Consider the following 226,734-nt stretch of genomic DNA (forward strand, 5'->3'; position numbering starts at 1 on the left):
ACAGGGGCTTGCGGCTGAACACCGGGATGACCTCGGTGATGATCCCGAAGAACGGCAGCGCCAGAATGTAGACCTCGGGGTGGCCGAAGAACCAGAACAGGTGCTGCCACAGGATGGCGCCGCCGTGCTCGGCGCCGTAGACATGGGCGCCGACGATGCGGTCGGCGGCCAGTCCCGCCAGCGCCGCGGTGAGCACCGGGAACGCCACGAGGACCAGGATGCCGGTGAACAGGGTGTTCCACGTGAAGATGGGCAGGCGGAACATCGTCATCCCCGGGGCGCGCATGCACGCGATGGTCGCCATGAAGTTGACCGAGCCCAGGATCGTGCCCAGCCCCGACACCAACAGCCCCATGATCCACAGGTCACCGCCGACGCCCGGTGAGCGCACCTCGTCCGACAGGGGCGTGTAGGCGAACCAGCCGAAGGCCGCCGCGCCGCCGGGCGTGAGGAAACCGAACACGGTGATGAGCCCGCCGAACAGGAACAGCCAGTAGCTGAACATGTTGAGCCGGGGGAAGGCCACGTCGGGCGCCCCGATCTGCAACGGCATGATCACGTTGGCGAACCCGGTGAACAGCGGCGTCGCGAACAGGAACATCATGATCGTGCCGTGCATCGTGAACAGCTCGTTGTAGACCTGGTTGGTGACCACCTGCAGGCCCGGGTAGAGCAGTTCGGCGCGGATCAGCAGCGCCATGATGCCACCGGCGACGAAGAAGCCGAACGCGGTGGCGATGTACATGTAGCCGATGATCTTGTGATCGGTCGAGGTGATCCACGAGACGATCAGGGCGCCTTTCCCGCGGGTGACCGGAGCCGCGGGAGAGGTCTCCGGTATGGGGTTGTCGGTACGGGTCACGAACTCTCCTCGGTGAGGTCGGCAGGGTGGTGCGCCGCCGCGCCCGTCTCGTCGGGGACGCGTTCCGCCGGGACGGTCGCGTGGGCCTGCTCGAAGCGGGAGGCCGGCTCGCCCGGAGCCCGCGGGCCCGGTCCCGGCGGCGTCGGCTCCCGCCCGGCATGGGCGGTGAAGAGGATGAGGACCAGCGCGGCGAAGGCGACCATCGCGCAGATCAACGCGACGGCCCCCTTGGGAACGGGCTCGTAGGCGGGCGTGCCGACGGCCTCGCCGACGAAGCGGCGGACGAACTCGGGGTCCTCCGCCGAGATCCGTCTCTCGATCTCGCGGAGGCGCTGGTGGTCGGATCGCGACAGGGCCATGGCCCGGCCTTTCGCTGTTCATCGATGTGGTGACAAGGGCACGCCGCTACCCATGGTCTCCTTTCGGTAACCCGAAGTGACGGCTTTTCCCGCGGCGTGTCCCCGGCGAAGGCGTTTCGACGCGGGGGCCGGTGGTAGTCGTCCGGCATGGCCCGGGTCATCCGGCCCGCGGCAACGGCGACCCAGGGGAGAGATCATGGCCGGCAAGGTCCGTGAAGTGATGGCACGCAACGTTCACACCGTTCCGCCTCAGATGTCGATCCATGACGCCGCCGCGCTCATGCGCGACGAGAACATCGGTGACGTCGTCGTGGCCGAGGACGATCGCCTGCTCGGCGTGGTCACCGACCGCGACATCGTCGTGCGCGCGGTCGCCGAGGGCAGGGACGTCGACAACGAGCACGTGGACAGCGTGTGCAGTTCCGAACTGACCGTGATCAGCCCGGACGACGACCTGCAGGAGGCGGCCCGCCTCATGCGCGAGCGCGGGGTGCGCCGCATCCCCGTTGTCGAGAACGACCGCGTCACCGGGATGGTGTCGATCGGCGACCTCGCGATCGAGGTGGACCCCGGCTCCGCGCTGGCCGACATCAGCGCCAAGCGCCCCAACACCTGACCGGTTGGACGAGCGTCCGCGCGCCAGAAGCGGACGAGGGGGATCGGATCATGGCACAGGCAGAGTTCATCACCGTCCAAAAGGCGCTGTCCGGCATCGACTATCCGGCGGCCAAGAAGGACCTCCAGGAGCACGCGAAGCGACACAAGGCCGACCAGCACGTCCTGGACGTCCTCGGCAGGATCCCCGATCAGCGCTACGGGGGTCCCGACGAGGTCAGCAAGGCGGTCGCCGAGGCGGCGCGCGGCAAGGGCTGAGGCGCGATACGGGCGAAGGCGGCGGGCGTGGAACCCTCCGTTCCACGCCCGCCGCCGTGCCCGGGCGCGCCCGGTTTGAAACCGGGGGCCGGGGATAGCTGGCCCCCATGCGAGGACCCCGCTTTCCCGATGGCACGCCCCGCGCGCCCCGCCCGGCTCCCGCCGCGGAGCCGACCTCCCGTTCCGAGGAACCGACGATCCTGGTCCTGCGCGCGCTCGGCCTGGGGGATTTCCTCACCTCCGTACCCGCCATGCGCGCGCTGGCCAAGGCGCATCCGGGGCACCGGCTGCACCTGGCCGCCCCGGCGGGGCACACCCGCCTGCTGGAACTGGCGGGGATACGGGCCGGAATCGTCCCGACCCCGCGCCTGATGACCCCGCCGTGGCCACGCGCGTTCCCCCCGACCCTCGCGGTGAACCTGCACGGCCGCGGCCCGCAGAGCACCGCCGCGCTGCGCGCGCTGCGGCCACACGGACTGTGGACCCACGCCCACCCCGACCTGCCGGGGCAGGACGGGGTGCAGTGGCGGCCCGGCCTCCACGATGTCGACGTGTGGTGCCGACTGCTGCGCTCCTATGGGGTCGACGCCGACCCCGATGACCTGCGGCTACCGCCCCCTCCGGTGGGAAGCCGCCGTCCGGGGGTGATCGTCGTCCACCCCGGAGCGGCCTTTCCGGCCCGCAGGTGGCCGGAGTTGCGCTTCGCCGAGGTGGTGCGCAGGCTCACCGCGGCCGGACACGACGTCGTCATCACCGGTTCGGCCGAGGAGCGGCCGATCGCGCTGCGGATCGCCCGCGTGGCCGGCCTGGACCCGTCCTCCGTGTACGCCGGTCGCACCGAGTTGTTCGACCTCGCCGCCCTGATCGCCGAGGCGTCCCTGCTGATCTGCGGCGACACCGGCGTCGCCCACCTGGCGACGGGGTATGCCACCCCCTCGGTCCTGCTGTTCGGACCGGTATCGCCGGCCCTGTGGGGTCCGCGCGTCGACGGGTTGATCCACGTCTGCCTATGGGCTGGACGCAGCGGCGACCCGTGGGGGGCCCGACCGGACCCGGGTCTGCTGCGCATCACCACGGGCGATGTGCTCACCGCGGCGGAGGAACTGCTGGACCGGCTCGCCTCTCCCGCCGTCCCGCGGGTCCCGCGCCGACGTGACGCCGTACACGACGAAAACGCGCGGGTCCTCCGGGGAGGTCGCTGAGAGAGCGGGGCGGACCCCACGCGAGGAGGTCCGCCCCCGGCGGCGCGTGACCGCTCAGCCCTTGTCCCGGGCCTGGCGGGTGGCCCTGTCGTTGGCCTTGCGAAGGGCGCCCACCAGCTCCTGCTTGCTCATCTTGGAGCGGCCCTCGACGTCGAGCTGCCGAGCCCGCTCATACAGGTGCTTCTTGCTCGCGTTGGCGTCGACGCCTCCCGCGGTCTCGCGGTCGCTCCCCCGCCCCTTGGGTGCGCGGGGATTGGCCGCCTGGGCGTCCGAGGGCCCCTTGCGCCCCTTGGGCTCCCAGTGGTCGCCGACCTTCTCGAACTCGTGCTTGAGCGCCGCGTAGGCGACGCGATGGGCACGTTCGCCCTCGCCGTAGCTGTCCACGGCGGAGTCGTGGGCCTTGGACCAGGTCTCCTGTGCCTTCTGCGGCGAGCGCCGCAGCGTCGCGGGAAGCTCCTCACGGGCCGGCATCCAGGTCACCTTCCTCTCCGCTCGGTCGGGCCGGACCCGAAGGCCCGGCAGGGGTTCACGGCAACGTCGCGAGCAGCCTGCGGCACGCCTCCGCACCGGCCTGACACGCCTCGGCGCACAGGCGGCAGTGCTCCTGGGAGTCGGCGTGGCGCGCGCACTCGAGCGCGCAGACCTTGCACGACAACAGGCACGCCTCCAGCACCGATCGATCCACCTCCGGATCGGCCTCGGTGCGGCGGGTCAGCACACGTTCGGCCATGGCGCAGACATCGGCGCAATCCAGCGCGCGCCGGATGGCGGTGACCACGTCACGGACGTCGATCTCGCCCAGGCAGGCGTCCGCGCAGGCGGTACAGGCGCGCGCGCACTCCGCCAACCGTTCCACGCACTCGGCCAGCGCGTCGATGTCGCCGGCGGCGTCACGGGGGTGGGCGCGCAGGAACCGTTGGGTCCGAGAGGCCATGGCTCCCCCTTCGACTCGCGGCGCGGAACCTCGTACCACTCGGGCTACCGCGAAACCATCGCGGTAAACGCCGCCCGTCGCGGCCCCGGTCCGGGCGTGGGAACGCCCGGACCGGGTAGTCGACCATGCGGCCCGGCCAAACGGCGGGGCCGTGGTGACCGACGAGCGAGGAGGACATTGCGCATGCCACGGGTGGTTGTGGTGACCGGAGCCGGAGGCGGTATCGGACGGGCGGTCGCCCGCGCCTTCGCCTCGCGTGGTGACCACGTCGCGTTGCTGTCCAGGGGCGAGAAGGGGTTGGAGGGGGCCGCGGCCGACGTGCGCGCGGCCGGCGGGGCGGCGTTGCCGCTCCAGGTCGACGTGTCCGACCACGAGGCCGTGGACCGGGCCGCCGCCCGGGTGGAGGAGGATCTCGGCCCCATCGACGTGTGGGTCAACAACGCCTTCACGTCGGTGTTCGCGCCGATCGCGCAGATCCGGCCGGAGGAGTTCCGGCGGGTCACCGAGGTGACCTACCTCGGCTACGTCTACGGGACCAAGGCCGCGCTGGACCGGATGCTGCCACGCGACCGAGGCACGATCGTGCAGGTGGGGTCCTCCCTCGCCAAGCGCGGCATCCCCCTCCAAGGGGCCTACTGCGCCGCCAAGCACGCCATCCAGGGCTTCCACGAGTCGCTGCGGTGCGAACTGCTGCACGACCGTTCCGGCGTGCAGACGACCATGGTGCACATGCCCGCGGTGAACACGCCCCAGTTCGACTGGGTGCTGTCCCGGCTGCCCGAGCGCGCCCAGCCGGTGCCGCCGATCTACCAACCGGAGGTCGCCGCGCGCGCCGTCGTCCACGCCGCCGACCACCCGGGCCGCCGCGAGTACTGGGTGGGCTACTCGACCGTCGGCACGATCCTGGGCAACAGGCTGGCTCCGGGGCTGCTGGACCGTTACCTGGCCCGAACCGGCTACTCCTCGCAGCAGACCGGCGAGCCCCGCGATCCGGACCAGCCGGCGAACCTGTGGGAACCGGTGGACGGGCCGGGGGGCGGAGATCACGGCGCACACGGCTCGTTCGACGATCGCGCGCGATCCCGCAGCCCCCAGGCCTGGGCGTCGCGGCATCGCGGCGCGCTGGGCGCGGCGGCAGCGGGCGTGGCAGCGGTCGCCGGGGCCGGCCTGGCCCGGCTGCTACGCCGCTAGGAGCCCCGCTCCGTCCGGGCCTCGCCCGGCGCGGAGCGCTTCCCCTCGTCGCTTCGCATCCGGCGCAGCGCGGTGGCCAGGGTCGCCCCGAAGACGACGTGGGCGGCCGCCATCGTCCCCACCCGGTGGGGGGCGTCGCGATGCGCGGGTGGCTGGATGCCCATGGCCGGCACCCAGCCCTCGTAACTGGCCCCCCACACCGCCATGGCGTAGCCGACGCCGGTGAGGACCGTGGGCCGGCGACGGCCGGTCAGCAGCCCGAAGAGGCCGCCGGTCGCCGCCCCGAATCCCAGGTGCGCGGCCACGGCCAGGCCGCCCTCCCCGGGGCGGGGGCGGTGCGTGCCACCCCCGGGCAGGAACCTGCGCACGATGAGCGTGGGAGGTTGCCGCCCCATGAGGCCGAAACGGCGGGCACCGTACATGACCGAGCTCATCGCGCCCGTGGCGACGGCCCCGGCCACCGCGCCCTCAAGAACCGACCTGACGGGTCGCATGCGTCCTCCTTCTCTCCCGGGCGCGGGCCTCCCGCGCCCCGGACGACCGCTACCACCGGCATCACGGACCAAACCCGGGCGCCCCGGACTCGCGTGGCCGACGGTTTGGAGGTGCTGGATTCCAGGTAGGGGTCCGCGGACTCGAACGTCGAACGAGGAGGTCGGTGTGAACCAGGAGCATCTGGATCCGGCGTCGGAGCGGCTGTGGCAGGAGTTCCACCGAATCGTCAACATGACCGGAGAGGAACTGCGCGCCTGGTTGCTGACCGACGCCTCCGGTGAGCAGGCCTTCGTCCCCGACCCCGACCTGGACATGTTCCAACTGGGCCGCGGGGTGGTCCACGTGCTGTCCAAGCGCAAGGTGGACCTGACCGCCGAGGATCTGGCGACGATGCGCGAGGTCGTCAACGAAGCCCGCGACCTGCTGGAGCGGCCCCGACCACAGGACGAGGGGTGGCGCCACGCCCTGATGCGCCTCGGCCACGACCCCCTACGGCCAGGGGCGTCGGAGACCGAGGAGGAGATAGGCGGGGAGGGGCGGGAGGACATCTGAGCCACCCCACCGGACACACGCCGTGGCCCGGCCCTGGAGCCGGGCCACGGCGGCCTCAGTCCTCCCCCGGAACCTCCAGGCTGTAGAGACCATAGGTACGCCGCAGTACCGGCAACGCCACGTTGCGGACGCGAACCCCGCCCGGGGTCATGCCGCACTCGACACCGGCATGGGCGTGGCCGTGGATCCCCAGAGCGGCACCCGCGTCGTCCAGCGCCTCCGCCAACAGGTAGCTGCCGAGCATGAGGTAGATCTCGGGCGGTTCCCCCGCCAGGGTGTCCTTGACCGGCGAGTAGTGGGTGAGACCGACCCTGACGTCGGCGTCCAGCCCGGTCAGCGCCGTGGCGTACCTGGCCGCCAGGTCACGGCCGTGACGCACGAACTCCTTGAGTTCCGGCTCCCCGAACTCGGGGGCCGCCTTACCGGCGAACCCCCCGCCGAACCCCTTGGTCCCGGCGACCCCCAGACGCCCGCCGGGGCAGTCCAGGGTCACCCCCTCACCCTCAAGGACGGTGATGCCCTCCGCGCGCATCAGCTCGGTGATCTTGTCCGCCTCGTCGGAGTGGTAGTCGTGGTTGCCGAGGACGGCGATCACCGGAACGCCGACGTCGCGGAACTCCTCCGCCACGACGCGTCCCTCCGAGGCCGTGCCGTGTTTGGTCAGGTCCCCGGCGAGCAGCAGCACGTCGGCGTCGTCGGCCAGCGTGCCCAGCTGTGCCCGGTACTGACCGCTCATCTCCTCGTCGAGATGGACATCCCCCACCGCGGCGATTCTGATCATGACAGTCGTTCCTCCTCCGGCCTGCCCCCGACGTGGGCGATCGACAGCTCGTCATGGACGCGGCGGTCGGGTACCAGTTCCCTGGCGACCTGGAGGATCCTCTCCCGACGCTCGGCGCACGCCACCTCCCCGCTGAGGTAGACGTCATCGCCGTGGACACGTACCCGGACCCCCATCTCCGCGGTCCGCGGATCCGCGGCCAACGCCTCACGCAGATGGGTGGCCAGGTACTGGGGCTCTTGAGCAGACACGCTCGTCTCCTTCCTCGTGTTCGATCACGCCGAGACGCAGCAGCAGCGTCAAGAACGCATAGGCGTAGGGCGAGTGGGCGCTCTCACGGAACACCCGCCCCCAGTCGGCCTGCTCGCGCAGGGAACGCGCCATGGCCAGCGGCCCGGCGAAGTCGCACTCGTGCTCGGTGAAGGACCGCAGCAGCATGACCAGCAGGTCGGTGGCGTCCAACACCGGGACGAGCACCGAACCGACCTTCAGCGGGGTCGCGCGGTCCAGCATCTCCGTGGTGATCGGCTCGTCGGCGGGCCGATGGATCAGGTCGACGAGGTTGTCCCCGTCGTACGCCTTGGCCAGCCAGTCCTCCACCGCCTCGGCGGGGCGCAGACCGGCCTTCGTCAACACGTCCAGGGCCCGTTCCACGTCCTGCGGCAACACCACGAAGTCGACGTCGTGGGTGGACCCCGCGGCGCCACGCGCATAGGCGGCGAAGCTGCCGCTGAGGGCGAAGGGAACCTCCTCCGCCTTCAACGCGGTCGCCACCCGCTTCAGCGTGGTCAGCAGACTCGTCATATCGGAGCCGTCTCTCATCCCATCCCCTCGTGCCTCGCCGGCCCCTGACCGGGGAGGGGCCGCACGGTCTCTCTCCGCAGGTGTCCATCCGCTACCTCCCCGCCCTCCGTCCAAACCCGCGGACGCACCGCCCCGCCTCCGCGGTGATCCCCCAGCGCCGGCGGTGGGCGTGGACCCGACGTTTAGCACCCGGGCCCGGCGGTAGGTGGGCCCGGCACGGGGAGCGGGATCGGACGCGAGCGACCGGGGGGACGGATGCGGCGCACATCGTCGGCCGTCGTGGCCCTTTCGCTGCTCCTCGTAGCGGGATGCGCCGGCCCCGTCCGCACCGACGCCGGCTACCGGGAGAAGGCGAACCAGAGCGCGCTCCACCTGCTCTCGGCGGCGCGCACCGGGGTGGCCCTCGCCGACATCGCGCGGAAGGGGGACGCCTTCACCCCCTACCTGGAGACCTCGGTGGGGGACGTCGAGGACGACGCCCTGGCCGTCCGCTCCTCCTTCGCCACCCTGCAACCGCCGACCCCCGTGTCAGACCCCCTGCGCGCACGGGTGGACGCCCTGGCTGAACACACCACCCACGGGCTCGCCCACCTGCGGATCGGGGTGCGCCGGGGCGACATGGACGCGGTCGCGCGGGCCCGCGCGGCGCTGCTCCTGACCGGGGACCGGCTCGACCGCGTGGTGGAGGGCACCCGGTGAACAGGCTGACCTCGTTCACCCTGGGGTTCCTCACCGCCATCGGCGGATTCCTCGACATCGGTGACATCGTCGCCAACTCCCTGGTCGGAGCCCGCTTCGGGATGTCACTGGCCTGGGTGATCCCGGTCGGCGTGATCGGGGTGTGCCTGTTCAGCGAGATGGCCGGGCGCGTCACCGCGGTCAGCGGCCGCCCCGTGTTCGACCTGGTACGCGAACGCCTGGGCGCGCGGGCCGGACTCGCCAACCTCCTCGCCTCCTCCGCCATCACCCTGCTGGTGTTCGCGGCCGAGATCGGCGGTGTCGCGCTGGCCCTGGAACTGGCGAGCAGCGTGCACTACCTGCTGTGGGTCCCGGTCGTCGGGTTCCTGGTGTGGGCGGTGATCTGGCGGCTGCCCTTCGAACGGATGGAACGGACCTACGGTCTCCTGGGCCTGGCGATGGTCGTGTTCGCCGTCGCGCTGTGGCGGCTCGGCCCCGACTGGGGCGCCCTCTGGCACGACGCGCTGAGCCCGGCTCCTCCCTCCGGCGAGGACTGGCCCACCTGGTGGTACTACGCGATCGCCGTGTTCGGCGCCGCGATGAGCCCCTACGCGGTGGTGTTCTTCTCCTCCGGCGGGGTGGAGGAACGCTGGAGCGCGCGCGACCTGACCCTCCAGCGCCTCAACGTCTTCTTCGGCTTTCCGCTGGGCGGGTTGCTGGCGCTGTCGCTGATGGCGGGGGCCGCCGTGCTGCTGCATCCGGCCGGCATCCAGGTGGACCACCTGAGCCAGGCCACGCTGCCCGTGGTCGTGTCACTCGGAAAGGTCGGGCTGGTCATCGCGATCGTGGGCTTCTTCGCCTGCACGTTCGGCGCGGCGCTGGAGGCCGGCCTGGCCACCGGGTACGGCGTGGCCCAGTACTTCGGCTGGTCATGGGGGAAGTCGGTCCGGCCGGTCCAGGCGGCGCGCTTCCACACGCTGCTCCTGGCGACCGTCCTGGCGGGCACCGCGATCGTCCTCACCACCCTGGATCCCGTCAAGGTCACCGAGTACGCCATCGTGCTGTCGGCGGCGGCCCTGCCGTTGACCTATCTGCCGATCTTCATCGTGGCCAACGACCGCGGCTACCTCGGCGACCGGGTGAACTCGCGGTTCACCAACATCGTGGCGACGGTCTACCTGTTCCTGGTGCTGCTGGTGGCGGCCGCGACCCTGCCGTTGATGCTCTGGACGAAGGCGGGGCAATGAACACGGGGCGCGGCGGAGACGACACGGGCCACGGTGCCGGCCCCGGTCTTCCCCGGGTCATGCGCCTGGGCTTCGCCGTCCTGGACCGCCAGATCCTGGACGTCGACGGCGTTGCCGTGGGCAAGGTCGACGACGTCGAACTGTCCTGGGAGGAGGGACGACGTCCGGTGCTGAGCGCGCTGCTCACCGACACCGGAGCACTCGGCCCACGCCTGTCGGGCCGGTTGGGGCGGACCTGGCGGACGCTGCTGGGGCGGCTACGCCCCAGCGGGGACCTGCCCGTCCGGATCCCGCCCGACCAGGTCCACACGTTCACCCCGGCCACCCGGCTCACCCGCCCCGCGCCGCCGCAGACGCGCGTGGTGGAGGACTGGCTGCGCACACACCTCATCGAACGCATCCCCGGAGGCGGTCATGCCGACAGTGACGGCCAGTAGCCTGCTGGGCCGCGAGGTCGTGGACCGCTCGGGAGAACGGGTAGGGGCCGTCCACGACATCGTTGTCAGGCGGCGCGACGACGGCGGCTACGAGATGGCCGGATTCGTCGTCGGGCGCAGCGCGCTGGCGGGACGGTTCGGCTACGGCGCGACGCTGGCCCCGCCCACCCCGCTCCACGGCCTGCTCGCCTGGCTCCGGCGGCACGAACGCTATCTGCCCTGGGAGGACGTCGCCGACATCGGGGAGGAGGTGATCCGCGCCTCGGTCGCATCAGCCGACCTCACCCCCGCCTGGCGGGCCGAGCCCCGCTGACGGCCAGGGCGGCACGCCGCCCTTTGGACACGCCCACCGAAAGAGGGAGCCGAAGACCCATGAATCAGATCAGCAAGACCGCCAAAGCCGAGGAACGCGCCTACTCCGGCGACGCCGACCGGCCCACCGGTTCCTACCTCGTCACCCTGCTCGCCTACGGCGCGAGTGTGGGCGCGATCGCCGCCGTGACACGGCTGGCCGGGAAACGACCGCCCGAGGGCCTGTCGCCCTGGGACCTGTTCCTCGTCTCGATCTCCACTCACAAGCTGTCCCGGCTGATCGCCAAGGACCCCGTCACCAGCCCGCTGCGCGCACCCTTCACCCGCTTCCAGGGCGCCTCCGGTCCCGCGGAACTCCACGAGGAGGTCCGCGGCAGCGGCCCCCGTCACGCGATCGGCGAACTCGTCACCTGCCCGTTCTGCATGGCGCAGTGGGTCGCCACGGCCCACGTCGCCGGACTGGTCCTCAACCCCCGGTTCACCCGGCTCGCCGCGGCGACGATGACCGCGGTCGGGGTCGCCGACTGGCTCCAGCTCGGCTACGCCTGGTTGCAGCAGCGCGCGCAGGGCGATGGGGACGAGGAGGGGTGAGCCGGCTCCCCGACCGCATCAGGTCGGGTTCGGAATCCGGCCCGGAGGAACCGGACGGTAGAGCCGTTTCCCAGGGGGAAGGACGGGAGTAGCGCTCAGGCGCCCCGTCCTCGACCCGTGAAGGAGCGGCCCCATGCCCGTCGTCCGGTCCGCGCGCACCCTTTGGGAGGGAAGCCTCGCCGAAGGCCACGGCAGCGTGTCCTTCCTGTCCTCAGGACTGCCGGACGGGCACGTGAGCTGGCAGGCCCGTGCGACGCGGTCCAACGGGGCGACCAGTCCGGAGGAGCTCCTCGCCGCCGCCCATTCGGCGTGTTTCTCCATGGCACTGAGCAACGCTCTGACGCGGGCCGGCACACCCCCGCGCGCCATCGACGCCGGCGCCGAGGTCGCCTTCCAGCCGGGTGTCGGCATCACCGGCATCCGGCTGGTCGTGCGCGCGTCGGTCCCGGGAATCTCGGCGGAGGAGTTCGCCGCGGCGGCCGAGCTCGCGCGGACACACTGTCCGGTGAGCCAGGCCCTGGCCCAGACGACGATCACGCTGGAGGCCGTCCTGGAATGAGCGTCGGCCGCCCCGAACCGTCCCCGCCGTCCTTCCGTGGAGGAGCATGGGGGACATGACCGATTCCCTGTTCCCACCGGGCCCGGTCACCGTCGCGCCCGGGGCGATCCACCTGCCCGGCCGGCTGGACCTGGACCGACAACGCGACCTCGTCGAGCGCTGCCGGACCTGGGCGCGCCTCCCCGGGGGGATGCGTCGGCACCGGATGCCGCGCGGCGGGAGGATGAGCGTCCGCATGCTCTCGCTCGGCTGGTACTGGGAGCCCTACCGCTACACGCGCACCCTGCCCGAGGGGACGCCCGTACCTCCGTTCCCGGCCGTTCTGGGCGACCTGGCCCGCGAAGCCGTCACCGCGGCCTTCGGGGCTCCCCCGCCCGCCGGGGCGCCGCCCTACGACGTGGCACTGGTCAACTTCTACGACCCCACCGCCCGCATGGGGATGCATCGCGACGCCGAAGAGCGCGCGGACCTCCCCGTGGTGTCGATCAGCCTGGGCGACACGTGCGTCTTCCGCTTCGGCAACACCGAGACGCGCACCCGCCCCTACCGCGACGTCGAGTTGCGCAGCGGGGACGTCTTCGTGTTCGGCGGGCCGGCCCGGCGCGCCTACCACGGGGTTCCCCGGATCCTGCCGGGCAGCGCCGACCCCGCCTGCGGACTCGCCTCGGGCCGCCTCAACATCACGATCCGCGCCTCCGGCCTGGCGTGACCCGGGCCCCGGCCCCGGCGGCGTCCCCGCGTCTCACTACGCTGTGGTCGGACACATCGCCGAATGAGGAAACGGGGCGCACCGCATGCGGCTGTCGGATCTGGGACCGCTGATCAGGCTACGTCGGCCCGAACCCGATGCCCGGCGGCGCAACGCGCGCTCCTGCCACAACGTGACGGACTTCCGCGCCCTCGCGCGACGCCGGCTGCCCCGGGCCGTGTTCGACTACATCGACGGCGGCGCCGACCGTGAAAGCGGCATGGCCGCCAACAGCGCGGCGTTCGAACGGCACGAACTGCTCCCGCGCGTGCTGCGCGACGTGTCCCGCGTCTCCACCTCGACGACCCTGCTGGGCGTCCCCGCGCGGATGCCGCTGGGGCTGGCGCCCACCGGATTCACCCGGATGTTCCACCACGAGGGCGAGCACGCCGTGGCGCGCGCGGCCGCCGCCGCGGACGTGCCCTACGCCCTTTCCACGATGGGCACCGTCTGCGTGGAGGACCTCGCCGCCCACGAGGACGCCGACCTGTGGTTCCAGCTCTACATCTGGCGGGACCGCGGGCTGACCACCGACCTGGTGGACCGCGCCGCCGAAGCCGGCTACCGGGTCCTCGTGATCACCGTGGACACCCCCGTGACCGGCATGCGGGAACGGGACCTGCGCAGCGGTTTCACGATTCCGCCGACCATGGGACCGGCCACCCTGGTGGACCTTGCCCGCCGGCCCGGCTGGTGGTTGCCCTTCCTCGCCTCCGAGCCCATCACCTTCGCCAACGTTCCCCCGCACCTCCTGCGCGGCACGGAATCGGCGATGGCCTTCGCCGCCCGCCAATTCGACCCCTCGGTCACCTGGGAGGACATCGCGCCGATCGCCGCCCGCTGGCCCGGACCGGTGCTCCTCAAGGGGGTGTTGCGCAGCGACGACGCGCTGCGCGCCCGTGACATGGGGCTGGCCGGGGTGGTGCTGTCCAACCACGGCGGGCGCCAACTCGACCGGACGGTCACCCCGTTGGACGCGCTGCCCGGGGTCCGCGCCGCGGTGGGGCCGGCGTTCACCGTCCTGGTGGACTCGGGGGTGCGCCACGGCTCCGATGTCGCCCTGGCCATCGCCCTGGGCGCCGACGCCGCGCTCATCGGCCGCCCCTACCTGTACGCCCTGGCCGCGGCCGGAGACCTCGGCGTGGCACGGCTGATCGCGCTGCTGGAGGGACAGCTGCGCCGCACCATGCAGCTTCTCGGGGTCACGTCGGTCGAGGAGCTGCGGCGGCACGGCGGTGAACTGGTGTCCTCACGGCCGGCGGACTGAACGCGCGGTCACTTCTCCACCGCCTCCAGCCCGTGGCGGGTCTGACGCACGAGGAGATCGACCACGTCGGACAGCCGGCCGCGTCGCGCGTGGGCGGCGCGCTGACGGTGCGCCCCGGAGCCGACCTCCAGGACCCGCCCCAGCAGGTGGTCCACCAGGTCGGTCTCCCCCGCCGCCCGTAGTCCCGGCATGGCCGCCTCGACCAGGCGGTCGACTTGGCGGCGGGCCGGCACCGGTTCGACCGTGAAGGGGTCGAGCGCCGCTCCCTCCAGGCCGTCGCGCGCCGATCTCCACATGGCCAGCCGCAGCACCCTGTCGGGGATCCGGGGCGCGGGACGCCCCTCGGCCACGTGCCGCAGCGCCACCGAGGTCAGGCCGCGCACCAAAACGGCGAAGAGCACGGCCTCCTCCACCGTCGCGGCGACGTCGGCCACCCGGATCTCCAACGTCGGCAGGTGCTCGGAGGGGCGGACGTCCCAGTAGACCATCCGCCGGTCCAGGATCGCCCCGGACCGCAGCATCTCGGTGACCATCCGCTCGTGGTCGGCGACCGAATCGAACCACGGCGGCGGGCCGGCCGACGGCAGGCGCCCCCACAGGATCGAGCGCCAGCTGGCGTATCCGGTGTCGCGACCGCGCTGGAAGGGGGAGTTGGCGGTGAGCGCGAGCAGGATCGGCAGCCAGGGCCGCAGGTGGTTGACCACGCTGACCGCGGTCAACCGGTCGGCGACCGCCACGTGAACGTGACAGCCGCACACCACGTGGGCCTCGCGCAGCGCCCCGAAGCGCGAGGCGATCGCCCGGTAGCGCGCCCCATCGGTGAGGGGCGCGGACGCCACCTCTCCGAGGACCACCGTCCCCGTCGCCGTGACCGCCAGCCCGCGCGCCGCCGCGGAGTCGGTCAACGACCGTCGGGATTCGACGAGCGCCGTGTGGAGCTGGCCCGCGGTGTGGCACACCGGGCCGGCCGATTCGACCTGGAACCTGGTGATCTCGGCGCACAGGTCGGCGGAGACCTCACGTGCTCCGGACAGCACCGTGGCCGCCCGCGGGCTGACCTGGCGGCTCTGCGCGTCGACGACGAAGAACTCCTCCTCCACCCCGAAGGTGGGCGGCCCCGGCCACGCCTCCTCACGCGGCGCCGGCGCGGCCAGCGGGGCCGCGGTGGCCTCGGGAGGGATGACGGGCAAGGGGGAGGCGTCCGGTGTCGGGGATCGGTAGTCGTGACTTGTGCGGCCGAGCTCATCCATGCGAAGGCTCCCACAGGTCGGCGGGTATCGAGAGAGTAGATACCCCATAACGGTGCGTACCTGTTGCCTCTCGACAGTCCCGGCCAGGAACGGCCGTCCCATCACAAAACGGATCGGTGTCCTACCTGCGGATCAGATCACGGATATTGACCACGAGCAGGACCACGACCACCGCCGCGAGCGGGACCACGATCGTGATCCGCCAGTTCAGGGTGAAGGCCACGACGATCCCCGCGATCACCCCGACCACGACGAGGAAGACGGCCAGACCCGTGAGGAACGTCGTCAGCTTGCGCCGCGCGAACGCGTCGAACGCCGCGAACACCAGTACCACGCCCACCGCGATCGGCCACGCGAAGGGACCACGCAGCAACAGCAGCATGAGCCCCAGGGCGATGATGAGCAGCGGCGTGCTCAAAGCGGCCCACACGTGCAGGAACCGCGTCGGACGCTGCTCTCCCGAACTGTAGGGCAGGTGCGGCGAGCGCAGGTGCGCCTGGGGGCCGCGCACCAGGGACTCGCCCCGTTCCAGGGCGGCGCGGTGGACGTCGCGCTCGTCGATGGCCAGCGCCTGTTCCCGGCGCAGCTCGGCCAGTTCCCGTTCGGCCTGGGCGATCCGCTCGCCGTACTCGCGCGCCCTGGCCTGGGCGTGCGCGCGCCGCTTGAGCACGATCTCGGCCGAGGCGAGCCGCCGCAGCTCGTCACGGCGGCGCACGATCTCGGCGTCGGCCTGCTCGATGCGGGAATCCAGATCACTGAGATGCGCCAGCAGCGCCCCACGGGCGGCCGACTCGTCCGGGGCGACCTTGTGCAGACCCACCCAGTTGAGCGGGTCGGCCCAGGACTTGCGCACGGTCCCGTCACGCTCGTAGCGAGGCCCGCTCGGCGCCCGCTCACCGTCGAACCAGTCGCGGGTGTCACGCCCCCACAGGCCACGGAAACCCCGTAGCCACGGTGTGCTGTCGTCGACGAGGACCGGGTTCCAGGCCCGTTCCCCGCCGGGCCCCACCCGCACCCCGTCACCGCGCGCGTAGTCGACGAAGGGGACACCGATGCCGTGGCGCGCGAGCGCTCTGCTGCTGGGGAACAACCGCTGCGTCAGACGCCGCCACGCCCGCACCACTCCGCGCAGCACCGCGGGGTCCACCTGGATGAGGTAGTCGCCGGGCAGCATCTGGTGGGAGTGCGACCCCGCCCCCACGTAGATGATCGGGTGGTCACCGTCGCGGTGCAGCTCGGGATCGTCCCACCTGCGCCGCAGGTCGTCGCCGGTGTACTCGTGGGAGGAGGCCCCCACCCAGACCGGCCGGGTCCCGCCGTCGGGGGTCTCGACCAGGTAGACCGTGACCTTCTCCCAGTCGGCCTCGTGGTCGTTGACGCCGCCGTAGGTGGAGCGCCAGTCGTTCATCGCGTAGAAGAACCAGTACTGGAGGGCGATGTAGCCGCCCTCGCGCACCACTCTGCCGTAGTAGGTGGACCCGCCGTCGTCGAGCCGGTCGCGGTAGCGCGTCGCCGCGGCGGCCGCGACGCCCCCCGGCACCGCCCCGCGGATGAGCAGCGAGAGCTTCATCAACACGTCGACGACGCGACCGAGCACCCCCACCGCGGCGAGGCGACCGCTACGGGGGATCACCGGCCGGGCGGTCCGCCGGAACCGCCGTGCCTCGGCCCGCAACGACGACTCCTGCACGAAACGCAGGTGCTGGTCGTGGCCGGGCCACTCCTGCTCCGCCTGAGCCAGCCGTTCGGCGGTCAGCTCCCCGGCGGGAACCACTTCCTGTTCCCCACCATCGGGCAGGTCCAGCCACAGGCTGCAACAGCGGAGGTACTTCTCGATGTCGGTTGGAAAGAACAGCTCCCCTTTGGTGTACATCAACACCGGCTCATAGGCCCGGAGCAGTTCCAGATCACTTTTGGCGCCCATAATTGCGCCTGACACTAATGGATCGCGGGGACAGCGCCGGACGGACCACGGACGTTCACGGGCGTGACACCGCCAGGACCGCGAAGGCGTAGATTGCCGGACATGGAGGATGATCAGATCAGCGCGCTGGCCCGGTCCGCGCGAGGCGACGTGCCGTTGGCGGCCCTGCGCGCCACGACGGAGCTGCGCCGGGAGGTCGAACGGCTGGAGGCCGTGCACGTCCGCCGGGCCCGTCTCCAGGGCGCCACCTGGGCGGAGATCGCCGAGGCGCTGGGAGTCACCAAGCAGGCGGTGCACAAGAAGTACGGCGGGCGCCGCAAGGAGGCCTGACCCCCGGCCGTTCCGCCCCGGCGTCCGCCGAGCGCGCTTCCACCGCTCAATGTCACCATGATCACATCGGCGCCCTTCGGCCCTCCCTCTCGGCGGAAGGAGCCCTCCCACCGCCGATACGCTGCTGTTCCATGTCCTCCGCCGCGGCCTCGCCCCTCCTGCCCGTCGGCCCCCGGCTCGGCGCCGTCATCGCGGCGCTGGCGCTGGCCGCGATCGCCGTCTCCGCGCTCGGCCGGCTCGGGCACGCCCGGGCGGTGCTGACCGCGAGTGTGCGAGCGCTCGTGCAACTCGGTGTGGTCGCCCTGGTGATCGTGGCCGTGGTCGATTCGCCCCCGCTGACGCTCGCGTTCGTCGCCATGATGGTCGTGGTGGCCACGGCCACAGCGGGCCGGCGCATCACCACGGGTTGGTCGGCCCTCTGGGCGGTGCTGCCGATCGGGGCGGCCTTCCCGGTGATCGGCCTCCTCCTCGCCACCGGGCTGGTCCCCTTGGACGGCATGGTGCTGATCCCGGTGTCGGGCATCCTCATCGGCGGCGCGTTGACGGCCACGGCCCTGGCCGGCCGGCGCGCAGTGGAGGAGCTGCAGCAACGCCGCGGCGAGGTCGAGGCCGCCCTGTCCCTGGGACTCTCGCCTCGGGACGCGGCGTTGGAGATCTGCCGCCCCGCGGCGGCCGGCGCGCTACTGCCCGCGCTGGACCAGACCCGCACGGTGGGGCTGGTCACCTTGCCCGGCGCGTTCGTGGGGATGCTGCTGGGCGGGGCCAGTCCCCTGGCCGCCGGAGCGGTTCAGCTCTTCGTGCTCATCGGCCTGCTGGCGGTGGAGTCACTGGCGATCGTCGTGTGCGTCGAGCTGGTGGCGCGCGGGGGGCTGTCAGCTCGCCGGTGACCGGGGACGGGTTCCCGTGCCGCGGCCCCCGTCCCCACGGCGGAAGGCAAGGCCGTCAGTGGCTGTGCGTCGCGGCGACGCGGGCCGGCCCGTCCGCCTCCTCGCCGGCCCGGTCCGGGCCGGCCGTCCTGAGTACGGGCGCCTTTCCCTCCTGGCGCGCCGCGCCGACGCCGGCCACGACGACCAGCACCATCCCGACCATCTGCACCGCGACCGGCATCTGGGCGATGACGACGAGGCCCATGACCAGGCTGACCGCGGGCTCCAGGCTGATGAAGGTGCTGTAGGCGGTCCGATTCATCCGTTGGAGGGCGATCATCTCCAGCAGGAACGGCACGAGCGGGAACAGCAGGGCGATGCCGAGGGTGGTCACCAGCAGGTGCGGGCTGGGATTGGCCGCGACGGCGGGAAGGCCGAGCGGGGCGGTCAGCACGGCCGAGACCGTCAGGGCCAGCGCCAGGCCGTGCACCGCGCCGAAGCTGCCCCCGACACGCTGGGTCAGCACGATGTAGAGCGCGACGCAGGCCGCGCCGGCCAGTCCGAAGGCGACCCCGGTCAGGTCGACCTGGGTGTCCCAGGGGCGGGTCATGCAGACCACGCCGGCCACGGCGGCGAGGATCCAGACCAGTTCGCGGCGCCGTCGCATGGCCAGGACCGCGACGACCAACGGTCCGAGGAACTCCAGTGACGTCGCCGTCCCCAGGTCGATGCGGGCGGTCGCCTCGGAGTAGAAGGTCATCATCCCGGCACTGACTGTGCCCAACATCACCACGGCCAGCAGCTCTCGCCGTGACGCTGCGCGCACGGCGGTGACCAGAGAGCGACCGCTCAGGGCGAGCAGGATGAGCGCGGCCCAGGTCAGGCGGAGCCAGGTGATGCCGGTGGAACCGGCCAGATCGAACAGCCTGACCGCGAAGGCACTGCCGGTGTGCAGCAAGAACATGCCGCCCAGCACCAGAAGCGGCGCGGGTACCCGGTTCAGGGCATGCCGAAACAGAGGAGAGAAAGAAGTGGTCACCCGACCATTGGACCGATCACGTTTGTTGCTGTCCACGGACCAATGGCGTATGAACCGTGTAGTTTTGGTGGATGGACCTGACGCGCCTACGACTACTCGTCGAACTGGACCGTCTGGGCACGATGGCGGCGGTCTCCGAGGTCACCGGCATGGGCACCTCCGCGGTCTCCAAACACTTCGCGGTGCTGGAGAAGGAGGTGGGCGTCAGGCTGCTGGTGCCCGACGGCCGCCGGGTACGACTGACCCCGGCCGGGCACCGCCTGGTCGAACACGCGGTGGGCATCCTCGCCAGGGTGGAGGCGGCGCGCGCGGAGATGGCCGGCGAGGGAGAGCCCACGGGACCCGTCAACCTCGTCACGTTCATCAGCGTCGCCACGCCCATCGTGCTGCCCGCGCTCCAGCGGCTACGCGAGGACCACCCGGGCATCGACGTACGCCTCATCGAGCACGAGCCCGACGAGGCGCTGGCACTGCTCCAAAGCGGCGACGCCGACCTCGCCCTGGTCTACGAGTACAGCCTGGTCCCACGGCGCTTCCCCGACACCCTCCGGCTGCACCGGATCGGTTCGGAGCCGCTCTTACTGGCCCAGCCGTCGGGGATCCCCGGCGGAAACCGGCCCATGACCCGCGAACGGCTCCGCGACCTGGCCGAGGCGTCGTGGATCTCCAACTCCCGTGGCAGCGACGAGGACGAACTCGTCCAGCGCATGTGCGCCGCGGCCGGGTTCTCGCCACGCATCCGACACCGCATCGACAACCTCGACGTGGTCACCTCCCTCGTCGCAGCCGGGCGGGGGGTGGGGGTGCTGCCCAAACTCGCCGCCGCGCCACGTCGGCGAGGCGTCGTGCACACCCCGCTGGGCGAGATCGGCGGGGTACGGCGCGCCTATCTGGTCGGCCGGACCGGAGGCTGGGCCTGGCGACCGATCCGGACCGTCGGGCACTACCTGCGCAGCGTGGCGCGCGAGGTCCTCGACGACGACAGCGGCGAGAGCCCCGACGTCTTGGACGCCTAGCCACTCCCCTTAGAACGCGGAGGAGGAGGCCACCATCAGCGGAGACGCCGAGGGCACCGGCACCTTGCTCGCCGCCTGCCGCATCGCGGTGAGCAGCGGCTCGGGATTGCCCCCGGCCCTGCTGACGCAGAAGATGTGACGGCGCGGCCCGTTGCGCACCGAGCGGACCACCACATGGGGCATGGACAGTCCGGTCCAGGCCAGACGGGGCATCAGGGCGACCCCCAGCCCCGCGCTGACGAGCGCGAACACCGCGCTGAACTCGTCGACCGTGTGGACCACGCGCGGCTGGAAGCCCACCTGGTTGCACGCCGCGGCGACACAGTCGTACCAGGCGGTTCCCGGCGCCGACATGATCCAATCGGCGTCGACGAGGTCACGGGCCAGGTCCAGTTCGGGGGAGACCGCCAACGGGTGGTCATAGGGCAGCACCGCGTCGAACGGTTCCACCATGATCGGGTCCATCCGGAAATCAGGGGTCCCACTGGCCGGCAGGTGCACCGAGGACATCGTGACCGCGAGATCGAGGGCTCCGGTGAGCAGCATCTCGGTGCTCTCCTCGGGCTCGGCCTGCACGATCTCGAACCGCCAGCCGGGGTGGGTGCGCCGCAGCCCGGCCACGGCCGGCGCGATCAGATCGGAGATCCCGGTGGCGAAGGAGCCCACACGGACGACGCCGAGCGTGCCGTCGGCGTACTGGGCGAGGTCGGCCTCCGCGCGTTCCATCTCGGCGAAGATGACCCGAGCGTGGTCGAGGAGGACCCGGGCCGCCCCCGTGAGCAGGAACCGCCGCCCTTTACGCTCGACGAGCGCCACCCCCGTGTCCTTGGCCAGTGCCGCCAGTTGCTGGGAGACCGCGGACGGGGTCACGTTGAGCGCTTCGGCCGTGGCCGCCACGGTGTGGTGCTTGTCAAGCGCCTGCAACAACTGCAGCCGCCGCACATCGATCATGGAACACAATCTAGGCGAGTCGGCACACTCGTTAGCACGGCTAAAGGCAACGAAACGGTGATGCTGATGGTGATCCGTTGCACGTTGCGGAAGCCGCAAGCACCGAACAGTGGCGAACCGGGAACCTCGTCACACCCACGACACACCCCGCGGCGCGCGGCCAAAGGACGAGGGACGGTTCTCCTTAAGGTGGTCTCATGCCGAGCACACTGCTGTTCCACAGGGGCGCCAAGACAGTGGAGGCTCCCTCGGTCGCCGACCTGACCGCGCCTGTGGCGGACGGCTCGGTGCTGTGGATCGGGTTGGGGCCCGGCGAGACGGAAGGGCTCGTTCCCCTCGCCCGGCGCCTGGGCCTGCCCGACGAGGCGGTCCACGACCTCCTCTCCCCGGGGCGTCGCATGCGCCTTTGGCGGCACGGCCCCGACACCGCGCTCACCGGTCACCTGCTCGTCCCCCGCGAGGACGGGACCTCCTTCGCCCGGCTGTCCCTGCTCCTGTTCGGCGATGTCCTGCTCACCCTGTGGGACGACGACCACGCGGACCCGCGTCCGTTCCTCACCGACGCGGCGGATTCCCCCCTGCTGTCGCGCTACGGCGCGGCCGCGCTGCTGCACACGCTGCTGGAGAACACCGCCGCCGGCTACCACGAGATGGCGCTGGACATCGACGAGCGGATCGACGACGTCGAGGAACTGCTGTTCGAGCGGGACCGGCCGCGCAGCACCCTGGTCCAGCAGCGCAGCTACGAACTGCGCAAACGGCTGACCCTGCTGCGCAGGGCGATGCTGCCGATCCAGCGGGCGCTGGTGGGGCTGTCCTCCTCGTCCGCGCCCGCCGCCGTGCGCGACATGGAACGGCACTACCGTGAGGTGACGCTCCAGCTCGACGCCACCAGCGATCTCATGGAGGCGTTGCGGGAGATGCTGGCCTCGCTGCTCAGCGCCGATCTGAACCTGCAGCAAAAGCAGCTCAACGTGACCATGAAGAAGCTGACGGGGTGGGCCGCCGTCATCGCGGTGCCCACCGCCGTCACGAGCTGGTACGGGATGAACGTGGCGCTGCCGGGCCAGTTCGCCCTGTGGGGGGCCTACCTCGCCAACGCCGTGCTCGTCGTCTCCGCGCTCCTCGTCTACGTCTCCTTCCGGCGCCGCGACTGGCTGTGACCGGTCAGGCGGGGCCGACCCGTTCCAGCTCCGCCACGATGCGGGCGGTCACCGGCGTCTCCACGCCGACCTGTCGAGCGGCACGCAGCAACGCCCCGCCCAGCGCGTCGAGCTCCATCGGCCGTCCGGCCTCCCGGTCACGCAACATCGACGGCTTGGTCGCGGCCGGAACCGCGTCCATCATCCCCAGGACGCCGTCGGTGTCCAACCGGATCCCGTGGCGCTCGGCGACGGCGGCGACCTCGCGGGCCACAGCGGCCAGGTCGCTACGGCGCGCCCCCCGCACCTCGCCGATCGGCTGTCCGGCATGGGTGCAGACCAGCGCGGTGGGCAGCAGGAAGTGGAACTTCGACCACAGTGTCACGCCCTCGTCGTCGCCGATCCCGACGTCGAGGCCCAGGTCCGCCAGCAGGGCGGCCAGCCCCTCCACCCGCGCGGCGGGCACACCGGAACGGGCCAGTTCCATCGCCGCGAACGGGCTGGTCTGGCTGATCTCCCCAGGAGCGACCCGGGTCGACTCCACCCGGATGCTCGCGGCGACGACATGGGCCGCGCTCCAACGGGTGCGCAGCGACGTGACGTGTTCGATCCCATTGAGCAGGGGGACGACCAGGGCGTCGTGCACCAAGGTGGCCGGGACCCGATCCAATGCCGCGTCCAACGCCGTGGCCTTGGGGGCCACGACCAGGACGTCAGGGCGTTCCTCCAGGACGGGGACCGCTCGGATCGGGGTGGTGAAGTCGCCGAAGAGCCGGGAGCGCACCCGCAGGCCGGCCGAGGCGAGCCGGGAGGCGGTCTGTTCCTGGGCGACGACCGTGACCCGATGGCCGGCGTGAGCGAGAAGACCGGCGAGCAGACCGCCGACACCTCCCGGGCCCAGAACAGCAAAATGTTGAGAATTTTCGATAACCGTCACGAGATCGCTTCCTTTCCTCTGCATCCAGCCACGCCACCCCTACTCCCCGCATAGGCTCGCACTACAGCTCAGCCCACCTCAACGAAGATCAGAGGCGGGCAGAGTCGTGCTGACGCGGGTGAAACGGGTGAGAAAAAGATGGAAACTTCGCTGGCGACCAAGCCTCGTGGGGGCGTCTCGGGAACGCTGCGCTTCCGCTATCTGGGACCCGACGAGATCGAGGTACTGTCCGGCCTGTGGCGGGCGCTGCACGCCCACCACACGGAGATCGCCCCGCACCTGGAAGACCTCATCACCTCCGTCGACGCGGACGAGTCCTGGCGGCGACGCCGGAGCCGCTACCTCGACTGGCTCGCCGATCCCGACACCCTAGCGGTGCTGGCCGAGCGCGACGGCGAGGAGGTCGGCTACGCGATGGTGACGCTGCGCGAGGACCGGAAGGGCTCCTGGGAACGCGGTGAGCGGGTCGCGGTCGTGCAGACGCTGTCCGTGCTCCCCGAGGCGCGGGGGACCGGCGTGGGGTCGGGGTTGCTGGAGGAGATCCGGCGGCAGCTCGGCGCGATGGGCGTGCACGACATGGAGCTGGCCGCGATCACGACGAACTCCGACGCGATCCGCTTCTACGAGCGTGAGGGCTTCCGGCCGTTCGTGACCACACTGGTCTCCAGGATCGGCGCCGGTCCACACGACTGAGGCGCGAGACCGCCGCACGGCGTAGGCCCGGCCGGGAGGATGCTCCCGGCCGGGCCCTTTTCATGCGCCGGCGGCCTCTACCCGGCACGGACGCGGCGTTTCACCCCGGAAAACCCGCCGCGGGGAGAAGCCCCGTCCCCACTTCCATATGCCCCGCCCTCTCTATAACATGACAGTACATAGCTTTCTTTGCACTATTGCGAATGAGGACCATGTTCGCCAGCTCGTCCACGCCAGACGCCCCGCGCACCATCCCCACCCGGCGGCCCGACCGTGCCCGTCACGACCGCGCGACCGTGCACGCCATCCTGGACTCCGACTTCGTCTGCCACCTGGGCTTCGTCGCCGACGGCCGGCCGGTCGTCCTTCCCACGCTCTACGCCCGCGTGGGGGAACGCCTCTACCTGCACGGGTCCACGGGAAGCCGCCCCCTGCGGGCCGCGGGACGCGGACTGGAGGTGTGCGTCACCGTCACCACCGTCCAAGGGATCGTGCTGGCGCGCTCGGCGATGCACCACTCCCTGAACTACCGCTCCGTGGTCGCCCACGGGACCGCCCACCGGGTCACCGACCCGGAGGAGCTCCAGATCGCCTTCGACGCGCTGCTCGACCAGACCGTCCCCGGCCGCTCCGCCGGCTGCCGGCCGCCCAACGCCAAGGAGCGTGCCGCGACCGCCGTACTACGGCTCGACCTCGACACGGTGTCCGCCAAGATCCGCGAGGGCGGCGTGAACGACGACCCCGCCGACGCCGACCTGCCGCACTGGGCCGGCGTCGTCCCCGTGTGGCGCGCCATCGGCTCCGCGGTCCCCGACCCCGCCCTCCCCCACGGCACTCCCCTGCCCGACCACCTACGGCGTTTCGTCGAGGACGGCGGGCAACGCCCCCGGTGACGGAGACCGCCCCGGTCCCCCGTGGGGAGCGCTACCCTCATCGGCGTGGCTGGCTCCGATGCGAACACCTGCAACTTTCCCGGCTGTGACCGTCCGGTCCCACGCGGATCGGCTCCCGGCCGTCCGCCGGAGTACTGCGACCTGCCCGAGCACACACGTTGGCGTGCCTGGCGGGAGCGCCAGCGGCTCCAGCAGGAGGCCCAGGCCGCCCAAGAGGAGCAGGCGAGCCGACACGACGACGAAGAGAGGGCTGACCACGCCCCCTCCACGAGCCGTGACACCCCCCAGGGCCCGGTGACCACCGCCCGTCCCTCCGGTGACTCCACCCCGGTGACCACCGCGCGGCTGCGCGCCGACGAACTGCTGGTCCGCTTCGCCGTGCAGTCCGAACAGCTCGCCGCCACCCTGACCGCCGCGGCCCGGACCTTCGCGGAGATGAGCGATCCGGCCAACGCCGAAGCCCAGGTGGAGGCGGCCCGGGTGGACGCGGCCCGCCGCATCGCCGAGGCGGACGCGGCCCGCCTGGAGGCCGAGAACCTGCGCCGCGCGGCCGAGCAGGCCCGCCGCGCCGCCGAGGAGTCGGCCTCCTCCGCGATCTCCGCCGCGGGGTCGGCCGAGCGCATGGCGGATGAGGCCCTCTCGACCCGCGACACCGCGGTGGCGGAACGCGACACGGCGCTGGCCGCCGCGGAGCGGGCACGTCGGGAACGCGACGACGCGCTCGCCGAACGCGATACCACCGCGCGTGAGGCCGCCCGGCGGATCCAGGCCGCCGAGGAGGAGGCGACCCGACGGCTGGCCGAGGAGCGGAAACGCGCCACCGACGAGCTCGCGCAGATCAAAGCCGAGGCCGCGGCCGAACAGGGGCGTCTGGAGGAACGCCTGGCAGAGGAGACGCGCGCCCGCGACGAGGCGTCCCGCCGGGCCGACCGGGCCGAGTTCGCGGCCGAGCGCGCCGAAGCCGCGGCGGCCGGACTACGAGCCGAGCGCGATCGGCTCTCCGCCGACCTGGAACGGGTCCGCCGCGCCGCGCAGGAGGAGGGCGACCGTCTCCGCGGCGAGGCCGAGGAACGCTCCAGGTCGGCCGCCGCGACCCTCGCCGAGGTCAAGGAGGCCGCCGCCCAGCGGCTGGCCGCGGTCGAGGACGCCCGCGCCCAGGCCATCCGCCGCGCCGAACGGGCCGAGGCCCAGTTGGACGACGCGCTGGCCGAGCTCAAGCGGCTGCGCGCGGCGGCCGCCGCGGCGCCGCCTCCGGCGGCTCCCGAGTAGGCCGGTCCCCTCCCTCGCCTCCGGACGCCTCCCGCCGTCCTCCCGATGATCGTCTCCTCCTAACATTGGGGCTGTGCGCGATCAGGGGGCGAGCAGCAGCGGTGACGGACCCGATCCGGCCGAGGCCGAATGGCGGCCACCGGCGCGGATCCGGCCGAAGGTGGGCGAACGCCCACGGCAACGGGTCGACGTCAAGGCGCTGTTCGGACTCGCCTCGGGGGGCTGGGCCTGGACCACCGCGGCCAAGGCCACCATCGCGATGGGGTCGTCGTTCGCGCTGTCCGCCTATCTGTTCGGCCCGCAGGTCGGCGCCCTGGCGGCGCTGGGGTCCATGACGGTGCTGTACGAGAAGAAGACCCCCTACGTGCATCGCGCGATCGCCCTGGCGCTTGTCGGTCTGGGCTTCGTGACCAGCGTGGCGCTGGGCTCGCTCGCCTCGGTGAGCCCGTGGAGCGCCGCGGTGGTGATCGGGCTCGTGGCGGGCACCGCCACGTGGATCTGCCAGGCGTTGCGCGTCGACAAGCCCGGCGCCCTCTTCTTCGCCCTGGTCTGCGCCATCTCCACCATCGCGCCGGGCGGGTTCGCCACGGTGCCGCTGCACACGGGCGTGGCCGCGATCGGCGCCGCCATCGGCTGGGTCGTGTCGATGGCGGGAGCCCCCTTCCGCGGCCGGCATCCGGAGCACCGGGCCGTCGCCGACGCCTTCCGGCAGCTCGCCGCCCTGCTGCGGGCCATCGGCACACCGCGCCTGGACCACGTCCAACACGACGCCTCCCTGGCCGTGTCCACCGCCTGGCGGCTGGTGCTGCTCGCCCAGACGCGCGGCTACCGCGACACCCCGACGGCCGCCCGGCTGCGGGCTCTGCTGCGCTGGGTCTCCGACATCCACCTGGCCGCCACCGACGTGTCGATGGCGCGCACCGAGCCGCTGCCCGACAAGGTCGCCGAGTTCGCGGACCGTCTGGCCCAGGCCGTGGGCAGACCGGAACTGTGCCCCGCTCCGGAGGAGCTGGACGAGGTGCGGCGGGGACTGCGGCCCCGCTCGCTGGAGTCACGGCTGTACGGGAGCCTGGCCCGGGCCGCCCAGACCGCGCGCAAGAGCGAGCACGAGATCGAGGGACGCGGGACAGAACTGTACGACACCCGCTATCCACCGATGCTGGACTCGCTGCGTTTCGGGCTGAGCCGGGAGTCTCTGATCCGGCCCACCGCGCTGCGCATGGGCATCACGGTGACCGCCGCGGGCCTGGTCGGCATCCTGCTGGGCTTCGACCGCTTCTACTGGATCTCCATCACCACCACGGCCGTGTTGCAGGGCGGCAACGTGGTCCTGACCGTCAACCGCTCCACGCAACGGGCGCTGGGCACGGTGATCGGCGTGTTCATCGGTGTGGGGCTGCTCTACCTCCACCCGCCCCTTCCCGCCGTGATCGTGCTGGCGGCGGTGTTCCAGGGGCTGACCCAGCTCGTGGTGGGCCGCAACTTCTTCTACGCCAGCATCCTCATGACCCCCATGGCGCTGCTGCTCGCCCACACCGCCGCCCCCTACCCGCTGGACGAACTCGCCCAGTCGCGGGTCATGGACACGATCGTGGGCTCGGTGGCGGGCATGCTCGGCGCGCTGTTGCTGTGGCGCAAGGCGGCGGCCTCGCGGCTGCCCCAGACGATCGTGGACGTGCTCGACGACGCGCGCACGGTCGTCACCGAGGTGCTCGACCCCGATGTCGAGATCAGCCCGGAACGCCGCTACCGGCTCCGCCGCGACCTGCGCGCCGACCTGTTGAGCCTGCGCGGCGTCTACGACAGCGCCGTCGGCGACGTGCCGCGGGCCAAGACGACCCAGCCGCTGTGGCCGGTCGTGGTGGCCACGCAGCGCACCGGCTACCTGGCGCTGGCCGCGCTGGCGCTGGACAACCCGCCACCCGCGTCGCAGATCACCATCCAACGCCTCGACCTGGCCTTCCGGGAGCTGAGCGCGGCGATGCGGGAGCGCCGGGCGCCCCGGCTGGGGGCGCTGCCCCGGCTGGTGGACTATCCGCGGATCAACATGGAGCTGCGCGCCCTGTCGTCGTCGATGCGCACGGCGGTGGCCGAAGAGGACCGCGCGGAGTCGCTGCTGCGGGAGCGCCGGGCGCGGCGCGAGTCGCACCGCGCCCGGGAGGAGGCCGACGCCGACCTGTGAGGCGGCGCGGCCGGGGTTCAGTCCCCGACGATCGCGAAGGCGCGGACGGGGAAGGTCCCCATCCCACGGACCTTCACCGGGACGGCGAAGAACCGGAAGCCCGCGGAGGGCAGCCGGTCGAGCACGCACAGGTGCTCCACGACGGGGATCCCCGCGGCGAGCAGCGTCGAGTGGGCCGGTCGCGCCCCCTTGCTCTCGGATGAGGTGTCGTCGATGTTGACCGAGTCGATGCCCACCAGCGCGGCTCCGGCCTCGACCAGTGCCTTGGCCCCCTGTTCGGTGAGGTGGGGGTGCTCGGGCGCGCCATAGCGCTCGGTGCGCCAGTGGCGGTCCCAGCCCGTGCGGATCAGCACGGCCCGCCCCTCCACGGCCACACCCTCGAACGTCTCGGGGCCGATGGCGCGGTCGGCGGCGTCGACCACGACCCCGTCGAGATCGGCGACCTTCTCCAGGTCGAGGTCGGCCAGGTCCGAACCGTCACGGTAGCGGTGGGCCGGGGTGTCGAGATAGGTCCCGGTGTTGGCGACCATGGAGATACGCCCGATCCGGAACTCCGTCCCCGGGGCGTAGTCGTGCCGGGAGTCGTCAAAGGACAGGTGGTCCTCGATGACCGGTCCGGGCAGGCCCGGATAGGTGATCATGTCGGCAACGATCTGGTGGCTCACGTCGATCAGCTGCGTCACTGTTTTCCGCCTCGTCTCCAGCTCTCGCGTTCCGACGGCCCCGTGGCGGGACCCGCCGCGTGCGGGCGACCTCGGTGGAGCCGTCCTCTCCCCGGAAAGGTCTAGACCAACTCTAGCGCGCCGCTCCCTTCCGGGCGCGCTGTTGCGGCATCGGTATCGTCGGGCGCGTCCTGGTGTTATGCGGCGCCGCTAGAGTCGGCGGTGTCGGCCGGCAGGTGCCGGCGGGTTCTATCGAGGAGAGGTTCCACGGTGTCGTTGTACGGGGTCGCCAAGTCGGTCATCGCACCCGTGACGCGGGCGCTGTGGCGGCCGCGGGTGGAGGGCCTGCACCACGTTCCCGCGCACGGTCCCGTCATCATCGCCGCCAACCACCTGTCCAACATCGATCCGTTGTTCCTCGGCGTGGTCGTACCGCGCCCGCTCATCTTCATCGCCAAGCAGGAGCTGTTCGCCGAGGGCAACATCGCGCAGCGGACCTTCACCCGGGCCTTGCGGGCGATCGGACAGGTGTCGGTCGACCGCCGTCCGGGTCAGAGTTCCCAGGAGGCGATGGACACCAGCCTGGCGGTACTCGCCGAAGGCCGGGCGTTCGGCATCTTCCCCGAGGGGACCCGCTCACCGGACGGACGGCTCTACCGCGGCCAGACCGGATTGGCCTGGCTCGCGCTGAAGTCGGGGGCCCCGGTGGTGCCGGCGGCCCTGGACGGCACCTCGCGCATCCTCCCGGCCGGGCGCAAGGTCCCCTCTTTCCACCACATCGGCGTGCGGTTCGGCCCGGCGGTCGACCTGTCCCCCTGGGCCGGAGGCGCCGAACGGGCACGCGCCCGGCGCGAGGCCACCGACGCGATCATGGCGGCCATCCAGCGCCTGTCCGGCCAGGAGCAGGTTCCCCGGTTCGCCTCCTCGGTAAAGGCCGAACTGGGCCGGGGACACGATCGCGCGGCCTGAGGCGCGCTCGTTCCGCCGGAAGCACGTGGCGTCCTTGTGCCCACTGTTTCGGTGTTCCTGCCCACGCAGGGTGACGACCCGGTCTAAAATCTTCCCAAGACCGGTCCCCTCACAATCCGGTCCTCCCTGACGGGGCCGCCTCCAGCGGTCCGACGTCAGTAGTGGACTGCTCGCGTGTGGAGGTCAGGAGCGGTGAAACGGCTGAGCCGGGTGTGTTTTCCGGTCTTTCCCGAGGACGGCGTCCTCCGTCTGCATGGACCGGGTCCGCGCCCACGCGCCGGCGTCGCTCCCCGCCTGCCGGGAGCCCTGCTCGTCCACGGCTCCGACCACCTGGAACTCAGCACGCTCCAGGGCAGGGTCGAGGTCACCGTCACGCTGGAGGAGTGGGACGGCGCTCCCGTACCCGGGGATCCGGGGGCGGACGAGGGGCACTGGGAGGAGGCCGCCGCCACGACGGTGTTCCTGCGCGGATACGTCGGGGTGGGCTGCGACGTCTCGGGGCGGGCGCTGGGCGCCTGGCTCTCGGGGGGCAGCAGGCGCTATCACGCCGACATCCGGGCCCGGCGCCGGCACGCCGTGGCCGAACGCTATGATCGGCTGCTCCGTCTCTACCGGGACCCGCAGTGCGCCGAGTTCCGGCTCGCGGAGGACGGGCTGCGCGGCCAGGAGGAGTTCCTGGTCCGGCTGTGGCCCGCCGTTGAGGCGCCTTCCTCCGTCGAACACGGGGTGAGGTACCCCACAGCGGTTTCGGGCTGAGAATCCACTCTTTCGCGTGTTGCCATCGAATGACGGCCGTTCCCCCGGCGCTGACGTGCGCGAATCCTCGGCACCGGGGAAGCCGCGCCCCGGAGGCCCGTTGAAAGACGGGGTTGTCTATTTTTGGGGTTGGTTTAGTAGGCATAACCCCCGTCCTGTAGATTAGGTTAGCCTAGCCTGACCCATGTGCGTCCGGGTCACCTGGTGCGCGGCACGTCGCGCTCCGACCGTGCCGCCCGAGTAGACGCGAAGGATGGAGATTCAATGACGCGTCCACTGCGAGTGGGAATCGTGGGGTCGGGCCCCGCGGGTATCTACGCTGCGGATCTGCTGACCAAGGACGACACCCTGACCGGCAGCGGAACGCCCCTCAGCATCGACATCCTGGACAAGCTGCCCTCCCCCTACGGGCTGGTGCGCTACGGCGTCGCCCCCGACCACCCCCGGATCAAGCAGATCCAGGCCGCCCTGCACAAGGTCCTCGACAAGCCCGAGATCCGTTTCCTCGGCAACGTGAACTACGGCGTCGACCTCAAGCTGGAGGACCTGCGTCGTCACTACGACGCGGTCATCTTCGCCACCGGCTCCGACCGCGACCGCCCCTTGGACATCCCCGGCATCGACCTTCCGGGCAGCCACGGCGCCGCCGACTTCGTCTTCTGGTACGACAGCCACCCCGACGTGGCCGACACCTGGAAGGTCGAGGGCAGCAGCGTCGCCGTCATCGGCGCCGGAAACGTCGCCGTCGACGTCGCGCGGATCCTCGCCAAGCACGCCGACGACCTGCTCGAGACCGACATCACCGACAACGTGCACCAGGGGCTGCTGGCCAAGCAGGTCACCGACGTGCACGTGTTCGCCCGCCGCGGCATCGCCCAGGCGAAGTTCACCCCGATGGAGCTGCGCGAGCTCGACCGCCAGCCCGGCGTCGAGGTGATCGTCTACCCCGAGGACTTCGAGCTGGACGAGGGCAGCCTCGCCGCCATCGAGGAGTCCAACCAGATCAAGACCAACGTCAAGGTCCTCCAGAACTGGGCGATACGCGACCCCAAGGGCGAACCGCGCCGACTGCACCTGCACTTCCTGCACCGCCCCGTCGAAGTCCTCGGCAGTGACCGTGTCACCGGGCTGCGCACCGAGCGCATGGAGCTGACCGGTGACGGCAACGTCCGCGGCACGGGCGAGTTCGTCGACCACGAGGTCCAGGCCGTCTACCGGGCCATCGGCTACCTCGGCTCCCCCGTCGCCGACCTCCCCTTCGACGAGGAACGGGGGATCATCCCCAACGACGGTGGGCGCGTACTCGACCTGGACAACGCCCCCATCCCCGGGGTCTACGCGACCGGGTGGATCAAGCGCGGCCCCGTCGGCCTGATCGGCCACACCAAGGGTGACGCGTTGGAGACCGTCACCAACCTGGTGGCCGACCGCGCCTCCTTCCCCGCCGCCTCCGAGCCCGAGCCCGAGGCGTTCCTGCGCCTGCTGGAAGAGCGCGGAGTCCCCTACACCACCTGGGAGGGCTGGCAGCGCCTGGAGGCCCACGAGGAGTCCCTGGGCGAGCCGCAGGGCCGCAAGCGCGTCAAGGTCCTCTCCCGGGAGGAGATGACCCGCATCTGCCGCGGCGAGGAGGGCTGACCCGCCCCGGCCGGCGAGGGCTTCCGCCGATTTGCGGGACCCTCGCCGCGTCGCCCCTGCTCATCCGGCTGTGAGCCACCTAACCGCCGATTTTGTCGGTCTGGACGGAACATCGCACCGCACCCATGGGTTAGAGTCACTGGTGGTCGGTGTGGTAGAAAGTGTCCCCCGGGCCTCACCTATAGCCTTCGCGGAATACCGCGTCCGGCGCCCGCCCCGGCGGGCGGCCGGATGGTCCACAGGAGCCGCGTTGTGCCCCGCGCCGAGAGGCGACCGCCGCACCGGCCACATGACTTCCACGCCCCGCGCCTCATCATGGGAGACGCGGGGCGTTGTCTTTGTCGGACGAGGGAAGGACGCTCAGGCGTGGACGAACGATGGACTCCGCAGCCGGGAGAGGGCCCACCCGCACCACCACCCCCTCCAGAGGCTGCTCCCCCGGCTCCCCAGCCCCCGCACACCCCCACCGAGAAGCCCCGCCGTTCCCGTAAGGGTCTGGTGATCGGACTGGTCTGCGGACTGGTCGTGCTGGCTCTCGTGGGCGGCGGTGTCTCCTGGTACGTGCTCACTCTCCCCAAACCCGAGGAGACCGCGACCCCCTACGTCGAGGCGTGGAACTCCGGCGACTACGCCGCCATGGCGGCCCTGGCCACCGGCGCGGACGTCGAGGAGTCCTACACCAGGGTCAGCGAGAACCTCGGTATAGAGCAGATCTCCGTGGAGGCGGGAACGCTGACCGAGGGGGACGACACCGCCACGCTCCCCTTCACCGCCCACCTCACCCTGCGCAACGCGGGCGAGTGGAGCTACGAGGGCGAGATCCCCCTGGTGTACGTCGACGGCGACTGGAAGGTCGACTTCTCCCCCGCGGTCATCCACCCCGACCTCGGTGACGACCAGACCCTGGTCCGCACCAACGAGTGGGGGGAGCGCGGCCACATCCTCGCCGCCGACGGCACCCGCCTGGACACCGACCAGGCGTCGGGATCGATCAAGATGCTCACCGGTGAGGTGGGCACCGCCACGGCCGAGGACCTGGAGGAGCTCGGCCCCGCCTACGCCGAGGGCGACCCCACGGGCAAGGGCGGCATCCAGCAGTCCTACGAGGAGCGCCTGGCGGGCAAGGCGACCACGACCATCAAGGTCGCCGAGATCGGACAGGACGACAGCGACGGGGGCGAAGAGACCGTCCTGGCCTCCCTCGGCGGCGAGGACGGGCAGGACGTGACCACCAGCATCGATCCCGCCGTCCAGAGCGCCGCCGCCCAGGCCATCATCGACCAGGACAAGCCCACCGCGCTGGTCGCCGTACGTCCCTCCACCGGGGAGATCCTGGCCGCGGCCAACGTTCCCGGCGGCTACAACCGCGCCATCGAGGGACAGTACCCCCCGGGTTCGGCCTTCAAGATCATCTCCTATGAGGCGCTGCTCGACTCCGGGCTGAGCACCACGGACACGATGGAGTGCCCCAAGACGGCCGAGGTGGGCGGCTGGCCGTTCAAGAACGCCGGGGACGCCGAGTACGGGACGCAGAGCGTGACCGAGGCGTTCGCCACCTCCTGCAACACCGCGCTGGTCCAGGAGGTCGCCGAGCGCCTGGACGCCCAGTCCCTCACCGCCGCGGCCGAGGAGTTCGGGATGAACTCTGAGATGTCCATCGGCATCCCCAGCTTGACGCCCTCCTTCCCGACGCCCGACAGCACCACCCTGCTGGCGGCCTCCAGCATCGGCCAGGGGCAGATCCTGACCTCTCCCCTGCACATGGCCACGGTCCCGGCCGCGGTCGCCGACGGTTCCTGGCGTTCGCCGGTCCTCGTCACCGACCCCGCGATCCCCGACCGGCCCGAGCCGCACCCGATCGGCAACGCCGAGGCGCTGCGCACGATGATGCGCGCGGTCATCACCGAGGGCACCGCCGAGGACGCCGGGTTCACCGGCGAGGTGTACGGCAAGACCGGGTCCGCGGAGTTCGGCACCGCCGAAGAGGGTGAGGAGCTGGAGACCCACGCCTGGTTCGTCGGTTACGAGGGCGACCTCGCCTTCGCCGTCGTCGTCGAGGGCGGCGGCGGTGGCGGTTCGGTGGCCGCGCCGATCGGCGCGGACTTCCTCGGCGCGCTGTGATCCCATCCGTCTCCGCGCCGTCACCACGACGGCGCGGAGACGGGTTCGGGGGCTCCGTTATCATCGCGGCACGATGGCCGACGAGCGGACCATCGCGTTCCGAGAGGTCATCAGCCCCATGAGTAACACCGAGCCGGCCCCCTCCCTGCTGCGCTGCCACGGCGCGGCGCACCCGGCGGACGGCGCCCCGTCCCCCGCCCCGGTCGAGGTCTTGACCGCGCGCGATGTTCCTCTCGGCGGCCTGCGGGCGATGACCGTACGGCGTACCCTTCCGCAGCGCGCCCGCTCCTCGATCGGCGCCTGGTGCTTCGCCGACCACTACGGCCCCGACGACGTCGCCCGCACCGGGGGCATGGACGTCGCCCCCCACCCCCACACCGGCCTACAGACGGCGAGCTGGCTGTTCAGCGGTGAGATCGAGCACCGTGACAGTCTGGGGATCCACGCGCTGGTCCGTCCAGGGGAACTGAACCTGATGACCGGCGGGCACGGTATCTGCCACTCGGAGGTGTCGACCTCGCGCACCACCGTCCTGCACGGCGTGCAGTTGTGGATCGTGCTTCCCGAGGAGCGACGCGACGCCCCGCGCGCCTTCCGGCACTACGCGCCGGCCCCCTTCGACCTCGACGACGCCTCCATCCGGGTCTTCCTGGGCTCCCTGGCGGGGGGCTCCTCGCCCGTGGAGACCTTCACCCCGTTGCTGGGCGCCGAGATCGTCGTGGCCCCGCGGGGGCGGGTCCGCCTGGAACTCGACCGCGACTTCGAACACGGCCTTCTCGTCGACAGCGGGATGGTGACCATGGCGGGCACGGCGGTGCCCCCGAGCGCCCTGGGCTACCTGGAGCCGGGCGTGCCGACGGTGGAACTGGTCAACGACTCGGACCGCGCCGCGCGTATGCTCCTGCTCGGCGGGCCGCCGTTCGAGGAGGAGTTCGTCATGTGGTGGAACTTCATCGGCCGCAGTCACGAGGAGGTCGCCCAGGCCCGCGAGGAGTGGATGCGCGAGAGTCCGCGTTTCGGCTCGGTCGAGGGTTACCCCGGGTCCCGGCTGGACGCGCCCGTACTGCCCTCGGCACGGCTGAGGCCCCGAGGGCGGGCCATCGGGAGGAGCTGAGGAACGGGGAAGGGCCGCTCCCGCGCGGGCGAAAGCCCGCCGTCTCTCAGGGGAGGGCGGGGTGGCGGGGGGCGATCGACGGGACGGGGGTCAGGAGACCCCTGTCCGCGGCGCCACGACCTCGGTGGTCCCCGGAGAGGAGGGGACGCTGTCCGCGGGCGCCCCGGGCGTGAGCGTGAACAGCACCACGAGCAGTCCCACCACCGTGACCGCGATGATCCCGCAGACCAGCCAGGGCCTCCAGCCCCCACCCGCCAAGGCGGTGGAGAAGGAGGGATCGCCCTCGCCGAATGAGGAGAGCCGGCCCGCCAGTTCGGGGTCGTCCTCGCTGAGACGGTGCTCGATCTCGGCGAGGATCCGCCGTTCGTTCTCTCGCAGAGCCATTGCACCCTCCTCGACCTGTGGCAGCTCCCCCGCACCGGTACGTGCTTCAGGTCTGCCCTCCTACACAGATTTCTATCCGTGTCCCGGCGAGGAATTCCCCCGGTCGGGCATTCTGCCGCCTAACCGGGAGGTGTGGATTGCGTTACCCTCCGTTCACCGGCGCGCCGAGTCCCGGAAGGCTCTCGCTCCGGTAGACGTCCAGGGCGGTGACGTAGTAGCGGGCCTGCCCCTCGAGTGGCGCGGTGTCGGTGTACTCCTGGGCCTGTGCGCCCTCCTGCACACCGATGACGTCGACCAGGTGGGTGGCGTCGGCCAGCGCGCATAGATCGGTGCCCTCCCCCGGCACCCGGTAGACCGCGAAGGCGCGGGCGTCCTCGGGCGCGGTCCAAGAGAGCCGCACCTCCCCGCCCGATCGGCGCGCGGCCAGGTCGGTGACCGGCGCCGGGGCCGTGTGGGAGTCCCCTCCGGCCACCGGGGGCAGGGCCGGGTGGGCGTAGTGCGTGGCGGCCACATGTTCGATCGCGCCGCGTGCCCGGCCGCTGAGATCCTTCATGGAGAAGTAGACGTCCCCGCCGACCTCGGGGTGACCGGTGTTGAAGTCGAGCTGGCGGGAGAGCGCCTCCTCCCCCTTCCACCCCTGGTCGCCGACCTTGTAGGCGGCCTGGCCGATGTAGAGGTCGACCTCGGTCCCGGCGACCTCGCCGGCCCACCAGGGAACGAGCCGCTCGTAGTCGGCGATCTCGAACCCGCGGTACCAGTAGAGCTGGGGGATCACGTAGTCGACCGTGCCCGCCTGGATCCAGGCGCGGGTGTCGGCGTGCTGGGCGTCGTAGGACTGGAGGCCGTCGGTGTCGGAACCCGTGGGGTCGGTGGCCCGGTTGCGCCAGATGCCGAAGGGGCTCACCCCGAACCGGACCCAGGGTTTGGTCTGCTGGATCCGGCCGTGGATGTCGGCGATCAGCGTGTTGACGTTGTCGCGCCGCCAGTCGCCGCGGTCGTCGAACCCCCCGCCGTACTTGCGCCAGCTCTCGTCGTCGTCGAACCGCTGACCGTCCACCGGATAGGGGTAGAAGTAGTCGTCGAAGTGGACGCCGTCGACGTCGTAGCGCTCCACGACGTCGAGGACGACGTCGCTCACCCACTGCTGGACCTCGGGGTTGCCCGGGTCGAACCAGCCCTGGTCGGCGTACTCGATGAGCCAGTCGGGGTTCTCGCGTGCCGGGTGGTCGGCGACCAGCCCCTTGAGGTCGGGGTCCTTCCAGCCCACCCGGTAGGGGTTGAACCAGGCGTGGAGTTCCAGGCCCCGCGCGTGCGCCTCGGCCGTGGCGAACTCCAACGGGTCGTAACCGGGGTCACCGCCCTGGCGTCCGGTCAGGTAACGCGCCCAGGGCTCCTTCTCGGAGGCGTAGAGCGCGTCCGCGGTCGGGCGGACATGGAAGAAGACCGCGTTGAGACCGAGGTCGCGGGCGCGGTCGAGCTGGGCGCGCAGCTCGTCCTGCTGCTCCTTCGCGCTCAGTCCGGTCGTGGAGGGCCAGTCGATGTTGCGCACGGTGGCGATCCAGGCTCCGCGCAGCTGCCGCTTGGGAGCGGCCGGATCGACCTCGCACCCGTCGGGGATCCGCCCGGAGAGCGTCCCGCCGCTCGGTGACATCTCCACGCCGCCCGGCCGGGGGACCTGTGCGGGCGAGGCTCCCGGCGGGACGCTCGCGCACGAGGCGAGGAGCGGAACCGTCGCGAAGACGAGCGCGGATCGTCCCAACCATCCCATCGAACGTCGACCCCCGTAATGTTGCCGTGACTGCGACCGGTGGCCAGCCTAAGGGGCGTGGGAGGCTCACGGTGTGATGACGTGGGATCCGCGCGGCACGTGTCCTTCGTCTCCTGGGCGCTCCGGTCCTCCCCCGGCGCCCCGCGAACTGTCCGAGGTGTGCGCTCTAGACTGGATTGTCGTGAGTGTCGCACCTGAAACGCCGCAGAAGCTGATCGTCCGAACCGTTCCGCTACGCGACGGTCGTGACCTTCTGACCCACCTCCCACCCCACGGCCCGTTCGCCTGGATCCACGGTGGCGACGGAATCGTCGCATGGGGCAGCGCGGCCCGGCTCAGACTCCCGGCCGAGGAGGGCGGCCAGGGAACCGAGCGCTTCACCGCGGCCTCGCGCTGGCTCGACGACCTCATGGCGACGGTCGTCGTCGACGACTCGGTCGAACTGCCCGGTACCGGGCCGGTCGTGTTCGGGTCCTTCACCTTCGACCCGGGCTCGGCCGGTTCCACCCTGGTGCTGCCCCGCGTCATCGTGGGCCGACGCGACGGGCGCTCCTGGCTCACCACCGTCTGCGACCGACCCGACACCCACCCCGAGGAACTCCTCACCCGTGTGACGCCGCCACGTCGGGTCGGACCGCTGCGCTGGTCGTCGGGGGCGCTGAGCGCGGACGAGTGGGGGCGTGCGGTCACCGCCGCCGTGCGGCGCATCCGCGCCGGCGATCTGGACAAGGTCGTGCTCGCCCGCGACCTCTACGTCGACGCCGAGGCCGGCATCGACGTGCGCTCGCTGCTCGGCCGGCTGAGCAGGGACCACCCCGACTGCTACACCTTCTCCGTCGCCGGCATGGTGGGCGCGACCCCCGAGCTGCTGATCCGGCGCCAGGGCGACGCCGTCTCCTCGCTCGTGCTGGCCGGCACCCGTCCGCGCGGCGGGGACGCCCAGGAGGACACGGCGCTCGCCGACGAGCTGCTCTCCTCCCCCAAGGACCTGGAGGAGCACCGTTACGCGATCGACTCGCTGCGGACGACGCTTGCGCCGTTGTGCTCGTCGATCGACGTCCCCGAGCGGCCCGAACTGCTGCGGCTGGCCAACGTGCAGCACCTCGCCTCACCGGCGCGCGCCACGCTGTCACCCGGAACCTCGACGCTCGACGTGGTCGCCGCGCTGCACCCCACCGCGGCGGTGGGCGGAACCCCCACCGCGACCGCGATGCCGCTCATCCGGGAACTCGAGGGAATGGACCGCGGCCGCTACGCGGCCCCCGTGGGCTGGATCGACGCCCAGGGCAACGGCGAATGGGGCATCGCGTTGCGCTGCGCCGAGATCGAGGGATCACGGGCGCGGCTGTTCGCCGGCGGTGGCATCGTCGCCGGTTCCGATCCCACGGCCGAGGTCGCCGAGACCGAGGCGAAGTTCCGCGTCATGCGCGAGGCCCTCACCGACGACTGAGCCCCGGCCCGTCCGCGCAGCGCCCCGCCGTTCGAGCGAACGGCGGGGCGCTGCGTTGTTTCCGCCTGGTCCGCCCCTTGTGATCGTCGGACCCGATTATGTACACAACTACGTTCTTACGTATTATCGTCCTATGGACGATCCGCTCGAACCGCTCCGAAGCCGCCTGGCGGACCTCGAAGAGCGCGTGACCCGCCTCGAAGGCGCCGCCCCCACCGGCGACACGTCCTCCCCCACCGCCGCGGACCCCCGCTTCGCCCCGCTGGAGGAGCTCAAACGCAACGCCGACCCGCAACGGGGCGCGGTGCTGTTCACCGGCGTGGTTCCGCTCCCGACCGGCGAGGTCTACGAGTGGCAGCAGGGCGCCGAAGCGGCGGAGCTCACCGAGGCCGACTGGAGCGAGGTGGCGCCCGCCCTCGACGCCCTCGGCCACCCGGTCCGACTGCGACTGCTCCAGCTCGTCCTCACCGGCACGTACGCCTCCGCCGACCTCAAGGAGGACCCGACCCTCGGCACGACCGGTCAGCTCTACCACCACCTGCGCCAGCTCGTCGCGGCCGGCTGGCTGCACTCCACCGGGCGGGGCAGGTACCGGGTCCCGCCCCAACGGGTCATCCCGCTCCTGGTCGTCCTCGCCGCAGGCCGCTCCTAGCCCTCCGGAGAACACATGCCCACCACCCCCTCGTCCCCGCACCGGCGGCCGCCCCTCCTCCACCGCTTCTCCTCCCGAGCGATCACCGTCGCCCTCGTCGTCGCCGTGGCCGCCTCCGCTCTCCTGTGGACCGTTCCGCCCCTCACCTCCCCCGCCGACCCGACGGCGCACTCCGGAGACGACGCGCTGGCCGCCGAGGTCCGCGGCCTGCTCCCCGACGGACCGGTGGCGGGCCTGTCGGTGGCGGTCGTCGAGGACGGGCTGATCCGCTCCGCCGCGTTCGGCTCGACCGGCACCGGCTCCCCCGTGCGCCCCGACACCCCGTTCGAGAACGGCTCCACCCAAAAGCCGCTGACCGCGGCCCTGTTCGCGGTGATGCTGGAGAGCGGTGAGGGCGGGACCGATACGACGATCGGCGAGATCTGGCCCGATGTGGGCTTCGCCCACCCCTCTGTCGCCGCGATCACCCTGGAGGAGCTGGCGACCCACCACTCGGGGCTGCCCCGGCTCGCCCCGCAGGGACTGCCGGCCACGGTGCGCTCCGGAGCCGAGGTATTCCTGCTCGGGGATCCCTATGTCGACGCGCCCGACCCGCTGCAGGCCGTCGCCTCGCTGTCCGACCTGCCCGGGGAGCCCGGGGAGTACGCCTACTCCAACCTCGGCTACGCGCTGCTGGGCGCGGCCCTCGCCGAGCGACTGGGCACCGACTACCCCACCGCGCTGCGGGAGCGCGTACTACGTCCGCTGGGCATGACCTCGACGACGCTGAACGTTCCCGGGGATCCCGATCCCCCCTCGGGTGCGGCGCTGCCGCACACCCGCTCCGGGATGCGCACCTCCACCTGGAACAACGCCGACTACCTGCCGGCCGGCATCGGAACATGGAGCACCGCCGGCGACCTCGCGCTGTTCCTGCGGGCGATGATGGGGCACGAGACCCCCCTGGGCCCGGCCCTGCGACGCGCGGCCGAACCGCTGCGGAACTCCTCCGGGCCGGCCGAACGCTCCGCGCGGACCGGACTGGCCTGGCAGCTGTGGGACGTCTCCGGCCGCGACGTGGTGTGGCACAACGGACAGACCGGCGGGCAGCGCTCCTTCGTCGCCCACGATGGCGAGCGGGGCGTGGTCGTCATGGCCAACAGCGTCGGTGTCCCCGTGGAACACCTGGGGATGCGGATGCTCGGTCTGGACCTCGCCGAGTTCGCCGAGACTCCCCCCGGCGGACACCTCGGGACCGCGGCGCTCACCCTGTCACTCGTCCTGGGCGCCCCGCTGCTCACGCTCGTCTCCGTGGTGCGCGAACGCCGCCCGGCCCCTCGGGGGCTGGACCGGGCGGGGGTGGTCGACGCGCTGCTGACCGGCGGAGTGGTCTGGTTGGCCGGACTGGCCCTGGGGGACTGGCTGGCGCTCCCCGTCCTCGTCTGGGCGCTGGGCGGGGGCGTGCTCGCCGGCGCCGTGGTGCTGGCCTCCCGCAGGTGGGCGTCGCTGCCGGCGCTGCGCGGCCGGCGACGCTGGCCGCGCGCCCTGTCCGTCGCGATCTCCGTGCTGGTGCTGAGCCTGCCGTACTACGTGGCGTTGTCGGCCCTGGCCCGGCTGCTGTGATCCATGGGGGGCACGGTGGGACCGGCCTCGAAGTCGGCGAAGTCGAACCCGGGGGAGACCACGCAGGTCACCAGCGCCTCGCGAGGCTCCACGGGGCGGGCGCACTGCCAGGTGCCGGCCGGCACGGCCGCCTGGAGGCCGTGTCCCTCCTCGGCACCGGATCCGAGCAGGATCTCGGCGGAGGCCTCGGGGCTTTCGCCGCTGCCGCCCAGGACGAGTGACAGAGGGCCGCCGCGGTTGAACACCCACAGCTCATCGGAGCGGAGCCGGTGCCAGCGCGAGGTCTCGCCCGGACCGAGCAGGAACAGGATCGCGGTGGCGGTGTCGCGTCCCGCCCGCCCGTCGGTGGGGTGCGCCGGGACCCCGGTCTGCCACGTCCGCCGGTACCAGCCCCCTTCGGGGGAGGGCACCAGGTCGAACCTCTCCGCGGTCCCGGTCCGCGCTTCGAAGGCGAGGTAACCGCCCCAAGGGTCGCGGCGGACGTACCGGACCCCCACGACGGCCCGTTCGGGGATCGGTCCGTGGATGCGGGGAAGGGTGGCGCCCGGCGCCGATCCGGGCGGCGCCGGGTCGGGGACCTCCCAGCGGACCCGCGCGCCGACCAGGGCGGTGTCCACCGCCAGGACCACCTGGGGTTCGGACACGTCACGGTGGAAGGCGTTGGCGACGGCGAGCATCGCGGTGTCGTCCGGCGCGGCGTGGGCGAACCCCTCGGTGCGCAACGTCCCCGGCACCAGCGCCCCGTCCCGGTCGCGCCACTCCCGCAGCGTCGTCATGTGCAGTACTCGCCCCATGCCGCCAGTATCCCCCGGCCGTCACGGAGCGGGCTCGGAGAAGCCCATGACCAGCCGGACCGCCCAGCCCAGGAGCACCGTCACCCGCAGTACCGCGCGTGCCCCCGGTCGCCCGCGACGCCGATCCCGCCGCGCGTGCCTGCCGCGCGCGGCGCCGACGCGTCCCCTTCGGCTCCACCCGTTCCGCCCGGTCTCACCGATCACGTCACCCTCCTCATGCACGACCGTATGCACGTGCATTTGCACGTGAAGAAAGAGTAGGACGGCGGAGGCCGCCTCGTCAGCGAAACCGGTGGAACCCACCCGGGGACCGCCCCACGGGAGCATGGCGGCGGTGCCCCTCCCCGCGCCGGACGTCACTCGACGACGGCGGTGACCTCCTCCTGGAGACGGCGCCGCAACGCGGCGGAGTCCGCGCGGTCGGTGCACACCTCGATGATGCGCACCCCCTCGCCCAGCAGGGCCTTGGGCAGGTCGGTCGCCCACTCCAGACGGGTGTAGGCGAGGTCGGCCACCATGGCGACATGTTCCATGGACACCCCGTGCGGGGTGCCGAAGACGCGCTCGAAGTCGGGGTGGCCCGCCTGCTCCAACCCGGAGAAGATGCCGCCGCCGTCGTTGTTGACCACCACGATCGCCAGGTCCGGACGCGGCTCCTGCGGACCGATGACCAGCCCGTTCTGGTCGTGGAGCAGCGCCAGGTCCCCCAGCAGCGCGTAACCGCCCCCGCCCCCGTCACGCTGGTGGGCCAGCGCCGCCCCGAGCGCGGTCGAGACGGTCCCGTCGATCCCGCTCACCCCGCGGTTTCCCACGATGCGCGCCGCGCAGCGAGGGCTCATCGTCGCGTCCAGGTCGCGGATCGGCATGCTCGAACCGGCGAACAACAGCGAGCCGTTGGGCAGGTGCGCGGCCAGGTCCCGGGCCAGCCGCGGTTCGCTCAGCGTCTCCTCGGCGTCCAGCAGCGCGTCCACCGCCGAGCGCGCCGCCTCCTCCGCGCGCCGCCAGGAACGCGCCCAGGAGGTGTCGGGGTCCGCGCCGGGAGGAGGCGCGACCGCCTCGACGACGTCGGTGGCGGTGCGCACCGGATCGGCGAACCCGTTGGGGCCGGCCACCACCACGTGTCGCGGCGCTCGCCTGAGATACCCCAGGACCTGTCGCGACAGTCCCGGCCGTCCCACGCTGACCACGAGCTCCGGCTCGTGCCCGGCAACGAACCCCGGCGCCGCGAGCAGTTGCCGGTAGGTCGAGACCGCCCCGGTCCGCCGGGCGTTGGAGGTCGGCTCGGCGAACAGCGGCCACCCCGTGGCCGCCGCCAGGGCGAGGAAGGGGATCGGGTCGTAGTCGCCGTCACCGCACACGATGACGCCCCGCTCCACCTGGGGCAGTTCCACCGGGACGGCCTCACACGGGACCGACGACGCCGACGCGATCCAGGGGCGTCCGTCGGGCCTGCCCTCCAACGGCTCCGGCCACCGCGTCCCGCCCTCCTCGGCGTCGGGCACCAACGGGTCACGGAAGGCGAGGTTCAGGTGCACCGGTCCCGGCCGGCGCCCGGCCGCCGACTCCCAGGCCCGGCAGGCCAGTGACCGCCAGTAGGCCCTCATCCCCGGCACCGGGTCGGCGACCCCCACCTCGGTGAAGGAGCGGACCGCCGTGCCGTACAACGCCACCTGATCGACGGTCTGGTTGGCCCCGGTCCCCCGCAGTTCCGGCGGCCGGTCCGCGGTCAGCACCAGCAGCGGGACACCGCTCTGGTCGGCCTCCAGCACGGCCGGGTGGAAGTTGGCCGCGGCAGTGCCCGAGGTGCACACGAGCGCCACCGCGCGCCTTGACACGCGGGCCAGCCCCAGGGCGAGGAAGGCCGCGGAACGCTCGTCGATGCGCACGTGGACCCGGATGTCCGGATGGGCGACGAGGGCCAGCGCCAGTGGGGTGGAGCGCGATCCCGGCGCGACGACGGCCTCCGCCAGCCCGCACCGGGCCAGTTCGTCGACGAGGACACGCGCCAGGGCGGTGGAGGGATTCACGGCAACTTCTTTCACTAGTCCGCTCGCGATCGCGATCGCGGGTCCGGCAAACACGGGCGGGGACGGTCCCCACGACGGTCCCGCCCGCCGACTTCGGCCACTCGGGGTAGGGCTCCGCCTTCCCAGTCTCCCGGTTCGTAACCGCGCTCGGAGCGTGCGAGGGGAACGGGAGGAGGTGAACTCCCTTGACCGGACAACGCTTCCAGGTCCCCGCCTCGTCCCCGCGGGGGCTGCGCGATCGCTCACGTCGTGACGCCGGGCCGGCCGACGCGGGAGTTCAGAGCGCCCGGGCCCGCCACTCGCGTCGGGCCGCCGCCATCCGTTCCAGCCAGGCCCGCGCCGGGACCTCGACCGCGGCGAGCCGGGCCTCGTCCACCTCGGGACGGCGCACCGGCAGGTGGCCGTCCACGGGCAGCAGCGGATCGGCGCACACGTCCGTGGCGAGCAGGTGCATCGTGGCCAGCCCACAGGCGTAGGGCAGCTCCGGCAACGCCGCGGCCAAGGCCACCCCCGCCGCCAGGCCCACCGACGTCTCCACCGCGCTGGAGACCACCACGGGCAGACCGCACTCCTCGGCGACGCGCAACGCCGGGCGCACCCCGCCCAGCGGCTGCACCTTGAGCACCACGATGTCGGCGGCCCCGGCCGCCCGCACCTTCAACGGGTCCTCGGCCCGGCGGATCGACTCGTCGGCCGCGATCGGCACGTCCACCCGCCGACGCACCAGCGCCAGCTCCTCCAGCGTCGCGCACGGCTGTTCGACGTATTCCAGGTCGAAACGGTCCAGCTCGCGGATCATCCGGACGGCGTGGTCGACCCGCCAGGCCCCGTTGACGTCGACGCGGACCTTGCCCCGTGGCCCGAGCGCGTCGCGGACCGCCTCGACGCGGGCGATGTCGTCGGCGTCCCCCTGGCCCTTCTCGGCGATCTTCACCTTGGCGGTGGAGCAGCCCGCCTCGGCGACGATGCGGGCGGCCTGCTCGGGACCGACCGCCGGCACCGTGACGTTGACCGGGACCCGGTCACGCACCGGTTCGGGCCAGCCGACCTCGGCCGCCTCATGGCAGGCCGCCCACCAACGGGCGCATTCGCGCGGCCCGTACTCGGCGAACGGGGAGAACTCCCCCCATCCGGCCGCTCCGCGCACCAGAACACCCTCGCGGGCGGTCACCCCGCGAAACCGCGTCCGCATCGCGATCGAGAAGACCCGGCCGGTCACCACGCCGTCCGCCGTCTCCCGTTCCACGCCGCTCCTTCCGCCACGTCGCTTCCGCCGTTCCGCGCTCCTAGGGGCGGCGCGGGAACTTCTCGAACTCGGGACGCCGCTTCTCCTTGAACGCGTCGCGGCCCTCCTGGGCCTCCTCGCTCATGTAGTAGAGCATCGTCGCGTCGCCGGCGAACTGCTGCATGCCCGCGGCGCCGTCGCTGACCGCGTTGATCGCGCCCTTGAGCATGCGCAGCGCCAGCGGGGACTTCTCCAGCAGCTCACGGGCCCAGGCGACGGTCTCCTCCTCCAACCGCTCCAGCGGGACCACCGCGTTGACCATGCCCATCTCCAGGGCCTCCTGCGCGCTGTACTGGCGGCACAGGTACCAGATCTCACGGGCCTTCTTCAGACCGACCGTCTGGGCCAGCAGCCACGAACCGTACCCGCCGTCGAAGGACCCCACCTTCGGCCCGGTCTGGCCGAACTTGGCGTTGTCGGCGGCGATCGTCAGGTCGCAGCAGACCTGGAGCACGTTGCCCCCGCCGATCGACCAGCCGGCGACCATGCAGATCACCGGCTTGGGCAGGCGCCGGATCTGGACCTGCAGGTCGAGCACGTTGAGACGGCCGATGCCCTGCCGGGCCACCGCGTCATCGCCCATGTACCCGTCGTCACCGCGGATCTTCTGGTCACCGCCGGAGCAGAACGCCTGGTCCCCGGCCCCGGTGAAGATGATGACACCGACCCGGGAGTCGTCGCGCGCGATGTTGAACGCGTCCTGGAGCTCGAACAGGGTCTGCGGGCGGAAGGCGTTGTGGCGCTCGGGGCGGTTGATCGTGATCTTGGCGATTCCCTCGGCGGTCTCGTAGATGATGTCGGTGTAGTCCCCCGACCGCTTCCAGTCGATCACGCTGCTCACGACTCCGCACTCTCCTCACGCGACGATGCGTCACGAGGCGGCACGGGGGCCCGGCGGCGCTACGCACCCCGTCGGCCTGCCCGAACGCCTCACTTTCCAGAGGACAACCTTAGTCTCCTCACGTCCCGGCCCCGCACCCGCCCTGAGGGGCGATGGGGCGTCGTCGCGGCGGAGGTGACGCGGCGATAACGTCGTGGACGTGCCGAAACGACCCTTGCAGGCGGTGGTCGGCCTGGACGGCCGCCACCTCACCGAACTCCTCGCCCGCGCCCTGGCCGGCGACGGTCCCGCCGTGCTGCCCATCGCCGCCGACACGCCCGCGCCCCGGGTACGCGCCCTGGTCGAGGCCATGCGCCCCTCGTCGGTACGCACCCCCGAGGGGGTCACCCCCGTGGACGGGGGCGTGGGCATCGGCGACGACGTCGCCCTGGTCATCGCGACCTCCGGCTCCACCGGGACTCCCAAGGGCGTGGAGCTGAGCGCTCCCGCGCTGACCCACTCCTCGCGGTCCTCCCTCGCCCGTATCGGCGCGGGCCCCGGTGACGTCTGGCTGTGCACGCTGCCCACCGCGCACATCTCCGGCCTCCAGGTGATCCTGCGGGCGCTGGCCTGCGGGAGCGAGCCGATCCACCTCCGTTTCGACGTCGACGCCGTACTGGCCGCCGCAGCCGAACACCGTCCGCACGTCTCCCTGGTCCCCACCCAGCTGCGTCGGCTGCTGGCCGCGGGGGCCGACCTGTCGGCGTTCGGCACGATCCTGCTCGGCGGCGCCGCGGCCGACACCGCCCTGCTGGAGGCCGCCCGCGCCGCCGGAGGGCGGGTGGTCACGACCTACGGCATGAGCGAGACCTGCGGCGGATGCGTCTACGACGGCGTTCCCCTGGAGGGGGTGGACGTCCGCGTCGCCGAGGACGGACGGATCCTGCTGGGCGGGCCGATGCTGTTCAGCGGCTACCGGCTGCGTCCGGACCTGTCGGCCGCCCACCTGCGCCCCGGCCCCGACGGGCGGCCGCGCTTCACGACGGGGGACCTGGGCGTCCTCGACGACGAGGGGCGGCTCCGGGTGCGCGGCCGCGCGGACGACGTCATCAACACCGGCGGCCACAAGGTCGTCCCCTCCGAGGTCGCCGAGATCGTGTGCGGTCTCGACTCGGTCTCCGAGGCCGTCGTCGTGGGCCGCGACGATCCCGAATGGGGGCAACGGGTGACCGTCGTCGTGGTTCCCGCCGATCCCAGTGCCCCGCCGACCCTCGACGAGGTGCGTTCCCGGGTCCGCTCGTTCCTGCCGGCCTACGCCGCGCCCCGCGAACTCGACGTGCGCGCGGAGTTGCCCCTGCTGGCGTCGGGGAAACCCGATCTGCGGACGCTGCGCGCCCCGGCTCGGGGTGCATGACCCGGACCTGACGGGGCAGGGGAGGGAGGACGTGGCCGTTCACGGCCGCGGGGAACTCCACTCCCTCCCCGTGCGTCCTGTTGTTCAGTCGCGTTCCCCGAAAGCGCGGCCGCCCGGCCGCCTCGGGTCTCCTCTCGTCCGTGTACCGCCCGTTGTCCGTCCCGCGACCCCGCCGCCCTTACCCGCTCCTCACCCCTGATCCAAACCGCTCACGACGTGATGTACACCACTACATCCGATATCCAATCGAGATCGGGAACATTTGACTCTCTGACACGTTGGACATATTGGCGCGCCAAGACGGCGGACTTCCCAAGCCGCCGCGTGCCTGACGTCTTGGAAGGGAGGGAGGTGCCCTCATGTCGCGCACTGCCCTGGCCACTTCTCCCACGGTGGCGGACACCGCAGCCGACAACGCCGCGTCGGCCGCTCTCAACGAGCTGATCACGCGGGGGCGCTCCCAGGGGCATCTGTCCCTTGCGGAGCTCCGTGACGCGTTCTCCTCGGCCGGCATCAGCCCGGCCGACGGCCGCTCCATCCTGCGCGAACTCACCGACTCCGGCGTGCGCCTCGCCAACGGGGACGACCGTTCCACCGACGCGGTGGACCCCGACGCCGACGACGAGGCGCTCGAGGAGGCCCTCGACACCAACGGGCCCGCACCGGCCGTCTCCAGGACCCGTAGGTCCAAGACCGCCTCCGCCGATTCGGAGGCCCCCGAGGCCGACCTGGACGACCAGTCCCCCGCCATGGGCGACTCCGTCCACACCTACCTCAAGGCCATCGGCCGGCGCCAGCTGCTCACCGCCGAGCAGGAGGTCGACCTCGCCAAGCGGATCGAGGCGGGCCTGTACGCCGAGTACCGGCTCGGCCTGCTCGACGGCGCCCCCGAGCCCACCGACCTCGACGACACCGAGCGCGAGGATCTGGAGTGGATCGCCGAGGATGGCCGTAGGGCCAAGGCGCACATGTTGGAGGCCAATCTCCGCCTGGTCGTCTCGGTCGCCAAGAAGTACAGCGACCGTGGCATGTCGCTGCTCGACGTCGTGCAGGAGGGCAACCTCGGCCTGATCCGCGCGGTCGAGAAGTTCGACTACGCCAAGGGCTACAAGTTCTCCACCTACGCCATGTGGTGGATCCGCCAGGCCATCCAGCGTGGCTTCGCCGACTCCGCGCGCACCATCCGGCTGCCCGTCCACGTGCTGGAGCTGCTCAGCAAGGTCAGCCGGCTCGAGCGCGACATGCACCAGACCCTCGGGCGTGAGCCCACCCCCGAGGAGCTGGCACACGAGCTGGACAAGACACCCGCCCAGATCGAGGAGTTGCTGCGGGTCACCCGTCAGCCCATCAGCCTCGACTCCACGATCGGCGAGGACGGCGAGACCCGCATCGGCGACCTCATCGAGGACATCGACGCCTCCGAGGCCTCCGAGGTCGTCGACCGCCAGTTGATGGCCGACCAGCTCCGGCGGGCGCTGGACGACCTGGAGCCGCGCGAGGCGACGATCATGTCCCTGCGCTTCGGCCTGATGGACGGACGTCCGCGCACCCTGGACGAGATCGGCAAGCACCTCGGTCTCACCCGTGAGCGCATCCGCCAGTTGGAGAAGCAGTCGCTGTCCAAGCTGCGCCACCCCAGCCGCGCCCAGCAGCTGCTGGACTTCGCCAGCTGATCCGCGCGGGGCACCCCCGCACCGGCGCGCCGCACCAGGCCCCGTACCCGCCACCCACCGGTGGCCGGTGCGGGGCCGTTCGTCTTTCGCGGGCCCCGAGGCGCAGGCGGCGGGGCCGGCGCGCTGTGGCGCGGCGACGCCTCTCCGAACGGCCCCACAGCGGCGGGACGTCCCTCAGTCGCGTCCGCGCAGGGCGGCCGAGACGATGCGCAGCGCCTCGTCGGCGTCCAGCCCCAGCCGGGAGATGACGTCGGCGTAGGCGCGGGCGGCGGCCAGCGCCTCGGTGCGCTGCCGGTCTCCGCCGGCCGCGACGAAGGTCCCCGACCTGCCGCGTGTCTCGACGATGCCGGCCTGTTCCAGCTCGCGGTAGGCGCGTGCCGCGGTGTTGACCGCGACCGACAGTTCCTCGGCGAGCGCGCGTACGGTCGGCAGCTTGAACCCGACGGGCAGTTCGCCGTTGGCCGCGGCCTGCGCGATGGCGCTTCTGATCTGTTCGTAGGGAGGGACCTTCGACGCGGCGTCGATGTGGACGAACTCCGACGTCATCGCTCCCCGTACTCCTCACCTGACATCACGCCATCCACCCTGGGCGTGGTGGGCCTACTGTCGGAATACTGCCATCAACAGGCGGGTGCGCGCATCCGTGCCGCCTCCCGGGCGGGGCCGCTCAGGAGACGGGGCTGCGGGGCAGGCGCTCGATCCCGTGCAGGCGGTGGCGTTCGCGCAAGGTCAGCAGACGCTCGGCGAGCGCGGTGGCCTCCTTGACGGCCGGCCTGGCCATGGCGCGGCGTCGGTAGATCCGGTCGTCAAGGGCGCGCGGCCCCATAAGGGTGCGGCGCCGCGCGTAGGCGGCGCGCATGGCCTCGGTCAACGCCCCGTCCAGGGCCCTGCCGAGCCGGTGCAGCTCGCCGACGTCGGCACCGCGCCGCTGCGCGTCGTGTAGCGCGCGTTCGGCTTCGGCGGCGGCGTCCAGCAGTTCGGGCAGTCGCCCGGCGAGGGCGCGGTCCTCGTCGTGACGCTCACGCGCCTGCGGGCCGACCTTGCGCCCACCCAGTCTCATGTCCCCTCCCGGGAGGTCCGTGTGGTTACGGCGGTCGCGGCTGCGCCGCCGGCACTACTCTATGGGTGAGCCGGATCACTGTGGAGGGGCGGGTCGTCCCCGCGCCATCGCCTTTACAAAGTAAGTTTAAGATGGGCTGGTGAGCCGCAACAACGCCGGACTCAGCGCCGGGCGCATCATCACCGAAGCACTCAAGATCATCGACGGCCGGGGACTGAGCGGCCTGACCATGCGACGCCTCGGCGACGCGCTCCAGGTCGAGGCCATGGCCATCTACCACCACTTCCCCCTCGGCAAGGACCAGCTCTACGCCGCGATCGTCGAGCACATCACCGACACCACCCGGCCCGTCGACGGGGACGCCCCCGCCGCGGGCGCGGCCGAGGAGGAGGCCGCGCCACGGGACGAGGAGCCCGGCGACGACCGTCCCTGGCAGGAGCGGTTGCGCTCCTGGGCCGAGGAGTACCGCGCCCGGCTGCTGCGCCACTCGGGGGCGCTACCGCTCATCGTCCACCGCAAGCCCGACAGCGCCTCGGCACTGCGCTCCCTGGAGGCCCACTACGCGGCCTTCGAGGAGGCGGGGCTGGACCGGGACGCGATCGCCCGCGCCGCGGCGGCGCTGGACGCCTACGTGACCGGAGCCGTCATCCACCAGGTGCGCGCCGAGGGCCGTCCCGGCCCCGCTCCCGCCTCGCTGGACGCCCGCCACCCGCACCTGGCCGAACTGGGCGACCCCGCCCCCGACTACGACGCCTGGTTCCTCGACGGCCTGGAGGCGCTCCTGGCCGGGTTGCGCCTCAGGTTCGGCTGACCCCGCTCACACCACGCCCAGCTCCTGGGCGAGGATCGCCGCCTGGACCCGGCTGCGCAGGTCCAGCTTGGCCAGGAGACGGCTGACATGGGTCTTGGTGGTGGTCTCGGTGATGCCCAGGCGCCGGGCGATCTGCTGGTTGGACAGCCCCTCCCCCACACAGGCCAGCACCTCGAGCTCCCGCGGGGTCAACGCGGCCAGCTCCGCCGGGGGCTGGGCCGCCTGTGGGGCCGGAGGGGCGACCGGGCTCCCGGCGAACTCCCGGATGAGGCGGCGGGTCACCGCGGGAGCGATCATCCCCTCGCCGCGCGCGACCAGGCGCACGGCCTCGACGAGTTCGTCGGCCTCGATGTTCTTCAACAGGAAGCCCGCCGCGCCGGCGCGCAGCGCCCCGAAGACGTACTCGTCGAGGTCGAACGTCGTCAGGATCAGCACGTCGACACCACTGCCGGCGAGGTCACGGGTGGCGGAGATGCCGTCCTTGCGCGGCATCCGCACGTCCATGAGCACCAGGTCGGGGCGCAGGCGCAACGCCGCGGCCACGGCCTCCTCGCCGTCGGCCGCCTCGGCGACCACCTCGATGCCGGGGGCCGAGTCCAAGATCATGACCAGGCCCGATCTGACCGCCCACTGGTCTTCGGCCACGATCACCCGGACCGTCGGCCCCATCTGCGTCCCCTCCGTCATGGCAGCAGCCTACGAGGCCGTGACAGCGAGCCGGGGAGGGTAGGGGGATAGGACGCAGCGGAACGACGGCCTGAGGGGAGCGGGGATGCCGACACGAGGTGAGCCGTCGGTCGCCGCATCCGGCGAGTGGCGGGACGAGGAGGGGGTGCGCCTCCCCGCGGGCGAGGCGCACGCCTGGTGGCCGGGTACCAACCAGACACTGTGCGGGCTGGCGCTGAGCAGGTCGCGGCTGCGCCGTTTCCACCACGTGCCCTGGCCCGACGTCTTCCCCGAGTCGGGCGGGGCCGCCGACGAGGTCCGCCGGGTGTGTCCCAGGTGCCGCGCCGCGGCCGGGGGGCGGCGCCCGGGCCGCCGCTGGAGCCGCGTCTCCCCACGCCCCTGACCCCGCGCTCCGCCGCCGTCCTGGCCGCCTCCCAACGTCCTGATGTCCACGACGTGGCCGGGCCGCAGGCGGGCGGCCCGCCGGTCCTGCCGGCGAAACGCCGACAGCGTCCCCCGGCCCGTCCGGCCCCGGCGGCGAGGGGCGGCAAGCCGCCCGGGCCGGGCTAGCCCTGCCACGGCTCCACCGGCAGGACCGCGCGCACCCGCCAACGCCGCCCGTCGACCGGTCCGGCGCTGAAGGTCCCGCCGAGCAGGGTCGCCCTCTCACGCATCCCCGTCAGGCCGGTCCCGGCCCCCAGGTCGCCGCGTTCGACGACCGTCCCTTCGGCCGGCAGGCCGTTCTCCACGGTGAGCACGAGCCGGCCCCCTTCTTCCGCCACCGCCGCCACGCTCGGCCGCTCCACCGTGACCTCGACCTGTTTGGGGTCGGCGTAGCGCAGCGCGTTGGTCAGCGACTCCTGCACGATCCGGTAGGCCGCCGCGTCCACCTGGACCGGCAACGGGACGGACGGGCCGGTCTCGGTCAGGGTGACCTCCAGGCCGGCGCGGCGGACGGTGTCGACCAGACGTTCCACCTCGGCCAGCCGGGGGGTGACCCGCTCCAGGTCGGGATTGTCGTCGGAGCGCAGGACGCCGATCATCCGGCGCATCTCCGCGAGCCCCTGCACGCTGCTGTCGCGCACCACCCCGAGGACCCGACGCACCACCTCGGGGTCGAACTCGCGCATCGACAGCGCGGCGGTCGACTGCACCGCGACCGCGCTGAGGTGGTTGGCGATGACGTCGTGCAGTTCCCTGGCCATGCGCCCGCGTTCCTCCGCGATCGCGTTGATCCGGTCGAGCTCGGCCATGCGCTCGATCTGGCGGGCCCGCTGGCGTTCCAGGTCGGCGCGCAGCCGGTGCTCCCGGATGCTCAGCCCGCTGATGGCGGGGGTGGTGAACATGAGGACGTACAGCCCGAGCAGCTGCAACAGGGTGAGCAGCCCTCCCACCAGGAACCCGCGCAGCAGCAGGTACCCGGCCACCACGACCACCAGGGCGTTGCCCACGAGGACGATGGCGAAGGCGACCAGCGCGAGACGCCGGCGCCCCCACGCCCCGACCGCGTAGAGCAGGTCGCCGTAGATGATGGGCGTCGAGGAGGAGGGGCCGAGGAACACGATCTCGACCACCAGGACGACCGTGCCCAGCAGCAGCCCCCGTCCCGGAGCCGCCCGGCGTACCAGCAGCGCGACGCAGACGAGGAGCAGCGTCACGAGCAGCCAGCGCGGATCGACCCCACCGCGGTGGACGTAGGCGCCCACCCCCCACAGCAGCAGGCCGAGCCCTAGATGGGCGCCGGCCCACAACGTACTGCCAAGGTAGAGGCGGCCGCCCAGGATCCGCCGGTCCAGGGTCTCACGCCACGGAAGTCGCCACACGGTTCCCATCTCAGCATGGCGGCGACGCACCCGCCTACTTCGAAGGTCGTAGCCGCTCTCCTCAGCGCGGGCGATGCTCCACGAGGGGCCCGCGGGCCATGCTGAAGGCCGACACACCGAACGTGGACAAGGGAACCGTGATGATCGTCGCGTTCATCCTGGCCTGTGAGGCCGCCTTCTGGGTGCTGCTCCTGGGAGGGCTGGCCGCCCGCTACCTGCTGCGCGCGCGGCGGCTCAGTTCGGCGCTGCTGCTGAGCCTGCCCCTGCTGGACGTGGTGCTGCTCGCCGCGATCGCGTTGCACCTCCACCATGGCGGTACGGCCGAGTTCGGGCACGGCCTCGGCGCGCTCTATCTGGGCTTCACCGTGGCCTACGGACACTCGATGGTCCGCTGGGCCGACGCCAGGTTCGCCCACCGCTTCGCCGGCGCCCCGCTCCCGCCCCGGCCGCCGCAGCGCGGGTGGGCGCGGATCCGCTACGAGCTGGTCGGCTGGTGGCGCGGGATCCTGGCCTGCGCGATCGGCGCCGGCGTGCTGTACGGGTTGACGGTCTTCGCCGGCGACCCCGCGCAGACGGAGGCGCTGAACCGCTTCTACCACCCCCTGGCCGTCTTCACCGTGATCAACACCGTGGTGACGGTGTGGGGCTGCCTGGAGGCCGGTACCGGCCGCGGCGAACCCTCCCGGGAGCAGACCCCCGACGTCGCCGGCCGTTCCTGAGGCGAGCGCGCCCCGGCTCAGTCCACCACGACGACGTCGATGCGGGCGGGCCCGTGCGGCCCCGCGACCGCGGCCTGGTCGATGGCGGTGGTGCGGGTGGTCCCGGTGAGCCACACCGTGGAGCGCAGCGGATCGAGCCGCTCCAGTGCCTCGGCCACGGTGGGCACGATCCTGCGGGACTCCACCACGCACAGGTGGTGGGCCGGCAGCAGGGCGAGAGCCTTGCGCCCCTGCCGCGGACCTCCGTCCAGCACCAGGGTCCCGGTCTCGGCGACCGCGACCGCGCAGCCGGTCACCGCCGCCCCCGCGGCCTCGATCGCGCGCACCGACAGGCTTCCGGGGGGATCGTCCCGGGTGATCCACACCCCGTCGAGTTCGCTGAGCCACAGCGCCGACAGGTCGCGCGGCACCGCGATGCGCCGGACGCCGTTGGCCCACAACGACGAGGCGACGACCCGTGGCAGGTCGTCGGGGTCCGCCACGTGCTGTACCCCGACGCCGCGGGCGGCCAGGCGCTCGATGAACCCCGCGACCGCGTCACCGGACGCGGTGCCGGCACCGCCCCCGCCGGCGGCCCGCTCACGGCCGAACGTCTCGACGTGTCCGGCCCCCGCGACCACGCCGGCCTGACGGACGCGCGCCAGGATCTCGGCCCGTGCCTGTCCGTCGCCCATCGTCTCACCTCCCGTCTGCGGCCCGCCGTCTACGCCACCAGGCCCGGAAGGGCTCGGTGGGCGGCGCCGGCAGGTCCCTGGCCTCGGTCCAGCGGCCGAGCAGCCCCGGTAGCCGGCGGATGCGCCCGGCGCGGGCGAGCAGCCGCGCCCAGCGGATCGCGGTCGCCTGGGCCGCGGCGTAGCGGCGCTCGTCGCCGAGCACCCACTCGGCGCTGCGCATCGCCACCGACTCGGGTGTCGGCACCGGGTTGGCCCGCCGTTCGTCGACGACACGTGCCCGCAGCTCCAGCAGCACCTCGGGAACGTCGACCCCGACCGGGCAGACATCCGCGCACGCGCCGCACAGCGTGGAGGCGAAGGGCAGCGACGCGGTGCGCGCCGTTGCCGTCCCCTCCAGGAGGGGCGTGAGCGCGGCGCCGATCGGACCGGGACGCACCGAGCCGTAGGGGCGCGCGCCGACGCGCTCGAACACCGGGCATACGTCCAGGCAGGCGGTGCAGTGGACACAGCGCAGCGCGTCGCGTCCGGCGGGAGCGGCCAGGGCGCGCGAACGTCCGGCGTCGACGAGCACGACGTGCACGTCGCGTGGTCCGTCCCCGTCGCGGTCCGGCCCGCCCCATTCGGTGACAACGGGGACGAGCGGATCGCCGGTGGCCGAACGCGACCAGGTGCGCAGCAGCACGCCCAGGTCGGAGCGGGAGGCGACGATCTTGTCGATGCCGGCGACCACGATGAGCGTGTCCGCCGACGTGGCCGCCATGCGGGCGTTGCCCTCGGTCTCCATCAGCACCACGCTCCCGGTCTCGGCGACCAGGAAGTTGGCCCCCGTGATCGCGACCGCGGTCTCCAGCAGCCGGTCGCGCAGATGGTCGCGCGCGGCCTCGACGAGGACGACCGGGTCGTCGGGGAGGTCGGAGGGCGCGCCGGGCAGGTGGCGCAGCAACGTCTCCCTGGCACGGGCGCGGTCGTGCCGGCCCGACGCCCGCGACTCGGCCGTGGGCGGGTCGTCGGCGAGCGCGGCGATCAGGTCGGCCAACGCGGACTCGTGCGGCCTGACACCCGCGCCGGCCAGGGCGCGGGCGACACCGGTCTCGCGCAGGGTGGCCGAGGAGGTGAGCACGGCGTCGCGGGCTCCGGTGGCCACGACCAGGTCCGTGACGATGCCGCGGACCTCCGCGGGGTCCCGTGCCCAGTGGACGCGGGTACCACGGGTCTCGGCCGCCTTCTCGAAGGACAGGAGGTGGTGTTCGAGGTCGGCCAGTGCCCGTTCGCGGGCTTCGCCCGCCTCGGCCCGCATGGCCTCCCAGGCGGGCTCCTCGGCGCGTCCCCGCGCCCTGCGGGCGCGCAGCCGCGCGCCCGCCTCGGCCCGCAACCGACGCGACCGGGTGTCCTCAAGCGTCTCGCGGGCGACGTCGGCGAAACGGGGCGGGCCCGGTGGACGCCGTTCGGCGCCGCGGCGCAGCAATTGGGCCCAGGGCAGGCGCTGATGGGTGGGACGCGGCATCGCTCAGCGCCCACCCGCCGGCGCGGGCCCCGCCTCGGTCGCGGCGAGGACCTCGGCGATGTGCAGGGCCCGTACGGCGCCGCGCAACCGTGACAGGGCACCGCTGATCTGGGTGAGGCAGGCGTCGTCGGAGGCGCACACGACCTCGGCCCCGCTCTGGCCGATGTCGCGGAGGCGGTCGGCGACGATGGCCACCGAGGTGTCGGCGTTCTTCCAGGCGAAGGCCCCGCCGAAACCACAGCACTCCCCCGCTCGGGGAAGTTCGACCAGTTCGAGGCCGCGCACCGCGCGCAGCAGGCGCAGGGGACGCTCGTCCCCCCGTGGGGAGCGCGGGGCCTGGCAGGTGGGCTGGTAGGTGACGCGATAGGGGAAGTAGGCGCCGACGTCGACGGTGTCGGCGACGTCGACGAGGAACTCGGTGAGCTCCAGCACCCGCGGGGCCCTCGCCACGGCCGGATCGCGCGTCGCAAAGCGCGGATAGGCGCGCCGGACCATCGCGGCGCACGACGCCGAGGGGGTGACGACGAGGTCGCACCCGGAGAAGACGTCGGCGAAGCGGGCCGCCAGCGTCATGGCCTCACGACGGTAACCGGAGGTGTGGTGGACCTGGCCGCAGCAGGTCTGTCCCTGCGGGAAGAGCACCTGGTGGCCGAGCCGCTCCAGGAGGTGAAGGGTGGCGCGCGCGGTGGCGGGGAAGAGCGAGTCGGTGACGCAGGCGACGAACAGCCCGATGCGCAACGGTTTCCCCGTCCTTCCTCGTGCCGGGCCCCGGCGGCGCGACCCGCCCGGTCCTCGGTCAGACCGCTTGCGCCATAGTAGACATGCCACTTCCGGCACCGCAGCCTTTCCCCGGCACTTTCGAACCGGCCGTCGGGGCGAGGGCGTGGTGCCGTCACCACGAGGAGGACAGGCGGCGTGTCCGGAGATCTCATCGTCCCCGGTGTCGGGGATCCCTGGCCGGCCGACCCCGAGGCGGCGCGCGCCGTCCAGGAGCGTCTGGCCGGGCGGGTCCGGCCGGAGGCGCTGGAGGCCGACGCGGTGTCGGTGGTCGCGGGCCTGGACGTGACCTACGCGGTGGACGAGGAACGCCTGGTGGCCGCCGCCGTGGTCATGACGGCGGACACCTTGGAGGTGGTCGAGACCTCGGTCGTCACCGCCCGGCCGCGCTTTCCCTACGTGCCCGGCCTGTTCGCGTTCCGGGAGCTCCCGCCCCTGTTGGAGGCCGTGGACCGGCTGCGGGTGCGGCCCGATGTCTACGTCTGCGACGGGTACGGGCTGGCCCATCCACGCCGCTTCGGTCTGGCCTGCCACTTGGGGGTGCTGCTGGACCGGCCCGCCCTGGGGGTGGCCAAGTCGGCGTTCGTCGGTCGGACCGAGGCCCCGGCGGCACAGCGGGGGGCGTGGAGCGAACTGCGCGAGGGAGAGGAGGTCCTTGGTCGCGCCCTGCGCACCCGTGAGGGCGTCAAACCGGTCTACGTCTCCGTGGGACACCGCGTGGACCTGGAGGGCGCGACCCGCCTGGTGCTGCGGCTGACCCCGCGCTACCGGCTGCCCGAACCGATCCGCCGGGCCGACCAGCTCTCCCGTGGCGTCCTGGCCGGGCGGACCGCGTCGTCGGGCTGAGAGCGGGCCCGGCACGGGCCTTCGCCCTTCGATGCCGTCGCGCGGTCGGCGGTTCCCGGTCGGGCCGGTTCCGGCCGGTTCCGAAATCGCCCGATCCAGCCGTCCCCGCGAGAACGGTCGATCCCTCAGAATGGGCAGTGCGATGTGACGTCCACCACTAGAGTTCGCGTAGGCGTCACACGCCGAAGTGGCAACGAACGACCGAACCGGAGGCACGACGATGTGCCGTCATCACCCCGAATGCCCGTCCTCCCAGGACCGTGACCGCGAGGCCGCGCGCGTCATCGCCAGCCACCCCGAGCAGGGCTGGAGTCTGCTGTGCAACGGCGTGGTCGTCTTCGAGGACACCGGAGAGCTGCTGCCCGACGGCCGCGTCATCGCCCCGCGCCGTCCCACCGACGTCCGCGCGGCGGCTTAACAACAGGGCCCCCGAGGGGGCGGCGCCGACCCGCCCCCTCGTCTCACCCGCCCAGGGCCGAGGTCAGCCAGGCCACCACCGCGTCGGCGACCGCGGCCGGGTCCTTGGCGAGGTCATGGCGTTCCCCGGGACGCACCACGAGCCGTGTCGCGTCGGCGGGGTCGGGCACCCCGAACGGATCACGGTCCCCGTTGACCACCAGGGTCGCCACCCCGGTGGCACGCAGTTCGTCCGCCCTGGACTTCTCGGGGCGGCCCGGTGGGTGCAGCGGGAAGGCCAGGGCGACCACCGCGTCGGCCCCCAGCGGCCTCGCGGTGCGGCACGCCACGCGGGCGCCGTTGCTGCGTCCCGCGAGCACCAGCGGGACGCCGGGGAACCTGGCGCGCACCGCGGTGACCACCGCGCTCCACGCCTCGTCCTGGGGACGGGTGGCCGACCCCGGCATGGCGCGCCCGGCCACCCGGTAGGGCTGGGTGACCCGTGCCACCGCGCCGCCCGAGGCGACGACGGCGTCGCGGACCGCGAGGATGTCGGGCGCGTCCACCCCGCCGCCCGCGCCGTGGGTGATGACCAACAGGAGGGTGGGCGGGCCCTCGGGCTCGTCGAGGTCCACCCGGGCCGGGCCTCGGGGCGTGTCGATCTGCATACGGCCAGGCTAGTGCCGCGACGCCTCGCGCGGACCGGGGTCGTTCACCCCGTCCGGTCCCCTTGTGACGCGCGCTCGCGCAGGTCGTCGCGGAGCGCCGGACCCCACACGTAGTCGTCGGGTACGGCGACGGCCTCCTCCATCGCCCGACGCAGCTCCGCCGGACGCGCGGCCCCGGTGGCGAGCGGCGGGGCGAGCAGGTCACGCATCCGGGTGATCGCCACGAACAGCTCTCCCGTCAGCATCGGGGTGCTGTTCTGGACGGCCGCGGTCTCGACGTAGGGGTCCCACCAGGCGCCGGCCTGCGCGCCGGGGTCCGCTTCCGTCTCCGCCGTGAAGCCGTCCCCCGGCTCGGAGACGGGGTGGAGGAACCCCCTCCGCAGCCGTGCGCGCACCTCTTGGGCGACCGCGGGGTCGGGGTGGTCCAACCCCTGCTCCCAGGTCTCGGCGGAGCCGGTGGTGTCTCCGCGCACCGCGAGCAGGCGGGCCAGTAGTTCGAACGCCACGCCGGCCGTTCCCGGATCGGGACGCGGGGTCACCGCGGAACCATCGGCGGCCGCCGCGGCGACCGCGCCGAACTGGGCGATCGCGCGTTCCACGTGCACCGCGCCGAGCAGGACGCGCAAACCGGTGTGCTCGCCTTCCTCCAGGCCGCGCAGCACCACCTGCTCGGCCTGTTCGACCTCGCCGCGGGACAGCAGCCGTCCGGCGTAGTCCAAGGCCGCCTCGACCACCGCCGGGGCCGCGCCGCCGCGCAGGGCGAGCCCCCAGTGCTCGCGCGCGGTCGCCTCGTCACCGCGCGCCTCGGCCAGCCGGGCCAGCCCGTGGTGGGCGACCGGGGCGTAGCGTCCCGCGTCGTACTCCAACGCCTGCCGCCACGCCTCGCCCGCCTCCCGGTGGGCGCCCTCCTCCTCGTAGGACAGCGCGAGATGGCAGGCGGCCCGCGGGGCGAACTCGGGATCGCCGGTGGCCATGGCGGTCCGGCAGAGGTCGCGGGCGCGTTCCACCTCGCCCAGGTCGCGGTGGATCACGGCCAAGCCGAACGCGGCCCGCGCGCGGTGGGGCCCGTCCCCTTGGGCCACGACCTGTTCGTAGAGGCGGGCGGCCGGTGAAAGCCGTCCCTGGCGGGCGAGGTCGCGGGCCTGTTCGCACAGGAGCGCGGGGTCGTGATCGTCGGTCATGGCGCTGGAGGCGGGCACACCGGGGGTCGCGGTCATCTGCGGCCACTTTCACGCGGGGGTGGTTGCACTCGGAGACTAGCGGGTGCCACGGCCCGGTCCCCCTGGGGCAGCGCGGCGCGTCCCGGATCCGGGACGGGACCGGCGGCGCGTCCCGGGGACCGTTGCGCGGCCCCCGCGTTTCCCGCCCTGCCCACCGTCGCCTCGGCCCCGGGACGGCGCCCTCGTCGAGCCCACCCGGCCGTCTTCCGGAGATCCGCCCGGAAGGCGGCCGAGTGGGGAGCGGATCAGTCCTCGAACGCCTCGGGGGCCGGGCAGGAGCAGACCAGGTTGCGGTCGCCGTAGGCCTGGTCGATGCGGCCGACCGGGGACCAGTACTTGTTCAGCCGCAGGGCCGGCACGGGGTAGGCGGCCTCGCTACGCGGGTAGGCGTGCGTCCACTCGTCGGCGCTGACCGCCTCGGCCGTGTGCGGCGCGTTCTTGAGCGGGTTGTCGGTGGCGTCGTAGCCGCCCTCGGCGACCCGTTCGATCTCGCCGCGGATGGCGATCATCGCGTCGATGAAACGGTCCAGCTCCTCCAGGTTCTCGCTCTCGGTCGGCTCGACCATGAGCGTCCCGGCCACCGGGAAGGACATCGTCGGCGCGTGGAACCCGTAGTCGATGAGCCGTTTGGCGATGTCCTCGTTGCTGATACCGGTCCGCTTGCTCAGGGCCCGCACGTCGATGATGCACTCGTGGGCGACCAGCCCGCCGGCGCCGGTGTAGAGCACCGGGTAGTGGGCCGCCAACCGCTTGGCGATGTAGTTCGCGCCGAGCACCGCGGCCTCCGTGGCCGCGCGCAGGCCCCGCTCCCCCATCATCCGGATGTAGGCCCACGAGATCGGGAGGATCCCCGCCGAACCGAACGGCGCGGCCGAGACCGGGCCGACCCCCGTGTAGGGGCCGGCCTCCGGCTGCGCCGGGTGGTTGGGCAGGAACGCGGCCAGGTGGGCCCGTACGGCGACCGGGCCGACCCCGGGGCCGCCGCCCCCGTGCGGGATGCAGAAGGTCTTGTGCAGGTTGAGGTGGCTGACGTCGGCGCCGAACTCGCCGGGCTTGGCCCAGCCGAGCAGGGCGTTGAAGTTGGCCCCGTCCACGTACACCTGCCCACCGGCCTCGTGCACCAGGCGGCAGACCTCGGTGATGGTGTCCTCGTAGACACCGTGGGTGGACGGGTAGGTCACCATGATCGCGGCCAGCCGGTCGCGGTCGGCGTCGATCTTGGCCCGCAGGTCCTCCAGGTCGACGTTGCCGTCCTCGTCGCAGGCCACCACCCGTACCCGCATACCGGCCATGACCGCGCTGGCGGCGTTGGTGCCGTGCGCCGAGGCGGGGATGAGGCACAGGTCGCGCCCCTCCTCCCCGCGGTCGCGATGGTAGGCGCGGATGGCCAGCAATCCGGCGAGCTCTCCTTGGGAGCCCGCGTTGGGCTGCAGGGACACGGCGTCGTAGCCGGTGACCTCGGCGAGCCATCTCTCGAGGTCGCGGATGAGCTCAAGGGTCCCGGCGGCCTGGTCCAGCGGCGCGAACGGGTGGAGTCCGGCGAACTCCGGCCAGGTGATGGGCTCCATCTCCGCGGTCGCGTTGAGCTTCATGGTGCACGAGCCCAGCGGGATCATCGTGCGGTCCAGCGCGAGGTCCTTGTCGGAGAGACGGCGCATGTAGCGCAGCAGCGAGGTCTCGCTGCGGTGGGTGGTGAACACGGGGTGGGTGAGGTAGTCGACGTCGCGCCGCAGGGCCGCCGGCAGCGCGTCCGCGGCGGCCGGGGGTTGCGCCACCTCGGCGACCGGCTCGGCGGCCGTGCTCGCGAAGGCCTCCAGCACCAGGTCGACGTGCTCGGAGGTGGTCACCTCGTCGCAGGAGAGCCCGACCGTGTCGTCGTCGGCGCGCAGCAGGTTGATTCCCCGCTCGCGGGCGGCGTCGACGACCGCCCCGGCCCGACCGGGGACCCGGACCCGCAGCGTGTCGAAGAACTCCGCGTGAAGCACCTCGGCGCCCTGCGCGCGCAGCCCAGCGGCGAGCCGGGTCGCGTGGCCGTGCACCCGTTCGGCGATCGCGCGCAGTCCCTGGGGGCCGTGGTGGACGGCGTACATGCCCGCCATCACGGCGAGCAGCACCTGGGCGGTGCAGATGTTGCTGGTCGCCTTCTCCCGGCGGATGTGCTGTTCGCGGGTCTGTAGGGCCAGGCGGTAGGCGGGCCGGCCCGATGCGTCGACCGAGACCCCCACCAGGCGTCCGGGAAGCTGGCGCTGGAGGCCCTCCCGCACCGACATGTAACCGGCGTGCGGCCCGCCGAAGCCCATGGGGACGCCGAAACGCTGGGTGGAGCCGACCACGATGTCGGCGCCGAACTCTCCCGGGGAGCGCAGCACGGTGAGCGCGAGGATGTCGGCGGCGACCACGGCGAGGGCGCCGCGCTCGTGGGCGGCCTCGATGAGGGCGCGCGGATCGCGTACGGCCCCGCTCGCCGCGGGGTACTGCACGAGCACGCCGAAGGCGTCGCCCGCGGGAAGCCCCTTGTCAAGGTCGGCCACGACGACGTCGATCCCCAGCGGCTCGGCCCGCGTGCGCAGCACGGCGAGGGTCTGCGGGAAGATGTCGGAGTCGACGACGAAGGTGGAGCTCTTGGCCTTGGTGGCCCGGCGGGCCAGGGTCATGGCCTCGGCCGCGGCGGTGGCCTCGTCGAGCAGGGAGGCGCCCGAGACCGGCAGTCCGGTCAGGTCGGCGACCATGGTCTGGAAGTTGAGCAGGGCCTCCAGACGTCCCTGGGAGATCTCCGGCTGGTAGGGGGTGTAGGCGGTGTACCAGGCCGGATTCTCCATGATGTTGCGCAGGATCACCGGCGGGGTCACGGTGTCGTAGTACCCCTGGCCGATCATCGAGGTGAGCACCTGGTTGCGTCGGGCCAGCGCGCGCAGTTCGGCGAGCGCGGTCCCCTCGCTCGCCGCCTCGGGCAGCGACAGAGGGGCGGGTCGGCCGGGGGCGCTGAGGATGTCCTGGGGAAGGGCCGCGGCCATCAGCTCGGCCGTGGAGGAGAACCCCACGGTCTTCAGCATGGTGTCGCGTTCCGACGGGCCGGGGCCGATGTGCCGGTCGGCGAAGTCCAGTGCCGGCTCGCCGGCCGGGAGATGGGCGGGCGTGGGCTGGACGGACATGGAGACCTCCTGGTCGCTGGGCCGGCGGGCGGCGTGCTCCTGGTCTCCCCCTCTGTCACCCACGTTGGCCGCGCCGCGGGCTGTGTCGCCCGCTGTGCTCCAGAGTGCCTCTCCACACGGTCCTTTTGCCTGAGAGGTTACTGGGGAGTGTTGCCCCGTCGGCGCCCCGTGGAGGGGTCTCTCCCGTGTGGTATCAACGGCGGTCGTTCAAGCGGATTATCCCTTATCGGGCTCTTCGCCATAAAACAGGGCTGGAAACGGCCCTGTTCCACCTTGTCGGAGCGAAATCCACCCGATACGAACAACGGCGCGGGATCCCTTAAGCGGGATCCCGCGCCGGGGAGCCTAGCAGGGCGCCCAGTGGCCGATCCGGACCACCTCGGCCGTAGCAGAGACATCGGGAGAACGGGAAGCCAGACGGCGAACCGGGCGACGCCCGGAGGGCTCAACCGGTGCGGCGCCGTCTCCGGCGCGCCAGCTCGTCGGCGGGATGGGGGTCGGCCTGCAGGGGTTCGGCGAGCCGCTCGCCCGGCACCTCGCTCAACGACCCCTCCAGCTCGCGCCAGACACGCCCCAACGCGATGCCGAACACGCCCTGCCCGCCCTGGAGGAGGTCGACGACCTCATCGGGCGAGGTGCACTCATAAACGCTGACCCCGTCGCTCATCAGGGTGATCTGAGCGAGATCGGCCGTGGGGCGACGGCGCAGGTGATGGACCGCGGTCCGGATCTGTTGCAGGGAGATCCCCGTGTCCAGCAGACGCTTGACCACCTTCAGGATCAAGACGTCGCGGAAACTGTACAGGCGCTGGCCGCCCGCTCCGGGCGCGGGCTCGATGCTGGGCTCGACGAGCCGGGTCCTCGCCCAGTAGTCGAGCTGACGGAACGTGATCCCCGCGGCGGTACACGCCGCGGGGCCACGGTATCCGACGTCCATCGGCAGCGCCACCACGTCCTCTTCACACAGCAGGCCCTGCTCTCCAGCTCGCCGTAACGCTGATCGCCTGTGGTCGGAGGCTTGCTGCTTACCGCTCGTAACCGCCACGCCGAACCTCCGGCTCCTCGACCTGCGGCGGTTCGACAGGGGGAGATAAGGGTTACGCCGCAGGTTGTTTCGACAAGACGGTAAGCCGGGGGGATGCAGAGCGTCAACGAAGCCGGTCGGCGCGTCGCGGCTCCCTTTGTTCCACCCGACGGCCCGGCCCGAGGGCGGCCGTCGACGGCGGGACCGGGACCGTCTCAGGTCGTTCGGCCGAAGTCCTCGGGTGTGATGTTGTCGAGGAACTCCCTGAACTTCTCGACCTCGTCCTCCTGTTCGTCGGGGATGGGCACCCCCGCCTCGTCGATCACGTCATCTCGCGCGTAGATGGGCGCACCCGTGCGCAGAGCCAGCGCGATGGAGTCCGAGGGGCGCGCGCTCACCTCGACCCCGTTGGAGAACACCAGCTCGGCGTAGAAGATGCCATCGCGCAGCGCGGTGATGTTCACCGTGGTGAGCGTGGCGTCCAGGGCGTCGAGTACGTCACGGAAGAGATCATGCGTGAGCGGCCGGGCCGGCATGACCCCCTGCTGCGCCAAGGCGATCGCGGTCGCCTCGACCGCGCCGATCCAGATGGGGAGGTAACGCTCCCCGTCCGACTCCTTCAGCAGGACAATCGGTTGGTTCGAGGGCATCTCGACCCGGACGCCGACAACCTCCATGTGCTTCACTGCGGCTCCGTCCCACGACTTGTCGTGCCGGAGGGGCACTCGCCAAGCTGTGCTCTGCTCCGTCTTTCACGGTACACCGCCAAGGCCCGAGCGCGTCGAGGCGGGAAACGTGCGGTGATCTGCGGGAACCGCATCGCTCCCGTACCTCAAAACCGGATATTCCGGATATGTTCCACGTCGCGCCATCGGTGGTGGTCTTCGTTAGAAAGCTCTCCGGCTCGGCGGTGGCGCAAACATCCGTACGGCCGGCCGTGTCCACGGCCGGCCCTCGGTCAGCCGCGCCGCTGGCCGGTCAGCAGAACCAGGCGGAACTTCCCGATCTGGACCTCGTCACCGGCGTTGAGCTCGGCCTCGTCGATCCGTTCACGGTTGACGTAGGTACCGTTGAGGCTCCCGACGTCGCGCACCCCGAAAGAGGAGCCGCGCCGGAAGAACTCCACGTGGCGACGCGAGACGGTCACGTCATCCAGGAAGATGTCACTGTTGGGGTGACGTCCCGCCGTGGTGAGGTCGCTGTCCAGCAGGAAGCGGCTGCCGGCGTTGGGGCCACGCTTGACCACCAGCAGCGCGGTGCCGGGGGGCAACGCCTCGACGGCGGCGGAATCGGCGACGGGCTCGTCACGCGCGTCGGCCTCGGCGTCCATGGCCTGGATCTTGGAGATCGAGATCGTGGACGTGGTCTCGCCGACGGAGTCGCGGTATTCCCGGGGCTGCGGCGCGTCCTGTCCTGGCCTGCGGAGGGGGACACCACAGTTGGAGCAGAAACGGGCATCATCCGCAACGGCGTGACCGCACTGCGTGCAGTAAACGCTCGACATAGGTCGGCTCGGCCTCCTACCGCACGGGGCGGTGCTTGATTCGGCTGGTCATCTTCTTGCTGCCAGGGTGCCCGGTGTGAACCGGCCCTGCTGCCGGAAGCGGGGACGGCACGGCGTCGCCCCGCCGCTCGCTTCCTCCTACGGTCTCATTCCCCCATGGTCGGCTCGCTTCCCGTCCTCCGCCCCGACCGTTCGCACATCCCGGTGGATACGGGCGGCGCGGTTCCGCCGGGAACACTCGACTCTAAACCATATCTGCGTCACGCCCACGCCTCGGCCAGAGCCGCTCTGCACTCCTCGCGCTCGCGGCGCCTTGAAGCCCTCGGGGACGTGGCGGTGCCACCGTGCGCTCTGTGCCCCGGCCACAGCCCCACGGGCCGGCGATCCGGCCGTGTGGGAGGCGCCAAGGCCCCCCACACGCCCGTGCCGTCGGCGACGACTCAGCCTTCGGCCCGCTCGACCACGGCCGCCCACTCCTCCAGCAGCCGCTGGGCGGCGTCGTTGTCGGGCCCCTCGGCCCACAGGTGGGTGACGGCTTCGGCGGTGTCGGGCAGGACCAGGGCCCAGCTCCCGTCCGCCTCGATCACCCGGACGCCGTCGGTGGTGTCGATCTCGCGCTCTCCGGCGGCCTCGACGACCTCGCGCATGACGCTGCCCTTGACCGCCCACGGGGTGGGGACCGAGCGCCGCATCAGGTGGGCCCGCGGAATCCGCTCGTCGATCTGGCTGAGGGACAGCTTGGTCCGCGCCACCAGACCCAGCAGGCGGACGAAGGCCGCGATCCCGTCGCTGGTACGGGAGAACTCCGGAAGGACGAACCCGCCACGGCCGTCAGCGGCGAAGATGATGTCGTCGGCCATCGCCGCCTTGGTGAGCTCATCGGTCGCGGTCGGCGTCCACTGGACCTCGACACCATGGAACCGGGCGACCTGCTCGGCGACCCGGGTGGTGGTCACCGGCAGCGCGACCCGGCCGCCACGGCGCTCCGCGGCCACCAGGTCCAAGACCACCAGCAGCGCCCGCTCGTTGTCGACCAGTTCCCCGTTGCCGTCCACGATCGACAGCCGCTCGGCGACGGGATCGAAGCGCACCCCGAAATCCGCCCCAGAGGAGCCGACGAGCTCCCCCAGCCGTTGCAGGTCGCGCATCTGCTTGGCCAGCGTGTCGGTCGGCGACGCCTCGTCGAGCCGGTTGTTGACGGTGAGCACCTCCACGCCGATCCGGCCCAGCAGCGAGGGCAGGACGAGCGATCCGGTGCCTCCGGCGCAGTCGACGACGACCTTCAGCCCCGCCTCGGCGACACCGGAGGTGTCGATGCGACGCAGCAGTTCGTGCGCGTAGTTCTCGATGTCGCGCGACGGGAAGGACAGCTCGGCGATCTCCCCGGGGAAGGCCCGGCGGTACTCCTGCCGGGTGAACACCCGCTCCAGTTTGCGCTGGGCGGCCGGCGACAGGTCGGCTCCCCGTTCATCGAGGAAGATGATGTCGACCGACTGGGGGTCGCCGGGCGTGGTGCGCAGCGAAATACCGCCCCCCAGACCGGTCTGACTGGTGTGGAAGCGCGCCACCGGGAGCGGTACCGCCTCCAGGTCCTGCACGTTGATGGCGCCCGCGGTCAGCGCGCTGATGACCGCGCGCTTGAGCGTACGCGCCGCGCGGGAGACGTCGCGCGAGGTGGTGACCACCGTCCCCTTCTTCAGGGTGGTGGCATAGGCGCTGGCCAACCGGACCGCGAGCTCCGGTGTGATCTCGACGTTGATCAGACCGGACACGCCCCGGGGACCGAACAGCGACCGCTGGCCGCGCGACTCCCAGATGACGTTGGTGTTGACGACCGCTCCGGCCTCGATCGTCTTGAACGGGTAGACCTTGATGTCGTTGGCGAGGTAGGCCTCGGACTCGATGACGCATTCCTCACCGACGACCGTGCCCTCCTCGATCCGGGCACTGGCCATGACGTCGGTGTTCTTGCCGATGACACAGCCGCGCAGGTTGGTGCTGGCCCCGACGTAGACGTTGTCGTGGATGACCGCCCGGTGCAGGAATGCCTCGGAGCGGACGACGACGTTACTGCCGAGGACGGTGAACTCGCGCAGTTCCGCGCCCGCTTCGACCTTGGCGTAGTCGCCGATGTAGAGCGGCCCCTTCAGGACCGCGTCGGGATCGACCTCGGCTCCCTCGGCCACCCAGATCCCCGGGGACATCTCGAAGCCGTCGATCTCGACGTCGACCTTGCCGGAGAGCACGTCGGCCTGCGCGCGAACGTAGCTCTCGTGGGTTCCCACGTCCTCCCAGTAGCCGTCGGCGATGTAACCGTAGAGCGGCGCGCCGTCCTTGAGGAGCTTGGGGAAGACGTCACCGGACCAGTCGACGACCTCGCCGGCCGCCACGTGGTCGAGGACCTCGGGCTCCATGATGTAGATACCGGTGTTGACGGTGTCGGAGAACACCTGCCCCCACGTGGGCTTCTCCAGGAAGCGCTGGACCCTCCCCTGTTCGTCGACGATGATGATGCCGAACTCCAGCGGGTTGGCCACCCTCTTGAGCCCGATCGTCACCATGGCGCCGTTCTCGCGGTGGAAGCGGACCATGTCGCTGAGGTCGATGTCGGTGAGCGCGTCACCGGAGATCACGATGAACGGCTCTCCGCGCAGGTGCTCTTCGGCGTTCTTGACGCTTCCCGCGGTACCGAGTGGAACCTCTTCGGCGACGTAGTGGAGGTTCATGCCGAGTTCTTCGCCGTCGCCGAAGTAGTTGCGGATCAGCGTGGCGAGGAACTGGACGGTCACGACCGTGTCGTCGAATCCGTGCCGCTTGAGCAGCCGCAGCACGTGTTCCATGATCGGCCGGTTCACGACCGGCAGTAGGGGCTTGGGCTGGTTGGCGGTCATCGGGCGAAGGCGCGTGCCCTCGCCCCCGGCCATCACGACGGCCTTCATCGCCGCCACCCCCGAAGCCCGCTCATGTTTCGGCGAAACGCCCTTGGGCGCGTTCTCATGGTGGGGACGTCGCTCCCTTCCTGTCGCTGGACGGTGGTCCGGACTCACCGGCGCGCCGGCGGGAGAGCCGTCCTGAGGGACGGCCGTCCTCGGTGGTATCGGGATCCTGCCGTGTGGCCGCCTGGCGCGTCGCGGGCCCTTCACCCGCCTGGACCGCGCGGTCGGCCCGTCGGCTCTGCCCGATCAGGCGCAGACCTTGGACCGCGTAGAGCAGTCCGGCCCACCAATAGATAGCCGTTCCCCAGATCGCGAACGCCCAACCCACAATTTGTGCGACTTCGCCGACAATTCCGTCATATCCAGCCACGAACAGCAACGGAAACGAATACAGCAGGCACAGGGTCGCCGCCTTGCCCGCGAAGTTGACCGGGAGCGTTCCGTACCCGTAGTAGCGCAGGACGGGAAGCGCGACCACGATGAGGACGTCGCGCACGACGAGGATCGCCATGAGCCACCACGGAACGATGTCGCGCATGACCAGACCGAGCAGCGCCGCGAAGATGTAGAGACGGTCGGCCATGGGATCCAGGACCGCGCCGAGACGGCTGGTCTGGTTCCAGGCGCGCGCGATCTTCCCGTCGAGCCAATCGGAGATCCCCGCGAACGCGAGCACACCGAGCGCCCACCAGTCGGCCTGGGGCACGAGCACCAGCCACAGGAAGAGGGGAACCCCCAGCAGCCGAACGATGCTGAGCAAGTTCGGGATCGTCCAGACGCGGTCTCCCACGGGGCCCGTCGCGTTCGTTTGGATCGCCACCCCACCTCCCTGTACCCGTTGTCGAGCCTACCCATTGCAGCCCAAGAGCGCGCCGTGGCAGACGCGCACCTTCTCAGCGGCAAATCAGTACATAACAGACAAAAGCCCAAGATACGCGAACAGCCACCCGTTCCCCTGCCCGCAACATCCCAGGAGATGCACCTCTCACCGGCCGCGTCCCCAGGCACCTGGCCACTCCAGGCCGCATCGGGGTACCCACCCGATCCAACGATCCGGCGGTGGAGAAGTTTCCGCGTGCGCGCCCCGTATCCGGGCCTAGCGGGTCAGGCCGGTCCGGCCGCCTCCGCGGTCAACGCCTGGAAGAGACGAGGGTCCTTCCCCTCGTGCGGATGCCACAGCACGCCGATTCCGAAGGGGTGGCCCACGACCTCCACCGCCTCGACCGTGCCATCCGCGGCCCAGGCGACCGGCGACAGCCCCGGAGCGATCCGGTTGAAACCCTGGGTGTGCGACTCCAGCACGGTCGCGCGATCGCCCAGGACCCGTCCCAGTCTGCTGGTGACACTGACCGATATGTCGGTGGAGGCCGGACGGCCGGTCGTGGGAGCGTGCTCATGGTGCCCCAGCGTCTCCGGCAGGTACTGCAGCAGGCTTCCCCCCGCGGCCACATTGAGGACCTGGGCTCCCCGGGCCACCGCCAGGAAGGGACGCCGCGCCCGGATCAGGGCGCGGGCCAAAGCGAGCTCGAACCGATCCCGCCGGGAGTCGGGATCCTGGGTGCGGGGGTGCGGGGGTTCGCCGTACTCGGCCGGATCGACGTGCGCGCCCTCCGTGAGAATGAAACCGTCGAATCGCTCCACCAGGTCGCCCACCCCGCTCGGCGGGGTGGGCGGGATCGCCACCGGCAGCCCTCCCGCCCTGCCCACCGCCCGCAGCCAGGGGGCGGCGACGACCGCTGCCTCACGGACCCAGTCCCCCCAGCGCGCGGCTTCCAGGTGACCGGTGATTCCGATGAGCGGGCGGGGCATGGTGCGTCCTCCTCAGGAGACGGTGCCGGCCACCGCGGGGTCGGCTGCGCTCATAATGGCGCACCAAGCCTTACGAGCGGGTTGTCGTAATTGAACCGATAAATACGTTAACAACGGAAGGTCAAAACACCCGTTCCGCCATCGTTCCCACCTCCGGGCACACGGCCCTCCGCGCCCCCTCTCCCCGGACATCCACAACCGCGACAACCGTCCTTCAGGTAAACGAAGCAGCAATTATTCGGAATCGGTTGTCGTCCCTCGGGACAAGGGAATGTTCGCCCCAGGACAACCCGACCGGACGCCGGTGGCGAACCCGCATCGGAGCCGCCACCACCGCGCGGACGCGGTGCCGGCGCCACCTGCGCGATCCGGAGGGGACGCATCGGCTCCACGCGGACGAGCCCGCGCCTGGCGGCGGAGACGTTCGAACTCCTCACGAAGGAGCGATGTCGCCGCCCGCGACGGATCTCCAGCGCGAGCGACTGTTCGTCGCGCCGATCCGGATCGTGCGCGACCTTGAGGACCCGCGTGCGCTCAGCGCTCCCTCTGCCGGCTCGGCCACGGCCACCGCCGGTTCGCGGGCACAGACGCGCTGATCGCGACGCCGGGCCGTTTCGCCGCCCCTGCCCGGGGCACCGAGTCGCGACAGGTCTGGGCATCACCTGGTGGCGCACCGAGGTGGTCGTCCTGGAGCGTCCCCGCCAGGGGCCCGCCCGGATCGCCCGCACCCGTATCCGCCGGGCCACCGCCTGCCCTCCAGGTGACACGCCGGCCCCGGGACCGATGCCCCTATCCGATCGCCGGCGCTCCGCGCAGCGGCGACCTGCCACGGCCGCTGGCGCGCACGGCCCCGGAGGCCGAATGAGCGGCGCCCCGGCCTCCCCCACCCGTCCGGGGGATCGGCTCCCTCGGCCCGCCCACGGGCTCGATGACGCTGGACGCCGAGTCGGGCCACGCCCTGATCCGTGTCCCCGACGGCGCAGTCCCGGCCCCGATCGGGGCGGCTGTGACCGATGGCGAGGTTCTCGGGACCGGCCCCGTCCCCTGCACGGGGCCGAAGAGCGCACCGAACCGAGCCAGCCCGCCGGCCTGTCCGCGATGACCGTGGCACACCCGTGCGCGTCGTGGCGGTCGCGGAGAGGGATGAGACTCCGCCGCCTCGTCAAACCCGTCGGCGTCCGAGCAGGTCCCCACCGGCGGGGCCCTGCACGGCCCTCTGCCCGACGTCATCGGCCGTTTCGGCCACCCTGAAAGAAAAGACACGACTCATGCCGGTCGAGCCGACGCGGTCCCGACCCGCCGCGGTGGGGACGACCGGAGGCCATACGGCTTGCCGCCGCGGGTGATCGGGCGGCCAGGGCGTCGACGAGGTTCCCGTGGTCCACAGAAGTCCTGAGGGGAGATCTCAGGCGGTAACGCCACGTCGGGCGTCTCCTGGAGGCCGTCCGGTGGGCGGCCGAGGTGACGCCATCCGGCCACCCCTATTCGCTAATACCCCTAAAAGGAACAATAAGGGAAAAAACCACTTCTGCCACTTTCAAACTGATCGATCATCAAATCGGTATGTAAGTGGTCTCTGTTTCTGATGGTGAGCCGTGATTAAATCAGCCGCTTGACGGCCGCCACCTCAACGGATACCGGACGGCCACAATCGGCAAGAAGCGGCTGCGGCGCAGCATGCCCGCGGACGCCAGGACGGAAGGGAGCGCCCGTGTCCGAGAGCACGGTCGGCATCAGACCACCCACCACCCCCAAATGGACGCCGCTCCGCATCCTCGTGTGGGTCGCGGTGGCGGTCGTGGGGGCAGGCGCGTGGAGCGTCATCGCGCTGGCGCGTGGCGAGGAGATCTCCGCGGCCTGGCTCATCTTCGCCGCCCTGGCCTCCTACGCCATCGGCTACCGCTTCTACTCCCGCTTCGTCTCCTACAAGGTGCTGCGGGTGGACGACACCCGGGCCACCCCCGCGGAGCGGATCAACAACGGCGCCGACTTCCACCCCACCGACCGCCGGGTGCTCTACGGTCACCACTTCGCGGCCATCGCCGGCGCCGGTCCCCTCGTCGGCCCGGTGCTCGCCGCGCAGATGGGATACCTGCCGGGCACGATCTGGATCATCATCGGCGCCATCTTCGCCGGGGCCGTCCAGGACATGGTCGTGCTGTTCTTCTCCATGCGCCGCAACGGCAAGAGCCTGGGACAGATGGCCCGCGAGGAGATCGGTCCGGTGGGCGGCGTCGCGGCGCTCATCGCCGTGCTCGCGATCATGGTCATCTTGCTGGCGGTGCTGGCGATGGTCGTGGTCAACGCGCTCGCCGACTCGCCGTGGGGCGCGTTCTCCCTGATCATGACGATCCCCATCGCGCTGTTCATGGGTTTCTACCTGCGCTATCTACGCCCAGGACGGGTCATGGAGACCTCCGCGATCGGCGTCGTCCTGCTGCTCGCGGCGATCGCCGGCGGCGGCTGGGTCGCCGAGCACGCCGTGCTGTCCGAGGTCTTCCACTTCACCCACAACGAGCTGACCTTCGGGCTGATCATCTACGGCTTCGTGGCCTCGGTACTGCCCGTCTGGATGCTGCTCGCCCCGCGTGACTACCTGTCGACGTTCATGAAGGTCGGCGTCGTCGTCCTCCTCGCCGTCTCCATCCTCGTCGCGATGCCGTCCCTGCGCCTGCCGGCGTTCACCGATTTCGCGTTCAACGGCCAGGGGCCCGTCTTCTCCGGTTCGCTGTTCCCGTTCGTGTTCATCACGATCGCCTGTGGCGCGCTCTCGGGCTTCCACGCCCTGGTCGCCTCCGGAACCACTCCCAAGCTCATCGAGAAGGAGTCCCAGGTCCGGATGGTCGGCTACGGCAGCATGCTGACCGAGTCGTTCGTCGCGATCATGGCGCTCATCGCGGCGTGCATCATCGACCCCGGCGTCTACTTCGCCATGAACATGCCGGCCGGCGCGCTCGGTGACACCGTGCAGAGCGCCTCGGCCGCGGTCACCCAACTGGGGTTCACGGTGACCCCCGAGACCCTTCAGACGGTCGCCCAGCAGATCGAGGAGGAGAGCGTGATCGCCCGCACCGGCGGCGCGCCCACCTTCGCCCTGGGCGCCGCGCAGATCTTCTCCACCGTGTTCGGCGGCCAGGCGATGATGGCCTTCTGGTACCACTTCGCCGTCATGTTCGAAGCCCTGTTCATCCTCACCACCGTCGACGCCGGTACCCGCGTGGGGCGCTTCATGCTCCAAGACACCATCGGCAACGTCTACAAGCCGATGCGTGACGTGAGCTGGAAGCCGGGACTGTGGCTGACCAGCGCGCTGATCGTGGGCGGCTGGGGATACTTCCTGTGGGCCGGTGTCAACGACCCCCTGGGCGGCATCAACCAGTTGTTCCCGCTCTTCGGCATCGCCAACCAGCTGTTGGGGGCGGTCGCGCTCGCGGTCTGCACGACCCTGTTGATCAAGTCGGGACGGACCAAATACGTCTGGATCACCCTGATCCCGCTGGCCTGGGACGTGGCCGTCACCCTGACCGCGAGCTGGCAGAAGGTCTTCTCCGACGATCCCGCGATCGGCTTCTTCGCCCAACGCGCCCAGTACGTCGCCGCGCTGGAGGACGGCCAGACGAGCCTGGGAGCGGCCGGAAGCGTGGAGGAGATGCGCCAGGTCATCACCAACACCACCGTCGACGGTGTGCTGGCCGCGCTGTTCGCGCTGCTGGTGGTGGTGATCCTGGTGGACGCCTGCCGAGTGTGGGTCAAGGCGCTGCGGGCCAACGGGCAGCTGCCCACCACCGAGGAACCCTACGTCCGCTCCCGGTTGTGGGCGCCCTCGGGCCTCATCCCGACCAAGGAGGAGCGCGAGCACGCCCGGCAGCTCCAGGCCACGGGCGTGGGCGCCGACGGATCCGGAACCGTTGGGAAGGACTAGGCGTGCCCACCGGTTCCGGCCGGGCCGTTCCCGAGGGGAGCGGCCCGGCCCGCCTGCGCGCGGCAGTGCTGCGGGGCCTGCGTGAAGCCTGGCAGATCGCCCGGGGGATCGCCGGGGAGCGGGCCTACGAGATCTACCTGGAGCACCACCGGCGCGTCCATCCGGGCGTCCCTCCCATGGGCGAACGCGAGTTCTGGCGCCGTCACATCGACAAAGGCGACACCGACCCGGGGACACGCTGCTGTTGACCCCGGCCCCAAGCGGCCGCCCGGCACGCCTCCCGGGGCGGGGACGCCGCGACGGGCAGGACACGTTTTCACGGCTCTCCGGGATTGGACCGGGCCTCTCCGGGGCAGTGTGTCGTCTTCGGCACAGATCCCGATCTGTTAAGGAGGCCGGTGATGCAGCAGCACGAGTTCCTGGCCCGGGTACGCGAGCTGGGGGAGTACTCCGACGCCGGGGAGGCCGAACGGGTCACCAGGGCGGTGCTGGGCGTGCTGGCGACCCGGCTGCGTCCCGACGAGGTCGAGGACGTGGCCGCGCAGGTGCCCGAGACCCTGGACGAGGCGCTACGGGAGGCCGACGGGCGGGGTGAGTCCTTCGGCGTGGAGGAGTTCTGCCACCGGGTCGCCCAGGCGACCGGGGCCCGGCCCCGTACCGCCGAATGGGACGCCAGCGCCGTGCTGACCACGCTCGCCGAGGCCGTCACCGGCGGCCAGCTCAACCAGATCCTCAGTCAGCTGCCGTCGGGGTACGCGCCGTTGTTCGGCAAACCCGAACTCGCCGACTGAGGGGCGCGCCCCATCCGGCGTCCATGGGAGCGCGGTGACGGGCTCCCATGGACGCCCCGTTTCCCATAGCGGAAACGGCTGTTCAAGACTTCGCGGACCCGGCACGGGCCGGGCGCCGCTGGCGAATCAGACCTTGCGCCACTTGGGGATCCAGGCGCCGTCGGTGACCTCGTAGTCTCCGAACAGCGCGGGGGCCTCCTTCTTCAGCACCTCGCCGATCTTGCCGAACAGCAGCCGGATCTCCTCCTCGGCGCCGGGAGCGGTGCGGGCCTCCAGCGTGTGACGCAGGGTCCGGACGTTGGCCGTCCAGACCAGGCCGGTGGCCACCCCCTCCGGGGCGAAGCGGCGCATGAAGGAGGTGCGGTGCTTCTTCACCGCGAAGGGGACGCCCTCCTCGTCCAGCCCGAAGTGGTCGGCCATCCACAGCTGGAACTCCTCCATCTTCTCCAGCATCTCGGTGGCCCGCTTCATCAGCTCGGGATCCTCCTGGGCCCACTCGGGGAACCAGAAGGGCAGATCGGTGAGGCGGACGAAGCGCAGCGACTCCTGGGAGACGGCGACGCCGGGACGGTGCCGGATGAGCTCGTGGGTGAGCACCCGGCTGACGTTGTGCAGGACGAAGCTGAAGCTGACGTGCTCCAGGACGGAACCGTGCAGGCTGGACAGGATATTGGTGAGGTAGGCGTCCTGGTCGGTGCGCACCCGGGTCACGTTGGGGTTGAGCCCCGGCTCCCAGGAGCGGTAGCACAGCCGGCCGGCGAACTCGGCGAGGTTCTGGGGATCATTGAGCTCGTTGTCGAGCTCTCCCCTGTCCAACCGCTCCAGCCAGCTCTGCCCGCCGACGTCGGCGAGGTAGCGGGCGACCTCGCCGTAGTCCAGCTGCGGGCGCGCGATCAGATGTACCTCGGGCTCGACGCTCTTCACCGTGTGTTCTTCTCCCCCACGCCCCGGGCCCGGCCGGGCGCCGAGGGCTCATCGGTCCGTCATCGCGGCTGGTGGGCGCGTCCTCGACGAGGAACGGGCCCTCCGCCGCGTTCGAACCTAGCATCGCCCGGAACGTGAGGGAGATCGCAGTGGGCTGGCGGCTGAGGGTGGACGCACTCGGGCTACAAGCCGAGGAACGTACCACTGGGGCTGACGATGAGGCCGATGACGATCAAGACGACGCCCCACAGGATCTGGCGGCGCAACAGGGCGAAGACGCCGGCGATGATGAGGATGATTCCCAGGATCAGCAGCAGAATACTCATGACCTTCGCCTGCCCCCGGAGGTCGGGGGAAAACGCTGCGGTGCGCCATGAGCAACAACAATGCAGGTCAAAACGGGAGAAAAAAATCCAACGAATGAGGATGCGACCCCGTTCCCGGAAAGCCGTATTCCCTGTACAGACCTGCCCTCCTACCCGCTCCTCCACGTCTCACCCACATGGACGCCGGCCGTGGTCCTCACTCCGCCAGGTAGGGCAGCGTGAACTCCGCCGTGGCCGCCTCGCCGCTCTGGGGTCCCCCCTGCCAGAACGGATCGTCGTCAGGGAAGCGTGAGGCGAAGCGGGCCGCGTCGTCGACCGGCCGGTAGCCCAGCTCCCTCTCCCCCGCCGTGAGATCCCAGAACCTGCGCGCGTTGGCCGAGACCGCGTAGACCGCGCTGTAACCGACACCCGAGGCCGTGAGCGCGGCGCGGACGAACCCGACGCAATCACGCGGGCTCAGCCACGTCGCCAGGTGACGTGTCTCGGTCGGCTCGGCCTCGAACGAGCCGAGCCGCAAAACCACGACCTCCAGGCCGAACTTGTCCGCATACATCTGCCCCAGCGCCTCGACGGCCGCCTTGCTGACGGCGTAGAGGCCGTCGGGCCGGAGCGGCTCGTCGGGGAAGACGTGGTGGTGGATGGGGTAGGCGCCGGTCACCCGGTTGCTGCCGGCCAGGACGACCCGGCGCACCCCGCTGCGGCGCGCCGCCTCCAAGACGGTGAAGGTACCGGTGATGTTGGCGTCGACCAGTTCCCGGAAGGGGGCCTCGTCGGAGCAGCCCGCCAGGTGGACCACCGCGTCAGCCCCTTCGAAGGCCTTCCGCGCCACGTCGGGATCGGTGACGTCCCCCTCGATGACGGTCTCGCCCTCGCCCGCGGTCAGCCGGCGGCGGTCCACCAGCACCAGATCACCGACCTCGCCACGCAGTCCCTCCCGGACGGTGGGGCCCACCCTGCCGGCCACTCCGGTGATGACGACTCTGCCTAGATTCGCGTCCATGCCCGGAGCCTATGAGCCACCGGTCCGTTGTTCACGGATTCCGGCGGGTGCCCCGGCCCGTCGTGCCCGCGGGCCGTGGTCCGCGGGCACGACGGGCACGTGTCAGGGACGGCGGGCCATCCGCAGCACGTTCTCCACGATCCGCTCCCCGACCTTCGCGGTGAGGATCGACTCGGGGTGGAACTGCACGGCCCAGCGACGGGACTCAGGAGCCTCGATCGCCATGACCACGGGCTCGGCACCGTCATCGACCACCGCGGTCACCTCGAACGTCTTGACCCGGTCGGGGGTGGTGTAGGTGGAGTGGTAGCGGCCCGCGGTGAAGGTCATGTCGGGATCGGCCACCCCCTCCAGCAACCGTCCGCCGGTCACCCGGATCCGACTGGGCTTGCCGTGGACGGGCTCGGCGAGGGTGAGCAGCTCCCCGCCGGCGTGCTCGACCATCCCCTGGAGCCCGAGACACACGCCGAAGGTGGGCAGGTCGCGCGCGTACAGCTCGTCGAGCAGGGCGCTCATCGCGAAGTCGGCCGGCAGGCCCGGCCCGGGCGAAAGGACGACCAGGTCGGGGGCCAACCGGTCCAGCAGGAGCGGGTCGAAGCCGTGGCGCAGGGTGGTCACCTGCGCCCCGTGGCGTCGAACGTAGTCGGCGAGGGTGTTGACGAAGGAGTCCTCGTGGTCGACGAGCAGCACCCTCATCCCCTCTCCCGCCTTCGGCGGCGCGGACGCCTCGGTCGCGGGAGAGGCGTCCTCGCCCTCCTCCGCCAGCGTCTCCAGCAGCGCGCGGGCCTTGAGGAAGGTCTCGCGCTCCTCGGCTTCGGGGTCGGAGTCGTACAGCAGGGTCGCGCCGACCCGGACGGCCGCGACACCGTCGCGGATGTGGGCGGTGCGCAGCGTGAGCCCGGTGTTCATGGAGCCGTCGAAGTTGACGACCCCGACCGCGCCGCCGTACCAGCGACGCGGCGTGGACTCGTGGGCCTCGATGAAGCGCATGGCCCAGGTCTTGGGAGCACCGGTGACGGTGACCGCCCACATGTGGGTGACGAAGGCGTCGAGCGCGTCGAACTCCGGACGGAGCGTGCCCTCGATGTGGTCGACCGTGTGGATGAGCCGGCTGTACAGCTCGATCTGGCGGCGGCCGATGACCCGGACGCTGCCGGGTTCGCACACCCGGGACTTGTCGTTGCGGTCGACGTCGGTGCACATCGTCAGCTCCGACTCCTCCTTGGCGGAGCCGAGCAGTTCGAGGATGTTGGCGGCGTCGCCCAGCGCGTCGTCGCCGCGGCGGATGGTGCCGGAGATCGGGCAGGTCTCGACGCGCTGTCCCCGGCCGGGCCGGCCGCTGACCCGGACGAACATCTCCGGGGAGGCCCCGACCAGGTACTCCCCCTCGCCGAGGTTGAAGAAGAACTCGTAGGGGGCGGGGTTGCGCTCGCGCAGGCGCTCGTAGAACCGTGCCGGCGAGGAGCAGGAGCCGTAGGTGCGGTGGCTCGGTACGACCTCGAACAGGTCCCCCCGGACGAAGCGCTTCTTGGCCTCGGCGACGACACGCGCGTAGGAGCCGGGCTCGGGCTGTGGTGGGGTCTGGGCCGTGACGACTTCGGGGGTGGGCTCGGTGGCGCGCGGCAGCGTGTCGGTCGACGCCTCGTCCCGCCCCGGTCCGGCGGGAACGGTGAAGTCGTAGGAGAAGCGCAGGCAGGTCTCGCGCTTGCGGTCACGGACGATGATCTCGTCGGGGAGTTGCAGGACGAGGTCGCGGTCGGCGGCATCGCGGTGCAGGAGCTGTTCGATGGGTTCGAACTGGAAGGCCAGGTCGTATCCGAAGGCGCCGTACAGTCCGAGGTGGGGATCGTCCTCCGCGGCGAAGAGCGCGACGATCTCACGCAGCGCGGAGAAGACGCCGGGGCGGCGGCTGCGCTGCTCCTCGGGCAGGAACACCTCCACGTCCGGCTCGGGGATGACGATCCCGAACGTGTCGGGGGACTGCTCGACGGTCTCGCCGTGGGCGCGCAACGCCTCGGCCACGACGGGCAGGAGGACCCGGCCGCGCTCGTTGAGCGCGGTGACGGTGACGGCGCGTCCCCGCGCCGCCAGTTCGAGGCAGGGGTCGACGTAGCCGAGGTGCCAGCGGCTGTAGCGGCCGGGATACTCCATTCCCGAGGACAGCACGCCGCCACGGCGATGCTCGACCGAGCGGACGAGTTCGCTGAGTGCCTCGGGTGCACAGGGACGGACGGTACGGCGCACGGCGATGCCGCCGGCGGTGTGGTAGGAGGTGCTGCTGTCGTCCACGGGACCGGTCCTTTTCGCGCTGGGTGTCATGCGCCACACCCGCGCCGGGAGCCGAGGGAAGACAGAACGGCCGCCTGCGCGAGCGGCCGCTGATCGAACGGAACACGAACAGATACGCCGCCTAGGAGCGGCGCCACCACCGTTGGAGAGCCTGATCGGTTCGCACGAAGGGAATTCTAGCGCGAGGAGAACACCCCGACAGCGTTTTCCCTCATTTGAGGACCAGGAGGCGGGCAAGACCGCGCTACCCGGTGGGACCCTGCTAGAGTATGTCCTTCTAGCGGAAAATATACACAGCTCTAATAGACAAGGATACTAGATAAATGGATCCCTGTCAATCCACCTCCTCGCGGGAAGAGGCCCGCAGGGCTGCGCTCCGCCAGGAGCAGGCCCACCTCACCCGGCTCTACACCCGGTTGGACGCTGTCAGGGAACGTGCCGAGACCGCACTGCGGGAAGCCCATGGGCGCGGCGGCGGAGGCACCCGACAGGCCCTCATCGAACGGGAGGTCACCGCGGAGGAGCAGGCCCGCCTGGTGGCCCGTTTCTCCTCGGTCGAACGAGGACTGTGCTTCGGCCGCATCGACCACCGTGACGGCGAGAGCTTCCACATCGGCCGGATCGGGCTGCGCGACGAGGAGCACGAACCGTTGCTGATCGACTGGCGCGCTCCGGCCGCCCGCCTCTTCTACACCGCCACCCCCCAGACCCCCGGAAGTCTGGTGCGCCGGCGCCATCTGCACACCCGGGATCGCACGGTCGTCGGCGTGGAGGACGAGGTGTTCGACCTCGACGGATTGACCGAGGAGGACCGGCGGACCCTCGTCGGCGAGGCCGCCCTCCTGGCCGCGCTCCGGCGTGGACGCACCGGCCGGATGAGCGACATCGTCGCCACCATCCAGGCCGAACAGGACCAGGTGATCCGCTCCGGTCTGGCCGGCGTCCTGGTCGTCCAGGGCGGGCCCGGAACCGGTAAGACCGTCGCCGCGCTGCACCGCGCCGCCTACCTGCTCTACACCCACCGCGACACGCTGGCCCGCCGGGGCGTCCTCATCATCGGCCCCAACCCGACGTTCCTGCGCTACATCGGCCAGGTCCTGCCCTCACTGGGCGAGACCGACGCGGTGCCGGCCACGGTCGGCGAGCTCTTCCCCGGCGTACGGGCCACCGAGACCGAGGAACCTTCCGCCGCGCTGCTCAAGGGCGACCCGCGCATGGCGCGCCTGGTGGCCGAGGCGGTGCGGGACCGGCAGCGGACCCCCCGTGACGGCGACGGGCTGCGCGTGGAGGTCGACGACATGGAACTGCGCGTCGGCCAGGATGTCTGCCGGCGGGCCCGCGACCGCGCCCGTGGCCTGCGCAAGCCGCACAACATCGCGCGCAAGCTCTACGTCAACGACGTGCTCAAGGACCTCGCGCTCGACCAGGCCCGCCGTCTGGGTCGCCCCCCGCTCGACGACGAGGACGTGCGCTACGCCCGGGCCTCCCTGTGGGCCGAGCCCACGGTCCGCGCGGCGATCGACCGGCTGTGGCCCTACCTCACACCGCAACGGCTGCTGACGGAGTTGTTCGCCGACCCCGCGGCGCTACAGCGGGTGGCGCGCCGAGCCGGACTGGGGCCCGATGAGGCGCGGACGCTGCTGCGGCCGGCCACAACCCGGTGGACCGTCTCCGACGTTCCCCTCCTCGACGAAGCCGCCGAGCTGCTCGGTGAGGACGACAGCGCGGCGCGGGCGCTGGAACGGGTCGCGGCCGAGGAGCGCCGCGCCGAGGAGCGCTACGCCCAGGGCGTCTTGGAACTGACCGGCCTGTCCGAACAGGGCTTCCTCGACGCGCGCGCCCTCGCCGAACGCCATCGCGACCCCGGAGCGCGGCTCACCACCGCCGAGCGGGCCTGGGCCGACCGGCGCTGGGCCTATGGCCACGTCATCGTGGACGAGGCCCAGGAGCTGTCGGCGATGGCCTGGCGGATGGTGATGCGTCGCGTGCCCACCCGCTCCCTGACGATCGTGGGCGACGTCGCCCAGACCAGTGACCCGGCCGGGGCGCGCTCCTGGGCCGAGATGCTCGACCCCTACGTCGGCGGGCGCTGGCGCGAGACCCGGCTGCTGGTCAACTACCGTACGCCCGCCGAGATCATGGAGGTGGCCGCCGACGTCCTGGCGGAGGTGGCGCCCGGACAGCAACCGCCGGAGTCCGTGCGCGACGGCGGGACGCCACCGCGCGCGGTGCGGATGGCGACGGCGGAGTTGCCCGAGGGGCTGCCGCGTCTGGTGGAGGCCGAGCGGGCCGCGATCGGCGAGGGGCGCGTGGCCGTCATCACCGCGCGTTCCCGGGTGGCCGAGGTGCGCGCGGCCCTGCCCGACCTGCCGTCGGGGGCGACCCCCGAGGCGCTGGACTCCCCCGCGACCACGCTGACGACCACCGAGGCCAAGGGGCTGGAGTTCGACGCGGTGATCGTGGTGGACCCCGACGGGATCGTCGCCGACTCCCCCAAGGGGGGACACGATCTGTACGTGGCGGTGACCCGGGCCACCCGCCGGCTCACCGTCGTCCACCACGGCGAGCTCCCGTCCATGCTGGGCCGGCTGCGCCGCGTCAGGGGATGAGCCGGCGGGCTCGGGCCGCTCGTGAGGGCGGCCCGGGCACGCCGGCACCCGGATCAGCCCCTCTCCTGCCACCGCGCCGCGAACATCCGGTGGAAGGAGGCGCGGTCGTTGGTCTGGGGGAAGGGTTCGTCGGGAACCTCCACCCCGAGGAACCCGCACAGTCTCTCCCACCCCTGCCCCACCTCGAACACCAACAGCCGCTCCGGCGGGACGGCCGCGCGGACGGCGGCGTTGTGCTCCTCATAGACCCGGATCGCCGCCTCCGGGTCGTCCACGCGGTTCCCGAACGTGCGTTGGTGGACGATCTCCTCCGCGAGTTCGAGCAGGGGACGGTAACGGGGGACGACCTCCTTCGCGGGCGGCGTGTCGAAGATGGTCTGCGCGGCGCTCTCGTACCAACGGCGCGGGTCGCGCACGCTCAGCACGACCTTGGCGTTGGGGTGGCGATCGAGAAGTTCACGCCAGAAGTAGCAGCCGGGCCAATCCACGATGGAGCGGTAGCCGGCGAGCAGGCGGCCCCAGTCGGCCCGCCCCCGGGCCGCGGCCAGCCAGGCCTCGGCCCGTTCGGGCCGTTCGACGATCTCGGCCATGTGGTAGCAGGGGCCGAACCCGAGCCGCTCCAACGCGTACTTCAGGGACAGGGTCCCGGTTCGTCCGAAACCGGCACCGATCACGTCCATGCGGCCCCACCCCTCCCAGTCGCCACGCGACGTCACCAGATCATCGCACAACGCGACGACAGTCGACCGGTGCGGGCGCCGGACCGCGCCCGCACCGCCGGCCGTCCCACCTCTTCCGGGGACGGCGGTTCAGCCGGCCGCGTCCAGGCGGGCCCGGTCCTCCTCGTCGAGCACCAGCCGGGTCGCCTGAAGGGTCTCCTCCAGCTGCTCCACGGAACTCGCGCCCACCAGGGGGATCATCGCGGGGGCGCGTCCCAGCAGCCAGGCGAGCACCACCTGGTTGGGGGTCGCCCCGACCTTGGCCGCGACCTCGCGCAGCGCCTCCAGACGGCGCGGGGTCCCCGGATGGTCATAGGGCGCGGACAGCGGTCGGTCGGAACGGGTGTAGCCGCCCGACAGCAGGGTGCTGTAGACGACCAGCCCGGTGGCGCGTCCCGCCGTGTTCTCCTCCTGGACGAAGTCGAGGAGCTCGGGGCTCGCGTGCACGTGGCCGCTCTCGGGCAGCGCGATGTCGAAGCGGGGCTGGAGGTAGCTGTAGCGGTACTGCAGCACCTCGTACCGGGGCCGGTCGCCCACCGCCGCCAGGGAACGGGCCCGCTCCAGCCGCCAGGTCGCGTGGTTGCTGGCGCCGACGAGGCCGATGGCGCCGGCCCGGCGAAGTGCGCCGAGCGCGTCGAGGGTCTCCTCCATCGGGACGGAACGATCCTCGATGTGGGTGTAGAGCAGGTCGAGGCGGTCCATCCCCAGACGTTCCCGACTGTCCTCCACCGCCGCGTGGATCGCGGAGGCGGACAGCCCTTCGGCGTCCTCCAGCCCTCGGCCGGGCGTGCGCGGCTGCGCTCCCAGCTTGGTGGCGATGACGACCTCGTCGCCGACCCCGCGGGAGGCCCGCCAGCGGCCGAGGACCCGCTCGCTCTCGCCCCCCGCGAAGCCCGGCACCCAGAAGGCGTAGTTGTTCGAGGTGTCGATGAACCTGCCGCCCGCTTCGACGAAGCGGTCCAGAATGGCGAAGGAGGTCTCCTCCCCCACCAGGGTGCCGAACGGGAGCGCTCCCAGACAGATCTCGCCGACCCCGCGCGCGGCCGGCCCCGTTCCCAGCGTGTGACGGCGCATCAGAGAACCCGTCCTTCCGTGGCAGCGGACGCGGCGAGAACGGAACGGTAGTAGTCGATCTTGTGCCGGATCGCGGCCTGGCGGCGCTGGAGCTCGGCGATACGCTCGGCCAGCCGCCCCTCGTGGGTCTCCAGGACGTCCAGGCGGCGGGGAATGGTCGCGTCGCCCTCGCGGACCAGTTCGGCGAACTCCCTCAGGCGGGCGATCGGCATGTCGGTGTCGCGCAGGCAGCGCACGAGCTCCAAAAGCTCCACGTCATGAGCCCGGTAACGCCGCTGCCCACCAGGGGCGCGCTCCACCAGGCCGAGCAATCCCTCGCGTTCGTAGTAGCGCAAGGTGTCGAGGCTCAACCCGAACCGGGCCGAGACCTCCTTGGGCGTGTAGTACTCGCTCATGGGAGGAGCCTGCTACCTGGAGTGCGCTCCAGGTCAAGTCCTCTCAGCCGGAGATCGCTCCGACGACCGCCGTGGTCAGGTCATCGACCACGGTCCCGGCGGGCATGTCGGGGTGCTCCAGCCACCACTCCCCCGCCGCCTGCACCATCCCGACCACGGCGTGGGCCACGATCTGGGCACGCACCGGATCGGGGATGTACCCCTCGGCCACGAGCATCCCGGCGATCTCCTCGCCGAGCCTGCGCACCATCATGCCGAGGTCACCGCGGGTGGGCGGGTCCTCGGCGGTGGCGCGGTGCATCAGGAAGCGGTACAGGTTGAGGTTCGCCCCGATCATGCCGAGGTAGGCGGCCACCGTCGAACGGGTACGCGCCCGCAGGCAGGTCGGCTCGCGCAGCTCGGAACGGACCCGCTCCATCAGCGGATCGACGTGGCGCCGGGCCAGGGCCCGGTACAACCCGCTCTTGTCGCCGAAATGGCGATAGAGGACGGGTTTGCCGATGCCCGCCTCGGCCGCGATCGCCGCCATCGAAGCGCCGGGGCCATCACGCTGGATGACCCGGTCGGCGGCGTCCAGGATCGCTCGGCGGCGTTCGGGGCTGCGCCCACGCGAGACGCGGCCCGCGGCGGGCGGGGTGCTGGTGCTCGGTGCGGGGTCGAAGGCCACACCGTCACACGGTAGCGCGCAGCACCGGGATCCGCTTGAACAGGGCGGTGACGGCCAGGCTGACGGTAAGGACGGCGAGGATGTGGAAGGAGGCCATGGCCAGCATGGCGATGGGGTGGTCGGGAACACCGGTGAGGCCGCGCAGCTCGTAGAGGACCACGACGTGCACCAGGAAGACCCCGAAGCTGAGATCCGACAACGTCTTGAGACGGCGCCGGGCCGGCTCGGTGTCGCGGTGGGACGCCGTGAACGAGGAGCAGTTCCGCCCGAAGGCCCGCAGGAGCAGGAACGCCGTGACCGACATGACCATGACGCTGGGCGAGAGGTAGGTGTAGAGGTAGTCGGCCTCGGCGGTCCAGCCGCCCGTGGCGTGGCCGATGAGCCCCGCGCCCAGCCCGGTGACGAGGATCGAGCCCGCGAACGCGCCCAGCACCCCCCACGTCTGGCGACGGGTGAGATCGGTTTCGCGCAGCAGGTAGCCCATGACGTAGTAGCCCACATAGGGCAGAAAGCGCGTGACCGCGTTGGGTCCGCCGGCGCCGTCGAAGACCGTGACGGCCTGGTCGACCATGCCCAGCGCCGACATCATGATCGCGAACCACCACAGCATCCGCGTGGTGGCGTAGCGGGTGATGATGCGCAGGAACGGCGTGAGGACGTAGAGACCGGCCAGCACGAACAGGAAGTACAGGTGGAGGGCCGGGTCGCCCGACAGGACCGTGCCGATGGCCTCGGACAGCGTGATGCCGCCCCAGCGGGTGTGCTCCAGGACCAGATAGATCCCCGTCCACACCACCAGCGGAATGCCGATGCGCGAGAACCTGCGGCGGTAGAACGAACGGAGCCCCTCCTCGCGCGGTTTCAGCAGCAGGGCCCCGCTGATCATGATGAAGACGGGGACGCACCAGCGGACCAGGGAGTCGGCCGCGTTGGCGGCCCACCAGGTGGCGGTGCCGTAGTCGGTGTAGCGGGTGGTGACGATCGGCGCGAAAGCGTGGACGACGATGACGGCCAGCATCGCCAGGACACGAGTGATGTCGAGCCAGGCGGTGGCTGCCGGAGTCGCCACCCGGGCCGGAGCCTCGGGGCCGCGCCCCGTCCTGTGCGCCGCCTGGGCGGCAGTAGAAGGCACGGGGGAGGTGGCGGTCATGGCGCTGTCCTCATCCAGTCGGCGACGGCTGAACTACTCCAAGTGATATCACGCTGTTATCAGATTCTCAAAGTATTCACAGGAAGCCCTGAATGTCCTGACATGCGGCTTTTGATGCACAAGGTCGGGAACGGCGGCTGCCGCCCCTCACTACCCCGCGCCTCCCGGGTCACACCACGGTCTCCTCCCGCAGCCGGATCCAGATCGCGTTGGCGCGCGCCACCTCCCGCCCCTCCTCGTCGTGGATCGCGCTGGCGGTGAGCACTTTGCGCCCCTCCTCGCCCAGCAGCCGGCCCGTGACCACATATGGCCGCCCGATGATGGGACGTCGCCGCACCCACGCGGTCATGCGCCCCAGGACCATGGGACGGCCGGTGATGTCGCTGGACCACCCTCCCGGGCAGTCCAACGCGGCCCAGACCATCTCCATCGGAACCGGCCCCGCGCCCCCGGGCGCGAGTGAGGCGTCCGGTGTCCAGTCGCAGGCGACGACCCGCTCGTCCGGGGCGTCGCTCACCGGACCTGCGTGCACCCGCAACCCATCCCCTGGCGCGCGCTCCGTTCCACAGGCGAAGCAGGTCGGAAAGGGGTGGGCGAGGGCGCCCCGGAACCTTCCCCGCGCCTCGCGGGCCACGACCGGCACAACGCCACCGGCCGGTTCGAGCGGTGTGGTGACCCGCACCGCCTCGGCCACCGTCTCGGCGCCGCGCACCAGCGACCGGACGCCCCCTTCCCCGACCACCACCCGCATGGGGGTGTCCAACGGCGGCGGGAGGCGCAACGTCACCTCGACGGTCTCCTCCATCTCCGGCTCGGCCAGCAGCCCGGCCACGTAACCGCCGTTGGCCGAAGCCGGCGGACCGTTGAAGCGGCCGGCCACGGTGAGTTCCCGCTCTCTGGCGGGAATGCCCGAATCACTCATGCGGACAGGCTAGGACGCGCCCCCCGGCCGCCAGAAGCCGGGAGGAAGGGCACGGCCGCTTCGGAATCCCGCCCCACAACACCACCACCCTATGCAATGATGCCACTACCCTGAGCGCCTGGCGTCGCGCCGGTTGGCGGAACGGGGCCGGGCATGGGCGGGCCGGGGGCACGACGGCCGCCCGGATCCCACCGCGACGAGACCCGGCGGTTCCCGCCGGAGCAAGGAGGAATCGGCGTGGAGAAGACGGGTAGACCCGACCCCCTGCCCCCGGTGACGGACTGGTCGGGCGAACAGGTGGCCGGCGGATACGAAAGACTCACCCCCTCGGTGGAGTGGGTACTGGGATACCCCTTCGTCTTCCGGGCCCTGGGACTGGAACGGCTCCGGGGAGGACGCCTGCTGGACCTCGGCTGCGGCCCCGGCGTCGTCGCCGACCACGTGGCGCGCCGTTTCGGTGTCCACGTGGTGGCGGCCGACGTCTCACCCGCCATGCTGTCTCTCGCCCGGAGGAGGACCGGCCCCCTGGTGGAGCACCACCTCGTGACCGACGACCAGATCCCCGGCCTGGCCGACGCGTCGGTGGACCGCGCCATGTGCAACTTCGTCCTGGTGTGCGTTCCCGAGAAGGCCCGGATCCTGCGGCTCTTCCGAGAGGTCCACCGCCTGCTCCGTCCCGAGGGCCGCTTCGCCGTCCTCAACCCCAATCCCGCGTGCATCGGGACCCCGTTCTCGACCTTCATGATCGGCAGGAAGGGCGAGCGCTACTCCCCCGGGGACCCCCTGCCCGTCCGGCTCCGCCAGACCGACGGTTCCTGGCTGGACATCGTCGACACCTTCTGGCCCCTGGAGGTCTATGAGGAGCTGCTGGCCGAGGCCGGCTTCGGCGAGATCCAACGCGAGCTGCCCACCCCGGACGACGCCCACGGCGTGGCCGACCCGGACCTGATCGCCGGTCACACCTGGACGGCCGAACACCGGATACCGCCCTGCGCGCTCCTCACGGCCTCGCTCTGACTCCGGCGGGACCGGCCCGGCCGCACCGACACCGGGGCGGCTCCCCGGCCTTCGCTGGAGGAGACGCCATCGCTTCGCCGCGCGCGGCGGGACGGGCCGGAATTGAGGGACGATCCCATCGCCTCCGGCACCCCACCGGACCTTCCCGCCTCGCCGCCGACGGGTACGGGGCCGGTTCTGGATCGTCGCTCCACGCCGACACCGCCCGGGACGACCGGCGCCGCCCCGGACACGGGCGGGTCCCGCGCCTGAGGGCGCGGGACCCGCTCCTCGCTCTTCCGCCCCGCTCACCACCGTTCGCCGAGTCTTCGGTGGGACCTCCCCGCCGGTCGGGGCCGTGCTCTCCCCCGAGGCGAAACAGCTCTGGAATCGCGTTCCCGTCGTGGTCCGCTCAGTCGATCACCCGGGTGCCGTCGAGCAGGACCCCGATCGGTCGGATCCGCTCGGGCGCTCCGGGTCGGGTACGGCCGGTGAGCGTGCACGTCACCTCGGCCCCCGGATCCAGGCGGGCGGGTGTCGCACTGCTGGGTGCGAGCCTGACGCGCACCCCCTTGTCGTCGGCCTCCGTGTCCAGGAGCACGCCGTCGGCTTCGGCGAGCTCCACCCGGTCGACCTCGGGTGGCAGGTGGAACGACAGCTCCCAGGCGTCTGCGGTGGCGGTTCCGCGCGGGGCGGTCAGGGTCAGGCGCGCGGTGAACCCCTCGCCGTCGTGCCCGGTGCTCTCCCACTCCAGCGACGTCTCCGCACCGGTGCCCCTCGACGCGGAGGCGGCGCGCCGCGGGACCTCCCACAGCCACCACGCCTCGCCGTCGTCATCGGACGCGGACACCTCCAGGCGCCGCCCGGTGACGGACAGGACACCGCCGTCGCAGGCGCGCAGCCGCCATGTGGCCGGGCCGTGCTGCTCCAGCTCCCACAGCGTCTCGGCGGAGGAGCTGTCACCGGACTGGAAGACCCGGCCCTCGGCGTCGCGGCTCAGGCACGCGCCGGTGCAGGCGTTGACGATCCGGAACCGCTCCCCTTCGGCGAACACGCCGGGACCGATGTCACCCACACTGACCAGACGCCACTGCTGGCTGGAGGTGAGGTCGGGATCGGCCAGTATCGCCGGAACGCCGTCGCGGGCGCTGTAGGAGGCCAGGTCCAGCCTGCGGCGGTCGTGGTCGCCGACGATCGTGTACGTCGAGTTCCTCTTGATGTCCTTGAGCTTGTGGGCGATCATCCCGACGTACAGGCACGCCGCGGCCTTCCCCGCGGGGTTGGCGCCGGTGACGGTCAGCGAGGTCACCCGGTAGCCCGGGATCACCTCATGAACCGCCTCCCGGGTGTAACGGTTGTCCGTGCCGTGCATCACGAAGTCGTGGTCGCTCTGTTTCTTGGACAGGCCGAGCTGGAAAACGCCGTACTCCTTCCAGTTCGGAGGCAGCCCCCTCGGCCGGAAGGGGTCCCAACGGACCTTCCAGGCGTGGATGTCCTCGCCGCTGTTGAGAACGATGGTGCGACGGGTGCCACCGCCGGTTCCGTTCTTCGGGCCCCAGGTCTCCCCGTTCTTGCACTGGAGGGCGTCGACCCGGTCGTGGCTCCAGATCGCCACCTCGCTGAGGAAGTGCGGGCTCCTCTTCTTGGGAGGCAGCTTGTTGATATCGGCGGGGGTTCCGTAGGGCCCGATGAAGACCTGGCGCCAAAAAGCGGCGTTCGCCCCGTTGGGGTACTTCTTGAGGTTCATGTACGGCCACAGTTCCAGGGCGACCTGGACACAGTTGGTCTCGGTCTCGCGGTCGTACTCGACGACCTGCCACTGCTTGTCGTGGTCGGCATGGCCCTTGTCGTCGACCGCCTCCTTGGCCCGTTTGGCGTACTCCGAGTAGTAGATCTGGTGGACGTAGGAGGGGAACCTGTCCTTGTTGTAGGCATTGCTGTAGGTCAGTATCTCCGCGAGTCTCTCCTTACGCTCGTTGACCACGGTCTCGTCCCAGCCCAGGAACCTCCCGTGGATGGCCATGTCACGCAGCAGGGAGATGTACAGGTCGGCCACCTGGACGAACATCGGGAGCAGCAGCGCCTCCGCCTCGTCCTCCTGGAACCGGGGGTAGGCGGAGATGACGGCGCTGTGCGCGTGCCCCCAGCGGGTCCGGACCTCGGCCTTCTCCTTGTCGGAGGAGAAGAACGTGATCTTCTTGGCCGCGTTCTCGTAGTCGTTGAACGTGTTGAAGACCCCGCGGAGATCGGCTTTGCACCTGTTCCAGATCCCCTGGTTGAGTTTCTCCTTGAGGAGGGCCTCGACACGTCCCTTGATGTCCTCCCAGACGTCGGTCTTCGGCTGTCTCTGGGGGAAGAGCTCGTCGAGAAGGAGACCCGCGATCAGCCCTATCTCGTTGCCGGCGAAGGGGACCTTCTTGACCCCGTACAGGATGATCGCCTTGGTGACGCTCTCCGGATCGAGGATGCCTCCCCCCGGAGCGCCCGGCGTGTACTGCTGCGGCACCACGGCCCGCACGGCCCGCTCCCTCGTGACGGCGGCGCCGGCCCGGTCCTGCCCGTACTGGTTCATACTCTCCCCCAGAGGATCGGCGTGCGTGACGGCCGCCGGATCCGGCCGCCACGGCCCACGACGAAGCGGCGCCGGTAGGAGACGCACTCCCACGTGGGCCACCGAGCCCGCTACCCGACGGCTCCGCCGGCCCATGCGCGGACAACGCATCCTTGGAGGGAACGGGAGGCCCACGGCGGATCGCTTCGGCCAGGGCAAACGCCCTTGAAGCAGGCATGGGGCGGGCGTGGCGCGGGGCAAGGGGAACGGTGCCACCACGAGTCCACGCCCACGGCGGCCGACCGGTGAAGGAGAGACGGGCCTAGCGCGCGTCACCCCTCACGGCACAGGCCCGAGAGGGTCCAAGCGTCGCGCGGTTCGTCGGGCTTCGGTGGCGCTCCCCTCACGCGAATCCGCCGTCGCTCCCCGCCCGGCTCTCGTCACCTCCGGCACCAGGTGTCCTACCGCCGTGGCACCGCCGCCCCGCGCACCACGTTCCCGGCCCCTCGGATGATCCGTGGTTCCGTCGCTGCCGCCGCAGCGGCGACACCCGTACAGGACCACGGGGGCGAGCCTGTGGGAACCGGCCGTCCCCACCTGCTCGCCCCCGTTCGGGTCCCGGAACACGTCTACCGGGACAACGCCGCCGACACGGGCGTCAACGCACCGGCAGGCCGGTCACCGCGCGGCCGATGATGAGCCGCTGGATCTCCGAGGCCCCCTCGAAGATGGTGAAGATGGTCGCGTCGCGGTGCCAGCGCTCCACCGGGTACTCACGGGTGTAGCCGTTGCCGCCGAGGAGCCGGACGGCCTGCTGGGTGACCCAGGTGGCGGTCTCACTGGCGAAGAGCTTGCTCATCGACCCTTCGGCCTGGGCGAACTCCTTGTCGTTGCGGGCCATCCAGGCGGCACGCCACACCAGCAGGCGGGCGGCGTCGATGCGGGTGGCCATGTCGGCGAGGGTGAACGCGACCGCCTGGTTCTCACCGATCGGCCGGCCGAACTGGTGCCGTTGCCCGGCGTAGTCGCGGGCGTACTCGAAGGCGGCCCGGGCGCACCCCACCGCCATCGCGCCGACGCTGGGCCGTGACTTCTCGAAGGTCCGCATGGCCGCCTGGCCCCCCGAGCGCCGCCCCTCACGGGCCCGGGCGAGACGCTCGTCAAGGCGCTCCTTGCCGCCGAGGAGGCAGCGGCCGGGGACGCGGACGCCGTCGAGGACGACCTCGGCGGTGTGAGAGGCGCGGATGCCGTGCTTGCTGAACTTCTGCCCCTGGGACAGCCCCGGCGTGCCGGGCGGGATCACGAAGCTGGCCTGACCGCGCGAGCCGAGCTCGGGGTCGACGCTGGCCACCACGACGTGGACGTCGGCGATGCCGCCGTTGGTGGCCCAGGTCTTGGTGCCGTTGAGGACCCACTCGTCGGTCGCCTCGTCGTAGACGGCGCGGGTGCGGATCGCCGCGACGTCGCTGCCGGCGTCGGGCTCGGAGGAGCAGAAGGCGCCGAGCTTGACGTCGTCGGGGGTGCCGAACATCTGCGGCACCCACTCGAACAGCTGCTCCTGGGTGCCGTTGCTGGCGACCGAGACCGCGGCGAGCAGTGTGCCGGTGAGGGCCAGCCCGATGCCGGGGTCGCCCCAGTAGAGCTCCTCGATGATCACCGGAACCCCCACGCCGCTGGGCTCCAGCCACTGTTGGGCCCACATGTCCAGGGAGTACAGGCCGATCTTGGCGGCCTCCTGGAGGATCGGCCAGGGGGTCTCCTCGCGTTCGTCCCACTCGGCGGCCGCCGGGCGGATGACGTCGCGGGCGAAGGCGTGGGTCCAGTCCCGGATCTCACGCAGGTCCTCGCCCAGGTCGAGGCTGAATCCGGGGCCGGTCTCGGCACTGTCCGTCATGGGGGCACGTCCTTCGATGATTGACGCCCTTGGGAGGGCGTGGGGTGGCGGTCATCGAAACAGGGCGGCCGGAGCGGCCACCTATGTGTTACCAACGGTAACACAGCACCCCCGCCCCACCGGGGCGACGGACCGCCCGCCGCCCCGGACAGAGGCCGCGTTCACTCGACGGCGTGCCGCTCCAGGAAGGTGTACACGTCGGTCTCGTCGACCCCGGGGAAGGTGCCGGGAGGAAGCGCGGCGAGCACGTGGGAGTGGGCGCGCGCCGACGGCCAGACGTTGCCCTCCCATCGGGCGGCCAGATCCGCCGGCGGACGCACGCAGCACTCGCCGGTGGGGCACTCCGACTTCGTGCGGTGCGTGGTCTCGCGCCCCCGGAACCAGCGCGACTCCTTGTAGGGCACCCCCAGGGTGATGGCGAAGTTGCGCTCGCGGCTGGGATCGACGTGGGCGACGCACCAGTGGGTCCCGTTGGGCTTGTCGGTGTACTGGTGGTAGATCGAGTAGCGGTCCGGGGAGGCGAAGACCTGACGCCCCGACCAGTAGCGGCACATCCGCTGCCCCTCGATCGCCCCGGTGTCGTCGGTGGGGAAGATCAGCCCGTCGTTCTCGTAGGCCTTGTAGATGATGCCGGTCTCGTCGTTGCGGATGAAGTGGCAGACCAGGTCGAGGTGGCGGGTCGCCAGGTTGGTGAAGCGGTGGGCGGCCATCTCGTAGGAGACCGAGTAGACGTCGCGCAGATCCTCGACCGACAGGTCCCGCGCGGCCTTGGCCTCCTGGAGGTAGGGCACGGCCGTGGACTCCGGGATGAGGACCGCGGCGGCGAAGTAGTTGGCCTCGACCCGCTGGCGCAGGAAGTCCGCGAAGTCGCGGGGCTGGGCGTGGCCCAGGACGAAGTGGCCGAGGGTCTGCAGCAGGATCGTGCGCGGGCTGTGCATGCCCAGGGACTCGCGCTTGAGGTAGAGCCGGCGGTTACGGGTGTCGGTGACCGAACGGACCGAGCGCGGCAGGTCCTGGACGTAGCGCAGGGTGAACCCGTGGTGGGTGACGATCGCCAGGATCTGTCCCTGCGACAGGGCGCCGCCGCGGTATCCGATCGCGTCCAGGGTCTCCTGCGCGGCCTTCTCGATCGCCTCGAAGTAGTTCCCCCGCTCGCGCATCTGCCGGCGCAGGTCGGCGTTGGCGCGGCGTGCCTCCTCAGGGGTGGCGGTGGGTTTGGCGCTACGCCGCTTGAGCTCCTCGTAGAGCCCGACGATGTGTTCGAGGACGTCGTTGGGGACCCGCTTGCCGATCTTGAGGTGCGGCAGGGCCAGGGACCGGTAGACGGGGTCGCGCTGCGCCTCCTCCACGGCGATCTCCAGCTGGGCGCGCCGGCTGGGCGGCTGCCGGGAGAGCAGGTCCTCCACCGAGACGCCGAGGGACTTGGCCAACGCGGTGAGCAGGGAGAGCTTGGGTTCGCGCTTGCCGTTCTCCAACAGGGAGAGCTGGGAGGGGGCCCGCCCGACGCGTTCGCCCAGGTCGGCCAGGGTCATTCCGCGGGTACGGCGCAGGTGACGCAGCCGCTGCCCGAAGGTCACGAGGTCGAGATCCCCGGGCAAAGTCGTTATTTCTTCGGTCCCAAAGTACGCCATGGCTTCATCTTAGAGAAAGAAACGCACATCTTCGCCGGAATTCTTCTCGAAAAACTCTGGATCTTTGCGAACAATCATAGTTACCGGCGGGGAACAAACCACCGAGCCCACCCGACCTCGGGCCGGTGGGGGCTCTCCAGCCGGAGCATCTTCCAGGGGACGAACGAAGGCGGGATCACACATGAGCATCACCGGCCGTCAGCAGGAGGCCAGCGCGGCACTTCAGCGCGCGTGGGAGACCGACCCCCGTTGGGCGGGCATCGAGCGCACCTATTCCGCCGAGGACGTGATCCGGCTGCGCGGCTCGGTCACCGAGGAGCACACGCTGGCCCGCCTCGGAGCGGAACGGCTGTGGCAGCTGCTGCACAGCGAGGACTACGTCAACTCCCTCGGCGCCCTCACCGGGAACCAGGCCGTCCAGCAGGTCCGCGCCGGCCTCAAGGCGATCTACCTGTCCGGCTGGCAGGTCGCCGCCGACGCCAACCAGGCCGGCCAGACCTACCCCGACCAGAGCCTGTACCCGGCCAACTCCGTTCCCCAGGTCGTGCGCCGCATCAACAACGCGCTGCTGCGAGCCGACCAGATCACCTGGTCGGAGGGGGACGAGGACGCGCCGCACTGGCTGGCGCCGATCGTCGCCGACGCCGAGGCCGGCTTCGGCGGCGTCCTCAACGCCTACGAGTTGATGAAGGCCATGATCGCGGCCGGCGCCGCGGGCGTGCACTGGGAGGACCAGCTCGCCTCCGAGAAGAAGTGCGGCCACCTGGGGGGCAAGGTCCTCATCCCCACCGGCCAGCACATCAAGACCCTCAACGCCGCCCGGCTGGCCGCCGACGTCGCCGGAGTCCCCACGCTCGTCATCGCGCGCACCGACGCCCAGGCCGCGACCCTGATCACCAGTGACATCGACGAGCGCGACCAGCCCTTCGTCACCGGCGAGCGCACCGGTGAGGGCTTCTACCGGGTCCGCAACGGCCTGGACGCCTGCGTGGCCCGCGGCCTGGCCTATGCGCCCTACTCCGACCTGCTGTGGATGGAGACCTCGACTCCGGACCTGGAGGTCGCCCGCCAGTTCGCCGAGCGGATCAAGGCCGAGTACCCCGACCAGATGCTCGCCTACAACTGCTCGCCCTCGTTCAACTGGAAGCGCCACCTCGACGACGCCACCATCGCGAAGTTCCAGCGCGAACTGGGCCACATGGGATACAAGTTCCAGTTCATCACGCTGGCCGGATTCCACTCCCTGAACTACTCGATGTTCGAGCTCGCCAAGGGTTACGCGCAGACGGGCATGAGCGCCTACGTCCGGCTCCAGGAGGCGGAGTTCGCCGCCGAGACCGACGGCTACACCGCGACCCGTCACCAGCGCGAGGTCGGCACCGGTTACTTCGACCAGATCAGCACCGCGATCACGCCGGACGCCTCCACCACCGCGCTCACCGGATCCACCGAAGAGGACCAGTTCTCAGCGGCTCACTGACCCTGGTTCCTCATCCCCGGGCGACGGCCCGCCCCGCTTTCGTGGCTGGGGCGCGGCGGGACGTCGCCCCTGCGCCGCCGGCTCCGCGGTCACCGTGTCACCCGTGGGGCCGGCGGCCTCTTTGGTGTGTCGGGGACTTTCGGGGTAGGGAGGGGGTGCCCGGCCGCCCACGGGTGCCGGAGCACCACCTTGACACCGACCACGGGAGTAGCACCGTGTCGCTCCATGACGGTTCCCCCCTTCTCCGCCGCCTCGCCGGGGCCGGCCTGATCGCACTGCTCACCTTCGGACCGCTGACCGCCTGCAACGACACCGACGACGACAACGACGAGATCGTCCAGGAGGACGGTCAAGACGACGGCCAGGGCCAGGACGGCGACCAGGACGGCGACCAGGGCCAGGACGACGGTCAGGACAACGACCAGGACGACGGCCAAGGCGACGATTGACCCGGGGCCGGCGCGCGCCGTCGCCCCGGCGCGCGCCGGCCTCGGCCGTTCGGCGGCCCGGGGATGGAACAATCGCCTGCATGGCCGAACAGAAATCCGGGCCGGTGGACGCGGCCGGCATCCCTGCTCCCGACGAGGCCAGGGGCTCTGCGGCCCCGTCCGTCCCGTTGCCCGGCACCGCTCCGCTCAGCCCGCGCCTGCTGGCCGGGGAGATCGCGTGCGTGCTCGCGTTGTCGCTCGGCGCGGCGGCGGTCTCCGCCACGATCTCCTTCGTCGGCTCGCTCACCGCGCCCGCGGCGCTGTCCCAGCAGACGGCCAGCCTGGTGGGATCCCAGGCCGCGGCCGACCGGCCGTGGCTCGATCTGTCCCGGCAGCTCTACTCGCTGGCGTTCTCGATGGCCCCGGTGGCGCTGGTCGTCTACCTGTTGCACCGCACCCGCGAATCGGCCCGGACGATCGGCTTCGACCTGCGCCGGCCCGGTTTCGACCTGGCGGCCGGCGCCGGCCTGGCCGCGCTGATCGGGCTGGGCGGGCTCGCCGTCTACCTGGTGTCATGGCGGCTCGGCCTGACGGTCACGGTCGAGCCGAGCGCGCTCAACGGGCACTGGTGGCAGACGCCCGTCCTCGTTCTCCAGGCCGTGAAGAACGGCGTGCTGGAGGAGGTGATCGTGGTCGGCTACCTGATGTTGCGGCTGGGCCAGCTGGGCTGGTCGCCCCTGCGCGCCGCGCTGGCCGGATCGGTGCTCCGCGCCTTCTACCACCTCTACCAGGGACTGGGGATGTTCCTGGGCAACCTGGTGATGGGACTGGTGTTCTGTTGGGTGTTCCGCCGCTGGGGCCGGGTGATGCCGTTGGTGGTGGCCCACTCGCTCATCGACATCGTCGCGTTCATCGGTTCGGTGTATCTCATCGGCAACGTGTCGTGGCTGCCGGGCGGCTGACCCGGCCCCGAACGGCTCAGGGGGCCTTCGGGGCGGGCAGCACGTCCTCCAGATGACCGGGCCGGCCCAGGAACAGGCCCACGCCCAGGTTGACCGCCGCGACGACGATCAGCATGGCCATCGGCGCGTGCCAGGCCCCCGTCAGTTCGTGCAACAGCCCGAAGAGGAAGGGGCCGACCCCGGCCATGAGGTAGCCGATGCTCTGGCTGGAGGCCGACATCGCGGCCGTGCCGGGAGCGGTCCGGGTGCGCACGGCGAAGAAGGTGAGGGCCAGCGGGAAGGTGCTCATGCCGATGCCGATGAGCGTCGTCCAGGCCCACACCCCCGAGACCGGGGCCACCAGCAGCCCGGTGAAGCCGGCCAGGTAGCTCAGGAAGAACAGGACCACGAACCAGCGGTGGTCGCGGGTCCGCGCCATCAGGCCGGGCAGCACCAGCGAGACCGGAACGGACAGCGCCGTCAGATAGGACAGGGCCAGCCCCGCCCCCGCAGCGCTCATCCCGTGGTCGCGCAGCATCAAGGCGAACCAGCCGAACATGATGTAGGCGACCATGGACTGGGTTCCGAAGAAGACGACGCTCTGCCAGCCCATCGCGGTACGCAGCACCCGTGTCAGCCCGAGCGTCTCACCCCGCTCGGCGGAGGTGGGGCCGTGCCGCAGCAGCAGCGCCCAGGGGAGCGCGGCGACCAGTCCGAACAACGCGTAGGAACCGACCGCCACATGCCAGTTGCCCCCGGTGGCCTCGGTCATGGGAACGGTACCGGCCGCGGCCATCGTGCTGCCCAGGGCCAGCGCGGTGGTGTAGAGGGTGGTCATCGCGCCGACCCGGTGGGGGAAGTGCTGTTTGACCAGCGTCGGGATCAGCACGTTGCCGGCCGCCCCACCCGACAGCGCCAGCACGCTGAAGGCCAGGAAGAGCCACTGGTCGTCGGCGAGCGCCCGCACGCCCAACCCGACGGCCAGGGCCAGCAGCGCCCCGAGAAGCACCTGGTGCTCCCCCAGCCGGCGGATCAGCGCGGGGGTCAGCGCGCCGAACAGGGCGAAGCACAGCACCGGCAGGGTCGTGAGCACGCCGGCCACCGTCGGTGTCATGGCGAGATCCGCGCTGATCTCGTCGAGCACCGGTCCGACGCTGGTGATCGCGGTGCGCAGGTTGATCGCCGCCAGGCCCACGCCCGCGACCAGCAGCCACGTGACATGTCGCGGCCTACGGCCGGCCGTCGCCCCGGTTCTTTCCGATCCGCCCGCGATCGGCGCTGACACGCTCGTCACTTCCGCCCACAATCATAGGATGACAGGATGTAGTGTATTAGGGTAACGCATTGGGCATGCGGGGTCATGTCGTCGGCTGGTTGGTCTAAGCTCCGGCTTTAACCAACTCCGCATCGCACGGCCCACGGGAGTGGCCCCCACCCGTAGGAGGTAGGCGTATGCCTCTCGCCTCAACCCGTCGAACCGGCCTCGTCGACCAGGTCATCAGCCAACTGCGTACCCAGATCGACTCCGGCGAGTGGACCGTCGGCGATCGCATCCCCACCGAGACCGAGCTGTCCGAACAGCTTGAGGTGGGGCGCAACACCGTCCGCGAAGCCGTGCGCGCCCTCGCGCACGCCGGCCTCCTGGAGATCCGCCAGGGCGCCGGCACCTTCGTCCGCGCCTCAAGCGAGTTGGGCGGAGCGCTGCGACGCCGACTGGAACGCTCCCGGCTCCTGGAGAACCTCGAGGTGCGTCGCGCCCTGGAGCTGGAGGCCGCGCGGCTGGCCGCCCTGCGCCACACCGAGGACGACATCGCCGAGATCGAGGCCGCCCTGGCCCAACGCGACACCGCCTGGGCCCAACGCGACATGGCGGCCTTCGTCGAGGCGGACTTCAGCTTCCACCGCGCAGTTGTCAAGGCCACCCACAATTCCCTGCTCATCGAGCTCTACGACGACATCGCCCAGGTCGTCTACGACAGCATCGCCCACACCGCCTACGGCGAACCCGACCAGGAGGAAGGGATGAACCACGCGAACCTGAGCAGGGCCATCCGGGACGGGGACCCCGACCGGGCGCTACGCGAGGCGGCCTGTTACATCGACGACCTGCTCACCCAGGCCAAGGAGTGACCCCGACTCCTCCCGCCTCACCCCTTCACCGGCAGCAGCAGGCTCGTCCCGGTACGCCACATGACGTCCAGCAGCTCCTCGCGTGAAGGCTCTCCCTCTCCGCTGAGCGCCTCCGCCATGAGCTCGCGGAAGGCTCCCAGGATCGCCGCCGCCGCGTACCTGGGATCGACCGAGGCGTCGAGCTCGCCGCTGCGCTGTCCCCGTTCGATGCCGCGCGCCGCGATACCGACCTGGCGGGCCAACCGCTCGGCGTCGGTCTGCGCCGCCGCGGGCTCGCGCAACCTGCGCCCCACGATGACACGGCCCAGCGGGTCGTCGCAGAGGAAGTCGATCTCCCTGCGGATCCGCTCGTACTCCGATGCCAGCCAGCCGCCCGCCCCTATCCGCGTCGTGAACACCGCCGCGTCGTAGGCGTCGTAGAACTCGTCGACGACCGCGCTGATGAGGCCGTCCTTACTGCCGAAGTAGCGGTAGAGCAGTCCGGCCGAGACCTGGGAACGTCCGGCGACATCGGCCACCTCCAGCGTTCCGTCCCCCGAGAGGATCTCCTGCCGGGCCGCGGTGAGCAGCCGGCGCCGGGTCGCCATCCCCCGTGAGGACAGCCTCGGGCGCCGGCCCGCGGCCTGGCCCCGCTCACGTGGTGAGGGGGCCGGGTGCTTCGCGGTCTGACTCATGCGTCCTCCACCGAAACAGGTCGCACGGCGCGGACCGCGCCCCTGCGGCGGGTCCCCCTTATCGCTGCCGGGCGCCCTTCCGCGCAAAGTCTGCCGCCATGAAGCCACCCGCGTCTGGCGGTAACCGGAAATTCCCGCCTTCCCCCTTCCATTCCCCCTTCGGGCGCGCGGCACGTTTTCGGCGTTCCAGCCACGGCAGACCGGTGACCGTGGTAGCTTCTCCTCTCCGGCGTCCCGGACCTGCACCGCGCAGGGCCGTGCCTCTTTCACTGTCACATCCGGTAAAGGAGCCACGGCACGGTGCGACTCCATCTCGCGGTGTTCGCCTGCGGGCTGCGCCGCTATTCGACCTATCGCGCGGCGACGTTCGCCGGCCTGGTCACCAACAGCGTGTTCGGTCTGATCAACGCCACGATCCTGCTGGCGGTGTTCGCCGCGCGTCCAGAGGTCAACGGCTATGACGCCACCGACGCGGTGACCCAGGTCTTCCTCGCCCAGGCGCTCCTGGCGCCCGTCGCGGCGTTCGGCCCTCCCCTGGGGCTCGGCGAGCGCGTCCGCAGCGGCGAGGTCGCCGTCGACCTGTTGCGTCCCGCCCACCTCGCTCCGTGGTGGCTGGCACACGACCTCGGACGCTCGGCGTTCTCCCTGCTCTTTCGCAGTCTGCCCACCTTCGCCGTCGGCGCCCTGGTCTTCACGCTGCGCCTGCCACAGGGGCCGGCCCACTGGGGGATGGCGGCCGTCTCGGTGGCGCTGGCCATGCTGGTCGGCTTCGCCCTGCGCTACCTGTACGCCCTGGCCGGATTCTGGCTGCTGGACACCCGCGGCGTGAACACCGCCGCCGCGCTGCTCGGCAGCTTCTGCTCCGGTCTCCTCCTCCCGCTGGCGTTCTTTCCCGACCTCCTGGGATCGTCGCTGCGCCTGCTGCCGTGGGCGTCGATGGTCCAGGTCCCCGCCGACGTCTTCCTCGGCAAGGAGGGGGTGCTCGGCGGCCCGCTAGGCGGGCTGGCCCTCCAGGCGGCCTGGGCGGCGGCGCTGTTGTGGCTGTGCGCGGCGTTGACCGCCCGCGCCACCCGCAGGGTGGTGGTCCAGGGTGGCTGAGATCCACACGGCGCCGTCCCGTTCCCTGCGGGGCTTTTCCGCCCTGCTCGTCTACCCGCGCCTGGTCTGGGTCTGGACCCGCGCCATGGCGCAGTACCCGGCATCGCTGCTGACCCTGTCCCTGGCGCAGGCGCTCATCTCGCTCAGTGAACTCGCGGCGCTGTTCTTCGTGTTCTCCCATGCCGGCCAGTTGGCCGGTTTCGGCCTCCACGAGACGCTGCTGATCTACGGCCTGTCGGGCGTCGCCTTCAGCCTGGCGGACCTGTTCATGGGAGCGGTGGAGCGCCTCGGGGAGCACATCCGCCTCGGTTCGTTCGACACGATGCTGGTGCGGCCGGTCTCACCGTTGGCGCAGTTGGCGGCGGACGGTTTCTCGCCCCGCCGGCTCGGCAAGCTGGTACCGAACCTGGCCGCGCTGGTGTGGGCCCTGGGGGAAGCCGACATCGACTGGACCGCCGAGCGCGTGCTGTTGGTCCCGGTGCTCCTGTGCTCCGGTTTCGTCATCTGCGCCTCGGTGTGGACGATCGGGGCGTGCATCCAGTTCGTCGTCGCCGACGCCCGCGAACTCGCCAACTCGGTGACCTACGGCGGGCAGGCCATGACGCAGTACCCGCTCGCCATCTACGGCGCCGACATCGTGCGCACGGCCACCTACATCGTGCCCCTCGCGTTCGTCAGTTGGCAGCCCGCCCTCTACCTGCTGGACCGGCCCGATCCGCTCGGGCTGCCCGAAGGGCTGCGCCACGCCTCCCCCTGCGTCGCCGTGGCGCTGGCCCTGGTCGCCGCGCTCCTGTGGCGAAGCGGACTGCGCCACTACCGCTCCACCGGAAGCTGACCACCGCGAAGGAGAACACCGCCATGTCCCCGATCATCGAGGCGCAGGACCTCGGCCGGGAGTTCACCGTCTCCTCCGGCCGGCCGCTGCGCCGCGTCCGGCGCACCGTCACAGCGGTGCGCGACGTGACCTTCTCGGTCGCCTCCGGAGAGATCGTCGGCTACCTCGGTCCCAACGGTGCCGGGAAGTCCACGACGATGAAGATGCTGACCGGCATCCTGCGTCCGAGCCGGGGCCGCCTTCGGGTGACCGGGTTGGAGCCGTCGCGACAACGCACCCGGCTCGCCGGCCGGATCGGCGTGGTCTTCGGTCAGCGCACGACCCTGTGGTGGGACCTGCCCCTGCGCGACAGTCTCGCGCTGACCCGGCACCTGTACCGGGTGCCGGCCGCCGACCACGCGCGACGGCTGGCCGAGCTGACCGAGCTGCTGGAGCTGGGCCCCTTCCTCGCCACCCCGGTACGCCAGCTCAGTCTCGGGCAGCGTATGCGCGGGGACCTGACCGCGGCACTGCTGCACGCCCCGCGGCTCCTGGTGCTGGACGAGCCGACGATCGGGCTGGACGTCGTCAGCAAGTCCACGATCCGGGAGTTCCTGCTACGCCTCAACTCCGAGCAGGGGACCACGATCCTGCTCACCACGCACGACCTCGGGGACGTGGAGCGGCTGTGCCGCCGCGTGATGGTGATCGACCACGGCCGGCTGGCCTTCGACGGGGACCTGTCCGCCCTGCGCGCCACCGCCCCCTCCCCGCGCACCCTCATCGTGGACCTGACCGCGCCGGCACCCCCGATCGAGGTGGCCGGGGCCACCGCCACCCGGGTCGAGGGACCACGCCAGTGGCTGGAGCTGAGCGCGAACCCGGCCGAGGTGATCGCGGCGGTGAGCGCCACGCACCGGATCGCCGACCTGATGTTGCGTGAACCGGAGATCGAGGACGTGGTCGCGCGTCTGTACCGGCGCGAGAGGACCGCGTCCCTGGGCAAGGACGGCTGAGGACGGCCTCGTCCCCGCCGCCGGGACCGGCCCCCGCGCGCGATACCCCGGCGTAGCGGCCGGGAAGACCGCACGGCGCCCCGCCCTCTTCGGTGGAGCGCGGGACCGGCAACGGCCGCGCGCGGCCCATGGCGCCCGCGCGGGAACGGCGGCGCGCCGCTGTCCGCGCGTCTACCCCCGGTCGGGAACGTGGGCCGCGCGGACGCACAGCACGTCGGGAAGGTGGGCCGTGACCGGCCGCCAGGGCGTGTCGTCGCCGACGCGGGCGTAGACGTCACCGCTACGGGTGCCGAAGTAGAACCCCGGTGTCTCCGCGCCGTCGGTACAGGCGGCGTCGCGCAGCACGATGCCGTAGTAGGACTCGGTGGGCAGTCCGTCGGCGGCCGGTCGCCACAGGTCGCCACCGTCGTCGGTGCGGTAGGGACGCAGGCGGTGGTCCGGCGGCAGGTGGCACGCCTCGCTGATCACCGGGAAGTTCAGCACCGTCCCGGGACGGTGCGGGTGGGCGACCATGGCGAAGCCGAAGTCGGAGGGCAGCCCCGCGGTGATGGAGGTCCAGCCCGAGGCGGGGTCGGCGCTGCGGTAGACCCCGTGGTGGTTTTGGGCGTAGAACACGCCGTCGGCGGCGACCGTCACCTTGTGCACGCACTGCCCGTGCTCGGGGTACTCCTGGGGGAGGAAGCCCGCGCGGATGCCACGGCTCGCGGGCGTCCAGGTGACACCGTCGTCACGGGACTGGTAGACCCCGCCGGTGGACATGGCGACGGTGATGAGCCCCCGCTCCGCGCGCCCGGCGTCCACCCGTCCGGGCAGCACGGTGTGGACCGCGGCCCCACCGGCGCCGGGCAGCCATCCGGGCCGGTGGGGATGGTCCCACAACGCCCGTACCAGTTCGAAGGACTCGCCCCCGTCGTGGGAGCGGAACAGGGCGGTGGGCTCCACCCCCGCGTAGACGGTGCCCGGCTCGTCGCCGAAGGCGAACTGCCACACCCGGGTGAGGGAGCCGCCGGAGTCGGAGGGAAAGGAGATGGGCGCGCGTCCCGGCTCCCGCCAGGTGACCCCGAGGTCGTCGCTGAACCACACGCTCGGCCCGAAGTGCGGGCTGTCGGCCCCGACCAGGATCCGGTGGTCGTGCGGGTCGACACCGATCGCGTAGACGGCCTCGCTGCCGCCTTGGGCTGCGGCGCCGACCGATCGCGGGCCGCTCACCTCCCAGACACGGCGGTCGTGGCTCGTCGCGGTGAACAACCCCTTGCGGGTCCCGATGAGCAGAAGGAACGGCATGACGGCTCCCAGAATCGGCTTCCACGACACTGTGGCACGTCCCTGTGACATTTTCGGGGACCCGGGAACGGGCGTGGGCCGTCCCCGGGTCCCCGCCCGTCCCGGCCGGGGACTACCTTCCCCCGTCGGCCCGGGCCGCGCCTTCCAGCGCGGGCGGGCGATCGGCCATCGTCGGCCCCAGCCGCGCCACGGTGTCCAGCGCCGCGCGCGCCGCCGCCGCGTCGTGCACCCGGAAGACCCGCGCGCCCTGCCAGGCCGAGACCGCGAGCACCGCGAGCGTGCCGGACAGGCGGTCGGAGACCGGCGCGTCGAGGGTCTCGCCGATGAAGTCCTTGTTGGAGACCGCCACCAGCACCGGCCAGCCGGTCGCGACCAGTTCGCCCAGTCTTCGGGTCAGTTCGAGGGAGTGGTAGGTGTTCTTGCCGAAGTCGTGGGTGGGGTCGATGAGGATCCGGTCCGGGTGGACGCCGAGCGTCACCGCGCGTTCGGCCAGGCCGGTGACCGTGGCGACGACGTCGGCGACCACGTCGGCGTAGGCGACGCGGTGCGGGTCGGTACGCGGCGCGAGGCCCCCGCTGTGACTGCACACCAGGCCGGTGCCGAATTCGGCGGCCACCCGGGCGAGATCGGGGTCGGCGCCGGCCCAGGTGTCGTTGATCAGGTCGGCGCCGGCCCGCGCGCACTGCTCGCCGACCTCGGCCCGCCATGTGTCCACCGAGATGACGACGTCGGGGTGGCGGCGACGCAGCTCGGTCACGAAGGGGACGGTGCGCCGGATCTCCTCCTCCGGTGGCACCGGATCGCCGTACCCCGCCTTGACCCCGCCCACGTCGATGATGTCGGCGCCCTGTTCCACCGCCGCGTCCACGGCCTTCAGCGCCGCGTCGAAGGCGAACGTCGCCCCTCGGTCGTAGAAGGAGTCCGGCGTCCGGTTGACCACCGCCATCACCGCGTGGGCCCCCGGCGGAAAGGTCCTGCGTCCCAGTCGCAGCGTCCCCGTGGGCTTCGGTGCCGCCGTCGCGGCGGATCCGTCCTCACCCATCGGTCCTCCCCTCCCCGTCTCCCCGGTGGCGTTCCTTGACCACCGCCAGATGCTCCCACGTCTCGGTCTGGGTCACCTCGGGGATGGAGCGGATCGCCTCCAGGGTCTCGACCAACGCGGGACGGTCCCCCGCGGTGGCGGTGCCGACGAGGTCGTAACGTCCAAATCCGGTGGCCGCGAAGGAGACCCCTGGCAGGGTGGCCAGCCGTGCGGCGAGCGCGTCGACGTCCCCACGGCAGCACAGGCCGAATCCGAAGTGCTCGTCGGCGCCCAGGGCCGAGGGTTCGATCAGCGCGGTCACGTGCACCACGCCGGCCTCGATGAGGCGGACCACCCGCGAGCGCGCCGCCGCCTGCGACAGTCCGACCAGACGGGCGAGCTCCGCGTAGGAGGCCCGGCCGTCGTGTTGCAGGTGGCGGATGAGCCGCCAGTCCAGGGGGTCGATCGTCACATCGCGCAGCTCGCGCACGCTGGAGTAGGCGTCCTTGACGATCAGGCCGCCGCGGAAGACCTCGGCCGTGGTGACCCCCGGCAGCGCGCGCACCGCGGCGAGCTCGGCGGCCAGCTCGGCGTCATCGCCGACCCGCACGTGGGCGACGGCGGGGAAGCGCCCCGCGGTCAGGGCCGCGAACGTCACGGCCTCCCTGCGGGCCAGCCCCTCCATCACCGGCCGAACCGGACCGGAAACACGCAATGAAATGTGTCCAAAAATTTCCCTCCCCATGACCCCGGCGTGGAGGACCCCCACGATCCGGATCGCTCCGGCACCGATCAGATGGCGGATCCGAGCGCGCACCGCTGTGCGCGAAAGCCCCACCCCATCCGCCAGTGCCTGGTAGGTCGCTCTTCCGTCCCCCTGCAGCGCCCTGACGAGCGCGGCATCGACCGCATCGAGCACGATGAATGCCTTTCATTCCCATGACGGCGCCCGTCTCCCCCTGGACGCCGCCCCCTCCTGCGGCCAGATCATGGCAGTTGCGGCGGCGGTTAACTACTGATCACGAAAGAAACAAGCCTGACTTTGGTTCGCGAAGGCCCGAGAACAAGACATCATCTCACTCAAAGGGACATATCAGACAGAGGGCGAGTCGGTCGTACGATGCCCCAGGTGTTCGAACAACCCCGGCAAAGCGCCACACTGGTATACGGATCAACGGCGCGCCCACGCCAGGGAACGGCGACGGGCCGCTAAGCGTTGATATCGCACCGGCTGTGCCGGGCTCCGCCTCGGGATGGGCAGCAGAAGGGAACCCCATGGCCGAACAACGGGACGAGGAGATCCAGGATCGTCCCCGAGGGATGGGACGGGCCTTGTTGTGGACCGCGGGTTCCACCCTGGTTCCGGGCATCGCCCACCTCCGTAACGGACATCGCGTAGCGGGTGCGGTGATCCTCAGCGGCTACCTTCTGCTCGTCGGCGCGGCCGTCGTGGGCGTCCTGCTCCTCAGCGGCGATCTCGCCCGCAGCGCCCGCATCGCGGTCCAGGGTCGGTGGCTGTTCACCGCCGCGGCGATCGCGTTCGCCATCGCGGTGCTGTGGATGACCGTCATCGTCCACTCCTACGTCATCACCCGTCCCTCCCGGCGTGGAGTCGGCGGGCGGATGCTCGCGGGAATCGTGGTGGTCGCCCTGTGCGCCGTGGTCGCCCTCCCCGCCGCCGCGATCATGCGGACCTCCTACACCGCCTACGACACGCTGAGCTCGGTGTTCGGCGCCGAGCACCCGGACGAACCGCACGACGAGAACGACCCGTGGGCCGGTCGCGACCGGATCAACGTCCTGCTCCTGGGAGGCGACTCGGGCGACAACCGCTACGGCATGCGCACCGACTCGATGATGGTCGCCAGCATCGACGTCGAACACGGCGACATGGTGCTGATCGGCCTGCCCCGCAACCTGGAGAACGTCCCCTTCCCCGAGGGCAGCGCGCTCGCCGAGCTCTACCCCGCTCCCGACGGCTTCGACAACCTGCTCAACGAGGTCTACCAGACCGTCGCCGACGATCCCGCCGCGCTCGCCGTCAACCCCTCCGCCCCGGACCCCGCGGCCGACACCCTCAAGCGCACCATCGGTTACGCCATCGGCCTGGACATGGACTACTACGCGCTGGTGGACATGCGCGGCTTCCAGGACCTCATCGACGCCATCGGCGGCGTCGACGTCTACATCGACGAGCCCATCCCCTACGGACTGGAGGGCGACGTACTGGAACCCGGCCACCAGCACCTCGACGGCTACGAGGCGCTGTGGTACGGCCGCAGCCGGGTCAACAGCGACGACTACACCCGCATGGGCCGCCAGGGGTGCCTGGTCAAATACGTCGCCGAGCAGGCCGACCCCACGACGATCCTGGCGAGTTTCCAGGAACTGGCCGGGGCGACCAAGCGGACGTTGCGTACCGACATCCCGCAGTCGAAGGTGCCCCACTTCCTCGACCTCGCCGAGACCGTCACCGAGGGGGCCATGGAGACGCTGCAGCTCTCCCCGCCGCAGGTCGACACGGCCTACCCCGACTGGGAGGAGATCCGCGGCCTGGTCGACGGCGCGGTACGCGAGCAGGAGGAGGCCCAGACCTCCGGCGACGCCGAGGAGGACCGCGCCAACGCGGTCGAGCCGTCCCCCTCCCCGGGGGTTCAGCCCTCCCCGTCCGCGCAGGGCACCGAATGGCAGCGTTACACCGGTCAGGCCGACCCCTCCCCCACCACTCCGGGTCGTCAGGTCGGCGACGAGGCCACCTCCTTGGACAGCATCTGCCCCTGATCCCTCTCTTCCGTCTTGCGGAAGGCGATGTCCACCGCCCGCTGACCGCCTCCTATGATCGGCTCCGGGACGATCCCGTCAGGGTCGGCAACGGCGCCGGGCACCTCAGGGACGATCATCCGGCGTCTTCCGCCGACGCGCCGTGAACGCGCGTCGCGCGAGGAACGCCCAGCGACGCGGAGGCATACCTATGTCAACATTCCAGGGAGACGAGCGCATCGAGGCGTTGCACGCCCAGATCCTGGAACGCAACCCCGGTGAACGGGAGTTCCACCAGGCCGTGGGCGAGGTGCTGGAGACCCTCGCCCCCGTCCTCAGGCAGCGCCCCGAGTTCGTCGAGGCCCGGCTCATCGAACGGATCTGCGAACCGGAGCGCCAGATCATCTTCCGTGTCCCCTGGACCGACGACGCCGGCGACATCCACGTCAACCGCGGCTTCCGGGTGGAGTTCAACAGTGCCCTCGGCCCCTACAAGGGCGGCCTGCGCTTCCACCCGACGGTGAACCTCGGCATCGTGAAGTTCCTCGGTTTCGAGCAGATCTTCAAGAACGCGCTCACCGGTCTGTCCATCGGGGGCGGCAAGGGCGGCAGCGACTTCGACCCCAAGGGGCGTTCCGACGCCGAGGTCATGCGCTTCTGCCAGTCGTTCATGACCGAGCTGTACCGTCACCTGGGCGAGCACACCGACGTCCCCGCGGGGGACATCGGCGTGGGCGGCCGCGAGATCGGTTACCTGTTCGGCCAGTACCGGCGCATCACCAACCGCTACGAGGCGGGCGTCCTCACCGGCAAGGGGACGGCCTGGGGCGGCTCGCAGGTACGCACCGAGGCGACCGGTTACGGGGTCGTGCTGTTCACCGCCGAGATGCTGCGGGCGCGCGGACGCTCCCTGGAGGGGCTGCGTGTCGCGGTCTCCGGTTCGGGAAACGTCGCGCTGTACGCGATCGAAAAGGCCCAGCAGCTGGGCGCGACCGTGGTCACCTGCTCCGACTCCGGTGGTTACGTCGTCGACGAGAAGGGCATCGATCTCGATCTGCTCAAGCAGATCAAGGAGATCGAGCGGGGGCGCGTCGCAGACTACGCCGAACGGCGTGGCGGCGACGCCCGGTACGTCACGACCGGAGGCGTCTGGGACGTCCCCTGTGACGTGGCCCTGCCCTGCGCCACCCAGAACGAGCTGACCGGGGAGGACGCCGCGACCCTGGTGCGCAACGGCGTGATCGCGGTCGCCGAGGGCGCGAACATGCCCACCACCCCGGAAGGGGTGCGTGTCCTCCAGGAGGCCGGGGTCGCCTTCGGCCCGGGCAAGGCCGCCAACGCCGGCGGCGTGGCGACCAGCGCCCTGGAGATGCAGCAGAACGCGGCGCGCGAGTCCTGGTCCTTCTCCCGGACCGAGACCCGTCTGGCCGAGGTCATGCGCGACATCCACGACGCATGCGTGCAGACCGCCGAACGCTACGGGCGGCCCGGTGACTACGTCGTCGGCGCCAACATCGCCGGCTTCGAACGGGTGGCCGAGGCCATGCTGGCCCAGGGCGTCATCTGAGGTCGTGACCTGGCGGGTCGGAGCCGATCCGGCCCGCCTCAGGCGTCGAAGCGCCCGTAGCGACTGCGGTGGTAGAGCAGCGGGCGTCCCTCCTCGCGTACCGCCGCGTCGATCACCCTCCCCACCACGAGCCAGTGGTCGCCCACGGCGAGCAGGTCGTGCCGGCGGCACAGGACGTGCCCGACGGTCCCGTCGAGCAGTGGGGCGCCCCCGGGAGCCGGATACCACGTGGTCGGCGCGGCGAACCTGTCGATCCCTCTGGTGGCGAAACGCGCGGCGAGGTCGCGCTGTCCCTCGTCCAGGATGTTGATCGCAAACGTCGCGGAGTCGCGGATGCCCGGCCACGACCCCGAACGCGCGTCGATGTAGAAGGAGACCAGGGGCGGGTCCAGGCTGACACTGGTGAACGAGGTCGCGGTGACGCCGACCGGCACGTCGCCGGGATGGGCGGTCACGACCACCACCCCCGCCGCGTGCGACCCCAGGGTCTGCCGGAACGTCTGGGGGCTCACCGCCGGGAGGTCGCGCGGTCGCGTGCCGTCGGGACGCGACACGGTGTCCCTGCCGCCGTTGTTCCCCGCCCTCGTCGAAGCCTTCACGTGTTCCGCCTCTCGCCTCGTGTCGTCCAATGGGCCACCACGCACAGCCAGGCCGGAAAAGGACCTATTCCCCACGCCGATTGTGACGAATGCCCTTGGGAGTCGATGCTGACGGGCTCTGACCGATTCGCGCCACCCCCGTTGAACGCCGGACGAAGGCGTGTGACGATCCGGATGGCCCGTCCTCGCCCGCCGATCGGAGAGGCCATGACCACCGGCCAGGTGCTGCTCCTCGTGGGTATGGGGATCTTCCATGGGATCAATCCGGGCATGGGCTGGCTGGTCGCGGTCTCTCGGGGGTTACAGGAATGTAGCCGGGCCGCGCTGCTGTGGTCGTTGCCGGCCATCGTCGGCGGACACGCCGCGTCGGTCGCGGTGGTCGCCGTGGCGGTGACGGTGACCGGCTCCCTCGTCGCGTCGCACTGGTTCGCCGTGGCCGGAGGGGCGGTCGTCACCGTCGCGGGGCTGGGCGTGCTCCTCTCCCGGTCCCACTTTCACTGGCGTGACGTGCGTCCGTCGTCGTGGCAGCTCGCCGGGTGGTCCTTCCTGATGTCGTCGTTGCACGGCGCCGGGCTGATGCTCCTGCCGGTGCTGGCCGGCGACATCGCCGAGGGGGCCACGGGGGGCGGGGGGCACGGACACGGGCACGGGCATGGCCGTCCCCAACCTGTCCCGGTCGCCTCCGAAGAGGCGGTGGCGGTGCCCGAGGGCGGATGGGAGCTGGCCGACGCGACCCTGCTCGGACTTGCGGCGACCGGCGTGCACACGGTGGCGATGCTCGTGGCGACCGGTGTCGTCGCCCTTGTCGTCTACGACTTCTTCGGGGTGAACGCGCTGCGCCTGTCGTGGGTGACCATGGACCGGATCTGGGCGTTCTCCCTCATAGGGGGTGGCCTGTTCGTGCTGTGGGGCGCGCTGTGATCACGGCCGTGGGGCGCGACCGCTCCCGCGCCCACCCTAAAGTCACGGTATGCGGTGGATACGGGGATTGGTGGCCACGCTGTGCGTGGTCGGGGTCGTGGCGCTGGTGGCGGTGTTGGGCGGACGGTGGGTGAGCGACCGCCTGGCCCCCACCGCCCTTCCGTGGGGGCCGGCGTGCTCGGTGGAGACCTCCACGGGAACCGTTGGGCTGACGGTCGAGGAGGCGCGTCGGGCGACGACGGCGGTCGCCTTGGAGGCGCGCGGCGCCGAGGCCCCGGCCACCGACAGAATCGATCCGCTGGTGCTGGAACGGCTGCGTTCGGGCCCGCCCGATGACGCCGGTCCCAGCCTGACCTGCCGCGCCCAGGCCGATGCGGACCTGCCCGTGGAGGAGATGACGGACACGGGCCTGACCCCCCGCGCCGAACGGGTCCGCACGGCCATGGCCGAGGTGTTCGGCGAGCAGAGCCTCGGCGGGTTCCAGCCGGGCGGGGTCGACAGTGGCCACGGCGCGGACTCCGCCCACTACGACGGACGGGCCATCGACATCTTCTACCGCCCGGTCGACGAGGAGAACCGGCGGGCCGGCTGGTTGCTCGCGCACTGGCTGGTGGCCCACGCCGAGGAGCTCGACCTCGCCGTGATCATCTTCGACGACCGGATCTGGAGCACCCGGTTCTCCGTGGCGGGCTGGCGCGACTACGACTCCCCCGACCCCACCAACGAGATCCTGCGGCACCTCGACCACGTGCACGTCGACGTCCAGCGGGGCGCTCCGGCCTCGGGGTGAGCCGGACGCCCGGGCTCACGGGCCGGCCGTCTCGGGCGCGGCCAGCGCCGCCGGGAGACCGGCCCGGCGCGGTCGCGCGGCCAGGAGCGCCAGGGTGAGCGCGCCCAGGGCCACGGCCCCGCCGACCGGTCCCAGACCGGAGGTCCCGAGCTCTTCCACCGTCTCCCCGCCGAGCGTCCCGCCCAGTCCCATCCCCAGCCAGATCGCCGAGACGTTGAGCGCCGACGCGGCGCCGACGGCCACGGGTGTCACCTGGAGGAGCCGCGCCTGCGCCGCGGGCGCGACCCCCCAGGCCCCCAGCCCCCACAGCACGACGCAGAGCAGGACCGGGAGGGGCGCGCCGTCGGTGAGGGGGAGGGCGAGGAGCCCCAGGGCCAGCGCCGTCAGGGAGGCCCCCATCGCCACCGCCGGGCCGAACCGGTCGCTGGCCCAGCCGGCGATCGAGGTACCGGCCGCGCCGGCCAGGCCGTAGCAGACCAGGAACAGGCCCACCGCCTGCCCGGTCGCCCCTCCGAAACCGCTCAGCAACGGTACGACGAAGGTGTAGGCGGTGGAGTCGGCGAGGGCGGCGAGAGCGGACACCCCCAGCACCTTGGTCAGCGCGCCCTCTCCCAGCGGCGCCAGTCCGGAGCGCAGCGAGGTTCGCGGCGGCCGCGGTGTCTGAGGCAGCGCGCCGATCCCCGCCGCCGCGGCCAGGACCAGCACGGCGACGACCGCGAACACGGCCTGGGCGCCGAGGTGCTGGGAGAGGAGGACTCCGGCCGGGACCCCGAGGACGGGGGCGAGGGCCGAGCCCGTGACGACCAGGGCGACGAGAGCGCCTCGCCGCTCGGGTCGGGCCAGGTCGGCCGCCAGGACGAGGGCCGTGGGGGTGAACACGCTCGCGCCGATCGCCACCACGACGCGGGCCCCGGCCAGCCAGAGCAGCCCCGGCGCCAGCGCGGTCAGGAGGTTTCCGACGGCGCACACGCCCAGCGCGGCCCACAGCACTCGGCGCCGGTCCAGGGGACCCAGCAGGCCGGCCCACAGGGGCGCCCCGATGGCGTAGGCCAGGGCGTAGACGGTGACGAGCAGGCCGGCCGAGGGAACCGTGGTGCCGGTCGCCTCGGCGATATCGGGAAGCAGGCCCGAGACGAGGTAGGCGCCGGTGTTGACGGCGAAGTTGCCCAATGCGAGGGGAACGATCCTCACGGACACGGTGGCTCCTGCTGACGCTGCGAAAGGCGGTGGAACGGGAAGTGGTGGTCTCGGGACGCGGACGGCGTGCGGGCGACACGAGACCTCAATACGTCCCATCATCGGATCACCCGATCAAGGGACTTCCCCGTGCGGGCGCGTCCCGCCACGGTTCGACCCGCCGAGGAGGCGGTCGCACGAATGGCGGAGGACAGGCACCGAACGGCGCTTTGACGCAATGACCTGTTCCATCCCCGAGGGGATGAAATGGGGGTGTTTCCTCACCCGGCCGCCGCGCCGATGGCGAGGCGTGAGAACCGCGTGATGGGACAACGTTAACAGCCGGCAGACGCCCGGACAGGGCGTTATCTCATGGCCGATACCACACCCACGGCGGTAAACGCAGAAAGCCTCCCAGGCGACATATCTGATCCCCTATTTCCCGTCCCACCTGCGCTCTTCCCCTCCCCGTCCCGGCGGCAGCGGGGCCGAAACGGCGAAGTCGGGGGACGTCGACCTGGTCCGGCGGCCGTCCAGGCACTACGTTGCGACACGTGCGTGATATCGACCCTGACTTCCTCGACCTGCCGTTGCGCGGGCTCGCCGACGCGGCCCTGCAACGCGCCCGTGACCTCGGCGTAGACCACGCCGACTTCCGACTCGAACGCATCCGCGGTCAAAACCTCGCCCTGACCGACGGAGAGGTGGAGACGGCCGCGGACTCCGAGACCCTGGGATTCGCGGTGCGGGTCATCCACAAGGGCACCTGGGGCTTCGCCGCGGGAACCACCCTGACCCCGGACGCCGCCGCGGCGGTGGCCTCCCGCGCGGTGGAGGTGGCGCAGGTGGCCTCCTCGATCAACACCGAGCCGATCGAGCTGGCCGCCGAGCCGGCCCATCGCGACGTCACCTGGGTGTCGTCCTACCAGAGCGACCCCTTCGAGGTCCCCGTCCACGACAAGATCGCCCTGCTGGCCGAGTGGAGCCACCGCCTGCTGGCCGATTCAAGAGTCGACCACGTGGACGCCTCGCTCAGGCAGGTCAAGGAACAGAAGTTCTACGCCGACACCGCCGGCACCGTGACCACCCAGCAGCGCGTCCGGCTCGCCCCCCAGATCGAGGCCCTGGCCACCTCCGAGGGGCGCTTCGACGGTATGCGCACGCTGCTGCCGCCGGCGGGGCGGGGGTATGAGTACGTCCCGCTCCTGGAGGCGGAACTCGCCGACCTGCCGGACCTGCTCGCCGCCAAGCTCGCCGCCCCCAGCGTCACCCCCGGCCACTACGACCTGGTCATCGACCCCTCCAACCTGTGGCTGACCATCCACGAGTCGATCGGGCACGCCACCGAGCTCGACCGCGCCCTGGGCTATGAGGCCGCCTACGCGGGGACCTCCTTCGCCACGGTGGACGGCCTGGGAACGCTGCGCTACGGTTCGCCGATCATGAACGTGACCGGCGACCGCACGGTGGAACACGGGCTGGCCAGCATCGGCTACGACGACGAGGGCGTGCAGACCTCCTCCTTCGACCTGATCCGCGACGGCGTCCTCGTCGGCTACCAGCGCGACCGCCGCATCTCCCGGCTCCAGGGCCTTGAGCGCTCCAACGGCTGCGCCTTCGCCGACTCGCCCGCGACCATGCCGATCCAGCGCATGGCCAACGTGTCGCTGGCCCCCGCGCCGGACGGCCCCTCCACCGAGGAGCTGATCTCGGGGGTGGAGCGCGGCATCTACATCGTCGGCGACCGGAGCTGGTCCATCGACATGCAGCGCTACAACTTCCAGTTCACCGGTCAGCGTTTCTACCTCATCGAGGGCGGGAGGATCGCCGGGCAGGTGCGCGACGTCGCCTACCAGGCCACCACGACGGAGTTCTGGAACTCGATGCGGGCCCTGGGCGGTCCGCAGACCTACGTGCTGGGCGGCGCGTTCAACTGCGGCAAGGGCCAGCCGGGACAGGTGGCACCGGTCAGCCACGGCTGTCCGAGCGCGCTGTTCGAGGGTGTACGGGTGCTCAACACCGTGCAGGAGGCCGGGGCGTGAGCGACGTGAGTGAAAGGTATGGCGTGAACCAGTCCGCTTCCCCGCAGGAGATCGTCGAACGGGCGCTCGGGCTGTCCCGATCAGACGACTGCATGGTGATCGTGAGCGAGGACAGCACGGCCAACCTACGTTGGGCGGGCAACTCCCTCACCACCAACGGCCTCACCCGGGGACGCACCGTCACGGTGGTCTCGTTGACCGGTGGACGGGCCGGCGTGTCGGCGGGTGTGGTGCGGCGCAGCGGGCTGCGCGATGACCTGCTGGAGGACCTGGTGCGCGCGGCCGAGGCGGCGAGCCGTGACGCGCCGCCCGCCGAGGAGGCGCGTCCCCTGATCACACCGGAACAGGCTCCGGCCACCGATTGGGACTCCCCTCCGGCCGAGACCGGGATCGCGGTCTTCGAACGCTTCGCCCCCCGGCTCGGGGCGGCCTTCGAGAGGGCCAGGGGCCGGGGGAACCTCCTGTACGGCTATGCCGAGCACACCATGAGCTCGACCTACCTGGGCACCTCCAGCGGTGTGCGGTTGCGGCACGACCAGCCGAGCGGCACCGTCGATATCAACGCGAAGTCCGGCGAGTCGGCCTCGGGCGCGGCGCACTCCGCCTGGGTGGGCCGGGCCACCCGGGACTTCGCCGACATCGACGTCGAGGCGCTGGCGGCCGAGCTGGACCGACGGCTGGCCTGGGGACGGCGTCGGGTGGACCTGCCCGCCGGGCGTTATGAGACGGTGCTGCCTCCCGAGGCCGTCGCCGACCTGATGATCAACCTGTACTTCGACATCGGGGCGCGTGACGCCTTCGAGGGGCGTACCGCCTTCTCCGCGCCCGGGGGCGGCACCCGGGTGGGCGAACGCCTGGCCGGGCTTCCGCTGACGTTGCGCAGCGACCCGGCCCAGCCGGGGCTGGAGTGCGCGCCGTTCGTGCTCTCCGGCGCCCCGGGACGGTGGCTCAGCGCGTTCGACAACGGCCTGCCCCGGGGGCCGGTGGAGTGGGTGCGCAAGGGGGAGCTGGCCGCGCTGGGGCAGACCCGCCACTCCGCCGAGCTGACGGGGTTGCCGCTCACCCCGCCGGTGGACAACCTCGTCCTGGAGCTGCCCGGTGCCACCGCGACGCTGGACGACCTGGTCGCGGGCACCACCCGCGGCCTGCTCTTGACCTGTCTGTGGTACATCCGCACGGTGGACCCCCAGACGATGCTGCTGACGGGGCTGACCCGTGACGGTGTCTACCTGGTCGAGGACGGCGAGGTCGTGGGCGCGGTGAACAACTTCCGCTTCAACGAGTCGCCGGTCGGCCTGCTCGGCCGGATCTCGGAGGCGGGAGCGAGCGTCGCGGCCCTGTCCCGGGAGGTCGGTGATTTCTTCCCCCGCAGCATGATGCCTCCGGTGCGCGTGCCGGACTTCAACATGTCGACGGTGAGCCAGGCCTCGTGACGGCGTGACCCCGCCCCGTGTCGGCGTACGCGGGGCGGGGTCGATCCCGGACCAATTTCCCTCTTTTCCTACTGGCTAACTTGGTTTAAGCTGTCTCCATGCCCCGGGAAGCCCCCGGAGCCGGGGCCGGCGCCGTCTGTGCGGGTGCGTCGCCGGTGAGGGTCGCGCCGCGCGACAGCGCGGGTCCCGCGGCGCGACCGACCCCTTTCACCCCTCCAGGCGGAAGCCGATCTTCAATCCCACCTGGAAGTGCGCGATCTCGCCGTTCTCGATGTGGCCGCGCAGCTCGGTGACCTCGAACCAGTCCAGGCCGCGCAGCGTCGAGGAGGCCCGGGCGATTCCGTTGCGGATCGCCTTCTCGACGCCCTCTGGCGAGGTTCCCACGATTTCGGTGACGCGATAGGTGTGCTCGGACATGGTTCATCCCCCAGAATCGATGTGGCGAAGCCGCTTCCCCACCCTTCGCCGGCCAATCCCGATCCGCCGGCCGGGACAACGGGGGGACTTGACGATTCCGTGAACTCAAAGCAACCCGCCCGTGACCGATCTCCCGGGTGTGACCAGTGGTACTCCGGTGCCCTTGGTGGTGTTTTAGGGCCAAAGGGCAAGGAAAGTACGGGACTCTCCCGAGATCACGTCGTAACAGACTCTTGACGTACAGGGGGGATGGGCGGTGTACATTGGGAATCAGCGCTTCGGTCCCCCGTCGAAGCGCACGGTCGGTGTTTCGAGCCCCCGTCGAAACACCGCATGCGACGTCGGGTGGTTTGCCCCCGTAGCCACCCGGCGTCGCTTTTTGTCGCCCGGGATTCCCCCTTGACCTTTTCCCGGTCGAGATCACGCTTTTCGAGCCCGGGGGTAAAGAATGCGCAACGAGGACGACGAACAGGCGCGGCCCACAGGCCCGCACGAGGCGCGCTGCTCCCGCCGGGGATGCGCCCTCCCCGCCCGGTGGGCGCTGCGGTGGAACAACCCCCGCCTGCACACCCCCGAGCGCCGCAAGACCTGGCTCGCCTGCGACGAGCACCGGGCCTACCTCACCTCGTTCCTGGACGTCCGCGGCTTCCTCCGCGAGACGGTCCCCTTCGAGGACCTGGAGGACTGAGAGGGCGGCTCAGCCGGTGGCCTCATCCGGCCGAGGCGGCCTCACCGTGGCGCGGGCCCGGGCGAGCGCCTCGGGGGTGTCGCAGTCGAAAACCGCGATCCCGCTGTCCGCCAGGTCGGCCGGGGAGACCCGCACCGGTTCCAACGGGGCGAGGAGACCGCGCAGCGACCGCCCCGCGTAGTCGGCCAGGGCCCGACGAAGCGCATGGGTCGACCAGATCCCCGCCAGCCACTGCGGATGCCCCTCGGCGTCCACCGCGACCGCCCCGTTCGCCCCCTCGGCCGCCGCGAGCAGGCGCTCGAGATCGGCGGCGGTGAAGAAAGGCATGTCGGCGGCGAGCACGGCGCACCACGGGGCATCCACCTGGGCGATCCCGGCCCGCAGCGCCGGGACCGGGCCGCCCCCGGGCGGGTCCTCCCGGACGTAGCGGGCGGCCGGACGGGAGCGTTCGGGCCCCACGATCACCAGCCGCCGCGCACCGCGCGCCGCCGCCGCGACGCGCTCCACCAGTGTGGTCCCGCCGACGTCGAGCCCCGGCTTGTCCACACCCCCCAGCCGGCGCGCGGCGCCGCCGGCCAGGATGACCGCGTCGAAGGATCGCGTCCGTGCCATCAGGCCCCCTGGATCCGCACCGGGCGCGTCCCGTCGACGTCACCCCTTCCCAGGATGCCCCACGGGTTCAACGGTCCGGCCCTGACGGACTGCGACGCCGGCCGGCGCCATGTCGCGGGCCAGCAGGTCGGCCTCCGTCTCCGCGCGGACGATCAGGCGCGCGGTCCCCGCGCGGACCGCCACGACCGGCGGGCGCGCGACGAGGTTGTAGTTGGACGCCATCGCGTGGTTGTAGGCGCCGGTCCCCGCGAAGGCCAGCAGGTCACCCGGGCGCACGTCGGCGGGCAGCGCGACGTCGGCCGCCAGCAGATCGCCCGCCTCGCAGTGGCGTCCCGCGATCGTCATGGTGCGCAGCGGGGCCTCGCTGCGCCGCCCCACCAGCGCCACCTCGTGGTGGGCGCCGTACAGCGCGGGACGGGGGTTGTCGCTCATCCCGCCGTCCACCGCGACATAGGCCCCTCCGCCCGGGCGCGCTTTGATCGCCACCACCCGGTACAGGGTGACCCCCGCGGCGGCGGCGATCGCCCGGCCCGGCTCCACGAACAGGCGGGGAACCGGCAGATCGCAGGCCGCGCAGGCGGCGCGCAGCGTGGCGGTGAGGCGCGGCCCCAGCCGGGTGACGTCCAACGCCGCGCCACCGGGACGGGTGGCGACGCCATGCCCTCCGCCGAGGTTCAGCTCGTCGAGGACCCGCCCGTGCCGGTCCCGGATCTCGGCGAGGAGGGCGACGAGGCGGCGCAGCGCGATGAGATAGGGCCGGACCTCGCCGAGCTGTGACCCGATGTGGCAGTGCAGCCCGGTCAGCACGAGTTCGGGATGGTCCAGGACCCGCCGGACCGCCTCCAGCGCGGCGCCCGAGGAGATCGACAGGCCGAACTTCTGGTCCTCGCCCCCGGTGGCCACGGCGGGATGGGTCCGGGTCGTCACACCGGGGGTCACCCGCAGCATGACCCGCTGTGGGCGAGCGCGTGAGGCGCCGGCCGCGATCCGGTTGATCTCGCCGATGGAGTCCACCACGATGCGGCCCACGCCGAGGTCCAGCGCCGCGGCGAGGTCACGCGGGGTCTTGGCGTTCCCGTGCACCAGGACCCGCTCGGGCGGGAACCCGGCGGTGCGGGCGACCGCGAGCTCCCCCGAGGAGGCGAGGTCCAGCCAGAGCCCCTCCTCCTCGATCCACCTGACCATCTCCCGGCACAGGAACGCCTTGCCCGCGTAGGCGATCTCGGCGCCGGGCAGGGCCGACCGGTAGGCCCGGCAGCGATCCCGGACGTCGCGTTCGGCCATGACGTAGACGGGGGTGCCGTAGCGCCGGGCGAGGGCCGCCATCGCGACACCGTCGATCACGAGTTCTCCGGCCGTGGCCCACACCGCGCGGTGCGGCCACGGAGCGCCACAGGGAACGGGGGTCTGTGTGCTGTCCATGTCCCGCCTCAGCCCTGGGCTCGCACGCCGTGGCGCGCGCCGGCCCTGTCACGTTCCCGACCGGCGGGGGCCGGTCCCGATGCCACGACCAGCGGATCGATCCACAGGCGTGAGATCCCCAGCGGGGCGGTCAGCGCGCGCACCGCCGGCTCCGCCAGGCGGATCCAGCGCTGGCCGGCCCCCATGGCCGCGCGTAGGCGCGGGGCCGTGGTGAAGGCCGGCACGACCCGTTCCCCCGATCCCAGGCGGGCCGACCGCAGCGCGACGGCCCCCTTCCCCTCGTGGACGGGGACGAACAGGACGGCGGCCCGTCCCGGTCTCGGTATGTCGGTGTCCATCATTGCGTCGCCTCTCTCGCGCGCGGGTGCCGTGCGGCCCGGTGCGGGCCGTGGATCACGCTAGGTGGAGGCGTTCGCCCGCCGGGAGGGGTTTTGACGCGGGCTTGACGCGCCGGGCCGCGATGTTGACGCGGTCGTGACGGGACACCGGACGGCACGGCGGCTTTCCGGGGATGCCGCACCTCGAAAAGCCGGCCGCCGGCCGGGAACGGCCCGGCCCGGCGTCGGGCGTCTCGCCTGGGATCCCCGCGCGCCGGGGTGTTGCCACCATGAGAAGCCGGACATGGAGCGGGGCCCGGACCGTCCGGTCCGGGCCCCGCCCCTCCCCGTCAGAGGCCGGAGGTCGGGCCGTTGGCGGCCACCAGCCGCTCCAGCAGCCCCCTGTAGCCGCGCAGGGCCTGGCGCAGCTCCTCGGTGTCGGCGGTGGCGCCGTCGCCGCTCCACCGGCGTTCGAGGGCGCGCCGGTGTTCGTTGAGTGCGGCCGTCAGCTCCTCCACGGCGTGGCCGACGAGCCGGTCCGCCTCGCGCACGGCGCGCTGCGGGTCGTCGACGAAGTCGCCCTGGAGCTCACGCCAGCGTGTGCGGTAGTCCTCCCCACCGGTCGCCGCCGGGCTCGATCCGGCGCCGCCGCGCGCGGCGGCGGTCCGCGGCGCCGGAACCCGGCCGCTGTCGGTGGAGGCCGCCACGGCCGGGTCGCGGGACAACCGCGTGGTGGTGTCGGCGTGTTCCCCGGTGGATGCGGTGTCGTGGTCGTCGGGGTGGGTGTCGACGAAGCCGACCATGGTGTCGTCGGCCCTTTGGTCGCCGGCGGACGCCTCGTGGGCGCTGCGCCGCTTCTCCGAGCGGCGGAAGTTCCAGCGCGCCTCACGGCGGCTGGCCTCGACGTCGTCGGGGGCGGTTCGGGTGTCGCGTTCGGAATGCACGGATGCTCCTCCTTCGGGTCCGTGGTCCTCGTGGTCAGCGTGCGGCGTCACTGCGCGGGGAGTCCGTCGACGGTCGGTGAGCCGCGCCGTGCTCGGCCGGTCCGTGCTCGCTCTGTCCGTCGGCGCCGCGTGGATCGGTCTCCAGCAGTTCGGCGAAGAGGGTCCGGTAGTGGACCATGGCGTTGCGCAGGTCCTCGGTCGTGGCCTCGCCGCGCGCGCCACGCTCGCCGATCTCGCGACCGTCCCGGTAGTGCCCGATCGTGCGGGCGTGCTCCACGGACAGGTCGGCGACCTGCTGCTCGTAACCGTCGGTGGGGTAGCCGCGGTCGGCCATGAGACGTGTCACCAGCCGGTCGGCCTCGCGAACCGCTTCGACGGGTTCGTCGACGAACCGCTCCTGAATTCGCGCCCACCCTTCCGCGTATTGCGTACGCGATTCCGCGGAAAGCGGCCGGATGTGCAATTTCGCGTGCCGTTTCTCACGGCGGGCGAGTTCCCGTTCGGCGCTGCGACGGTCGGGGTGGCGGCGCAGTTCCCGGTCGTATTCCGGGCCGAATTTCTGCTTGAGGTGCCTGCTTCGACGCCCGGGCAGAATCACGAGCGCGGCGGCCACAGCGATCACCACGATGACCGCGATGATGACGAGGCCGATGATCAGGCCCGTGTCCATTTCCTGCCTCCCGTGGGGTCGGGGCCGGATCTCGAACCGGCCATCGGAGGTTCATGTTGGACGCTGCCCTGAGCGAAATCGGTGAAACACCGACCTTCTCCCAGAGGCCCCCGGCCGGCATTTCCGGGAGGCATCCGAAAGCGCATACGGCCATTTCCGTCCCGCTCCCCACCACCGAGCACACGGCCCCCTGATCTCCCCGAGAACGCGCACAGGCCCCGAAGCCGGGCTTCGGGGCCTGTCGCCCGCGGGCCTCACCATTGGCGCCGCGCGTGGGTCACCCTTTGACGCAGATGATCTGGCGCAGGTGGGCGACGACCTCGACCAGGTCGCTTTGGGCCGAGATGACCTCGTTGATGTCCTTGTAGGCGGCGGGGATCTCGTCGAGGACACCGACGTCCTTACGGCACTCCACCCCCTTGGTCTGCTCGATCAGGTCGGCCTGGGTGAAGGTCTTCTTCGCCTTGTTGCGGCTCATCCGCCGTCCGGCTCCGTGGGAGGCGGAGTTGAACGACAACGGGTTGCCCAGGCCACGGACGATGTAGGTGCCGGTGGCCATCGACCCGGGGATGATGCCGAGCTCGCCCCTGCCGGCCCGGATGGCCCCCTTGCGGGTGACCAGCACGTCCACGCCCTCGTAGGTCTCCTCGGCCACGTAGTTGTGGTGACAGGAGATCCACTCGTCGAACCGCACCCGGGGGAAGGACCGGCGCAGCACGTCACAGGTCAACCCCATCATGACGTCGCGGTTGCGGCGGGCGTAGTCCTGGGCCCAGAACAGGTCGCGCCGGTAGGCCTGCATCTGCGGCGTGCCGGCGATGAACACGGCCAGGTCGCGGTCGGGAAGGTCCTGGTTGTGCGGGAGCCGGCGCGCCTGTTCGATGTGGTACTCGGCGAGCTCCTTGCCGATGTTGCGGGAGCCGGAGTGCAGCACCGCCCAGACCGTCGCGTCGTCGTCGAGGCAGATCTCCAGGAAGTGGTTGCCGCCGCCCAGCGTCCCGATCTGCTTGGCGGCGCGTTCGCGCCGGCCGCGCACGGCGGGCGCCAGCGTCTCGAACCCCTCCCAGAAACGGCCCCAGTCGGAGGTCGCGAGCCCGTGCACGCGGCGTGGATCGACGGGGGTGTCGTGCATGTGGAAGCCGACGGGGATCGCCTTCTCCAGGCTGGAGCGCAGCCGGCCGAGGTCGTCGGGCAGGTCCTCGGCCCGCAGCGAGGTCTTGACCGCGGTCATGCCGCAGCCGATGTCCACTCCGACCGCCGAGGGGGAGACGGCGTCGCGCATGGCGATGACCGAGCCGACCGTCGCGCCCTTGCCGTAGTGGACATCGGGCATGACGGCCAGGCCGTGGACCCACGGCAGCATGGTGACGTTGCGCAGCTGGTCCATGGCCGCCTGTTCGACCGTCGCCGGGTCGGCCCACATCCGGATGGGGACCCGGACCCCGGGGGCTTCGGTGTGCGGCATGGGCCTCCTCCTCGTCAATCGGGCGGAACGGCACGGTGGGTCATGTTCACCGTGTCCCAACCATCAAGTCAGAAGCCACCACAGGAGGGCAAATCATTTCTCGCCGCGGATGCCCGGGCGGATCCGGCCGGACCGGCTCCGGCTCACCCCCCGATGGCCGACATCGGGCGGGAGGGTTGCAGGAAACTGGGGTCGTTGATGCCGTGCCCCGGAAGCTTGCCGGCGACCGCGGCCCGCCACCGCTGGGCGATCTCCTCGTCGTCCGCCCCGCCGCGCAACAGCGCGCGCAGGTCCGACTCCTCACGGGCGAACAGGCAGTTGCGGATCTGTCCGTCGGCGGTCAGCCGGACGCGGTCGCAGGCACCGCAGAAGGGGCGGGTCACCGAACCGATGACGCCGACCCGTTGCGGTCCACCGTCGACCCAGAACACCTCGGCGGGCGCGCTGCCGCGCTCGGCGTCGCCGGCGGGCTCCAGGTGGAACTCCGCGCTGAGGCGGTCGAGGATCTCCTCGGCGGTGATCATGTTGTCGCGCCGCCAGCCGTGCTGGGCGTCCAGCGGCATCTGTTCGATGAAGCGCAGCTCGTAGCCGTGGTCGAGGCAGTAGCGCAGCAACCGCGTCGCCTCGTGGTCGTTGACACCGCGCATGAGGACCGCGTTGACCTTGACCGGGACGAGGCCGGCCGCGGCGGCCCCGGCCATGCCCTCGAGTACGTCGTCCAGACGCCGGCGGCGGGCGAGCCGTTCGAACACGTCGGGGTCGAGCGTGTCGAGGGAGACGTTGACCCGCCGCAGTCCCGCCTCGGCCAGGGCCGGAGCCAGGCGGGCCAGCCCGATCCCGTTGGTGGTCAGGGCCGTGGTGGGCCGGGGTTCCAGTGCCGTGGTGGCGGCGACGATCCCGGGCAGGCCACGCCGCAGCAGCGGTTCGCCGCCGGTGAAGCGCACCTCCTCGATCCCCAGCATCGTCACACCGATGCGGATCAGCCGGTTGAGCTCGTCGTCGGTGAGCAGTTCGGGTTTGGGCAGCCAGTCCAGGCCCTCGGGGGGCATGCAGTAGGAGCAGCGCAGGTTGCACCGATCCGTGAGGGAGACCCTCAGATCGGTGGCTGTCCTTCCATAGGAATCGGCCAACACTGGCGTCACCTCCCATGACGGCGGCGGATGGGGTGCGGGGCGCGGAGTCCTCGGTCGCCTCCCGCCACTTCCCCACCCTAGAAGAGAGCACCACCGTGTTTCCAAGCAGGGAACGGGCGGAACGCCCCCGTTCTCTTCCGTTGTGCCTCCCCTGCCCCGTCGCATCGCCCCGGCCTCGTCGAAAGACACGGGAAGGCGCCGCCCCTCGGCGCCGGATTCGGTGTTTCGCACGGCCCTGCCCGAGGACTAGCCTTCCGGTGGCGCACCCGAGCATGGAGGAGAGGACGGGCACGTGGTCGGCACACGGGAGTGGGGGCTGCCGGGCGGTCCCGGCGGATCGGAACGGCTGTTCGCCAAGGCGTGGGCGGCCACCTCCGCCGAGCCCACCTGGCTGGCCGTGCTGGTGCACGGCTACGGTGAGCACATCGGGCGTTACGAGCAGGTCGCCCGGTTCCTTTGCGAGCGTGGCGCGGCCGTCTACGGCCTGGACCATCGCGGGCACGGCCGTTCCTCGGGGGAACGGGTGCTGATCGAGGACTTCGCCGAGGTCGTCGACGACGTGCACCGCGTCGTCACCCAGGCCCGCACGGCCTACCGGTCGCTGCCCCTGGTGCTGGTCGGTCACTCCCTGGGCGGGTTGATCGCGGCCCGCTACACCCAGCGCCACCCTGACGGGGTCAGCGGTCTCGTGCTGTCGGGGCCGGTGCTGGGGCGCTGGACGGTGGCGGAGGAGCTTTTGGCCGCCACCCCGATCCCCGAGACCCCGATCGATCCGGCGACGCTGTCGCGCGATCCCTCGGTCGGCGCCGCCTACGTCGCCGACGAGCTGGTCTGGCACGGCCCGTTCAAACGTCCCACGCTCGCGGCGATCACCACGGAGCTTGGGCGGATCACCGAAAGCGGTCGCACCCACCTGCCGCTGCTCTGGCTGCACGGCTCGCAGGACCGGCTGGTGCCGGTGGCGGACACGCTGGTGGGCATCACGGACTTCGCGGGCCCCGACTTCACCGCCCGGTTGTTCCCCGGGGCGCAACACGAGGTGTTCAACGAGACGAACCGCGCGGAGGTGCTGGAGGAGGTCGCCCGCTTCGCCGGGCGTTTCACGGGGTGAGGCGCGAGGTGACCGCGGCACGCCGCGCGGGAGGGTGCGGCCCGTTCAGGAGCGGTACAGCTCCTCGATCTCGCGGGCGTACCTGGCCTGGACGACGCGGCGTTTGAGCTTGAGCGAGGGGGTCAGCTCCTCGCTCTGCGCGGTCCACTCCACCGGCAGCAGCCGCCATCTCTTGACCTGCTGCACGCGGGCCAGCCTGCGGTTGGCCCGGGCGACCGCCTCTCCCACCTCGGCCAGCACCGCCGGGTGGCGGGCGAGCTCGGCGAGGTCGGTGGTGTCCACGCCGGCCTCGCGCGCCCAGGCCGGCGCGACATCGGGGTCGAGGGTGAGCAGCGCGACCGGGTAGGGGCGGCGGTCTCCGTAGGCGAGCGCCTGGCCGATGAGCCGGTGCTCCTTGAGGAGGTTCTCGATCGCGGCCGGCGCGATGTTCTCCCCTCCCGCCGTGATGATCAGCTCCTTCTTGCGGTCCACGACGTAGAGGAACCCGTCGGCGTCGATACGCCCGATGTCGCCGGTGTGCAGCCAGCCGTCGGCGTCGAACAGGGCGGCGCTGGCCCGCGGCAGGCCGTGGTAACCGGCGGTGTTGACCGGACCGCGCACCTGGATCTCGCCGTCCTCGGCGACGCGCACCTCGATGCCGTCCAGCGGACGGCCGACGCTGCCGAACCTGTAGGCGTCGGCGCGGTTGGCGGAGACCGCGCCGCAGTTCTCGGTCATGCCGTAGATGTCGCGGATGGTGATGCCCAGTCCGGCGAAGAAGCGCAGCACCTCCTCGGGCATCGGCGCGGCGGCGCTGGCGTAGTAGGTCGCGCGGTCCAGGCCGATGAGCCCGCGGATCGGGCGGAGTACCTGCGCGTCGACCCGGGCGTAGCGTTCGGCCAGCGCGGGGGCGGGCTCGTGTCCGTACTGTCCGGCCATGACGTGGGCGCGGGCGACCTCGGCCGCGTCCTCGATCGCGGCGCGCCGGTGCGCCGGTGCGGCGGCGAGCGCGGTGGACAGCCTCGCCTGGAGCTTCTCCCACACCCGCGGAACACCGAACAGCCCGTCGGGCCGCACCAGGCCGAGGTAGGCGCCGAGCTGGTCGTGGTCGGGACAGAAGTGGACGTGACCGCGGACCTTGATCGGCATGTAGACGCTCAGGACGCGCTCGGCGATGTGCGCCAGGGGCAGGTAGGACAGCGTGACCCCGTGCCGGGGGAGGTTGGTGGCCCGTTGGGCGACGGTGACCTGGTAGAGGACCTGGTGGTGGGTCTCGTGGACCCCCTTGGGTTCGCCGGTGGTGCCGGAGGTGTAGAGGAGCGTCGCGTCGTCCCCGGGGGTCACCGCCTCCATGCGCCGGGCGACCTCGGGGTCACCGGTGTCGTGGCGCCGCCGTCCCATCTCCTGGAAGCGGGCCCAGCCGAGGACGCGCCGGCCGGCGATCCGGCCTTCGGGGGGCACCGCGTCGGGGTCGCGCAGGACGAGGGTGTGCAGGTGGGGCAGCCGGTCCAGGATCGGCTCCCAGCAGGCGAGCTGGTCCGTCCCGTCGAGCACGGCGACCTTGGCGGAGCAGTCGGCGGCGATGTAGGCGATCTGCTCGGGGGCGAGGGTGGCGTAGACCGTCAGCGGGACCGCGCCCGCGTGCACCGCTCCAAGGTCGGCGAGCAGGTGCTCGGCGCGGTTGGGCAGCATCAGTGCGACGACGTCGCCGGGGGCGACGCCGATCTCGACGTAGGCGGCCGCGGTCTTCAGGACCGCGCTTCGGTACTGCCGCCAGGTGAGGGTCCGCCAGGTGTCGCCCACCCGGTCGGAGAGGGCGGGGGCCTCTCCGCTGTCGTCGGCGGCGTCGCGGAACCAGTCGATCAGCGTCTTGTCCTTGATCTCGGCCTCTACCTCGGCACGCGCGCGCAGCACGTCGGTCGTTCCCATGGCCTCACTCCGCTCAGCACATGTGATCCAGATCACGACATATGCGCACATCGCACCACGGAGCATGGCCACTTTCAAGAGATGGTCACGCATTCGTCAACCAGGGCATATCCAGCCATCGGGACAATGCCGGCGCCTCGGAGCTACACGTACAGCTCACGCGGGGTCGGAGCCGGACGGGCCACCGTGTCGGCGTAGGCGCCGGCGAGCCGGCGGACCGCGTCCACCAGGATCTCGGGTGGCTGGGTGTAGGCCAACCGGACGTAGTGCTCCAGGGTGCCCTCGGCGCCGAAGACCGGTCCCGGCGCGGGGTGGACCCCGTGGCGGTGGGCGTTCTCCCCCAGCGTGCTCGCCACCGGGTGGGGCAGCCGGGCCCACAGGACCAGTCCCCCTTCGGGAAGGACGAACTCCCAGTCCGGCAGCCGCTCGCGCAGGGCGGCGGCGAGCGCGTCCCGGTTGCGCCGGAGCTGACGGCTGCGCTCGGCCCGGATGCGCATGACGTCGGAGAGCAGATGGGTGACCGTCAACTGTTCGAGGACGGGACTGGCCAGGTCGAAGCGTTGCCGCAGCGCCATCAGCCGCGCCGCCATGGGCGGCGTCGTGCGGATCCAGCCGATCCGCAGACCACCCCACAGCAGTTTCGCGGCCGACCCCACGGTGTGCACGCGGCCATCGGTGTCGTGGACCGCCACGGGGGCGGGCTGCTCACCCGAGTCGATCGCCAGCTCCGCGACGGACTCGTCGATGATCAGCGCGGTCCCCGCGCGGCGCGCCCCGGCCACGAGTTCGGCCCGTTGCCCGTCGTCCATGAGCGCCCCGGTCGGGTTGTGGAAGTCGGGGATGAGGTAGGCCAGGGCCGGGCGCCACTGGCGCAGGGCGTCGAGGAGGTACTCCATCTCCCAACCCCGCGGCGAGACGCCGACGGGGCGCAGCCGCGCTCCCAGATGGCGCGCGGTGTCCAGGGGGTGGGGGTAGGTCGGCGATTCCACCACGACGCCGTCCCCCGGCCCCACCAGCAGCTCCATCAGCAGCGCGACGGCCTGCTGGGCGCCGTTGGTGACGAAGATCTGTTCGGGCGTGGTGGGCAGACCGCGCTCGACGTAACGGCGGGCGACGGCGTGGCGCAGCTCGGGGAGTCCCAGCGGGGCGTACCCCTGGCCGCCCACATGGGCGGCGAGCTGTTCCCCGGCCAACCGCGCGGCGGTCCGAAGACCGTCGATGGCCGGGGGCGCGGCGACCCCGAGGTCGATGTGCTCGGTGTCGGGGACGAACGGGGCCAGCCCCCCGGCCCCGACACCGGGGAGGACCGTCCAGCTCCCGGCCCCCTGGCGGCTGTCCAGGTAGCCGTTCTCCCGCAACCAGGCGTAGGCCGCCGTCACGGTGTTGCGGCTGACCCCCAGCGCGGTCGCGAGGTCGCGTTCGGCGGGCAGGCGGGTGTGGGTGGGAACGCGCCCGTCCAGGACGAGCCCGCTGATCGCGCGGGCCACCGCCAGGTAGTAGGGGCGGGTCCGCGGAATGGCTCCGATGAGCCGGGCCAGGAGATGACCGTTGATTCGCCGTTCGCCGACCACCATGGTGCCACTTTCCGGGATTGGCCCTACAACAGGCGGATTAAACACGTCAATATTACGCACATGGTCCGTTTCACCCCCTTCCCTCCTTCCACTCGCCACACCCTGTCCGCTATATCCCGTTTTAGGCGCCGTGTACTCATTACCCCGATGCTGCCGCGCCCACGGATGCGCCGACTTCTCCAGCTGTACGTCGGCCTGTACCTGTACGGGTTGGGGGGCGCGCTCCAGGTGAGCTCACACCTGGGCGCCATGCCGTGGGACGTCCTCCACCAGGGCCTGTCCCGCCAGACCGGACTGTCCATCGGCACCTGGAGCATCACCGTCGGCGCGCTGCTGATCCTGCTGTGGATCCCCCTGCGCCAACGCCCCGGCCTGGGCACGCTCAGCAACGTCGTCATCGTCGGGGTGTCGGTGGACCTCTCCCTGGCCTGGCTCCCCCAGCCCGACTCCCTGGGCTGGCGCTGCCTGCTCCTGGCGCTCGGCATCCTGACCACCGCCGTGGCCACCGGCTGCTACATCGGGGCCGGCCTGGGCCCCGGCCCGCGCGACGGGCTCATGACCGGACTGGCCGCACGGGGGCTGTCGGTGCGCCGGGCCCGCACCGGCATCGAGGTGGCCGTGGTGATCGTCGGGTTCCTCCTCGGCGGTACCGTGGGCGTGGGCACCCTGCTCTTCGCGCTGACCATCGGTCCGCTCGCCCAGGTGTTCCTGCCGTTGTTCGGCATCGCGGAACCGGCCGCGCGCCCCGCCGAGGACTGAGCCCGGCCGGTCGCGGGCGGGCGCACTCCCAAGCCCTCTGTCCATTGATTCACAATTGATCGCGAAAAGCTCCGGATGCACATCTTTTCCCGGTAGCGTGGGCCCCAGCGTCGTCCATCCGGCGCCCGGGTGAACGGCGGCCCGTGGCAGGGCGACGGGACGGTCGGACCTGCGCCACCGACACCGGCCCGGCGAGCGCGGGAGAACGGGATCTCCTACCCCGCAGAGTTGGATACGGTACGTCCGCAAGAACGTGATCTTTGTCTGAATCTGGAGTTTTCGGGGGGTGATCCGCGTGCCTGGCTGGATCGAGGACTACGCACTGATCGGCGACATGCAGACCGCTGCTCTGGTAGGCCGCGACGGCTCTATCGACTGGTTGTGTCTCCCCCATTTCGATTCCCCCGCCTGCTTCGCAGCGGTGCTCGGGGACGAGCAGAATGGGAACTGGTGGATCCGGCCCGCGACGGCCGAGCCACGGGCCACTCGGCGCCGCTACCGCCCCGAGACCCTGATCCTGGAGACGGAGTGGGACACCCCCGAGGGCACCGTCCGGATCATCGACTTCATGCCGCCGCGCGGCGGCGCGCCCCACATCGTGCGCATCGTCGAGGGCGTGCGTGGAACGGTGCGGATGAGCACCTCGCTACGGCTGCGCTTCGACTACGGCAACGTGGTCCCCTGGATCCACCGCAACGGCACCGAGGTGGTGGCCGTCGCCGGACCCGATTCGGTGTGGATCAGCTCCCCCGTCCCCCTGGAGGGTCACAACTTCACCCACGACGCGACCTTCGTCGTCAGCGCGGGGCAGCGCATCCCCTTCGTCATGACCTGGCACCCCTCCCACGTCGAGGAGTCCGACCACCTCGACGCCGAGAAGGCGCTCTCCCGGACCGAACGCTTCTGGCACGAGTGGGTCGAGAAGTGCACCTACGAGGGCGACTACCGCGACGCGGTCATCCGCTCCCTGATCACCCTCAAGGCCCTCACCTACCAGCCCACCGGCGGCATCGTCGCCGCTCCCACCACCTCGCTGCCCGAGGACATCGGCGGGGTGCGCAACTGGGACTACCGCTACTGCTGGCTGCGCGACGCCACGATCACGTTGGAGGCGCTGATCCGCAGCGGCTACACCGACGAGGCACAGGCCTGGCGCGAATGGCTGGTGCGCGCGGTGGCCGGCGAGCCCCAGCACATGCAGATCATGTACGGGGTGCGCGGCGAGCGCCGGCTCGCCGAGTGGGAGGCCGAATGGCTGCCGGGTTACGAGAACTCCCGCCCGGTGCGCATCGGCAACGCCGCCGTCGGCCAGTACCAGCTCGACGTCTACGGCGAGGTGATGGACGTGTTGCACCTGGCCCGACGCTCGGGGCTGCAAGGGGGCGAGCACGTGTGGGGTCTACAGCGCTCGCTCGTCAACTACCTGGAGTGGTGCTGGGACGAACCCGATGAGGGCCTGTGGGAGGTGCGTGGCCCGCGCCAGCACTTCGTGCACTCCAAGGTGATGGCCTGGGTGGCCGCCGACCGCGCGGTGCGCATGATCGAGGAGTTCGGCAAGGAGGGGCCGGTCGAGCGCTGGCGGGCGCTGCGCGACACCATCCACGCCGAGGTGTGCGAGTACGGCTACGACTCCCAGCGCAACACCTTCACCCAGTACTACGGCAGCGAGGAGCTGGACGCCGCGCTGCTGCTCATCCCCGAGGTGGGTTTCCTGCCCTACGACGATCCGCGCGTCATCGGCACGATCGAGGCGATCCGCGACGACCTGATGGTCGACGGTTTCGTCCTGCGCTACCGGACCGACCGCGAGGGCGTCGCCGACCAGCTGCCCGGTGACGAGGGCGCCTTCCTGGCGTGCAGCTTCTGGATGGCCAACGCGCTGCTGTCGATCGGCCGCGAGAAGGAGGCCCGGGAGCTGTTCGGCCGGCTGCTGGCCCTGCGCAACGACGTCGGGCTCCTCGCCGAGGAGTACGACCCGCGCCTGGGCCGGCAGGTGGGGAACTTCCCGCAGGCGTTCAGCCACGTGCCCCTGGTGACGACGGCGTTGAACCTGTCCCACCAGGACGGCCACCGCCGCGCCGAGCCCTGATCCCGTCCCGCGCGTTCTCGCCGCGATCCGCTCGCGGCGAGAACGCGCGCTTGTGCGCAACATGGACGTCCAGGTTCCCGTCTGAGGGTGACTTCTTCCCCACCCCACAGTGATAGCGCCCTTCCCCGCTGTTACGGGAAGACCTATCGGGACAGGGTGACGGGCATGAACGTCACGACCGACATCCCGGCCCGGATGGACCGGCTCCCCTGGGCCCGATGGCACTGGCTCGTTCTCGTCGGCCTGGGCAGCGTGTGGATCCTCGACGGCCTTGAGGTCACGATCGTGGGCGCGGTCGGGTCGCGCATCACCGAGCCCGGCAGCGGCCTGGGCATCAGCGAGGCCCAGGTCGGCCTGGCGGCGTCGATCTACATCGTGGGCGCCTGCCTGGGAGCGCTCTTCTTCGGCCATCTGACCGAACGCTACGGGCGCCGGCGCATCTTCCTCGCCACGCTCGGCGTCTACCTCACCGCCACCGTGCTCACGGCGCTGTCCGGCAACGCCCTGTGGTTCTACGTCTGCCGGTTCTTCACCGGATTCGGGATCGGCGGCGAGTACGCCGCCATCAACTCCGCGATCGACGAAATGGTGCCCGCCCGGTTGCGCGGCCGGATCGCGTTGATCGTCAACGGCTCCTACTGGTTGGGGGCCGCGGCCGGTGCCGCGATGGCCTTCCCCCTGCTCGATCCGGATCTGCTCCCCGAGGACATCGGCTGGCGGCTGACGTTCGCGATCGGCGGCCTGCTCGGCCTGATCATCATCGTCGTGCGGCGGATCGTCCCCGAGAGTCCACGCTGGCTGGTCATCCACGGCCGTGAGGAGGAGGCCGAGCGCGTGGTCCGTCGGATCGAGGCGGAGGTCGAACGCGAGACCCACCGCGACTGGCTTCCCGAACCCGCGAGCACGCTGACGCTGGAGCAGCGCACCACCACGACGTTCCGCGAGGTGGGCACCACGCTGGTGCGCACCTATCCGCGCCGCACCCTGCTCGGCCTGGCGTTGTTCGCGGGACAGGCGTTCCTGTACAACGCGGTGTTCTTCACCCAGGCCCTGGTGCTGACCACGTTCTTCGACGTCCCCTCCGCCGTGGCCCCCCTGTTCATCGTGCCCCTGGCCCTGGGTAACTTCCTCGGTCCGGTCCTCCTCGGCCCCCTGTTCGACACGCTGGGACGGCGGCCGATGATCGCCGCCACCTACATCGGCTCCGGTCTGCTGCTGATCGGCACCGGAGCGCTGTTCCAGGCCGAGGTCCTCACCGCCACCACCCTGACGCTGTGCTGGTGCGCGGTGTTCTTCGTCGCCTCAGCGGGGGCGAGCTCGGCCTACCTGACCGTCAGCGAGATCTTCCCGATGGAGACCCGCCCTCAGGCCATCGCCCTCTTCTACGCGATTGGAACCGCCCTCGGCGGCATTTTGGGGCCTGGACTGTTCGGTGCCCTTGTCGCAAGCGGCGACATCGGACAGGTCACATTCGGGTACTACCTGGGCGCGGGCCTGATGATCTTGGGGGGATTGGTCGAACTTTTCCTTGGAGTTGAAGCCGCACGGCGTTCCCTGGAGGACATCGCGGACCCGTTGAGCAGAAAGACGGCCGCGCCGACGTGATCCCGCGTCCGGCGCCAGGGCGGGATGGGGTGAAGGGTTGACGGTAGCCGCGGTACAGACCAACCTCCTGGATTTCACCGGGCAGGGATGGCCCCAGTTGGTCGCTCTGTCGGCCGCGCTGATCCTGTGCTCGCTGATCGGGTTGGAACGCGAACTGCGCCAGAAGAGCGCCGGACTGCGCACGCACACCCTGGTCGGACTCGGCGCAGCGCTGTTCATGCTGGTGAGCAAGTACGGCTTCGGTGACATCCTGAACGGCACCACCATCATGTTGGACCCCTCACGGGTGGCCGCCCAGATCGTCTCGGGCATCGGTTTCATCGGTGGGGGGCTGATCTTCGTCCGCCGCGACATGGTGCGCGGTCTGACCACCGCCGCCGCGGTGTGGGTGTCGGCGGCGGTGGGAACGGCGTGCGGCGCGGGGCTGTGGGTGATCGCGACGTTCGTGACCCTCGCCCACTTCGTCGTCACCTACGGATATCCGGTGCTGCTCCGGTTGCTGACCCGCTCCGTCCCCAAGACCTCGACGCTGCGGATCGGCTACGAGGACGGCCGGGGTGTGCTGCGCTCGATCCTCTCCCTGGCCACCCGGCGGGGCTTCACCATTCAGCAGGTCGACACCAACCGCCGCGGCGACGACGGTTGGCCCGGAGGGCCGGCGATCGATCTCGTCCTGCGTGTCCGTGGCAGGGGCGACGCCAACGAGCTGGCCGTGGAACTGTCCGAGACCGAGGGGGTGCTGCGCGTGGGTGTCGGGGTCGCGCCGGAGGACGAGGGGGAGTGAGCCGCGACGCCGCCCGGCCGCGGCGGCGCCTCGCCCGGTCGCCCGGATCCCCGCCGCCCCCTGCGACCGTCGAGGAGCATGGGTGCCGCCGTGCCGACCGAGGCCGGACCGTCGCGCGGCCCCCGCGCAACGGTCCGCCCTCCTGGGGCGTCCCCGCGCCTCCCGCGCCCCGGTGGGCTCCCCCGGAAAACAACGGAGACGCGAGGAGGGCGAACGGCTACGCTGCCGCGGGGGATCTCCCGCGGGAAGGGTGAGGCGGTGCGCGACGTGCTGGCCGGACGCTACCGGCTGACGGAGAGACTCGGCGGCGGTGGGATGGGCGAGGTGTGGCGGGGCCGCGACGAGCGGCTCGGCCGCGCGGTGGCGGTCAAGCTGTTGCGGCCGGAACTGGTCGACGACGACCTGACGGTGGCCCGCTTCCACCGTGAGGCGCGCGTGACCGCCCGACTCGCCGGGCACCCCAACATCGTCATCCTCTACGACTACGGCGTCCACGAGGAGTCGGTCTATGCCGTGATGGAACTGGTGCGCGGCCTTCCGCTCAGCGGCGTGTTGCGGGAGCGGCGCAGGCTCCCGGTGCCCCTGGCGGTGCGCTGGGGAGCCCAGGTGTGCGCCGGACTGGCCGCGGCGCACACGCTGGGAGTCGTGCACCGGGACGTCAAACCGGGCAACCTCATGGTCACGGCCTCGGGCGGCGATCCCGACGGCGAGGGGACCGTCAAGATCCTCGACTTCGGCATCGCCGGCCTCCACGGCGCCGCGGCGCACGGTCGGCGCCCCGCCCGGACCGGCGACGTGTTCGGCACTCCCCTGTACATGTCCCCGGAGCAGGCTCAGGGGCTGCCGGTCGGCGTCGCGGGCGACCTGTACTCCTTCGGGACGATCCTGTACCGGATGCTGACCGGGGAACCCCCCTTCCACGCCGAGGACGTCCTCGCGGTCCTTCGCATGCACATCCACGAGGCGCCTCGCCCGCCTCACCGGCTCCGGCCGGACCTTCCCATGGAACTGTCGGACCTGGTGCTGGAGTTGTTGGCGAAGGACCCGTGGCGCCGCCCCCGCGACGCCGCGCAGGTGGGCGCCCGCTTGGCCGCCCTGCTGGCCGGGACCGGGACGGCCAGGCGCGCCACCGTCGCCACGCCACCCCCGGCCGCCACCGTCCCGGCCGCACCGCCACCCGGCCCGCTGGGGCACCGTGCCCTCGAACAGGGCCCGGTGGACATCGGGGAACGGGCCGCCTCGGGCGGTGCCGCGGCCGACGCCCTGGCCGAGCCGGTCGACGTGCCGGGCGAGGACCTTCCCGAGACCCTTCGCGCGCGGCGCGGACAGGCCCTCCGGTGGGACAGGGCCGGCGCGCCGGAACGGGCGGTCGAACTGTTCGGCGGCCTCCTGCCCGATGTGGAGCGGCTTTATGGCCCCCGCCACCCCGAGACGTTGACGGTACGCCACCACCTCGCCGTCAACATGAGCCGCTGTGGACGGCACGCCGAGGCCGCGCGCCTGCGCGCGGCCCTGCTGCCCGACCTGACCGCGGCATACGGGGAGGGCTCCGAGCGGGTCCTGCTCACCCGCCTGCACCTGGCCTTCGACGTCGGCGGGGCGGGACACCACCGACGCGCGGCGGTCCTGCTGGGGGAGCTGGTCGGTGACCTGAGCCGGGCCCTGGGACCCGACGACCCGAACACGTTGGCCGCGCGCCACCACCGCGCGGCCCACACCGGGCACGCGGGCGACCCCGCCGGGGCCGCCCGCCAGTACCACGACCTGCTCGCCGACCAGGTGCGGCTGTACGGCTCCGAGGACGCGCGCACCGCTCGGGCACGGGACCGGTTGGCGCACTGGTGGGAGCGCGCCCACTGACGCACACCGCCCCGCTGGTGGGCGTTTCGTGGCGAATACGGTCATGCTTGTCGCCGTCCGCCGATAGTGTCAACGCCATGTCAGGACGACCGTTGAACGAAATCATGGAGCCCGGCTGGGCCAAGGCCATGGAGCCCGTCGCCGGCCGGATCTCGCAGATGGGGGACTTCCTGCGGGCCGAGGTCGCCGCGGGCCGCACCTACCTGCCGGCCGGGAAGGACGTGCTGCGCGCCTTCCAGCAGCCCTTCGACGACGTCCGGGTGCTCCTCGTGGGACAGGACCCCTACCCCACTCCCGGGCACGCGGTGGGTCTGAGCTTCTCCGTGGCGCCGGACGTCAAGCTGCCGGGCAGCCTGCGCAACATCTACAAGGAGTACACCGAGGACCTGGGGCTGCCCATGCCCTCCAACGGCGATCTCACGCCGTGGACCGAGCGCGGTGTGCTGCTGCTCAACCGCGTTCTCACGGTACTCCCGCGCAAGCCCGGCTCGCACCGCGGCAAGGGCTGGGAGGAGGTCACCGAACAGGCCATCCGCGCGCTCGCCGAGCGCGGCAAGCCGATGGTGGCGATCCTGTGGGGCCGCGACGCGCGCAACCTGCGCCCGCTGATGCCGGGCGTGCCGTGCGTGGAGTCCACCCACCCCAGTCCGATGTCGGCGCACAACGGCTTCTTCGGCTCGCGCCCCTTCAGCCGGGCCAACGCCCTGTTGGAGGAGCAGGGCGCCGAACCGGTCGACTGGCGGCTGCCCTGACCTCTCCCCTCTGGGGCGGGACGATGCCGCGCGCGGGTGCGGCATCGTCCCGCTCCGGGTGCGGCTCAGTCGGCGCTGTCCCCCGCGGCGGCCAGTTCGGCGTCGCTGCGCTCGACACAGAACTCGTTGCCCTCGGGGTCGGCGAGGACCACGAACCCCTTGCCGTCGGGCGTACGGAAGTCCGAGAGGAACGTGGCCCCGATCCCGACCAGCCGCTCCACCTCCTCGTCCCGGGTCGCCTCCGAGGGCCCCAGGTCGAGGTGGACCCGGTTCTTGACCACTTTCCCCTCGGGAACCCGGAGGAAGAGCAGCCCCGGCTGCCCGTCGGGGGTGTCGATGTAGGCCTCGTCCGCCCCGGGGCCGCTCCGCGGGTCGACCGGTACGCCGATCACCCGCGCCCAGAACTCCGCGAGCGCGTGCGGATCGGCGCAGTCGATGGTGATGTTGCGGATGGGGGACGGCATGGGGCCTCCTGATCGACGGGGACGGTGGTAGTGGCCGCACGGGCACGTGCCCGGGGGCGGGTTCCGCTAACCGTCACGGTTTGTACACAATAGGCACGCCCAGCCGGTACCGGTTTTTCGGAGAGGCCACCCCCCGCATGGCGAAGAAGCTGAGCTACACCGACGCACTACAGATCCTCGGCGCGGACGACCCCGCGGCCCTGGACTTCGCCGGACGGCTGATCGAGGGGGGACTGGGCCTGCTCGGCGTCCCGGACCTGCTGGGGGTGCGCGAAATGGTGCTCGAGCACGGCCGTGACGCGCTGGTCCGCCTGCGCGGGAGGATCGACGGCACGTCGCGCCACGACCGCAGCGAGCGCATCGCAGCGGCCCACCAGGTCATCGTCGTCACCGCCTTCTTCGAGGCGGTCGGCGAGGTGCTGGCCTCCCCCGGCTGCCCCCTGTCCCTGGCCGACCTGGAGATCACCCCGGAGGAGCAGCACGGCCTGTTCTCCTCGACGCTGACCTCGTGGAGTGTGCGTCCCCCCATCGGGTTGCGCACCGAGCGCATCGCCCGGATCTACACGTCGCGCGCCGAACTCCTCCTGCGCTTCCTGCACGGTCTGGCGGCGTGGGAGCGGCTGGGCGACGGCGAGCGCCGCACCGTGGGCGAGCTGATCCGGACCCAGGTCCCCGCCCTGGCCGAGCGGCGCTATTGGGAGTCCTACCACGCCTTGGCCGCCGACGTCGCGGAGTTCGGCGTGTGGGTGGCCGCGACCGAGCACGCGACCACGCGGGCCGACATCGACCGGCTCGCCGTGGGGCTGGCCGGCCTGGAGGAGATGGTGGGCCGTCTCCCTTCGGGGAACTCCGCCGAACGGCACCGCGCCGAGCTCACCGAGATCTACCGGCGCGTGCTGCGTCGTCCCCTGCTCAGCTCCCACGACGTTCCCGCCGGCCTGCGCCTGCCCACGATGGAGGAGGCCTACCTGGCCCCGCGCGGCCGGCTCGGGTTCACCTCGGGCGAGAGCCGGCCCTCCTCGCTCTCCTGGTGGGAGGGCGCCGAGGTCCACGAGGACCTGCAACCGCTGCTGGTGTCGCTGCTGACCCAGCCCGACGCGACGGACGGCCCCCTGGTCGTCCTGGGCCACCCCGGTGCGGGCAAGTCCAAGCTGACCGAGATGCTCGCGGCCCGCCTGCCCCTGGGCGCGTTCCTACCGATACGGGTCGAGCTGCGCGCGGTCCAGGCCGACGCCCCCATCCGACGCCAGATCGAAGAGGGCATGGCGGCGGTGCTCCACACCGACGTCGCCTGGCGGGACCTCGCCGACTCCGCCGGCGACGCGCTGCCCGTCGTCATCCTCGACGGCTTCGACGAACTGCTCCAGGCCACCGGGGTGAACCGCTCGGACTACCTGGAACGTGTGCAGGAGTTCCAACGGGACCAGTCCGCCCTGGGCCGGCCGATCGCCGTGATCGTCACCAGCCGCACCGTGGTGGCCGACCGCGTCCGCTTTCCCGAGTCGACGCCGGTGATCCTGCTGGAGCCCTTTGACGAGGGGCGGATCTCCCGGATGCTCGACGTGTGGAGCGGGCTCAACGCCGACGAGCTCCTCTCGCGCGGGCTACGGCCGCTCACCCTCGACATCGTGCTGGCCCACCGCGAGCTCGCCGAGCAGCCGTTGCTGCTGATGATGCTGATGATCTACGACGCCGACGGCAACGCCCTGCGCAACGCCACGGCCGGCCTGTCCCGGGCCGGCCTCTACCAGCAACTGCTCAGCTCTTTTGCCGAGCGGGAGGTGCGCAAACACCGCCCCCACCTGGACGCCCCCGGGTTGCGGCGCGCGATCGACGACGAGCTACGGCGCCTGGAGGTGGTGGCGATGGCCATGTTCGCCCGCCGCGGCCAGACGGTGACGGCCGAGGAGCTGGGCGCCGATCTCGCCGTGCTGTTCCCCGACTCCGGCACGCACACCGGCGATCCGGGGCTGCACGGCCGGATCGACGACGCCGACCAGGTACTCGGCCGTTTCTTCTTCGTGCACGAGGCGCGGGCCCTCCAGGACGGCGGAGCGCGCAGCGTCTATGAGTTCCTGCACGCCACGTTCGGCGAGTTCCTGGTCGCCCGGATGGTGGTGGAGGCCCTGCGGGAACTGGTCGAGGAACGCCGGCACGCGCGGCGACGGCGCTACGCCGAACCCCTCAACGACGGGCTCCTCTACGCGATCACGTCGTTTGCCGCGCTGCCGGGACGCTCGGCGGTGCTGGAGTTCGCCGACGACCTGTTGCAGGACTGGTTCACCCGTCTGCCGGAGGAACGCGGGGAGTGCCGCGCCCTGCTGGTCGACCTGTTCCGGGAGGCCCCCTTCCCTTCGCCCCACCGCTCCTTCTCCGACTACGCCCCCCGCCGGATCCCCATCACCCAGCGTCAGGCGCTGCACAGCACGAACCTGGTCGTCCTGCTGACCCTGGTCGAGGAGGGGGAGATCGACATCGCCGAGCTCTTCCCCGACTCGCGGGACCCCTGGCAGTCCTGGCGGGGGATGAGCGGGCTGTGGCGCGGGATGACCGCCGCCGAGTGGCACGGCACGATCGACGCGATCAGGGTCCGCCATCTCGGATACCTGGGAGATCGGCCGCGCAGCATGGTGCAGCGCGGCCGCCCCGAACCGGTCAACGTCGGCGAGTGCATCGGGTTCGAGCTGCGCGCCGACGTCACCGGCCCCCTCGCGGTCGCCGACCCCTACTCCATCGTCGTCCCCTATGACGGGGTCACCTCCAAACTGCTGCGCTCCATGGCCCTGCGCGCCAACGGCACCGCGAGCCGGATGGTGCTGATGCTGCTGCCCTACCTGTTCCACGCCGGTGAGGACCTGGGGACCTGGTTCGTGGACCCCATCGACCCCGACCTGGCGTGGGCGGAGACCTACGACGTACTGGAGCTGCGCCTGGGACGGCCCCGGGCCGACGCGCCCGGCCGGCTGGAGCGCTACACGCGGCTGTTGTCGAGCCCGACGCTGGGGCGGGTGGAGCTGATCGTGCTGCGCCAGGCCGCGGAGGACCTCGCGCTGACCTCCGACGCGGTCCCCGAACGCGCCGCCCTGGTGCGGGTCGTGGAGAGCTTCCTGCACGACGTCCGGTCGGCCCGGGGGATCACCACCGCCGACGTCCGTTCCGCGATGGACGCCCTGCGCCCCTTCCTGCGCCACGGCGAGACCGCCGACACGGTGCTGGGCCGGGTGATCACCGACGCGATGGAGCCGCTGGACGCCCCGCCCTCGGACGACGTGCCTGGACGACCCGTCGCTCCCGGCCGGGCGGCCCTTTACCCGGGAGGATCCGGCGGCAGCGCCGGCTGAGAAACCGCTTCCTTGCGGGAGGACGGCGGCACCGGCCCGCTGTCCTTCCCGTCCCCGCTCCGCCTCGCGTGGAAAACCACCGGCAACCCCCTGACGGGACGGGGGTGCAGGCGTCAGGATGGTCACGGCGTTCATCTCCGGATCCCGGTGACCCCTCGGTGGTGCCATGCGCGAGCCCGTCCGTTATTCCGACGCGATCCGTTTCCTCGGGGCCGACGAGGAGCGGGTGATCCACCTCATCGACCGTCTCGCCCGCGGTGAGGAGACCGACCTTCTCGCCGCCCGTACCGACCTCGTGCGCTTCGCGCACCGGGCGGTGAACCGTCTGGAGCGCGAGGCGCACCGGCTCGGCCGGTTGGAGCGCACGCGGCGCATCGCCGCGGCGCACACCGCGATCGTGGTGACCGCGTTCTTCGAGGCCCTGGACGACACCGAGCTGCCGTTCGAGCTCAACGGCCCGGGGACCGGCCTGGACGCCGCGACCGTCGACGCCTCCAGCCCCCGTCACCTCGGCGAGTTCGTGATGCTGTTGGTGGGGTCGGCGCCGCCGCTGCCCCGTCCGCAACGTCCCCCCGGTGACGCCCGCGCCCGGGTGCGCCGCTTCTACGCGCGGCGCTGCAAACAGCTCCCCGCCGTGGTGCGGCGGATGCCGATGTGGGAGGAGCTGGGCGAGGCCTACCGCAGCGCGATCGCCGACCGGCTCGGTTCCGGCCTGGCCGACCGCTGCCTGCTGCGTTACGAGGAGCTGCGCGACAAGCTCGCGGCGGGTTTCCCGGAGTTCGGGGCGTGGGCGAACCTCCACATCGAACGGCAGCGGCACGCCGCCCTGCCGGAGGCCGCGAGCGGGCTCGTCCGGTTGCGCAACCGTCTGCAGTCGATCAGCACGGGCGGCACCCCGTCGCCCGAGCGAGCGAAGGCGGCCCGGGACCACCGTGAGCGCCTCGTCGCCCCCGTCGCGGCGCTCGCCCCCGGGGCGACGGCGGTCCACCTTCCGCCGCTCGGCATCGCCTACGTCGATCCCCGCTTCCGCGCCGCCGAGATCGGGCCGGCCGCGCGGCCCCACGACCCCGAGTGGTGGGAGACGGCCTCGCGGGTACGCGACGACCTGGCGGAGTTCCTTCTGGGCCACCTGACCTCTCCCCGGGCGTTGAGCGCGCCGCTGGTCGTCCTCGGCCCCTCGGGTTGCGGAAAGACCGCGTTGACCCACGTGCTGGCGGCCCGCCTTCCCGAGGCCGACTTCGCGGTGGTGCGGGTCGCGGCGCACGAGCTCGCCCCCGGGGACGGCACCGCCGAGATCACCGGGCGGCTGCGCGGTGTCGTCGACCCGGTCCTGGAGGAGTCCGCGCGCGGGGACGGCGCGTTGCCCGTGCTCGTCCTGGATGGTCTGGAGGAGTTGACCAGCCGCGCCACCGTGTCGCGTTCGGAGCTGCTGGAACGGCTGTCACGCTTCCAGCGGGAGCGGGCCGGTGGTGACGCCCCCGTGGTGATCGTGGTGACCTGCCGCGACCTGACGGCGGTCCGGGTGCGTTTCCCTGCCGGCAGCGTCGCGGTGCGTCTGGAGGACTTCACCGACGATCAGATCGCCGCGTGGCTGGACACCTGGAACCGGGTCAACGCCGGCTACTTCAGCCATAACGGGGTGGCCCCCTTGGACATCGAGGCCCTCACCCCCCACCTGGGGTTGGCGCGCAGGCCGATGCTCCTGCTGCTGCTCGCCCTCTACGACGGTGTCGGCAACGCGCTGCGCCGGCTGTCGGCACCCCTGCGCGAGACCGTGCTCTACGAGCGCTGGCTTCGCCGGCTCGCCGAGAGCGCCGACCGCGCCGACCCCCGTGTGACCGGCCGCCCTCCCGAAGCCGACACCGACCCGCCCGTGCGCACCGGCCGGATCGAGCGCGCCCTGCTCACCACGTCGCTGATGGCGTTCTCCATGTTCAACCGCGGGGGCTGGCACGCGCCGGCCGAGGTGATCGCCGAGGACCGCTCCCGGCTGCTGCACTGGCCGCCGCACTGTGCCCCGCCCCTGGATCCGGCCCGGATGGGCTGCGCCGTCCCCGCCGACGGCCCCGTGGGACGGCTGTCGTTCACCCACCCGGCGCTCGGCGAGTACCTGGTGGCCCGTCTCGTCGCCGAGGAGTTGGCCGACCTGGCCGAGGCCCGGGTCCGCGACCTGCGCGCGATCCGGCCATCGCCACCCGACGACATGTTCCTGCGCGCGTTGCTGTCCTTCACTCCGCTGTCGGTGTCGGGCGAGATACCGAGGTTCCTCACCGAACGGCTGTCGCTCCTGGCTCCGGGGATCCGCGACGAGCTGCGCATCGTCCTGGCCGAACTGTTACGCGGCCCCGGCGTGGCCCACCACGACCACCCCTATGGGGGCTACGCACCGGTTCCCGCCAGTGTGGCCGCGCGTGAGGCCGCCTACACCGCCAACCTGATGCTGGCCCTGGTCGCCGTCCACGGCGGGGCGGTCCCCCTGCGCGACCTGTTCGGCGCCGACGCCGTGCGGCGCTGGCGCCGCCACGCCCACCTGTGGAAGTCCCAGCTTCCCCCGGAACAGTGGGTGAGCCTGGTGTATGCGCTGGAGGTGCGGGAGGGCCATGACGGGCTGACCGTAGGCCCCGGCGCCGTCTGCGCCGCGGGGTGCGCCGGCACGCCCCCGAGCGCGCAGACCGACCTGGAGTTCGTGGCCCGCGAGTGCGCTCTGCTCGCCGACTCCGGCACCCAGCGCCTCGTGCACGCCCTGGAACCGTTGGTGCGCGTCTTCGGCGGGGACGTGACCGCGCGACGTGACGACGCGCCCTCGGACGCGCACGTCCTGATGACGCTGGCGTTCGGTCCCGTGGACGGTGGTGACGACGTGCTGGTCGCCGCCTATGAGCGGGCGTTCGAACTGGCCGACGGTCTCGACTCCGACGAGCGACTGCGTTTCCAGGTGTTCGTCTTGCGCCAGTTGCGCGGTCACGCCCACCGGCTCGGCGCGCGGCTGGTCCCGCTTCTGGCCCGCCATGTCCGCCCCATCGGCGTGGCCAAGGGGGCGCGCGCGTCGGTGCGCCGCCTCGCCCAGGAACACAACGACCACGTCGAGGCGGTCCGCGCGGTGCTGGCGGGACGGTGGTGAGCGGCCCGCTCCACCGCCCGCCGTCTCAGCCCGCGTCGCCGAGGATCCGGCGCGCCAGTTCGGGCAGCACCCGTCCGATGGGGTCGCGCAGCAGCGCGTCGGCCACCTCGTCGTAGGGGGTGGGCTGGGCGTTGACGATCACCAGCCCGGCTCCCCCTTCTACCGCGAGGTCGCACAGGCCGGCGACCGGATGTACCGACAGCGACGTGCCGACGGCGAGGAACAGGTCGCACTCCTGCGCGGCGTCGATGGCTGCCTGGAGCACGTCCTCCCGCAACCGCTGTCCGAAAGAGATCGTGTCGGCCTTCTGGATGCCGCCGCAGCGTCGGCACTTCGGGTCGGACTCCTCCTCCAACCGCTCCAGGACCTCGGGGGTGGGAGTGCGCAGTCCACAGGCCAGGCACACGACCCGGTGGATGGTGCCGTGGACCTCGATGACGTGGTCGGGGTCGGTTCCGGCCTGCTGGTGGAGACCGTCGATGTTCTGGGTGACGAGCGCGTGCAGCCGGCCGGCCCGGTTGAGGTCGGCCAGCGCGCGGTGCGCGGCGTTGGGCTCGGCCTCCCAGATCGGGCTGGCGCGCCGCATCTGCCAGACCCTGCGGCGCACGTCGGCGTCGGAACGGTAGACGTCGATGTCGAACAGCGCCGCCGCCCCCGGGTCGGTGGTCCACACTCCTTGCGGTCCGCGGAAGTCGGGGATGCCGGACTCCGTGGAGATCCCGGCGCCAGTGAGCACCGTCACGCGGTCGCTGTCGGCGAGCCAGGCGGCGACGTCGGCGATACCCGAGGTGGAAGTCATGTTTCCCCGCATCCGTGTGGGCGTGCGATGTCCGCCCATTCTGTCAGTGCCCGCGCGACCGACGATGCCGCTACTGCAAAGCCCCACGAACAGTGCCAAAATCGACCTACTCATGAAACAGCCGCCATACATCCTCGTGGTCAACGGCACGAAGGTCCGCCGCCCCGTCTTCGTGCTGGGCGCCCCGCATTCGGGGGTCGACCTGGTCGCCCGCGCGCTCGGCCGGGTTCCCGGCTTCCACCTCACCTCGGGCCAGCCCAGTGTGTTGCACGCCGTCTACGCCTTCGCGCGGCGGCCCTCCATCGCGGAGGAACGGCGTTCGGGCGCCGCGACGCTGGTGCGGGACGCCTTCGCCGAGGCATGGCAGCTCACCCCCTTCACCTGTCCTCGCTGCCCCGACGAGAACGTCGCGGCGCGTGACGCCGCACGGCCGTGCCGCCACGCGGGAAAGGCGAACCGTTTCGGCGACGCCAGCCCCGACCTGCTCTACAGCGCCGCCGCCCTACGCGACGCCTTCGACGACGCGCTCTTCGTCCAGATCATCCGGGACGGCAGGGACGTGGTCGCCGACATGCTGGCCGACGAGCGTTCGCTGGCGTGGTTTCGGCCCGGCATGGCCAACCTGGACGACGAGCTGCCCAACCCCTTCTTCGGTATCGAGACCGAGGAAGAGCGCGACGAGTACCCGAAGCTGTCCCTGGCCGCCAAGAGCGCGTTGCGCTGGCGCGGGGCGGTCCGGATGGCGGCGCGGCTACGCGGCGAACTGGGCCGGGAGCGGCTGTTGACACTGCGTTATGAGGATCTGCCGGGCGGGGAGGTCGAGGCCGCGGAACGGCTGTCGGAGTTCGCCTCGGCCCGGGTCTCGGCGGTGGAGCTGGTTCGGACGGGGTCCGCGGGGATCGGCTCGTGGCGGACGCGGCTGAGCCCGCAGCAGCGGGAGGAGATCCGTTCGACCGCCCACACCGAGCTCTCGCGCCTGGGCTACCTGTGACCGAGCGCCCCGCGGAGGCCGCGACCGCCCACCCCGCTGCCGGCCGGCCCCGGCATTGCCTACGATGGCCGCTATGGGAGCACTCGGAATCGCAGAACTCATCGCCCTGACCGTGATCATGGCGGTCCCCGTCAGCATCTTCGCGGCGGCCGTCGTCTACCTGGTCCGGCTCGCCCGCAAGGGGCCTGAGGCGACGCTCGCCGGCGCCCTGAAGCGCCGCGAACTCGCCTGACGGACACGAAGGGGGCGGGGCCGTGGCATGTGCCACGGCCCCGCCCCCTTCGCCGGGATCAGACCCCGTTGAACGTCACGGGGTCGGGACCGAAACGGCGTCCCGCGTCCAAGGCCGAGATCTCCCCCATCTCGGCCTCGCTCAGCTCGAAGCCGAAGACGTTGAAGTTGGCGCGGATGCGCTCGGGTGTGACGGACTTGGGGATGGCGATGTTGCCGAGCTGGAGGTGCCAGCGCAGGATCACCTGGGCGGGGGTGTGTCCGTGCGCCTCGGCGATACGACCGATCACCGGGTCGTCGAGGAGGTGTCCCTGGCCCAGGGGGCTCCACGCCTCGGTCGCGATGCCGTTGCGGGCGTGGAAGTCGCGCAGCTCGGTCTGCACGAGGTTGGGGTGCAGCTCGATCTGGTTGACCGCCGGGACGATGCCGCCCTCGTCCATGATCCGGCGCAGGTTGTCGACGGTGAAGTTGGAGACCCCGATCGCCCGGACGCGCCCGTCGACGTAGAGCCGTTCCAGGGCCTTCCAGGTCTCGACGTAGGTGCCGCGCTCGGGCAGCGGCCAGTGGATGAGGTAGAGGTCCAAGACGTCGAGGCCCAACCGCTCCATCGTGGCGTCGAAGGCCCGCATCGTCGTGTCGTAGCCCTGGTCGCTGTTCCACAGCTTCGAGGTGACGAAGACCTCGCTCCGCTCCAGCCCGGAGGCGCGGATCGCCTCGCCGACCCCGCGCTCGTTTCCGTAGGCCGCGGCGGTGTCGATGCTGCGGTAGCCGGTCTCCAGGGCGACCCGGACGGGCTCCACCACCTCGGCGTCGTCCACCTGCCAGACCCCGAAACCCAGCTGCGGAATGCGCACGCCGTTGTTCAGGGTGATGTCGGGGACGGTCGTCATGAGAAATCCACCTCGTTGATCCACGATCCTTTGCCTCCGGGGCAAACCCGGCTCGTGGGCACGGCATTCCCGCTTCGCCGCTATCGTGACGGGCCTCACCCGGCCGGAGGTTCCGCTACCCCGGACGGACCGTTTCCAAAGCAGTCCGGAACTCTTCTAGACCTGTCCTTGACCACGTCTGGGGGCTGCGCGTGTAACCCTGGGACCGCACCCGAAAGCTCACGGAAGGTCCCTTCATGCCCACCTCGACCATTCCTCCCGAACTTCGGCTGGCCCTGCTGTGGGCCGGCCCCGACGCCGTGGTCGCGCGCCGCCACGACGGCGCACTGGAGATCGACCGGCGCCACCGCGTGACACTCGACGCCGTCGTCTACACCCAAGACCAGCTCATCGACGACGGGATCCAGGACCTGTTGGAATGGCAGCCTCCGGCGTGAGCCGCGGACCGCGACGGTCTCAGGAGCGCCCGGTGTCGCCCCCGCGTTCCATCCCCACGCGTCTGATCGCCTCGACCAGCCCCACCACCCCCGGATGGAGCGGCTCCCGCTGGATCAGCCGGGCCGCGCGGTCCAGCAACTCGTCGTCGTCCAGGTCCTCCCAAGCGGTCTCGCAGGTCTCGCCGGTCTCGCCGTCCACAGGACCCCTTTCACCAACCGTCATCATCGCCCGCACGCGCGAGGCATTGCGCCCCACCCCCGACCGGGCCACCGGCCTCGCGGGCCGGCCGTCCCGCCGCCGGACGATTCTCCCTCGCGCGTGTCAGAAGGCCACCCTAACGGCTCATCTCGGCGCGTAGCCGGGCAAGGGCCTTGGACAACAGCCGGGAGACGTGCATCTGGGAGATGCCCATCAGCCCGGCGATCTCGCTTTGGGTCTTGTTTCCGAAGAAGCGCAGCAGGAGGATCTTGAGCTCTCGGGCGGGCAGGCTCTCCAGCGCGGCGGCGAGCGCCTCGCGGTCGACGACGTTCTCCAGGTTCAGGTCGATCTCGCCCTGGACGTCGGCGAGGGTCACCGGCTCCTCGTTCTCGCCGACCGGAACGTCCAGCGACATCGCGCTGTAGGCCGATGCCGCGATGATGACCTCGCCGGCCTCCTCCTCATCGAGTTCCAGCGCCTTGCCGATCTCGGCGGTGGTCGGAGCGCGGCCGGTGCGCTGGGCGAAGTCGGCGGTGAACCGGTTGAGTTCGGAGCGCTTCTCCTGGAGTCTGCGCGGCACGTGCACCGCCCAGGTGCGGTCGCGGAAGTGCCGCTTGATCTCGCCGAGCACCATCGGCGTGGCATAGGCCAGGAAGGGACGCCCGACGGAGGGGTCGAACCCCTGGATGGCTTTGACCAGGCCCAGCATGCCCGCCTGGACGATGTCCTCCAGCGGTTCCCCACGGTTGCGGTACCGGCGGGCCTGCTGCATGACGAAGGAGCTGTAGTGCTCCACGATGCGGCGCTGGAGGTCCTCCCGGTCAGGGTGGTCGTGCGGGAGGGCCGCGAAGGCCGCCAGCAGCTCGTCGGTCTCGGCTCTCCGCTGTTCGAGAACGGAGATCTCACGGTGGTCATCCACCACGGGTCGGGTGGAGACGGCTCCGGGAATCGACACGATGTCCCCTTTCTCATCTGACGAACGCAGGTTCAAGGCCACCCTGTCGGACCCACCCCAGCGATCCCCGGAGATTTCCCCTCCAAACCGCGTCCCGTCCCACGGCCCCCTCACCACGGCGTGACCCTCGTCTCCCTCCAGCGGCGGGACCAGGGGGAACACCGAGGGCGCGGGCGCCCGCGCCCACCCAGGGGAACCGGTCCGGGGGACGGGACCGTCTCATCCTGCCGGGCCGCTCATCCTTCCCGGCCTCCTTGCGTTTCCTGCCGCTCGCGGTCCCCCGCCCGTGGCGCGGGGGCCCCGCGCCCCGCGTGCCGGGGAGCGCGGCGTCCACCGGCCGTCGCCCCGCCCGACTGCGCCGTCTCCTCGCCCCGCGCCGTCTCGGCACCGGCCGGCGCGTCACCGCGCCAGGGCCATCCGGTCGTCACCCCGTAGACGACGAGCACGTCGAGGGCGATCACCACCACCGACCACAACGGGAACGCGGCCAGGAAGGCGAACTGCGCGACGATGTTCAACACCGCCACCACCGCGCAGTACCCGCGCGCCCAGTCCAGCCCCTTCAACAGCGCGTAGGCCCCCACGACGAGCAAGGGACCCCACAGGGTCAAGACGATGCCCCAGAAGACGTACCCGGCGAAGGCGAGCCCTTCTGCGGGGACGGCGTAGTAGTCGGCCGAGAACAGGGCCGTCAGGCCCTGGAGGAAGTTGGCCACCCCCACCGCGAACAGCATCAGCGCCGTGAAGGCGCCCCGGCCGTTGAGGTCGTCCCACGTCATCGCCGTCCCCCGTTCCTGCCACGGTCATCCGGCACCGTCCGGGACCTTGCGGGTGCCGGACACCGGGGAAGGGGCGATGCCGGCCGTGCCGTCCCGGCCGGTCGCCCTCCGAAGGGCCGTCGCGTCCCTCCCCGGCCGCGAGGCCGTTACGCCGGCCCCGCGCGCCTGTCGAACGCATACCCGTCCCCCCTCCCCCGGGGAAACCTCCAGGAGGGCGGAGCATACGCAGAAGAGACCGCCGACAGGCCGCGCGTTGACCCGCGGGACGCACTTGACCACCGGAACTTTGCCGGGGACGGGTGCGGTCTTGCCCGGCCCCGGACACGGATCAGGGCGTGAGGACCAGCCGGATGGGGTTGCCCTCCTTGCGCAGCAGCCGCTCCACCGCCCGGTCCGCCTCCGCCAGCGGCAGGACCTCGCTGACCGACCGGGAGAACTCCAACCGGTGCCGGCGGGTCAGCTCCACCAACTGGGTCAGGTGCTCCTCGGAGGAGCCGTAGTGCCCCCGGATCTGCTGCTGGAAGTAGCTGAAGGTGGTCCCGTTGCGGATCTCCAGCGGCCTGTCGGTCAGGCCCACGAGGACGAGCCGACCCCCGGGCCCGAGACAGGCCACCGCCTGCTCGCGCACCGCGGCCACCCCGGCGAAGTCGAAGGCGACGGCCAGTCCGGCCCCGCCGGTCTCGGCACGCACCCGCTGGGACAGTGACGGGTCGGCGGGATCCAGGGCGACGTCGGCTCCGAACTGGAGGGCGCGCTCCCGCGCCTCGGGCAGCGGATCGATCGCGACGATCGGGGCCGCGCCGACCAGGCGGAGCAGCTGCACGGCGTGCGCCCCCAGCCCGCCCACGCCCCACACGCCGACCGGCTGGGCCGCCCGGACGTCACCGGTCGCGGTCACCGCGGCCCAGGGCGTGGAGACCGCGTCGGGGATGATCGCGGCCTGCTCGAAGGGCAGATCGTCGGGGATGGGCACCAGGGTCGACGCGGTGGCCAGGGCGTACTCGGCCCATCCGCCGTCATAGTCCACACCACGGGTCCAGACCGCTCCCCGGCGCTCCTCCCCCGCCTGTAGGAGGACCCTGTGGCCCGGTTCCCAGCCGGTCACCTCCGGCCCGAGCTCGTCGACCACGCCGGAGACCTCGTGGCCGAGGGTGACCGTGTCGCCCGGCAGCAGCCGGGGCGTCAGGGTGCCGTCGATGAGGTGCACGTCCGACAGGCACACGCCCGCGGCCTTGACCTTGATGCGGACCTGTCCCGGCCCGGGTCGGGGCACGGGAACCTCCTCCAGGGAGAACGTGCGGGTCTTGACGTTGAGCCGTCCGGCGAGCACGGCGATCACCTGTCTTCCGGTCGTGTCGACTGCGGGGTGGTGGACGGCCACCGCGCACGGCGGTGGCGCGGCCGTCCACCCCACCTACTCTCTCCCCACGCGAACAGCGCCCGCCCCCAGGGCCGCTACACGAACATGTAGCGTTGCGGGAGAGATCACCCGCCACCACGAGACCGTCGGAGGGGGCGGAGGACATGCGCGACGAGGACGCCGGGGCCGGTGCCTTCCCGCCCTGGGACGCGATCGACGTCTCCACGACGGACGGTGAGGCCCTACTGTGGCGCAACCGCGCGGCGTTGCTGTTCGACACCCTGCCGGTGCCCGTCGCGGTGTGCTCCGCCGATGGCGTGGTCCTGCTGGCGAACCTGGCGATGGCCGCGGAATGGGGGACCCTTCCAGGACGGCTGAGCGGGCGCAACGCCCTGGATCTGTTCCGGCCCCGCGACAGCGCGCGGATGCGTCCCCTGCTGGACGCGCTCCGGCTGCGGCACAGGGCGCGCTTCTCGATCGACGTGGGCTGGCGCGTGGCCAACGGCAGCGGACGTCACGGCGAACTGACCGTGGACGTCGTCAGTCAGGTCCCGGGGGCCCGGCCCGTCCTGCTGCTGACCCTGCGCGCGGTCTCCGCCTCGGCCGACACCGGCGTGGACGACAGGGCCGGCGGGGTGTCCCGGATCGAGGCGCGGATCCTGGCCGGGGCGGCCCGGGGCGAGACGACCGCGCGGATCGCCGAGGACGTCGGCATGACCGTCGACGGGGTCAACTACCACCTGCGCCGGTTGTCGCGGTTGTGGAACGTGCGCACGCGGACGGCGCTGGTGGCCCGCGCCTATGTGCTGGGGGTCCTCGCCCCGGATGCCTGGCCACCGGTCCCCGTTCAGGAGGCCGGTGACCGCGCGTAGCGTCCGGGCGGGGGATCCGGCGCCCCGCGGCGCCGGCGATGGGGGGCGAAATGCCGGATCAGCGCAGTTCGCGCTTGAGGATCTTGCCCGTGGCGTTCATCGGAAGCTCGTCGCGGAACTCCACGATGCGCGGGTACTTGTAGGCGGCCATCCGCTCCTTGCTCCAGGCGATCAGCTCCTCCTCGGTGAGGGAGGCACCGGGCGTGCGGATCACGTAGGCCTTGATCTCCTCGCCGTGGGAGTCGTGGGGGACGCCCACCACCGCCGCGAGCGAGACCTCCTCGTGCGTCAACAGGACCTCCTCGATCTCGCGGGGGTAGACGTTGAACCCGCCGCGGATGATCATGTCCTTGGCCCGGTCGACGATGGTGTAGTAGCCGTCCTCGTCCCGTGTGGCGATGTCACCGGTACGGAGCCAGCCGTCCCTCATCACCTGGGCCGTGGCCTCCGGACGGTTGTAGTAGCCCTTCATCACGTTGTGGCCGCGGATCGCGATCTCGCCCGGCCCCTCGCCCTCGATCGTGTTCCACTCCGCGTCGACCAGCCGCATCTCCACCCCCCAGATGGGGAAGCCGATCGTGCCGGGCTTGGTCGGCCGGTGCATCTGGTTGAAGCTCGCCGTCGGCGAGGTCTCCGACAGTCCGTAGCCCTCCAGGACCTGCACGCCGAAGGTCCGGTTGAAGTCCTTGAGGACCTCGACCGGCAGCGCGGAACCACCGGAGACCGCCGATCTCAGCGTCTGGGGCACTTCGGCGTCGCCGGCGTGGACCGCGGAGAGCATGGCCCAGTACATGGTCGGCACGCCCGCGAAGGTGGTCACCTTCTCCCGGCGCATCAGCTCCAGCGCGCCGACCGGCTCGAACCTCGGCATCAGCACCAGGGTGCCGGCCCGAAGCATGCTCACGTTCATGACCGAGCTCTGCCCGAAGGAGTGGAACAGCGGCAGGACCGCCAGGGCGACGTCACCGCCCTCCTCTCTCGGGATCATCCCGTCGGAGACCATGGCGTTCATCAGCATGTTCAGGTGGCTCAGCTCGGCCCCTTTGGGCCGGCCGGTGGTCCCGCTGGTGTAGAGGATGACCGCGGTGTCCTCGGCCGAGGTCCGAACGGTGTCGAAGCCGGTCTCCATGCCCTGGAGCGCCGCCCACAGGGTCTCGGCCCCGTCGACGGAGGAGGTCGTGGCCAGCGCCGTGGCCGGCAGCACGAAGAAGTGTTCGGCCTTCGTGGCCTGCGCGAAGCCCTCGAACCCGCGCTGACCGAGGGGAAGCTCGGGGGTGCCCTCGAAGCAGAAGAAGGCCTTGGCGTCGGAGTCGTCCAGGTGGTAGGCGATCTCCGCCGGCTGGAGCAGCACGTTGAGGGGCACCACCACCGCCCCGGCCTTGAGGATCCCGTAGTAGACGAAGGGGAAGTAGGGGAGGTTGGGGCAGGCGAGGGCGACCTTGTCCCCCGGTCCGATCCCGCGCGCGACGAGCAGGTTGGCCACCTGGGCCGCGATGGCGTCCACCAGGGAGTAGGGGAGGCGTTGGTCGCCGAAGACGAGCGCGGTGCGATCCGGGTACTGGCGGGCGCTGTCCTCCAGAACGGTCGCCAGGTTCACCATGGGCGTGTCCTCCTCCGAACGGGCCTCCTGTGTTGTGCGTCATACTCACAGATCCTGAAACCGACCGGTAGGTATGCGAGATCACGAAACGGTGGACATGGCAGCAAAATCAGTCAAATAGGCACGGAGTGTGCGACCTGGCGTCGCCCGGATCCAGCAGTGTGCGCATCGGTGTGCCGGGTAGCGATGGCCACGGGGACACCGAACGGGGGAACATGCGGGTACTACGCCTGTGCTCGGTCTTTGAGACACCACCGGAGGCGCTGTCGGGACGGGGACGCGCGTTCGACCCCGTCGGGGGCATGCAGAACCACGCCGCCCGGCTCAGCGAGGAACTCGACAGGCACGGAGTCGTCCAGACGATCGTCACGACCCGCCCTCCCGGCACACCCGCGCGTCAGCGCTTCGGCCGGCACGGCCGGGTGATACGCCTGGGGCTGCCCCTGCCGTGGGCGCGACAGGGGTACGCGCTTCCGGCCGCCGCCCTCCTGCCCCGACTAGCGGAGAACGCCGATCTGGTCCACGTCCATCTGGGAGAGGACATCGCCGCGGCCCCGCTCGCCCTGCTGACGGCCCGCGCGCGGCGGCTCCCCCTCGTCATGACCGTGCACTGCAGCGTCCGGCACACCGTGAGCGTCCACGGCCCCCGTTCGGCCCTCCTCAAGGTCCTGGGCGGCCGGGCCGAGGCCGCGGCGGCGAGCAAGGCCGCCGCCGTCATCGTCCTCACCGAACGCGGCGCGCGCCTGACCCGCGTCCACGGCACCGATCCCGCCAGAATCCACGTCATCCCGTCGGGGGTGGCCGAGGACGAGTTCGCCGACGCGGCCGGCTGCCCCGACGGGCTGGAGGAGCCGTCCGGCTCCTACGTCCTGTACCTGGGCCGCCTCCACCACGAGAAGGGCGTGCACACGCTGATACGCGCCTTCTCCCTGCTCGGTGACCGCGACACCCGTCTCGTCGTGGCCGGCGACGGCCCCGCCCGCGCGGAGCTGCGTTCCCTCTCCGCTCGGCTGGGGCTCTCCTCCCGGGTGCGCTTCCTCGGTTTCGTGCCGCACGCGCGGGTGCCGGCCCTCCTCTCCGGCGCCGCCCTGCTCGCACTCCCCTCGCGCTACGAGGAGCTGGGCACGGCCGCGGTCGAGGCGATGCGCGTCGGCGTGCCGGTGGTGGCGACCGACACCGGCGGTCTGCCGGAGGTCGTCGAGAACGGGGTCACCGGTCTGTTGGTGCCGGTGGACGCCGAGCGCGCCCTGGCCGACGCCCTGGCCCGCCTGCTCGACGACGCCCCCGCGCGGATCCGCATGGGGCGGGCCGCTCGCCGCCGCGCGGCGGGGTACCGCTGGGACCGACTGGCCCCGCGTGTCCTGTCGGTCTACGACTCCGTGCTCTCTCCCGCGCCCGCCACCTGACCCCGTGGAACCGCCGGGGGCACCCGCCCCTCTTCCGCCGGTGGGCAGGGATCGTGCCGACGGTTCCCCGCCAGCCATAGGAGCGAAGCGGAAAAGGAACCGCCAGCCTCGCCATCAACGAGGCGGCACCACCGCGTTGGCCGGTGGTGCCGCCTTGTTACGGCCCGAGGCGTTGCGGCCATTGCGCCACCGCTTGCCGGTCCAGGTGGTGATGCCGCCGATGCGGCACGCCTCGGCGTAGGAGACTTCCTGGTCCAGGAGGCGCAAGTATGCCTCCCGCTCGCGGGCCGGCCTCCTCGGGCCGTGGGGCTCCCGGCGGTCCCGGACCTCGAAGTCGCCCATCCCACCCCTTCACGTGGGGTGCTGCAACGACCACGAGAACCCGGGGCCGGCCGGGGCCCGCTTCCCGTCCGGACGGGCCGGAGCGGTTCCGTCAGCTCGAACCGAGTCCCTGTCCACGGGTCAGCTCGCCCAGGAGTTCGTGGCAGCGCTGCGCGCGCCAGGCGTCCTGCTTGGCGACCTCCTCGAAGAACTCCTGGACGTCGGCGTGCCCTTCGGCGTCGCGGCGGAACCGGTCGTTGTTCTCCGCTCCCTGGAGCGCGTGGTACTGGACGCTGACCAGGTCGAAGACGATGTCGTCGGCCGGGGTGTGCTGCGTGGCCACGATGGACCTCCTCTGTCGTCGGCCTACCGCCCGGGGCGTCCGTTCGTGTGGCGCCCGGGCCTGTCGACGATTCCGCTGCCCCGAACGGCTCCGGCGACACGGGCCGGCGGAAAACCCCTCCACGCCCGCCCGGCCTAGGACCCCAGGGGTGCGACGCCCGGTGTCCGCCCGGTTACCGGACGCCGCACACGACTCCGCTCCCCCGCACATCGGCTTCTACACCCCCGCGCCGACGGACCGACGTCCCCGCCCCTCCCATGACATGTCGAGTCAGCCTAGGCTAACCTAACCATCGGTCCACAGGGGTGGACGTGGCCTGCCGGTTCACCTGCACGGCCACCACGCCCTCCCGGGCCCGCACCGGTCGGCTCCTCCCCACGGACCCGACCTCCCCGAAATCCCCATTCCGGCCCCCTACGCGGACCGACCGGCGGGCCCCCACCGAAGACATCAGGAGAGCACGACGTTGAGCAGAACGACACCGACCGCGCGCCCCCTCCGTGCACGGCGCCGGCCCCTCGGCACGACCGGTCCGGTCCTCCCCCCGATCTCCCGGCGCAGCGCGCTCTTCGGGCTGGGCGGCATCACGGTCCTCGGCATGGTCGGGTGCGCCCCCGAGGACGGAGGCGGAAGCGGGGAGGGCGGCTCCACCCGCAGCATCGAGCACAAGTACGGGACGACCGAGATCTCCGGCGTCCCCTCGCGCGTGGTCACCGTCGGGCTGACCGAACAGGACTACCTGCTCGCCCTCGGTGTCGCCCCCGTGGGCGTGCGCGAGTGGTTCGGCGGTCACGACGGCGCGCTGTGGCCCTGGGCCGCCGACGCCCTCGGCGACGCCGAGCTCCCCGAGGTGCTGCCCGTGGAGTCGCTGAACTTCGAGCAGATCGGCTCCTTGGCCCCCGACCTCATCGTCGGCATCAACTCGGGTCTCACCGAGGACGAGTACTCGACCCTGAGCGGGATCGCGCCCACCGTCGCCCAGCCGGCCGACAAGGCCGACTACGGCGCGACCTGGCAGGAGATCGCCCGCACCATCGGCGTCGCCCTGGACCGCGTCGACGACGCCGAGGCCCTTGTCCAAGACATCGAGCAGCAGTTCGAGGACGTGCGCGCCGAGCACCCCGAGTTCGCCGAGTCCACCGCCCTGCTGGCCACCTCCATCGGCGGCGAGGCCTGGGCCTACGCCGAGGGGCCGGCCCCGGGCTTCCTCACCCAGCTCGGGTTCAAGCTGCCCGAGGAGGCCGCCGCGCTGTTCACCGACGAGAACCGCGAGCCCAAGCAGGTCAGCCTGGAGCAGCTGGAGGTGCTCGAGGCCGACGTCCTGCTGGTGGGCGTGTACGGCGACGAGGAGAACAGCGTCACCAACCAGGCGGTGTTCCAGCGCCTCGACGTCGCCCGCGAGGGCCGCTACCTGACGATGCCGGAGATGAGCCGGATCAACGGCGCGCTGTCGTTCGGGTCCGTGCTGAGCCTGCCCTACGCGCTACAGGAGTTGACGCCGCGCCTGGCCGCCCTGGCCGACGGCGACGACGCCACCGAGGCGGAGCCCATCCCGGCCGAGTAAGGCGGGTCCGCCGCCGGGCGGCCCCGGCGGCGCTTCGCCGGGGCCGCCTCAGCGCGTCCGGCCTCCCGCAGGGTGCGCGCGCCCGAGCCAGCGGGGCCGCGCCGCTGAGGAGGCCCCGCCCATGGGAGGGCCTCGCCGGTCTTCCCGAGGGTGGAGCCCGAGGCCCGCCGCCGTCCCGCTCGCCCGGGCGCCCTCTAGGGACGACCCCGCACCTCGGGATCCCGTGGCGGAGGGCCGAGAACACCGTCGGGCCGCCGCGTCACGGCCATGGTGGAGGATACGGTCCATCCCCGAACGAGAGCGAGGATTCCCCGTGTCCCTTCCCCCCGACCCCCGACGGCAATGGCCGGCCTCCCCGTGGCTCCCCCCGTCCACGGGCGTCCCGCCGGCCTCTCCCGCCCACCCGCCCTTCCCCTCAGGCCCGTGGCCGACCGGCCCCGTCCCCGCCACACCCGGGGCGCGGCTGGCGGCGTGGCTGATCGACACCCTCGTCTGTTCCGGCCTGCTGTTCCTCGCCTACTTCGCGGTGATGCTGACCGGACTGGGGCTGACCCTGGGACTGGGCGTGATCCCCGACAACCAGGTCACGCTCAACCTCTTCCTGGGCGGTGCCGGACTCACCGGCCTGGCCGCCGTCTTCCTCTACCACTGGCTCCCCACCGCCCGCCACGGCCGGACGCTGGGCAAACTCGCCTGCGGGATCAGGGTCGTGGCCGCGACGGGGCGACCGCCCGGAAAGGGGGCCGCGGCGCTGCGCGCCGTCCTCCTCGGTCTGCTCGGCCTTCCCTGCGGGCTGGGCCACCTCGTCAACGGCATCGCGCTGCTCCGCGACGAGCCGACGCACCGGGGGCTGCACGACCGCGCCTGCGGGACACGGGTCGTCAGGAACTGACGGCCCGGCACAGGGGCCGGTCCCCCGGACGGGGCGGGCGGGAGGCGGCGCCCGGCCAGGGCGGGAAAGGGTGGAGGCGTGTCCGCGGTGGCACGGCCCCACCTGTCCCTGTCCCCGCCGAGCCGCGCCCACGGTGTCACCAGCCGGGAGGGGCCGTCCACCGGATCCGGTCCGCCGCGCCGTCCCGGTCCCGCCTCGCAGCTCCCGGCGGGGTCCCCCGCCTCCGCCGGCCTTTCCGGGTCCGGGCGGCCTCGCCCCTGGCGAGGAACGTCCCCGGCCTGCCCCTCCGTTCCCACCGCCTGGGAAAGGATCTATCCGCCGATTAATTTCGTCCGGAAAATGCGAATATCTCCGCTTTGGAGATACCTGAGTATCGTTGGGGCCATGAGCCTTCCCTCCAGCGCCTCCGGGAACCTCCTGGCGGTCAGCGACCTCCACGTCTTCTACCGGGAGAACCGCAAGGTCCTGGAGGAACTCCTCCCCTGGACCCCGAAGGACTGGCTGATCGTCGCCGGCGACGTGGGCGAGCTCAGCACCGACATCGAGTGGGCGCTCGCGACACTCGCCGAGCGTTTCGCCCGGGTCATCTGGGTCCCCGGCAATCACGAGTTGTGGACCCCGCGCGACGACCCGCTCCAACTGCGCGGCGTCCAGCGTTATAACCACCTGGTGAGGCTGTGCCGCGGCCTCGGGATCACCACCCCCGAAGACCCGTTCCCCGTCTGGGCGGGCGCGGGGGGACCGGTGGTCGTGGCCCCGCTCTTCCTGCTGTACGACTACAGCTTCCTCGCGCCGGGGACCACGACGCCCGAGGAGAGCCTGGCCCGGGCCTATGAGACCGGGGTGGTCTGCACCGACGAGATGATGCTGCACCCCGATCCGTATCCGAGTCGAGCGGCCTGGTGCAGGGCCCGTGTGGAGACGACCCGGGACCGTCTCGCTCAAGTAGACCCCGACCTGCCCACCGTCCTGGTCAACCACTGGCCGCTCACCCGCGAACCGACGCGCATCCTGCGCTACCCCGAGTTCGCGCAGTGGTGCGGCACCGAGCACAGCGCCGACTGGCACGTGCGCTTCCGCGCGAAGGCCGTCGTCTACGGGCACCTCCACATCCCCCGGACGACGGTGGAGGACGGCGTCCCCTTCCACGAGGTCTCCATCGGCTACCCGAGGGAGTGGCAGCCGCGCGGCGGCCACCGCGGGCTCCGCCGCATCCTCCCCGCCGAGGGCGCCTGAGCAGAGCCGTCCCCGGCAGGCGGCCCTCCAGCGGTGTCCCGACGCGGTCACCGACCTGGACGCGCTCTTCGACTTCTCCCTGCGCCATCACCTCGACGGTCTCGCCCTCTTCCTGGAGGGGTTGGAGGGCAGAGAGAAGGGGGCGACCCCCTAGGACCGGGGGCCGGGCGTCACGGACGTCGCCCCCGGCGACGGCGGGGCGGGCCCGGCCCTCGCCGGACCCGCCGGTGGCGGCCCGCACCGTCTCGGCGCGGCGCCACGGCCTTCACCGGTCAGTCGGCGGGGGCCACGCGGATGAGATTGCCGTCGGGGTCCGCGACGACGAAGGTACGCCCGAACGTCTCGTCGCGCGGCTCACTGACCACACGGACCCCCATGGCGGCCCACCGCCGAAACAGCGCGTCGATGGCCGCGGGTCCCTCCGACAGGGTCAGGCAGAACTCGCTGGTGCGCGGCGTGGCCGGGAACAGGTCACCGGCCTGTCCGCTCCACAGGGAGAGGGCCGCGCCGTCACCGAGATCGAAGGAGACGTAGCGGGGGGTCTCGAAGTCGGGTCCCCTCTCCAGGAGGTCGGCGTAGAAGCGCGCCGCCGCGGGGGCGTCGTTGACGTAGACGATGAACACGGCCGAGGTCGGCATCACGGTCTCCTTCACGTGGTCGTTGTGCCGGACGTGAGGACCCTGCCGGTCATACCCGACCGATCCCGTCATGTTTCTCTGAGATCTTTGGAGACGTGACCCCGGACCGCTTCTTCTCACTACTGCTGGCCCTCCAGACCCGGGAGAGCTCGACAACCTCCGACCTGGCCGCCCAGGTCGGGGTGTCCGTGCGCACGGTCCTTCGCGACCTGCGATGGCTCCAGGAGGCGGGTTTCCCCTTGCTGATCCGCCGAGGACGCCGGGGAGGGGTGACCCTGCTGCCGGGAGGCGCGCTCGACACCTCGCGGCTCACCCCCGACGAACGCGACCATCTCGTGCTGCGTGGTCTCGACGACCGGCAGCACGAGCAGCTCGGAGCCACGGCCGACGGCCGCCGCGCGCTGCGGAAGGTACGGTCGGGCGCCGTGGCGTCGGACACCGCCACGCTGCCCCTGAGCGCGGTCGTCGTCACCGACAACAGCCCCTGGTTCTCCCGGCCGCCGGAGGGAACGCCGCCGGCGGCCTTGCTGGGCGACCTGCGCCGCGCGGTACGCCTGCGGATTCGCTACCGCCGGTCGACGCAGAGCGAGGGGACCTGGCGCGTCGTCGACCCCTACGGCCTGCTGGCCAAGGCGGGAAGGTGGTACCTGGTGGCGGACCACTCGGGACGCCCGCGCCTGTACGCGCTGGAACGGCTCATCGAGTGGCAGCCGCTGCGCGTCCCTCGGCGGCCACGCCCGGGGGTGGGCCTGGCCGACGCCGCGGCGGAGCTGACCGCCGGCTGGGAGGGCGCGGCGGGGTTGCGGGTGCAGGCCGAGCTCGATCAGCGTCAGCTCGACCGTGCCAGGCGCATCCTCGGCAGCCGGTTGACCGTCCACCCCGCCACGGCCGCGGACCGGGTGAGGGTCACGGTCGCGGTCCAGGGGCTCGAGGGCCTGCACTCTCTCCTCCAGTTCGGTGACAGCCTCACCGTGACCGGGCCTCCCGAAGCCCGCGAGAGGATCCGGCTCCTGGCCGAAGGGATCGTGCGGCAGTACTCCTAGGACGGCCCGCCCCCGGCTCGGATCAGGGCCACTCCCCCGGCTCGTGGTGTCCCCAACGGTGGCGGGAGCGCCCGGACGGCCATGGCGGCATCCGGCCGCCTATCGGACCTGCGCGACCCTTGATTACGGACTGTTCTTGGGTGATGGTTCTTCGGTAACGACAGCCCCGGCGATCCCGTGGAGCCCACATGCGCCGTCCGTCCTCCCCAGCCCCATCCCCCGACTCCACCTCGCCCACGGCCGGGGAGCTCGATTCCCCGGCCTCACTGGACCGTCGTGAACTCCTGACGACGTCCGGCAAGGCCGCGCTGGCCGGCGGCACCGCCTGGGCCCTGGCCTCCTCCGGCCCGGCCGTGACGGCACGCCCCGCCGAAGCGGCGGAGGGCCCCCAGTTGACCGTCACCGAGGGGACCAACATCTCGGCGACCGCCTCCCCTGATGGCGCCTGGATCGCCTTCGACCTGTACACGTCGATCTGGCTGGCCCCCGCCACGGGAGGCACCGCCCGCCGGTTGACCGGCGATCTCCACGACGCCACCCGCCCCCACTTCTCCCCCGACTCGCGAAGCCTGGTCTTCCAGGCCTATCGCGAAGGCAACTACCACCTGTACCTGCTCGACCTGCCCGACGGACGGCCCCGCAGGCTCACCAGCGGCCCCCATGACCACCGCGAACCGCGCTTCTCCCCCGACGGCCGCACCGTCGCCCTGGTCAGCGACCGCGGTGACGGCTACGCCGTCTGGCTGCACGACCTGGCCTCGGGGCGGCTCACCCGGCTCACCTCGGACGGGTCCGACGCGGCGAGCCCCAGTTGGACCCCTGACGGCGGCGGGATCGTGCACACCGTGGACGGCGCCCGGATCCAGGTCACCCACCTCGACGCGACGACCCGGGAACTGGTCGCCGCCCAGGAGGACACCACCGTCTTCTCCCCCGTCCTGGCCGAGGACGGGACGACCCTCGCCTACGTGCGCGCCCACGGCGACACCGCACAACTGGTGGTCGGCGGGCAGGCCGTCAGCGGCACGGAGGACGTCTTCCCCGGCGCCCTGTCCTGGCTCGGCGCGGGACGGCTCCTCTACACCGCCGACGGGCACGTGCGCATCCGTGAGACCCGTACCGGGCGTGTTTCCGACGTCGCCGTACGGGCCCGCGTCCCCTACCGCAGGCCCGCCTCCCGGGGCCCGCGCCGCTCCCCCGACGACACCGCCCGCCACGCGGTGCGGGGGATCGCCGGACCGGTGCTCTCCCCTGACGGCGCGCGGGTCGCCTTCGGTGCCCTGGGGGCGCTGTGGGTGATGCCCATCGGCGAGCGCCCCCGCGCGTTCGTCGACGACGGGTCGTTCGCCGCCGACCCCGACTGGCATCCCGACGGGAAATCGCTGGTGTACTCCAGCGACCGCGCGGGAGCCCCCGCGCTGTGGCGCCACCACCTCGACACCGGCACCGACGAACGGCTGACCCACCTCGACGGCGCGCAGATCACCCCGCGTTGGTCCCCCGACGGACGGCACATCGCCTACCAGGACCACAACGGCGCCACGTGGGTGTTACGGCTCGAGGACGGCTCGGCCCGGCAGGTGCTTCCCGCCCTCTTCCAGCCCGGCCGTCCCACGTGGTCCCCCGACGGCGGCGTGCTGGCCCTCGCGGCGGTGCGGCCGCGATCGCGCCGGTTCCGCGAGGGGACGAGCCAGATCCTCACCGTCGACCTGCGCTCCGGGGCGACCCGCTACATCGAGCCCGCTCCCCACCGATCGCTGTCGACCCGCGGCGACGACGGACCCGTGTGGTCCCCCGACGGCTCCCGCATGGCCTTCGTCATGGAGAGCGTGCTGTGGACCGTGGCGGTGAACGGCGACGGCTCCTTCGACGGCGAACCGCGGCAGGTGACCACCGAGGCCGCGGACGCGCCGAGCTGGAGCGGCGACTCCGCGCGGCTGCTCTACCTCAACAACGGCCGCCTGCGCCAGGTCCCGGCGGCCGGCGGACGCCCCACGACGGTGGACCTGCCGCTCACCTGGAGGCGGCGCCGCCCCAAGGGGCGGACCATCCTCCAGGTCGGCGCCCTGTGGGACGGCACGGCGACGCGGCTGCGCCGCGACGTCGACATCGTGATCGAGGACGACCGCATCACGGCTGTCGAGGCGCGCGGCGACCACACCGGGGAAGGCGACACCCGGGTCATCGACGCCACGCACCTGACCGCGATGCCCGGCCTCGTCGACGCACACGTGCACTGGCACTTGCGGGGCCGCCAGTGGGGCTCGCGGCAGGGACCGCTGTGGCTGGCCTACGGTGTCACGACCGTCCGCTCGCCCGGCGATCCGGCCTATCGCATGCTGGAGACCCGCGAGGCGTTGGACGCGGGCAAGGTCCTCGGCCCCCGCCTTCTCGGCACCGGCGAGGCCATCGACGGCACCCGCGTCTACTACAACTTCATGCGCCCCACCCACGACGAGGAGCAGCTGGAGCTGGAGCTGGGGCGCGCCATCGCCCTGGACTACGACCTGGTCAAGACCTACGTCCGGTTACCGGTGTCGCTGCAAAGGAACGCGATCGCCCGGGCCCACGCCGACGACCTGCCGCTCACCTCGCACTATCTCTACCCGGCGGTGCACCTGGGCATGGACGGCATGGAGCACACCGGGGCCACCAACCGGCTGGGCTACTCCCACACCGTCAGCCGGCTGGGACGCTCCTACGCGGACGCGACGCGGCTGTTCGCGAAGTCGAGGATGCCGATCACGCCGACACTGTTCACCTCCCAGGCGTTGTACGCCGAGGATGCCTCCCTGGCCGACGACGAGCGGACCCGCGTGCTCTATCCCGACTGGGAGTACCACGCCCTGCGGGACAAGGTCGAGGCCGCCCGGGAGGACACGCCGGCCGCCCGGTTGAACCGCGAAGCCCTCAAGGGCCAGGTGGCCATGCTGCTGGAGATCCACCGCGGCGGGGGGATCATCCTCGGCGGTACAGACGCCCCGCTGGACAACGTGGCGATCAGCCTGCACCAGAACATGCGCGCGCTGGTCCACCACGGGTTCACCCCGCGCGAGGCGCTGATGGTGACGACCGGCACCGCCGCGCGCTGGCTGGGACTCGGCGATCACCTGGGGGCCGTCAAGAAGGGCCGGCTCGCCGACATCGCGCTGGTCGAGGGGGATCCCCTCAGCGACATCACGGCCGCGGCCGCGGTGCGCATGGTGGTCGCCAACGGCGAGGTGCACACCGTCGAGGAGTTGCTGGCCCCCTTCCGGGAGGCCGCGCAGCCCCTCCACGAGGGCACGGCCGCCACCTCGGTGGGCGACCCCCTGCCCTTGGTCGACGACGACCGCCACTGGTGGCATGGGGAGTCCGAGCCGGCCTCGCCCCACCGCTGTTGAGTCCGGCGGTCACGCCCCCTCCGCTTCCTCGGGCGCCTCGCGTCCCGGATCGCCCGGTCCCCGGACCACCGCCTCGCGCGTGCCCACCGAGACAGCCGCTGCCTCCCGGACCACGCGTCGGTGACCCGGGAGGCAACGGTCCCGGCCGTTTCACGCGGCGAAACGGTGTGCCACGGTGGCCCCGGTGGGGACCTGACGCGACGGGGGCGACGCGCGCCCCACCACCATACTCCGTCCCCACGCCGCGGCGGCCCCGCCTCGTCCACGCCTCCACCCCGCTCCCATCGGGGCAGGGCGGATCCGGCTCACTGGCGGGGGTCGAAATCGATGCCCGCGGGCCGGGCCCGTTCCAGGGCCGATTCGAACACACCGTCCTTGAGGTCGAGCGTGGCGCTGCCGAAGTCGGCGGAGGTGAACCGGTCCCGGATGCCGGGGGGATATCCCTCCCAGCCGACGAGGTCCGGGTACTGCCACTGCCCGTAGTGGTTCTCCGGCGGGTCGTCGTGGGCCGCGGCGAACCGGAAGGCGTGGGTGCTCGCCCCGTCCTTGTGGTAGACGATCTTGGCGTGGGTCCCCTCCCAGCGGACCTGGGAGGCGGGTCTGGTGTGGTAGTCGCCGTGGGCCGACGCCGAGACGTAGTGGGCCTGTCCGTCCCTCACCCACACCACGACGTGCTCGAGGTCGTGCCGGTGGCCACAGCAGCCGGGCAGGGTCTGGTCCTTCTCGAAGTAGAGGGCGTACATGTAGGCGCACCAGCCGCTGTCGTCGCACCTGGAACGCGAGTAGGAGTTGGTGTTGTCGAGATCGGACTGGTCGTGGCAGTTCCCGTTGAGGGCCCCCGAGGTGTTGAGACCCCCATTGAGGGTCCCGTCGGGACCGATGGCCGGGGTCGGGTAACAGCCGTCGGTGTCGTAATCGAAGGCCGGTTGCCACTTCCGGTCGGCCTCGGGCGCGTTGGCGGGAAGTGCCGGGGGTGGTGCGGCGAAAGCGGGAGACGCCGGAACCAGGACGAGCAGGGCGGCGACGACGAGAGAACGCGCGAAAAGGAAACGGCCGCGACGCCCTCCCCCCTTTCCACCTCGGCCTTTTCCGGAAATCGACACGTGCGCGTTTCCGCGCTCGGAATCGGGCATGGGGGAACCCTTCGATTCGTGACGTTGGCGGTCGCACCGCCACCCCCGCTCCTGCGGACGGGGCGGCCCCGCCCTCGTCACACGGGGTGGCGGGGTCTGGCATTCATGGCGCGCGGCGAGAAGGGAGGGGGTGACCCGTTCCGCCTCTTCGACCTCCACGCGAGGACGGTCGCCGATTTTCCGGTACGGTCGAGCAGACTAATGACCCGACGCGGTCGTTTCAAGACCGATTTTCTTCGATCAGACCCGCCAGGGCATTTCGTTGAACTCCCCGTTATCCCGCTGAAATGGCTCCGGAAACAGCGCGTGTCGAATTCGCGCTTTCCGTCGCCCGCCGCTTCGGCCGCGGATTGCCCGACCTTCCGGGAACGACCGGGGAACAGGACCCGCCTTCCGCGGCCGTAAGCGTCGCGCGGGAAGAGAGCGGGCAGACGCGGCGGCCCGGCGACGCCTCCTCTCACGACCGGACCCCGGCCAGGCCCCCGGCCGCGAGAGGGCCGCGCGCCTGGCCGGCCAGGGCGGGGAACACCCCCGGCCTCAGCGGAGAGACGGAGCATGCCGGGGAGGGAGACCACCTCTCCGACGGACGGCCGCGGGTCCACGCGGCACGGTGGACCGGATCCGGGGCGCGGGACCGGAGCCGCCCACGGAAAAGTTACCGGCAGGTTACTTACCGCGCCGGGTGGAGCACCGTCAGTATCTCCCCCAGGCGCCCTCCCCCGTTCCCCCGATCGGGCGCCCACAGAGGAGATGCGCATGTCCCTCGACGCAACATCCCCCGCCGCCTCCCGCCGTGGCCCGGCCCCGCGCCTGCTCGCCCGCGCCGTGGCCGTACTCGGTGCCGCCGCGCTCACGACCACCCTGCTGGGGGTCTCCCCGGCGCGGGCCGCCCAGGACGTCGACTACGTCGCGCTCGGCGACTCCTTCACCTCCGGGCCGGGAATCCAGCCCGTCGCCGACGCCGCCTGTCAACGCTCGGCCGTCAACTACCCGCACCTGGTCGCCGAGGACCTGGGCGTGGCCTCGTTCACCGACATGAGCTGCGGCGGCGCGGTCATCGACGACCTGCGGACCCCGCAGCACTCGGGGACGACCGCGCAGTTCGACGCGCTGACGCCTGAGACCGACCTGGTCACCGTCGGCATCGGCGGAAACGACTTCGGCTTCATCGAGGTCCTCACCACCTGCGCCGCCCTCAGCCTGAGCGATCCGCAGAACAACCCGTGCGAGGACCACTACGGAGACGAACTGCACCAGCGCGTCGAGGAGCTGCGTCCGCGGCTCGCCGAGGTCTACGCCGAGATCGGCGAGCGCAGCCCCAACGCCGAGGTGTACGTGGTCGGCTACCTGCACCTGTTCTCCGACTGGGCGTGCTGGCCCGCGGTCCCCATCGCCTACGGCGACACGCCCTACCTCAGCGGGGTGCAGACCGCGCTGAACGCGATGATCGCCGAGGAGGCCGAGCGGGCCGGCGCCACCTACGTGGACGTCTACGAGCGCGGGCACGGCATGTGCGACCTCTCCCGCAACCGCTGGGTGGAGGGGGTCTTCGCGACGAACGGGGTGGCGCCGGTGCACCCCAACGCGCGAGGCATGTCGGCCACCGCCGACCGTGTCGTCGCCGCGACCGGAGCGGTTCCCGCCGTGTGACCCCCGCTCCCCGGCGTGCGCGGGCGGGTGGCCGTGCCGACAGAACGGCCACCCGCCCCGCCGGCCGGCTCGCCCACGCCGGAGCGGCCGCGTTTCCGGCCGGATCGGATGTCTCAGGGCAGCGCCGCGAGGATCCGGCCACCGTGGAAACAGCGGAAAGCGGCGTCCAGGTCCCTACCGGGACGGCCGGACATGGGGGCGCGAGTCCGCCGGGTGGCCCCGCGCGGGTCGGCCATCGAGGCGCGGTCCGGCAGCGTGGCCGTCGCCTCGGCCACGATCAGGTCGGGCGGAGAGGGCGCGGCGACGGCGTCGATGACCGCCACCGCCGGTGTCCTCCAGGCGTCCGGCGCCGCGCCGAGAGGACGGGAGCGAGGGCTCCGGCGACATCACCGCCGGCGGCCTGGCGGACCGGACCGCCTCACGGGAGTTCCGGTCGGCCCCCTCGTCGCCACGGTCCGTGGTCTCGACACCGGGGCCGATCGCGACGTCTCTCCTCGCCCCCGGTCGAGGACGGCCGCCTCACCCCGCTCACCCCGCCCAAGGGCGAAGGACCGGCCACCACTTCCCACCGTGCCGCCCCGGCCCCCTCCGGCGGCTACCGGCCGGCCCGCACGGCCGGGATCGGCCGCAGGGGGCACCCCTTCCCGGACCGTTCGTCGGCGGTGAGATGCTGGGAGGGCTTTTCAGCGGCGGCTCCCCGGACGGCACCGGGCCGGCCTCCGGCACGGCGTCCGGTCGTCGGGCGGGAGCGCTCGCCCAACCGGCCGGGGACGACAGCGGACCAGGCGAGGACGACGGCGCGACACATGAGTGTGATGGACATCTACGAGCAGCTGCGGGCGGACATCCTGGCGGGCGCCATTCCCTTGGGGACGCCCCTGCGCGAGGTCGCCGTCGCCGAGCGCTTCGGCGTCTCGCGTACTCCCGTGCGCGAGGCGCTGCGCCGCCTCCAGCACGACCGGCTTCTGGAGGCGGGGGTTCGCGGCCTCCAGGTGCGCGCGCCGGGGCCCGAGGAGGTCGTGCAGATCTATGAGGCGCGCATCCTGCTGGAGGCCGAGGCCGCCCGGCAGGCGGCCGGCGCGCGCAGCGTGGCCGACCTCGCCCACCTTGAGGGGTTGCTCGCCCGCGACCAGGCGCTGGAGGATCCGGACGACGGCACCCGTGCCGCAACCAATCTGGAATTCCACGAGGCGGTCTGGCGGGCCACGCACAACCCCGTGCACATCGACCTGTTGCGGCGGCTGCCCGTCCACCTGGTGAGCACGCCCCGGTCCACCCTGTCGACCCCGGGACGCTGGGAGGCCGCGCTGGCCGAGCACGCCCGCCTGCTCCGGGCCATCGCCGACCGTGACGCCGAGGCCGCCGCGACGATCGCCCGCGACCACATGCGCACCGCCCGCGACATCCGGGTGCGCATGCTGCGCGAGCAGGCGTCGTCCCTGCGCACCGCAAGGACGACGCCCCCTCCCGCCCGTTGACACGGCCCGCGACCGCGTTCCGCCCCTCCCCGGAAGCCGGCGTCCTGTGGCCGTCCCGGCCGGCGCTGCCCGTGGGCGACGCGGACCGGTAGCCTCGTGGCGCGGCCCGGACCACGGGAGGATCCATGACCAGACGTCGACGTCCCCGAGGCTGGAAGGCGCGGAAGGACGCCCGTACCTCTCCGCTCCGGCCACGTGCCACCCTCCGGCGCGGTGACAGGGCCACGGACCGGGCGCACGGCGTTCCTCTCAGGGACCCGGCGTGAGGTGGCGTGGGATCGGCTACGACGCGGGGGTCGCCTACACCCGCGACTTCTGTTCCCGCCCCCACTGGAGGCCCGAGGACGTCCGACGCGACCTCACCGCGATCCGTCACGAGCTGAACTGCAACGCCGTGACGATCATGTCCTCCGATCCGCGACGGCTGTTCGACGCCGGACGTATGGCGCTCGATCTGGGCCTGTTCGCCTGGTTGCAGCCCCGCAGGTTCGACTCCCCCCGCCGGCACCTCGAAGCCGGCGTGCGCGAGGCCGCCCGCGCCGCCCACCGGCTCGACCCGCGTGGCCGTTCGGCGGGGGTGAACCTCGGATGCGAGTTGACGCTATCGGCGCGGGGCCTCCTGCCGGGCGGTTCGTTCGCGGGCAGGAGCAGGCTCCTGCCCTACCTGCTGTGGAGCAGGCCCCTCTACACCAGACGGCTCGACCGGCTCCTGTCCCGGCTGGCCGCGATCGCGCGGGAGGAGTTCGCCGGCCCGCTGACCTACGGCGCGGGTGACTGGGAGACGGTCGACTGGGCGTCGCTCGACGTCATCGGCCTGGACACCTACCGCGAGGAGCACAACCGCGACGTCTACGGCGACCACATCGCCCAGCGCACGGGGCATGGCAGGCCCGTACTGGTCACCGAGTTCGGCTGCTGCGCCTATCGGGGCGCCGACCTGCGCGGCGCCGCGGGGTTCGACGTACTGGACGACCGTGGCTGCCCTCCCGTGATCCGCGGCGATCTCGTCCGGGACGAGGAGGCACAGGCCCAGTACCTGATCGACTGCCTGCACACGTTCGAGCGGGCCGGCGTCGACGGCGCGTTCGTCTTCGTCTTCAGCGAGCCGATGCTGCGGCACCTCCCCGACGACCCACGCCACGACGCCGACCTCGCCGGCTTCGGGATCGTGGCGGTCACCAGTGACGCGCGCGACCCCGATCAGGCCGAGACATGGCGTCCCAAGGCCGCCTACCACGCCCTGGCCCGCCACTACGGCCGGCTCGAGCGGGAGGGCCGCTGAGGTCCGGCCCCGGCCATCCGACGGCACCACACCACCGGACGGCCGGTCACCCGAGATGACGAGGACGGGCGAAGATCACGGGGTCGGTGTCTCCCGCACCGCCGGCCGCGCGCCTCCCGCGCGACCCCGGACCATCGCCCACGCCGCTCCCCCGACCACGAGGGCACCGGCGACGAGCAGGGCACTGACCCACAACGGCGAACGCAGGCCATATCCCGCGGCGATGGCGATACCCCCCCAGCCACGGCCCCGCCGCCGCGCCGACGTTGAGCGACGCCGTGGCGAAGCCTCCCCCCAGGGTCGGCGCGTCGGAGGCCGCGTAGAGGACCTGGGAGATCAGCGTGCCGCCCACCGCGAACGACAGCGTTCCCTGTACCAAGGCGAGGGCCACCACCACGGCGGGGATGGACGCGGCCAGGGCGAAGACGACCCATCCGAGCAGCAGCGCGACTCCCCCGCCGACCAGCAGCGGCAACGGTCTGGTGTCGGAGAGGCGCCCAGCGGTGCGAACCCCCAGGAAGGAGCCCACACCGAACAGGGCGAGCAGGGCCGCGACCCACGCGGAGCCGATGCCGGCCACGTCCGTCACGATCGGGGCGAGATAGGTGAACGTGCAGAAGGTCGCCCCGTTGACCAGCGCGCCCAGCACGAGCGTCACCAGCAGCCGGGGACGCCGCAGCGTCCCCAGTTCCGTCGCGACGCTGGGACGTCCTGCCGGGGCCGGGTTCCCGGTCTTCCCCGCGGGAACCGACGTCACGACCGCGACGAGCGCGGGCAGGGAGACCAGCGCGACCGCCCAGAAGGCCGAGCGCCAGCCGAGGAGTTCACCGAGGAGCGCGCCCGCGGGGACTCCGGCGACGCACGCGATCGTGGTGCCGCCGAGCAGGACGGCCAGCGCCCGCCCCTTCGCGTTCGGCGGCACCAACGCGGTCGCGGTCGCCAGCCCCACCGCCATGAACCCGGCGTTGGCCAGGGCGGCGAGGACGCGGGTGGTCATGAGGACCCCGAAATCGGTGGTCACCGCGCCGAGGACGTGGACCAGCGCGAAGACCGCGAGGAAGACGGTCAGGGACGAACGGCGCGGCCAGCGTCGGCTCATGAGGGCCATCAACGGCGCCCCCACGGCCATGCCGACCGCGAACGCCGAGGTCAACAAGCCTGCGTCGGACAAGGGGACCCGCATGTCGGTGGATATGTCGGCGACGAGGCCGGCGAGCATGAACTCCGAGGTCCCCTGGGCGAAGACCGCCAGGGCCAGCAGGTAGACGGTGGGTGGCATCGAGGGTGTTCGTCTGCGTCGCATGTGGGCTCCATGAGATGACTGGTCGAAACCGGTGCTGCGAGCCACCGGCCACACGGACCCACACCGCGAGGCGCACGCGCGCGGGCGCACCCTCCACCGCCGGACAGCGGGAGGGAGCACCGGAGAACAGCGCGTGCGCGAGAATGACGAAGAGCGCGCGAGACAGCGCGCGACGAATGTCGAAGGCGGCGACAGGGGCCACCGGGTGACCGGTGGCTAGCCTCTGGACGCCTCAGGACTCGACATGGGGGCAGCCTATCAAAGCGGCCCACGCGCGGGCCCGGCCCCGTGGGCCGGGCCTCGCCGCCGGATCCGGGGAGCCTCCCCGAGGATCGGGGACGGACGCCCCGTCGTAGCGGCGAGAGCCCCCGCCCCGCCCGGACCCGCTCGGCACCGACAGTCTGCTCGGCGGACGGCTCCACGCGGAAACCCTCCGGCCCCTGCGCCTCCTCCCCGCCTCGGGTGCCGCTGCGAGGCCGCGCGGCCGTTCACGGTCGCCGGCCGACGACTCCGGCACGGGGCGCGGACCTTCGCGCGTGTCCTGGACGCGGGACCGGGACACGCGCGGTCGTGGGCCGGTCTCATAGAGGACGGGTGCGGGCCGGCAACCGGCGCGGATGGTTCATGATCGGGCTGGTGGAGGAGGGCCCCAGATCCTCATCGGTTCCCTCCAGGCGCAGGTCGGGGAAGCGGTGGAAGAGCGCGGGAAGCGCCTCGCCGAGTTCCAGCCGGGCCAGGGGCGCCCCCAGGCACATGTGGACCCCGTGGCCGAAGGCCAGGTGCCCGCGTCCGGCGCGGGTGACGTCGAACCGGTCGGGGGCGTCCCAGGCCGCGGGATCGCGGTTGGCGGCGGAGTAGGCGAGGAGGATGGGGTCTCCCGCGGGGATTCCCACACCCCCGATCTCCACATCGCGCGCGGGAAAGACCGCCGGCAGCAGGGCGACGCTGGTGTCCCAGCGCAGGATCTCCTCGACGGCCCTCTTCCATGAGGCACGGCCGCCGCGCAGCAGTTCGAGTTGGTCGGGGTGGGTGAGGAGGGCGCGTATCCCGTTGGTGAGGGCTCCCATCGTCGTCTCGAAGCCGGCCACGACGAGCAGGTAGAGGTTGTCGACGAGCTCGTGCTCGGCGATCCGGCCGTCACGGTCGCACGCCGCCACCAGCACGCTGGTCAAGTCGTCGCCGGGAGCCTCGCGCTTGCCGCCGGCCAGGTCGCCGAGGAAGGCACGGGCGTCGTCGTCGACCGTGGGATCTCCGGAGAAGACCCGGGTGGTGATGTCGCCCATGAACGGTGCCCGTCCCTTGTCCACGCCGAGGAGCTCGCAGATGATCTGGACCGGCAGCGGCCAGGCGAACTCGGCCTTGAGGTCGATGCGGCCGGGCCGGTCGAGACGGCGCAACAGGTCGGCGATGATCTCCCGCACGCGGGGACGGAGCCGTTCGATCCGGCCGGAGGTGAAGGCCGCCTGGAGGACCGAACGGGCACGACGGTGGTCGGTCCCGTTGGAGGCGGCCATGCTCTCGACGCCCGCGAGCATCCCGACGAGCGGGTGCGCGCGGTCGGCCTCTCCCGTCGCCAGGGCCCGCCAGTTACGCCATCCGCGGACGAACGTGACCGGGTCGGCCAGGACCTGACGCAGTTCGGTGTAGCTGGTGACGGCCCAGACCGCGAGTCCTCCGGGAAGGACGATCCGGGCCACCGGGCCCGCGGCGCGCAGTCTCGTCCGGATATCCGGGGAGTCGAGGTCGAGGTCGTCCAACTGGACGGAATGTGCCATGCGGAAACCTCCTGGGTGAGCGAATGAGGTGGGAGCACGGTTCTGAGACGGCGGACTGGGAGGAGCGCTCGAACCAGGGCGCGCCAAGAGGGCCGGGTGGCCATGGGGCCGGGGCCGGCTCGGGCGAAGAGCGGACGGAGCCGAGGGCGCGGATCTGTCGAAGGCCGCGCGGTGGGGGCCTGCGAGGGCGGAGGATCGGGGTCCGCCCAGAGCGGCACCGGTGCCAGGCGGGGCCTCGGGGCGACGCCGGTCAGGCCGCGCCGAAGACCTCGGTCCGAACGAGCCCGAGGGGCCTCGGCCACCGCCCTCCTCAGGGGTCCGGAGGCGACAGGGCCGCCGGCGTCGACGGGCGGGGCCGGTAGACGCGCCTTCCCGCCGGGGCGCCGGTCGTGCTCGCGGAACAGAACGCCCCACCCCCGAAGGGACGGACGGGAGGACCGCCGAGCAGCGGAAGGAATTCGTCGGGAGTCATGTGGGGGACCGGCAGCCGAGAAAGCGCGCGCCGCGCTTCTCACGCCATGGAGAAAAAGGCATGGGGCATCGGTGTTTCAAACGCGAAAACGACATGAAGGAGAAAACCGCGAGAACACATGTCCCGAAGTCCCTGATGTGACATGGGAAGAACAATCGTCCGCCATGGGGCGAGGAACACGGGATCCCGCCCTCGATAATTCACCCGGTTCCTGTCAGGCCGGCGGGGTCCGTCGCAAAAACCGACGGAGGTCGCCCGTCCACCTTCGGGGGTTCCGGATATCGGCATCCCGCCAGGCGGGACGTTGTCCCGTCCTCGCCGGCAGGCCCGTGGAGCGACCGTCCGCCAGGGGATGGCGCCCGTTCCGTTACACGAGGAGATCAGATAACACGTCGGACCTTTGACGCTGTTTTCATACCAACGATTTTAGGGAGATAAACCAATCGGACAAACAGGGATGATCGAAGGGCGACGGGACCCCGCTTCCCGAAACAGGAGTGAGGTATGGTGCCAAAACTCGTCGCGGAAACGGAGTGATCCCAAGACGGATAGGGCGCGCCGATTCTCATGGACACGGGAGAGGCCGAAGCCGACAGGGCCTCTCGTCTCCGGCACCGGATTCGCCCCTCTCGCCTGGATGAGGTGAACCGCCGCGCTCTTCCCCTCCCTCCGGGCCCGCCCACATCACCCTCGCGCCCGCGATGGCCGCCAGGACGGGCGCCCACCAGGACAGAGACGGGGTGCCGGGCGACGCGCCGTCCCCTCCTCCCCTGCGCGCCCCTCCCCTGTTCGTCTCCGCGCCCGCGACACCGGCGACGAGACCGCCCCATCCGGCTTGGGCCGACACTCCACGCGACGTCGAGGCACGAGGGCGATCACGCGGGACGCCACGCCTCGACGATACGGAAAACCTGCGGTTATCGGCGATAACAATATTTTCCTTGCACCGATAATGTAGCGGTGATAGCGTCATGATCGTTATCACCGAAAGGGAAGGGGACGATCCCATGAACGGCGACAGCACCGCCCGGGTGGCGATCGTGACCGGCGGCTCGCGCGGTATCGGCCGGGCGATCGCCGAACGGCTCGCCACCGACGGCATGGCCGTCACCGTGGTCTACCGCGGAAACGACGAGGCGGCCGCCGCGACGGTCGGCGCCATCACCAAGGCGGGCGGACAGGCCGTCTCCGTGCGGGCCGACGTGGCCGACGAAACCGAGGTGGCCGCGGCCTTCGACACCACCGAGCGGACCTTCGGCGGTGTGGACGTCGTCGTCAACGCCGCCGGCGTCATGCTCCTCGCCCCTCTGGCCGAGTTCGACCTCGACGACCTCGACCTCGTGCACCGCACGAACATCCGCGGAACCTTCGTCGTCGCCCGCCAGGCGGCCCGCCGCGTCCGCTCGGGAGGCGCGATCCTCAACCTCTCCAGCACGGTGCCCCGGCTGGCCCTCCCCACCTACAGCGTCTACTCCGCCACCAAGGCCGCCGTCGACGCCCTCAGTCCCGTGCTGGCCAAGGAGCTGCGCGGCCGCGACATCACCGTCAACGCCGTCGCGCCGGGTCCCACCGCCACCGAGCTGTTCCTCAAGGACAAGGACCAGGAGACCATCGACCGCATGGCCGGGATGACCCCGCTCGAACGGCTCGGCACCCCCGCCGACATCGCCGAGGTGGTCGCCTTCCTCGCCGGCCCCGGGCGCTGGGTCAACGGTCAGACCGTCTACGCCAACGGGGGCCTCGCCTGAGACGGCCGTCTCGGACACGGATCCCCGGCCGGTGCCGGCACGCGCCGTGGAGATGACCGGACCGCTCTCGCCCGGGCCGGTGCCCCACCGCTCCCGGGCGGCCGGCCGTGGCGATGGGGGCGTCTGCCCGGCAAGCGCCACGGACCACCGTTCGCCGCCCCACAACACACCCTGGTGGCACGGACGGCGGCCCCGGGGCGGGCCTCTCCTGCGTTTCCCCCGGTGCCGCGTCCCCTCCGCCGGAAGGCGGCCGGGACGCAGCGCCGGGGATCGGTCCGGCGGACCTCAGGACCGGGCGTCACCGAGCCGATCGAGCCACTCGGCCAGCAGTCCGTGCTCGGCGTCGGTGAGGACGCCCGCCGGCCGTCGCTGCAACGCGGCGCGCAGCGCGACGGCCCGTGCCGACACGTCGTCCCCCGGCTCCCCCACCCCGCCCTCACCGGGCGTGGTGATCGTGGCCAGCACGCTCTCCCTGGCCACCGTGAGAATCTCGATGTCGCGTTCCGCCGGCGGCGTGGCGATGAGGGAGAGCACCAGTCCGCTGCTCGTTCCGTGGACCAGCTGCGCCGCCCGCCGCACGCTCATGCGCAGCCGGCCCGCGTCGGCGATCCTGGCGACTATCCGGTGCAGCTGGGCGGCCGCCTCGCGGGCCGCGGTGGCCGCCGTGCCGGCGGGGTCGCCGCCGTACAACAGGTCGTACATCAGCACATAGACCTGCGGTCGGTCAAGCCCGAAGGCGACGTGCAGGTCCCAGCCGCGCCGCAGGTCCTCGACGGGGTCCCCCGTCGAGACCAGGGCGCGTTTCCCGGCGAGGTACTCCCCGAAGGCCGCGCCCACCACCGCGTCGAGCAGGCCGTTCTTGTCCCCGAACAGCCGGTAGAGCGTGGGCGCCTGGACCCCCGCGGCGGCGCTCACCGCCCGCGTGGAGACCGCCTCACGCCCCCCTTGGTCCAGCAGCTCCGACGCGGCGCGCAGGATCCGCTGCCTGGTCGTCGTGGGAGAGGTCGACATGCGGCAATGGTAACGGCGCCGCGTTTTCAACGTTACGGTCCGCCGGGGCCGAGGAGCCCACGGCCTCCCGGAACACGCGGCCGGCCGCCCCGGGGCGTCCCGGGACGGCCGGATCCGTCAGGCCCCGAGGGGCGGGGCCGCCAAGAGCGCGGCCAAGGCCGCCGCGGGAGCCGGATGGCGCTCCAGCAGAGCGGCCGCCTCCGGATGGGCGGGTGCCGAAACGTCCGCTTCCACGGCGGGCCACACCGGCTCGACCCCCAGCAGCCGGGCCACCGCGTCACTGCTCGCGGGGTGGGCGGTGAGCAGGTCGGTGAGCGGACCGGCGGGGACAGCGACGGCCGGGGACGCCGCGACCGCCGGCTCCCCTTCCGGGCGCGCCCACGGGGGCGTCCACGCGTCCAGCTCCGGCAGGCGGGCCGGGAAGGTGCGCCCCGCCTCGCGCAGGAGCACCGGCACCATCTCCCGGGCGTGTTCGCGCAGCGTGGTGATCAGCATGGGCAGCCACGGCAACAGCACCCGGTCGGGCAGCCGCGCGAAGGCGTCGGACATCACCTCCACCACGAACGGCGCCAACCCCGGCACCGGCGACAGCGCCTGCACGAAACCGCTCAGGTAGTGCGGGAAGGCCGGCACGACCAGCGGGTTGCCCAGCAGCTCCGCGCAGCGCGCACGCAACTCCGCCCGGGACAGCACCCCCAGCCGGGTCTGGGCCGCCCACAGCAGCGCCACCTTCGCGGGCTCCTCCGGATGCGACTGCTTGACCGCGAGTTCGAGCTGGGTACGCTCACACCCCAGCGCCAGCGCCGTGTTCTCCAGGGTGAGCAGGAACCCGAGCATGGCCGCGACCTGCCGGATCCCGGTCTCCTCGGTGGCGAAGGAGGTCGGCAGCATCGTGCAGTAGTGCGCGAATCCGGTGGTCACGAACGAGGCGCACCACGCCGGCAGCCGCGGCTCGGTCGCCCGGTAGTGGCCCAGCAGCCGCCGGAACCTGCGCAGCACCTCGGGGGCGTCGTCCACGGCCCGTTCGGCGGCGAGCAGCTCGACGGCGCGCCGGCCCAGCTCGTCGGTGAGCCGACGGTTGTCCAGGAGCAGGATGGACTCCTCGACGGCCTCCAACGCCGCCGCCGCGCCGGCCTTGGGGTCCCAGGCCGCGGCGCGCAGCCGCTGCTCCAGGACCTGCTCGACGGTGACCCCCTCGTAGCCCAGTTCGATGAGCGCGCGCTGGTGGTGGCCGATCGACAGATCCCAGCTCTCCTGGATCGACCGCTCCCCCAGGCCGAGCGCTCCGGTGATGGGCCGGACCGCACCCTGGGGCAGCAGCCGGCGCAGCCGCCACAGCAGCCGCGAACACGGCTCCAGTTCCGGTTGCTCGCGCAGGTCCATCAGCACCCGCTGGACCCTGCGCTTCTTCAGGTCGACGCCGAGCGCTTCCAGCCGGTCGTAGACGTCGCGGGCCAACGGCGGGAGCGCGTCGTAGCCGACCTCCCCGATCCGGTCGCCGCCGAGCAGGATCTCGCACAGGCGCCGCACGTCGCGGCGTCCCGGCACGGTGTCCTTCTCGATGCAGGTGACCGCCGCGTCCTGGAAGTCGTAGGGCGTGGGCCGGGCCCGGTTGCGCATCCCCGCCAGCAGCACCGACGTCTCATACACCGCGATGGCGTCGGCGGTGCTGGCCGGGTAGCCGTTGCGCCGGGCCAGGCGGACGATGTCGACGCACCAGCCGAGCAGCTCGGCCTCGTCCAACGGATCCATCGTCGGCGGGCTGGCCAGGAACCCCGACAGCCGGTCGGCGACCGGGGCCGGTCCGACCGTCGCCGCGGCGGCCCGGGAATTCCTCCCCGCCTTGCCGGCCGGCGTCCCCTTCTGCCCCTTCAGCCGGAAGGGGGCGACGCCACCCGCCGAGACGTGCTTGCGCCACGTGGCCGCGGAGATCGACACCGACCCGCCGGCGAGCCCGAACTGCGCCTCGATGGCTGCGTGGCTGGAGGGGATGAGCCCGTACAGCCACGTCGTCGCGGTGCGCGGGGTGATCTCGAAGCCCTCGGAACGCGGCTGGACCCCGAACTCCTCGACCCGGCTGGCGGCGTGGAAGGCGCCGCACACGTACATGCCCTCGGCCGGGTCGGTGCCGGTGGCGGCGAGGTGCTCGCGGATGCGCGTCCACATGTAGCGCTCGCGGTCCTCGTCCACGGCGATCCGTTCGGCGCGGGCCGGGGACAGGCGCCGGAACAGGCTGCCGATCATCACCATGACCTGGCGGTAGGTGTCGTAGTCGGCGCCGGCCAGCGGCTGCTCGACGTACTGGTCCCACCACTCCGACCAGTGCCGCACCTTGCCGTGGTGCAGCAGGTGCTCCTCCAGCTCGGCGAAGCGCGGCCTCAGGTCACCGATCTCGATGCCGACCGCGCCACCGTGCATCGCCGCCCCGTCGCCGTCGTCGTCCCCCGCCCCCTCAGCGGGCCGCTCGTCCGGGTCACCGGAGTAGGCGGGGTCCCACTGGAAGACGTGGTCCACCGACCGGTCGACCAGCACCAGCTCGACCCCCGGGGTGTCCAGGGCGTAGGCGATGGCCTGATACTCGGCGGAGGCCTCGGTGATGGGGGCGACCACGCTGAGCGGTCCGGCGCCCGGCGAGAACCCGTCGAGGTCGCTGGCGAACGCCTGCAACGCCACCGGGAGACGGCAGTTACGCAGTTCGGGCAGCAGGTCGCGCAGGTCCTCGCACAGCTCCAGGTAGACGACCTTGGGCCGCTTCTCGCGCAACCGGCGGGCCATGGCCAGGGCCGACGCCGGCGAGTGGTGGCAGACCGGGAAGATCTCCAGTCTCTCGGCCAGCGCCCGGTCGACGTCGTCGACCATGCCCGACAGGATCTCCGACACCGCGTCGGGGGCGTCGGCGAACGCCTGGGCCGCGGCGTCGAGCTGGTCGCGCAGCGCGCGGAAGGGGCTGGTCGTGGTGGTCGCGCCGCTCATGACAGGCTCTCGATCGCCTGCTTGCCGCCCTCGAGGAAGTCCGTCCACTCGCCGCCGTCGGACTTGCTGCGCGGCTCGACCACGCCGTGCCAGAACTTGTTCAGGATGCTCAGGTCCTCGGGGTTGCGGCGGGCCAGCGAACCGACCAGGGAGCCCGCCAGCGTCTGCGCGCGCAGGGTGCGGTCGCCGAAGAAGTGGCTGTGCAGGATGGCGTCCTCCAGCACGCCGATCTGCTCCGCGGTGGACAGCGCCGACTCCAGCTTCTCGTCGTCGCTCTTGGCCGACGCCGCGGCCGTGCGCAGGTCGCCGAAGCTCTGCAACAGGATGTCGAGCAGCGTGGGCGGCACATCCAGCTCGATGCGGTGGCGGCGCAGCAGCTCGGTGGTGCGGAAGCGGACGATCTCGGCCTCGCTCCGCCTGCTGGTGACCACCGGGATCCGCACGAAGTTGAAGCGCCGCTTCAGCGCCGCCGACAGGTCGTTAACGCCCTTGTCGCGGCTGTTGGCCGTGGCGATGATCGAGAAACCCGGCTTGGCGTAGACGATGTTGTCGTCGTCGAGCTCGGGGATCGACACGTACTTCTCCGACAGGATCGAGATCAGGGCGTCCTGCACGTCGCTGGTGGAGCGGGTGAGCTCCTCGAAGCGGCCGATGGCGCCCTTCTCCATCGCGGTCATGATCGGCGAGGGGATCATGGACTCGCGGGTCTGTCCCTTGGCGATCACCATCGAGACGTTCCACGAGTACTTGATGTGGTCCTCGGTGGTGCCGGCGGTGCCCTGCACCACGAGGGTGGAGTCACGGCAGATCGCCGCCGACAGCAGCTCGGCCAGCCAGCTCTTGCCCGTGCCGGGGTCGCCGATGAGCAGCAGGCCGCGGTCGGAGGCCAGGGTCACGATGCTGCGTTCGACGAAGGTGCGGTCGCCGAACCATTTCTGCGGGATCTCGCGGTCGAGCCCGTCGGAGGGCTCGGAGCCCAGGATGAACAGGCGCACCATCTTGGGGCTGAGCCGCCAGGAGAAGGGCTTGGGGGCGTCGTCGACCGACTCCAGGTACTCCAGCTCGTCGGCGTACTTGACCTCGGCGGTGGCGCGCAGCATTTCGTCGGACATGAGGGGTCTCCTAGGTGAGGAAGTTCTTGAGTTCGAAGACGAGCTTGTCGATGTGCCCGGACAGGACGGGGGTGCCCATGTCCTTGAAGCGTTCTCGGAAGCGCGGGTTCACGCTCTGCCGGCCGCCACTGGTCACCGAGCCCACGGGGATGAAGCGGACGCCGGAGCGGTGCAGGGACTCCATGCCGCTGAAGACCGCGTCCTCACGCCACTCGTAGAAGTCGGAGATCCAGGCGACGACCGTGTTGCGCGGATCGGTGATCTTGGGACGGATCTCCTCCAGCGCGACGGTGCCGTCGGTGCCGCCGCCGAGCTTGGTGCGCAACAGCGTCTCGAACGGGTCGTGCACCCACGGGGTGAGGTCCAGCGCCCGGGTGTCGTAGGCCACCAGGTGGACGTCGACCTTTGGCAGGCCCGCGAAGATCGACGCCAGGATGGTGCAGTTGACCATCGAGTCGACCATGGAACCCGACTGGTCCACCACCACGATCAGCCGGGCCGGCTCGACCCGCCGGGCGGTGTGCCGGTAGTACAGCCGGTCGACGTAGAGCCGCTGCTCCTCGGGGTCGTAGTTGGTGAGGTTCTTCCAGATGGTGCGTTGCACGTCGAGGTTGCGGAACACCCGCTTGGGCGGAACCGACCGGTCGATGCGGCCCACGCTGGTCTTCTCCACCCGGGTGCGCAGCACCTCGGCGACCTCGTCGACGAACCTGCGGATCAGCGCCTTGGCGTTGGCCAGCGCGACCCCCGACAGGTTGGCCTTGTCGTGCAGCAGCTGCTCGATGAGCGACATGCTCGGCGTCAGCCGCGCCGCCAGCGCCGGGTCGGCCAGCACCTCGCGCAGCCGCATCCGACGCACCAGGTCGCCCTCGATGTCGCCGAGCACCCCGGCCAGACCCGTGTCGCCGGGACGCGAGCGCAATTCACCCGGCTGGTGGCCGCAGGCGCGTTCCAGCCATCCGGCGTCGGCCTGCCAGGTGGCGAGCTGGGCGGCGCTGACGTCGGCCGAACCGGTCGCGAACACGTTGAGCAGCAGCTTCGACACCAGCGCGGCGCGGCGCACCTCCTCGGCGCCCACCTGCGCGGCGTCGGAGTCCGTCGCCGGGTTCTCGTCGTCGGCCATCAGACCGTCGAAGGCGCCGTCCAGCTCGGGGAAACGCTGTACCACGCTGTCCACCGACACCGAGGGGTCCAGCAGGGCCGGGGGCAGCCCGATGTCGTCGACGACGGCGACGCTCGCCGCCTCCAGCCCGGCCTGCTCCTCGTCGCCGAACAGCCGGGACAGCAGCCGCCAGTACAGCACCTGGCGCCGGTTCTCGTGGGGGTTGGTCACGGTCTCGTCCACTGTTTCGCTCACCGCCGCAACAACCGTCCCGCCCGTTCCCGCAGCACGCCCAGCGCGTCGTAGCGGGCCTCGGCCTTGGCGACCTTGGGGTCGGTGGGGCCCAGCGCCCAGTCGCCGGTGTGCACGCCGGTGAGCACCCGCTTGACCTTCGCCTGCACCGCCAAGGGCTGTACCGACCAGCCTCCGGCGTCCCAGCGCATCAGGCCGATACAGGCCGAGGAGGAGGCGACGAGCTTGTCGGTGAGCGGACCGCAGGCGGGCAGCCGGTCGGTGGCCACGGGCAGCACGGTGTCGCCCAGGTCGAAGGCGGGCCCCCGCGGGGTCTCGGCCTTCTTGTACCCCTCCAGCAGGACGGGTTCGGCGATGCGCGTCGGATGGCGCTCCAGCGGCGGCACGGCCGGGGCGACGGCGGCCGGCAGCGCGACCCGCGCGGTGACGAAGGGGTCGGCGGGCTCGCCCTTGCCGGCCAGGGCGTCGTCCCACAGCAGGTCGCCGCCGGCCGTCAAAGGCATGTCGGCGACCTCCAGGGAGCACTGCTCGGCCAGCGCGCCGAGCAGCACGGGGTGGTCTGCCAGCAGCCCCCACACGGCCGGGCCGACGATGACGTCGACCTTGGCCGCGGACACCGCGGTGCGCACCAGCCGCGCGGGGCCCCCGTCGGCGGGTTCGAGGACGGCGTGGACCTGGGCCTGGACGGCGGTGGCGTGCTCGTGGACGTCGACGCCCAAGGGCAGCAGCCGGCCGGTGACCGGCTCGGCCGCCGCGCCGGGACCCGGCAGCGCTCCCCGCTGGGTCAGCACGAGGGCGCGGGCCCACAGGTCGGCCCAGCGACGGGTGGGCAGCCCCTCCATCGTCGCGGTGGGAGCGCAGGCGCGCAGTTCGGCGGCCAGTCCGTCCAGCAGCACCGCGGGGCGGCGCAGGGCCGGGTCGGCCAGCAGCGTCTCGATCGCCTGGTCGGCGCCCGAGGCCAGCTCGCCGTCGACTCCGCGCCAGCCGTTGATGGCGAGTTCGGTGAGCCAGGAACGGACACCGCCGAACCGCTCGTCGGCAGCGCCGTCGGCGGCGGGCTCCTGCGGGGCGGGGGCCTCGTCGCGGGCGCGTCCCGTGGCGCCGTCGAGAGCGGCGAGCAGGGCGTCGTGGACCGCGCCGACCAGCGCGCCGCGCCCGCCGGCCAGGGCCGCGGTCTGGGTGTCGGCGATGCTTCCGGAGGCGATCGTCTCGACCGCCTCGCCCACCACGGCGCCGAGCGGGGTGGCGGACATGGCCCCCGCCAGGTCGGCGAGCGCCCGGGCGTGCGCCGGGTCGGGGCGCCCCAGGCCGTGTTCGAGGGCGCCGTCGACGCCGGTGATCAGATCGAGGGCCTCGGCCACCCCGGAGGGGTCGGTGGCGGTCAGCTCGGCGAGGGCCGCGGGCGGGACGCTCATCGGGACACCCCCCTCGCCGGGAACCAGTGCATCTCGGGCAGCGGAGCGGTGGTGCCCGGAAGCTCCAGGTAGGTGAGGTAACGCAGGAAGCGGCTGAACACCACGCCGGCCGGCGGCGACGGCTCGACGCCGGGGGTGAGCGCGGCGACCAGGGCGTCGGCCTCGCCGTCGACGGAGACGCGCAGGTAGTCGGCCACGCGGCGCAGGCCGAACTGGGTGACGGCCTCGGCCACCAGCGCCCTCAGGTGCTTGCACAGGAAGGTGCCCTGCTGGCCTCCACAGGGGCGGTTGTTGTTGGTGCCGCAACTGAGCGCGTGCGAACCGGCCGTGATCGAGGAGACGTAGACCCGCGCGATGTCGGAGCCGCTCGACACGACCCCCTGCAGTCTCCCGTCGGCCAGTTCGACGAAGGGAACCTTCGCCAGTTTCCTGGGCCGGGCGGGTGGGACCACGCCCACCACGCTCGTCCCGCCGACATCGACGCCTTCGGATTCCACGGATCACCTTCCCAACGACGGATGAGGAGGACCTGCACGCGAAAGGGCGTGCCGTCCGTCGATCTGCGACGCCGTATGTCTATCGGAGATGTGCGACAGATCCGTTCTGGGATGGTGTGTCCGTGGATCTTCCCTGGTCCGCGGCTCCTTCTCCGCGGCCCCGATGACGGCGGGCGGCCCGGTGGGACACCGATGTCACCGCCGGGACCGGTCGACGGCGCCTGTGTGGCGCCCCGTCGTGTGGACGGGCCCACCGGGCACACGGTCGGGTAAAGGAGGTCGCGGCGGCACGGACCGGTGCGCCGCGTTTCAGGCGCCCGGCGGCCCGGGGCGACGTCGCGGCAACCGTCCGCCCGCGCCGGGGAATCGGGGCCGGGGTTCGTCCACAGGTTCCCGCGCGGTCCGGCCGGCGCGGCGCGTCGGCCTCTAGCTTGGTTTTCACGCCTCTCACCCGGCCCACAGGACACCGAGGCGCCCCTCCCCTACGAGGACGATCAGGAGTCCCGCATGAGCGACCACACGGCCACCGGCCCCACCCGGACCGTCATCCCAGGCGAGAATCACCGCCCGGCCGGCCGGGGACGAAACCGCCGCCTCGTCGCCGGTGACCGTCGCGATGCGCGCTCTCTTGGTGCCTGCTCGTCCCCGAAGGCACCCCTGGACGGCTCCTTCCACACGCACGACGCTCATCGCCGAACCGAACCGGGACAGGTCCGGGCGTGGCCGGGACGGTGTCCACCGGCGGCCCCACCTGGCGGGCCGCGACCGCCGGCATCGGCCCGCGAAGCCCCCAACGAGCGCGCCGGAGGCCGACGACCCCGACCGGGTGGTGTGGCCCGCGCCGGCGTCCAGAACGGTGCGGCCCTCATGCCCCCACGGTCGCGTGTCATGCCGGTACCCGGGACGTTCCGGCTGAGGGGGCGAGGTCGGCCCGCCCACGGCGGACGGCCCGTGGTGCCGTTGCCGGCAGGCGACCTGAAACGTTCGGCCGCCCTCGCCGGGCCGCCGATCACCTGGCGGCACACCGGTCCACGAGGGCCGCGGAAGGCCGTGCGGGGGGCGGGCAGACCTGAAAGAAGGCCGTGTCCCCACCCGAACGGCGGGGGCACGGCCGGATGCGAGGACCGGCCGTAGGAGGGCGCCGAGGTCTCCCGGCTCGTCGCCGTCCCGTTGTCTGGGCCAACCGGCTCCATGCACCGCATATGGCTCACGCCATATGCGCCAAATACTACCCGACCGTAAATCACCTCTCAGCAATTTCACAGCCAACGTCGTCATCCCCGTGCCGGCGACGCATAAACCACCTCGGACGCGCGTGGAGCCATCTGGACGTTTCTGGACATCTTTAAACGCGACCGGACGGGACAGAACATGAACGGGACGCCGAGGTCTCACTCTCCACCGGACGGAGCAGAATTCGTATGTCACGCACCCTGGACTCAGGGTGACGAATCAGGCACTCTTTCCGAGCAAAGCCGTTGTTTATACGGTACTTTCTGGGCACCGGCCCTCCGGAGTGAGGCTACGAACACGCCGTCTCCCGCCCCAGGCGTGCTTTCTTTCCGTGGCCCACGTCCGGATTGTCTGGGCCAAACGCAATCTCCTCGTTGAGGAATTCCATAGAAAAGAGCGCCGATGCTCGTGAAATTCACTGCGGCCGCGCCGATCGTACGCGTGACCGTGATCCTCCTGGTGGTGGTGCTGGCCTGCCTGATCCAGGCCGGAGGCCACGACGTCGTCACCGCGCTGCTGATCAGCCTGGCCGCGCTCGGCCTGGCCGGCGAGATCGCCGCGCGCGTCGCGCCCCGGGAGGCACGATGAGCGCCGCCGACCTGCTCGACCCCACCGGCCCCAACCGCTCGCTGCGCCCGGTCGCGCGCCCCACGACCTACCGGGTCGCCGCCGACGCCCAGCCACGCCGGGTCCGCCGCGCCGCCGACGGCACCCTGTGGGGCGAGGTCCCCGTCGTCCCGGTGGTGGCCGAGGAGACCAGCCGCCACCAGGAACGCGCCGAGCTGCGTATCGCGGTCAAGGTGGACGTCCCCTCCACCGACAAGAGGAACCGTCACCGAGTGGTCGCCGACCTTGAGGGATACGACTTGCGCCCCGACCCGTTGCAGGCCAGTACCCCGGCGGAGTTCGTCGAGGCGATGCGCCGCTACCGGCGCTGGGCGGGCCAGCCCTCGTTCCAGCAGATGGCCCATGACTGCGGCCATCTCAGCTCGGCCAGCTCGTTCCACGCCATGCTCGGCGGCAACGAGCTGCCCCGCTACACCCTGCTCAACGCCTTCGTCATCGCCTGCGGCGGCGACGAGGCCGAGTTCCAGCGCTGGGCCACGGCGTGGCGCCGCATCGACCAGGGGACACTCGGGCGGCGTCCCCCATTGATCGCCCTGCCTCCGAGCGGCGAGACGAGCTGACCGCCCCCGGGCGCGCCCCCGCCTTCGGGGGCGCGCCCGGCCCGCTTACCGAAGGCACGTGTCGGCCGCCGAAGACGTCGGCGCCCGTCAAGGCTCCGGTCACAGGCGGCCGCGGGCCGCCTCCAGCCGCCGCGCGTAGTCGGGGGCGAACGGGTCGGGGAGCCCCGTGTCGAGCGTCGTGGCGATCCGATGGATCGGGGCCCACACCGCCGGATCGTCGACCAGGCTCCCCAGGTCGGTCCTCTGCAGGAGTTCCAGCCCGTCCGACAGCACCAGCGCCTCGTCAGCGGACAGCGCGACCGTCACCCGCCCCGTCGCCCACGCGCCTTCCCCTCCCGAGCGTTCACCCGGCCCGGAGCCTACCGGCGCCGTTCCCGCGTACCGCGGCGGACCGCCTCCGAAGGGCGCCGACCGCTTCAAGACCGATTTGAGGATTTCCTCCATCGCCCCCATGTCATCCGGCAGACAGACGATCCCAAAGTTCAATAAGGACTTCAATGAGAAACTCGAAGGTATGGAGATCACACGCCACGACCCGACCACCGATGCCCGATCCGGCGAGGAGCCCGTGTTCGCCCCCGAAGAGATCATCGCTTTCACCTCCGGACTACCGGGCGTGACCGCGTTCACCGCCGCCGAGGGCGACGGCTCCCCCGAAATCGCCTGGGGGGACACGTTCTTCCTCTACGACCCCGAGGGCGAGGGGATGGGCGCCCAGCGAATGCCGTTCGCCACGATCGTCGTGAAGGACTACGACGGATTCGACACCGCCTCGGAGCTGAACCGGCCCGGCGTGTTCCGACTGAACATCTCCGTGGGGCGGACCGCCTTCGAGGAGCTGGTCGGCTACCCGCCCGCCGCGCACGCCGACCAGGCCGCGGAGATCGACTACACGGTCACCGACCGGATCATCCCGCACCCGGTGTACGCCCCCCAGTCCTGGGTGGCCGTCGTCAATCCCGGTCCCACGACCCGGGAGCGGGTGCGGGACCTGCTCACCGACGCCCACGCCCGGGCCGTCCGCCGCCACCGCCCACGCGGATAGCCGCCGTCCCCGTCCGCTCGGGCACCTCCGCGCGCCCGGTCCCCGGACGGACACGCCCGGCTCCGCGTGACTCCGGCGGCCCGTCCCGGAGCCGCGACGCGACGCGCCGGAGGACGAGCGCGGGCGACGCCTCCCCACCGAGACCGCGCGATGCGCGCCCGGCCCGCTCCCCGGCTTTAGGCGGCGATCGGCCGGGGCTGGTTCCCTGAGATCGGCCTCGGCCTCCCGGCCCGACAGGACGTGAGGTGTCCCGCCGCTCTCAGGGGCCTCGCGCCGGCTCCGGTCGTTGCCCGGCCCGGTTCTTCGAGCGCGGTCTCCGCTCCCCGGCTCCCGCCACGACATCGCGAGCGGCCCTCGTCCGACCCCGCCGGCCGGGATGACCGTGGCCTGGGTCCCTCGCCTTCCACCGCGGCGCAGCCACAGCTCCGCGTGGGACGGCGAGGACGGTGGCCGCCCAGGCCGTCTCCTTCGGCGTGCCGTCACTTCCCACGGGCGCGATACGGACTCCAAGGGGAGGCCAGGCCGGCTGGAGGGTGCGTCCACGGTCTGCTGTCTTCCCGCGGGACTCCGATGACGCGGTCGGCTCCGGCGGTCGCTGAGAGCCGGCCGTTCCCGCCACCTCCCGCGTCGCCCTGCCCGGTGCTCGCCGTGGCGGAGTCGTTCTTCCGGACAGGACGGCGGTGGAGGCCACGCGAAGACCCCGGGTCGGTGTACCCGGGAACGCGCTCAGTGGTGCGCCCGGCCACCGCAGGCCCGGCCTTCCCTCTCGCGCGCCGGTCCCGACGTGACGGGTGGCCGGAGGGGGGCAGGCGCCGCCCCCGTCCGGCCCCTCCTCCGGGCTCACGCCCGGCGCGGTCGTCGAGCGTGCGCGGAACGCGGAGGAGTCCGTACGGCGGATCGGTGTCGGGCGAGGTCGGAGAAGGCGGCCCCACCCTCGGCCGATGGGTCCCCTCGACAGCCGGCCCTCAGGGCGCGGGGCACGCGCCGTCCGGCCGCCGTTCCGCCCGCGAGCCCGACGGCTCCTCAGCGGCGCTCGGCCCGGCACCGCCCGAGGTGAAAGTCCACGTCCTTACCGCTGGCGGTTGCCGTGCCAGACGAGCCGGTCGGCGAAACCGCCCCGCTCGTCGGCCTTGGCCCGGCGGACCTCCTCCACCCGTTCCGGGCTCGCGCCGTGCAGGGCGGCGAGTGCGTACACGACCTCCAAGACGTCGGCCAGCTCCTCCACCGCCGTCTCCTCGCCCGCCTCCAGGTACTCCCGGACCTCCTCGCCGAGCTTGGCGCGCAGTTCGCGCCGGTACTCCTCGGCGTCGGCGACGGTGATGACCGGCTCCGCGCCATCGGCGCGGATGACCTCTGGAACGCGATCCCGCACGAGCTTCCTCACCATGGCCACCACTCCTGTCTCGTCCGAACCCGTCGGTTCCGGCGTTGCACCGCCTAGGACCCTACGCCGCCGGAGTGCCCGTAGCGGCCGGTCGAGCGGGCCGTCGGCGTGGACGCCGCCCGTGTGGGCGCCCCGTCCCGAAGGAGGGGTCTCACAAAGCGATCGATGAGGCGGACCGGGGGAACCGGTGCGCCTCGACCGGCTCGGACGATCCGACCCCGCCTCTGCCGATCGAACGTGCAAGGGCCTGCGGGACGACACCGAGGTCCGGCCGCCCCTCTGCGTGCCGGGAACGCGGGGAAATCCCCGTCCCCGACGACCAGGGCGGGCGGTTTCGACGCACCGCCCCGCATATCTCCGGCGCGGAGGGCCGCGGCGGGCGAGCCGGCCCGAAGGAAGGCCAAGGGCCTGGTCCGCACCGGCCGGGAAGCCCGAGGCGGTCCCGCCGTGTCCGTCTCACCGAGGGAACGGCCACGCCGTCGGCCGCGGGCGGAGGCACCGCATACTCCCGACCGTCACCGGGACGAAGCACCCGAGGTCGCCGTCCACCGTCACCGACGGCATGGCCGCAGCGTCTCCTTCCACCACCGCTTCGCGATGGGCGGTGGACAGCGGTCCAGCCCCGAGGGGCCGGCGCCGTCTCCACCGCGCTTTCGCGCCGGCCGGTCCCTGCCACGCAGGCTCTTGTCCCCGCCGTTCCGGTGACAAGGCCGGCACCGCGCCTCTGACGGCCGCGTCAGGAGGGTGGCACCGGCCCCCGGTCGGCGGCATGGCGCGGGATCCGCGTCACCACCACGGGGACGTGGGCGTGGTGCAGCAGGGCCTGACTCACCGAGCCGAGGAGCAGGCCACGGAAACCGCCCCGGCCGCGGGAGCCCACGACGATGAGGCGCGCCTCCTCGGCGGCGCTGAGCAGGGCGTGGGCCGGCTGCTCCTCCACGATCGTGATCCTGACCGGGAGGTCGTCGGCGTCGGGCGGCCGGATCTGCTCGACCTGGGTGCGCACGCTCTGTTCGGCCTGGGAGACGACGGTGTCACGCAGGTCGACGGCCACGTCACCGGTCATCACGGGGTCGAACATGGCGGGCATCCGCCAGGCGTGCACCACCGTCAGGGGACTCTCGGTGAGGATCGCCTCCTCGAACGCGAACTCCAGCGCCGCATCCGAGCCCGGCGACCCGTCGGTGCCGACGATGACGTGGCGCCGCTCCCGCACCTCCAAGGGAGTGTGGGGCAGAGACGGGACCACCGCGACGGGGCACTCCGCGTGCGCGCTGACACGGATCCCCACGGCGCCCGTGAACCGGGATCGCACGCCCGACGCCCCGCGCGTGCCGACGACGACCAGCTGGGCGTGGCGTGAGGCGGCGATGAGCGCGTGAGAGGGGTCCAGCGCGGACAGTTCGGTGCCCACCCGCAGCTCCGGCTCCACCTGCCGGGCCCGCTCCACCGTCTCCCCGAGGAGCGCGGAGGCCCGTTCGGCCACCTCCGGGGTCGGTGGCATCCGCACCGAATGCCCCAACGGCATCGTGACCAGGGGCATGCTCGCCGCGTGGACGACTCGCAGGCCCGCCCCGCGGCGGTGCGCGGCCTCGGCCGCCCACACGGTCGCCGCCTGCGATCCGGCGGACCCGTCCACCCCCACCACCACGTCGTCGTCCCGTGGCGGAGCCCCCGACACCAGGTGTGCGTGATCGTTCATGATTCCCCTCCTCCATCGCTTCCCGCACCTACCCGAAGTGGCGGAGGGAACCATCCTGAGCAGGGCCGTCCCCGGAACCTGGGGAGGCGGCGCGGCCTCAACCGCGGCCGGCGTGAAAGAGCCCTTCCGGTCCCGGGACCGTGGCCGGGTTGTACCGGAGCCCCTCCGCCCTCAGGAGGGCGGACGCCCCGACACGCTCCGGCCAGGAAGCGGAAAACCACCGCCACGACCACGGTGGCGCCCGCGATCCCCGGCCACGCCGAAGAAGGCGTCACGACCACCCTCGCGGATGCGCTAGAGTTAAACCTGTTCGCGGGGACGGAAACGAAACCGCAGGACAACGGGACGTAGCGCAGTTTGGCAGCGCACTTGACTGGGGGTCAAGGGGTCGTGGGTTCAAATCCCGCCGTCCCGACAGCGAAATAGCAGGTCAGAGCCCCGCAGCCTCACCGAGGTTGCGGGGTTTTCTCATGCTACTGGGTACCAACTGGGTACCAAGCTGGTTCCCGAGAAGGGGAATTCGGACATATCGCCGGTGTAGATGCCGGTACGGCTCCAGCAGATCATCAAGAACCCCCACATGTGAGCAAGGCCACATCCGGGCTCGGTCTCGGAGCGCGGCCTCCCACCGCTCCCCGAGTGCTCTCATCAGCTCGTCGCGCATCGCCGGGGTCGGATGGGAGTAGGCGCCCTGCACACTCTGGTCAACGTGGCCGAGCCGTTCGTCCTGAAGAACGCGGTCGATCTTGTCTTCCAGCATCCACGTCTTGTGCGAATGCCTCAGACTGTGCGGGGTCAGCCCTTGGGCTACTGGCCGCCACGACATCCGGCTGCGTTCGGCCACGTTCCGTCCTCCTCTCAGAGGACGCCCCGTCCACCCGTCAGCTGCGAGAGACACCGGGCGTGCTGGCTTCCCGCCTTTCGCGGGGAGTAGGCCGGTCGCCGCAGGGTGGAAAATCGAGGACCGGAAGCTCTCCCGCCGCCAGTGCGGCGCGACGGTCGCCGAGGACCCTTCCAACGCGCCGCCCAGCTCCTCGATCGCTCGCTGCACACGGACCCGAGTCGCAGCGGACACCCGGTCCGGCCGGTTGAGAACGTTGGCGACGGTGCCGACGGACACCCCGGCCAAGGCTGCGGCGTCGGCGTAGCGGACCTGGCCTGCGCGCGGACCAGATGCGGCCGGGCCCCGGAAGATATGGATTCCGGCCGGGTGGCCGTACTCACGCCGGTAGTCGGGGTCTTCGAGTTTCACGCAGGGGCAGGTGGCGGCGTCCTCGGGCATGGGTGGCAGGGTCCGCATCTGGCGACGCAGCAGCCGTGCCACGTGCGCGGGAACATCAACGACACGACGGCTCCCGTCCTTCGGCAGCTTCCGGATCGTGGATCCATCGGAGAGTTCGTAGAGCTGCCACCGCACGTGCAACCGGTTCATGTGCAGTGAGTCACGTTGGATGCCGAGCAGCTCACCGAACCGAATCCCGGTGTAGGCCGCGGTGATGATCATGATGAACTCATCGTCCCGCCCGGAGAGGATGCTGGCGCGCTCGGCGATCAGCAGCGCCCCGAGCGGGGTCGTCCACCGTCCCTCGGCGTGACGGGGCCGTTCCTGTAGGCGTCGTTGCTCGATGCTGCCCCGGCCGGCCCGCCGTCGTGCTGGGTTGCGGGTCATGAGCTGCTGGACAACGGCGTCCTCCAGCATGTTGTCGAGCCGTCCCCGAGCCTGGCGGGCGGTGCTCGGCGCGTAGGCCGCGCGGATCTTGTTCTCCCATGCGTTGATCTCATGGTCGGCGTAGGTGAGGCTGTTCAGCGTGCGGTGGCCGAAGGCGGGAAGGATGAAAGAGCTCAGGAGGTAGCGGTACTGCTGCCGGGCGCCGAGGGTGAGCTCCTGGCTGGGCAGCCAGGCGTTCGCCCATTCCGTGAGGGCGATTTCCCCCTTGCGGGGGTCGATCCACTGGCCGCGGCCCATTTTCGCGACCTGCTCCCAGCCATGGGCGAGGGCCTCTTCCTCGGTGTCGAATCCGGACCCGAGGGGGATCCAGTTGCGGTTTTCATCGCGCACTCGCACTCGCCACTTAGCGCCGCGCCGCTCCGCTTGAGGCTGCTGCATTCTGTTCCGTTCCGGTAGGGGGTTGGGCTGTCTCAGTGTGCCCAGCGCTGGGGGCGCTGGGGGCGCAGATGAGAAACGGCGCCTCCGACGGAGACGGAGCGCCGTGGGGCCCGGGTGCAGGGGGCGGGGGGCGGGGGCGGTCAGGCAGCGACGCTGCTTGCGGGGCGTACTGGTGGCGGCACCATGTCGGGGGTGGCGACCGTGTCCGGGTCCCACCAGTCGAGGGGGTCGACGTCGGCCGGGCAGCCGCCCGCGGTTTTCCAGGCGGTGATCTCCCAGAGGCGGAGGCGGAGCATCGCGGTCGCCACTAGGTCGTGTGCTGTGATTCCGCGCTGGACCAGCACCATGGTGGTCCGCTCATCGGGTGACCGCAGCACTGCGAGTGTCTCGCCGGGCGCTCCGAGGTCGGTCACGATCACCAGCAGACGACGGGTCTGCTGGGCGGGGGGATCGTTGCGTTCTTCCATTTTCGGCCTTTCTCGCCCATGGGGCGATCCCGGCCGCATCCGTGATGCGGCACCCCTCCAAACACCCATTGGCGCGAAATGGGTGTTTGCCCTGCTCGCCGGACTGTCACATTAGATGGTTTCGGACATGCGTGCTAGCCCGGATTCCCATACGAATGCATACTCCGCGTAACCTGACCAGGGTAAACGCCGCAAAAATGAGAAAGGGCAGCGGCTACCTCGCAAGAGGCGGCTGCCCTTTCACCATCTCCATACGACGCTTCAGAAGCCCCGCTGGATTACCTCCATGTGCTGATCCATCAACGCGGCCATCTGTTTCGATACTTGCTCGTGCGACCAGGACGGTGGAAACGTCATTGTCATTGTCCAGGTCTGGCCATTCTGTGTGCGCTTGAGCGTCCACAGCGATCGCCCTGTCACATCCTCTTGCATGCTCAGCCGGTCCCCGTCAGGCGGCACCTCAGCGGCCTGCCGGTGCAGGGTTGGGTCGGGGTCGGTCGCCTCAATCTCCCTCAACTGGTCGGCCGCGTCGTCGCGGCCGGCCTCCTCTAGCTCCTCCGGCGTCACTCCGACGACGCGGGCCATGCGTGCGACGGTTTCGGCCGGGCCGGTGACCTGGACGACGACGCCGCTCGCGGTGCCGTACCCCTTGACGATCTGCCGCCACCGAGTACCGGAGATGCCGGCTGCACGTGCAGCGGCGTTCTGGGACATGCCTGTCCTGCCACGCGCCTCCTCGATGAGTTCACCCTCGGGCGGTCGGGCGGTCTGCGTTTCCATGCGCACATCATCTTCGCGAAGTTTCGCGAAGTCCAGTTGAGGATGACCTAACCCGCAGGATGCCACAGAAACCTGTCTTTCAGTGCATGGACGAACGAGAAGCTTCTCAAGATCTTCCCAAATAAGGGTTGTAGTTCGCGAAGCTTCTCGCTACGGTTGCGACATGAGGAAGTTGAACCACTCCCCACACGCGGTCACTCGCGCACGCGAAGCAGCGGGACTCACGAAGACCGACTTCGCGCAGCTACTGGGCTGCTCCCTCTCTCTCGTCAGCGAGATGGAGAGCGGAACCCGGAATGCATCGCGAGAGCGGCTGGCGCGCATGGCCGACGTCCTCGGTGTCCCCACCAACACCCTGACCAGCGAGCCCACCGAATGACCCCCCGGCCGTCGCGCGGCGACATGACGACCTGCGGGACATGTGGCTCCAGTAACGAACCGTCGCGGACGAGCTGCCGCAACTGCGGTTCCCGCCTCTGACCCCATCGACCTCTGAGGGAGGCGACATGGACACGCTGCGCACCTACACCCCCGAGGAAGTGGTGGCGCGATGGCTTCCGACCGCCACTCCCGGCGGCCTCCGGAAAGCCGCTCAGCGTCGGCAGATCCGCCACCGGCGCATCGGCAAGAACAAGCAGATCGTGTTCACCGAAAGCGACATCGAGGCGCTGCTCGACGGTGCGGCCGTCGAGGTCGGCGCCACCCCGGCGGCGCCCCCGCAGCGACCCCGGCCAGCCGGACGGGCCACGCGGACGGCGGTATCGGCCCTGCCGATCCAGCCGCGCCCCGCTCGCCGCATCCAGTTCTGATCCACGAAAACGGCCTTCGCCGGGTCGCATCCGGCGAAGGCCACCGGCCCCCAACCACAGAGAGGAAACGGGCCATGACCATTATCCACACCCAGCAGGAGGCGTCCATGCGGCTGCCTCACCTCACCCTCGATGCGGTGATCCCGGCGGACGGGTTCGTTGAACTCGACACCGACCCCGCCACCGGGCGGCCATGCGTCGCCGTGTGGGCCACCCGGGACGCCGCCGACCCGATCCTGCGCATCTCGATCAGCGAGGGCGAACCCGACGCCGAACACGAGATGGCCGCCGCGGTCGCGGACGAGATGAGCCGGTTGGCTGAGGCGCACGCCGACATCGCGGTCCGCTGCGGCGGTGACCGGTGAACGCCGTGAGCCGCGACACCGGCGCGGTGGAACGCGTGACCTCGTGGCTGGAGGAGCGCGGGGTCGAGGTGTTGACCGTGGACCGGCGGATCATCGCGGCCGTCGCGCAGGCTGGGTTCGAGCGGGAGTTCTTGTCCCTGCTGTCCCGCGCCGAAGCGGTGATGACCGCGCCGGTGACAGCCCCCGTGATCCCCGATGCGGTTCGGCGGCGCCGGGTCGTCGAGGCGATGCGGCAGCCCGCCGCAGGCCGGCACGCGGCCCAGGAGCCAGAGACGGTCCGGGACGCCTACGACCCGGCTCGAACGCCTGGCGGTGTGCGGTGACCGCGCTCGACACCGTGGCGACGGTGACGCCCTACCTGCTGGTCGCGGCGGTGGCCGCGGCCGGCGGGTGGGCCGCCCGTTCAGTGCGGGCTGACAGCCGTGTGGTGGAGCTGCGCCGGCTGGTGCGCCACCTGGCGGTGCTCGTCGCTGATCACGCTCCTGACCGGGTGGTGGATCGGATAGAGCGGGACCTGCGGGCCCAGCGGCTTCTCCCTGACACCGATTCCTCGACTGCGAAGCACCGAAAGAACGGGAGGACCCCCCGATGACGAAGTCCATGATCCCGATTCGGGCGGCGTTGATGCGTGGCTGGCGCCAGGACGCGGCGTGCCGTGACGTCACGCCTGAGGAGATGGACCTGTTCACCTCGACGGATCCGGCCGATCAGGCGGAGGCGCTGAACTGGTGCGCCGTCTGTCCTGTCCGCCAGCAGTGCCTGTCGGACGCGCTCGCCGAAGTCGATCGGTGGAGTGTTCGAGGTGGGACGACTCCTGCGGATCGGGGCTATGACGCGGCTGGCCGGCGGATCGAGCACTGGGCCCGCAAGGTCAAGGCGAAGGCCAAGGCGGTGGCGGCGTGAGTGGGGTCGTGACGCCGACGGGGCGTCTGCTCGGGGCGTGGCCGTCTGGTTCTCCGGAGTGGCACGAGGCTCGGCGTTCCCGTCTCGGCGGGTCCGATATGGCCGCTGTGCTGGGCCGGTCCCCGTGGGTGTCCCCGTACCGGCTGTGGCACCTGAAAAACGGGGCCGTCATCGACGGCCCCACCACGGACGCTCAGGCTCGGGGCCACTACCTGGAGGACGGTATCCGCCGCTGGTGGGCTGACCGCCACCCGGAGTTCGAGGTCGCCGTCGGCGGCACGTACACGCACGTCGAACGGGACTACCAGCTCGCCAACCCCGATGGGCTGCTCGTCCAGGACGGCAAGCCGGTCGGTGTGCTGGAGGTCAAGACGGACTCTCAGGACGACACGGCCTGGGGCCAGCCAGGGACCGACGAGATCCCGCTGTACTACCGGACGCAGGTCATGTGGTACCTCGACGTGCTCGGGTTGGAGGTCGCGCACGTCGCGGTGCTCACCGCCAGGCTGGAGTTCCGCGAGTACGTCGTGCACTACGACGAGACCGACGCCGCGATCCTCCGCGCCCGCGCCGAGATGTTCCTCGACTCGCTGCTGTTCGGCGAGGTACCCGACATCGACTCCACCGACTCGACCTACCAGACCATCCGGGACCTGCACCCGGAGATCGAGGACCGCGAGGTCGAGCTGTCCCTCGACGAGGCCGCTGCGTTCGCGCGGGCCCGGGACAACAAGAAGGCCGCCGACGCCGAGTGGACTCGGGTGCGCTCTGAGATGGCCGACCGCATGGGCACCGCCAAACGGGCCGTGTTCCTGGGCCAGCGCATCGCTGCCCGGCAGGCCAAGAACGGGACCCCGTTCGTGGTCGCCGACCGCAAGTGCCCACCCCACACCGACTTCATCGCTGAGGAGTTCGCCGCATGACCGAGATCGCTATCCGCACTGACAGCCTGCCCGAGCGCATGGAGTACGCCCGCACGCTGGCCTCCTCCGGGCTGCTCCCATCGGCCTACCGCAACAGGCCCGAGAACGTCCTGTTCGCCGTCGAGTACGGGCGGGCCCTCGGCCTGGAGCCGATCACCGCGATCAACAGCGTGCACGTCATCGAGGGCAAGCCGGCGGCGTCGTCGGGGCTGATCTCCGCGCTGGTGCGCCGTGCTGGCCACACGCTGCGGGTGCGCGTGGACCGGGAGCCGGAGCTGGTGGCCATCGCCCAGATCATTCGCGCCGACGATCCCGACTACACCTTCGAGTCTCGGTGGTCGCTGGAGCGCGCCCGCAGGGCGGGGGTCGCTGGGAAGAAGGTGTGGCAGTCCTTCCCTGAGGCCATGCTCAAGGCGCGCGCGATCACTGAGGTGGCCCGGGAGGCGTGCGAGGAGGCGATCCTCGGTGTGGAGTACACGCCTGAGGAGCTGGGCGCCGAGGTCGATGCCGCCGGGAACATCGCGGAAAGCATCCCCGCGCAGGTGCGGCCGGGCGCCACGATCGCCGAAGCCGAAGCGGAAGCCACGACGGCGCAGGAGCGGCCTCGGGTGGACCCGGATCGGATGCGCGCCATGGGCCGGTTGATGCGCCATCTGGGCATGGGGGCCGAGGAGGCGTTGGCGTTCGTTTCCGAGACGGTGGGGCGTGAGATCGGTAGTCGGGCGGAGATGGAGCCCGGTGAGGTCGAGCGGGTCATCGACGCCCTGGAGGAGCGTGATCGGGCCCGCGTGGCGGAGCGGGTGATCGAGGACGCGGAGATCGTCGACGACACCCCCGCTGAGGAGCCGGCGTGACGTTCCCCCGGCGGGCCGCCGCGTCGGCGGCCCGCCCCGCCCCCACCGCCACCCAACCGGAGTTCACATGAGCGGTCACATCGTGATGGTCGCTGCCGCCCCTACTCACTCTGACGAGGACAAATGATCACCGTCTCCGACTTCTTCTGCGGCGCTGGCGGCTCCAGCCAGGGCATGCACGCCGTCCCCGGCGTCGAGCACGACTGCGCCGACATCTCACAGGTGGACTTCCGCCGGTACCCGCGTACCGACCTGCTATGGGCCTCCCCAGAGTGCACGAACCACTCCATCGCCCAGGGGCGCCGCCGTCAGGACGCGACCCCCGACCTCTTCGGCGAGGTGCTCCCCGACGCCGCAGCCGAACGCAGCAGGGCCACCATGTGGGACGTCCCGCGCTACCTGGAGGTTATGGCGATGCGCGGCCGGCCCGTCACCGGCGGCGTGGTCGAAAACGTCGTGGACGCCCGGCGGTGGGTGATGTGGGACGCCTGGACCCTCGCCCTGCGGTCCCTCGGATACACAACCCGCGTCATCTACCTCAACTCGATGTTCGCCCATGCCGCCACCACACCGTGGGCACCGCAGTCCCGCGACCGTCTGTACGTCGTGTACTGGCACAACAGCCTCGGCCGAATCCCCAACCTGGAGAAATGGACCCGGCCGCACGCCACCTGCCCGGAGCACGGAGCGGTGCGCGCGGTGCAGGCGTGGAAGAAACCAGACACTCCATGGGGCCGCTACCGGGCCCAGTACGTCTACCGGTGCCCAGTGATCGGCTGCTGGGTTGAGGTCGACCCTGTCACGCTGCCGGCGGCGTCCGTCATCGACTGGACGAACACGGGTGAGCGGATCGGTGACCGGGCTCGGCCTCTCGCGGCGAAGACGCTCGCTCGTATCGAGGCCGGTCTGGCCAAGTACGGGGGCGCGCTCGCGGTTCCGGTCGAAGGCCGTGACGGCAAGCAGGCTCGGCCGATCGGAGCGCCGCTGCGCACGCAGACCGCGCGGCTGGAGACCGCGCTCGCGATTCCACCGTTCCTGGTCGAGCTGCGCGGCGGCGGTTCGACGCACCGCCCGGTCTCCGAGCCACTGGCGACGGTGTGTGCGTCGGGCAACCACCACGGGCTCCTCGTCCCCTACTCCGGCAACGGCTATGCCCGACCGACCAGTAACCCGGTCGGTGCGGTCGCCACCCCCGCTGTGGAGGACTGTCGGTTCCGGATGCTCACACCCGCCGAGATTCAGGCCGCGATGGCGTTCGCGGCCGACTACCGAGTGCTGGGGACGCGCCGCGAGCAGGTTCGCCAGCTCGGCAACGGTGTGACACCTCCGGCTGCCGAGGTGCTGGTCTCGGCGCTGGTCGAGGCGATCACTGGCGAGGAGATCGGTCTCGCCGCTTGACCTGCCCGCCCGGGCCGCCCCCGCGGGGGCGGCCCCCCACCCACAGCAAGGAGGCTCACAGATGACCAGCCGGCCCACCGCCCGGGAGTATGCGCACCCGACCGACCTGCTCGAGGAGAACGCCGAGGCTGCCGAGGATCTGCGCCGGCGCGCGGCCGCGCGCATCGCCTACCACGCGACCGCCGCCCGCCATGTCGTCGCCCTCACCGGTGGGACCTCCAGCCCTCACTGGCTGTCGGCCCGCCTGGAGATCGCGGCCGAGTACGGGCTGCTGGACACGCTGGATCCGAGCCGGCCGCGCGACCCGCTCGAGGCCGCGCAGCGCCTGGAGACGGCGTGGGAAGACCCCGCCATCATCCGCCAGCGCGCCTACGAGGCGCTGGAGGCCGCCGGGATCGACCCGACCCCGCTCGAAGAGGCCGCCCGCCGCGACGTGGCGGCCCTCGTCGCCGAGAGCACCACCCTGGCCGACGCGGGAGACCGCCGGTGACCCCCGCCATGCGGCCCGCGACCTGATCGCGGCGATCGCCGAGTCCGTCACTGGCGACGAGATCGACCTCGCCGCCTGACACGCCAGGGCCACCCCCAGCCGCGAGACGAACGGAAAACTCGTGAAACTCACTGTTGACGCCCCCCTGTTCGCCGCGGAGATCGGCCGGCTCGCCCGGCTCCTCCCCGCCCGGCCCGCCGTGCCGGTGCTGGCGGGCATCCGCATAGATGCCCGCGACGGAGAGGTCGTCGCGTCCGTGTTCGACTACGAGACCTCGGGCACGACGGTACTCCCCGCCGACGTCGCCGAGCCCGGCGTGACCGTCCTCCCCGGCCGGACCCTCGCCGAGGCCATCAGCCGCCTCGACGACGGCGACCTCACCCTCACCGGAGACGGCGCGCGGGTCGCCCTGCGCTGCGGCCCCGTAAAGTTCACCCTGCCCACCCTGCCGGTCGAGGACTACCCGACCCTGCCCGCGCTGCCCGAACAGATCGGGACCGTCCCCGCCGGCGACCTCGCCGCAGCCGTCGCCCACACCGCAGCCGCCGCGGCGACCGTCATCACCCTGCCGACACTGACCGGCATCCGCCTGGCCCTCGCCGCCGGGGGCATCACGCTGACCGCCACCGACCGGTACCGGGCCGCCCAGCACACCATCGGCTGGGCGCCCATCCTCGAAGCCGTTGAGGGTGATCTGCTCGTCCCCGCGGCCGCCCTCGCCCACGCCGTCAAAACCCTCGGCGGCGACCAGGTCACCCTCCACCGCGACGACGCCATCCTCGGCCTGTCCGCCGGCGGGCGCACCATGGCCACGCGGCTCATCGACGGCGCCGCGCCGCCCATCGGCCGCCTCTTCGCCGCCGCCCTCGACGGCGCTGACTGCATCGTTGACACCGGCCGTCTACGCCAGGCGGTCCTGCGCGTGGCCGCCGTCGCCGAACGGGGCCTGCCCGTCCATCTCCACGTCACCCCTGGCCGGATCGCCGTCACCGTCGCCGGCGAGACCGACGGCGAGGACGTCCTCGACGCCGAATGGGAGGGCGAGCCGCTCACCATCGCGTTCGCGCCCCGCTACCTCGCCGACGCGCTCACCCACGTCGGCGCCCCCCAGACGCGCATCACCCTCCGCGACGGACGCCAGCCCGCCCTGCTCCGCCCGGCCGGCGACGACCACCGCCGCCACCTGATCATGCCGATCCGGGTCGACACCGCCACCCGAGCGGCCTAACCACACAGGAGACACGCCATGGCGACCCGCGAAGTCGCCCTCGACACCGCCGAGGGCCTGCTCGAATTCAGCCACACCGGCGTCGTCGGCGACGAGTACGGCGGCTACACGATCGTCGCCATCGAGACCCGCGACAAAGGGCACTTCGAGGAGCGCCGCATCATCGTCCGCTGCGACGAGGACAACTCCCTGTGGGTCCTCACCGCAGTAGAGGACGACGAGGAGAGCCTCCTTCCCCCGTTCCCCTATGGCCCCGTCCTACGCCCGGTCCGCACAGAGGAGCGCACCGCCACCGTCTACGTCGACCTCTGACCACCCCTGCGGCGCCCAGACCTCGGCCCGTCCGGACCCAGCCGGCGCCCCGGGTGCAACGCCCGGGGCGGGCACCGCATCGCACCTCCCCATCCAGAGAGGACCCACGTGATGAAGCTCGCGCTCTACCGCTTCTACGCCGACGACGGCCAACTGCTCTACGTCGGCATCACCAACGACCCGCCCCGGCGGATGAAGCAGCACTCCGACAGCAAGGACTGGTGGCCCCAGGTCCGCGGCATCTCCATCGACTGGTACCCCGACCGCGACAGCGTCCTCGCCGCAGAACGCCGGGCCATTGCTGTCGAGAACCCGCTCTACAACGTCGCCCACAAGTCGAACACCGAATTCGTAGCGACCACAGACCTCGAAAGGCTCTCCAGGTCGATCGTCATGACGGTGTACGACAAAAAGGAAGCAGAGAAGCATATCCGGGAAACGCGAGAGATCTACTCTAGCGTCCCCGGCGAAGTGTCCGAAGAGGACTGGCTCCACGACTGCGCCCTGCTTGCCGTGAACCATCTGAACACCCTCTATGAGAGGGCCCTCAGGGAACTTCAAAAAGCCGACGAGGCCATGCTAGAGCTCGCCCAAAGCTTGCTTGCCCTTCTCGACGGAGAAGAAGCCGAAGAGTGGATGGCCTGCGCTGAGACCCACCTCGGCGATAGGGCGAACAGTTATACCTTGCCTCTTTTCGCCGCTCGCCATGTTTCCAAAGTGAAAGCGGCGCAACGGAAAGAGGAGGCGCCTTTTCTCGGCGGTATGTGCGCCGAGTGGGGGGATCATGGAGCCCAATGCCCGCACCACGCCGAATTCAAGGTCTTCTTGGCCGACTGCGGCGAGCAGCCATGCCTCGGACACGACGTCTGCGAATCCCACCTGGAGAAGATCATCAACGGCACCTCGCGCACTCGTTACACGGTCACCGATTTCGTCGAGATCGTTCCCGACAACGACTAGCGCCCGCATGGCCGCGCACTTGGGGGGCGCGCCCCAGTCCATCAGCCACGACAAGTAGAAGAAGCAGGGGGGCTCATGGCCCGGAGTTACGCCCAGATCCACTCCGCGATCTGGCAGGACAGCGACTTCAAGAAGGACCTCGACAGCGACGCTCAATGGTTGTACTTCGCACTGCTGTCTCAGCCGAACATCACCGCCGCGGGCGTCTTGCCGCTACAGGATCGCCGCTGGGCGAGGTTCGCCGACGGCATGACCTCCGAACGGATCGGAACGGCCCTAGCTCGCCTGAGCGCGTACTGGTACGTGGTCGTGGACGAAGACACCGAAGAGGTTTTGATCCGCACGTTCATCCGCAATGACGGCCTGTGGAAGCAGCCGAACGTTCTCAAGTCGGCGCTGGGGCACGTCCAGAACACGATGTCGCCGACGCTGCGGGCAGTCCTCCGCCGAGAGCTCCTCCGGCTCCCGTTGGAGGAGCTGGGTCCCGAACGCGCGACCAAGACCCGAACCCTTATCGAAAGGGTTACGGAAACCCTTCCCGAAACCCTTCCGGAGGGGTTCTTGGAACCCCCTCAGCAGCCTTTTTCGCCCCCCAAGGCGCCCTCGGGCGGGCAGGTGACGCCCCCCTTTCGCGTCGCCCCCGAAAACCCGCAGGTCACCGCCTTAGAGGGAGTGGCTCAGGAAACCCTTCCCGGAACCCTTCCCGAACCCTTCCCGGAAGGGTCCGGTGTAGGTGCAGGTGTAGGTGAAGGTGTAGGTGAGTATTTGGCTGAGGAAGAAATTCCGAAGAAGACTACGTCTTCTTCGGGCGCGACCTCGAAAAACTCGAAGAGGGGGGCCAAGAAGCCCCCAAGCGCCGTTGACACCCAGGCGCAAGGACTCGCCGAGGGCTACTGGAGCCTCCACCAGACCAGCACCGCCCAGTCCTTCATCGCCATCCGCCAGGTCGTCAAGACCGCTCTCGCCAACGGCGTCGACCGAGACCAGCTCGCCCACGCCCTTGACCTCCTGGGCAGAGAGGGTCGGCCCATCTCCGGCGGCACCCTCCAGATCGCCCTCCAAACGGTCCGCGCCGACGCCGGCGCCCAACGCCCCGCCGTCGGCGCGTACCGGCCCTTCCAGAACCCGACCGACCCCGACGCCTACGAAGGCTGGTGACCGACATGGCCCCCATCGTCAAGATCGAGGACCTCGCCGACCGCTACGACGACTACTTCCTCGAAGAAGCCCGACGGCAAGCTCGCGCCCGCGCGGCCGTCACCATCCCCACCCGCTACCGCAACGCCACCGCGGACCACGAGCCGGTCCGCGAATGGGCGCGCAGCCTCGTCGCCGGCGCCATCAAGCACCGCAAGCGGGTCGCGTTCACGATCGCCCCCGGAAAGAGCCTCACCCTGCTCGGCCCCACCGGCACCGGCAAAACCCACCAGGCCTACGGCGTCATCAACGGTCTGGTCGAATCCGGCCTGTCGTTCCGGTGGGAGGTCGCAGCCGCAGCCGACATCTACGCGCAGCTGCGCCCCCGCCATGGAATCGACTCCGAAGCCGAGTTCAGCCGCTTCGCCCGCGCCGACCTGCTCGTCATCGACGACCTGGGCGCCGCGAAGACCTCCGAGTGGGTGGAGGAAGTCAACTATCGGTTGATCAACTACCGCTACGAGCGTGAATGCCCGACCCTGATCACCTCCAACGTGCCGGTGAAGGAGTTGGTGCCGCAGCTTGGCGAGCGGGTCGCGTCGCGGCTGCGGGAGATGTCGGATCGCGTCGTTCTCGCCGGACCGGACCGTCGCGGGAGGGCCGCGTGAGGGACTTCAAGAGGTTGTCCGACCTGGACGCGATGCGGGAACTCGTGGTGCGGGCCGCCCGCTACGGCGCCGAGATCGACACCACCACCAACGAGGAGCGGCGCGCCGCGGTCCTCGCCCATCCGGACCTGGCCGACCGGCTCACTAAGCATCCGCTGTTCTACACCCGGCCCGAGCAGTGGCACGGCTACATCCCGCCCGAGCAGTGGCACGGCGTCCCCAACAACTCGCCTGAGCGTGCCGCGCTCGTCGAGATCTACGACGAGGCGTTGCGCCGGCAGCGACGTCGCGTCGCGTGACCTCTCACATGGCGAAGGACCAGCCCGTCGCTACCGGGCTGGTCCGCATCCCAGGATCTCACACCCAGGAGGAGTGCGATGTCCCTGTCGCTCGATGTGGACCTGCTGGAGGCCGAACGGCGGCGTCCGGTCCCTCCGCCCCCAGATCCCTACCCGGCCGGCCCTACCCGGTGGCTCGCCGAAGACCAAGCCGCTCAGAAGCGGCATGCAACGAAGAAGGAGTCCTGATGGCAGGCGAAACCCAGATCACGCTCGTGGGCAACCTCGTCGACGACCCCGAGCTGCGCTTCACTTCCAACGGCGCCGCGGTGGCGAACTTCCGTGTGGCCTCGACGCCGCGCACCTTCGACCGGCAGAGCGGTGAGTGGAAGGACGGCGAGTCCATGTTCCTCACCTGCTCGGTGTGGCGGGCCTACGCCGAGAACGTGGTCGAGAGCCTTCAGCGTGGTATGCGCGTCATCGTCCAAGGCCGTCTCAAGCAGCGGTCGTATGAGACGAAGGAAGGCGAGAAGCGCACCGTCTTCGAGGTCGAGGTTGAAGAGGTCGGCCCTGCGCTGCGCAGCGCCACCGCCAAGGTGACGAAGACGCAGCGTCAGGGGGCCGGCGAGGGCGGGTTCGGCGGTCAGCGTCCGGCTCGGTCGGGGGCGCCGTCCAGTGACCCGTGGGCCACCGGCGGTGGCGCCCCGCCGTTCTAGGCACGCACGTTCAGAGCGCTCAAACGCGCGCTACGCCCCCGGGGCCCACATTCCCGTGTCGGGTACCTGGGGGCGGTGGAACCGCCTCAGGGGCCACTACAGGCCCGTACAGCACAGGAGTAGCCCATGTCCCATCAGATCCGGCCCATCCAGGACGACACCGTCCCCACCGAACCCCGCCGCGACATCCGGCGGCGCGACCGGGACCTGCGGCGCCGCGCCGTCGCACACCTTCGCGAGCTCGACGGGACCATAAAGTCCCCCATCCTGGACGCCGCGGGAGGTGACCGGTGAGGATCATCGTCACCGGAGGCCGCGACTACACCGACCGGAGCGCGGTCGCGTGGCAGAGGGCCGTCCCTGGTAGCCAACCCTGACGTCGACGAGTATCAGATAGGTCCCGGCCTGGTGTAAGGCACCTGGCCGGGCCTCCTGTTTAGGATTAGGAGCGGTTCAGCCTCCTGATCACTCCTGGCAAATCATCTAGGCTCCCCGCCAAGGAGTTCAAGGAGTTCAGGAGCTTCTTGGCGGAGTCCGTGCGGAATCGCTCCAGAGCCTGGGAATGTGCGAGAAGGGCGAACATGGTCGCCCGCTCCATGTCGCCGTTCTTCTCTGCTTGAAGGGCTGAGTTGGTTAGCGTCTCGATCTGATCGCTTATGCCCACTGGATTCCTTTCGTTGACCGCCCTACTCATTCCATGTACACGCAGTAACGAACCTGTCGCGGAGGATAGATGAGTGTCCTCACGACGCGGCCGACCTCGGATCCGACCGCCCCATACTGGGAACCGACCCGACCCGAGGACCCGGCCATGACCACACCAGCACCACCCGCCCCCACCCCGACCCCGGCAGCGCGGCTCGACGAACTCGAACAACAAGCCGCGAACGACATCACCGCGATCGTGGCGAGGATCGCCGCCACGGGTATCACCGGCGCCGCCCTCACTGCCGCCGCTGCGGCGATCACCGCGGCGATCCTCGCGCCCGCAACTGCCGCGCTGGCTGTGGGGATCGCGCTTGCGGCGTCCGGGGGGCGGGGGCGTCGTCCGCTCCGCGAGCACCCCCTGCCCACGCCGGTGGACATCGATGTGGCTGTGCTTCTTGCGGACGCGGCGGCGCGGGTGGACGCGGCGGAAGACCGTCGCGCCGAGCTGGAGCGGGTCCGGGCCCGGTTGGTGCGGCTCGCGATCACGAAGATCCACCAAGCCGCCAGTTCTGGCACGGCGATGTACGCGCGCGCGGCAGGACTGGGGCTTCGCTGGGTCACGTTGCGGGTCGGAGCCTGCGCCACGTGCCTGGCCCTGGACGGCCGCACCGTCGGCGTCGGCGCGGTGTTCGCGGCGCCGCGCGGCCCCCACATCCCCGCCCGGCAGTGGGACGGGTTCCGTGGGCTCCCACCCGTCCACCCCAACTGCCGCTGCCGGATCATCCCCACCAGGGCGGCCCGTAGACAGCAGTGAGGGCCCGCACCCCCCAGCACGGGCCCCCAGTTCCCCCGGTCACCGTCCACGATGCCACACCTGGAACGGAGGCCAGCCATGCACGAGACGCCTGCACCTGCCCCCGCTGCGTCCACCGAACTCGCCGACCTCATCGGAGCCCTCGTCGACGGGTTCGACGAGCAGATCCGCTACGGACTGCGCATCCACGACGCCCCCGCGCCGCGGGTCGTTCGGCGCACCGAAACTCGCCGGCAGGCCCCGCTTCTCGCTCAGCTCGCGGCGCACCCCGCCCCGCGCCGCGCCGCCGGGCCCCGTCCCTCCGGCGCGCCCCCGGCCGGCTCCCGGCCCCCGATGAGTCTGGACGCGGCCGCGCTCATCGACCGGATCGCCACGGTGGCCACCGACGCCCACCGGGTCCTCTCCTACTACGCTCCCGGCCCCGCGCCCGCCGGGCGGACCGTCGCAGGTCGGTTGCGGGCGCTCGTTCCGCTGGCCGCCGCCGTCGAACCGGTTCAGCCCTCGGTGGTGCGCGGCGTCGCCCGTCTGGTCCGCCAGGTTGTTCGCGACGCGCGGGTCCTGCTCGACTACGAGCCCCGCCCCCGAGTCTTGACCGGGTGGTGTTGCGCCGAGTGCGGCGGCCGACTCGCCCTCGACCCCGAGCAACTCCGCACCTGGTGTATCGGACTGGGAACCGTTGAGGGGCCTGCGCGCGTCGGTGAGATCAGCCCGGTCCGGTACGGATCCTGTGGAAGCTCGTACAGTCGATCAGCGTGGCTGTCCCACATCGCCGGGGAAGCCTCATAGAGAGATGATGGAATGTCTAAAGCGGAAGACTCTTCTCCGGAAAAACCAAGACGCAGAATCAGCGACTACAAGAACCGGTCTGGCGAAGAAATTCCGAAGGAATTTCCCAAGGCGGCCGATTTCGCTTCCCAAATATTGAAAGATGCATCCAAAAGCTGGATGCCGGGTAATCCGTTATCCGACGACTCGCAGGATAATCATCACAAATCCGATTCACCTATCACCCCAATCTCTCCTCTTTTTCCCTTTTATCCGCTCGAACGACCCGAGTCTCTCATCTCCGACGAAGACATGGAGGGTGTAGCCCAGGCCGCAGAGGAAAGACGGGAAGCTGCCAGGGCTCAGATCCAAATACGGGAGGAAACGAAGAAGCGTAACGCCCTCCTGGAGAAGCAAAACCAGATGCTGACCAAACAGAACCAAACCCTGAATAAGCAGTGGTGGGCCATGTTCCTTCTCACGATCGTTTCAGCATTGGGCACGCTCGGCCAGGTGATACTGCAGTTGATAGGATGAAAGTCGACCCCCGCCCTTCGGCTGGCCTCCATCACGGATCGGTGATCATGGGAGGCATGGCCCCTATCCTCGTCGACATCGCTGCCGCGTCCGTATGGACCGGCCTCGCCCCCGGCACCCTACGTCGCTGGGCCTCCCAGGGCCGGGTGACTCGACACGGTGCCCCCGGCCGGCTCCTCTTCGACCTGCACGAACTACCCGCTGCGGACGCGCCAGAAGCGGCGGAGAGTCTACGCCTCGCGGCCGCGCACAGGGCGGCGCGGGAACGCCGTAACGCGGCTGGCGCGGCCTCGACTTGACATATGGCTGACCTGCAAGGAATCATTCGGTGCAGACGGACCCCGTGTGTCCGTTACCGACTTCAACCCGGGACCATGAGGGTCCCGGGTTTTCTCATGCCCTACGCTGACGGCGTCTTCACCGGGATGCGGGCCGCCCACTGCGGCCCCAACCCCACCACCAGACCCGCGGCGATCAACGCCCACGCCCACGGCAACACAGCCGACCGGGCCGCCGAGCATCCCTGGCTGCCGACGAGGACGTCGTGCATGGACGACGTGCCGAGGAACGCGGACCCGCACGAGGCGCCGGAGTGGTCGAGCGGCACTAGGCCGAGGACGAGCCCGCCGACGGCCAGGGCGGCGCCGACAACGATCAGGATCCGTGCAGGAGACATTCGGGGACCTCGCGTGTTCTGTGGGGGCGCCGAGACGGCGTTCGGTGACCAGTGTGACGCGGTTCGAGGCGTCTGTCAGGAGGTGAGGAGATTGTGGCCGCAGGAGACAACCTCCCACGGCCAGGGCGGCGCCGACAACGATCAGGATCCGTGCAGGAGACATTCGGGGACCTCGCGTGTTCTGTGGGGGCGCCGAGACGGCGTTCGGTGACCAGTGTGACGCGGTTCGAGGCGTCTGTCAGGAGGTGAGGAGATTGTGGCCGCAGGAGACAACCTCCCACCCGGCGTCCGTGACGCGATCATCGCGGACCTCCGCGCCGGCGGACACAGCTGCCGTTCCTTGGCGGATAAGCATGGGGTCGCGTTCTCCACAGTGAGCGCGATCGCGAAAGCCGAAGTCCCAGGCGCGTTCGACCGGACCCGCACCGCGAAAGCCGCGCACGCCCGCGCCGCCGACGGAAAAGTCCGCCGCGCCGCCCTCCGCGAACGCCTCCTCGACAGGGCCGCCGAACTCATCGACGCCACCGACCAGCCCTACCGCGTCTACGCCTTCGACCGCGACGGCAGATACCACGAACACGAACGACCCCGCCCACCCGCCGGCGAAATCCGCAACCTCATGACCAGCGCGGCCATCGCCATCGACAAATACACCCGCCTCGAAGCCATCGACAACGACGACCGCGACCTCCCCGCCGTGGACGCCTGGATCAACGCCATGACCGGAGGCCCATCCGAACCCCCCGGGAGGTGAGACACCTGACCGCTCACCCCCTCACCGGGAAAGGCCTTCAAGCCGTCCGCGCGAGCACCGCCTCCATCAACGCCTTCGAAGGCACCGTCCGCTCCGGCAAAACCGTCGCCTCCACCCTCGCCTGGATCCGATACGTCCGCCAGGGCCCCGCGGGTCCGCTCCTCATGGTCGGCCGCACCCAACGCACCATCAAACAGAACGTCATCGACCCCATGGTCGAGATGCTCGGGACCCGACGCTGCCGCTATGTCGCCGGCGCCGGAATCCTGCACCTTCTCGGCCGCACCATCTACGTGGTCGGCGCGAACGACGAGTCGGCCGTCACCAAGATCCAGGGGCTCACCCTGGCCGGCGCGTACGTCGACGAGGCATCCACTCTGCCCCAAGCCTTCTTCGACATGCTGTACTCGCGGCTGTCTATCGACGGCGCCCAGATGTGGCTGACCTCTAACCCGGCTGGCCCTCAGCACTGGTTGAAGCGGAACTGGCTCGACAGAGCCCGCCTATGGATCGACCGCGACGGCCGAGAGCACCGCGCCACCACCGACAGCATTGATCTCGTCCGCGTCAGCTTCAAACTGGAGGACAACCCCCACCTGCCCGCCTCCTACGTGGAACGGACGAAGAACTCCTACACGGGGCTGTTCTACCGCCGGTACATCCTCGGCGAGTGGGTCGCGGCAGAAGGAGCGGTCTACGACATGTGGGACCCCGACCGGCACGTCGTCGCGTGGGAGTCCCTGCCGCAGATGCGGCGGCTGCTGTGTCTGGGGGTCGACCACGGTACGACGAACCCGACTGCGGCTCTCTTGTTGGGCCAATGCGACCGCGGTCTGTACCTGGTGGACGAGTTCCGTCATGATCCGGCGCGCGATGCTGTGCGCCTGACCGACGCGGAACTTTCAACACGGCTCATCTCCTGGCTGGGCGAACGGCACCTGCCAGCCCAGACGATGCGCCCGGAGTACGTGGCAGTCGACCCGGCCGCAGCTGCGTTCAGGCTGCAGCTGCACCGGGACGGGATCACCTCGGTGCCTGCGGTGAACGACGTGATGTACGGGGTCAGCATGCTGTCGACTCTGTTGGCCGCCGGGCAGTTGCTGGTGTCGGACCGGTGCCGGGGATGGATCACTGAGGTCCCGGGGTACGCGTGGGATCCGGCAGCGACGGAGAAGGGCGCGGACGCGCCGTTGAAGACTGCGGATCACTCGTTGGATGGTGGTCGGTACGCGGTGGTCACGACGGAGGCGGTGTGGCGTCCGGGCCTGGTCGACCCCATGCCCCAGGCCGCGTAAGGCCGCCCTGCCTTCATACACAGCCGGCAGTACGGACTTCCATCAGCAGTGGACAAAGCCGCTCCTTCCAGTAGGAACCACCAGGCTACGAGGCCAAGGGGACATAACGAACCCCTCGTTGGAGGCATGTCCCGGACCGCTCCAGCCCCTAAGCACGAGAGGAGGTGCCCCATGCCGTTGCCCACCGACAACCCTGCCTGGCCCCCCGCCGACACCGCCCGGCCCCGCGCCCTCTACGACACATGGGGCGCCTGGTACTCCGGCGACCCCGAACAACTCACCCGCGTCTACAGCGGAACAGGGCCACGGGTCCGCCCCTCCCAGTACGCCGGCGGCATCGTTGGCGCCGCCGCACGCATGTGGTGGGGACGCCCCCACCCAGCCGGACAAGCACCAGCCCGCCTCCACATTCCCATCGCCAGCGACATCGCTGAGACCAGCGCGGACCTCGTTTTCTCGGAGCCGCCGACGCTCACCGTCGAGGACCCGGCCGCGCAGGCCCGTCTCGACCAGCTCGTCACCGACATCGGCCTGCACGCCACCCTCCTGGAGGGCGGCGAACTCGCGGCGGCCTACGGCGGCGTTTACCTGCGCGCCTCCTGGAACCGGGCGGTTGCCGGGCACCCGCTGGTGGACGCGATCATCCCGGACACCGCCGCACCCGAATGGCAGGCCGGCCACCTGGCCGCGGTCACGTTCTGGCGGGTCGTGCGGCTCGACGCCGGCACCGTGTGGCGGCACCTGGAGCGGCACGAGCCCGGCGTCATCTACCACGGCCTGTACCAGGGCACAGCCGACCGGCTCGGCTCGCAGCGGCCACTCGCCGACGACCCCACCACGGCCGTGTTCGCCGCTGCGGTCGGAGAGGATGGCGCGATCCCCACCGGCCTCCCCGGGCTCGCCGTCGTGTACATCCCGAACATGCGCCCGCATCGGTTGATCCGCGGCACACCGCTCGGCCGCTCGGACTACGCCGGCGTCGAGCCGCTGATGGACGCGGTCGACGAAGCCTGGTCGTCGTGGATGAGGGACCTGCGCCTGGCCAAAGCCCGGTTACTCGTCCCTGATTCGTACCTCCAGTCGGAGGGCCGCGGCAGCTCGGCATGGTTCGATCCGGAGCGCGAGGTCTACGAGGCCATGCACATGCTGCAGGGCCCCGACGGCGCGCCGGGGATCACCCCGATCCAGTTCGCCATCAGGGTCGAGGAGCATGCGCGTACCTGCGCGGAGCTGACGAGTCAGATCGTGCGCGCCGCCGGATACAGCTCCCAGACCTTCGGGGAGGCGGGGGAGATCGCGCTCACCGCGACCGAGGCTCGCGCCCGGGAGCGGCGGTCGTACTCGACCCGGCAACGCAAGATCGGGTACGCGACTCCTGGTCTGGCTCAGCTCGGGGAGATCATCCTCGCCCTCGACGCCGTCCAGTTCGGCAGCCGGGTGCCGGTCCTCCGCCCGACCGTGATCTGGCCCGACGGCGTGGAGGACGCGCCGGAGGCCACCGCGCGCACGATCACCCTGCTCGACCAGGCCGGCGCGATCTCCACCGAGATGAAGATCAGGATGGCTCACCCGGACTGGGACGACACCCAGATCCAGGCCGAGGTCGCCGCGATCCGCGCGCACGAGCCCGATCCTGTGGCGCTCGCGGGGTTGATCTCCGGCAACGCCACCCCGTAGCACCTTCTCCGGCCCGCCGTGCGGGTCCTTCCTCTCTTGCCCGGCCGGGTGCCGGGCCCGACACCGCCCAGGAGGCGCAGTCATGGACACCCCCGAGCAGCCGACACCGGAGCCGACGCCGACGGACATGCCGAAGACCCAACCCCCGGCCACACCCGAGCCGCAGACGTTCACCGCGGACTACGTGAAGCAGCTCCGCGATGAGGCTGCCGCGAACCGCGTCAAGGCCAAGGAGGCCGAAACCGCGCGGGAGCAGGCCGAGACCGAGCGGCAGGCCACCCTCGACGCGATCGCCCGCGCCCTCGGCCTCAACGAGCAGGAGCCGCCGGACCCTGAGGAGCTGGCCCGACAGCTCACCGCCGCGCAGGAGGCCACTGCCGCACGCGAGGCCGAACTACGGCAGCTCCGCGTTGAACGCGCTGCCGAACGCGCCGCGCGAACCCACGACGCGGACGTCGACACTCTCCTCGACTCCCGGGCGTTCACCACCGCCCTCGCCAAACTCGACCCCTCCGATGAGGGGTTCGCTGACGCTCTTGACGAGCTGGTGAAAACCACCGTCGAGGCCAACCCCAAGTACAAGCTCGCAGGCCAGGCGCCTACGACAAGCAGCGCAGACTTCGCCGGCGGGACTGGTGAGAAGCGCACCCGACCCACCAGCCTCTACGACGCCGTCACCCGCACACTCGGCTGACGGCCCACAGGGAGACCACCATGCCCGTCACTCTCGCTCAGGCGCAGGTCAACGCCCAGGACGACGTGTCCTACGCCGTCATCGACAACCTCCGGAGATACAGCTGGCTGCTGGACCAGATGGTGTTCGACGACACCGTCACCCCCGGCACCGGCGGCCCCAGCCTCGTGTACGGCTACACCCGCCTCCTCGACGCCCGCGGCGCCGCCTTCCGGCCGTTCAACGCCGAGTACACCCCGTCGCGCGCGACCCGTGAACGCAAGACGGTGGAGCTCAAGCCGCTGGGCGGGTCGTTCGAGGTGGACCGTGTTCTGGCCCGCCTCGGTAATCCGGCCACCAACGAGATCACGTTCCAGATGCAGCAGCTCCTCACGAGCGTGCGCACGAAGTTCCAGGACGAGCTCATCAATGGCGACGTGGCCCTCGATGCCAACGGGTTCGACGGCCTCGACAAGTCGCTGGTGGGCCAGTCCACCGAGTGGATCCCCGCCAACGAGGGCGTCACCGCCGGCTACCTCGACTGGACCGCTGGCACCATCAACACCCAGTCCCTCGCGATGAGCGGACTGGACATGCTCGACGACTTCCTGTCCCGCATCGTGCCCTCGACCACCGGCGGCGGTGATCTGGGGGCGCCCGGCGCGCTCCCGCCCGGCGTGAAGGCCATCATCGGCAACACCATCTCGATCACCCGCGTGAGGGCCCTCGCCCGCTGGGCCGGCATGTACACCGCTACCCGGGACGACCTCGGCCGCCAGGTCGAGCGGTACGGCCCGTGGGCGCTTGTGGACATCGGCGACAACGCCACCGGCACGGCACCGATCGTCCCGATCGGATCGCGCACCATCGACGGCGCCGCCGTCACGGGGGTCACCGACCTGTACGCCGTGTCGTTCGGCCTGGACGCGCTGCACGGCGCGTCGATGGCCGGGGTCCCCCTCGTCTCCACCTACATGCCGCCCATGGAGCAGCCCGGCGCGGTGAAGAAGGGCGAGATCGAAATGGGCCCGGTCGCTGGTGTCCTCCGCAACGTGAAGGCCGCGGGCGTGCTCCGCAACGTGAAGGTCTCCGGGAGCTGATCATGGAGTACACGGTTCAGGCGCCCACCGAGGGGTTCAGCGGTGACGTTGCCGGGACGCAGTTCCGCGAGGGAACCGCTGTCGTCGACAGCGTGAAGGACGCTTCGGTGCTGGCGTACTTCCGTCGGCGCGGCTACCGCGTCACCCGTGGCACTGCCGGCCAGGAGACGAACCACGACGGCACCGGTAGCCCTGTCCAGACTGGTTCGGATCCTGACCCCGGCAGCCCCGAGGTCCCCAACACCGCAGTGGACGCCGCCGTCGCCGACCGGCCCTCGAAGAACGCCAGCAAGGACGTCTGGGCAGCCTACGTTGCGGCGACCACCGACCTGTCCGACGCTGAGACTGCGGAGATGACGAAGGCGGAGCTGATCGCCCGAGCCGACGCGGACCGTGGGGATGGCGATGCCTGACGAGTGGCGCAACGTTCTCCGTGCCGCGTCGATCGTCGTCACCCTGCCTGACGGGCAGACCACTGACCTCCAGACGTTCCTGAACGACCTGGAGAACGGTGGCGAGATCACCGTGGCGTGGGCGGATGTGACCGGGAAACCGGCCACGTTCCCGCCCACAGCCCACACCCACGCAGCCGGAGACATCACCTCGGGCACGATCGCGTTCGCCCGGCTGCCCACCGGCACCACGGCGTCCACGGTCGCCGTCGGCAACCACACCCACACCGTTGATCAGGTCACCGACGCCACCGCCGTGGGCCGATCCGTCATGACTGCGGCTGATGCTGCCGCAGCCCGGTCGGCCATCGGGGCGGGCACGTCCAGCCTGGCGCTGGGCACCACCGGCACCACGGCCGCGGCGGGCAACCACAGCCATCCGGGCCTGATGACCGGGGCCGCGCAGGCGGTGGCGGACTCGGCCGCGACCGATGTCGCCGGCCTGGTCGCCGACGTCAACGGGCTGTTCGCGGCCCTGCGGTCGCGGGGCGTCATCGCTTAGAGAGAGGAGCGCGTGCCGTGGCCCAACCTGTGTACGCGACGCCGGAGGAACTGGCCGCCCGGCTCGGCCTGGCCGAGCCGCCGCCGCGCGCCGAGTACTGGCTGCGATTCGCGAGCCTCGATGTGGACGCCGCGCTGTTCGGGGTGGTCTACGCGACCACCCCGGATCAGACCCCGGCTGATCCCACCGTCGCTGCTGCACTGCGAGAAGCGACCCTGCTCCAGGCGGAGATGCTGATCGAGGTGGCGGACCCGACCGGCGCCCGACTCCAGTGGGACACCGTTCGGGTCGGTGACGTCTCCTACACGCGAGGGGGCGGGTCGGCTGGAAGGGCGGGGCCACGCGGCGACGGCCGTACCGTCGCTGCCCGCGCCTTGCAGGTTCTCCGCGCGGCCGGCCTGTACCCGACAGTGCGCACCGGGTGGTGCTGATGCTGCCGATCGTGACCCACCAGGTGACCGTGGTCCGGCCGCAGATCGTGCCGGACGCGCACGGCAACAGGTCGACCGACGCGAAGAACTGGGCTACGTCCAGCAGGTCGGGTCCGTGGCCGGCGTGCGTACAGCCCTCCGGCCAACAACCAACCGATTCCCGAGAGGACGACCGGGGCGGCCGGGAACGCACCACGACCACCGTCTCCGTCTACCTCGACGAGACCGTGGACGTTCGCGCGACCGATGGCGTCGAAATCGATGGCCAGTTGTACCAGGTGCTGGGCGACCCGACCCGCCGGCCCGACCCCATCGGACCCGCAGCGCACCAGGTGCTGACCGCGACCCTGATCCGGGGGTGACCGGTGCGCGTCTACATCAACCGCACGGCGATCGCCGGGTTCGGCAGTCTGCCGGAGGTCGACCGGGACCTGCGGCGCCGCGCCCACCAGGTCGCCGCCGCAGCCCGCGCGATAGCGCCGCGCGACACCGGCGCCTACGCCGGGAGCATCCACGTTGAAGCGCTGCCGCCGACTGGTTACCGGGTCATCGCGGACGTCGAGCACGCGGTGTTCGTGGAGTGGGATACGCGGCCGCACGAGATCCGGCCGCGTACCGCCCGCGCTCTGTGGTGGCCCGGCGCGGCGCACCCGGTCGCTGCTCGGGTTTGGCATCCGGGCACGGCCGGCCAGCACACGATGGCGCGGGCTCTCTCCCAGGCATACGGCAACACCCACACGTGAGGAGGCGGCGATGCCGCACATTCGAGTGACCTATCCACACGCCGGCCGGTCGCCGGGCGATGTGGTGTACGTGTCTTCTGCGGAGGCCGCGCGGCGGGAGCGTGACGGGACGGCGCGGGTTGTTCCGTCGCCGGTCCCCGACCCGGTGCCGACCCGGGCTGTGACCTCGGAGGTCGGCTCGGCGGCCCGGTCTCGGACCCGGGAGCGGACCCCGGCCCGGACCGTCGAGCAGAAGGACGAGTCCGGTGAGTGACCCGGCTGGGCTCATCCGCGTCGAACGCGCCGCAGAGAAGCTTCGGATCCTCGTCGACGGGGTCGAACTGCCATGCGCGATCGACACCACCGGGGTCACCCAGGTCACCAGCAGCCACGCCCACCCGGGCGTCACGCTGACGCTGCTCGCCGAACGCGTCGAGGTCGTGGACTCACTCCAGGACCGGATCCCGGATGACCGGCGCGCGGCGGCCCGCGCCTACCTCGAATCGCTGGCCCCCGGCGCCCGGCAGAACGGATAGAGGCATGGTCGTGGTGTTCGGCGACGCCGAGCTGGTCACCATCACCCGGCTCCGCGCCACCGTCACGGCAGGCCACGTCTGTTCGGAGCCCCCCGGACCGGACGAGCTGGAGGCGTTGATGCCGGTGCTGATGGTGCAGCGTCTCCCATCCCCGCCCATGGCCAACCGATTCGCGTTGGACGTGGCGCGGATGGATATCACCGCCCGCGCCTGGGACCGCCCGGCCGCGATCGAGCTGGCGTCGCAGGCCGGCGCGGCCATACGGAGCATGGGCGGTCTCACCATCGCGGACATCACGGTGTCGACGGTGCGGCGCATGACCGGCCCGGAGGTGCGCCCCGACCCCGGCATCGGCCGTGTTGCGGGGTTCACCTGCGAGCTGTTCCTACGGCCCCTCAGCTGACCAGTTACTTGTTCGCCCCGGTCGCCCGGGGCTTTTTCGTGCCCACCCGGGCGAGGAGGAATCGTGGCTGACAACCCGGATGCCCTACGCGTCGCAGTCGACGGCGGCAAGTGCTACATCGCGCCCGTCGGCAGCGTCGTGCCGACCGGTCTGGACCCGTTCGGCGCCGAGTGGCGCGACCTGGGCCTGATCTCGGACCAGGGCGTCAACGAAGCGTATGAGGAAGAACGGTCCCAGAAGAGACCGTGGGGCTACAAGAGCCCGGCGCGCACCGACATCACCAGCATCACCAAGACCTTCGGAATGACCGCGTGGGAGACGAACGCGTACACCCGCGCGCTCTACGACAACGTCGACTTCTCCTCGATCCGTGAGTTGTCTGGCGGCATCATCCACATGCCGGTGCGCCGACCGACCGGCCAGAAGCTGTACATGCTCGCCATCGACAGCTTCGACGGGACCAACCATCTGCGCACGGTTGTGCCGCGCGCGGAGATCACCACCCGCGGCGAGATCGTGAACAACTCGGAGGAGGTCATCGGCTACCAGTTCACGTGGACCGCGTATGAGACGACTGACGGCTCGATGTTCGACCGGTACTACCTCAGCTCCGGAATGTGGCTGCCGGTCGAGCAGGTCGAGGTGTCCGGCACCCCGACTGTGGCTGTGGGGTCGACGACGCAGCTCACCGCGACCGCGTCGTACTACAACGACACCGACCCGGCGGAGGTCAGCGGCGACGCGGCGTGGGATAGCTCCGACCCCGCCATCGCGACGGTCGACGCGACCGGCACCGTCACCGGCGTCACGGCTGGCACCGCGACGATCACCGCGGCCTACCGGGGCACGTTCGGTGAGCTGGACGTGACCGTGACGGGGGCCTGATGGGCCGCGGTGCGGGGTGCGCGAGGCACCCCGGCCGCTTCCTTCTTCCTGTACGCCTGCACCCTGCACGAGAGGATTCCCCATGTCCAAGAAGACGAAGGCCACCGAGCGCGTCGACGTCGCCGAGCTGCGCGCCTTCCGCAACGCGCAGGAGACCGAGGCGCTGGAAACCGCGTACTCCTTCACCATGCGCGACGGCACCGTGTTCGACTTCCGCCCCATCGCGGAGTGGTCCTATCGGTGCGAGCGCGCCATGCTCGTCGGTGACGTCCCCACCTGGGCCCGCCACGCTCTCACCAACCCCGAGCAGCAGCTGGATGCGTTCTTGGATACGTCGTCCCGTGACATCGGCCGGATCATGCAGCACTACATCGACGTGAGCGCGGTGTCCCGGGGGGAAGACTCCAGCTCCTCCGAGTCTTAGAGGAGCACCCGCGCGCCGTCGAGCTCGACCTGCTCGACCGGGGGGTCGACCTGCTCGACTACTACCGGGGCCGCATCTCCACGCGACGTATGGCGTTGCTCGTTCTCCACGATCTGGGCCGGATGCCGCGTACCCGCGCCGCGCTGGCCGGCGAGGATCCGGCGCGGCCATGGGACGAGTTGAACACACAGCTGGCCCTCCTCGATTCGAGACTCCAGTTCGTGTTGCGGGTGTTGTGGGTCGGCCTGCGCCTCGAAGGTGACCCGCCCCCCTCGACGACGTATCCGGTTCCGGGCGCGGACGAGCAGCCGCAGGGGTCCCCGCAGGGGCCGCCGCGCATGGACCCGCGGCACCGCGAGTACCTGGACCGGTTCGCACCACAGCACTGACACTGAGAGGAGGGCGTCGATGCCATCCGCTGGGTCCGTCCACGTCGACGTCCTCCCCGACCTGAAGAAGTTCGGGCCGCAGCTGCGGTCGCAGCTCACCCAACTCGGCCGCGCCGCAGGCCGCCACGCCGCCACCGCCTCCAGTGAGGCGTTCGCGAAGCAGTGGACCGCGTCCATCGGTGTCGACGTCGACGCCGCCGGCGCTCTCACCCAGCTCGCCACCATCGAAGCGGCCGTGGACCGGCTCGACGGGCGTCGGATCCGTCTCACCGTCGACGCCCCGACCGCGACCACCGCCCGCACCCAGGTCGCGGGGCTGCGCGGCGAGCTGGACCTGCTGCAGCGGGCCGCTCTGGCAGTCGGCCCTGCCCTCACCGCCAGCCTCGGAGTCGGGATCGGCGGCGCAAGCGCGGCAGCGGCCGGCGTGGCTGCGGCGGGCAGCGGTATCGCGGGGCTGGCGGCGGTGGCGATCCCCTCAGTGATGGGGATCGCGGACGCCCTGTCCTATCAGGAGCAGGCTGCCCAGGGCTCTGAGGCTGCGGTCCGCAAGTACAACCGCGCGCTTTCGGAGATGTCGCCGGCGGCGCAGCGGCTGATGGCGGACTACGAGGGGTTCGCCGCCGAATTCGGCGCGTGGCAGCAGTCGTTGGAGCCGACGGTGCTGCCCCGAGCGAGTCGTGCCCTGGCGATCCTGGGCGGCCAGTTCGGGCAGTTCACGCCGGTCGTGCAGTCCGCTGCGGGCGGTGTCGATCAGTTCATGGACTCGGCGCAGTCAGCGTTCGCCTCACCAGAGTGGCGATCGTTCACGTCGTTCCTGGCCCGCCAGGCGGGTCCGAGCATCGCTGCGCTCGGCGACACCGCCATCAACACCGCGCTCGGCCTGACCGGGCTGATCGTCGCCGCCGAGCCGCTGTGGAGCCGCCTCGCGCCCGGGCTGGAGGAGTTGAGCGCGCGGTTCGCGACGTGGGCGAACGACACCCAGAACTTCACCGGCTTCATCGGGTTCGTGCTCTCCGACGGGCCGCTCGTCGTCGACATGCTGACCTCCATCGGCGGCGCCCTCATCGACGTCGGCGTAGCGCTCGCCCCCCTCGGATCGGTGTACCTGTCCGGGCTGACACTGCTCGCCGACACGGTCGGCGCGGTCGCCGACCACGCGCCGTGGCTGTTGCAGCTCGCGGTCGCGGCGGGCACGGCACGGATGGCGCTGTCCCTACTCGGCGCGGTGAACACGACGCTGCTTCAGCCGTTGCGGGCGCTCCCGGAGCGGATCGCGGCGGCCACGGATCAGCTCCGCGACTACGGGACCGTGTCCGGCCAAGCCGTGACGAACACCGGCCGGTTCCAGGGGGCGGTGTCCAACGCGGTCGGTGTGCTCGGTGGCCCGTGGGGGGTGGCCATCACGGCCGGTGTGACCGCGCTGGGCATGTGGATCGCGAGTCAGCAGCAGGCGGCCGCCCGAACGGACGAGCTGACGAGGGCGCTGCAGGCGTCCAACGGAGCGATCGACGCCAACGTGCAGAAGGTCGCGGCGCAGACTCTCCAGCAGGAGGGCGCCCTCGACCTCGCCCGCCAGCTCGGGATCGATCTCCAGCTGGTCACCGACGCCTACCTCGGCAACGCGGACGCGGCCGCGAACCTGAACCGTGAGCTGGACCGGTTGCGCCGTGAGGGCACGATCACCACCGAGACCCTGCTCGGCACGCAGACCAGCCTGGATCAGACCGGGCACACGGCGGAGACGCTGTCGGTGCTCATGGGCGAGCTGACGGGCGATATGGATGCGTCCACGCAGGCGCAGCTCAACTTGGCTGCGGCGACGGGTGGAACGAGCGCGCAGCAGGACCTGCTGACCGGGTCGCTCACGTCGGGCGCTCTCGCGGCGACCGACATGAAAACCGCCCTCGACGCCCTCACCGCGACGAACCTCAGCGCGGCGCAGGCAGAGCTCGGCTGGTACCAGGCCGTGACGGCGGCGACGGAGGCGGTGACGGCCAACGGGGCCGCGACCGATCTGAACACGGCCGCTGGCCAGGCGAACCGGCAGGCGCTGCTGGGCATGGCGACGGCAGCGAACAGCCATTTGGTCGCGATGCAGGAGAACGGCGCCGGAGCGGACACGCTGACCAGCCGCCAGGAGGCGCAGCGGAAGAAATTCGTGGAAGTGGCCAAGCAGATGGGCCTCACCGCGAAGGAAGCGCGGGAACTCGCGGATGACTATCTGGGGATCCCCGATGAGATCTCCACCGCGATCCGCGTGAACGCGCGCGGCACGTGGACCCTCTCCTCGTCCGGCGAGGAGTTCTCGGCTGGCGGCAACAACCTCAGGCTGTACGCCTCCGGTGGCCCGGTGCTGGGTCCGGGGACGGGCACCTCCGACTCGATCCCCGCGATGCTGTCCAACGGCGAACACGTGTGGACAGCAGCCGAGGTGAACGCGGTCGGTGGGCAGGCTGCCATGTACCGGCTCCGCGCCGCCGCCCGCACCGGACAGATCCCGGCGTTCGCGCGGGGCGGCGCGGTCACCACCACCGGGACCGGCCCCACCGCGTGGGACCAGATCGACGACCACCGGGAGGACGTGCGGCTGGAGATCCAGCGGCTCATCACCTCCACGGTGGACGGGGTGGCGACGGATGTCGGCGCGCAGCTGCGGCGGCTCATGTCGCAGGGCGGGATCGGCGCGGTCCAGCGCGCTGCCTCCCAGCTCGGCCTGCCGTACTCGTGGGGCGGCGGCGGCCCCGGCGGCCCGTCGAGGGGCTTCGGCCGGGGTGCCGCCTACATCGGGTTCGACTGCTCGTCGCTCATGCAGTACGCCTGGTGGCCCTGGGTGAAGCTCCCGCGGGTCACCTACGACCAGATCCGGTCCGGTATCGCCGTCCCCACCGGCCAGCAACGCCCTGGCGACCTTGTGTTCCCGCACCTGGGGCACGTCGCGATGTACGCCGGGGGTGGCCGGCTGATCCACGCCCCCTACACCGGCGCGAACGTGTCGTACCGGTCCATGTACGCCTCCCCGCTGGCGATCCGCCGGCCGGTGCGCGGCCTGGCCACCGGCGGCCTCACCGAGGCGAACGAGATGTTCGTGGCCGGGGAGCAGGGGCCCGAGCTGATCCAACTCCGTGACCCGGCGCGGGTCTACTCCCACCAGGAGAGCCTGCGCATGGTCCGGGAGGGGCGTCGCACGGCGGCGGTGCGGGGCGGGGACGGCGCAGCCGCGCCGTTGATCGGTACGAACGAGATCCACCTGCATGACTCGCAGGCGACTGTTCGCGAGGCCATGTCCGAGTTGACCCACACGCTGCGCGTCGTCCGGAAGGGAGGACTCTATGGAGCCTGACCTCGCGGATGACCAGTGGGAGATCGGCGGCCTCATCCTCGGCCGCGGGCGTCCGCTCGCGGTCGAGGACTGGAGCGTGGGCGACGTCGAGGCGCGTCTCGGCGACGTCGACCGGGCGGGCGGGGACGGCCGCGAGTTCGGCTACGACTACCACGGCGGGCGCACGCTAACGCTGGAGGTGTTCACCGACACCACCACGGCTGCCGCGTCCCGGGATGCGGCGGCTGCTCTCCACCGTGTCTGGGATGCTCCTGCGGTACGCGCGACCCCCCGCGCGGTCATGCCGCTGCGGGTGCGGTTGCCGGGCGCGCCGACTGTGATGACGGTGTACGGGCGGCCACGGCGGCTGTCGACCGCGACGCTGCGGGGCCGCCCGGACGGCGTCGCAGACTATGTGGCGACGTTCGACACGGTCGACTCCGCCTGGTACGGCGACCTTCGGACGGTCACCCTGTCCCTGCTGCCGGACCTGTCCGGTGGTCTCACGCTGCCCGCGCTGCTGCCGGTGCGGCTGGAGCCGATCGGCAACGCCAACGCCGACCTGCTGGTGAACGAGGGCGACACCGTGTCCTGGCCCATGATCGAGTTCACCGGGCCGATCACGAACCCCGAGATCACCTGGGTCGGAACCGACATCTCGCTCCGCCTCGTGACCACGATCCCCCACGACCGGACGGTCACGATCGACACCCGGCCGTGGGCGCGCACGATCCTCCGCTCTGACGGCGCGTCCCTGGCTGGCGCGAAACGCGGCGTCCTCCTCGAAGACCTCCGCTTGCCGCCCGGCCGGACCGAGGTGGCGTTTCGCGGCCAAGACCCCACCGGCGCCTCCTCAGCGACGATCCGCTGGCGCGACGCCTACTCGACCCCTTAGGAGACGCTGATGACCTGGCAGCCTGTGTACGCCGTGGACGGCGGCACCATCTCCGGGCCTGTCCTGCGCCTGCAGCAGCAGTCCGCGACACGCGGCGGTGAAGGGATCGTGGAGGCGGGGGATCTTCGTGTGCAGGCGCTCGCTGTGCCGGGGTCAGCGGTCCGTGTGGCGGCGGGGGCATGCACGATCGTGGGCCGCGAAGTGGCGTGGCAGGGGAGCTACTACGGCCACAACGTTGGCGACGACGTCGTCGACATCGCGGCAACGGACTCCGCCGGCGGCCGGTCAGATCTGGTTGTTGCCCGGATTGAGGACCCGACCATCAACGGGTCGCCGTGGAACCACGACCCCTCGCAGGATCCGCTGATCTACACGCGGGTGATCCCGGGCGTGCCCCCGGGCACCACGGCCGTGCCCGCTGGGGCGGGGTCCGCGATCCCGCTCGCCCGCATCGACATCCCCGCATCGACGGCGACGATCACCCAGAGCATGATCACCGACCTGCGGCAGATGATGGACCCGCGACGCCAGCGGGTCCTGAGGGTGCAACGCGGAGTCGACCCGATCGACCTGGGCGGCAACGTCCAGAACCCCGACTGGGAGAACTGGCCCAACTTGGTGTGGCCGGACGTCGTCATCCCCGAGTGGGCGACCCAGGTACAGATGGTCGGGCACTGGGGCAATGTCCTGTTCGGCTCCGCTGACCTCGCCTCCGGCAGCGGCAGCACCGACGCGGCGGGCCGGGCGCGGATCGCCCTCGGGTACGGCGCTGCGGGCGGGGCGACGGATATCCAGACGCAGAACTCCATCTACAACTTCAACCTGAGCAGCAACGCGACGCGGGTAGGATTCATGGCCGCCGACCAGCGCGCTGTGCCCGCTGCGATGCGCGGCCAGCGCGCGAACCTGCGGATGCAGGTGTCGGGAACGGCGGGAGTACGCGGCCGGCTGCGCGCCGACGCCTGGTCGAACTTCTACGTCGATCTGGAGTTCTTGGAGCTCCCGACGCTGGACGTGGACGCCTGATGTGGCGGTTTTACGCTCGGCGCGCGGTCGGCGGCGCATGGCTGTCCGACGAACTCCCCCTGTCGGGGGTGCGGATCACGCATGCCCTGTCCGGTCCCGGCGGCATGACCGCGACCCTCGACCCGGTGTACCGGGACCTGCTCGGCGACGACGGGCAGCCGCTCATCCAGGAGTGGGGCACGTTGATCTTCGCCGAGGCGGCTGGTCAGCTGCGCGGCGGCGGGATCGTCACGGCCGCCCGCATCACCGGGCAACGCCTGGTCCTCACGGTCGACGGGGTCACCGCCTACGCTGCGGGCATGCCGCTGACGTCCACGCTGACATGGGGCGGCAAGACGGACGGCGTCGGCGGTCAGGGGGTGGACCCGTTCACTGTGGTCCGTGCCCTGTGGGATCACCTGCAGTCCCAGCCCGATGGTGGTCTGGGTGTCACCGTGTCGTCCGGGTCGACGCCGTACCGGCTCGGCGCGTGGCACAACGCCCGCAGGCTCGACTCCGATGGGAGTCTCGGTGACGACCCGGCGGCGATCCAGGATCCGCCGATTCCGATCGATCGGGTGTGGGACCCGAAGGTCGACAAGAAGCCGACCGCAGCGCGCGGCAAATCCGTGTACTGGCAGTACCAGCTGCCCTGGTGGGACGACATCGAGGTTGGCGCGAAAATCGCGGAACTCGCCCGGCAGGTGCCGTTCGACTACCGCGAGCACTACGCCTGGGCCAGTCCGGCCCGGGACGACGTGGTGATGGAGATACAGCTCGGCTACCCCCGAATCGGCAGACGCCAGGACGAGTTGGTGTTCGTCGAGGGCGAGAACGTGACGGACCTGGTCACCGTCGAGCGGGACGGCGCCGACTACGCCAACGAAGTTCGCGCCTACGGGGCGGGCGAAGGCTCCAAACAGATCCGCCAGACCGTGAGCCAGCGGGATGGTCGGCTGCGGCGGGCGACCGTCGTGGACCGGCCCGACCTGGCCGACGCGGCGGCCCTGCGCGCGGTCGCGGCGGACGAGCTGCGCCGGGCGAACGCCCTCGTCGACATCACCTCGTTCACGGCCCGGGACCATCCGAACGCGCCGATCGGCTCATGGGACATCGGCGACGACGTGCTCGTCCACACCCGCCGAGGCTGGGCTCCCACCACCTTGTGGGTGCGGATCACCGCGGTCGAGATCGAGCCGGCCTCCGGCCAAATCACCATCCGCTGCTCCAGATCCGACCGGTTCCGATACGGAGGCGCATGATGCCACTCGACTCCGAGACCCGCGCGGTCATTGACCAGCTCCGCCGCGCCCTCGCCCGGCAGGAGCAGGAGATCACGGCGCTTCGCCGGGGGCAGCGCGGCCCGCAGCTGGCCTACTCCTCGCTGGAGGAGGGACAGTCGATCGCGGTGGTCGACACCACCGGCGTCGAGCGCGGCCGGATCGGATGGCAACCCGACGGTGGGGTGGGACTGGTGGTGGGGGGAGGGGATCCGCCGCCGGCGCCGACCGCGCCGGTCGTGGAGCCGAGCCTCGGCGGGCTGCGCGTGGTGTGGGACGGCGCCATGGACGGCGACGTCGCGGTGCCGTCTGACCTCGCCCACGTCGAAGTCCACGTGTCGACCACCCCCGGGTTCACCCCGGTGGCGGCGACGCGGGTCGGAACCATCACCCAGGCCGGCACCGGGGGAATGCTGCCGGTCGTGCCGCTTCCCTACACCGAGCACTTCGTGCGGCTGGTCGGCGTCACCACCGGCGCCGTCGCCGGCGCGGCCTCCGCCGAGGCCGCTGCCACCCCGTTGCGGGTCGACGGGCCGGATCTCGCCGCGGGGTCGGTGACCGCCGGGGCGATCGAGGCCGGCGCGGTCACCGCCGACAAGCTCCAGGCGGTCCTCGTCCTGGCCTCGCGGATCATCGCCGGCAGCCCGGACGCGGCACGGGTCGAGCTCGATGAGACCGGGCTGCGCGGCTACAACGCCAGCGGCGAGATGATCCTCGCCGTCGCCGACGGCAGCGCGGTGTTCTCCGGCGATGTCACCGCGTCCACCGTGGCCGGGTCGACGATTACCGGCTCCGACATCGTGGGGTCCAGCTTGCTCCTGGGCGACCGCGCCGCCGACCACATCCGCATCGACCAGGTCCTCACCCAATACGAGCTGGTCGCGGCGTCGGCCTCCGGAGCCAACGTGTGGATCATGACCTCGCCGGACGGCGCGACCATGCTCACCTCCCCACCGGACGAGCCGGGCTACGGCTGGTCGGCGGGGACCCTGCACGGCTACCTGCACCGGCAGGGGACCGACGTGTGGCCTGCGACGGGGATCGCGTCACCGTCGCAGATCGGCGCGGGCTACGCCCAGATCGAGATGGAGGGCGGCACCACGGCGCGGCCGGACACCCAGATCTCCTACCGGGCCGATCACCACCTGCTCTACCGCGCGGTCGGGTCGACGGCGACGTCCGGGTCGATCGAGATCGACCCCACGCTGTCGGTCCGCGCGCCGGCGCACCAGTACCAACGGGTGGAGCTGGTCGCCCAACCGACCGGGTCTGGCCTCAACGGCGTGTGGACCGATTTCACGGCCGCGCAGTACCCGCGGGTAACGTTCCGGACGGGGGCCTCTGGCCGGGTGCGCATCACCATCACGATGTGCGGAATCAACGCCACGACGGGTGGGGCAACGCTGGCCGTGGGGTTCAGGTTGGAGGGTCCCACTACGGTCGGCGCGGCGCTGGCCCGCTCGGCGATGGTCCGCGCCCGCCAGTTCGTCGGCACGGCCAACACCTACGGCGTGCAGCAGACCTCGACGGTCTACATGCAGCTCAGCGGATACACCGAGTACACCCTGATCCCCGCGTGGCGGGCGTCCGGCGCCGGCGGCACCTGGGGGGATGCCGTCGACTCCCAGATCAAATTCGACCTGAGCTACGACAACTCGATCGTCGTCGAGCCCCTGATGTGAGGAAGAGATCATGACCAACCCCGACCAGAGCGCCGACGGCGCGGAGACGGGCATCCCGCCGGCCAACTGGGCCGGGGACGCGCCGCCCCTCACGCCCGCTCCGCCCGACCCCGCGCCCGACTACGACGAGATCGACGCCAGGCGCCCCGAACCCCAGGAGTAGGAGACGCCCGGTGGATCAGGAGATGACCATCGGGGAGGTCGCCCGCGCCCTGGCCCGAATCGAGCAGGGCCAGCGGGAGTTGCGGGACGAGCTGGCGTCCCGCATGAACCAGATGGTCCCCATGCAGGTGTACACGCTGGAGATCAGCGCGCTGCGCGGCGAGCTGGTCGAGCTGAAAGCCGACCTCGCCACCCAGGAGAAGGAGGTCGAGGCCGACCTCGCCGCAGTGCGTGATGACCTGCGCACGGCCGACCGGCAGCGAATCATCGACCGCCGCTGGTGGCTCACCGCCGTCGGTATCCCCGTTGCCGCCCTCCTCATCCAGTACGCCGGCCTGATCCTGGGAGGCGGGTCGTGACCGGGCGCCGCTGGCCGCGGCTACGGATCCGTCTCGAAACGTGGCGTGGGCTGGGGTTCGCCTGCGCGTTGACGACAGCGTTCCTTGTGCTC

218 protein-coding genes, 1 tRNA gene, 1 pseudogene and 1 riboswitch are annotated in these 226,734 nt (G+C 71.5%); of the genes and pseudogenes, 125 read left to right on the top strand and 95 right to left on the bottom strand.

The genetic code is table 11. The features are described 5' to 3' along the window. The coding region (locus ACYVHU_RS20425) for a cbb3-type cytochrome c oxidase subunit I (protein WP_498949390.1) at window positions 1–841 on the bottom strand (841 nt) is incomplete at its 3' end. A 17-nt stretch (window positions 842–858) separates the two neighbouring features. Next, window positions 859–1,221, bottom strand: a complete 363-nt coding sequence (locus ACYVHU_RS20430) for a DUF3040 domain-containing protein (protein ID WP_432941257.1) — start codon at window positions 1,219–1,221, stop codon at window positions 859–861. Window positions 1,222–1,441: 220 nt separating this feature from the next. Between ACYVHU_RS20430 and ACYVHU_RS20435 the strand changes: the two genes are divergently transcribed. The 3 genes from ACYVHU_RS20435 (at window position 1,442) to ACYVHU_RS20445 (ending at window position 3,296) form a co-directional block, all read left to right on the top strand. Further along, window positions 1,442–1,837, top strand: a complete 396-nt coding sequence (locus tag ACYVHU_RS20435; RefSeq protein WP_327307582.1) for a CBS domain-containing protein — start codon at window positions 1,442–1,444, stop codon at window positions 1,835–1,837. A 50-nt stretch (window positions 1,838–1,887) separates the two neighbouring features. Beyond that, entirely contained in the window at window positions 1,888–2,094 is a 207-nt protein-coding gene (locus tag ACYVHU_RS20440) for a DUF2795 domain-containing protein (protein WP_078759654.1), read from the top strand. Between the two features lie 107 nt (window positions 2,095–2,201). Next, window positions 2,202–3,296 carry a glycosyltransferase family 9 protein gene (locus ACYVHU_RS20445; protein ID WP_078759655.1) on the top strand — a complete coding sequence of 365 codons (1,095 nt, stop codon included), beginning with the start codon at window positions 2,202–2,204 and terminating at the stop codon, window positions 3,294–3,296. A gap of 54 nt (window positions 3,297–3,350) precedes the next feature. Here the strand turns inward: ACYVHU_RS20445 and ACYVHU_RS20450 are convergent, their stop codons facing one another. Together ACYVHU_RS20450 and ACYVHU_RS20455 are read right to left on the bottom strand one after the other, a co-directional pair. Continuing rightward, window positions 3,351–3,767, bottom strand: coding sequence for a ChaB family protein (locus ACYVHU_RS20450; protein ID WP_078759656.1), 417 nt, complete (start codon window positions 3,765–3,767; stop codon window positions 3,351–3,353). A 55-nt stretch (window positions 3,768–3,822) separates the two neighbouring features. Next, window positions 3,823–4,230, bottom strand: a complete 408-nt coding sequence (locus ACYVHU_RS20455) for a four-helix bundle copper-binding protein (protein ID WP_078759657.1) — start codon at window positions 4,228–4,230, stop codon at window positions 3,823–3,825. Between the two features lie 183 nt (window positions 4,231–4,413). Between ACYVHU_RS20455 and ACYVHU_RS20460 the strand changes: the two genes are divergently transcribed. Next, window positions 4,414–5,421, top strand: a complete 1,008-nt coding sequence (locus tag ACYVHU_RS20460) for an SDR family oxidoreductase (protein WP_078759658.1) — start codon at window positions 4,414–4,416, stop codon at window positions 5,419–5,421. Here ACYVHU_RS20460 and ACYVHU_RS20465 read toward each other — a convergent pair. Continuing rightward, the gene (locus ACYVHU_RS20465) at window positions 5,418–5,915 is read right to left on the bottom strand and encodes a hypothetical protein (protein WP_078759659.1); all 498 of its coding nucleotides are present in this window, start codon (window positions 5,913–5,915) and stop codon (window positions 5,418–5,420) included. The genes ACYVHU_RS20460 and ACYVHU_RS20465 overlap by 4 nt on opposite strands. A gap of 166 nt (window positions 5,916–6,081) precedes the next feature. On the opposite strand from ACYVHU_RS20465, the gene ACYVHU_RS20470 reads away from it, so the two are divergent. Continuing rightward, entirely contained in the window at window positions 6,082–6,468 is a 387-nt protein-coding gene (locus tag ACYVHU_RS20470; protein ID WP_235000611.1) for a DUF3140 domain-containing protein, read from the top strand. A gap of 55 nt (window positions 6,469–6,523) precedes the next feature. Here ACYVHU_RS20470 and ACYVHU_RS20475 read toward each other — a convergent pair whose 3' ends face one another. Genes ACYVHU_RS20475 through ACYVHU_RS20485 form a run of 3 tightly spaced genes read right to left on the bottom strand, consistent with a single transcriptional unit; the run spans window position 6,524 to window position 8,071 of the window. Then, window positions 6,524–7,249, bottom strand: coding sequence for a metallophosphoesterase family protein (locus ACYVHU_RS20475; RefSeq protein ID WP_078759661.1), 726 nt, complete (start codon window positions 7,247–7,249; stop codon window positions 6,524–6,526). After that, entirely contained in the window at window positions 7,246–7,500 is a 255-nt protein-coding gene (locus ACYVHU_RS20480) for a BON domain-containing protein (protein ID WP_078759662.1), read from the bottom strand. Before ACYVHU_RS20480 ends, ACYVHU_RS20475 begins: the two co-directional genes overlap by 4 nt. Further along, the gene (locus ACYVHU_RS20485; RefSeq protein ID WP_078759663.1) at window positions 7,457–8,071 is read right to left on the bottom strand and encodes a nucleotidyltransferase family protein; all 615 of its coding nucleotides are present in this window, start codon (window positions 8,069–8,071) and stop codon (window positions 7,457–7,459) included. The genes ACYVHU_RS20480 and ACYVHU_RS20485 overlap by 44 nt, the downstream gene beginning before the upstream one ends. Before the next feature lie 261 nt (window positions 8,072–8,332). On the opposite strand from ACYVHU_RS20485, the gene ACYVHU_RS20490 reads away from it, so the two are divergent. The 8 genes from ACYVHU_RS20490 to ACYVHU_RS20525 all read left to right on the top strand — a co-directional run bounded on the left by ACYVHU_RS20490 (window position 8,333) and on the right by ACYVHU_RS20525 (window position 13,892). Beyond that, window positions 8,333–8,752, top strand: a complete 420-nt coding sequence (locus ACYVHU_RS20490; protein ID WP_144290645.1) for a hypothetical protein — start codon at window positions 8,333–8,335, stop codon at window positions 8,750–8,752. Then, window positions 8,749–9,978: an NRAMP family divalent metal transporter gene (locus ACYVHU_RS20495; RefSeq protein WP_078759665.1), complete on the top strand. Its 1,230-nt coding sequence runs from the start codon at window positions 8,749–8,751 to the stop codon at window positions 9,976–9,978. The genes ACYVHU_RS20490 and ACYVHU_RS20495 overlap by 4 nt, the downstream gene beginning before the upstream one ends. Beyond that, window positions 9,975–10,415, top strand: a complete 441-nt coding sequence (locus tag ACYVHU_RS20500; protein ID WP_235000613.1) for a hypothetical protein — start codon at window positions 9,975–9,977, stop codon at window positions 10,413–10,415. Before ACYVHU_RS20495 ends, ACYVHU_RS20500 begins: the two co-directional genes overlap by 4 nt. Continuing rightward, the gene (locus tag ACYVHU_RS20505) at window positions 10,393–10,728 is read left to right on the top strand and encodes a PRC-barrel domain-containing protein (protein WP_078759666.1); all 336 of its coding nucleotides are present in this window, start codon (window positions 10,393–10,395) and stop codon (window positions 10,726–10,728) included. The genes ACYVHU_RS20500 and ACYVHU_RS20505 overlap by 23 nt, the downstream gene beginning before the upstream one ends. 59 nt (window positions 10,729–10,787) lie before the next feature. Then, on the top strand, window positions 10,788–11,318 hold the full coding sequence (locus ACYVHU_RS20510) for a DUF1360 domain-containing protein (RefSeq protein ID WP_078759667.1): 531 nt from the start codon (window positions 10,788–10,790) through the stop codon (window positions 11,316–11,318). Between the two features lie 133 nt (window positions 11,319–11,451). Further along, window positions 11,452–11,877, top strand: coding sequence for an OsmC family peroxiredoxin (locus tag ACYVHU_RS20515; protein WP_078759668.1), 426 nt, complete (start codon window positions 11,452–11,454; stop codon window positions 11,875–11,877). A 55-nt stretch (window positions 11,878–11,932) separates the two neighbouring features. Continuing rightward, on the top strand, window positions 11,933–12,586 hold the full coding sequence (locus ACYVHU_RS20520) for an alpha-ketoglutarate-dependent dioxygenase AlkB family protein (protein ID WP_078759669.1): 654 nt from the start codon (window positions 11,933–11,935) through the stop codon (window positions 12,584–12,586). An 85-nt stretch (window positions 12,587–12,671) separates the two neighbouring features. Then, window positions 12,672–13,892, top strand: a complete 1,221-nt coding sequence (locus ACYVHU_RS20525) for an alpha-hydroxy acid oxidase (RefSeq protein ID WP_498949289.1) — start codon at window positions 12,672–12,674, stop codon at window positions 13,890–13,892. 8 nt (window positions 13,893–13,900) lie between these two features. Here ACYVHU_RS20525 and ACYVHU_RS20530 read toward each other — a convergent pair whose 3' ends face one another. Further along, complete coding sequence (locus ACYVHU_RS20530; RefSeq protein WP_078759671.1) at window positions 13,901–15,142, bottom strand: carboxylate-amine ligase; 1,242 nt, start codon at window positions 15,140–15,142, stop codon at window positions 13,901–13,903. A 121-nt stretch (window positions 15,143–15,263) separates the two neighbouring features. Next, window positions 15,264–17,066, bottom strand: coding sequence for a hypothetical protein (locus ACYVHU_RS20535; RefSeq protein ID WP_078759672.1), 1,803 nt, complete (start codon window positions 17,064–17,066; stop codon window positions 15,264–15,266). Window positions 17,067–17,168: 102 nt separating this feature from the next. On the opposite strand from ACYVHU_RS20535, the gene ACYVHU_RS20540 reads away from it, so the two are divergent. Beyond that, window positions 17,169–17,396, top strand: coding sequence for a helix-turn-helix domain-containing protein (locus ACYVHU_RS20540; RefSeq protein WP_078759673.1), 228 nt, complete (start codon window positions 17,169–17,171; stop codon window positions 17,394–17,396). A 131-nt stretch (window positions 17,397–17,527) separates the two neighbouring features. Then, window positions 17,528–18,283, top strand: a complete 756-nt coding sequence (locus ACYVHU_RS20545) for an ABC transporter permease (RefSeq protein ID WP_498949290.1) — start codon at window positions 17,528–17,530, stop codon at window positions 18,281–18,283. Window positions 18,284–18,338: 55 nt separating this feature from the next. On the opposite strand, the gene ACYVHU_RS20550 is transcribed toward ACYVHU_RS20545, so the two are convergent. Continuing rightward, a complete protein-coding gene (locus ACYVHU_RS20550; protein WP_498949291.1) occupies window positions 18,339–19,301 on the bottom strand; it encodes an EamA family transporter in 963 nt (320 codons plus the stop codon). A gap of 71 nt (window positions 19,302–19,372) precedes the next feature. Between ACYVHU_RS20550 and ACYVHU_RS20555 the strand changes: the two genes are divergently transcribed. Next, on the top strand, window positions 19,373–20,317 hold the full coding sequence (locus ACYVHU_RS20555; protein WP_078759675.1) for a LysR family transcriptional regulator: 945 nt from the start codon (window positions 19,373–19,375) through the stop codon (window positions 20,315–20,317). Window positions 20,318–20,326: 9 nt separating this feature from the next. Here the strand turns inward: ACYVHU_RS20555 and ACYVHU_RS20560 are convergent, their stop codons facing one another. Then, window positions 20,327–21,268, bottom strand: coding sequence for a LysR family transcriptional regulator (locus tag ACYVHU_RS20560; RefSeq protein WP_078759676.1), 942 nt, complete (start codon window positions 21,266–21,268; stop codon window positions 20,327–20,329). A gap of 197 nt (window positions 21,269–21,465) precedes the next feature. Between ACYVHU_RS20560 and ACYVHU_RS20565 the strand changes: the two genes are divergently transcribed. Continuing rightward, complete coding sequence (locus tag ACYVHU_RS20565) at window positions 21,466–22,431, top strand: magnesium transporter CorA family protein (protein ID WP_078759677.1); 966 nt, start codon at window positions 21,466–21,468, stop codon at window positions 22,429–22,431. Window positions 22,432–22,435: 4 nt separating this feature from the next. Here ACYVHU_RS20565 and ACYVHU_RS20570 read toward each other — a convergent pair whose 3' ends face one another. Then, window positions 22,436–23,347: a ketopantoate reductase family protein gene (locus ACYVHU_RS20570; RefSeq protein ID WP_498949292.1), complete on the bottom strand. Its 912-nt coding sequence runs from the start codon at window positions 23,345–23,347 to the stop codon at window positions 22,436–22,438. A gap of 138 nt (window positions 23,348–23,485) precedes the next feature. Between ACYVHU_RS20570 and ACYVHU_RS20575 the strand changes: the two genes are divergently transcribed. The 4 genes from ACYVHU_RS20575 to ACYVHU_RS20590 all read left to right on the top strand — a co-directional run bounded on the left by ACYVHU_RS20575 (window position 23,486) and on the right by ACYVHU_RS20590 (window position 28,384). Continuing rightward, window positions 23,486–24,040: a GNAT family N-acetyltransferase gene (locus ACYVHU_RS20575; protein ID WP_078759679.1), complete on the top strand. Its 555-nt coding sequence runs from the start codon at window positions 23,486–23,488 to the stop codon at window positions 24,038–24,040. Between the two features lie 212 nt (window positions 24,041–24,252). Further along, the gene (locus ACYVHU_RS20580) at window positions 24,253–24,933 is read left to right on the top strand and encodes a pyridoxamine 5'-phosphate oxidase family protein (RefSeq protein ID WP_144290646.1); all 681 of its coding nucleotides are present in this window, start codon (window positions 24,253–24,255) and stop codon (window positions 24,931–24,933) included. 45 nt (window positions 24,934–24,978) lie between these two features. Further along, window positions 24,979–26,202, top strand: a complete 1,224-nt coding sequence (locus tag ACYVHU_RS20585) for a coiled-coil domain-containing protein (RefSeq protein WP_078759681.1) — start codon at window positions 24,979–24,981, stop codon at window positions 26,200–26,202. Window positions 26,203–26,266: 64 nt separating this feature from the next. Then, window positions 26,267–28,384: an FUSC family protein gene (locus tag ACYVHU_RS20590; protein ID WP_394330026.1), complete on the top strand. Its 2,118-nt coding sequence runs from the start codon at window positions 26,267–26,269 to the stop codon at window positions 28,382–28,384. A gap of 17 nt (window positions 28,385–28,401) precedes the next feature. On the opposite strand, the gene ACYVHU_RS20595 is transcribed toward ACYVHU_RS20590, so the two are convergent. Then, window positions 28,402–29,067 carry a cyclase family protein gene (locus tag ACYVHU_RS20595; RefSeq protein ID WP_078759682.1) on the bottom strand — a complete coding sequence of 222 codons (666 nt, stop codon included), beginning with the start codon at window positions 29,065–29,067 and terminating at the stop codon, window positions 28,402–28,404. Window positions 29,068–29,316: 249 nt separating this feature from the next. On the opposite strand from ACYVHU_RS20595, the gene ACYVHU_RS20600 reads away from it, so the two are divergent. The 5 genes from ACYVHU_RS20600 (at window position 29,317) to ACYVHU_RS20620 (ending at window position 35,641) form a co-directional block, all read left to right on the top strand. Next, window positions 29,317–30,015: a lysophospholipid acyltransferase family protein gene (locus ACYVHU_RS20600; RefSeq protein WP_498949293.1), complete on the top strand. Its 699-nt coding sequence runs from the start codon at window positions 29,317–29,319 to the stop codon at window positions 30,013–30,015. Between the two features lie 192 nt (window positions 30,016–30,207). Further along, window positions 30,208–30,771 (top strand): hypothetical protein, encoded by a 564-nt coding sequence (locus tag ACYVHU_RS20605; RefSeq protein ID WP_498949294.1) that lies wholly within the window; start codon window positions 30,208–30,210, stop codon window positions 30,769–30,771. A gap of 282 nt (window positions 30,772–31,053) precedes the next feature. Beyond that, entirely contained in the window at window positions 31,054–32,406 is a 1,353-nt protein-coding gene (locus ACYVHU_RS20610; RefSeq protein ID WP_078759685.1) for an FAD-dependent oxidoreductase, read from the top strand. A 507-nt stretch (window positions 32,407–32,913) separates the two neighbouring features. Next, complete coding sequence (locus ACYVHU_RS20615; protein WP_498949391.1) at window positions 32,914–34,527, top strand: penicillin-binding transpeptidase domain-containing protein; 1,614 nt, start codon at window positions 32,914–32,916, stop codon at window positions 34,525–34,527. A 73-nt stretch (window positions 34,528–34,600) separates the two neighbouring features. Beyond that, window positions 34,601–35,641, top strand: coding sequence for a pirin family protein (locus tag ACYVHU_RS20620; RefSeq protein ID WP_498949295.1), 1,041 nt, complete (start codon window positions 34,601–34,603; stop codon window positions 35,639–35,641). A gap of 90 nt (window positions 35,642–35,731) precedes the next feature. Here ACYVHU_RS20620 and ACYVHU_RS20625 read toward each other — a convergent pair whose 3' ends face one another. Both ACYVHU_RS20625 and ACYVHU_RS20630 read right to left on the bottom strand, forming a co-directional pair. Next, window positions 35,732–36,025 carry a DUF3040 domain-containing protein gene (locus ACYVHU_RS20625; RefSeq protein WP_078759687.1) on the bottom strand — a complete coding sequence of 98 codons (294 nt, stop codon included), beginning with the start codon at window positions 36,023–36,025 and terminating at the stop codon, window positions 35,732–35,734. 142 nt (window positions 36,026–36,167) lie between these two features. Next, window positions 36,168–37,793 (bottom strand): glycoside hydrolase family 10-like protein, encoded by a 1,626-nt coding sequence (locus ACYVHU_RS20630; RefSeq protein ID WP_432941297.1) that lies wholly within the window; start codon window positions 37,791–37,793, stop codon window positions 36,168–36,170. Window positions 37,794–37,974: 181 nt separating this feature from the next. Between ACYVHU_RS20630 and ACYVHU_RS20635 the strand changes: the two genes are divergently transcribed. From ACYVHU_RS20635 to ACYVHU_RS20645, 3 genes are all read left to right on the top strand, one after another. Continuing rightward, on the top strand, window positions 37,975–39,243 hold the full coding sequence (locus ACYVHU_RS20635) for an isochorismate synthase (RefSeq protein ID WP_078759689.1): 1,269 nt from the start codon (window positions 37,975–37,977) through the stop codon (window positions 39,241–39,243). 133 nt (window positions 39,244–39,376) lie between these two features. Continuing rightward, window positions 39,377–39,895 carry an ArsR family transcriptional regulator gene (locus ACYVHU_RS20640; protein ID WP_078759690.1) on the top strand — a complete coding sequence of 173 codons (519 nt, stop codon included), beginning with the start codon at window positions 39,377–39,379 and terminating at the stop codon, window positions 39,893–39,895. Between the two features lie 15 nt (window positions 39,896–39,910). Then, complete coding sequence (locus ACYVHU_RS20645) at window positions 39,911–41,497, top strand: serine hydrolase domain-containing protein (RefSeq protein WP_498949297.1); 1,587 nt, start codon at window positions 39,911–39,913, stop codon at window positions 41,495–41,497. On the opposite strand, the gene ACYVHU_RS20650 is transcribed toward ACYVHU_RS20645, so the two are convergent. The 5 genes from ACYVHU_RS20650 to menB all read right to left on the bottom strand — a co-directional run bounded on the left by ACYVHU_RS20650 (window position 41,461) and on the right by menB (window position 46,444). Next, window positions 41,461–42,291, bottom strand: coding sequence for a cupin domain-containing protein (locus ACYVHU_RS20650; protein ID WP_078759692.1), 831 nt, complete (start codon window positions 42,289–42,291; stop codon window positions 41,461–41,463). The genes ACYVHU_RS20645 and ACYVHU_RS20650 overlap by 37 nt on opposite strands. 21 nt (window positions 42,292–42,312) lie before the next feature. Continuing rightward, window positions 42,313–42,495 (bottom strand): hypothetical protein, encoded by a 183-nt coding sequence (locus tag ACYVHU_RS20655; RefSeq protein WP_144290647.1) that lies wholly within the window; start codon window positions 42,493–42,495, stop codon window positions 42,313–42,315. Window positions 42,496–42,647: 152 nt separating this feature from the next. Continuing rightward, window positions 42,648–44,318, bottom strand: coding sequence for a 2-succinyl-5-enolpyruvyl-6-hydroxy-3-cyclohexene-1-carboxylic-acid synthase (gene menD / locus ACYVHU_RS20660; protein ID WP_200813471.1), 1,671 nt, complete (start codon window positions 44,316–44,318; stop codon window positions 42,648–42,650). Between the two features lie 277 nt (window positions 44,319–44,595). After that, the gene (locus ACYVHU_RS20665; protein WP_078760014.1) at window positions 44,596–45,537 is read right to left on the bottom strand and encodes an o-succinylbenzoate synthase; all 942 of its coding nucleotides are present in this window, start codon (window positions 45,535–45,537) and stop codon (window positions 44,596–44,598) included. Between the two features lie 67 nt (window positions 45,538–45,604). Beyond that, window positions 45,605–46,444 (bottom strand): 1,4-dihydroxy-2-naphthoyl-CoA synthase, encoded by an 840-nt coding sequence (gene menB, locus ACYVHU_RS20670; RefSeq protein ID WP_078759694.1) that lies wholly within the window; start codon window positions 46,442–46,444, stop codon window positions 45,605–45,607. Between the two features lie 199 nt (window positions 46,445–46,643). On the opposite strand from menB, the gene ACYVHU_RS20675 reads away from it, so the two are divergent. Together ACYVHU_RS20675 and ACYVHU_RS20680 are read left to right on the top strand one after the other, a co-directional pair. Then, window positions 46,644–47,837, top strand: a complete 1,194-nt coding sequence (locus tag ACYVHU_RS20675) for an AMP-binding protein (protein ID WP_078760015.1) — start codon at window positions 46,644–46,646, stop codon at window positions 47,835–47,837. Between the two features lie 359 nt (window positions 47,838–48,196). Then, window positions 48,197–49,510: an RNA polymerase sigma factor gene (locus ACYVHU_RS20680; protein WP_078759695.1), complete on the top strand. Its 1,314-nt coding sequence runs from the start codon at window positions 48,197–48,199 to the stop codon at window positions 49,508–49,510. A gap of 174 nt (window positions 49,511–49,684) precedes the next feature. Here ACYVHU_RS20680 and ACYVHU_RS20685 read toward each other — a convergent pair whose 3' ends face one another. Together ACYVHU_RS20685 and ACYVHU_RS20690 are read right to left on the bottom strand one after the other, a co-directional pair. Beyond that, the gene (locus ACYVHU_RS20685) at window positions 49,685–50,056 is read right to left on the bottom strand and encodes a GntR family transcriptional regulator (RefSeq protein ID WP_078759696.1); all 372 of its coding nucleotides are present in this window, start codon (window positions 50,054–50,056) and stop codon (window positions 49,685–49,687) included. Window positions 50,057–50,177: 121 nt separating this feature from the next. After that, window positions 50,178–50,570 (bottom strand): hypothetical protein, encoded by a 393-nt coding sequence (locus tag ACYVHU_RS20690; RefSeq protein WP_078759697.1) that lies wholly within the window; start codon window positions 50,568–50,570, stop codon window positions 50,178–50,180. Between the two features lie 139 nt (window positions 50,571–50,709). On the opposite strand from ACYVHU_RS20690, the gene ACYVHU_RS20695 reads away from it, so the two are divergent. After that, on the top strand, window positions 50,710–51,381 hold the full coding sequence (locus tag ACYVHU_RS20695; RefSeq protein WP_078759698.1) for a TetR/AcrR family transcriptional regulator: 672 nt from the start codon (window positions 50,710–50,712) through the stop codon (window positions 51,379–51,381). A gap of 6 nt (window positions 51,382–51,387) precedes the next feature. Here the strand turns inward: ACYVHU_RS20695 and ACYVHU_RS20700 are convergent, their stop codons facing one another. Next, complete coding sequence (locus ACYVHU_RS20700) at window positions 51,388–52,068, bottom strand: response regulator (RefSeq protein WP_235000620.1); 681 nt, start codon at window positions 52,066–52,068, stop codon at window positions 51,388–51,390. A gap of 85 nt (window positions 52,069–52,153) precedes the next feature. Between ACYVHU_RS20700 and ACYVHU_RS20705 the strand changes: the two genes are divergently transcribed. Next, complete coding sequence (locus tag ACYVHU_RS20705) at window positions 52,154–52,450, top strand: hypothetical protein (RefSeq protein ID WP_078759700.1); 297 nt, start codon at window positions 52,154–52,156, stop codon at window positions 52,448–52,450. A 163-nt stretch (window positions 52,451–52,613) separates the two neighbouring features. Here the strand turns inward: ACYVHU_RS20705 and ACYVHU_RS20710 are convergent, their stop codons facing one another. After that, window positions 52,614–53,879, bottom strand: coding sequence for a sensor histidine kinase (locus tag ACYVHU_RS20710; protein ID WP_432941308.1), 1,266 nt, complete (start codon window positions 53,877–53,879; stop codon window positions 52,614–52,616). Between the two features lie 89 nt (window positions 53,880–53,968). Between ACYVHU_RS20710 and ACYVHU_RS20715 the strand changes: the two genes are divergently transcribed. Next, window positions 53,969–54,589, top strand: coding sequence for a hypothetical protein (locus ACYVHU_RS20715; RefSeq protein WP_235000624.1), 621 nt, complete (start codon window positions 53,969–53,971; stop codon window positions 54,587–54,589). 17 nt (window positions 54,590–54,606) lie between these two features. On the opposite strand, the gene ACYVHU_RS20720 is transcribed toward ACYVHU_RS20715, so the two are convergent. The 3 genes from ACYVHU_RS20720 to ACYVHU_RS20730 are packed head-to-tail and all read right to left on the bottom strand — an operon-like array spanning window position 54,607 to window position 57,505. Next, the gene (locus tag ACYVHU_RS20720) at window positions 54,607–55,263 is read right to left on the bottom strand and encodes a LutC/YkgG family protein (protein ID WP_078759702.1); all 657 of its coding nucleotides are present in this window, start codon (window positions 55,261–55,263) and stop codon (window positions 54,607–54,609) included. Window positions 55,264–55,267: 4 nt separating this feature from the next. Then, window positions 55,268–56,767, bottom strand: a complete 1,500-nt coding sequence (locus ACYVHU_RS20725) for a LutB family protein (protein WP_498949300.1) — start codon at window positions 56,765–56,767, stop codon at window positions 55,268–55,270. Window positions 56,768–56,770: 3 nt separating this feature from the next. After that, the gene (locus ACYVHU_RS20730; protein ID WP_078759704.1) at window positions 56,771–57,505 is read right to left on the bottom strand and encodes a (Fe-S)-binding protein; all 735 of its coding nucleotides are present in this window, start codon (window positions 57,503–57,505) and stop codon (window positions 56,771–56,773) included. Between the two features lie 177 nt (window positions 57,506–57,682). Here ACYVHU_RS20730 and ACYVHU_RS20735 point away from each other — a divergent pair, with 177 nt between their 5' ends. Beyond that, window positions 57,683–58,390, top strand: coding sequence for an endonuclease V (locus ACYVHU_RS20735; protein WP_078759705.1), 708 nt, complete (start codon window positions 57,683–57,685; stop codon window positions 58,388–58,390). Window positions 58,391–58,610: 220 nt separating this feature from the next. After that, window positions 58,611–58,808: a DUF5999 family protein gene (locus tag ACYVHU_RS20740; RefSeq protein ID WP_078759706.1), complete on the top strand. Its 198-nt coding sequence runs from the start codon at window positions 58,611–58,613 to the stop codon at window positions 58,806–58,808. A gap of 43 nt (window positions 58,809–58,851) precedes the next feature. Here the strand turns inward: ACYVHU_RS20740 and ACYVHU_RS20745 are convergent, their stop codons facing one another. From ACYVHU_RS20745 to ACYVHU_RS20785, 9 genes are all read right to left on the bottom strand, one after another. Next, window positions 58,852–59,454 (bottom strand): alpha/beta hydrolase family protein, encoded by a 603-nt coding sequence (locus ACYVHU_RS20745; protein WP_078759707.1) that lies wholly within the window; start codon window positions 59,452–59,454, stop codon window positions 58,852–58,854. Window positions 59,455–59,498: 44 nt separating this feature from the next. After that, the gene (locus ACYVHU_RS20750; protein ID WP_078759708.1) at window positions 59,499–60,671 is read right to left on the bottom strand and encodes a tetratricopeptide repeat protein; all 1,173 of its coding nucleotides are present in this window, start codon (window positions 60,669–60,671) and stop codon (window positions 59,499–59,501) included. A 248-nt stretch (window positions 60,672–60,919) separates the two neighbouring features. After that, a complete protein-coding gene (gcvP, locus tag ACYVHU_RS20755; RefSeq protein ID WP_498949303.1) occupies window positions 60,920–63,826 on the bottom strand; it encodes an aminomethyl-transferring glycine dehydrogenase in 2,907 nt (968 codons plus the stop codon). Window positions 63,827–63,933: 107 nt separating this feature from the next. After that, a riboswitch (glycine riboswitch) is annotated at window positions 63,934–64,022 on the bottom strand. A gap of 249 nt (window positions 64,023–64,271) precedes the next feature. Beyond that, window positions 64,272–64,871 carry a MerR family transcriptional regulator gene (locus tag ACYVHU_RS20760; RefSeq protein ID WP_078759710.1) on the bottom strand — a complete coding sequence of 200 codons (600 nt, stop codon included), beginning with the start codon at window positions 64,869–64,871 and terminating at the stop codon, window positions 64,272–64,274. A 194-nt stretch (window positions 64,872–65,065) separates the two neighbouring features. Continuing rightward, the gene (locus ACYVHU_RS20765; protein WP_078759711.1) at window positions 65,066–65,536 is read right to left on the bottom strand and encodes a bifunctional nuclease family protein; all 471 of its coding nucleotides are present in this window, start codon (window positions 65,534–65,536) and stop codon (window positions 65,066–65,068) included. Window positions 65,537–65,808: 272 nt separating this feature from the next. Then, a complete protein-coding gene (locus ACYVHU_RS20770; RefSeq protein WP_078759712.1) occupies window positions 65,809–66,354 on the bottom strand; it encodes an FHA domain-containing protein in 546 nt (181 codons plus the stop codon). A gap of 440 nt (window positions 66,355–66,794) precedes the next feature. Next, a complete protein-coding gene (locus ACYVHU_RS20775) occupies window positions 66,795–69,293 on the bottom strand; it encodes a mannose-1-phosphate guanyltransferase (RefSeq protein WP_078759713.1) in 2,499 nt (832 codons plus the stop codon). A gap of 55 nt (window positions 69,294–69,348) precedes the next feature. Continuing rightward, entirely contained in the window at window positions 69,349–70,050 is a 702-nt protein-coding gene (clsA, locus tag ACYVHU_RS20780; RefSeq protein WP_432941322.1) for a cardiolipin synthase ClsA, read from the bottom strand. Window positions 70,051–70,394: 344 nt separating this feature from the next. Next, the gene (locus ACYVHU_RS20785) at window positions 70,395–71,099 is read right to left on the bottom strand and encodes a gamma-glutamyl-gamma-aminobutyrate hydrolase family protein (protein ID WP_432941325.1); all 705 of its coding nucleotides are present in this window, start codon (window positions 71,097–71,099) and stop codon (window positions 70,395–70,397) included. 1,711 nt (window positions 71,100–72,810) lie between these two features. Here ACYVHU_RS20785 and ACYVHU_RS20790 point away from each other — a divergent pair. The 3 genes from ACYVHU_RS20790 to ACYVHU_RS20800 all read left to right on the top strand — a co-directional run bounded on the left by ACYVHU_RS20790 (window position 72,811) and on the right by ACYVHU_RS20800 (window position 75,812). Then, window positions 72,811–75,021 carry a carbon starvation CstA family protein gene (locus tag ACYVHU_RS20790; protein ID WP_498949305.1) on the top strand — a complete coding sequence of 737 codons (2,211 nt, stop codon included), beginning with the start codon at window positions 72,811–72,813 and terminating at the stop codon, window positions 75,019–75,021. Between the two features lie 2 nt (window positions 75,022–75,023). Further along, complete coding sequence (locus ACYVHU_RS20795) at window positions 75,024–75,269, top strand: YbdD/YjiX family protein (RefSeq protein ID WP_078759715.1); 246 nt, start codon at window positions 75,024–75,026, stop codon at window positions 75,267–75,269. A 153-nt stretch (window positions 75,270–75,422) separates the two neighbouring features. Beyond that, window positions 75,423–75,812, top strand: a complete 390-nt coding sequence (locus tag ACYVHU_RS20800; RefSeq protein ID WP_078759716.1) for a DUF2267 domain-containing protein — start codon at window positions 75,423–75,425, stop codon at window positions 75,810–75,812. 126 nt (window positions 75,813–75,938) lie between these two features. Here ACYVHU_RS20800 and thyX read toward each other — a convergent pair whose 3' ends face one another. The 4 genes from thyX to ACYVHU_RS20820 form a co-directional block, all read right to left on the bottom strand. Continuing rightward, entirely contained in the window at window positions 75,939–76,736 is a 798-nt protein-coding gene (gene thyX / locus ACYVHU_RS20805; RefSeq protein WP_078759717.1) for an FAD-dependent thymidylate synthase, read from the bottom strand. 182 nt (window positions 76,737–76,918) lie between these two features. After that, complete coding sequence (locus ACYVHU_RS20810; protein WP_200813472.1) at window positions 76,919–77,062, bottom strand: GPGG-motif small membrane protein; 144 nt, start codon at window positions 77,060–77,062, stop codon at window positions 76,919–76,921. Window positions 77,063–77,258: 196 nt separating this feature from the next. After that, a complete protein-coding gene (locus ACYVHU_RS20815) occupies window positions 77,259–78,062 on the bottom strand; it encodes an NAD-dependent epimerase/dehydratase family protein (RefSeq protein ID WP_078759718.1) in 804 nt (267 codons plus the stop codon). A gap of 102 nt (window positions 78,063–78,164) precedes the next feature. After that, window positions 78,165–80,381 carry an anthranilate synthase component I gene (locus ACYVHU_RS20820; protein WP_200813473.1) on the bottom strand — a complete coding sequence of 739 codons (2,217 nt, stop codon included), beginning with the start codon at window positions 80,379–80,381 and terminating at the stop codon, window positions 78,165–78,167. Between the two features lie 293 nt (window positions 80,382–80,674). Here ACYVHU_RS20820 and ACYVHU_RS20825 point away from each other — a divergent pair, with 293 nt between their 5' ends. After that, window positions 80,675–82,960 (top strand): HelD family protein, encoded by a 2,286-nt coding sequence (locus ACYVHU_RS20825; RefSeq protein WP_078759720.1) that lies wholly within the window; start codon window positions 80,675–80,677, stop codon window positions 82,958–82,960. A 53-nt stretch (window positions 82,961–83,013) separates the two neighbouring features. On the opposite strand, the gene ACYVHU_RS20830 is transcribed toward ACYVHU_RS20825, so the two are convergent. The 6 genes from ACYVHU_RS20830 to ACYVHU_RS20855 form a co-directional block, all read right to left on the bottom strand. After that, a complete protein-coding gene (locus ACYVHU_RS20830; protein ID WP_498949307.1) occupies window positions 83,014–83,691 on the bottom strand; it encodes a sulfotransferase family protein in 678 nt (225 codons plus the stop codon). Window positions 83,692–83,769: 78 nt separating this feature from the next. After that, window positions 83,770–84,753, bottom strand: a complete 984-nt coding sequence (locus ACYVHU_RS20835) for an aldo/keto reductase (protein WP_078759722.1) — start codon at window positions 84,751–84,753, stop codon at window positions 83,770–83,772. Beyond that, window positions 84,753–85,148, bottom strand: a complete 396-nt coding sequence (locus ACYVHU_RS20840) for a MerR family transcriptional regulator (protein ID WP_078759723.1) — start codon at window positions 85,146–85,148, stop codon at window positions 84,753–84,755. The genes ACYVHU_RS20835 and ACYVHU_RS20840 overlap by 1 nt, the downstream gene beginning before the upstream one ends. Before the next feature lie 43 nt (window positions 85,149–85,191). Further along, window positions 85,192–85,815 (bottom strand): TetR family transcriptional regulator, encoded by a 624-nt coding sequence (locus ACYVHU_RS20845; RefSeq protein WP_078759724.1) that lies wholly within the window; start codon window positions 85,813–85,815, stop codon window positions 85,192–85,194. 4 nt (window positions 85,816–85,819) lie between these two features. Next, window positions 85,820–86,965, bottom strand: coding sequence for an acyltransferase (locus ACYVHU_RS20850; RefSeq protein WP_078759725.1), 1,146 nt, complete (start codon window positions 86,963–86,965; stop codon window positions 85,820–85,822). Between the two features lie 169 nt (window positions 86,966–87,134). After that, window positions 87,135–87,887, bottom strand: coding sequence for a hypothetical protein (locus tag ACYVHU_RS20855; RefSeq protein WP_078759726.1), 753 nt, complete (start codon window positions 87,885–87,887; stop codon window positions 87,135–87,137). A 237-nt stretch (window positions 87,888–88,124) separates the two neighbouring features. On the opposite strand from ACYVHU_RS20855, the gene ACYVHU_RS20860 reads away from it, so the two are divergent. Continuing rightward, window positions 88,125–88,904: a class I SAM-dependent methyltransferase gene (locus ACYVHU_RS20860; protein WP_159457187.1), complete on the top strand. Its 780-nt coding sequence runs from the start codon at window positions 88,125–88,127 to the stop codon at window positions 88,902–88,904. A gap of 391 nt (window positions 88,905–89,295) precedes the next feature. On the opposite strand, the gene ACYVHU_RS20865 is transcribed toward ACYVHU_RS20860, so the two are convergent. From ACYVHU_RS20865 to ACYVHU_RS20875, 3 genes are all read right to left on the bottom strand, one after another. After that, the gene (locus ACYVHU_RS20865; protein ID WP_498949309.1) at window positions 89,296–91,455 is read right to left on the bottom strand and encodes an insecticidal delta-endotoxin domain-containing protein; all 2,160 of its coding nucleotides are present in this window, start codon (window positions 91,453–91,455) and stop codon (window positions 89,296–89,298) included. Between the two features lie 637 nt (window positions 91,456–92,092). After that, window positions 92,093–93,328 carry an acyl-CoA dehydrogenase family protein gene (locus ACYVHU_RS20870; protein WP_078759729.1) on the bottom strand — a complete coding sequence of 412 codons (1,236 nt, stop codon included), beginning with the start codon at window positions 93,326–93,328 and terminating at the stop codon, window positions 92,093–92,095. Window positions 93,329–93,489: 161 nt separating this feature from the next. After that, a complete protein-coding gene (locus tag ACYVHU_RS20875; protein WP_078759730.1) occupies window positions 93,490–94,926 on the bottom strand; it encodes a helix-turn-helix domain-containing protein in 1,437 nt (478 codons plus the stop codon). Window positions 94,927–95,140: 214 nt separating this feature from the next. Here ACYVHU_RS20875 and aceA point away from each other — a divergent pair, with 214 nt between their 5' ends. The 3 genes from aceA (at window position 95,141) to ACYVHU_RS20890 (ending at window position 97,829) form a co-directional block, all read left to right on the top strand. Then, entirely contained in the window at window positions 95,141–96,439 is a 1,299-nt protein-coding gene (aceA, locus tag ACYVHU_RS20880; RefSeq protein WP_078759731.1) for an isocitrate lyase, read from the top strand. A 215-nt stretch (window positions 96,440–96,654) separates the two neighbouring features. Continuing rightward, the gene (locus ACYVHU_RS20885; RefSeq protein ID WP_432941342.1) at window positions 96,655–96,888 is read left to right on the top strand and encodes a hypothetical protein; all 234 of its coding nucleotides are present in this window, start codon (window positions 96,655–96,657) and stop codon (window positions 96,886–96,888) included. 80 nt (window positions 96,889–96,968) lie between these two features. Continuing rightward, a complete protein-coding gene (locus ACYVHU_RS20890; RefSeq protein WP_432941345.1) occupies window positions 96,969–97,829 on the top strand; it encodes a CPBP family intramembrane glutamic endopeptidase in 861 nt (286 codons plus the stop codon). 16 nt (window positions 97,830–97,845) lie between these two features. On the opposite strand, the gene ACYVHU_RS20895 is transcribed toward ACYVHU_RS20890, so the two are convergent. Further along, window positions 97,846–99,102: a CynX/NimT family MFS transporter gene (locus ACYVHU_RS20895; protein WP_078759734.1), complete on the bottom strand. Its 1,257-nt coding sequence runs from the start codon at window positions 99,100–99,102 to the stop codon at window positions 97,846–97,848. Between the two features lie 158 nt (window positions 99,103–99,260). Between ACYVHU_RS20895 and ACYVHU_RS20900 the strand changes: the two genes are divergently transcribed. Beyond that, entirely contained in the window at window positions 99,261–99,938 is a 678-nt protein-coding gene (locus ACYVHU_RS20900) for a FadR/GntR family transcriptional regulator (protein WP_078759735.1), read from the top strand. Between the two features lie 17 nt (window positions 99,939–99,955). Here ACYVHU_RS20900 and ACYVHU_RS20905 read toward each other — a convergent pair whose 3' ends face one another. Continuing rightward, window positions 99,956–100,612 carry a TetR/AcrR family transcriptional regulator gene (locus ACYVHU_RS20905; RefSeq protein ID WP_159457189.1) on the bottom strand — a complete coding sequence of 219 codons (657 nt, stop codon included), beginning with the start codon at window positions 100,610–100,612 and terminating at the stop codon, window positions 99,956–99,958. Between the two features lie 300 nt (window positions 100,613–100,912). On the opposite strand from ACYVHU_RS20905, the gene ACYVHU_RS20910 reads away from it, so the two are divergent. From ACYVHU_RS20910 to ACYVHU_RS20920, 3 genes are all read left to right on the top strand, one after another. Next, on the top strand, window positions 100,913–101,710 hold the full coding sequence (locus tag ACYVHU_RS20910) for an ABC transporter permease (protein WP_078759737.1): 798 nt from the start codon (window positions 100,913–100,915) through the stop codon (window positions 101,708–101,710). An 85-nt stretch (window positions 101,711–101,795) separates the two neighbouring features. After that, window positions 101,796–102,545, top strand: a complete 750-nt coding sequence (locus tag ACYVHU_RS20915; RefSeq protein ID WP_498949392.1) for an ABC transporter permease — start codon at window positions 101,796–101,798, stop codon at window positions 102,543–102,545. Window positions 102,546–102,568: 23 nt separating this feature from the next. Then, on the top strand, window positions 102,569–103,540 hold the full coding sequence (locus ACYVHU_RS20920; protein WP_200813474.1) for an ABC transporter ATP-binding protein: 972 nt from the start codon (window positions 102,569–102,571) through the stop codon (window positions 103,538–103,540). A 171-nt stretch (window positions 103,541–103,711) separates the two neighbouring features. Here ACYVHU_RS20920 and ACYVHU_RS20925 read toward each other — a convergent pair whose 3' ends face one another. The 3 genes from ACYVHU_RS20925 to ACYVHU_RS20935 all read right to left on the bottom strand — a co-directional run bounded on the left by ACYVHU_RS20925 (window position 103,712) and on the right by ACYVHU_RS20935 (window position 106,764). Further along, window positions 103,712–104,824, bottom strand: a complete 1,113-nt coding sequence (locus ACYVHU_RS20925; protein ID WP_498949311.1) for a WD40/YVTN/BNR-like repeat-containing protein — start codon at window positions 104,822–104,824, stop codon at window positions 103,712–103,714. 112 nt (window positions 104,825–104,936) lie between these two features. Next, window positions 104,937–105,866: a dihydropteroate synthase gene (folP, locus tag ACYVHU_RS20930; protein ID WP_200813475.1), complete on the bottom strand. Its 930-nt coding sequence runs from the start codon at window positions 105,864–105,866 to the stop codon at window positions 104,937–104,939. Beyond that, on the bottom strand, window positions 105,859–106,764 hold the full coding sequence (locus tag ACYVHU_RS20935) for an Lrp/AsnC family transcriptional regulator (RefSeq protein ID WP_078759739.1): 906 nt from the start codon (window positions 106,762–106,764) through the stop codon (window positions 105,859–105,861). Before ACYVHU_RS20935 ends, folP begins: the two co-directional genes overlap by 8 nt. Window positions 106,765–107,120: 356 nt before the next feature. Between ACYVHU_RS20935 and ACYVHU_RS20940 the strand changes: the two genes are divergently transcribed. Beyond that, window positions 107,121–108,626 (top strand): LCP family protein, encoded by a 1,506-nt coding sequence (locus ACYVHU_RS20940; RefSeq protein WP_078759740.1) that lies wholly within the window; start codon window positions 107,121–107,123, stop codon window positions 108,624–108,626. 190 nt (window positions 108,627–108,816) lie between these two features. Further along, the gene (gene gdhA, locus ACYVHU_RS20945; protein WP_078759741.1) at window positions 108,817–110,172 is read left to right on the top strand and encodes an NADP-specific glutamate dehydrogenase; all 1,356 of its coding nucleotides are present in this window, start codon (window positions 108,817–108,819) and stop codon (window positions 110,170–110,172) included. A 38-nt stretch (window positions 110,173–110,210) separates the two neighbouring features. Here the strand turns inward: gdhA and ACYVHU_RS20950 are convergent, their stop codons facing one another. Further along, window positions 110,211–110,771 carry a flavin reductase family protein gene (locus ACYVHU_RS20950; RefSeq protein ID WP_327307617.1) on the bottom strand — a complete coding sequence of 187 codons (561 nt, stop codon included), beginning with the start codon at window positions 110,769–110,771 and terminating at the stop codon, window positions 110,211–110,213. Window positions 110,772–110,978: 207 nt separating this feature from the next. Between ACYVHU_RS20950 and ACYVHU_RS20955 the strand changes: the two genes are divergently transcribed. Beyond that, entirely contained in the window at window positions 110,979–111,692 is a 714-nt protein-coding gene (locus tag ACYVHU_RS20955; RefSeq protein WP_432941358.1) for a cell wall anchor protein, read from the top strand. Between the two features lie 49 nt (window positions 111,693–111,741). Then, window positions 111,742–112,482 carry a VldE C-terminal domain-containing protein gene (locus ACYVHU_RS20960; RefSeq protein ID WP_432941361.1) on the top strand — a complete coding sequence of 247 codons (741 nt, stop codon included), beginning with the start codon at window positions 111,742–111,744 and terminating at the stop codon, window positions 112,480–112,482. A gap of 15 nt (window positions 112,483–112,497) precedes the next feature. Here ACYVHU_RS20960 and ACYVHU_RS20965 read toward each other — a convergent pair whose 3' ends face one another. Further along, entirely contained in the window at window positions 112,498–113,673 is a 1,176-nt protein-coding gene (locus ACYVHU_RS20965) for an MFS transporter (RefSeq protein ID WP_498949312.1), read from the bottom strand. Between the two features lie 539 nt (window positions 113,674–114,212). On the opposite strand from ACYVHU_RS20965, the gene ACYVHU_RS20970 reads away from it, so the two are divergent. Together ACYVHU_RS20970 and ACYVHU_RS20975 are read left to right on the top strand one after the other, a co-directional pair. After that, complete coding sequence (locus tag ACYVHU_RS20970) at window positions 114,213–115,700, top strand: TldD/PmbA family protein (protein ID WP_078759744.1); 1,488 nt, start codon at window positions 114,213–114,215, stop codon at window positions 115,698–115,700. A gap of 23 nt (window positions 115,701–115,723) precedes the next feature. After that, window positions 115,724–117,133, top strand: a complete 1,410-nt coding sequence (locus ACYVHU_RS20975; protein ID WP_235000629.1) for a metallopeptidase TldD-related protein — start codon at window positions 115,724–115,726, stop codon at window positions 117,131–117,133. Between the two features lie 207 nt (window positions 117,134–117,340). Here ACYVHU_RS20975 and ACYVHU_RS20980 read toward each other — a convergent pair whose 3' ends face one another. Then, on the bottom strand, window positions 117,341–117,550 hold the full coding sequence (locus tag ACYVHU_RS20980) for a dodecin (RefSeq protein ID WP_078759745.1): 210 nt from the start codon (window positions 117,548–117,550) through the stop codon (window positions 117,341–117,343). A gap of 448 nt (window positions 117,551–117,998) precedes the next feature. On the opposite strand from ACYVHU_RS20980, the gene ACYVHU_RS20985 reads away from it, so the two are divergent. Next, window positions 117,999–118,238, top strand: coding sequence for a hypothetical protein (locus ACYVHU_RS20985; RefSeq protein WP_078759746.1), 240 nt, complete (start codon window positions 117,999–118,001; stop codon window positions 118,236–118,238). Between the two features lie 9 nt (window positions 118,239–118,247). Here ACYVHU_RS20985 and mobA read toward each other — a convergent pair whose 3' ends face one another. From mobA to moaA, 7 genes are all read right to left on the bottom strand, one after another. After that, window positions 118,248–118,850 carry a molybdenum cofactor guanylyltransferase gene (mobA, locus tag ACYVHU_RS20990; RefSeq protein WP_078759747.1) on the bottom strand — a complete coding sequence of 201 codons (603 nt, stop codon included), beginning with the start codon at window positions 118,848–118,850 and terminating at the stop codon, window positions 118,248–118,250. Window positions 118,851–118,889: 39 nt separating this feature from the next. Continuing rightward, window positions 118,890–120,272 carry a diaminopimelate decarboxylase gene (lysA, locus tag ACYVHU_RS20995; RefSeq protein ID WP_078759748.1) on the bottom strand — a complete coding sequence of 461 codons (1,383 nt, stop codon included), beginning with the start codon at window positions 120,270–120,272 and terminating at the stop codon, window positions 118,890–118,892. 8 nt (window positions 120,273–120,280) lie between these two features. Beyond that, window positions 120,281–120,613, bottom strand: a complete 333-nt coding sequence (locus ACYVHU_RS21000) for an SAV_915 family protein (protein ID WP_144290649.1) — start codon at window positions 120,611–120,613, stop codon at window positions 120,281–120,283. A gap of 326 nt (window positions 120,614–120,939) precedes the next feature. After that, window positions 120,940–121,533 (bottom strand): hypothetical protein, encoded by a 594-nt coding sequence (locus ACYVHU_RS21005; protein ID WP_144290650.1) that lies wholly within the window; start codon window positions 121,531–121,533, stop codon window positions 120,940–120,942. 34 nt (window positions 121,534–121,567) lie between these two features. Continuing rightward, on the bottom strand, window positions 121,568–122,203 hold the full coding sequence (locus ACYVHU_RS21010; protein ID WP_432941372.1) for a hypothetical protein: 636 nt from the start codon (window positions 122,201–122,203) through the stop codon (window positions 121,568–121,570). A 277-nt stretch (window positions 122,204–122,480) separates the two neighbouring features. Then, window positions 122,481–123,668: an RtcB family protein gene (locus ACYVHU_RS21015; protein ID WP_078759750.1), complete on the bottom strand. Its 1,188-nt coding sequence runs from the start codon at window positions 123,666–123,668 to the stop codon at window positions 122,481–122,483. 143 nt (window positions 123,669–123,811) lie between these two features. Continuing rightward, window positions 123,812–124,801: a GTP 3',8-cyclase MoaA gene (gene moaA, locus ACYVHU_RS21020; RefSeq protein WP_498949313.1), complete on the bottom strand. Its 990-nt coding sequence runs from the start codon at window positions 124,799–124,801 to the stop codon at window positions 123,812–123,814. A gap of 292 nt (window positions 124,802–125,093) precedes the next feature. Here moaA and ACYVHU_RS21025 point away from each other — a divergent pair, with 292 nt between their 5' ends. Beyond that, window positions 125,094–125,912 carry an alpha/beta hydrolase gene (locus tag ACYVHU_RS21025; RefSeq protein WP_078759752.1) on the top strand — a complete coding sequence of 273 codons (819 nt, stop codon included), beginning with the start codon at window positions 125,094–125,096 and terminating at the stop codon, window positions 125,910–125,912. A gap of 45 nt (window positions 125,913–125,957) precedes the next feature. Here the strand turns inward: ACYVHU_RS21025 and ACYVHU_RS21030 are convergent, their stop codons facing one another. Both ACYVHU_RS21030 and yczR read right to left on the bottom strand, forming a co-directional pair. Then, window positions 125,958–127,820, bottom strand: coding sequence for an AMP-dependent synthetase/ligase (locus ACYVHU_RS21030; RefSeq protein ID WP_432941377.1), 1,863 nt, complete (start codon window positions 127,818–127,820; stop codon window positions 125,958–125,960). A gap of 143 nt (window positions 127,821–127,963) precedes the next feature. Continuing rightward, window positions 127,964–129,394, bottom strand: a complete 1,431-nt coding sequence (gene yczR, locus ACYVHU_RS21035) for a MocR-like transcription factor YczR (RefSeq protein ID WP_078759754.1) — start codon at window positions 129,392–129,394, stop codon at window positions 127,964–127,966. A gap of 147 nt (window positions 129,395–129,541) precedes the next feature. On the opposite strand from yczR, the gene yczE reads away from it, so the two are divergent. The 6 genes from yczE to ACYVHU_RS21065 all read left to right on the top strand — a co-directional run bounded on the left by yczE (window position 129,542) and on the right by ACYVHU_RS21065 (window position 137,243). Beyond that, window positions 129,542–130,153 carry a YczE/YyaS/YitT family protein gene (gene yczE, locus ACYVHU_RS21040; protein ID WP_498949314.1) on the top strand — a complete coding sequence of 204 codons (612 nt, stop codon included), beginning with the start codon at window positions 129,542–129,544 and terminating at the stop codon, window positions 130,151–130,153. Window positions 130,154–130,448: 295 nt separating this feature from the next. Then, on the top strand, window positions 130,449–132,242 hold the full coding sequence (locus ACYVHU_RS21045; protein WP_268804992.1) for a glycoside hydrolase family 15 protein: 1,794 nt from the start codon (window positions 130,449–130,451) through the stop codon (window positions 132,240–132,242). A 165-nt stretch (window positions 132,243–132,407) separates the two neighbouring features. Further along, complete coding sequence (locus ACYVHU_RS21050; RefSeq protein ID WP_078759755.1) at window positions 132,408–133,847, top strand: MFS transporter; 1,440 nt, start codon at window positions 132,408–132,410, stop codon at window positions 133,845–133,847. Between the two features lie 37 nt (window positions 133,848–133,884). Next, window positions 133,885–134,631 (top strand): MgtC/SapB family protein, encoded by a 747-nt coding sequence (locus tag ACYVHU_RS21055; protein ID WP_078759756.1) that lies wholly within the window; start codon window positions 133,885–133,887, stop codon window positions 134,629–134,631. Window positions 134,632–134,889: 258 nt separating this feature from the next. Beyond that, entirely contained in the window at window positions 134,890–136,491 is a 1,602-nt protein-coding gene (locus ACYVHU_RS21060; RefSeq protein ID WP_498949315.1) for a serine/threonine-protein kinase, read from the top strand. 77 nt (window positions 136,492–136,568) lie between these two features. Then, window positions 136,569–137,243 carry a uracil-DNA glycosylase gene (locus tag ACYVHU_RS21065; protein WP_078759757.1) on the top strand — a complete coding sequence of 225 codons (675 nt, stop codon included), beginning with the start codon at window positions 136,569–136,571 and terminating at the stop codon, window positions 137,241–137,243. 65 nt (window positions 137,244–137,308) lie between these two features. On the opposite strand, the gene ACYVHU_RS21070 is transcribed toward ACYVHU_RS21065, so the two are convergent. Then, entirely contained in the window at window positions 137,309–137,707 is a 399-nt protein-coding gene (locus tag ACYVHU_RS21070) for a VOC family protein (protein WP_078759758.1), read from the bottom strand. A gap of 137 nt (window positions 137,708–137,844) precedes the next feature. Here ACYVHU_RS21070 and ACYVHU_RS21075 point away from each other — a divergent pair, with 137 nt between their 5' ends. Continuing rightward, window positions 137,845–141,048, top strand: coding sequence for an NACHT domain-containing protein (locus ACYVHU_RS21075; RefSeq protein WP_498949316.1), 3,204 nt, complete (start codon window positions 137,845–137,847; stop codon window positions 141,046–141,048). Window positions 141,049–141,214: 166 nt separating this feature from the next. Beyond that, window positions 141,215–144,169 (top strand): NACHT N-terminal helical domain 7-containing protein, encoded by a 2,955-nt coding sequence (locus ACYVHU_RS21080; RefSeq protein WP_078759760.1) that lies wholly within the window; start codon window positions 141,215–141,217, stop codon window positions 144,167–144,169. Window positions 144,170–144,194: 25 nt separating this feature from the next. On the opposite strand, the gene ACYVHU_RS21085 is transcribed toward ACYVHU_RS21080, so the two are convergent. Further along, entirely contained in the window at window positions 144,195–144,968 is a 774-nt protein-coding gene (locus ACYVHU_RS21085; RefSeq protein WP_498949317.1) for an SIR2 family NAD-dependent protein deacylase, read from the bottom strand. A 112-nt stretch (window positions 144,969–145,080) separates the two neighbouring features. Here ACYVHU_RS21085 and ACYVHU_RS21090 point away from each other — a divergent pair, with 112 nt between their 5' ends. Both ACYVHU_RS21090 and ACYVHU_RS21095 read left to right on the top strand, forming a co-directional pair. Beyond that, on the top strand, window positions 145,081–145,959 hold the full coding sequence (locus ACYVHU_RS21090) for a sulfotransferase (RefSeq protein ID WP_078759762.1): 879 nt from the start codon (window positions 145,081–145,083) through the stop codon (window positions 145,957–145,959). A 73-nt stretch (window positions 145,960–146,032) separates the two neighbouring features. Then, complete coding sequence (locus ACYVHU_RS21095) at window positions 146,033–146,191, top strand: hypothetical protein (RefSeq protein WP_200813477.1); 159 nt, start codon at window positions 146,033–146,035, stop codon at window positions 146,189–146,191. Between the two features lie 58 nt (window positions 146,192–146,249). Here the strand turns inward: ACYVHU_RS21095 and ACYVHU_RS21100 are convergent, their stop codons facing one another. Beyond that, the gene (locus ACYVHU_RS21100) at window positions 146,250–147,080 is read right to left on the bottom strand and encodes an aldo/keto reductase (protein WP_078759763.1); all 831 of its coding nucleotides are present in this window, start codon (window positions 147,078–147,080) and stop codon (window positions 146,250–146,252) included. Window positions 147,081–147,316: 236 nt separating this feature from the next. Here ACYVHU_RS21100 and ACYVHU_RS21105 point away from each other — a divergent pair, with 236 nt between their 5' ends. Then, window positions 147,317–147,517 carry a hypothetical protein gene (locus ACYVHU_RS21105; RefSeq protein ID WP_078759764.1) on the top strand — a complete coding sequence of 67 codons (201 nt, stop codon included), beginning with the start codon at window positions 147,317–147,319 and terminating at the stop codon, window positions 147,515–147,517. 19 nt (window positions 147,518–147,536) lie between these two features. On the opposite strand, the gene ACYVHU_RS21110 is transcribed toward ACYVHU_RS21105, so the two are convergent. From ACYVHU_RS21110 to ACYVHU_RS21125, 4 genes are all read right to left on the bottom strand, one after another. Then, the gene (locus tag ACYVHU_RS21110) at window positions 147,537–147,716 is read right to left on the bottom strand and encodes a hypothetical protein (RefSeq protein ID WP_432941392.1); all 180 of its coding nucleotides are present in this window, start codon (window positions 147,714–147,716) and stop codon (window positions 147,537–147,539) included. Window positions 147,717–147,852: 136 nt separating this feature from the next. After that, a complete protein-coding gene (locus ACYVHU_RS21115; protein WP_235000633.1) occupies window positions 147,853–148,671 on the bottom strand; it encodes a SigB/SigF/SigG family RNA polymerase sigma factor in 819 nt (272 codons plus the stop codon). Window positions 148,672–148,907: 236 nt separating this feature from the next. After that, window positions 148,908–149,450 carry a DUF7144 family membrane protein gene (locus tag ACYVHU_RS21120; protein WP_078759765.1) on the bottom strand — a complete coding sequence of 181 codons (543 nt, stop codon included), beginning with the start codon at window positions 149,448–149,450 and terminating at the stop codon, window positions 148,908–148,910. A gap of 328 nt (window positions 149,451–149,778) precedes the next feature. Further along, window positions 149,779–150,864, bottom strand: a complete 1,086-nt coding sequence (locus ACYVHU_RS21125) for a zinc-binding dehydrogenase (protein WP_498949318.1) — start codon at window positions 150,862–150,864, stop codon at window positions 149,779–149,781. A 110-nt stretch (window positions 150,865–150,974) separates the two neighbouring features. Between ACYVHU_RS21125 and ACYVHU_RS21130 the strand changes: the two genes are divergently transcribed. Beyond that, window positions 150,975–151,682 (top strand): helix-turn-helix transcriptional regulator, encoded by a 708-nt coding sequence (locus ACYVHU_RS21130; RefSeq protein ID WP_498949319.1) that lies wholly within the window; start codon window positions 150,975–150,977, stop codon window positions 151,680–151,682. 58 nt (window positions 151,683–151,740) lie between these two features. Here the strand turns inward: ACYVHU_RS21130 and ACYVHU_RS21135 are convergent, their stop codons facing one another. Then, complete coding sequence (locus ACYVHU_RS21135; protein ID WP_078759768.1) at window positions 151,741–153,282, bottom strand: long-chain-fatty-acid--CoA ligase; 1,542 nt, start codon at window positions 153,280–153,282, stop codon at window positions 151,741–151,743. A 215-nt stretch (window positions 153,283–153,497) separates the two neighbouring features. Here ACYVHU_RS21135 and ACYVHU_RS21140 point away from each other — a divergent pair, with 215 nt between their 5' ends. Beyond that, window positions 153,498–154,688 carry a glycosyltransferase family protein gene (locus ACYVHU_RS21140; protein WP_498949320.1) on the top strand — a complete coding sequence of 397 codons (1,191 nt, stop codon included), beginning with the start codon at window positions 153,498–153,500 and terminating at the stop codon, window positions 154,686–154,688. Window positions 154,689–154,802: 114 nt separating this feature from the next. Here the strand turns inward: ACYVHU_RS21140 and ACYVHU_RS21145 are convergent, their stop codons facing one another. Continuing rightward, window positions 154,803–154,955 (bottom strand): hypothetical protein, encoded by a 153-nt coding sequence (locus ACYVHU_RS21145; protein ID WP_159457192.1) that lies wholly within the window; start codon window positions 154,953–154,955, stop codon window positions 154,803–154,805. Window positions 154,956–155,121: 166 nt separating this feature from the next. Beyond that, complete coding sequence (locus ACYVHU_RS21150; protein ID WP_078759771.1) at window positions 155,122–155,352, bottom strand: hypothetical protein; 231 nt, start codon at window positions 155,350–155,352, stop codon at window positions 155,122–155,124. 466 nt (window positions 155,353–155,818) lie between these two features. Between ACYVHU_RS21150 and ACYVHU_RS21155 the strand changes: the two genes are divergently transcribed. The 3 genes from ACYVHU_RS21155 to ACYVHU_RS21165 all read left to right on the top strand — a co-directional run bounded on the left by ACYVHU_RS21155 (window position 155,819) and on the right by ACYVHU_RS21165 (window position 159,044). Next, window positions 155,819–156,916 (top strand): ABC transporter substrate-binding protein, encoded by a 1,098-nt coding sequence (locus tag ACYVHU_RS21155; protein WP_498949321.1) that lies wholly within the window; start codon window positions 155,819–155,821, stop codon window positions 156,914–156,916. Between the two features lie 313 nt (window positions 156,917–157,229). After that, the gene (locus ACYVHU_RS21160) at window positions 157,230–157,808 is read left to right on the top strand and encodes an RDD family protein (protein ID WP_432941405.1); all 579 of its coding nucleotides are present in this window, start codon (window positions 157,230–157,232) and stop codon (window positions 157,806–157,808) included. Between the two features lie 384 nt (window positions 157,809–158,192). After that, window positions 158,193–159,044 carry a metallophosphoesterase family protein gene (locus ACYVHU_RS21165; protein WP_078759774.1) on the top strand — a complete coding sequence of 284 codons (852 nt, stop codon included), beginning with the start codon at window positions 158,193–158,195 and terminating at the stop codon, window positions 159,042–159,044. 272 nt (window positions 159,045–159,316) lie between these two features. Here the strand turns inward: ACYVHU_RS21165 and ACYVHU_RS21170 are convergent, their stop codons facing one another. Then, the gene (locus tag ACYVHU_RS21170; protein ID WP_498949322.1) at window positions 159,317–159,682 is read right to left on the bottom strand and encodes a VOC family protein; all 366 of its coding nucleotides are present in this window, start codon (window positions 159,680–159,682) and stop codon (window positions 159,317–159,319) included. Between the two features lie 95 nt (window positions 159,683–159,777). Here ACYVHU_RS21170 and ACYVHU_RS21175 point away from each other — a divergent pair, with 95 nt between their 5' ends. Further along, complete coding sequence (locus tag ACYVHU_RS21175) at window positions 159,778–160,725, top strand: helix-turn-helix transcriptional regulator (RefSeq protein ID WP_078759775.1); 948 nt, start codon at window positions 159,778–159,780, stop codon at window positions 160,723–160,725. Window positions 160,726–160,913: 188 nt separating this feature from the next. Next, the gene (locus ACYVHU_RS21180) at window positions 160,914–164,108 is read left to right on the top strand and encodes an amidohydrolase family protein (protein ID WP_498949323.1); all 3,195 of its coding nucleotides are present in this window, start codon (window positions 160,914–160,916) and stop codon (window positions 164,106–164,108) included. A gap of 305 nt (window positions 164,109–164,413) precedes the next feature. Here the strand turns inward: ACYVHU_RS21180 and ACYVHU_RS21185 are convergent, their stop codons facing one another. Next, window positions 164,414–165,241: an NPP1 family protein gene (locus tag ACYVHU_RS21185; protein ID WP_498949324.1), complete on the bottom strand. Its 828-nt coding sequence runs from the start codon at window positions 165,239–165,241 to the stop codon at window positions 164,414–164,416. 756 nt (window positions 165,242–165,997) lie between these two features. Between ACYVHU_RS21185 and ACYVHU_RS21190 the strand changes: the two genes are divergently transcribed. Then, window positions 165,998–166,891: an SGNH/GDSL hydrolase family protein gene (locus tag ACYVHU_RS21190; protein WP_498949325.1), complete on the top strand. Its 894-nt coding sequence runs from the start codon at window positions 165,998–166,000 to the stop codon at window positions 166,889–166,891. Window positions 166,892–167,004: 113 nt separating this feature from the next. Here ACYVHU_RS21190 and ACYVHU_RS21195 read toward each other — a convergent pair whose 3' ends face one another. Then, window positions 167,005–167,214 (bottom strand): hypothetical protein, encoded by a 210-nt coding sequence (locus tag ACYVHU_RS21195; protein WP_078759779.1) that lies wholly within the window; start codon window positions 167,212–167,214, stop codon window positions 167,005–167,007. A gap of 483 nt (window positions 167,215–167,697) precedes the next feature. Here ACYVHU_RS21195 and ACYVHU_RS21200 point away from each other — a divergent pair, with 483 nt between their 5' ends. Beyond that, window positions 167,698–168,369 (top strand): GntR family transcriptional regulator, encoded by a 672-nt coding sequence (locus ACYVHU_RS21200; protein WP_432941415.1) that lies wholly within the window; start codon window positions 167,698–167,700, stop codon window positions 168,367–168,369. Window positions 168,370–168,631: 262 nt separating this feature from the next. Further along, the gene (locus ACYVHU_RS21205) at window positions 168,632–169,651 is read left to right on the top strand and encodes a glycoside hydrolase family 113 protein (RefSeq protein WP_078759781.1); all 1,020 of its coding nucleotides are present in this window, start codon (window positions 168,632–168,634) and stop codon (window positions 169,649–169,651) included. A gap of 75 nt (window positions 169,652–169,726) precedes the next feature. Here the strand turns inward: ACYVHU_RS21205 and ACYVHU_RS21210 are convergent. Next, window positions 169,727–170,930: pseudogene (locus ACYVHU_RS21210) on the bottom strand (Cmx/CmrA family chloramphenicol efflux MFS transporter). 605 nt (window positions 170,931–171,535) lie between these two features. Further along, a complete protein-coding gene (locus ACYVHU_RS21215) occupies window positions 171,536–172,729 on the bottom strand; it encodes a cytochrome P450 family protein (protein ID WP_498949326.1) in 1,194 nt (397 codons plus the stop codon). A gap of 1,479 nt (window positions 172,730–174,208) precedes the next feature. Here ACYVHU_RS21215 and ACYVHU_RS21220 point away from each other — a divergent pair. Next, window positions 174,209–174,949 (top strand): SDR family oxidoreductase, encoded by a 741-nt coding sequence (locus ACYVHU_RS21220; protein WP_432941419.1) that lies wholly within the window; start codon window positions 174,209–174,211, stop codon window positions 174,947–174,949. Between the two features lie 285 nt (window positions 174,950–175,234). On the opposite strand, the gene ACYVHU_RS21225 is transcribed toward ACYVHU_RS21220, so the two are convergent. From ACYVHU_RS21225 to ACYVHU_RS21250, 6 genes are all read right to left on the bottom strand, one after another. Beyond that, window positions 175,235–175,960, bottom strand: coding sequence for a TetR/AcrR family transcriptional regulator (locus tag ACYVHU_RS21225; RefSeq protein WP_078759785.1), 726 nt, complete (start codon window positions 175,958–175,960; stop codon window positions 175,235–175,237). A gap of 117 nt (window positions 175,961–176,077) precedes the next feature. Beyond that, window positions 176,078–178,933 carry a DUF5682 family protein gene (locus tag ACYVHU_RS21230; protein ID WP_078759786.1) on the bottom strand — a complete coding sequence of 952 codons (2,856 nt, stop codon included), beginning with the start codon at window positions 178,931–178,933 and terminating at the stop codon, window positions 176,078–176,080. Then, window positions 178,930–180,045, bottom strand: a complete 1,116-nt coding sequence (locus tag ACYVHU_RS21235) for an ATP-binding protein (RefSeq protein ID WP_078759787.1) — start codon at window positions 180,043–180,045, stop codon at window positions 178,930–178,932. Before ACYVHU_RS21235 ends, ACYVHU_RS21230 begins: the two co-directional genes overlap by 4 nt. 10 nt (window positions 180,046–180,055) lie before the next feature. Then, window positions 180,056–181,402 (bottom strand): VWA domain-containing protein, encoded by a 1,347-nt coding sequence (locus ACYVHU_RS21240; protein ID WP_078759788.1) that lies wholly within the window; start codon window positions 181,400–181,402, stop codon window positions 180,056–180,058. Continuing rightward, window positions 181,399–182,814 carry a hypothetical protein gene (locus ACYVHU_RS21245; protein ID WP_432941424.1) on the bottom strand — a complete coding sequence of 472 codons (1,416 nt, stop codon included), beginning with the start codon at window positions 182,812–182,814 and terminating at the stop codon, window positions 181,399–181,401. Before ACYVHU_RS21245 ends, ACYVHU_RS21240 begins: the two co-directional genes overlap by 4 nt. Continuing rightward, a complete protein-coding gene (locus ACYVHU_RS21250) occupies window positions 182,811–183,311 on the bottom strand; it encodes a hypothetical protein (RefSeq protein WP_498949327.1) in 501 nt (166 codons plus the stop codon). Before ACYVHU_RS21250 ends, ACYVHU_RS21245 begins: the two co-directional genes overlap by 4 nt. Window positions 183,312–184,946: 1,635 nt before the next feature. Here ACYVHU_RS21250 and ACYVHU_RS21255 point away from each other — a divergent pair. Further along, complete coding sequence (locus tag ACYVHU_RS21255; protein ID WP_432941427.1) at window positions 184,947–185,132, top strand: hypothetical protein; 186 nt, start codon at window positions 184,947–184,949, stop codon at window positions 185,130–185,132. Next, a complete protein-coding gene (locus ACYVHU_RS21260; RefSeq protein ID WP_432941430.1) occupies window positions 185,129–185,731 on the top strand; it encodes a hypothetical protein in 603 nt (200 codons plus the stop codon). Before ACYVHU_RS21255 ends, ACYVHU_RS21260 begins: the two co-directional genes overlap by 4 nt. 99 nt (window positions 185,732–185,830) lie before the next feature. On the opposite strand, the gene ACYVHU_RS21265 is transcribed toward ACYVHU_RS21260, so the two are convergent. Next, window positions 185,831–186,037: a hypothetical protein gene (locus ACYVHU_RS21265; protein WP_078759792.1), complete on the bottom strand. Its 207-nt coding sequence runs from the start codon at window positions 186,035–186,037 to the stop codon at window positions 185,831–185,833. Window positions 186,038–186,245: 208 nt separating this feature from the next. Between ACYVHU_RS21265 and ACYVHU_RS21270 the strand changes: the two genes are divergently transcribed. Continuing rightward, window positions 186,246–186,776 (top strand): DUF6194 family protein, encoded by a 531-nt coding sequence (locus tag ACYVHU_RS21270; RefSeq protein WP_235000636.1) that lies wholly within the window; start codon window positions 186,246–186,248, stop codon window positions 186,774–186,776. Between the two features lie 1,069 nt (window positions 186,777–187,845). Here ACYVHU_RS21270 and ACYVHU_RS21275 read toward each other — a convergent pair. Both ACYVHU_RS21275 and ACYVHU_RS21280 read right to left on the bottom strand, forming a co-directional pair. Continuing rightward, entirely contained in the window at window positions 187,846–188,163 is a 318-nt protein-coding gene (locus ACYVHU_RS21275) for a nucleoside triphosphate pyrophosphohydrolase (protein WP_498949328.1), read from the bottom strand. Window positions 188,164–188,896: 733 nt separating this feature from the next. Beyond that, entirely contained in the window at window positions 188,897–189,862 is a 966-nt protein-coding gene (locus ACYVHU_RS21280) for a universal stress protein (protein ID WP_078759794.1), read from the bottom strand. Between the two features lie 341 nt (window positions 189,863–190,203). On the opposite strand from ACYVHU_RS21280, the gene ACYVHU_RS21285 reads away from it, so the two are divergent. After that, window positions 190,204–190,277 (top strand) — tRNA-Pro (locus ACYVHU_RS21285). 15 nt (window positions 190,278–190,292) lie between these two features. Here the strand turns inward: ACYVHU_RS21285 and ACYVHU_RS21290 are convergent. The 3 genes from ACYVHU_RS21290 to ACYVHU_RS21300 all read right to left on the bottom strand — a co-directional run bounded on the left by ACYVHU_RS21290 (window position 190,293) and on the right by ACYVHU_RS21300 (window position 193,216). Beyond that, on the bottom strand, window positions 190,293–191,921 hold the full coding sequence (locus ACYVHU_RS21290) for a LacI family DNA-binding transcriptional regulator (RefSeq protein WP_498949330.1): 1,629 nt from the start codon (window positions 191,919–191,921) through the stop codon (window positions 190,293–190,295). 188 nt (window positions 191,922–192,109) lie between these two features. Continuing rightward, window positions 192,110–192,436, bottom strand: a complete 327-nt coding sequence (locus tag ACYVHU_RS21295) for a hypothetical protein (protein ID WP_498949331.1) — start codon at window positions 192,434–192,436, stop codon at window positions 192,110–192,112. Window positions 192,437–192,697: 261 nt separating this feature from the next. Next, the gene (locus ACYVHU_RS21300) at window positions 192,698–193,216 is read right to left on the bottom strand and encodes a helix-turn-helix domain-containing protein (protein WP_498949332.1); all 519 of its coding nucleotides are present in this window, start codon (window positions 193,214–193,216) and stop codon (window positions 192,698–192,700) included. A gap of 163 nt (window positions 193,217–193,379) precedes the next feature. Between ACYVHU_RS21300 and ACYVHU_RS21305 the strand changes: the two genes are divergently transcribed. From ACYVHU_RS21305 to ACYVHU_RS21405, 21 genes are all read left to right on the top strand, one after another. Further along, a complete protein-coding gene (locus tag ACYVHU_RS21305) occupies window positions 193,380–193,595 on the top strand; it encodes a helix-turn-helix domain-containing protein (RefSeq protein ID WP_498949334.1) in 216 nt (71 codons plus the stop codon). Between the two features lie 127 nt (window positions 193,596–193,722). After that, a complete protein-coding gene (locus ACYVHU_RS21310; RefSeq protein WP_498949335.1) occupies window positions 193,723–194,025 on the top strand; it encodes a hypothetical protein in 303 nt (100 codons plus the stop codon). Window positions 194,026–194,099: 74 nt separating this feature from the next. Further along, window positions 194,100–194,390: a hypothetical protein gene (locus ACYVHU_RS21315; RefSeq protein ID WP_498949336.1), complete on the top strand. Its 291-nt coding sequence runs from the start codon at window positions 194,100–194,102 to the stop codon at window positions 194,388–194,390. Further along, window positions 194,387–194,713 (top strand): hypothetical protein, encoded by a 327-nt coding sequence (locus tag ACYVHU_RS21320; RefSeq protein WP_498949337.1) that lies wholly within the window; start codon window positions 194,387–194,389, stop codon window positions 194,711–194,713. Before ACYVHU_RS21315 ends, ACYVHU_RS21320 begins: the two co-directional genes overlap by 4 nt. Then, window positions 194,710–194,982 carry a hypothetical protein gene (locus ACYVHU_RS21325; protein WP_498949338.1) on the top strand — a complete coding sequence of 91 codons (273 nt, stop codon included), beginning with the start codon at window positions 194,710–194,712 and terminating at the stop codon, window positions 194,980–194,982. Before ACYVHU_RS21320 ends, ACYVHU_RS21325 begins: the two co-directional genes overlap by 4 nt. Continuing rightward, window positions 194,979–195,293 carry a WhiB family transcriptional regulator gene (locus ACYVHU_RS21330; RefSeq protein ID WP_498949339.1) on the top strand — a complete coding sequence of 105 codons (315 nt, stop codon included), beginning with the start codon at window positions 194,979–194,981 and terminating at the stop codon, window positions 195,291–195,293. The genes ACYVHU_RS21325 and ACYVHU_RS21330 overlap by 4 nt, the downstream gene beginning before the upstream one ends. Window positions 195,294–195,301: 8 nt before the next feature. After that, entirely contained in the window at window positions 195,302–196,216 is a 915-nt protein-coding gene (locus tag ACYVHU_RS21335; RefSeq protein ID WP_498949393.1) for a YqaJ viral recombinase family nuclease, read from the top strand. Further along, a complete protein-coding gene (locus ACYVHU_RS21340; protein WP_498949340.1) occupies window positions 196,213–197,070 on the top strand; it encodes a recombinase family protein in 858 nt (285 codons plus the stop codon). The genes ACYVHU_RS21335 and ACYVHU_RS21340 overlap by 4 nt, the downstream gene beginning before the upstream one ends. 123 nt (window positions 197,071–197,193) lie before the next feature. Further along, complete coding sequence (locus ACYVHU_RS21345) at window positions 197,194–198,468, top strand: DNA cytosine methyltransferase (protein WP_498949341.1); 1,275 nt, start codon at window positions 197,194–197,196, stop codon at window positions 198,466–198,468. 61 nt (window positions 198,469–198,529) lie between these two features. Next, entirely contained in the window at window positions 198,530–198,958 is a 429-nt protein-coding gene (locus ACYVHU_RS21350; RefSeq protein WP_498949342.1) for a hypothetical protein, read from the top strand. Window positions 198,959–199,079: 121 nt separating this feature from the next. Further along, window positions 199,080–200,186, top strand: a complete 1,107-nt coding sequence (gene dnaN, locus ACYVHU_RS21355) for a DNA polymerase III subunit beta (protein ID WP_498949344.1) — start codon at window positions 199,080–199,082, stop codon at window positions 200,184–200,186. An 18-nt stretch (window positions 200,187–200,204) separates the two neighbouring features. Next, the gene (locus ACYVHU_RS21360) at window positions 200,205–200,498 is read left to right on the top strand and encodes a hypothetical protein (protein ID WP_498949345.1); all 294 of its coding nucleotides are present in this window, start codon (window positions 200,205–200,207) and stop codon (window positions 200,496–200,498) included. Window positions 200,499–200,609: 111 nt separating this feature from the next. After that, window positions 200,610–201,458 carry a GIY-YIG nuclease family protein gene (locus ACYVHU_RS21365; protein ID WP_498949346.1) on the top strand — a complete coding sequence of 283 codons (849 nt, stop codon included), beginning with the start codon at window positions 200,610–200,612 and terminating at the stop codon, window positions 201,456–201,458. A gap of 75 nt (window positions 201,459–201,533) precedes the next feature. After that, a complete protein-coding gene (locus ACYVHU_RS21370) occupies window positions 201,534–202,616 on the top strand; it encodes a hypothetical protein (RefSeq protein ID WP_498949347.1) in 1,083 nt (360 codons plus the stop codon). A gap of 5 nt (window positions 202,617–202,621) precedes the next feature. Beyond that, window positions 202,622–203,263, top strand: coding sequence for an ATP-binding protein (locus ACYVHU_RS21375; protein WP_498949349.1), 642 nt, complete (start codon window positions 202,622–202,624; stop codon window positions 203,261–203,263). Further along, the gene (locus ACYVHU_RS21380) at window positions 203,260–203,562 is read left to right on the top strand and encodes a hypothetical protein (RefSeq protein WP_498949350.1); all 303 of its coding nucleotides are present in this window, start codon (window positions 203,260–203,262) and stop codon (window positions 203,560–203,562) included. Before ACYVHU_RS21375 ends, ACYVHU_RS21380 begins: the two co-directional genes overlap by 4 nt. Window positions 203,563–203,789: 227 nt before the next feature. After that, window positions 203,790–204,257 (top strand): single-stranded DNA-binding protein, encoded by a 468-nt coding sequence (locus tag ACYVHU_RS21385; protein WP_498949351.1) that lies wholly within the window; start codon window positions 203,790–203,792, stop codon window positions 204,255–204,257. Between the two features lie 126 nt (window positions 204,258–204,383). Beyond that, window positions 204,384–204,551, top strand: a complete 168-nt coding sequence (locus tag ACYVHU_RS21390; RefSeq protein WP_498949352.1) for a hypothetical protein — start codon at window positions 204,384–204,386, stop codon at window positions 204,549–204,551. 517 nt (window positions 204,552–205,068) lie between these two features. Then, on the top strand, window positions 205,069–205,719 hold the full coding sequence (locus tag ACYVHU_RS21395) for a structural protein (protein ID WP_498949353.1): 651 nt from the start codon (window positions 205,069–205,071) through the stop codon (window positions 205,717–205,719). A gap of 78 nt (window positions 205,720–205,797) precedes the next feature. Next, entirely contained in the window at window positions 205,798–206,505 is a 708-nt protein-coding gene (locus ACYVHU_RS21400) for a DUF7341 domain-containing protein (RefSeq protein WP_498949354.1), read from the top strand. A gap of 12 nt (window positions 206,506–206,517) precedes the next feature. Beyond that, window positions 206,518–207,021: a hypothetical protein gene (locus ACYVHU_RS21405; protein WP_498949356.1), complete on the top strand. Its 504-nt coding sequence runs from the start codon at window positions 206,518–206,520 to the stop codon at window positions 207,019–207,021. 400 nt (window positions 207,022–207,421) lie between these two features. Here the strand turns inward: ACYVHU_RS21405 and ACYVHU_RS21410 are convergent, their stop codons facing one another. After that, entirely contained in the window at window positions 207,422–207,697 is a 276-nt protein-coding gene (locus ACYVHU_RS21410) for a hypothetical protein (protein ID WP_498949358.1), read from the bottom strand. A gap of 373 nt (window positions 207,698–208,070) precedes the next feature. Between ACYVHU_RS21410 and ACYVHU_RS21415 the strand changes: the two genes are divergently transcribed. The 22 genes from ACYVHU_RS21415 to ACYVHU_RS21520 all read left to right on the top strand — a co-directional run bounded on the left by ACYVHU_RS21415 (window position 208,071) and on the right by ACYVHU_RS21520 (window position 226,642). Then, window positions 208,071–208,451: a hypothetical protein gene (locus ACYVHU_RS21415; protein ID WP_498949359.1), complete on the top strand. Its 381-nt coding sequence runs from the start codon at window positions 208,071–208,073 to the stop codon at window positions 208,449–208,451. Then, window positions 208,448–209,746, top strand: coding sequence for a PBSX family phage terminase large subunit (locus ACYVHU_RS21420; RefSeq protein ID WP_498949361.1), 1,299 nt, complete (start codon window positions 208,448–208,450; stop codon window positions 209,744–209,746). Before ACYVHU_RS21415 ends, ACYVHU_RS21420 begins: the two co-directional genes overlap by 4 nt. 171 nt (window positions 209,747–209,917) lie before the next feature. Next, window positions 209,918–211,423: a phage portal protein gene (locus tag ACYVHU_RS21425; RefSeq protein WP_498949362.1), complete on the top strand. Its 1,506-nt coding sequence runs from the start codon at window positions 209,918–209,920 to the stop codon at window positions 211,421–211,423. A gap of 82 nt (window positions 211,424–211,505) precedes the next feature. Continuing rightward, the gene (locus ACYVHU_RS21430) at window positions 211,506–212,117 is read left to right on the top strand and encodes a hypothetical protein (RefSeq protein WP_498949363.1); all 612 of its coding nucleotides are present in this window, start codon (window positions 211,506–211,508) and stop codon (window positions 212,115–212,117) included. Between the two features lie 20 nt (window positions 212,118–212,137). Next, entirely contained in the window at window positions 212,138–213,196 is a 1,059-nt protein-coding gene (locus tag ACYVHU_RS21435) for a major capsid protein (protein WP_498949364.1), read from the top strand. A 2-nt stretch (window positions 213,197–213,198) separates the two neighbouring features. Further along, window positions 213,199–213,609: a hypothetical protein gene (locus tag ACYVHU_RS21440; protein ID WP_498949366.1), complete on the top strand. Its 411-nt coding sequence runs from the start codon at window positions 213,199–213,201 to the stop codon at window positions 213,607–213,609. Next, entirely contained in the window at window positions 213,596–214,150 is a 555-nt protein-coding gene (locus tag ACYVHU_RS21445) for a hypothetical protein (protein WP_498949367.1), read from the top strand. Before ACYVHU_RS21440 ends, ACYVHU_RS21445 begins: the two co-directional genes overlap by 14 nt. Before the next feature lie 17 nt (window positions 214,151–214,167). Further along, complete coding sequence (locus tag ACYVHU_RS21450; RefSeq protein ID WP_498949368.1) at window positions 214,168–214,581, top strand: hypothetical protein; 414 nt, start codon at window positions 214,168–214,170, stop codon at window positions 214,579–214,581. Next, window positions 214,581–214,943, top strand: coding sequence for a hypothetical protein (locus tag ACYVHU_RS21455; RefSeq protein ID WP_498949369.1), 363 nt, complete (start codon window positions 214,581–214,583; stop codon window positions 214,941–214,943). The genes ACYVHU_RS21450 and ACYVHU_RS21455 overlap by 1 nt, the downstream gene beginning before the upstream one ends. Window positions 214,944–214,946: 3 nt before the next feature. Then, on the top strand, window positions 214,947–215,324 hold the full coding sequence (locus ACYVHU_RS21460; protein WP_498949370.1) for a hypothetical protein: 378 nt from the start codon (window positions 214,947–214,949) through the stop codon (window positions 215,322–215,324). A gap of 245 nt (window positions 215,325–215,569) precedes the next feature. Then, a complete protein-coding gene (locus ACYVHU_RS21465; RefSeq protein WP_498949371.1) occupies window positions 215,570–215,839 on the top strand; it encodes a hypothetical protein in 270 nt (89 codons plus the stop codon). Window positions 215,840–215,843: 4 nt separating this feature from the next. Beyond that, on the top strand, window positions 215,844–216,242 hold the full coding sequence (locus ACYVHU_RS21470) for a hypothetical protein (protein ID WP_498949372.1): 399 nt from the start codon (window positions 215,844–215,846) through the stop codon (window positions 216,240–216,242). Window positions 216,243–216,305: 63 nt separating this feature from the next. Continuing rightward, a complete protein-coding gene (locus ACYVHU_RS21475) occupies window positions 216,306–217,127 on the top strand; it encodes an Ig-like domain-containing protein (RefSeq protein ID WP_498949373.1) in 822 nt (273 codons plus the stop codon). An 82-nt stretch (window positions 217,128–217,209) separates the two neighbouring features. Beyond that, a complete protein-coding gene (locus ACYVHU_RS21480; RefSeq protein WP_498949374.1) occupies window positions 217,210–217,551 on the top strand; it encodes a hypothetical protein in 342 nt (113 codons plus the stop codon). 89 nt (window positions 217,552–217,640) lie between these two features. After that, a complete protein-coding gene (locus tag ACYVHU_RS21485; RefSeq protein WP_498949375.1) occupies window positions 217,641–217,940 on the top strand; it encodes a hypothetical protein in 300 nt (99 codons plus the stop codon). A 19-nt stretch (window positions 217,941–217,959) separates the two neighbouring features. Then, entirely contained in the window at window positions 217,960–221,280 is a 3,321-nt protein-coding gene (locus ACYVHU_RS21490; RefSeq protein ID WP_498949376.1) for a C40 family peptidase, read from the top strand. Then, complete coding sequence (locus ACYVHU_RS21495) at window positions 221,270–222,154, top strand: phage tail family protein (protein WP_498949377.1); 885 nt, start codon at window positions 221,270–221,272, stop codon at window positions 222,152–222,154. The genes ACYVHU_RS21490 and ACYVHU_RS21495 overlap by 11 nt, the downstream gene beginning before the upstream one ends. 9 nt (window positions 222,155–222,163) lie before the next feature. Then, on the top strand, window positions 222,164–223,180 hold the full coding sequence (locus tag ACYVHU_RS21500) for a hypothetical protein (protein ID WP_498949378.1): 1,017 nt from the start codon (window positions 222,164–222,166) through the stop codon (window positions 223,178–223,180). Further along, window positions 223,180–224,421 (top strand): hypothetical protein, encoded by a 1,242-nt coding sequence (locus ACYVHU_RS21505; RefSeq protein WP_498949380.1) that lies wholly within the window; start codon window positions 223,180–223,182, stop codon window positions 224,419–224,421. The genes ACYVHU_RS21500 and ACYVHU_RS21505 overlap by 1 nt, the downstream gene beginning before the upstream one ends. Beyond that, entirely contained in the window at window positions 224,418–226,121 is a 1,704-nt protein-coding gene (locus tag ACYVHU_RS21510) for a hypothetical protein (protein ID WP_498949381.1), read from the top strand. Before ACYVHU_RS21505 ends, ACYVHU_RS21510 begins: the two co-directional genes overlap by 4 nt. 10 nt (window positions 226,122–226,131) lie before the next feature. After that, the gene (locus ACYVHU_RS21515) at window positions 226,132–226,284 is read left to right on the top strand and encodes a hypothetical protein (RefSeq protein ID WP_498949382.1); all 153 of its coding nucleotides are present in this window, start codon (window positions 226,132–226,134) and stop codon (window positions 226,282–226,284) included. Window positions 226,285–226,294: 10 nt separating this feature from the next. Continuing rightward, the gene (locus ACYVHU_RS21520; RefSeq protein ID WP_498949383.1) at window positions 226,295–226,642 is read left to right on the top strand and encodes a hypothetical protein; all 348 of its coding nucleotides are present in this window, start codon (window positions 226,295–226,297) and stop codon (window positions 226,640–226,642) included. The last annotated feature ends 92 nt before the right edge of the window (window positions 226,643–226,734 follow it).

Source organism: Marinactinospora endophytica (assembly GCF_054780875.1).

Bases quoted from the DNA above. Each gene is read 5' to 3' on its own strand.
- ACYVHU_RS20430 (WP_432941257.1), bottom strand. From the start codon at position 1,221: ATGGCCCTGTCGCGATCCGACCACCAGCGCCTCCGCGAGATCGAGAGA.
- ACYVHU_RS20435 (WP_327307582.1), top strand. From the start codon at position 1,442: ATGGCACGCAACGTTCACACCGTTCCGCCTCAGATGTCGATCCATGAC.
- ACYVHU_RS20440 (WP_078759654.1), top strand. From the start codon at position 1,888: ATGGCACAGGCAGAGTTCATCACCGTCCAAAAGGCGCTGTCCGGCATC.
- ACYVHU_RS20445 (WP_078759655.1), top strand. From the start codon at position 2,202: ATGCGAGGACCCCGCTTTCCCGATGGCACGCCCCGCGCGCCCCGCCCG.
- ACYVHU_RS20450 (WP_078759656.1), bottom strand. From the start codon at position 3,767: ATGCCGGCCCGTGAGGAGCTTCCCGCGACGCTGCGGCGCTCGCCGCAG.
- ACYVHU_RS20455 (WP_078759657.1), bottom strand. From the start codon at position 4,230: ATGGCCTCTCGGACCCAACGGTTCCTGCGCGCCCACCCCCGTGACGCC.
- ACYVHU_RS20460 (WP_078759658.1), top strand. From the start codon at position 4,414: ATGCCACGGGTGGTTGTGGTGACCGGAGCCGGAGGCGGTATCGGACGG.
- ACYVHU_RS20465 (WP_078759659.1), bottom strand. From the start codon at position 5,915: ATGCGACCCGTCAGGTCGGTTCTTGAGGGCGCGGTGGCCGGGGCCGTC.
- ACYVHU_RS20475 (WP_078759661.1), bottom strand. From the start codon at position 7,249: ATGATCAGAATCGCCGCGGTGGGGGATGTCCATCTCGACGAGGAGATG.
- ACYVHU_RS20485 (WP_078759663.1), bottom strand. From the start codon at position 8,071: ATGAGAGACGGCTCCGATATGACGAGTCTGCTGACCACGCTGAAGCGG.
- ACYVHU_RS20500 (WP_235000613.1), top strand. From the start codon at position 9,975: ATGAACACGGGGCGCGGCGGAGACGACACGGGCCACGGTGCCGGCCCC.
- ACYVHU_RS20505 (WP_078759666.1), top strand. From the start codon at position 10,393: ATGCCGACAGTGACGGCCAGTAGCCTGCTGGGCCGCGAGGTCGTGGAC.
- ACYVHU_RS20510 (WP_078759667.1), top strand. From the start codon at position 10,788: ATGAATCAGATCAGCAAGACCGCCAAAGCCGAGGAACGCGCCTACTCC.
- ACYVHU_RS20515 (WP_078759668.1), top strand. From the start codon at position 11,452: ATGCCCGTCGTCCGGTCCGCGCGCACCCTTTGGGAGGGAAGCCTCGCC.
- ACYVHU_RS20520 (WP_078759669.1), top strand. From the start codon at position 11,933: ATGACCGATTCCCTGTTCCCACCGGGCCCGGTCACCGTCGCGCCCGGG.
- ACYVHU_RS20525 (WP_498949289.1), top strand. From the start codon at position 12,672: ATGCGGCTGTCGGATCTGGGACCGCTGATCAGGCTACGTCGGCCCGAA.
- ACYVHU_RS20530 (WP_078759671.1), bottom strand. From the start codon at position 15,142: ATGGATGAGCTCGGCCGCACAAGTCACGACTACCGATCCCCGACACCG.
- ACYVHU_RS20535 (WP_078759672.1), bottom strand. From the start codon at position 17,066: ATGGGCGCCAAAAGTGATCTGGAACTGCTCCGGGCCTATGAGCCGGTG.
- ACYVHU_RS20540 (WP_078759673.1), top strand. From the start codon at position 17,169: ATGGAGGATGATCAGATCAGCGCGCTGGCCCGGTCCGCGCGAGGCGAC.
- ACYVHU_RS20545 (WP_498949290.1), top strand. From the start codon at position 17,528: ATGTCCTCCGCCGCGGCCTCGCCCCTCCTGCCCGTCGGCCCCCGGCTC.
- ACYVHU_RS20555 (WP_078759675.1), top strand. From the start codon at position 19,373: ATGGACCTGACGCGCCTACGACTACTCGTCGAACTGGACCGTCTGGGC.
- ACYVHU_RS20560 (WP_078759676.1), bottom strand. From the start codon at position 21,268: ATGATCGATGTGCGGCGGCTGCAGTTGTTGCAGGCGCTTGACAAGCAC.
- ACYVHU_RS20565 (WP_078759677.1), top strand. From the start codon at position 21,466: ATGCCGAGCACACTGCTGTTCCACAGGGGCGCCAAGACAGTGGAGGCT.
- ACYVHU_RS20575 (WP_078759679.1), top strand. From the start codon at position 23,486: ATGGAAACTTCGCTGGCGACCAAGCCTCGTGGGGGCGTCTCGGGAACG.
- ACYVHU_RS20580 (WP_144290646.1), top strand. From the start codon at position 24,253: ATGTTCGCCAGCTCGTCCACGCCAGACGCCCCGCGCACCATCCCCACC.
- ACYVHU_RS20620 (WP_498949295.1), top strand. From the start codon at position 34,601: ATGGCCGACGAGCGGACCATCGCGTTCCGAGAGGTCATCAGCCCCATG.
- ACYVHU_RS20625 (WP_078759687.1), bottom strand. From the start codon at position 36,025: ATGGCTCTGCGAGAGAACGAACGGCGGATCCTCGCCGAGATCGAGCAC.
- ACYVHU_RS20630 (WP_432941297.1), bottom strand. From the start codon at position 37,793: ATGGGATGGTTGGGACGATCCGCGCTCGTCTTCGCGACGGTTCCGCTC.
- ACYVHU_RS20640 (WP_078759690.1), top strand. From the start codon at position 39,377: ATGGACGATCCGCTCGAACCGCTCCGAAGCCGCCTGGCGGACCTCGAA.
- ACYVHU_RS20645 (WP_498949297.1), top strand. From the start codon at position 39,911: ATGCCCACCACCCCCTCGTCCCCGCACCGGCGGCCGCCCCTCCTCCAC.
- ACYVHU_RS20650 (WP_078759692.1), bottom strand. From the start codon at position 42,291: ATGGGGCGAGTACTGCACATGACGACGCTGCGGGAGTGGCGCGACCGG.
- ACYVHU_RS20680 (WP_078759695.1), top strand. From the start codon at position 48,197: ATGTCGCGCACTGCCCTGGCCACTTCTCCCACGGTGGCGGACACCGCA.
- ACYVHU_RS20685 (WP_078759696.1), bottom strand. From the start codon at position 50,056: ATGACGTCGGAGTTCGTCCACATCGACGCCGCGTCGAAGGTCCCTCCC.
- ACYVHU_RS20690 (WP_078759697.1), bottom strand. From the start codon at position 50,570: ATGAGACTGGGTGGGCGCAAGGTCGGCCCGCAGGCGCGTGAGCGTCAC.
- ACYVHU_RS20700 (WP_235000620.1), bottom strand. From the start codon at position 52,068: ATGACGGAGGGGACGCAGATGGGGCCGACGGTCCGGGTGATCGTGGCC.
- ACYVHU_RS20705 (WP_078759700.1), top strand. From the start codon at position 52,154: ATGCCGACACGAGGTGAGCCGTCGGTCGCCGCATCCGGCGAGTGGCGG.
- ACYVHU_RS20710 (WP_432941308.1), bottom strand. From the start codon at position 53,879: ATGGGAACCGTGTGGCGACTTCCGTGGCGTGAGACCCTGGACCGGCGG.
- ACYVHU_RS20715 (WP_235000624.1), top strand. From the start codon at position 53,969: ATGCTGAAGGCCGACACACCGAACGTGGACAAGGGAACCGTGATGATC.
- ACYVHU_RS20720 (WP_078759702.1), bottom strand. From the start codon at position 55,263: ATGGGCGACGGACAGGCACGGGCCGAGATCCTGGCGCGCGTCCGTCAG.
- ACYVHU_RS20725 (WP_498949300.1), bottom strand. From the start codon at position 56,767: ATGCCGCGTCCCACCCATCAGCGCCTGCCCTGGGCCCAATTGCTGCGC.
- ACYVHU_RS20740 (WP_078759706.1), top strand. From the start codon at position 58,611: ATGTGCCGTCATCACCCCGAATGCCCGTCCTCCCAGGACCGTGACCGC.
- ACYVHU_RS20745 (WP_078759707.1), bottom strand. From the start codon at position 59,454: ATGCAGATCGACACGCCCCGAGGCCCGGCCCGGGTGGACCTCGACGAG.
- ACYVHU_RS20750 (WP_078759708.1), bottom strand. From the start codon at position 60,671: ATGACCGCGACCCCCGGTGTGCCCGCCTCCAGCGCCATGACCGACGAT.
- gcvP (WP_498949303.1), bottom strand. From the start codon at position 63,826: ATGTCCGTCCAGCCCACGCCCGCCCATCTCCCGGCCGGCGAGCCGGCA.
- ACYVHU_RS20770 (WP_078759712.1), bottom strand. From the start codon at position 66,354: ATGTCGAGCGTTTACTGCACGCAGTGCGGTCACGCCGTTGCGGATGAT.
- ACYVHU_RS20775 (WP_078759713.1), bottom strand. From the start codon at position 69,293: ATGAAGGCCGTCGTGATGGCCGGGGGCGAGGGCACGCGCCTTCGCCCG.
- ACYVHU_RS20785 (WP_432941325.1), bottom strand. From the start codon at position 71,099: ATGCCCCGCCCGCTCATCGGAATCACCGGTCACCTGGAAGCCGCGCGC.
- ACYVHU_RS20800 (WP_078759716.1), top strand. From the start codon at position 75,423: ATGCAGCAGCACGAGTTCCTGGCCCGGGTACGCGAGCTGGGGGAGTAC.
- ACYVHU_RS20810 (WP_200813472.1), bottom strand. From the start codon at position 77,062: ATGAGTATTCTGCTGCTGATCCTGGGAATCATCCTCATCATCGCCGGC.
- ACYVHU_RS20815 (WP_078759718.1), bottom strand. From the start codon at position 78,062: ATGGACGCGAATCTAGGCAGAGTCGTCATCACCGGAGTGGCCGGCAGG.
- ACYVHU_RS20820 (WP_200813473.1), bottom strand. From the start codon at position 80,381: ATGACACCCAGCGCGAAAAGGACCGGTCCCGTGGACGACAGCAGCACC.
- ACYVHU_RS20825 (WP_078759720.1), top strand. From the start codon at position 80,675: ATGGATCCCTGTCAATCCACCTCCTCGCGGGAAGAGGCCCGCAGGGCT.
- ACYVHU_RS20835 (WP_078759722.1), bottom strand. From the start codon at position 84,753: ATGCGCCGTCACACGCTGGGAACGGGGCCGGCCGCGCGCGGGGTCGGC.
- ACYVHU_RS20840 (WP_078759723.1), bottom strand. From the start codon at position 85,148: ATGAGCGAGTACTACACGCCCAAGGAGGTCTCGGCCCGGTTCGGGTTG.
- ACYVHU_RS20850 (WP_078759725.1), bottom strand. From the start codon at position 86,965: ATGACCGCCACCTCCCCCGTGCCTTCTACTGCCGCCCAGGCGGCGCAC.
- ACYVHU_RS20855 (WP_078759726.1), bottom strand. From the start codon at position 87,887: ATGAGTGATTCGGGCATTCCCGCCAGAGAGCGGGAACTCACCGTGGCC.
- ACYVHU_RS20865 (WP_498949309.1), bottom strand. From the start codon at position 91,455: ATGAACCAGTACGGGCAGGACCGGGCCGGCGCCGCCGTCACGAGGGAG.
- ACYVHU_RS20870 (WP_078759729.1), bottom strand. From the start codon at position 93,328: ATGACGGACAGTGCCGAGACCGGCCCCGGATTCAGCCTCGACCTGGGC.
- aceA (WP_078759731.1), top strand. From the start codon at position 95,141: ATGAGCATCACCGGCCGTCAGCAGGAGGCCAGCGCGGCACTTCAGCGC.
- ACYVHU_RS20890 (WP_432941345.1), top strand. From the start codon at position 96,969: ATGGCCGAACAGAAATCCGGGCCGGTGGACGCGGCCGGCATCCCTGCT.
- ACYVHU_RS20900 (WP_078759735.1), top strand. From the start codon at position 99,261: ATGCCTCTCGCCTCAACCCGTCGAACCGGCCTCGTCGACCAGGTCATC.
- ACYVHU_RS20905 (WP_159457189.1), bottom strand. From the start codon at position 100,612: ATGAGTCAGACCGCGAAGCACCCGGCCCCCTCACCACGTGAGCGGGGC.
- ACYVHU_RS20915 (WP_498949392.1), top strand. From the start codon at position 101,796: ATGGCGCAGTACCCGGCATCGCTGCTGACCCTGTCCCTGGCGCAGGCG.
- ACYVHU_RS20920 (WP_200813474.1), top strand. From the start codon at position 102,569: ATGTCCCCGATCATCGAGGCGCAGGACCTCGGCCGGGAGTTCACCGTC.
- ACYVHU_RS20925 (WP_498949311.1), bottom strand. From the start codon at position 104,824: ATGCCGTTCCTTCTGCTCATCGGGACCCGCAAGGGGTTGTTCACCGCG.
- folP (WP_200813475.1), bottom strand. From the start codon at position 105,866: ATGGGTGAGGACGGATCCGCCGCGACGGCGGCACCGAAGCCCACGGGG.
- ACYVHU_RS20940 (WP_078759740.1), top strand. From the start codon at position 107,121: ATGGCCGAACAACGGGACGAGGAGATCCAGGATCGTCCCCGAGGGATG.
- gdhA (WP_078759741.1), top strand. From the start codon at position 108,817: ATGTCAACATTCCAGGGAGACGAGCGCATCGAGGCGTTGCACGCCCAG.
- ACYVHU_RS20955 (WP_432941358.1), top strand. From the start codon at position 110,979: ATGACCACCGGCCAGGTGCTGCTCCTCGTGGGTATGGGGATCTTCCAT.
- ACYVHU_RS20960 (WP_432941361.1), top strand. From the start codon at position 111,742: ATGCGGTGGATACGGGGATTGGTGGCCACGCTGTGCGTGGTCGGGGTC.
- ACYVHU_RS20980 (WP_078759745.1), bottom strand. From the start codon at position 117,550: ATGTCCGAGCACACCTATCGCGTCACCGAAATCGTGGGAACCTCGCCA.
- ACYVHU_RS20985 (WP_078759746.1), top strand. From the start codon at position 117,999: ATGCGCAACGAGGACGACGAACAGGCGCGGCCCACAGGCCCGCACGAG.
- mobA (WP_078759747.1), bottom strand. From the start codon at position 118,850: ATGGCACGGACGCGATCCTTCGACGCGGTCATCCTGGCCGGCGGCGCC.
- lysA (WP_078759748.1), bottom strand. From the start codon at position 120,272: ATGGACAGCACACAGACCCCCGTTCCCTGTGGCGCTCCGTGGCCGCAC.
- ACYVHU_RS21000 (WP_144290649.1), bottom strand. From the start codon at position 120,613: ATGATGGACACCGACATACCGAGACCGGGACGGGCCGCCGTCCTGTTC.
- ACYVHU_RS21010 (WP_432941372.1), bottom strand. From the start codon at position 122,203: ATGGACACGGGCCTGATCATCGGCCTCGTCATCATCGCGGTCATCGTG.
- ACYVHU_RS21015 (WP_078759750.1), bottom strand. From the start codon at position 123,668: ATGCCGCACACCGAAGCCCCCGGGGTCCGGGTCCCCATCCGGATGTGG.
- ACYVHU_RS21030 (WP_432941377.1), bottom strand. From the start codon at position 127,820: ATGGGAACGACCGACGTGCTGCGCGCGCGTGCCGAGGTAGAGGCCGAG.
- yczR (WP_078759754.1), bottom strand. From the start codon at position 129,394: ATGGTGGTCGGCGAACGGCGAATCAACGGTCATCTCCTGGCCCGGCTC.
- yczE (WP_498949314.1), top strand. From the start codon at position 129,542: ATGCTGCCGCGCCCACGGATGCGCCGACTTCTCCAGCTGTACGTCGGC.
- ACYVHU_RS21050 (WP_078759755.1), top strand. From the start codon at position 132,408: ATGAACGTCACGACCGACATCCCGGCCCGGATGGACCGGCTCCCCTGG.
- ACYVHU_RS21065 (WP_078759757.1), top strand. From the start codon at position 136,569: ATGTCAGGACGACCGTTGAACGAAATCATGGAGCCCGGCTGGGCCAAG.
- ACYVHU_RS21070 (WP_078759758.1), bottom strand. From the start codon at position 137,707: ATGCCGTCCCCCATCCGCAACATCACCATCGACTGCGCCGATCCGCAC.
- ACYVHU_RS21075 (WP_498949316.1), top strand. From the start codon at position 137,845: ATGGCGAAGAAGCTGAGCTACACCGACGCACTACAGATCCTCGGCGCG.
- ACYVHU_RS21080 (WP_078759760.1), top strand. From the start codon at position 141,215: ATGCGCGAGCCCGTCCGTTATTCCGACGCGATCCGTTTCCTCGGGGCC.
- ACYVHU_RS21085 (WP_498949317.1), bottom strand. From the start codon at position 144,968: ATGACTTCCACCTCGGGTATCGCCGACGTCGCCGCCTGGCTCGCCGAC.
- ACYVHU_RS21090 (WP_078759762.1), top strand. From the start codon at position 145,081: ATGAAACAGCCGCCATACATCCTCGTGGTCAACGGCACGAAGGTCCGC.
- ACYVHU_RS21095 (WP_200813477.1), top strand. From the start codon at position 146,033: ATGGGAGCACTCGGAATCGCAGAACTCATCGCCCTGACCGTGATCATG.
- ACYVHU_RS21100 (WP_078759763.1), bottom strand. From the start codon at position 147,080: ATGACGACCGTCCCCGACATCACCCTGAACAACGGCGTGCGCATTCCG.
- ACYVHU_RS21105 (WP_078759764.1), top strand. From the start codon at position 147,317: ATGCCCACCTCGACCATTCCTCCCGAACTTCGGCTGGCCCTGCTGTGG.
- ACYVHU_RS21120 (WP_078759765.1), bottom strand. From the start codon at position 149,450: ATGACGTGGGACGACCTCAACGGCCGGGGCGCCTTCACGGCGCTGATG.
- ACYVHU_RS21130 (WP_498949319.1), top strand. From the start codon at position 150,975: ATGCGCGACGAGGACGCCGGGGCCGGTGCCTTCCCGCCCTGGGACGCG.
- ACYVHU_RS21135 (WP_078759768.1), bottom strand. From the start codon at position 153,282: ATGGTGAACCTGGCGACCGTTCTGGAGGACAGCGCCCGCCAGTACCCG.
- ACYVHU_RS21140 (WP_498949320.1), top strand. From the start codon at position 153,498: ATGCGGGTACTACGCCTGTGCTCGGTCTTTGAGACACCACCGGAGGCG.
- ACYVHU_RS21165 (WP_078759774.1), top strand. From the start codon at position 158,193: ATGAGCCTTCCCTCCAGCGCCTCCGGGAACCTCCTGGCGGTCAGCGAC.
- ACYVHU_RS21170 (WP_498949322.1), bottom strand. From the start codon at position 159,682: ATGCCGACCTCGGCCGTGTTCATCGTCTACGTCAACGACGCCCCCGCG.
- ACYVHU_RS21180 (WP_498949323.1), top strand. From the start codon at position 160,914: ATGCGCCGTCCGTCCTCCCCAGCCCCATCCCCCGACTCCACCTCGCCC.
- ACYVHU_RS21185 (WP_498949324.1), bottom strand. From the start codon at position 165,241: ATGCCCGATTCCGAGCGCGGAAACGCGCACGTGTCGATTTCCGGAAAA.
- ACYVHU_RS21190 (WP_498949325.1), top strand. From the start codon at position 165,998: ATGTCCCTCGACGCAACATCCCCCGCCGCCTCCCGCCGTGGCCCGGCC.
- ACYVHU_RS21200 (WP_432941415.1), top strand. From the start codon at position 167,698: ATGAGTGTGATGGACATCTACGAGCAGCTGCGGGCGGACATCCTGGCG.
- ACYVHU_RS21215 (WP_498949326.1), bottom strand. From the start codon at position 172,729: ATGGCACATTCCGTCCAGTTGGACGACCTCGACCTCGACTCCCCGGAT.
- ACYVHU_RS21220 (WP_432941419.1), top strand. From the start codon at position 174,209: ATGAACGGCGACAGCACCGCCCGGGTGGCGATCGTGACCGGCGGCTCG.
- ACYVHU_RS21225 (WP_078759785.1), bottom strand. From the start codon at position 175,960: ATGTCGACCTCTCCCACGACGACCAGGCAGCGGATCCTGCGCGCCGCG.
- ACYVHU_RS21230 (WP_078759786.1), bottom strand. From the start codon at position 178,933: ATGAGCGGCGCGACCACCACGACCAGCCCCTTCCGCGCGCTGCGCGAC.
- ACYVHU_RS21235 (WP_078759787.1), bottom strand. From the start codon at position 180,045: ATGTCCGACGAAATGCTGCGCGCCACCGCCGAGGTCAAGTACGCCGAC.
- ACYVHU_RS21245 (WP_432941424.1), bottom strand. From the start codon at position 182,814: ATGAGCGTCCCGCCCGCGGCCCTCGCCGAGCTGACCGCCACCGACCCC.
- ACYVHU_RS21255 (WP_432941427.1), top strand. From the start codon at position 184,947: ATGCTCGTGAAATTCACTGCGGCCGCGCCGATCGTACGCGTGACCGTG.
- ACYVHU_RS21260 (WP_432941430.1), top strand. From the start codon at position 185,129: ATGAGCGCCGCCGACCTGCTCGACCCCACCGGCCCCAACCGCTCGCTG.
- ACYVHU_RS21270 (WP_235000636.1), top strand. From the start codon at position 186,246: ATGGAGATCACACGCCACGACCCGACCACCGATGCCCGATCCGGCGAG.
- ACYVHU_RS21275 (WP_498949328.1), bottom strand. From the start codon at position 188,163: ATGGTGAGGAAGCTCGTGCGGGATCGCGTTCCAGAGGTCATCCGCGCC.
- ACYVHU_RS21280 (WP_078759794.1), bottom strand. From the start codon at position 189,862: ATGAACGATCACGCACACCTGGTGTCGGGGGCTCCGCCACGGGACGAC.
- ACYVHU_RS21295 (WP_498949331.1), bottom strand. From the start codon at position 192,436: ATGGAAGAACGCAACGATCCCCCCGCCCAGCAGACCCGTCGTCTGCTG.
- ACYVHU_RS21300 (WP_498949332.1), bottom strand. From the start codon at position 193,216: ATGGAAACGCAGACCGCCCGACCGCCCGAGGGTGAACTCATCGAGGAG.
- ACYVHU_RS21305 (WP_498949334.1), top strand. From the start codon at position 193,380: ATGAGGAAGTTGAACCACTCCCCACACGCGGTCACTCGCGCACGCGAA.
- ACYVHU_RS21310 (WP_498949335.1), top strand. From the start codon at position 193,723: ATGGACACGCTGCGCACCTACACCCCCGAGGAAGTGGTGGCGCGATGG.
- ACYVHU_RS21315 (WP_498949336.1), top strand. From the start codon at position 194,100: ATGACCATTATCCACACCCAGCAGGAGGCGTCCATGCGGCTGCCTCAC.
- ACYVHU_RS21330 (WP_498949339.1), top strand. From the start codon at position 194,979: ATGACGAAGTCCATGATCCCGATTCGGGCGGCGTTGATGCGTGGCTGG.
- ACYVHU_RS21340 (WP_498949340.1), top strand. From the start codon at position 196,213: ATGACCGAGATCGCTATCCGCACTGACAGCCTGCCCGAGCGCATGGAG.
- ACYVHU_RS21345 (WP_498949341.1), top strand. From the start codon at position 197,194: ATGATCACCGTCTCCGACTTCTTCTGCGGCGCTGGCGGCTCCAGCCAG.
- ACYVHU_RS21350 (WP_498949342.1), top strand. From the start codon at position 198,530: ATGACCAGCCGGCCCACCGCCCGGGAGTATGCGCACCCGACCGACCTG.
- ACYVHU_RS21360 (WP_498949345.1), top strand. From the start codon at position 200,205: ATGGCGACCCGCGAAGTCGCCCTCGACACCGCCGAGGGCCTGCTCGAA.
- ACYVHU_RS21365 (WP_498949346.1), top strand. From the start codon at position 200,610: ATGAAGCTCGCGCTCTACCGCTTCTACGCCGACGACGGCCAACTGCTC.
- ACYVHU_RS21370 (WP_498949347.1), top strand. From the start codon at position 201,534: ATGGCCCGGAGTTACGCCCAGATCCACTCCGCGATCTGGCAGGACAGC.
- ACYVHU_RS21375 (WP_498949349.1), top strand. From the start codon at position 202,622: ATGGCCCCCATCGTCAAGATCGAGGACCTCGCCGACCGCTACGACGAC.
- ACYVHU_RS21385 (WP_498949351.1), top strand. From the start codon at position 203,790: ATGGCAGGCGAAACCCAGATCACGCTCGTGGGCAACCTCGTCGACGAC.
- ACYVHU_RS21390 (WP_498949352.1), top strand. From the start codon at position 204,384: ATGTCCCATCAGATCCGGCCCATCCAGGACGACACCGTCCCCACCGAA.
- ACYVHU_RS21395 (WP_498949353.1), top strand. From the start codon at position 205,069: ATGACCACACCAGCACCACCCGCCCCCACCCCGACCCCGGCAGCGCGG.
- ACYVHU_RS21400 (WP_498949354.1), top strand. From the start codon at position 205,798: ATGCACGAGACGCCTGCACCTGCCCCCGCTGCGTCCACCGAACTCGCC.
- ACYVHU_RS21405 (WP_498949356.1), top strand. From the start codon at position 206,518: ATGTCTAAAGCGGAAGACTCTTCTCCGGAAAAACCAAGACGCAGAATC.
- ACYVHU_RS21410 (WP_498949358.1), bottom strand. From the start codon at position 207,697: ATGTCTCCTGCACGGATCCTGATCGTTGTCGGCGCCGCCCTGGCCGTC.
- ACYVHU_RS21425 (WP_498949362.1), top strand. From the start codon at position 209,918: ATGCCGTTGCCCACCGACAACCCTGCCTGGCCCCCCGCCGACACCGCC.
- ACYVHU_RS21430 (WP_498949363.1), top strand. From the start codon at position 211,506: ATGGACACCCCCGAGCAGCCGACACCGGAGCCGACGCCGACGGACATG.
- ACYVHU_RS21435 (WP_498949364.1), top strand. From the start codon at position 212,138: ATGCCCGTCACTCTCGCTCAGGCGCAGGTCAACGCCCAGGACGACGTG.
- ACYVHU_RS21440 (WP_498949366.1), top strand. From the start codon at position 213,199: ATGGAGTACACGGTTCAGGCGCCCACCGAGGGGTTCAGCGGTGACGTT.
- ACYVHU_RS21445 (WP_498949367.1), top strand. From the start codon at position 213,596: ATGGCGATGCCTGACGAGTGGCGCAACGTTCTCCGTGCCGCGTCGATC.
- ACYVHU_RS21455 (WP_498949369.1), top strand. From the start codon at position 214,581: ATGCTGCCGATCGTGACCCACCAGGTGACCGTGGTCCGGCCGCAGATC.
- ACYVHU_RS21470 (WP_498949372.1), top strand. From the start codon at position 215,844: ATGGTCGTGGTGTTCGGCGACGCCGAGCTGGTCACCATCACCCGGCTC.
- ACYVHU_RS21480 (WP_498949374.1), top strand. From the start codon at position 217,210: ATGTCCAAGAAGACGAAGGCCACCGAGCGCGTCGACGTCGCCGAGCTG.
- ACYVHU_RS21485 (WP_498949375.1), top strand. From the start codon at position 217,641: ATGGCGTTGCTCGTTCTCCACGATCTGGGCCGGATGCCGCGTACCCGC.
- ACYVHU_RS21490 (WP_498949376.1), top strand. From the start codon at position 217,960: ATGCCATCCGCTGGGTCCGTCCACGTCGACGTCCTCCCCGACCTGAAG.
- ACYVHU_RS21495 (WP_498949377.1), top strand. From the start codon at position 221,270: ATGGAGCCTGACCTCGCGGATGACCAGTGGGAGATCGGCGGCCTCATC.
- ACYVHU_RS21500 (WP_498949378.1), top strand. From the start codon at position 222,164: ATGACCTGGCAGCCTGTGTACGCCGTGGACGGCGGCACCATCTCCGGG.
- ACYVHU_RS21505 (WP_498949380.1), top strand. From the start codon at position 223,180: ATGTGGCGGTTTTACGCTCGGCGCGCGGTCGGCGGCGCATGGCTGTCC.
- ACYVHU_RS21510 (WP_498949381.1), top strand. From the start codon at position 224,418: ATGATGCCACTCGACTCCGAGACCCGCGCGGTCATTGACCAGCTCCGC.
- ACYVHU_RS21515 (WP_498949382.1), top strand. From the start codon at position 226,132: ATGACCAACCCCGACCAGAGCGCCGACGGCGCGGAGACGGGCATCCCG.